Here is a 230,686-nt window from a genome sequence, read left to right on the forward strand (position 1 = left end):
GGCGTTGCTCGCAGCGCTTCCGCCTGCGGCACGCTGCGGGCTGCTGCGCGCACCCGCGAGCGTCCGCGAAGGGCTGCTTGCGCTATGCGGCACGCCTGACGGCGCGCAGCAGCCCCACGCGGACGTGGTGCCCACCCCGGAGCGCGTCGCTCACGCACTCCTTGCGGGCACGCTCGCGCTGCTCGCCGGGCGGCAGAACCTGGCGCGTGAATGGGCCGAATCTGCCCAAGTCACTGCACGGCAACCTGCCGCCACAGGTCGCCCGGCGACGACAATCCCGCCGGGCCTGCAAACCCTGCTGCGCCTGACAGCACCCGGCGCAGCCTCTGCTGATGAATACACTAACCAGTGCAACATGTTACTGGTACACCTATAATTTCCTTTAATCTTTAATCTTTAATCTTTAATCTTTAATCTTTAATCACTAATCTCTGATTTCTAGTCCCCAACCTCCAACCCCCCTGTACATCCCCACATATTCCCGCAATAGCCCATCCGATTGAAATTGCAAAAGCAACGGAGCTACCGGTAATCGGAGCATTGCCCGAACCGTGCATGGTTCCGTTGCTAATGGGTGAAGCCCTCAAGCCCTCAATTTTCCACTTTGCACTTAAATCAGCGTAACCCAATTCGTTTCAACCTTTGCATATCACCGCTCGAAAACAGCGGATAGGCGTGCCGTACATGTCAGACCAGATGGCATCGTCCGGCTCTACCACATTCAGCTTATCTTCAATGGTTAATCCGGTGACAGCCATGATTGTCTCCAGCAGATCAGGCCGCATCTCGGGTACATCGAAAGTAGCGATTAACTGTCCGTTTGGTTTCAGCACCCGAGCGAATTCACGAAACGCCCGCAGCATCGTGCCTGTATCCAGATGCTCCAGTACAGAGATACAGAACACCCGATCAAACTTACCCGACTCATACGGAAGCTGGGCCAGATTAGCCTTTGCGCGCTGCAATCGGACGAGAGTTGATTCCGGCAGATCATGGGCGGCCTGCTCGCCAAAATCAGAAACAATATCCAGTCTTATCGCCTCTTCAGACAAAATACGTTCATCCCAATCGCAGGCGTGAACCTCACGGCAGTGTTCGGCAAGCCAGAATTTGAACGGATGGGAGATGCCGCAGGCTGCATCAAGGACCACATCGTCGGGACGTGCAAACCGCCGGGCCCATTCATATTCGTAGGGACGGCTCCACCATGCCGGATGCAGGGGGAAGACCAATGTGTCCGTTTTAGGGTCACTTTGCCTAATGTATCTTGATTCCATGAATTCCGGTGCCTTGGGCGTATCCATCATCCCCGAATTCCCTCCTTTAATCCTGTCTCTGCCAAAAATGATTCCAACACCGTGCTCCACCGGCTCCGCCACCTGGCAAGATCATAGGACAGTGCAGTCTCGCGCGCATAGATTCCCAGTCGTTCTCGCTCGGCCCGATTCTGTACGAGACGAACCAGAGCAGCGGTTAGTTCCTGCTCGCCGGGAGGTACCAAAAGCCCGTTAAAACCATCCTGAATGAGATCATTCAATCCGCCAACATTGGAGGCAATTACCGGGAGTCCACAGCTCATCGCTTCCAGACAGGCATAGGAGGTACCCTCCGAGAATATTGTTGGAATTACGGCGATATCTGCCTGATGGTAGGCCTCCCGAATATCCCGGAAATCATACGTGCGCTGGTTAATTCGCTCCGCATGTGGATGAGTACGATGCCAATAACGAAAGGCTCTCCCGACCGTACTTCCTTCAACCAGTTCCCCGGCAAATTCAATCTCCAGATCCGGAAAAGCCCCCAGCAGCTTATCTGCTGCCAGCATCATTGGAATAATACCCCGTTCCATGCTGATTCGACGCGGATATATAATGCGAATTGGGCGGGGAGAGGTCAAGCGGACATCCATAGTTTTCTGTTCAACCTGTTCCTGAGTCAAACCATTAACCTGATATTCAGCATCTGCTTCTGCTAGAACATCTGTAGCCCAATCCGTTGCATTTCGGAGGTTACGAGCAACCCTATACGTTTCGCCATTTACCTCGGCTGTTTCCAGTTTTGATAATTCCAAATCGGGATCTACCGCTCCCTTCTCCTCTCGTTCTTGATCGTCTGTATCCCCACCTCCATCTCCGTTAGCCTTCGCACTGTACGCTCCATCACCACTTGGTCCAGCCTGGCTTTCCTCAGCTTTCATCCCTGATATAACTGCACCAACATTTTCTCCATGACTCGCCAGATCATTCTTCCATGCGACAAGCCATTCGTCTTCCTGTTTCTGCTCAAAGGTCCGTGTTGGCGGGGCTGGTGTGAAATAGGACGTATCCACTGCGTTGGGAATCAGGACAACCTGTCTTGGATCGGTATAGGTGCACGCAGCCCGGCAAAAGGTCTGAAAATGAGAATCCACGGATACAATGCGCACGAGTCCATCCAGAGCCAGTTGAATATGTTCCGCGACTTGTTGTTTGGTCTCCAGTGACAGTCCGGGACGATCCCAGTTAATGCCGTGACAGATGCCAAGACTGCCGGGTTTGTAGGTGATGGGTTGCCACAGACAGCTGGCATAGATCACTGGGCCGCGCGCTGCGGCTGCCATCCGGTCAAAGGCTTCCGGTACATTATCCATGTCATACGAATAACCAAATACGTCAATCTGCTCCGTCCGAGTCTGGAATGCTTCAAAATAGGACAGTTGATGAACTTCGGGAATATGCCCGAGTCCACGGATGACACTGCACAGTTCCAGAATATAGCGTTCCAGTCCACCACCAAATACACGACCGAATTCCCGGTTGTACCCGTCGGTGAAACTATGTGTCAGAATACTCACCACGCCCATCTCACGGTCCCTCCTTCCAGGGAATCAGCCGAGGTTCCGGATCGAGAATAGACTCGTAATGTGCAAGATTGCCCCACTCACCGCTGGGATCAATGCGCTTGTAACGCAAATATTTACGAACCCGGTCCTCCAGACTGCCTGCCCATCCGAGATGCTGAACCTTCAATTCCGTGCTGACCCCAGGCAATACCGTGCAGGACAAGGGAAGGCGGGGAACATGATGATTCTGTTGTGGATAGAAATAAGGATATCCAGGCATATATCGTACAAGTGAAGCGGTATGCCGTTTGTGCAGAGACCAGAGATCATCTTCCCGGTAGTGGGTCCGGCCACCCCACATGTCGTAGAAACGGAATGCAAACCAGTCCGCATACTCCTGATTAATCAGCGTGCGGATGGCTTTCTTGGCTTCTGAGCTGTACAGCTCATCCGCATCAACTGAGAGCAACCAGTCGGGACATGTTCCCGCAGCCGCTTGCCACAAAGTGTTGCGAAGACGCCATTCCTCAGCGAACAGCGGTTTCTCCAGTACTTCCAGACGGACCACCTTAGGGTAGGATTTACATATATCCGGTGTTCCGTCTGTGCTGGCATCGTCCACAATGACGATCTCATCCACGAACTCACTCAGATCATGCAATACTTCTTCCAGGTATCGGCCACGTTCATTGCGAACCTGGAGCATGGCGGTGAGCTTGTTACCTTTGCTTTTGCGAACCCGACGAATGGAGAAGGGTTCTTTGAATACACTCGTTTCCTCTTGTGATACAGCAGCATTCTGTTCTGCCTGACCTTGTGAATCATTCCAGTGATGCACTTGGCTTCGGATGTCCTGCGTTGGTTGTACATGATCCGGGGGATGATCTCCACTTTCCAATGCGTCTGTATGTGTTCGATCGACTATTTCGGTTGGCGTGTAAGTAGTTTCGGTTCGGATATTCCTGTGCACCATCGGTCCATTCAACTGTTGCCTGCGCTTCTTCGGGTCCAGCATCATGGCACCTCCCCAAGCAATTGCTGTACGGCATGATCCAACAGCTCCAGCTCGACAATCCGGGCCAGCGCATCTTCATCCTCCAGTGCTGTCTCAAGGAAATGTCGGACTGCCCCGTGTCGTTCCCCTCGCAGTGCCAGCGCACTGCCGGATAATTGCTGATAGTCCCGGCGACTGGCATCATCCTGAATATCGACTGCATGCACCAGCGCCAGTGCCTCTTCCACGCGTCCAGTCTCCTGGTAGATGCGGAATTTCCAATGTCTCGCGGTTTCTCCGCCAAGTTCGTCAAGGATACGCAGGGCATTTCCGTAATCATCGTTCATACGCAGTACTTCCGCTCGTACAAGTTGATCTTCTCCCGCCTCAAGCCAGCGACATAACTGTTCATAATGATGCCGTTCTTGTTCATCGGCTGCACTAATTCCATACACCCGCAGGGCGTCCTCCAACTGTCCGGCCCGGGCATGAATGGCAGACAGGAATCTATAGTGGGAGACTACACAGTCACCGCGACCATTCAATACCGCATGGGAGAATGCCTCTTGAAGTGAATTGATAGACCGCGGATCTTCAAGCAAGTACTCATAGGCTGCCAGCAAAAAGGATATCGTCTCATGTGCACCTGCTTTGGCTCGGAGCTGTCGGTAGAAGTCGGCACGTACACTGCATTGAAGCAGGGTGACGCTATCCGGAGTGCCTGACAGGATCTGCCGCAGCGCATGCAGGAAGAACAGTTCGTAGTCCCGGAGAGGGACTTCGAGATCATCTTTTTGCATCGTACCTGCAGGTGCAGGGTCTTCACCGCCCAGCCAGATGGCACGTACGCCTTGGAAAAGCAGCTTCATATAACGTGTTTCGGAGGATGTGCCGACCAGATCGGCGATGCCGACCAGTTTGGAAATACTGCTCTCCCATAGCGGAGATTCTGCTTCGTTTCCAGCAGGCTCAGGGAGCAGGGCAATACATAGCTCAGGCTCCAGCGAAGCCGTAGCTATTAGCCAGTAGGGATGGGCGACTACGGCTACGGTGCGAGGTTTCAGCAATAGCTGCTCGGCTTCAGGGAGGGAGATGACGGTAATGGCTGGAGGTACATCTTCTGTTTGCGTCAGGCTGCTGACGTAGTAGACCTCTCCCTCGATCGACAGCAGTGCAGCAATATCGGGATAGGGAAAGGATGACCAGCCCCCTTTGCGGGGGAAGAGAACATATCGGACCGGGGACTGTGTTGTACTGGCCTTATTCAGGCTGACTTCGGAGTCTTCACCTGGTAATGGCGCAGGTTTTTCCATGAATCGTTCACCTCACCTTGACTGTAATATGGCGCGTCATTCGTTCTGCATGTACTTCATGCTTTCACTTCATATGTAAAGCCCTCACGGTACTTCGCATGATATGCCTGAGACTAACATATGGGCATTCCGTCCCAAACATGAGTATCTTCCATGAATAGATGAAGTAGGCAAGCCATTATAGAGCTTCCCTAAGCTCCAATCCTCCATTTTGGCTTCATTCCACGTTCTCGATACTGAAAAAAAGATATTTGAATTCGCACTACAATAGGCTGATTTTTATCTTTTGTGTGACCAGGATCACTTTTTTTTGCTCTGGAGACGGAGATTGTGATAATTATCACATGTATAAAATAGGGAATCTGGCACAATACGTTCATCAACGTATTTGGCGGACAGACAGCGAAGGTGCAGCTTCAATGCCAGATACGCATACTGCGAAGTGAACAGAAAGAAGGGGTAACGGTATGGATCCGATTATGTTATCGCGTATCCAATATGCACTTACAACGATTTTCCATTTCTTTTTTGTCCCGCTATCCATCGGTCTTGTACTGTTGGTTGCAATCATGGAGACGTTGTACGTTGTTAAGGGTAAGGAAATCTACAAAACGATGGCGAAGTTCTGGGGCAAGCTGTTCCTGATTAACTTTGCCGTCGGGGTAGTCACAGGTATTTTGCAAGAGTTTCAGTTCGGTATGAACTGGTCCGAGTACTCCCGATTTGTCGGGGACGTGTTCGGTGCGCCACTGGCTATTGAAGCGCTACTGGCGTTTTTTATGGAGTCTACATTTATTGGTTTGTGGATATTTGGATGGGATCGTTTGTCCAAAAAAGTGCACCTGGCCTGCATCTGGCTGGTGTTTGTCGGCACATTCCTGTCCGCGCTGTGGATTCTGGCAGCCAATTCATTTATGCAGCATCCGGTCGGGTTTGAGATTAACAACGGCCGAGCCGAGATGAATGATTTCTTTGCACTCATCACGAATGGTCAGTTGCTCGTCGAGTTCCCACATACGATTTTTGGGGCATTGATGACAGGGGCCTTTGTTGTAACCGGGATCAGTGCCTACAAATTAATGAAGAAGCAGGATGTGGAGATCTTCCGCAAATCGTTTAATATCGCGATCATTATCGCGCTTGTTTCTTCATTTGGTGTAGCTTTCTCTGGACACTTCCAGGCTCAATATCTCGTGGAGACACAGCCGATGAAGATGGCAGCCAGTGAAGGCACATGGACAACGACAGAAGATCCGGCACCATGGACGGTGGTCGCTTTTATCGATCCGGATAAACAGGAGAGTACGGGTGAGATCAAAATCCCTGGATTGCTCAGTTACCTGTCCTACAGCAAGTTCTCCGGTAGTGTCAAAGGCATGAAGGAACTGAATGCTGAGTATCAGCAGACGTATGGACCGGGGGACTACATCCCGCCGGTACGGACAACGTTCTGGAGTTTCCGTATTATGATCGCAGCGGGTGGTTTGATGATTGTGCTGGCTCTGTACGGTACGTTTCTGGCTGTGCGCAAGAAGCTGGAGGTCGCTGGAAAGTGGTTTATGCGTCTGATGGTATTTGCCATCTCCCTGCCGTTTATCGCCAATACATCAGGTTGGATCATGACCGAGGTTGGAAGACAGCCATGGACGGTATTTGGTTATATGACCACCGAGGCCGGGGTCTCACCGAACGTATCCGCAGGAATGATCCTGTTCTCCACGATTGCGTTCACAGCCGCGTATACGGTTCTTGGTATCGTGATGGTATACCTGTTCGTACGTGAGATCAAGGCAGGACCATTTGCGGTCGATAAGCCAGAAGATCACGATGAATCGGCCGATCCGTTCGGCGTGGATGGAGGTTATTCCGTTGTCACTAAGTGAGTTGTGGTTTTTGCTGATTGCCGTATTGTTTGTTGGTTTCTTCTTTTTGGAAGGTTTTGATTTTGGTGTGGGGATGTCTACAGGCATTATTGCCAAAACGGATCGTGAACGCCGGACCCTGATCAACTCGATTGGTCCGTTCTGGGATGGTAACGAAGTATGGCTGATTACAGCAGGGGGCGCAATGTTTGCTGCCTTCCCGCACTGGTATGCCACGATGTTCAGTGGTTTCTACCTGCCGCTTGTGGTCGTGTTACTTGCCTTGATTGGTCGCGGGGTTGCCTTCGAATTCCGCAGTAAAATGAAACAGCAGCGCTGGCGCAAAACATGGGATATCATCATTGTGGTATCCAGCGCGCTCCTGCCTTTCCTGTTCGGCGTAGTCTTTGCCACGTTCATGAAGGGTCTGCCCATTGATGGGGAGATGCAGTTGCGTGCAGGATTCCTCGATATTGTTAATCCGTACACCGTGATTGGTGGCTTGAGCGTAACGCTGTTGTGTCTCGTTCATGGATTGCTGTTTGCATCACTACGAACAGTTGGTGATCTAAGAGAGCGTGCCTTGAAGACAGCGCAAAAATTGATGCTGCCGCTGGCTTCACTACTCGCTGTTTACGCGTTAATGACGTATTTCATGACGGATGTGTTCGCCGTACGGGGCTGGGCTCTTTGGATCATGGTTGTACTTGGCGCAGTCGCGCTTGCACTTGCGGCATACTTTGTTCGTCAGAAGCGTGAAGGCTGGGCTTTTGGTATGACTGGAGCAGTGATTGCAATTGCCTTTGCCTCGGTCTTTATTGGACTGTTCCCAAGAGTGATGGTGAGTTCCTTTGGAGCGGCATATGACCTGACTGTATACAACGCCGCATCCGGTGCGTATTCATTGAAAGTAATGACCATTGTAGCTTGCACATTGCTGCCGTTTGTTCTTGGCTATCAGATCTGGAGTTATTATATCTTCCGCAAACGTCTGAACGAGCAGCACCACCTGGAGTACTGATATGGGACGGGGGCTGCTGAAGCTGCCGGGCATCCGGCCAGTACTCGCGCTGGCATCAGCGCTGGTACTGTTACAGGCGATGACGATCATTATGCAAGCCAAATGGCTGGCACAGGCCATCACGGCATTGTTTGAAGGTTCATCCATAACGGAGCAGTACCCGGTACTGCTGTTGTTCCTGGCTGCTTTTGCCGCCCGCTACGCCCTATCCTTCTGGTTACAACTTGTGACTTCACGATATGCGGATAAGACAGGGACTGATCTGCGCAGACAGATGGTGGAGCAGTGGTTCAGACTTGGACCGCGTTATGCCAAGACGGAGGGCACAGGGCATCTGGTTACGCTGGCACGTGAGGGAACCGCTCAATACAAGACGTATCTCGAACTATTCATTCCTCGCATGCTGGGCATAGGATTCACACCCATCGTCATTTTGCTGTATGTGTTCAAGCTGGATATGATGTCCGGGGTTATTCTGATGCTGACACTACCAATCCTGATCGTGTTCATGATTCTGATTGGCCTCGCAGCCCAGCGGAAGATAGACGGACAATTCCGATCCTACAAAGCACTCGCTAACCATTTTGTTGATACCTTGCGTGGGCTGGAGACGCTAAAAACATTGGGACAGAGCAAAACACATGAAGGCTCCATTCGGCGGGTCAGTCAGCGGTATCGGAAGGCGACGATGTCCACCCTGCGTATGGCTTTCCTTTCTTCATTTGCACTCGATTTCTTCACCATGCTGTCCGTTGCTTCCGTGGCGGTTGGTCTGGGATTACGTCTGACGGAAGGGCATATGCTGCTTGGCCCTGCGTTGACGGTACTGATTCTGGCACCCGAATATTTCCTGCCTGTACGTATGCTCGGCGCTGATTATCATGCCACATTGGACGGTAAGGAAGCCGGAGCGGCCATTAATCAGGTGATTGAACGGGGGAAAGCTGCTGAACGGAAACAGAAAGAAGCTTATGCAAACGTTGTTGCGCACACGGACATGGCAGAGGATGGGACGGAATCTGCATCATCGTTATCTTCGGGTAAAAGGAAAGCAGGCATTTCGACCATACGTGTCGTGTTGAACGATAAAACGGCTGTGGGACATCTTGCTCCTGATCCTGTTTCTACTACTTCTGATCTTGGTTCTTCCTCAGTGTTCTCCTGGAATGAGAATAGCAGGTTGGCACTAACGGATGTACAGGTACGACACGATGATGAAGGTCCTTATTCGCTAAAGGATGTCACATTTCAGATCACAGGTCTTGGCAAAATCGGTGTTATCGGTGCCAGCGGAGCAGGCAAGTCCACGTTAATTGATGTATTGGCTGGATTTCAGCTACCTACTTCAGGCCAGGTATTAGCCAACGGGCAGCCGGTGACACCGGATATGCTTGAATCCTGGCGAAGACAGACAGCAACGATCCCGCAGCATCCATATATTTTTAGTGGAAGTTTAGCCGATAACGTTCGTTTCTACATGCCAGAGGCTTCGGATGCGGAGGTGGCCAAGGCCATTAGCGCAGCTGGATTAACCAAGCTGCTGTCCTCATTATCCGGTGGGCTACATGAGCTCATTGGGGCTGGTGGCAGACAGCTCAGTGGTGGGCAGGAGCAACGGGTGGCGCTGGCAAGAGCTTTGCTTAGTCAACGGAACATCCTGCTGCTTGATGAACCGACAGCTCATCTGGATGTGGAAACAGAGTATGAACTGAAACAGACGATGCTGCCGCTGTTTGAAGGCAAACTTGTATTTTTGGCTACCCATCGTCTGCACTGGATGCCACATATGGATCGGATTATTGTCATGGACGGTGGCACAGTGGCAGAGACGGGAACACATCAGGAATTGCTGGCAAGACAAGGTGTATATTATCAGATGATTCAGGCTCAGATGGAGGCGATATAAAATGAAGTCCGGATATGAACATATGGAGACCGTCCGTAACGGAAAAGAAAAAAATAGCTGGATCGCTCCGTATGTGGCACAGTACCGCTGGAGATTCATCGCAGTCATTGCGCTGGGTACATGCGCTGCCTTGTGTGCGGTACTGTTGCTGTTCACCTCCGGATTTCTGATCTCCAAGTCTGCGCTGCGTCCTGAAAATATTCTGATGGTGTATGTACCTATTGTTGGTGTACGTGCATTTGGGATATTCCGCGCTGTCTTTCGATATATCGAGCGATTGGCAGGACATGATGCCGTACTGCGTGTGTTGGCCGATCAACGGGTGAAGTTATATCGCATTCTGGAGCCACAGGCCCTGTTCCTGCGCTCTCGCATGCAGACCGGAGATGTACTCGGAGCACTCGCCGATGATGTGGAGCGGCTGCAGGATATCTATCTGCGTACAGTCTTCCCCGCCGTTACCGCACTTGTGATGTACGGTGGGGCTGTGATTGCTTTTGGCAGTGTTGATCTGGGATTTGCGGTGTGGATGGGTTTGTATATGTTATTTCTCGTTGCTGTGTTACCTGCGATCTCCCTGAAAGTGACGTGGAAATGGCGTGTACGGCTGAAAAAGGAAAACAGCAGGTTGTATACCCGTCTGACCGACGGTGTACTTGGACTGGGAGATTGGCTTGCAAGTGGACGAGCGGCCGAATTTGTTCAGCAGCAGGAAGAAGCGGAGGAACAGGTCGACGCAGTTCGTCGCAAGTTGCGGCGTTGGACACGCTGGCGTGATCTGATGGCCCAGTGCGTCATTGGCCTGCTGGTGGTATCGGTTACGTTATGGGCCGGAAACGCCGCTTCTGTCGGACAGTTGCCTGCCGTGATGATTGCTGCTTTTGTTTTGGTGTTATTCCCGCTCACGGAAACACTTCTGCCTGTAGGGGATGCGGTGGAGCATCTTCCACAGTATCGAGAATCACTGGATCGCTTGAAGCAGCTCGAAGGGAAAGGGTATCTTCCGGGGCAGAATGGAGCGAATGATGTTGATGGAACGGGCGACTCGGACAGACGAATTCGTCTTCGCATTCCACCCAAACTAAGAGCAGACATGGAGATTAATCGCGTAAGTTACCGTTATGCAGCGGATGATTCCTACGCCGTACATGATGTATCCCTTCATCTGCCACAAGGCAAACGATTAGCTATTCTTGGACGAAGCGGCGGCGGCAAATCGACATTGTTGAAGCTGATTCAGGGGGCATTATTTCCGTCTGCGGGGAAAGTTCTGATCAATAATATGCCTGTGCAGACCTTGGGTGAGAGTATCACTGATGTCATCGCGGTGCTGAATCAGAGCCCACACCTGTTCGACACCACAGTAGCGAATAATTTGCGGATTGGTCGTCCACATGCAACGGATGAGGAGATTCGTCAGGTGGCCGCCCAGGTAGGTTTATCCGGTCTGATCGAATCCTTGCCGCAGGGATTCGATACGCCGATGTTGGAGACAGGTCTGCGTTTCTCCGGCGGGGAAAGACAACGAATTGCTCTGGCCCGGGTACTGCTTCGGGAGACACCTGTTATTATATTGGATGAACCAACCGTGGGGCTTGATCCAGTGACGGAACGCGAGCTTATGCGGACCATTCTGGACAGCTTGCAAGGCAAAACGATGATCTGGGTTACCCATCACCTGATTGGTGCGGAACAGATGGACGAACTTATTTTTATGGAAAATGGACAGATTGCCATGCAGGGTTCTCACGAACAGTTGCTGGCTGGAGAAGAGCGATACCGCCGTCTCATCGAACTCGATCGACCCGGATGGTCTGACTTGCAGACAGTAGAGGGCAAGCTGCCTACTGCCGCTTCCAGATAGCAGGAACTTTCCCGGTATAACCATGATCTCAGAGTCGGGACTGTCCGTTCACTCAGCATCGCAAATGGGAGCGGATAGTGTGTCTCAGGTTTATTAAAACAAAATAACACAAACAAGGGATGTCCCCTGTCATATTCATGACTATGGGACATCCCCTTTTTGCTTCTTGGTAACGCTCAGATTTCCTGTGCCAGCAGCATGGCTGTGCCACAGGATTGACGCACAACCAGTTCCGGCTCTACTTTAATGCAACGATTATCCATTTGTTTGTTCATCAGATCGAACAGAATCATGGCAGCAAGGCGTCCAATTTTATCCGTATCCTGCTTGACGGTTGTTAGCGCTGGATCGGTATAACGGCAGGCTTCGATGTCGTCACAACCTGCCACAGCTATATCTTCTGGAATGCGTAACCCCACTTCCTTAAAGGCGCGAATAGCTCCAAAGGCAAGTAGATCTGTGGCTGCAAACACGGCACGTGGCAGAGTCTTGCAGGCAAGCATTTTCTTGGCCGCTTCGTATCCATCCGCTGCGGCATAATCTTTGCTGTATACAACCCACTCGGGCTTTTCATCAAGACTAAACTGATTTAGTGAACGTTTGAAGGCCATCTCTCTCTGTTGCATCACAAGAGAGGCGCGCTCCAGCCCGATAAAACCAACTTCTCGATAACCGTTCATATAAAATTGTTCTACAACTTTGGTTGAGATCTTATCGTTATCGGACATGATGTAACAGGAGCTTTGTCCTGTTAGCTCGATATCTATTCCGATACAAGGAATTGGGCTGGCATCCAGGTCAAATATACTGCTCTCGACTTCATCCCCCGCAATAATAATACAGCCATCCACTTGAAAATACTTGGATCTCGCCAAGTAGTCCTCACCCTGATCCAGAAACTTCTCATTTGAGAAGAAGAGTAGATCGTATCCAAGCAAGCCAATTTGTTTCTTAAACGCATTGATAACCTGTACGAAGAAAGGGTGGCTGAAATCCACGTTCAGCTTCCCTGCAAACACAACGCCAACGAGGCTGGATTTTTTGGTTGCCAGCGTTTTGGCTGAAGAAGATGGACGATAGCCTGTCTCTTCCATAATTTTAAGCACACGCTGGCGCGTTTCCTCGCTAATATCTGGATAGTTATTGATAATCTTGGACACCGTGGCTACAGACACGCCGGCTAAACTCGCTATCGTTTTGATATTCATAAACATCCCTCGGATTCCTAAACTAGTTTCGTAAACTGGGGCTGTATCGGTTTTTTTGCTTTCTTGCAAGTATTCTATGCTACAAAGACCGGAGAGTCAACAGAAGAAACGAGGGAATCACACTTGAAATAATATGCATCCATAGGTTTGAAGCGATCAAAGAGGTTTGTTGCGAAAATAAAGGCTAATTTTAGCTCATAATCTTAATTGTTTTACAGATTTTGAGTCCATTTAAAGGATTGCCGGGTTATCTGGAACTGTACATGAAATCATGTCATGTGCTGTTTTTCGTAACTTTCGTAACTGTCGTAAGGGTTACCTTGATTTCAACGTATACAGCAATAAATAAAGCTTTTATCAAGCGAATTGGAGCATAAAAATCAAAAAAACAAAATGACTATTTACAAAATAAAGATCTGAAGTCATAATAAGGGTGGAATTAACGAAACTGATTTCGTAGATTTAATTCAAAAATTTGGGGGACAACGAAAATGAAGAAAATGACTTTAGCCATTGTACTTGTAACCGCTTTATTATGTGTGCTCGCCGCTTGTAGTAGCAGCTCTTCAGAATCAGAAGGAACTCAGGCTACAGACGGCAGCAAAAAAGTTACCTTGAAGATCATTCACTGGCAGCAAGAGAATATTAACAACTACATCAAAGAGTTTAATACGAAATTTGAAGCGAAATATCCGGACGTAAAGGTGGAATATACTACGGTTCCGGCAGACGCGACTTACGATCAGTTGATGCAAACACGAATGAACGCCGGAAGTAATGGGGACGTAGATATCATTCCACTCAAATCAAGCTTTGTAGGCGCTCCGCAGGAATGGTCCAGTGGTGCTGCTGATCCGATGTGGAAGCAATGGATCGATGCCGGGTTAATCAGTGATCTGTCAGATCAATCTTTTATCAAAAACTACAATGAAGCGGATGTACAGAACGCAATGACGTATAACGATAAGGTGTACGGTGTAAACATGGGCAAGGTGGCATTCACAGGACTGTTCTACAATAAGGAACTCTTCGCAAAATATAATCTGGAGATCCCTACAACCTGGGATGAATTGCAACATGTTATCAAAGTGTTCAAAGACAATGGTGTCGAAGCGCTGGGTCTGGCGGGTAAAGATGTATGGCCAATAGGTCTTGCGGTGCAAGGGCTCCAGGCCTCTATTCATGAAGATCAGCTTGCTTATATCAAAGGTCTATGGACTGGTGAAACCAAGCTGACTGATCCGGTTCAACTTGAAGTCTTGCAGAAATCCCAGGATCTGATGAACAATGCAATGCCTGGTTTCATGGGTATTGACTACGGAACATTGCCCAGTTTGTTCGCTACAGGCAAGGTGGCTATGATTGCTGACGGCACTTGGGATGCAACAACAATTCAAACGGCCAACCCTGATCTGAAGTTTGGATATTTCCCAATTCCAGGTAGCAATGATGCAGCCAAGAACAAAAATCTGGCGGGTAAATACGATATGACCTGGATGGTGGTGGATAACTCACCGAACAAGGATTACGCAATGAAATGGCTTGATATGTTATCGGAGAAAGAGAACTACACGGAATTTGTGAATGCAGCAGGCTTCCTGCCCACACAGCCTGATGTGGAGATGACAAGTGAGTTTATCCAAGGCATTCAGCCTTACCTGGAGGGCTTTAAACTTTCTTGGGATCAGTTGTTCATTAATCGTCAGAATGTAGGACAGTACATTTCGGAGGCCAGCGTTCACGCAGAGATGCTCAAGCCAGCCGGACCGATTGCAACACCGGAAGAGCTTGCAGGTAAATCCCAAGCGGACTGGGATGCTGCTGCTCCAAAGTAGTTCATAATCATTCATATTCATGGCACAAGTTGGCCGTATGCGCCGGAATAGCGCTCGGGTCTGAGCCTTCAGGCCAGACAAGGCTGTTATTCCGGTTTTCTTATGTCTTAGTTTTACCCCATGAAAGGTGTGAGGACGATGTATCCGTTTGGGAAAGGTAAGGCAAGACTGATTCCTTATCTGTATTTAAGCATTCCGTTGTTACTTTATGTCGTGTTTGGCTTCGGTCCATCACTTGTAACGATACTGTTTTCGTTTACAGATGCTACTGGTGTTCGGGGCCAGGAATGGAGCTTTATCGGCTTTGAAAACTATAAAACATTTTTTGGTGCATCCAATGCTGGAGACCGAATGGATGCTATTGGGCGATCCTTATACTTTGCGTTTGCTGTTGTGATCATACAAAATGCAGTGGGTTTGTTTATAGCGATTTTGATCAATAAAAAGCTTAGAGGCGATAAATTATATCGCGCGGTATTCTTTTTGCCAGTGGTGCTGGGGGTTACTGTGTCTGGACTCATTTGGCAACTCGTTGCAAATCCGCTGGGCGGACCAGCCCAGTCCTTTCTGAATTTCTTTGGTACCAGTTCCAACTTTTTTGGCGATTATAATATCGCCTTTGAACTGATTATTTTTGTTCAAATCTGGATGTACATGGGTTACTCCATGACGATTTTTCTTGCAGGTCTGCAGTCCATTCCGAGCGATCTGTATGAGGCGGGTTACATGGATGGTGCTTCGGGATGGAAAGCATTTACAAACATTACATTCCCCATGATTGCTCCTGCATTCACGGTTAACATGCTCTTGTCTATCATAGGGGCATTGCAAACCTTTGATATTATCTATGTACTTACAGGCGGAAAGTTCAATACAACGACGCTTGCGTTTGATGTTTATGCTACAGCATTTGGCACAGGAACGGCTGATTACGGTTTGGCTTCTGCTGTCGCGATGATTCAGTTCCTCTTTGTATTTACCATATCGATGGTCGCTTTATTTTACCTTCGCAGAAGAGAGGTGGAAGCGTAATGAAACAGAGCCAAACGTCCAGAATGGTCAGCTACGTCATCGTTCTGCTCATGCTTGCGTTGTACGTTTTTCCTCTATTCTATCTGTTCAATGTATCCATGAAGACAAAGACAGAGTATCTGCTCAATCCTGTAGCTCTTACCGAAGGGATCCGGCTTGAGAACTTTTCCGAAGCATGGAACAAAGGGAACTTCTCTCAGTATATGTGGAACAGTGTGCTCTATACAGGGATGTCCACCCTGTTGACGTTGATTTTATCTATATTTGCTGCATTCCCGCTCGCACGCAGATATGTTAAATTCAGCACACTCATTTATATTTTCTTTCTGATTTCCATGTACCTTCCCAACCCGCTCATTCCGCAGTTTTCCCTGATCAATAATCTGGGTCTCTACAACACCCAAATCGGGTACATCTTATTGAAGACGACAGGTACGGGCATTGCCTTTCTCATGTTTGTGGGTTATATCAAATCAATATCGCGTGAACTGGATGAGGCGGCGGCCATGGACGGGTGTGGATATACACGTTATCTGTTCACTATCCTTGTTCCGTTAATGAAACCGATCCTGGCAACAGGTATTATTCTTACTGCGATTGGTGTATGGAACGATATTATCGGGCCGACCATTTATTTATCTGATCCGAATTATCAGCCGGTAACCAAAGGACTCTTTACATTTTATGGACAGTACATGAACAACTGGCCGCTGCTCGCCTGTGGCATTCTGATTGTTACCTTGCCACTGGTTGTCCTGTATGTTGCTTTGCAACGTTTCATTGTTGGAGGTGCTATGGCAGGGGCTGTTAAATCGTAAGTTAGAATCACTCAGCTTTCCAAAAAAACATCATAAGAAAGCCACCCTCAACGCAATGAAGGTGGCTTCTATTATTTTCAACGTTATTTTGGTTTTATAACTCCACTAACATCAGAATAATGGAGGATAGACACAGACATGTGCTGACTAGATACAGTACACCCACCACCTGATTTTGATTCAATCCTGCACGCAGCAGTCGATAATGGGCTTGACTCGCATCGGCCTGGTAGATCGCTTTACCTTGAATGAAACGTTTGATAACGACAAAGATGTTGTCGAAGATCGGTACACCCAGCGCCAGAATTGGAATGAAGATGGACAACATGGTTGCTTGTTTAAATGCACCGTCCAGAGCGATAACCGCCAGAATGAAGCCAAGGAACGTAGCGCCTGCATCACCCATGAACACTTTGGCAGGAGCTTTGTTGTACTTCAGATAACCAATCGTTACACCGACCAGAATGATCGACATGAGTGCGGAATCACTTTGACCTTTGGCAAGCGCCACGATGAACAGGGTAATTGCCGAGATGGCCGATAACCCGCCAGCCAGTCCGTCCATGCCGTCCGAGAAGTTGATGACTGTTGTCACCCCGAAGATCCACAGGATCGTGAGAATGAATTGCAGCCAGATTGGAAGCATGACATACTCCGCGTTGAAGGGATTCACAAATCCGGTGAACGCAATGCCAGAAGCAAATACGAGTACTGCCGCAGAGACCTGTACGAGCATTTTGGGCAGGGCAGGAAAATCTTTGCCTTTTGTTTTGTACCAGTCGTCGACGGTACCAATCGTTAGCAGAAGCATACCACCAGCGACCAGAGCCGCTGTTTCCCATGTGATTTCTTTCGTCAGAGCAATGTATGTCAGGAAAAATCCAGTAAATATCGCGTAACTCGCCGTGAGCGGGATAGGTTGCCTGTGTAGCTTACGCTCCACATCTTCCCGAGGCTTGTCCACAAAATCGAGCCGGTGAGCCAGTCGACCAAGCGGCGGAATAAGCAGAACCACGACAGCAAAAGACACTATAAAAGCCAGTATGTATACCATAAACTCGCTTGTTTCACTCCCATCTACCAATTTCCCCTTATTATACGAGTTAAACAGGAAATCTGTCGATGTCATTATTGTAACCAGACGTACGCAATAGTGAGCAGAAATCGGATTCTATTGCTTTTGAGGAAGATAGGAGCCGAAATAATGATTTACAGTTTCCGCATGATATCCATCATCACCTTGCCAGATTGCTGCAAAGATGAAATCACCGGAACCACCCTTGCCTTTTCTCGGTTTATCTCCAGGAACCAATATTCCGGCTGCCGCCCAGATTTCCAGCAGGGCATCCCGCTCCTGTTTGCTGGAAGGCAAGATATCTTTCCACTTTTTCTCCAGTGAACGTGCACTGTCCTTGGGGTCTTCCGTCTGAGCTGCTTCAAGCAGCTTTACAAGGATAGCTTGGTCTTCAGGGGTTACTTCATAGCTTGTATCGTTGTCCTTACGCAGTAATTCCAGATCCATCAGGCAATAGATAAGCCAACCGTGACGCACGCCGCCCCACTTGATCCGTTCAAAATTAAGGACGTTTAAGTCGACGTTGTAATATTCCTTGTCTGACTGCAAACGCAGGAAGTTACAATCCCCACAGGCACTGGTGTTAGGGTGAAGGGCAGGTCGTTCCGCATAGGTGTGTAAAGGCATGTGCGATGTTAAAGCCCAGCTGGATAATGCGCTGCGTAGATAGACTTTTTTGGTGGACAGACTATGTAGAAATGCCGAAATCACCCGTTCCTTAAACGAGTCATCCTGATGCATGTCGTACAGACGCTGGACAATCTCGTCATGCGTGATCGTGAGTGGATCGAACATAACGCCTTTGCTTTTGGCATATTCAAATTCATCTCCAGAGAAGGGTAGAGAGGTTGTTTTCCAGCCGCCACCTCCCCAGAATGTGCTCAGCAGTATCTTTACCGCTTTTTTGTCCATATAGTTAGCCTCCTTTATGGGAATTGCGATCATCATTTGTTTATCCCAGACCTGCTTACTTTAATGTCACGTATTCCTCGGTTGTATTCAGAATCATCTCGACGAGGCCTGGAAAACGTACGTTTAGTTCTTCCTTTCGTAGGGAGTAAAAGTGCTGTTTACCTTCAATGCGCGGCTGGATCACGCCAGCTTCACGTAAAATCTTGATGTGATGGGACAACGTGGATTTGGAAATATGGTCTACTTCGAAGGCGGAACAGTTTTTCTCGCCAGAGCTGGCCAGACAGTGTGCAATTTTCATGCGGATCGGATCACCCAATGCATTGCAGACCGTGGTCAGCTTCAATTCCGAAGCCATAGGTATCGTTGGAGTTCTCATATCTTGACGTTAGCATATTCGGCTTCCTCTTTCAATGTTTGAAAAAAATCGAACTGTCTCTTGCGGGCAGTATAGGAAGTGTGTTACATTTCTTTTCAGTTAGTTCGAAAATATTCGAACTGAAAGATTGGAAAACGGATTTTTATTCTAGGAGGAATATAAATGAGTGCTACAAATACCACTACACTGTTGAACAACTATTTCCGTTTATTTGATGCTTCACGTACAGATGAGCGCGCCATGGAGGATTTATTGTCCCTGTTTACACCGGACGCAGAGATTGTGCTTAACGGCACCAGCCGAACAGGATTCGACGGTTTTATGAAAGCTTTCTACGAGTACAATAAGGATGTAAAACATATGTGGGACGCGTGGGTGCAACAGCCCGACGGCAGCTACCAGACTAACTGGGCGGTATGCGGGCAAGCGGCGGACGGAACGGTATATGCCAAAGCAGGCATTGATATCGCGCGTGTAAATGAGGCAGGGCAGATTGTGTATCTGGAGAATGTACAGGCCGACCAGAATGCGTTCAGCAAGTATAATCAGTAACAGCGGAGTGTAAATATGAGAAATTGAAATGGTTAGAAACGAAGCTCCACAGTCTTTAAGCTGTGTGGCTTTTTTATGTATATTTAGCTAGTTTGAAAGGCGCTGAGGTGGGGGGATTCATTTATCGAATAGCGCAATTTCCTCAAGATAATTGGTACACAAAAACAGTCTGTGAAGATCTGATTTGTAAATGAAAAAGACCCTCCCGCATGTCCAAAACATGGCGGGAGGGTCCTCGTAAACGTGTATAAAACTAGTCGTTAGAGTCGAATGTTAATCTGAGCCGGATGTAGCTTAGGAGATGGTGATTTCCTTTGTATTAACGTTGTTTGGTCACTTTTAACGAACCAGACGCACGCTATTGGAAGGTATTTCGTGAATTCAAGATTCTAACGAAACACAGACACGTTAAAAGGCTACATGTTCAGATATTTTGCAGTTTTTTGCCCATGTAAGCCGATATAAGGTGGCTCAGGTTCGTTAGATTTTGAAAACATGCTAAAAGTTTCAAATAAGACGTCTACGATTCGTTAGCGTATTCCATGTTCAACGTTTTGAATCTCCGACGTGTAACATCCCACGCCTTCCCTACCCCTGCATCGTCTTATTCTGAAAAGCAGCGATATCCGCATACTCTTCTTCGAATTTGCGGGAGATGCGGATGAAGATGGGCAGCAACTCCCGATAAACACGGACACTGTCCGGGTCAGGCTGGTGCCGGTGTGTTGATCCGATCATGCCGGAGACGGCACTTAGGGAATCGATGCGGCCCAGAGCATACAAGCCCAGTACGGCTGCGCCGAGGCAGGAGCTTTCGATACTTTCGGGGATGATGACATCCTGATCGAAAATATCGGCCATCATCTGGCGCCACAACTCAGAGCGGGCGAAGCCGCCAGTTGCCTGAATTTTTTTTGGACGACCGATCTTTTCTTCAATCGCCAGCATGACCGTGTACAGGTTAAACAACACACCTTCGAGCGCAGCGCGAATCATATGTTCTTTCTTATGATGTAGCGTCAGGCCGAAGAACGAACCCCGTGCGTTCGGATTCCAGAGCGGAGCCCGCTCACCTGTCATGTACGGATGGAACAAGAGACCCTCCGAACCCGGAGGTACATTTTCTGCAACACGAGTGAGCACCTCATACGGATCGATACCAAGTCTTTTCGCAGTCTCCACCTCGGAAGCCGCAAACTCGTCCCGAATCCAACGGAAAATAACACCGCCGTTATTCACTGGTCCGCCAATGACCCAGGCATCCTCCGTGAGCGCATAACAGAAGAAACGTCCTTTTGGATCGGTCACCGGTTTATCTACGACTGTGCGAATCGCTCCACTGGTACCAATGGTCACGGCCACGACGCCCGGATCAATGGCGTTCACGCCCAGATTGGAGAGTACACCATCACTGGCCCCGATGACAAACGGTGTGGTGACCGCAATGCCCATCTCCTTGGCGTACTCCGGGTGCAATCCATGTTTCAGCACATGTGTGGTTGGGACCAATCGGGACAGGTGTTCCGGCGTAATGCCGGCCACATGCAGCGCTTCTGCATCCCAGTCGAGTTTCTCCAGATTCATGAGTCCGGTGGCGGAGGCCATCGAGTGGTCAATGACGTATTCAGAAAATAATTTATAGAAGACATATTCTTTCATGGATATGAATTTGTACGTCTGTCTGAACAGTTCCGGTTGATCCCGAGTGAGCCACATGATCTTGGTGAGTGGGGACATCGGATGAATGGGCGTACCTGTTCTCAGATAGATTTCGTGTCCATTCATCTCGGATTTGAGTGCTTCGGTCCACTCGGCACTGCGATTATCTGCCCATGTCATGGCTCGCATCAGCGGTTTGCCGTGTTGATCGACTGGCAGAATACTGTGCATGGCTGAACTGAAGGATACAAACAGGATGTCCTCTGGCTTCACTCCCGCTTTGGACGTGGCCTGTTTAACGGATTCGATGACTGCTTTGAAAATATCTTCCGCATCCTGCTCCGCAATCGCAGGTGTGGGGGTGTGCAGCGGATAATCGGCACTGCCTTGAGCCACAATGGTTCCGTTCTGTTCGAACAAGACGGCCTTGGTGGAGGTCGTGCCGATATCTACGCCGATCATATAGGGTGAAGAAGCCATTTTGTCATCCCTCTTTCTTAAATATATAAGTGAAAGAATGCTGTTACACGTTAACACTTCGGGTACAGAAAGCCTTCCGATCGCGTAAATGCGAAGTATATGCTTTCGAAGTAGCTTTCCTTCAGAAAGCTTTTAATTCCATTTCTTCAGGCCCTTTCTGTTCCCTTCGTGCACGTGACGCTATTCATCCAACTTATATGACATCTGTTATTTCATCTATAGTTAAGAATATCAGACTTGAGGGATGGATCAAAATGGAGCAGATTACGTCGATCCCGATTACATCATCCTTAATCCTTCACCGCTCCTGCGGCAATATCCGAAATAAACTGGCGGCTGATGAACAGGAACATAACGATGAGTGGAATGACGGCAAGCAACGTACCCGCGATAACCATGGCATAGTCTGTGTTATACAACCCGTTCAATTGAGACAACGCAATCTGCAACGTATATTTGCGTTCATCCGTCAGGACGATCAAAGGCCACAGATAATCATTCCATACCCCGATAAAAGTGAACGCGCCGAGGAAAGCAAAGGCAGGTCGCAGAATTGGCAGCGCTACGTTCCAATAGAGCCGGAAGAAATTACAGCCGTCGATGCGGCCTGCATCCAGCAGATCGTTTGGAATCGACTCTGTCGCATACTGGCGAATCCAGAAGATGCCGAAGGCGTTCACCATGCCGGGAATAATGAGAGCTTTGAAGGAACCGACCCAACCGAACGTTGCCATCAGTACGAAGGAAGGCACCAGCGACAGCTGGGAAGGTACCATCATGGTCGCGAGCAGCAGGATGAAGAGCCACTTTTTGCCGGGAAATTCAAACTTCGCAAACGCAAACCCCGCCAGTGAGTCAAAAAACAGTACAAGTATGGTCACGAGGCCCGACACAAACAACGTATTCAGAAAGGCGCCCCAGAAATCAATTTGCTGCAATACCCGCGTAATATTATTCCATAGCTCACCCCCGAACCAGAGCTGCGGTGGGAACTTGTAGATATCGGACGTTGTCCGGGTAGACATTACAATCAGCCAATAGAACGGGAACATGGATATGAGCATGCCCCCGATAAGACCGGTATACAACACCAGCGATTTGAGGTGTTTGGTCGCCATGAGCGCTCCCCCTTATCACATCAGGATGATTTGCCTTGAACAAGCTTCCAGTTCACAATCGAGAACAGGGCGATAATGAGGAACATGCCCCAACCAACGGCAGCGCCATAGCCGAAGTAATTGTTAATGAAGGATTCACGGTAGAGGTACAATACAATCGTCATGCCTGCTGCACCAGCGCCGCCATCATTACCTACCAATACTTGCGGCTCAGTGAACAGCTGCATACCGCCAATCGTTGATGTAATGACTGTAAACAGGATCACAGGACGCAGCATCGGAATTGTAATTCGGAAAAAGGACTGTATCGCTGATGCGCCGTCAATCTTGGCCGCTTCGTATAATGTCTGCGGAATACTTTGAAGTCCGGCCAGATAGATGACGGCGTTATATCCGGTCCAGCGCCAGACCACCATGGAGGAGATTGCGACTTTGATGCCCCATGGTGCATTAAGCCATTCCACAACAGGTAGCCCGACCGACTGCAACAGATAATTGAGAAAGCCATAATTGTTGGCAAATAAAGCACCGAAGATAATGGCTACCGCTACGATGGACGTGACGTTTGGCAGGAAATAACCGACCCGAAATAATGTACGGAACTTCACAAATGGTGCATGCAGCAGAAAGGCAATAATCAGCGCGAAGAAGAGCATCGGAATCGTCGAATAGATCCAGATCATGAACGTGTTGCCCACGGCTTGCCAGAACTCGGCATCGGTCAGCATGTATTTGAAGTTGTTGAACCCGTTGTACGTCATGACACCGATGCCATCCCATTTATGAAAAGCCAGATAGAGTGAGAATCCAATCGGGAACAGCCCAAATACCGCAAACAGAATATAAAACGGCGATATTGCAACATAAAGTGCACGATGCTCCCACATTCTCGCCCATAGTGACTTCTGCCGATCCAGATCAGGTCTTGCATTTCCGGGATCGGGAGTAAGACGAGGTTCAGTTACAGCCATATGAATTCCTCCTTTGCGGATAACGAAACCACACGTTCTTCAGGTTAACGCTGCAATTCCCGCTCGACGCGGTGTACCGTATCTGTCCAGACCTGCTGTGGATCGGCATTTTGCTTCGCCACATCATTCAGCCGTCGGGTGATAATGTTGTGTACGGATGGGTATCTTTCGCCAAAGAAAGCATCCGGCACCTCCTGTGCCGATTCGGCAAATACAGGCCCTGTCGCCTGTCCGCCGAAGAAAGGTTCTTTTTCTTTCATGGCAGGATCATCAAATACACCTGGTGCGGAAGGGAACAGGTTCAATGTCTGATATTGCTCCAGTTGATTTTCGGGACTTTGCAGCCAGCGAACCAGTTCAAAGGCTTCCTGAGGATGTTCACTCGACTTCAGGATGGACAGGAATGATCCCCCGTTGTTGCCATCCCCTCCCGGAGCCCGAGCTACCCGCCACTTCCCGGATGTATCCGGTGCAGCTTCCTGAAGCACTTGCTTCATCCAGACAGCACCCACGAACGAGGCGACTTCACCGTTATTCATCGCTGCGTTCCAGCCTGGAGTCCAGCCGTCTGCATTGGCAAGCAGTCCCTTCTCTTTGAAAGCTATGGATGTATCCCAGCTTGTTCGCACCAGAGCAGAATCCATGCCGATGAATGAACCATCTGGACGGAAATAACGTTCAGCGCCTTGTGACAACACTTGGTTGTAAACGCTTCCAATGTTATCGGTCAGAAATACCTTGCCTCCGAATTTTTCCTTGATCTTCTCTCCGGCAGCAGCATAAGCATCCCAGCTGTTAATCTGACGTGTAACGTCTTCAGGATCAGATGGTAATCCGGCTTCCTTGAACAGATCTTCTCGGTAAAAGAGAGCGGTTGGCCCCGTATCCATCGGGAACCCGATCATCTGTCCACTCGGCGTAACGCCTTGCTTCCATTTCCACGGCAGATACTGGCTTTCAATATCTCCTGCGCCAAGATCATACAGATTATAGAAACGGTCCTCACTGGGGAATAGCTCCATGATCCAGTCGTTCAATGCCACAATGTCTGGTTCACCTGAGCGTGCAGCGAGTGTTGTTTTGAGCTTTGCCTTGAAATCACCGCCGATTTTCTGAGCTGTCAGTTCAATGTTGGGGAACTTTTCCTTAGCCCTGGCAATCAACTTATCATCAATGGAACGGTTCCAGTACCATAATGTAAGCGTTACCTTTTTGTTGTTCGCTGAATCGTCCTGTCCGGGCCAGATGGAGCATCCGCTTATGAGCAGGACGCAGACCATCAGTATGGCTGTCCAGCATGTTCTTTTCCGGCGGATCATGTGCATTACCCCCTCATCGTTAAGTTCGAGGCATGAAGTGCTTTGGACTACAACATTAGTGTATGAGCAGTTTATAAACTCATACCCAATATTCCTGAAATGAAACACATATTTGTGTCCGTTGCGTAACATAAATTGGGTAGTTACTTTAAAAATAAAAGTTACTTGACACATTATAATTTTTATTCTAAACTAACTTACATAAAGTAACTAATGATGATGAGAATAATATAGATGCGTACTATATAACATCCAAGTGATCCAATTTCACGCTGGATGCGAATCAATCAACATACAAGTTGGCCTAAACAGGAGGAACGACAATGATCAATTCACATATTATTCAACTGCTTGCCCCTAAAATTCAGACTTTTCCGAGTGGAAAAGAGTTTATATACCTGGTGGGACCAATCAAGCTTCCGGTTAACCTCGATGGGGAGACCAAGACATTCCAGTGGTACAGCTGGATGAAATCGGACAAAGCGATGGAGAGCGGCGAGTTAATCGAATCCCTTGCTGAGGCTGAACTAGCAGAGCGTCAACAATCCAGTGTTCTGGTGTACGGTGACTTTGCTGAAGCACAAGAAGCGCTGATCCGGATGCATAGCATCTGTCATACAGGCGACATCTTTGGCAGCAAGCGTTGTGATTGTGGCTTCCAATTGGAGCAATCCATGAAAATGATCGCCGCTCACGGAGCGGGTGCACTGTTCTATCTTGCGAATCATGAAGGCCGTGGCATCGGTCTGTTCAGCAAAGCCATGGCGTACATTTTGCAAGAAGAAGGTCTGGACACGGTAGATGCGAACTTGCAGCTCGGATTCACGGACGATGCTCGTAATTATGACGATGCGATTGCTGTGCTGCGTGCACTTCGCTCCGCACCGGTTACATTGATCACGAACAATCCACGGAAGCTGGCTGCTTTGCAGGAAGCAGGATTGAATGTAGGCGGACGTGTCCCACTGTGGGGAGATCGCTCTGCATTCAACGAGAAATATCTGCAAACGAAAGTGAACCGTTCTGGTCACTTGGCGGAAAGTGATGGCTGGGCTGGGGCAGAGACGCTGCTTCCGCATGCGCAGGCTTAATCTTTATTCATTGAACATATACGATTAGCTGATTAGCCGTTGTTTTACTCTCCGCTATGGAGAAGTATACAGCGGCTTTTTTGCATGGATGACAGGGTAGCGATCAGGTTTCCCTGATTCATGGAATGGCTTGCCGTTCCGACAGTGCGGATTATACAATATAGTCATCTGATGAATGCGGGAGGAACCAAGGTGCCATTTGAGGGACAACGTATATTGCCGGCTGCGAAGAGCATGAAGCAGTTTGAAGCGATCATTGAAGGCCCTTATACCTATGGGGTGATGCTGGAAACGCATATTGCACAGCTTCAGAGTGTAATGGATGAGGCGCGGCGGTATGACAAAAAGATACTTTTGCATGCAGATCTGGTACAGGGATTAAAAAACGATGAGTACGCGGCAGAGTATCTGTGTCAGCACATTCGCCCGGCAGGACTGATTTCGACTAGGGCAAGTGTCATCCAAAAGGCGAAGCAGAAAGGCATCACAGCCATTCAGCGTGTGTTTCTGCTGGATACCCATGCACTGGAGAAAAGTTATCTGTTGCTGGCCAAAACCCAACCTGATTACATTGAAGTATTACCTGGCGTCATTCCGCATATTATTGCGGAAGTATCTGTGCGTACAGGGATACCCATTATTGCAGGGGGATTGATCCGCTCACCTGAAGAGGTTGAACTTGCGCTTGGCGTCGGGGCTACGGCAGTGACCACATCCAACGCAGAGCTGATCCGACATTTTGAGAAATCGCTTACAAATTAAAAATAACCCACAACAGGAGGTTGGCTGTATGGAAAAATATATATTGGCTCTGGATCAGGGAACGACAAGCTCCCGAGCTATTCTGTTTAACCGTGGCGGAGAGATTGTGCACATTGCACAGCAGGAATTCCCCCAGTATTTCCCCAAACCGGGCTGGGTAGAGCAGAATGCCAACGAAATCTGGAGTTCCATTCTTGCCGTGATGGCTTCATGTCTGGCAGAGAGCGGAATCAAACCTGTTCAGATTGCCGGAATTGGAATTACGAATCAACGTGAGACCGTTGTGGTATGGGACAAAGAAACAGGCAGACCCATCTATAATGCAGTGGTATGGCAATCCAGACAGACCGCAGATATCTGTGAAGAATTGAAGACGCAGGGTCTTGGGGACCTTTTCCGCCGTAAAACAGGATTACTGATCGATCCCTACTTCTCGGGAACAAAGGTGAAGTGGATTCTGGATCATGTCCCTGGTGCCCGGGAGCGGGCCGAGAAGGGTGAATTGCTCTTTGGCACGATTGATAGCTGGTTAATCTGGAAACTGAGCGGGGGTACACATGTCACGGATATATCCAATGCCTCACGTACCTTGATCTATAACATCTATGATCTGCAATGGGATGACGAATTGTTGGCTATCCTCGGCATTCCTAAGGCCATGCTGCCAGAGGTACGGGGTTCATCCGAGGTGTATGCACACACAACAGATTATCATTTCTTCGGTCATCGGATTCCAATCGCGGGAGCAGCAGGAGATCAACAGGCAGCGATGTTTGGTCAGGGCTGTTACACCAAGGGCAGTATGAAAAATACATATGGTACCGGTTGTTTCATGCTTATGAATACGGGAGAGAACCCGGTACAATCCAATCACGGACTGATTACGACGATTGCCTGGGGGATGAATGGCAAGGTTGAATATGCGCTCGAAGGCAGCATTTTTGTTGCAGGTTCAGCGGTTCAGTGGCTGCGTGACGGATTAAGAATGATTCGCTCTTCAAAAGACAGCGAGGATTACGCCTCACGTGTGCCTTCCACAGATGGCGTTTATATGGTACCTGCCTTTGTGGGACTGGGCAGTCCATATTGGGATAGTGAGGTTAAGGGTGCGGTGTTTGGCCTGACCCGAGGTACGACGAAGGAACACTTTATCCGTGCTACGCTTGAGGCGTTGGCGTATCAGACCAAAGATGTACTGGAGGCCATGGAATCCGACTCGGGTATTCCCGTGCATGCTCTGCGTGTGGATGGAGGAGCGGCGGCGAATGATTTTCTCATGCAGTTCCAGAGTGATATTCTGGGCATTCCTGTCGAACGCCCAACGGTGAATGAAACGACTGCATTGGGTGCGGCTTATCTGGCAGGATTGGCGGTTGGATATTGGACGAGTGCGGATGAATTGACGGATCATGAAAATACGGAGCGTGTCTTCCAGCCTGTTATGGCGGAGCAACAACGGACAGAACTGTATGCAGGCTGGAAACGTGCAGTGAACGCAGCAATGGCTTTTAAATAAAAGAAATGAAATGAATATTTCTTGGTGTGGGTATTTGTACTTTTTAACTAAACATATGTTATAAATGATATTTACTGGTGGAAAATGATGCATGATTTACAGGGTTATTCTTCCTGGAGAAGGCAAAATGTATACCCACTATAAGGAAAAAAACAAGGTTAGTGGATTCATTTGAAATTCCATCCTTTGGCAGAACAACTTTTTGAATTTTTTTTGAATAATGTGTCATTTCAGGACTTCACGCCGTCAAAAATCTGTGATAGGATAAAGGCACAAGTTAAAAAATGATGTCTGGAGATCGGGAGGGACCACGTGCCGCTCAGCAATTGCTGAGCGAATGACGTGGTCCTTTTTTTGTTTTTTTTACGGAAAAGTTGAGAAAATCAATAGGAGGTTCAAGAATGACAGAAACGTTCTCGTCAGCATACCGGACCGAATATTTGCAAAACATGGCGAATGTACATTTTGACGTATTAATTATTGGTGGTGGAATTACAGGCGCAGGGATTGCATTGGACGCAGCTTCCCGTGGATTGAAGACGGCGCTTGTAGAAATGCAGGATTTTGCAGCAGGTACATCCAGTCGTTCGACCAAGCTTGTCCATGGCGGATTACGATATTTGAAGCAATATGAAGTGAAGATGGTTGCTGAGGTAGGACGGGAGCGGGCTGTAGTTTATGAAAATGGGCCACATGTGACCACACCGGAACCGATGTTGTTACCGATCTATACGGCTGGCACGTTCGGCCGCTTCAGCACATCCATTGGACTGATGGTGTATGATCGGCTCGCCGGGGTGAAGCGCAGTGAACGGCGCCAAATGTTGAATGCTGGAGCGGTGTCAGACAGTGAACCTTTATTACGCAAACAGGGGTTGTTGGGTGGTGGACTCTATGTGGAGTACCGGACTGATGATGCCAGGCTCACCATAGAAGTGTTGAAAGAAGCTGTCAAACGTGGGGCACAGGCAGTGAACTACGTCAAGGCGAAAGATTTCCTGAAGGAGAATGGCAAGATTACAGGTATTGAAGCTAGGGATCAGATCGATGGGCAGATATATACGCTAAAAGCAAGCAAGGTGATCAACGCTTCCGGCCCCTGGGTGGATGGGCTGCGGGAATTGGATGGTTCGCGCAAGGGGAAAACGCTACAGATGACCAAAGGCATTCATTTGGTCTTTGATGGTGAACGATTCCCATTGAGGCAGGCTGTCTATTTTGATACACCAGATGGTCGAATGGTATTCGCTGTCCCACGTGATGGCAAAACCTATGTAGGAACAACCGACACTGTATATCAGGATGATCCTGCACACCCGCAAATTTCCGACTCAGATCGCGATTATGTGATCGATGCAGTCAACGGCATGTTTCCAGATGTACACATTGGTACCGAGGACGTGGAATCCGGATGGGCCGGTGTACGTCCACTCATTCATGAGGAAGGCAAGAATCCTTCCGAAATTTCACGTAAAGATGAAGTCTGGGTATCCGATTCCAATCTGATTACGATTGCCGGGGGCAAGTTAACCGGATACCGTAAAATGGCCGAGATGGTTGTTGATCTGGTCGCACGCCAGATGGAGCAGGAGAGTGGGCATTCCATAGGCCCTTGTGTAACGAAGAAGATGCCCATCTCCGGCGGTGACGTAGGGGGATCGGCTGGATTTGTATCGTATGCGGAGCGCAAGATCAAGGACGGTGTTGCCCTCGGGCTTGCCCGACCTGCTGCGGAGCGGCTGGTTCGCACGTATGGTTCCAATGTGGAGGCACTGTATGAGCGAATGCCCGATCCACGCACCAAGTCCGAGCTTCATGGCATGCCCCAGGAGCTATTGCTGATGCTGCTTTACGCGATTGATGAAGAGATGGCTGTAACCCCGTCTGACTTTTTGGTACGAAGAACAGGTGATTTATTCTTCCGTATTGATGAAGTTCGTCGCTATAAAACAGCGGTTATCTCGTATATGGCAGGTCGTTTGAACTGGTCTGAAGAGGAAGAGGTTAAACATACACAGGAACTGGATCAGCTGTTGCTGGAAGCATCCGGCAAAATCTGAGGCAGGATTTCAAGGTCAAGAGTCGAATGGAACATGTAAGCGTGTAACATAGAGAGGGGATTACATCCATGACATTACAGATCGGAATCATTGGAACAGGCTGGTTCAGTAAGGTACACGCGGATATTCTCGCACGGATGGAAGGTGTTCGTGTTGCGAGTGTCTGTGGAACATCGCTCGAAAAGGCAGAGGCCATGGCCTCCGTTTATGATGCAGTTGGTTACGGGGAACTTGAACATATGCTGGATGGTGAGAAGCTGGATGCGGTGTATATCTGTGTGCCTCCGATGTCTCACGGGTCGATTGAGTCCGAATTAATCCGCCGCGGTATTCCATTCCTGGTGGAGAAACCTTTGAGCACCGGAATGGATGTTCCGCGTCAGGTGTTGGATCAGGTGCAAAAGAGCGGATTGTTAACCTCTGTAGGATACCATTTCCGTTATCAGGAGGCCGCGCAGGTCCTGCAGCAATCGATGAAAGAACAGACGGTCGGCATGGCTCTTGGCCGCTGGATGGGCGGAATGCCAGGGGTCGCCTGGTGGCGGCGTCAGGACGGTTCAGGAGGACAATTCGTAGAGCAGACTACACATATTGTAGACTTGCTTCGGTATTGTGCAGGAGAAGTTACGGAGGTATATGCTGTAGCAGCTCAGCGAAGCATGCATGAGAAGCATGAGCATGTGACCGTAGCAGATGTGGCGAATGTGACGCTCAAGCTGGAAAGTGGAGCGATTGCCAGTATCGCCAATACATGTCTGTTGCCAGACGGAGAGGGCGGCGCAGGGCTCCAGTTCTACACGGATGCAGGCGTGTGGGATTGGACGCCAGAACGTTTGCTTCTGCCAAGTGCGGCAAAACATGCGATGGCAGGTCTGGAGATTCCGGCAGGACATAATCCATACGAGCGTGAGAATGAAGCGTTCATTCACGCCCTTCGTACGGGAGACCGTTCACGAATTCTGTCCGATTATGCGGATGCCTGCCTTACACAGGAGATTACAACGGCGGCCTTGGCATCGGCAGATTCCGGTCTGCCGGTACAGCTTCAGCCTTCAAAATATCTCTCTCATTAATAAAAGTTGAACGTAATATAAATACGCCTGAATCAGGGAATGATCCGCAGATCGGCCCGATTCAGGCGTATTTGTGTTGAGTAGAGATTATTGAACAGCAATTCAACTACTCGGATTTCTGCTGTTTCAACCAGTCGGATGACCAACTGTAGATCTGATCAATGACAGGTTCAATGGCTCTGCCTTTAGGTGTTAATTCATACTCTACACGGGGAGGTATCTCGGGAAACATGTGTCGGGTTACGATACCTTCTGTCTCCATTTCCTTCAAACGCTCCGATAAAAGTCGTCCACTGATCGCCATCTCTGCTTCAAGCTCCGTAAACCGTTTGGGTCCGGACAACAGTTGGTACATGATTAACAGTACCCACTTCTTTCCTATGATGTCTATGGCTTGAGTGATCATACAGGGACTTGGTGCTTTTACTTTTTTTAGCTTCAACGTGTTCACCTCGATTCATGATTATTTTCTTCGCAGGTTGTATATGAAAGGACATGGTTTCTGCCGTTTTAAGAATATAGGACATCCAAGTAAATGAGGGTTACTACAAAATATACTGTAACATACCTTTTGTATGTATTATACATCATACAGTGAAAAATTACTTGAAGAAATTATATTATTATTATATACTAACTTCACAAAAGTAAGTTGGTGATAAATAATACGTATAATATGAACGCGTACCATTCTGAAAATTAAACTCGGCTGAACGGTTGAAAACAGAGTGACCTTTGGGAACTTTTACATAGATTCTTTTTTACAATGGGCAGCAAAAATAATCATTACATAGTAGGAACATATAATTTGTTACAGGAGGATATACACATGAACAAGATTTTGGGTTACGTTTTTCTGGTTGTGTTAGCAGGTGTTTTCGTCATGACAGGGTTTAACAAGATTAGTGGGGCAGACATGATGATTCAGACATTCGAAAGTTTCTCTTATCCGACATGGACGATGTATTTGCTCGGGGCTGCGGAGTTGCTTAGTGCAGTAGGATTGCTGATTCCACGTACTCGCATCCTGGCTTCAGGCATACTGACATTCATTCTGATTGGGGCCGTGGGAAGTCATCTGATCTATGCACAATACGCTGCTGTTCCGTTCCCGGCTGTGTTGTTGGTAGCTAACATCATTGTTCTGGTGGTAGGCATGCGCAGATTGGAAGCGGAAGAAGAAGGCCAGATGGACGCGATTCAGGCGTAAGTTAAAGATAAGAGGGAACGTTATGGGGCTATTTACCGAGGAAAAGGTATTCCTGTCAAAAGGAATGTAAACGCGGATGCCTATGCAGAAGATGACCACTGCCAGTAAGCGGTGGTCATCTTTTTTTATGTAAGACTTCGCGTGGCACGTCTAACGATTCGCCGCGTATATTGTGTATCCGACTGCTGAGTCCAAGTGGCACAGACCTGCCGCACCCACTCTGGATTGGTCTTGCTGGCGTCGTTCAGCCAGTTACTTACCGAATCCTGTACATACTTATGGGCATCGGATTTCACCGCGTCAAGCAAGGGAAGGGCCATGGCCGGATTTTCTTTTAACTCCTGAATATGCTTGGTCCAGACGCCACGAGGTCTGATTGATTCTATGGCAAAGCGACGGATCAGTGGATCAGGGTCAACGCTCCATGGGATTAACTGCTGCAGGGCTAAGGATAATTCGGCAGAGATGGACTCCCGTACAGCCATCCAGGCGATTTCTCTTACACCAAAGTGATGATCTGCTCCAAAGGGCCGAATATGCTTCAACTTTTCAGTCAGGTTCAGACCAGAATTCAGCCCAATGATATAAGCCGCCCAGCAGCGAACACTGTCTGAACGATGCTCTGCAATGGAACGAAAGAGATCCGTTTGTTCATTCATGGTTAGACGATTCAACAGATCAAGCCATTGCATGGCTATGGCCGGGATGATTTTCATGATTCGCTGCTCATCCATCTGTGTTAACTGCTCTGTAATTGCTCTGGTTTCGGTATCCATTCCCCATTCATGGGTAACCTTCTGAAAAAGAGAAACATGATCTACAGCCAGCCATTCGGTCAGATTGACCGATTCGATATGTCCTGCTTGCAGCCAATTGCGGATATGCTCAGGGATTTCCGTTGCTCTACGGGCACCTTTGCGAAGAAAAACGTCTTCAGGGATAAATAGATCTGGCTTAGCATTCAACAGTATATTCCTCCTTAGCTGTATAGCATCATGAGTTATACAATACAACTTGCTGAAGAAAGGGGATGTAAGGCATCTTACAAGTGGGCAGTGATTTTCCGAAGGGTAGCGATTTCGTCACGATGAAGGGAGACTGATTTGAATCCGGTACGAATACGACCTGCTTTTGCCAAGTCTTGCATGACAATCGTAACCGATTCCCGTGTAGCCCCCGCCATCCAGGCAATCTCCTGATGGGTAAGTGCGAGTTGAATCTTGCAGAACTCATCTTCTTCGATCCATCCCATCTGTTCAGCCAGGCGGAAGAGATTATGTAGCACCTTTTCATGCAGGTTTCCTAGTGCGAGCGTCTGTGTCAACTCACTCATTTGCTTGATCCGCTCGCTTAGTACGTTCATCAGTCTCATCATAAATTGTGGATGTTCAATCAGAAACTGTTCAAAACGTTGTTTGTTCATCAGGCAAATATCACACTCCTCCATCGTTTCGATATAAACGGCGCGTGTTCCGAGTGAGATTCCGTTCATTTCTCCAAACACGTTACCTTCCGTCAACATATCGAGAGTGAACTGTTTGCCCTCCGGATTTAATGTATATAAACGAACCTTTCCCCGTTTTACAAAATAGAAACCTTCTGTAAACGTATCGGGTGTCTGGATCTGTCTGTTTTTGGGTATGGTCGTAATAGAAGTCATCCCATCCATTTCAATCAGGTCTGCCTTGGATAAGGAGGACATGAGGTCGAATTGTGATAAATACAGAATTTTATCCATAGAGCTCCTTTCCATTACAAGTTGAATAAAAAAAGAAGAACCCACGAAAAACAAAGGGTTCTCTTGCAGCGGGACTTCCTGATCGGAAGGTCTTCTGACTATAAATGATCGAATGCCATTTTGATTATAGTAACTTTTTTAATTGAGAGACGCGTCCTTGGCTGATGCCAAGCTTTTCCGCAATTTGCTGTTGAGCCAAACCGGGATTCTGTTCAACAATTTCTTTCATCTGTTGCAGCATGCGTGCCGTCTTTGGCCGCAGGTCCGGGTATTCTTGGTTGTCAGCTGTGGTCCCTTCTTCCCTAGCGGGAGATGAGACTGGGGCGGATTTGGAAGCAGGACGCTCCACGGGTGCAGGAGCCTGTTTGTTCTGAGGTACGAACCAGTCGGGAGAGTCATCCGGGTGTTTTAATTGAATTGCACAAGTCCGGCAGATGAATTGTTCTTTGAAATACATTTCCGTATCTACATCACCGCAAAAAATACATAATGTTGATTTGTACTTTCTTAAAATCAACTCTTTCCCTTCAATGAAAAACTCAAGCGGATCGCCGATATGGATTTCCATCGTATCCCGCATTTCTTTGGGAAGGACAATTCGTCCAAGACGGTCCAGAGATCTCTTCATTCCGGTTCTTTTCATCGCATCTCCCCCGCAATATTCACAATTAAAAACCTGTCCTTATTGTAAGGAAGAAAGGGCTTTAATACAACAATAATATTTCAAAAAAGTGGAATAATGCCATCTATTATGGAAAAATAAGTTTGGAAAGGACGGGTGCAACGGCTAAAGTGAACAATGCAGCGAGCACCATGGAGATGCTGGAGATGGTACCGGTCAGGGAACTCAGTTCAAATGCCTTGGATGTCCCTGTGCCATGGGCACCGGTTCCAAACAGTGTGCCTCGTGCAATCTCCCCATCGATGCGCAGCATTTTGACAATAGAAGGGCCCATAATCACTCCGAGCAGACCAGTCATAATAACAAAAACAGCTGTCACTGCGGGTATGCCACCGATGGTGGCGGATACGTTCATGGCAATTGGGGTGGTAATCGATCTTGGGATCAGACTATGAATGAGACCGGAATCCAGGCGCAACCATTTGGCGAGCAGGGCAGAAGAGAGTACGGCAACGACTGAACCGGTCATGACACTGAAGACAATCTCGGAAATATGTTTTTTGAGTACATGGAAAAAGGTATAGAGCGGAACGGCAAAAGCCACGGTGGCCGGTTGAAGAAGCAGACTCAGCCATTTGCCGCCACTGCTATACGTGGCATAATCCGTTCCGGTTGCAAGTAATATGCCAACGACAAGCAGTGGCGTAATGAGCAATGGAGACAGGTACACTTTCGGCAGATTACGATACATTCGTTTGGCGACCCCATAGATACCGACGGTTAACAGCAGGCAGAGAAATCCAATCATCCGGTGTGACGCTCCTTTCGTTTGGCAATTCGTGTAGCAACCAGGCCTGTGCAGGACATGACCAGGAATGTACTAAGCAGTACGATGAATAAAATCTGCAATCCGTCATGCTCCAGCATGGGCATATAGTTCATGATGCCAACGGCTGACGGGATAAAAAATAACAATAGTTCACCGAGCAGCCAGGCAGCTCCAACTTCAATCCAACGCAGCTTCACGACACGAGTCTGAAGCAGAATGAATAACACAACCATACCGAGTATTGAACCGGGTACAGGAAGATGGAGAGTACGGGCCAGCAGGTCCATAAGCAGTGAAAAAACCATTAAGAGCGCAACCTGTGCAATACCAAGGCCCCATTTTTTCACTTCAATCCCTCCTTATATAATCAACGTAATCGTTTAATTTTTTTTGAAAATGTTTCATTTGATATCACAAATTTTACATGGCATTCTTTCATGAGTAAAATGCATATTAAGAATGTTTACTATTCCATTTATCTATGAGAGGTGGGGATCAACCGATGGATATCCGCCATTTGCAATATTTTCTGGAAGTTGCCCGGCAGCAGAGCTTCACAAAAGCCGCCGAAGTCCTGTATATCACCCAGCCCACGATCAGCAAGACGGTCAAGAGTCTTGAAGAGGAATTGGGGATCACGCTACTGGATCGTTATGGCAAAAAGGTGGAACTAACCGATGCAGGTCATGTTTTTTTTCGGCAGGCACTGGAGATTGAAAAATCATTCCGCAGTCTGTCCTCCGAATTGGACGATCTGATGAACTTGAAAAAAGGCCATCTGCGGATCGGCTTGCCGCCAATGGTAGGATCAAGCTTTTTCCCCATGATCATTGGTGAATTTCACAAAGCCTACCCGCAGGTGACCATTCAGCTGTTTGAGGATGGCGCCAAAAAAGTGGAGGCCGATGTGATCAGCGGTGCACTGGATATTGGCGTTGCCGTACTGCCAACCGTGGATGAGCTGTTGGATCATTTTGTGTTTGTGAAAGAGAAGCTGAACCTGCTCGTACACCCTTCACATCCACTTGCGGAGAAAGAGTCGGTCGCGCTGCATGAACTGGAAAACGACGCCTTTGTGCTGTTCCGGGAGGATTTTGCATTGCATGACCGGATTATTGTGGCTTGCCAGCATGTGGGGTTCCAGCCCCGTGTGGTATATGAGAGCTCTCAGTGGGATCTGCTCAGCGCGATGGTTGCCGCCAATCTTGGTGTAGCTCTACTACCGGAAACGATCTGTCGTGAGGTGGACCATATGCGCGTACGCATTATACCCGTGATGGAACCGGTGATTCCATGGCAGCTCGGCATGATCTGGCGGAAGGATCGTTATCTGTCTTTTGCCACGAGAGAGTGGATTGGATTCACACAGTCGATGCTGGGTGAGTAAGGAAGCGATCGGAAGGTTATTCTGTCATTGAGTGCCCAGTGTAAATACTCTTTTGTTGACCCCGGATCGTTGTTACAATGGAAGCATAATCATGATGGAGGTGTACGAACATGAAACTGCGGGTATCCGCTGTACAATACCAATTGCACACAATCAGCTCGTTTGAGCAGTTCGCCGCTCAGGCTGAGCATTACATACGGACAGCGAGCGAATACGGAACCGAATTTGTGCTGTTCCCGGAATTTTTCACAACGCAGTTAATGTCCATTGGGGACAAACAAGGCAATGCACTGACGATTGAGGATCTGCCGAACTATACGGAACAATATGAACAACTGTTCACTTCACTCGCTGCCAAGTATGGCATGCACGTCATCGGGGGAACCCACGTCATTCGCCGTGAAGGGAAGCTGTATAATACAGCCCACATGTTCTACCCGGATGGTCGCATCGTGCGGCAGGACAAGATTCACATTACACCAACCGAAGTCCAGGAATGGAACATGGCTCCCGGAGAGGGACTTGAGGTGTTCGACACGGATAAAGGCCGCATTGCCATGCTGACCTGTTACGATATTGAATTCCCGGAAATTGTACGGATGGCCAAAGCCAAAGGCGCAGATGTGATTTTCTGTCCTTCCTGTACGGACGATCGTCACGGATTCTACCGTGTGCGTTATACGAGTCATGCCCGCGCGGTGGAGAATCAGGTGTATGTTGTGTTAACAGGAACAGTGGGTAACTTGCCAACCGTTGATTTCATGCGGGCCAACTACGGACAGGCTGCCATTATTACGCCGAATGATATTCCATTCCCGCCACGTGGCATTCTGGCCGAGGGTGAGATTAACAACGATATGATCGTGACCGCCGATCTGGATTTGGACTTGTTGTATGAGGTGCGCGAACGTGGATCGGTAACGACCTGGCGTGACCGCCGTACCGATCTGTATACCGATTGGGCGTAGGCAACTACGTTTAAAACCGAAGCAAAACAGAGTTTTGGAGTTCATTTGTCAGTGGAAAGGGGTGAACCGGCAACATGTATACGAAAGAAATGCTGATCACCGACCCGGAGCGGAATGGTAAAAGGGTAAAAGCAGTCGTTCGCAATTATATTGCAGCCGACTTTGAGGAACTCATTCGCATTCAGGCGGAGAGTTTCCCTCCTCCTTATCCGGAAGAGCTGCTCTGGAGTCACGAGCAGCTCACCAGTCATGTGCAGCATTACCCGGAGGGTGCCATCTGTATTGAAGTCGATGGAGAATTGGCTGGCTCAATGACCTCGCTACGGATGCAGTGGGACCCTGCACATCCAGCAAGTCATACCTGGGCCGAAGTAACGGATGACGGTTATATTCGTAACCATCAGCCGGATGGCAACACGCTGTATATTGTTGATCTCTGTGTTCGTCCGAAGTACCGCAAATGGGGACTGGCTCAGTTGATGATGCAGGCGATGTACCATCTTGTGATTGCACAGGGTATGGATCGGTTACTAGGCGCTGGTAGAATACCCGGTTATCATCTGGTTGCAGACCAACTGTCTGCGCAGGAATATCTGGATCAGGTAACAGCAGGAGAGAGGCGTGACCCGGTGATATCGTTCCTGCTTCGCTGTGGCCGCATGCCCGTTGGTGTGACCGCAGACTATCTGGACGATGAGGAATCCTGTAATTATGCTGCCCTGATGGAGTGGCTTAATCCGTTCAGATAAAGAAAACAAATGAAATACATCATTGATCGAGGAGGCATTAATCTATGGAATTCACGCGTATTACATCTATTAAAGATCCGTTGTTTGCCCAAATGCACAAGCTAATGCAGGAAATTTTCCCGCGGGAGGAAGTGCTGGACTTCCCCCTGTGGGAAGAACCGCTGGAAGATCCGGGTATTCGGGTGTTCGTGGCTGTACATGAAGGACAAGTCGTTGGCGCGACAGAGTACCGTTATTACGAGGACTGGAACGTAGCCATGACGGACTTTACGATTATTGGGCGCGAAGGACTGGGGATTGGTAGTTTCCTGGCGAATCACCGCAAGCGTGATCTGCAAAAGCTGGCTGCAGCAAACGGGAAAGAATTGTTCGGTATGTTTGCCGAAATCTATAACCCTTATCTGAGTCAAGATCACGAGTTTGGCGGCATCAAGCCGATGGACCCGTATGTGCGTCGCGAAGTATTGTCCCATTTGGGGTACCAGCGTCTGGACTTCCCATATGTTCATCCATCCTGGCAAGGGGATGGCGAAGCGGTTGGTGGATTGGACCTGTGCTTCATGCCAGGTGATGAGTCGCTTGGTGAACTGCCAGCAAGTCTGGTGGCTGATTTCCTGAATCGATATTATGCTGTACTTCCTAATAAACCACAAGAATGGCTTGCCATGGTAGAACAATTGACTGCTCGCAAGTCGGTTGCGCTACTGCCGTTGTAATCATATGAAAGACCCGAGCCTGGACTAACAGGGTTCGGGTCTTTTTTGTTTATTTTTCAGAATAAACAAGATAGTATTTCCTTTTTTTGGAATATGTTACCATAAATATGGAAGATATGTGTTTCTATTATTCACTTTTTATTAAGGAGGGGATTAGATGAGAAAAAGCAGAATCTTATTGATATGGATGCTCGCTTTATTTTTAACAGCCTGCAGTTCGAGTGACGATGCTTCACTACCAGATGTACAGGAGAGGGAACGTGAGGATGCCATAAATACCGAACAAATGCGGAAGGAAAATGAACTGCTGAAGGAGCAGGTACGTAACAACCAGAAGGGAAAAGGTGAAAAAGACGCAACAGAGCAAGAAGAAATAGAAAGTTTAAGAGAAACGCTGAACATAACGTTTAAACTGATGGCGGCGATGCAATCCAATAACTATACATATCTTGAATCGGTGTCTTCTCCGAACATAGAAATATCGCAGCAGAACAATATCATTATTTCGAAACTGGAACAGGGGGATTACGAAGTCCCTTTTCTGCAAAACGTTAGCCTGAATAATTTGGAGTACCGTGGATTTAATCCTCTGGATTCAGATCGTGTCATTTTACATATGGCTACAGTATGGTCTGATGGAAACGGTGCATTAGATTTCTATTTCATTCGTTCTGAGGAAGGCAACTGGCTCTTTGATGGTCTGCTTACGAATGGATAGGCCACTAGTCTGGTTCTGAAAATAAATAGCGACCGTTCTCTCTATGTTAAAGAGGAGGGTCGCCGCATGGATGAGTTCGAGTGAAAAGATTCAATTATTGTTTAGCCTTTCGGTCCGGTAACTGGCTTAAATAACTGTTGGACAAGTGTGCAAGATCCAATGCTCGATCATATTGATCCTTCGTTATAAACCGTGAAGAAGACAGCCCACTGTTATTGGGTGTGGCGATAGTTGGAGATTCCTCATCTCCCGAAATCTGAGGTGTCTCGTCTGACGGAACACCTGTCCGTTGTTGCCCAGCATCCTGTCTGCCTGCATCAGCTAGGGAATAATGCGTCCCGTCCCCGTATCCTTTTGCCGGAATGAAGAGAGAAGCATCGTTTAGCACCGACCCGGAAGGAAGGTAATAACGTTCGGGTAGGAGATTTCCCCCTTCACGAAGCAAATCCTGTCCGAAGTGTAATTGGTCCTTCAGTGATACTCCGGTGAGTCCCGCAATCGTTGGCAGAATGTCCACCTGGCCTCCGATCTGTTCCAGTTGTACACCCGGGGTAACGCCCGGAGCCGAGATCATGAGTGGGATATTAATCATATCTGCTGATGTGTATTCCCGGCCATACAACTCTTTCATAAGGACTTTGTCATCCCGATCCAGTGAGTAGATGGGAAGCCCCAGGTGATCCCCGTACAAGACGAACATGCTATTTTCCCATAATCCCCGTTCTTTCAATCCAGCAATCAACTGTCCAACTGCCTCATCCGCATAATGCTGTGATATCAGATAATCACCGGGCAACGTATCCTTGTAACGATCTGGCAGCGTCAGCTTTACCTTGTTTTTAGGCAAAGTGTACGGGTGGTGGGCTGACATGGAAATGATATGGGCATAGAAGGGATTGCCCGAAGACTGCATGGATTCCAGCTTATCCAGTGTCTTGGAATACAGTACTTCATCCGAGGCCGAAAAGGCGATAGAGTCCTGTGTGCCGAAATAATCAATATCATAATACTGGTCGAACCCTAGTGCCTTGTATAACTGATCCCGATTCCAGAAACGAACATCATTTGTATGGAATGTGGCTGTCTGATATCCGTTTGCTGACATCAACTTGGGTAGACTCGGCAGAGCTTTATCTGCATATACAGTTGTTGCTGCCCCGTTCGGTGGGGTGTAGAACGATGTGTTCACAACAAATTCTGCATCCGATGTATTTCCCTGTCCCACTTGCTGATAGAAGTTCGGAAAATACAGGCTCTTTCTAGCCAATTGATTCAGGTTGGGCGTGATCTCCTGTCCATCTACCTCTAATCCAATCAGAAAGTTCTGAAACGATTCCAACTGGAGCATAATCACATTGCGTCCGCTCGCGGCACCCTTCTCCAAAATTGCAGGAAGTTCGGTCGTTTGCTTCAGTTGGTCGATGTCAGTCTGATCAATCTGAGCAATGGGCACAGGTTTATCAGGTCGATCCAGGATGGTATACGCCTCGTAACCGAGGATGCCCATCTGTTCTGCTTGTGTAAGCTCACTCATGCTGGCCCGATTGGGATAGATGTTAAGCATGCATAGGATCATGGACAGTATCAGAATGACCGAAGCGACCCGTCTTCTGGCACGTCGTTCAAGTGGAATACGGTTTGGGCGTTCTGTACTCCCGAGCTTGATCCGACGACGAGTGAGTATCCCCCCAATGATCAAAACGTCTGCAAAAATAAACAAATAATAGGGATCAAGTAAAGAGAACATACTGCTCTTGACTGAGGTCACCTGATTCACCTGTGCCAGCGCATGATAGTTAACGATTACGCCATAGTATTTGTAGTACATGATGGCTGCAAAAAAAATCCCTGAAAGCAGCAGATCCACGGCAAGGTACATCCACATTCGTCGCTTGGCAGCAAACCACTCAATTAGACAGAAGCCGATCCAGATGAGCGGCAATTCGGTCAGCAGTGGTTTCCAGACAGGGATGTCATCGAAGATAACAATCCAGGCCAGTGAACTTTTGATCATCATGATAATGGTAAAGAATATAAAAGGTCCGCTTAGAAATCGGGTGAGTGAACTGCGTGACAAGGTACCGCCTTCCCTTCCGAAGTTTCATTTAACAAGTATTATCCTATCTCAGCATGGCTGTGTCAAAAATGAGAGCCTTCTATAATTGACGGCAAAAAACCTCTTCCATGCAGGAAGAGGTTTGAAAAAACATGGGCGCTACTGCGATAAAAGCCAGGCGTGACCCAATCCGTTATTCTATCGTGTACGTTGTGACGTAAGAAGGTCTGGGGAACATGGTGGGCTTCTGTGCAGTCAGCCCTTCGCTTGTACTGCGGTTTCGGTGAGCGTGACTATAGGCTTGGGATTCCTGCCAGCCTTTGAAATGTTCTTCGGATTGCCAGAGTGTAAGTACAACATACGTATCATCCTTGAGAGGGCGAAGCACACGAATACCGACAAAACCAGGCTCGTCTTCAACCTTACGGGCACGGTTCTTAAACCGTTCTTCGAAATCGTTACGACCATCCTCTGTGACAGGGATATTGTTCAGAACAGCGTAACCACCGCCAGTCCAGGAGCCTGCGGCATCAAAAGCTTCATATGCGGCTACTTTATCATCAGACTCGATATTCATCAGGCGTTCTGCGGATTCAATAGCCAGACGCACATGCTCTTCGCTTCGCAAAGTTAGATGCGGGTACGCAGCAAGTGCATCCGGAATCGGTGAAGGAACCAAATAGATATACATAGAAGCTGCCTCCTCATTAAGTACATTCTATTTCAAGATAGCATATGGGATTGTACGAGTCCAATCGGTTCACATGTATCGGACAGGTGGACTAATTCCGAGCTGAGTAGTATAGGTTTGCCGCAATAGAAGATAAACAATGAATGACAAACACTGCAGTAATAATGAAAAAGGAAAGTGATATCCCGTCTAGCATAACTACGAGGATCCAAGCCAGAGCAAGACTGATGGTTGTCGCATTCCAGGAGAAGGCCTTTGCTCTCGTGATACAATAGAGGTACCGCTCATCCAGTCCGTTGTGCTTTTTTGCAATCAACCTTGTGAAAAAAATAATGAGTATGGCAAATAACAAACCAGCTACAATTCCACCGATTCCGATCATCCGATTCAGTAATTCAGAACTCAATATTCTCATCTCCTTCAAAAATAAATAATTCCTCGATCTGACAGCCAAATAATTGGGCAAGCTTGTGAGCAAGCACAAGAGAAGGTTTGTACTTTCCGGATTCCAACGATATGATGGTCTGCCTGGAGACCTTAAGCCGTTGAGACAGTTCTTCCTGTGTGATGTGCATATGTATTCGTTTGTCTCTGATTAGATTTTGCAAGTATATCCTCCCATAAGTAAAGTTGGCTTTACGTAAAGTTAACTTTACTTATGCGATGATGTGATGTCAATCTCTCTTTATAATATTTTCCGCTTCTTCGAGGTGGTACTGTGTCCAAGAGCATATTTCATGATAAAGTATAATCACTACAAACAGAACGGGTGATCGTATGACAACAACAATTCGGATATCGGTTAGACCTTTGGTGGAGTATGTGTACCGCAGTGGTAGCATACGTCCAGGGTTCCGGACCAATGCCTCAATGCAAGAGGGGACTCGGATTCACCAGCGGGTACAGAAGGAGTACACCGAAGAGGATCTGAAAGAGATCGTACTCGAAGCTGAGATTCAACATGGGGATCTGACCTATGTGGTGGAAGGGCGATGTGATGGCCTGATCCGGTTGGAGGGTCAGTTGACAGTGGATGAGATCAAATCAACTGCGGGCAATCTGGATGATCTGGGAGAAGGTCTTCCCGTGCACTGGGCGCAGGCCATGATGTATGCCTACATGTACGCCGTTCAGCAGGATGAACCACGTATGCAAGTGCAGTTGACGTATGTGCATTCGGTTACCCATGAAGAAAGACGATTTCGCCGAATGGCAGAACGGCAGGAACTGGAGCAGTTTGCGGCAGAAGTGATTGCCGGTTATGCGCCTTATGCAGAGATGATCGCTGCGTATGAAGAAAAGCGAGATGTCAGTGTGAAAGAGCTGCCGTTTCCTTTTCGCAAATACCGGGAGGGGCAGCGGAAACTGGCAGGAGCCGTATACAAAACAATCCGCGAGGGTCAGGGATTGATGGCCAAAGCACCAACAGGCATAGGTAAAACGATGTCCGTACTGTTCCCCACGGTCAAAGCGATTGGCGAAGGCGAAGCGAGCCGATTGTTCTATCTGACTGCGAGGACGACGACACGGGTGGCGGCAGAAGAAGCTTTTGCCCGGATGCAATCGGAAGGATTGAAGATGCATGTGATCAGTCTGACCGCGAAGGACAAGATATGTTTTAAGGAAGAGGAAGCTTGTGATACGGGGCAGTGCGGCATGTGTGAAGGATATTATGACCGTATTAACGGGGCCGTGCTGGACATGCTGGAACATGAGACGTTAATGACACGTCCGGTCATCGAGCAGTATGCGCGCAAACATCGGGTGTGTCCGTTTGAGTTTTCATTGGATGCGGCGTATGCAGCTGATGCGGTGATCTGCGATTATAACTATATTTTCGATCCGCGTATTTCTCTGAAACGAATGTTGGAGGAGCAGAAACGCAAGACGGTGTTACTGGTGGACGAGGCTCATAATCTGGTCGATCGTGGCCGAATGATGTTTTCCGCTGAGCTGGAGAAGGCAGTATTTCTAGATGTGAAAAGAGAATTTCAGTCGCTGGACAGCAGTGTGCCTGCTGCCAAAGCCATTGTTGACTACACCGGGGCCATTGATAAGTATCTGATTACCCTTCGGAAAAACGGTGGAGAAGAAGGAAAGATCATCCAGCAGGAAGCACCGGAGGAACTGATTGAACGGCTGGAGCCTTTTGTCATGGTTGCGGAGCAATGTCTTGTTGAAGGTGGTTCGGGGAATGCCGAGACGGATCAGTTGCTGTTGGATGCCTACTTCACAGCACAGAATTTCCTGCGTATTGCCAAGCTGTATGATGAACGTTTTATTACGTATGCAGAGTGTGTTCGAAGTGAAGTGAGAGTGAAGTTATTTTGTCTCGACCCTTCGGTACTGCTTCGTCAGACGGCCAAAGGATTCCGCTCCCTCATTCATTTTTCGGCTACCTTGTCACCTCTTCGCTATTACCGGGATATGCTGGGTGCAGAGGAAGAGGATTATACATTGCAGATTCCCTCACCATTTCAGCGCGAACAATTGGATGTGAGACTTCTGCCCTTATCCGTGCGTTATAAGGATCGGGAGCAATCCCGGCGACCCATTGCGGAGATGCTGCAACAGCTGGTAAGTGAATGGCCGCGCAGCAATCTAATGGTGTTCTTCCCTTCCTATCCTTATATGCGCGAGATATATGAGACCTATGCACAGCTTCCAAGTGAAGCGGATACGGTCATACAAAAGCAAGGCATGAACGAACTGGAACGGGAGCAGTTTTTGGATGGATTTCAGCCGAATCCTGAACGAACATGCTTGGTTTTTGCCGTCATGGGTGGCGTATTCTCGGAGGGGGTCGATCTGCCGGGAGACCGTTTGAATGGCGTCGTTGTGGTAGGTGCGGGGTTGCCGCAGATTGGTCTGGAGAACAACGTATTACGTGATTACTATGATCGGACAGGACGCAACGGATTCAATTACGCCTATATTTTCCCGGGGATGAACAAGGTGCTGCAGGCGGGTGGACGGCTGATTCGGACGGAGGAAGACAGAGGTGTGCTGGTGCTGGTCGACGATCGTTTTATCCAGGAACCGTATCGTTCCCTGTTGCCCGAGGAGTGGCGGGACTATAAACGAATTTGATGAATGAACTACGGATGAAATGATCCATGTATATAAGTTGAACTAATCATTTACACGATTTTTCTCAAATTTCTTTCCTTTATATGATTGAAGGGTAGGGTGAAAGGGTTATAACTTGGTTAGCAACGAACGAACAACGGCAATTACCCTATCCGTTCCGCGGTCCGCTTCGAAAGCAATCAAGGAGGTCGGTTATAATGAAGAGAAATCATACCATGATGCAGTTTTTTGAATGGCACCTGGCTGCAGACGGAGATCATTGGAAGCGACTGGCTGAAATGGCCCCGGAACTGAAAGCCAAAGGCATTGACTCGGTATGGGTACCACCCGTAACCAAGGCAGTGTCAGCAGAAGATACAGGTTATGGTGTATATGATCTGTACGATCTGGGCGAATTTGATCAAAAGGGTACCGTACGGACCAAATATGGCACCAAGCAGGAACTGGTGGAGGCCATTGCTGAGTGTCAGAAGAACGGCATTGCCGTCTATGTGGATCTGGTTATGAATCACAAGGCCGGAGCAGATGAGACGGAAGTGTTCAAAGTGATTGAGGTTGATCCCAATGATCGAACGAAGGAAATTTCCGAGCCGTTCGAAATTGAAGGTTGGACCAAATTCACATTTCCGGGTCGCGGAGCTCAATACTCCTCCTTTAAGTGGAGCTCTGAACATTTCAACGGTACAGACTTTGACGCCAAGGGAGAACGAACCGGTGTATTCCGCATCGCAGGAGAGAATAAAAAATGGAATGAGAATGTCGATGATGAGTTTGGCAACTATGACTATCTGATGTTCGCCAATATAGATTATAACCACCCGGATGTTCGGTGCGAGATGATTGATTGGGGAAAATGGCTGATCGATACCCTCCAGTGTGGTGGGTTCCGGCTGGATGCGATTAAGCATATCAACCACGAATTCATCAAGGAGTTCGCAGCAGAGATGATCCGCAAACGCGGTCAGGATTTCTACATCGTAGGTGAGTTCTGGAATTCGAACCTGGATGCATGTCGTGAATTCCTTGATACGGTAGACTATCAGATCGACCTGTTTGACGTGTCTCTTCACTACAAGTTGCATGAGGCTTCGCTTGCAGGTAGAGACTTTGATCTCTCCAAAATTTTTGATGATACCTTGGTGCAGACACATCCTACCCATGCGGTAACTTTTGTAGATAACCATGACTCCCAACCTCATGAAGCGTTGGAATCATGGATTGGTGATTGGTTTAAGCCGAGCGCTTATGCGTTGACGTTATTACGTCGGGATGGTTATCCGGTTGTATTTTACGGGGATTATTATGGCATTGGTGGACCTGAACCTGTGGATGGCAAAAAAGAAATTCTGGACATTCTGCTGTCTGCCCGTTGCAACAAGGCGTATGGAGAGCAGGAAGATTACTTCGATCACGCCAATACGATTGGCTGGGTTCGTCGTGGCGTAGAGGAAATCGAAGGTTCCGGTTGTGCGGTGGTCATCTCCAACGGCGATGACGGCGAGAAGAGAATGTTCGTCGGAGAGCATCGAGCTGGTGAAGTCTGGGTGGATCTGACGAAGAGCTGTGAGGATCAGATTACCATTGAGAAAGACGGCTGGGCCACCTTCCATGTGTGCGGTGGGGGCGTGTCGGTATGGGCCCTTCCCGAACAGAATGAGGACTGCGCTGACGCTGAGTAATGGCATGTGCCAGGCAGGATAAGAAAAGGTACATCGATTGATATGAAAACAGTATATAGATTGATCGTTAAACCATCTGAACAGGAGAGCGAGTATACCTGTGTCCAGGTGGTTTTTTGCATTTTTCTAGGCACAACTAAAACTCCATCCTAACGAACCGAGGGCAACTTATTTGCACTGAATTAGCGTTATTGGAATTCTAACGAATCTCAGTAACCTTATTACTCTCAAAAACGATTGAATTAACGCTAATTGGAGCAATATCAGCAGATTAACGTATTTGAGATTCGTTAGAATACTGGTAACTCGGATTTCAGCCGAATAAGGCCTCTCAGATTCGTTAGCTTAACTGAGTTAAGGCTCGCCGCCATAGGCAAACGAATCACTGCTGCAAGTGAAAACATGAAATGAGAAAGGAATCAGCTTAGATTTAACAGCAGGATAAGGTTATTACTCTTCAAAATACTGATTCATCGTATCCCACATTTGATTGAACTCACTTCGTTCCATTGAAAATGCTCCAGGCTTCTCAGGTTTATGATGAGAAGTTGGCTCAAAGTTTAAGTATTCATGGTGTGTAGTACACTCATAGTTTTTGCTGTTAATGAGGAATTCAACTCTATCCTTAAAGGGTCTTTCCAGTAATTTAACCACCATGATGTCTCCACTACTGGTGCTTCTTGCAGGAGAATATATCAGAAAGTAACCTTGTTCAATTCGATATTCCATAGCAATGACCTCCATTAGAATATAGATCGAATACGATAATATCCGATGTCCTCTCTCCGTTTACCTACTTCAGTTCAAATGATTCCAACGTACCAACCATTCGCAGATCATGCTCGCGGTTGAACTGTTCCCGTTTGTCCGCATCCGCGTACTCATCATGATAATGCATCAGTACGGTTTTCTGTCTCACTTCCGCGGGTAACTGCTCCAGATCCTTCAATGAGGTATGGGATTTGATCACCACATCATGCATATGACATTCATGGAAAATCAGCTGCACATCAGCGGCAACTTGCTCCACCCGTTCCTGGTCGAGTGTACTGTCTGCACTGTAATAGAAGTAAGGCTTGGCGAGCAGCCCATTGCTGACCATACCGGGAACATGTTGGGTCCGAAACGTCTCAAACGTCACGCCGCCCAGTTCGAATGTGCCTCCATCTGGCAGAGGAACGACATCGTAGTAATCGCTCATGGTACGTTCACCATCCGTTGTGTAGCGCATGCCGGGGGATAGAATGTTCCAGAGCGGATCTACCAATTGTTCGTGGATGAACAGACGGGGTTTGCGGTCGCCTACGATCTGTGCGTAATAACCCAGCATCTGTACACCGTTAATATGATCCTCATGCAGGTGGGTAATGAACACGTTGTGGATATCGGTCATTGGAAAACCGTATTCCTTGAGTGCTTTGGCATTCGATTCCGGAAAATCAATGACCAGATGCGTGTCACCGAATTCAGCCAGCATACTATTGTGGTGCTGCTCCACGCTAAACATATCTCCTGTGCCCAGAAAAGTAACTTTCAATTCATTTCATCTCCTTGTGTGATCTTCAGATCAGCATCCTTGCGTTAAATCCAGTATACCTTGTTCCCGAATATATGCCTAAATCAACCTTTTTTGATAACGCTATCATTTTATATTGAACTTTGATGATAAACAGTGTAGCGTAAAGATGGGAAGTGAACCCATATGAACGTAAACTCACCTAAAGGGAGCGTGCGAGGCGAATGAAATCTTTTCTGGATGAACAATTTTTGCTGCACAATGAAACGGCGATCAAGTTATATGAGGATTATGCCAAAGACATGCCGATTATTGATTATCATTGCCACCTCAGTCCTCAGGAGATCTACGAGAACAAAACCTTTGGCAATCTTACAGAGGCTTGGTTATACGGTGATCACTATAAGTGGCGGCTCATGCGCGCAAACGGAATTGAAGAGCAATATGTGACCGGCGGCGAAGGAGTGACTGATTACGATCGTTTCCTGGCTTACGCCAAAACGGTCCCTATGATGATCGGTAATCCGCTGTATGCCTGGTCTCACTTGGAATTACAGCGATATTTCGGGGTCTACGAAGTATTGAATGAGACAAGCGCACCGGCCATCTGGGAAAAAGTAAATGCCAAACTGAACAGTGACGGATTCGGTGCACGTGATCTGATTACGAAATCCAATGTCACTGTTGTGTGCACAACCGATGACCCAACGGATTCTCTGGAGTATCATCTAAAGATTCAGGAAATCGAAGGCTTTGACACGGCGGTATTACCTTCTTTCCGCCCGGATAAAGGCTTGGAATTGAACCGGGATACCTTCGTGGAATGGGTGGGCAAGCTGTCGCAGGCATCTGGCACTGCCATTTCAGATTATGAATCCTTCCTTGCTGCGCTGGAGTCACGTGTGGAATTCTTCCATTCTGTCGGCGGCAGAGTCTCTGACCATGCACTCGATTATGTCCCTTACGGTGTAGCTACGCGAGAGGAAGCAGCTTCCATCTTTGCCAAGGCACTTGCGGGTCAGAAGGTAAGTCGTGAGGAAGAGGACAAGTACAAGACAGTGACGCTGACATTCCTTGGCAAACTGTATGCAGAGCGGGGCTGGGTGATGCAGTTCCACATTAATGCAGCCCGTAACAACAATACGCGGATGTTTGCCCAGCTTGGGCCAGATACCGGTTACGATGCCGTGAATGATACGCCGCTTTCCGCAGCGATGATTGGATTGCTCGACGCGTTGGAACAGCAGCAAGCACTGCCCAAAACGATTCTGTATTCTCTGAATCCAAGGGACAACGAAGTGCTCGCGGCGATCATCGGCAGCTTCCAGGGCGGGGGCATTCCGGGCAAAATCCAGCTTGGTGCAGCATGGTGGTTCAATGATACGAAGGATGGCATGATCGCTCAGATGAAGGCACTGGCGAATGTGGGTCTGCTCAGCCGTTTTGTTGGCATGCTGACCGATTCACGCAGCTTCCTGTCCTACACCCGGCATGAGTATTTCCGTCGTCTGGTCTGCAACCTTATCGGTGAATGGGCCGAACAAGGGGAGGCACCGCAGGATATGGAGCTGCTTGGTCAGATCGTACAGGGCATCGCCTACAACAATGCAAAAGAATATTTCCCGTTTGCTTCAGTTCCTAAAACAGTCTCTGCTTCACAGTCCTGATGATTAACAAGCGCATCTAATCATGCAAGTTATGCAATAAGAAGATTCTCTAGTTTCTACTTTTCAAACGTAATAAAAATGCTCCCATTTCTTACCCCGGGTCATCATCCACTGGAGTATAGAAGGGAGCTTCTTTTGTATGCTATATTCGAGCCATTACATCCATTGACCCTATCACTATTGGGTTTCCGATAATAATTGTGCATATAGAGCAGCAAGCTCCTGAGAAGGAGCAGCACCTATTTCCTGAATTAAATGTGCTGAATATTGTTCATAATGTTTGATCAGGGCTTCCTTGTTATTCTGCATGGAAAGTGCTCGGATGAGCAGGATCAGCGATTCTTCGTGCAATTCATTGCGATGCAGGAGTTTTTTGAGTAGGCGGATAGCATTACTGGTATCTTTGGCTTCCAGTAGGGCATTACACAACCGCTGGTTCAATGCGTTATACATAAGTGACAGTCGTTCAACCTCGCTTAAGGACCACGTGTATCCATACTCTCCAAATAAATCACCCACATACATTTGCTCAATCAATAGGGCTTGTTCCATGTCTGCTCCGGATTGAATGATGGATAGCCGCCTACATCCTTCTTCGAAGCTGATAAAATCCACCGTAATATCGGATAAATTCAGAGCGTAATAATTATTGTACGTATGAAGTACTTTTTTCAGTCCATACCCATTAAGCAACTTGCGTAGCTGATAAACTGTTGTGTTGAGGTAGACTTCGGCATTCTTCTGTGGCATGTTTCCGAAAATATCTTCAATGAGACGGGTACGGGATACAAGCCGTCCTTGCTGGACAAGCAGATATGCAAACAATTCAATACTTTTGCTGGATTTCCATTTGGTCTTGGTTCCGTGGTCGCTGTGAATCTCGATTCTGCCCAGAGCATTGAACTCTACCGCTTGCGCTTCAATCGTTGCCACGACTTCTTCCTCAGGTAACTTGCTGCGCGACTCTGCCAGCGCTCTGTGTACCGTTTGGAGGAGCCGATCCTGTTTCACTGGTTTCACCATATAATCAAAGGCAAAGACCTCGAATGCAGATAAGGCATATTCTACATGAGATGTTATAAATACAATCCGGGTCTGTTTTCCCTGCTTTCGCAGTCCTTCTGCGAATTCCAGTCCACTTTCCCGGGGCATGTTAATATCGACAAAAATTAGATCTACCTCGTGATCGTCAAGATATGATGATGCGGCCTTAGTATTCAGAAATGCACCCATGACCTCCACTTCCCCGATCTTTGCCAGCATCTTTTTCATAATCAGGTGCATGGCCTTCTCATCGTCTACCAGAATGACCTTCATGTATTGTCCCCCACCTGCACGGAGTATGGAAGAGGCCCGCTTGCAGTAGTCTCGGGTGGGAGGGGTATAGAGAAGTAGAAGGTGCTGCCTTGCGAAGGTCTGCTGTCAAACCAGATCTCGCCCCCATTCAGGCGTACGAACTCTCGGCAGAGATTCAAACCAAACCCGCTGCCTCGTTCTCCCGCTGTTCCCGTTGCCGATACCGGATACTCATCCTGAAGCAGGGAACGGGCCTGTTCATCCGTAATCCCTTCTCCCGTATCGCTGACGGATACCACAATGTGCTGATCCTTTCGTTCGGCGTTCAACGTGATCTGTCCTCCCGGATTACTGAATTTAATGCTGTTGGATAAAAGGTTTCGAAGAATCAGGTCAAGCATTTCTTTATCCGCATAGACGCACACTCCTGGTGAAATATTCGATACCATGTGAATCTGCTTATTCTCGCTGCGAACACGTAACAAGCGTATACTTGCCTCCACAGAATAGTGCAGATCCCGTTCTACCGGATGGAAGACCTGCCCTCCGCCTTGGCTGCGGAACCACTCGAGCAGTCCTTCTACCAGAGCAAACGTATTATGAATCTGGTGCTTCATTTCATGGATAATCTCTTCATGATCAGCATTGGATCCTTGTATTTCTTCCTCAAGCAAGTCCATCAGATTAACCAGTACGGCTACTGGATCACGTATATCGTGAGCCACGACATTGAACATTCGGTCTTTGAACGTGTTGAGCTCACTTAACTGTTGGGCGTTGTCGCGAAGTTTCTTCTCGGCCTGCACGGCTTCAGTCACATCATTAAGCAGTAGCATCTTGCCAATGGGTTTACCACTTTGATGCTGAACAAGAGAAAGATGAACGTTATAGGTTCTACTACTCGGGTCGTTGGAGAGTTGAATTTTACGGACATCGTTAAGCGGTTCCTGTTCAAGCAGCTTTGCTAGAAGCTGTGGGTATTGTACAAGTACCTGACTGGCATGTTGGCCCAAGCCTTTGGGATGAAGAGACTCAATGATACGCCGGGCAGAACGGTTGTAGCTGGTCAACACATGGTCCAGATCGAACACAATAACAGCATCCTGTATGGATTCGAATACCTTTTGGTATGCCAGCGGAGCCAGACGAAGTAGATTGAATTGGAAGACTCCCCATGTGTAGAAGATGCCCGATATAACAAATCCAAATGGAGAAAAATCAAGGGGTGAATGAAAGATATTACTTAGGTAAATTAGTGAGAAAATGAATGGTCCACAGGAGCCAATAATCATGAACACCACTTGTTTTTTCAAAGGGGGTGCGGCACGAAGCAACATCTGTATCAGGAAAAACACAGAAATAAAGAACAGTGCATAGGAAAAGACGACATGAACAGAAAATAAAGGTCCTCTCTCAAGAGACACGAGTGGAAATCCCCAGGATGTATCGATCGTCATGTTGGTATAGAAGAGATGATGCCACTCATTGGTATTATGTGTGATAAACGTAAAAACAGGCACAATCAGCAATAGAACCACATTGCGTGTCCGCACCCATGATTCACGGCCTGTATAATGCAGTACCATAAGGAAGTAGAACACCGGCCCAAGCAGAATTCCAACATACTCGATTCGAAGCCAGAATCGAATATGGTCCAGTTGCTGACTAATGATCTCGAAGCCATAGCCGAATGTATAAAAAGAACTGACAAGCATCCCCAGCCCGTAACTGACGGCAATGGGCGAGCTTCTTCTTTTATAGGAGAGGTAAGCAAGCATTAATGTGCAGCAGGTCGCAGCCATCAGCAATGCAGATAAGTACATATTAGGGTTCATGGATGGGCCGCCTCGATCTAAGATATATTCATGCAAGATATGCCTCCTATGTTATCAGAATCAGGATTAAAAACATACGTGTTTGAGAGCGGGTAATGACTTTTATTTTTGAAATCAAAAAGGAAGTCCCCATAGAAGGTTGAATCTGTTAAAAAAGCCCACCAAGCCTGGAAACAGGCTTGGAAGGCTTCAATTATTGCATCTTAATTATAGGGATTGTAGAAGTGCGGCAAATTCAGGATTGGTCTGTAGCACTCGCAAAATAATAGTCAATGCTTCTGCACGGGAAGCGGAGTTCGCAGGATGGAATTCTCCATTCCGATCTCCTTGAATAATCCCGGCTGCTGCCGCTTGCTGGAGTTGATCTTTATTCCAGATTTGCTCCAGATCGGAGAAAGCAGGTGCTTCTGCGGTGGGTACTTTGCTCAGATCCATAATGCGCGAGATGATGGCGATGATCTCAGCACGTTTAATCTCTTGATTCGGTCTGAATGTACCGTCCGGGTAACCGGATAACACACCCTTGCTTTGCAGAGAGCGAATGGAAGACTCTGCCCAGTGACCTGATACGTCGCTTATTGTATTGCCTTGGTTGCTCGACAGATCAAATACTTTGGCGATCAGGGTTGCGAACTCGGCACGGGTGATACTGGCGTTCGGGTGGAAGGAGCCGTCGGCATAACCTGTTACGACCCCTAGCTTCACGAAGTTATTTATTGTCGCATCTGCCCAGTGTGTGCTTGTATCGGTTAATTGAACTGACGCAAGATTGGACTGTGCTGCTTTAATCTTCTGGGTGAAGCTCGCCATGAAGGCATCCATATTGATAACCTGGTTGTTGAATGTAGGTCCAGATACTACATCTGTTCCGGGTGTTGGCTGAGGGCTCGGCTCAGATGGTGTCACGGGTGTTGGTACAGGCGTAGGAACTGGTGCAGGTGCTGCGGGTGAGCCTGATCCACCGCCACTTGAACCTCCTCCAGAGTTACCACCTGTGTTTCCTCCATTGTTCCCGTTGTTGATTGTGGTAATCACAACGGTTTTGGTTCCGAATACGCCTGATAGATCTGCGGCCTCGGCTTTAACCAGAACAGTTCCTGCTGAAGTTCCAGTTAGTTTTCCGTTTGCATCAATGGTCGCTTTGCCTGTTCCGTCCTGTACTGACCAGACTACAGAAGGATTCTTGGCATCGGCTGGAAGGACATTTGCCGTCAGGGAAATGGACTGACCTGTTTGCATAGAATCGCTCCCGCTGATGGTAATGGAATTCACGAGAACAGGAGTCGGCGTAATGGTGACTTGCACATTTTCGACAACGCCACTACCATCTGTAGCAGCCGCCTGAGCCAACACGGTTCCCGGGTTTCCGGCGGTAAGTACGCCTGTAGTCGGATCGATCGTGGCTGTTCCGGTTTGATCCGAGACAGACCAAGTCACGGCAGGATTGATCGCGTTAGAAGGTGAGATTGTAGCATTCAGAGCCAACGTCTCACCAGTGACTACAGAATAGACATCGTCCGGAGTGGTTATTTTCACATTGGTAACGATGGATAGTAAGTTATCATTAAGCAATTTTGAGCCAGAGTATACGCTGATCGGCTTTGTAATTGTTCCCGATTTGATTGGAAAGGTTACAAGTCCACCCTGTGTATAGTAGGAATATCCATTGGCTACGGTTTGGTCACCATATCCATTCAGACTATGAAATTCTAAATTTGGATCGTCTCCATGCAGGAAGACTTCAGTTCGGTTGTTAACAGGTTGCCCCTGCTCATCGTAAACAGCCAACGTATAATTTAGATAACCCGAATAAGAAGAAGGCTGGGATGCCGCAATTAACTGGACATGATGTGCGGCAGATGCTGGTTTATTACTTTGAATATTGAGAATATTAATTAGATTGCCAGATATATCAGGGATATTGTTATCTGGAACCCATGCTATTCCATCTGTTTCAGCGTATCCCCCGACGATCTTTTTATTAATATCCATGATAGCTTCTACACTGCTGTTAACTCCGATATCTGGAACCTGTACAACTTCTCCACTGGAATACCTGAAGAATACTTGAGTACCTTCGCTCGGTTTATCATTGGGATATTGTATTATAATGGAACTTTTGTTGGTTACACATCCGCTTAATAAAACTGCAAACAAAGCCAATAACATACCTGTTTTTCCTATTTTGAATCTGTTCATCTTCAATCTTCATCTCCTTAAATTCTGGTTACTACATTTTGAAATAAGTATATCTGGCTCCAATGACGGCAAAATGACAAAACCCATAATCAAGCGCGTGTATGCTCTTGATTATATATTGGTTATTTTTAGATGTTTGACATTCATTTCTTACGATAATATACTTAGTACACCTAATTAATTGTGCATCTATTTAATTGTACTGCTATTTAATAGATGTCCTATGATGTTGGATGTCTATGGAATGATAAAGAAAGAAGGAGGGACCCATTATGACTGGTATAGATCCGGTCGCTCAGAAGCTTTTGTACTCCATTATGCAGTTTAATAAAGGCAAATGGAGGCAACATAAACCTCATGGGCGCAATCACAATGAAATTATGGTGCTGGGTTGTTTACTCCACGGGATGCATCCGGGAGAACAATTGAACTGGCAGGACAATCCGCCTGATTTCAATGACACGATCGAATCCAATCATCCCGGGATGAAAGTCTCGGAAATCAGCGCATTGCTACGAGTGAAGTCACCGACCATTACACCCGTTATTCGTGGCCTTGAAGATGAGGGGCTGGTCAAACGGACGATGGACCCGGAGGATCGCCGTGCTGTCCGCATCACGATTACTGAAGCAGGTCGTGAAATTATTCGGGCTGCTCACCAAGAGCGCATGGAAATATTCAATAAGTTAGTTGAGCATTTGGGTGAGCAAGACAGTACTCAGCTGGCTGAGTTGTTGACAAAGGTATACACCTTTTTTGATACATTAACTTCCTTGCAAAAGGATGATTCGACAAGAGGAGATGATACGCCATGATGAAACTGTTTAGCATGCTGAAGCCATACCGAATTCCGATTATTTTCATTCTGGTGTTGGTACTGTTTCAGTCGCTTGCTGAATTGTACCTGCCTACGTTAATGGCAGATATTGTGAATGACGGCATCATTAAAGGGGATATCCCGTATATCTGGCAGATTGGTGGATGGATGTTGGTCATTGCGATTGGCGGAACAGCGTGTTCGGTGATTGCCAGTTATCTCTCATCTCGAACAGCGGGTGGATTTGCCAAACAACTGCGGAGCAGAGTATTTCGCCATGTGGAGAACTTCTCTCTCCAGGAGTTCGATAAGATGGGTACTGCTTCACTGATTACGCGTACGACGAATGACATCACTCAGGTACAGAATGTACTTACAATGATGCTGCGAATGATGATTATGGCTCCGCTCATGTGTATCGGGGGTATCTTCATGGCGGTATCTCAGGACGCCAAATTGTCTACGATTTTCCTGGTCGTGCTTCCGGTACTGGGTGGAGCTATTGCGCTGATTGGTGCCAAGGGTTTACCTTTGTTCAAAACCATTCAGAAAAAGCTGGACCGTCTCAACCTGGTGCTGCGTGAGCAGTTAACAGGGATTCGGGTTGTTCGTTCATTCAACCGTGGGGAGCATGAGAAAGTGCGCTTTAACGGGGCCAACACAGAACTGAGAGATTCATCGATCAAAGTTAATGTGCTCATGGCGACCATCATGCCTGTGATGATGCTGGTTATGAACTTTTCGATGATTGCCATCCTTTATTTTGGTGGAATGCGGATCGACAGCGGCAATATGAATATCGGTGCATTGATTGCCTTCATCCAATATGCAATGCAAATCATGTTCTCACTGATTATGGTTTCGATGATCTTTGTCATGATTCCAAGAGCTTCAGCATCGGCAGAACGGATCAACGAAGTGCTTGATATGCAGCCGGATCTTAGCAATCCCGAGCAACCTCGTGGTATGAAATCCATGCAGGGTATGATTGAGTTTGACAATGTAACTTTCCGTTATCCGGGTGCAGAGAATCCAGCTTTGTCCGATATCTCCTTCACAGCTCGCTCAGGTGAGACAACAGCCATCATTGGCGGTACGGGTTCTGGGAAATCGACATTGCTCAGTCTTATTCCACGATTCTATGATGTGACCGAGGGCAGTGTTCGGGTAAATGGTACGGATGTGCGTGAGCTTCGGCAGGAAGATTTACGTGCCAAAATTGGCTTTGTACCACAAAAAGCAGTTCTCTTCACGGGTACAATTATGGAGAATATTCGTCACGGGAAAGACGATGCCACAATGGATGAAATTGTGCATGCGGCCCGTACGGCTCAGGCGGAGAACTTCATTACCGAGATGAAAGAGGGATATGACAGCCTTATCGCACAAGGTGGTAACAACGTATCTGGTGGACAAAAGCAACGTCTGTCCATCGCTCGCGCACTTGTTCGCCGTCCGGAAGTTTATATCTTTGATGACAGTTTCTCTGCTCTTGATTTCAAAACGGATGCTAAACTTCGTGCTGCGCTGAAGTCCGAAACGACAGAAGCGGCTGTGCTAATTGTTGCGCAGCGCGTAAGTACAGTAATGGATGCCGATCGCATTTTGGTTATGGATGAGGGCCGAATTGTCGGTTCAGGAACACATAAAGAGCTGCTGGAGCACAATGAAGTGTATCGCGAGATTGTATCCTCCCAGCTGACAGAGGAGGAGATCGCATGAGTGAACGTACAGAACGCAAGTCGCCTCGTCCCCATGGTGGGCCGGGTCCAGGTCCCGGAATGGGCATGCGACCTCCCGCTGAGAAAGCAAAAGATTTCAAAGGCACACTGCGTCGCTTGATTCGTTATCTCCAGCCCCATAGTTCTCGTCTACTTGGTGTGCTGGTTGCAGCCATTTTGAGTACCGTATTCAGCATCATCAGTCCAAAAGTTATGGCAGAAGGAACGGATATACTCAGTAAAGGCGCCATTGCCATCCTCCAGGGTGTACAGGGAGCCGGGATTGATTTTCCTGCATTGATGAAAGTATTATACCTGCTGGGCGGACTCTATCTGTTCAGTGCTGCATTTATGTATGTTCAACAATACCTGATGGCCGGTGTGGCCCAACGTGTTGTGTATGACATGCGTGAGCAGATCAGTGCGAAGGTTGGACGTCTTCCTTTGAAATATTTTGACTCCCGCACAACTGGGGAGACACTTAGCCGTGCCACGAATGACGTGGACAATATCAGTAATACACTTCAGCAAAGTTTGGCACAGTTCATTACGTCCATCGTCACAATTGTCGGCGTAATTATCATGATGCTGACGATTAGTCCATGGATGACACTGATCACGATTTTGACGTTGCCACTCAGTGTGGTTGTTGTCATGCTGGTCGCTTCCCGTTCGCAAAAGCACTTTGCGGGTCAACAGAAATCCCTTGGGGAACTGAACGGTCATGTCGAAGAGATGTACACGGGACACAAGGTTGTCAAAGCATTTGGACGCGAAGAACAATCGGTACAGCAATTCGAGAAAGTCAATGAAGAACTGTATGAATCCGGTTGGAAAGCCCAGTTTATCTCCGGTATTATTATGCCGCTCATGAGTTTTGTCGGTAACCTGGGTTATGTACTGATCTGTGTGGTTGGTGGGATTTTCGTTACACGCGGATCGATCTCCATCGGGGATATTCTGGCCTTCACGCAGTACTCCCGTCAATTCACACAACCGATTAACCAGATTGCTAATATCTCCAATATCATTCAATCAACGATTGCTTCGGCAGAACGGGTATTTGAGCTGCTGGATGAAGAGGAAGAAGTTCCGGAGTCCAAACAACCCGTGCAACTACAGCAGCCTAAAGGTGCGGTTACATTCCAAGGTGTTAATTTTGGATATAAAGAAAATGAACTGCTCATTCATAACATGAATATTGATGTAAAACCGGGACAGACGGTAGCCATTGTTGGACCAACGGGAGCCGGTAAAACAACTCTGATCAACCTGTTAATGCGTTTCTACGAAATTCAGGATGGTCGGATTACGATTGACGGTGCCGACATTAAGGACATGGAGCGGGGCAAGCTGCGCAGTCTGTTCGGCATGGTGCTTCAGGATACCTGGTTGTTCAACGGAACGATTCGGGACAACATCGCCTATGGTCGAGAAGATTCTACGGAAGAGGATGTAATCAAGGCAGCCGTTGCGGCACATGCGGATCACTTTATCCGTACACTGCCTGATGGTTATGATACGGTGCTGAATGAAGAGGCGTCGAACATCTCTCAAGGGCAGAAACAGTTGCTGACCATCGCAAGAGCTATTCTGGCGAACCCGGCCATCCTCATTCTGGATGAAGCGACGAGTAGCGTGGATACACGGACTGAAGTATTTATCCAGAAAGCAATGAATGATCTGATGAAGGATCGCACAAGCTTTGTCATTGCACACCGTTTGTCTACCATTCGCGGCGCTGATCTGATCCTGGTTATGGATCATGGTAACGTGATTGAACAGGGCAATCATGATGAATTGATGGCGAGTCAAGGTTTCTACGCGGATCTGTACAATAGTCAGTTTGCGGAGCAGCAACCGCAGGCGATCTGATTACAGATGCAACTAACAAGAATAGCCGAGAGCATCCCTAGGGGTGCTCCCGGCTATTTGTCGTATATCCAGAGGGTTGACATTAGGATATGGATTGTTTTATTTATTGATCCTTAGACTCCTTCGCAGGTTCATCAGTGTCGTTGCTAGAGACAGACTTCACTTCTACCTTCACGTCGTCGCTGTTAGCTTCCTCCAGCGCAGACGGAGCCGGTTCACCCGGAATTAATTCGCGCTGCTCAATCATACCTTTCACAACCTCATAACAGTCATCCACATGTTTGTTACCAACATAGCGCATGGCTGTGAAGCTGAGTGCGGCAGCCAGTCCCTGTCCTGCAAATGGAACAAATTTGGCGACCGATTTGGTGGCTACGCGTACGCCGACTCTTTTCAGAACCTGTACCACCAATTCCTTGGTGATCATACGACCGATGACTTTGCTTCCGATGGACATGACGAATCCATAGATCATGGATTTGGTCTCGGGGTCCATGCCGTCCAGCTGTTTTTGTGATAATCCGAATTTATTGTTAATGGCAGGCAGCAACTGCATCAGCATCCCCACATCAGCCAGTACGTCTGTACCGGGCAGCGGAACGAGTGTTGTACCGGCGGAAGCGGTAGCTCTTTTGCGAACCATGGTACGGCATTCCTTGCGAACTTGCTCCAATTGTTCCAACGTTGCCGGAATCATAGGGAATCCCTCCATTCGTATATGGTATAGATATAACCGTTTTGACTCGATTTGAATGGGTTCTCACCAGCAAAATTTGCAGCCTTATGACATTAAGGTGCGGAGAAACCCTCATTCTCATGCATAAATCTGGTTAAAAAAGGAATTGGTTTATGGATAAACGGGCCATCTAGCTATTACGAATTGAATGAGGATTAGGATGCATACCTTATTGGGAAACATATTCGGAATCATGATGAGTGCTTAGCGAAGGGCTTGTTGTTTACGGCTTCAACCTTTGTGGGTAAAGGTTAACAAGCATTGGAATGGAGGAAGAGGGATGGAATTTAACAAAGCGTTGTTAATTCATCATCATCATTCGGGCAAGGCCAATCGTGAGAATACAGTGGGCCTTGTGGCTGGTGTGCTGGCTCCCGCTGTCCATGAACTTGTCATTGTGCGTACGGATGAAGCTGGTGAAGGAGAGAAGCTGTGTCGTGAGCGCGGGGAACAATTCGATGTGGTGTTTATCCTGGGTGGGGATGGCACGGTGCATGAATGCGTGAATGGACTGGCCGATCTGCAACATCCTCCGTTGATTGGTATATTGCCTGGAGGCACGTGTAATGACTTTGCGCGTTCGCTCGGGATTTCACCGGATGCAGAGACTGCGGCACAAGAAATGCTGGCAGGTCGGGTGGTATCCATTGATGTTGGACGGGCTAATGATCGGGTGTTCACGAACTTTTTTGGCATTGGCTTGATCAGTGATGCTTCGCAGAATATTAACGAGAATCTGAAAGGCGCGCTGGGTAAGCTTAGTTACTTCATCAGCACGTTACAGACAATTAGTCATACAGAGCCGTTTCGATACCAACTGGAGGCGGATGGGAAAGAGATGGAAGGCGAAGCTGTGATGATCTACGCAGCCAATGGCCGTTTTCTGGGAACGAATGCCCTGCCCTTTGCACCGGATGCGTTGCAGGATGGCGAACTGGACGTGCTCATTATTCATGAGACAGGCATTCCGCTGCTGCGAGAGATTCTGTCGCACAAGCCGGAGGGAGATTGGCAGCCTCAGAGTGAGAGCATTTCATACTTCAAGACATCTACGTTAAAAGTGAAGACAGATGCCCCAATGTCAGCCGACACGGATGGCGAATTGTATATGAAGACACCCGCCGAGCTGTCGGTGCTCACGGGTCATCTGAAGTTTCTAACCGGGGAGGGTTATTAAATCCCCCGGTTTTTTGGTTTGATTTTGGCTGAACGGAAACTTAATTATTACCTACCTGATCTATCATATGACGTTGCCTGAACTCATCCTCCAGCATGCTCATCTGAATGGCATCATGGTATTGATGATTGTAGAACAAGACATCCCGCTTCACACCCTCGCGCTGGAATCCGAGTTTCTCATACGTGCGAATGGCTCGCTCGTTGAAGGCGTACACCTCAAGCTCGATTCGATGCAGGTTACAGATGCCGAAGCCGTAGTCCAGCATAAGCAGTAATGCCTCGCTACCGTAGCCTTTTCCTTGATGCTCCACCCGATCGATGGCAACCCGGATGTGTGCACTGCGATTCTTGGCATGCATGTCCATCAGGACGACATCTCCGATGATCTGGTCATTTTCCTGTAAAGCAATAAGTAGCATGAGTCGGGTGTCATCTTGTGCAGCACTCTCAACATAACGTTCAACCTGAGCGCGTGTGAAACTATTCTGTGTTCCCGTCAGCCTGCGCATCTCGGCGTCAAACAGACCGGGGAAGTAAGCCTCCACATCTGTAATCTCGAAAGGACGCAGGTATATGCGCTTTGTTTCCAGCAGACGGGGGATGCGTGGGGAAGGATTTGAATGTGACATAAGTTGTTCCTCCTAAAATGTGATGGAATAAGGGGTCAACATTCCGGACATCATCTTGTGCTGCTCATAGACAAATGTATAGTAGGGTCTTTAGTTCCGCTTAACTGCTCCATCCAGAAATAGCGCCACAAGTTCCCGTGCAAGTTCCTCAATGCTGCCGCCATTCATGCTGCGCACATCTTCGCGGTTCGCGAGCATGAGCAGTGACGTAAATGCATGGGCAAGCAGCATGGGACTGGCAACACGCAAATAACCATTGTCCATCTCCTGCTTGAAGTGGGTCGCAAGCACTTCGAAGATCTGAACCTCAGCTTCTCGAATCTGGCTGAGTTGCTCCGTATTCAGATGTTTCTCGGCTTCTCGCATCATGCTCTCCGTCTCAATATGGGAGTGTTGCATCTTCGCTTGCGCAACCTTGATCAGCCGCTCTTGTAATGTGCCGGGTTCATCCAGGCGGAGCGAAGTCTGCTGCATGCTCATCATCATTATGCGGGTAATGGCAACGGTGAACAGATCGGCTTTGCTGGTGAAGTGATAATAGATTGATGCTTTGGTTACATTGCATAATGAAGCAATCTGTTGGAGAGAGACGGGTTCATACCCATATTCCATAAACAGACGTGAAGCTGTCATCAATATGTTGGTTTGGACAGATGCTTGATCGGCACCCGTTTTGGGTCTGCCCGGTGACCGGGGGATGTTTGTTTTTTTGCTCATAATCACTGACCTCTTTACGTATTTAATCGCTGGCTAAGCATGTTCACAAATTAGGCATTGCAAAATTAACCTTCCGGTATATATAATTAAATCAATTATACTATGACCCATGGTTCATTACTACACCATCACATAAATAGGGCTTCATAGAAACAGAATAGGGAGATGAAGAGACAATGCAAGAAGGTTCGGGTTATGGCCGCTGGGTTGCTGGCAAACGAAGCAAATGGATTACACTGTTGGTATGGATCATTATCGCCGTTGTGCTTGGCATGGTATGGCCTGCTGTTGGTGATCGTGAAACTAATAACGCGCAGGATCTAAGTGAGTCCAAACCATCGGTTCAGGCAGCTGCACTTGCCGAGAAGGAATTCCCTGGTGGTGAAGGACTGCCCGCGTTAATCGTATGGCGTCAAGCAGGCGGTCTGACAGATGAGCAGATTCAGAACATTCAGGCATTAACGGAGCGACTGGATCAAGATCCGGTAGAACAACAACAGTCCGTTGTGCCACTCTATCAATTGCCGCCACAGGCGTTGAAAGGCCAGCTTTCGGAAGACGGAAGCACCCTGGTTATGCCGCTTTTCTTCAATGAAGGTGCCGATGCAGAACAATTAGAGCAAGGCATTGAAGCACTTGAGCAAAAAACACAAGACATCTTCGGGGCAAACCCGTTCGATGTAGCTATAGATGATGCCAATACACTGATTGCTCGTGTAACAGGGCCAGTAGGGATATCCATTGATGCGAGCGGACTATTCTCTTCCGCCGATGTATCCTTGCTTATCGCTACGGTTGTACTGGTATTGGTGCTGCTGCTATTGATCTATCGTTCGCCAGTGCTAGCGATTATCCCAATTATTGCGGTTGGATTCGCGTATATGGTGACCAGTCCGATTCTCGGATTCATGGCGGATCAAGGCTGGATTACGGTGGACGCACAGTCAATCTCAATCATGACTGTATTGTTATTCGGAGCAGGAACGGATTACTGCCTGTTCATGATCTCCAGATACCGCCAAATTCTCTACCATGAGCCGGACAAAAAGAAAGCCATCTTCCAGGCCATTACGGGATCTTCCGGCGCCATTGCCATGAGTGGATTCACGGTCGTTGCAGCACTACTGGTGCTGTTGCTGGCTGAATATGGTGCGTATCATCGCTTTGCCGTACCGTTCAGTCTGTCCATCTTTATTATGTTTATTGCAAGTCTGACACTGGTTCCGGCGCTCTTGGCGATCTTCGGTCGGGGTTCATTCTACCCGTTCGTACCACGTACACATGAGATGGAAGTCGAACGTGCGAAGAAAAAAGGCAAACCGGCTCCTGCCCCGCGCAAAGTGAAGGAAAGCTGGATTGGCCGTGTTGTAGTAACGAAGCCATGGACCGTTCTTGCAATTACGTTGGTATTGCTGGGAGGACTGGCGGCATTCTCTACTCAGGTTAAATTCACGTATGATCTGTTGTCTTCCTTCCCGGAGGATGTACCTTCCCGCGAAGGTTTCACCGTCATCGGCGAACAATTCTCCCAAGGTGAGCTGGCTCCAGTGAAAGTGATCATTGATGCCGAAGGTAAAGAAACTGATCTGAAGCAGCGGCTAGAATCGCTGGATTACATTAGCAAAGTAGGCGATGCCCAACAGGGTGCCAAGAATGCTAACATTACGGCTTATGACGTGGAATTTAATCTGAATCCATATTCCATGGAGGCGATGCAGCATATTCCGGATCTGCGGGCTACTGCGGAACAGGCGCTTCAAGATGCTGGAGTAACCAATGTGGACAGTCAGGTCTGGATTGATGGTCAGACGGCTGAACAATATGATATTGAAATGGCAGGAGAACGGGATGCCAAGATCATTATTCCAGTGGTCATTGGCATGATTACATTGTTGCTGCTATTATACTTGCGTTCTGTTGTAGCTACAGCGTACCTGATTGCAACGGTTGTTCTCTCGTATTTCTCTGCACTGGGTCTGGGTTGGATCATCATTCACTATGGACTTGGAGCAGATGCAATTCAGGGAGCGATTCCGCTGTATTCCTTCGTATTCTTGGTGGCATTGGGTGAAGACTACAACATTTTCATGATCTCAAGCATCTGGCAAAAACGCAAAACGATGCCGCTTCGTCAAGCCATTAAGGAAGGCGTCGGTGAGACGAGCTCCGTTATTACCTCTGCGGGCCTGATTCTGGCAGGAACCTTTGCGGTACTTGCGACTCTGCCGATTCAAGTATTGGTGCAATTCGGAATTATAACGGCTGTTGGTGTGTTGTTGGATACATTCCTGGTACGTCCGTTCATGGTTCCGGCAATCACCACATTGCTGGGCAAATGGGCCTTCTGGCCAGGCAAGTATATTCCGATTGCTGAGAAGAATGAGAAGAAACAGAAACAGAAACAAAACCAGTCCATGTAATGCATGGATGGGGTGAGATGGACGGCGGGGCTTCAAGCCTGCTGTCCATTTCTTTTTGCACAACAATGGCACGGAATTGAGTTGGACGGGTCTGCTCCTGAGATGGAATGGTGGAACTGTAAAATATCCGCATGATGAGGCGTGATCCTTGTTTTCTTTGCATGGGGAAGGTTTACGTAGCCAAGGGTTATGGGACATAATAGAGAGAGCGTCGGCCTTGGGGCAGACGGATGATCAACATCAATGGGACAACCAGGGGAAGGATGAAAGCAAGCATGACGAACCAACTTAATGTGTATTTTAACCATGACGGCGGCGTGGATGACCTCGTATCGCTGTTCATGCTTCTGCAAATGGACAATGTACATGTAACCGGTGTATCGGTTATTCCGGCAGACGGATATCTGGAGCCAGCAACAGATGCCAGCCGTAAAATCATCGATCGTTTCGGTACATATTCCGTAGAGGTATCCAAATCCAACTCCAGAGGGAAAAATCCATTTCCTGCGGCGTGGAGACTGCATTCCTTCTATGTAGATGCACTTCCTGTACTGAACGAGTCCGGCAAAATGGAAGCACCACTTTCTGCAGTTCCTGCACACCAGCATCTAATCGAGAAAGTGCGCAATACCGAAGGTAAAACGTTGCTCCTGTTCACAGGCCCACTGACTGACCTTGCGCGTGCACTGGACGAAGCACCAGACATTGAAGAGAAAATCGACAAGCTGGTATGGATGGGTGGTACATTCGAGCGTGGTAACGTAGAAGAGCCTGAGCATGATGGCACAGCAGAGTGGAACGTATTCTGGGACCCGGAAGCGGCTTACCGTGTATGGCAGAGTGGTATCCAGATCGATCTGGTTGCACTGGAAAGCACGAACAAAGTACCTCTGACTCCAGCCGTTCGTAACCGCTGGGCAGCAGAGCGTCGCTTCGAAGGCGTTGATTTCCTGGGTAACTGTTACGCAGGTTGTCCGCCACTGGTGTACAGTGAGACAAATTCCACATACTATCTGTGGGATGTGCTGACAACGGCTTCCGTTGGACGCGAGGACATCGTGAAGAAAAAAACCGTAAACTGTATTGTTATCCCGGATGGTCCTAGCCAGGGCCGCACGGTGGAGCAAGCAGACGGACGTCCAGTACAACTGGTGTATGATACCGATCCGGAAGCGTTCTTTACGTACATGACGGATTTGGGTAAAAAAGCTGCTCCGCAGCGCTATTAATTCAGGCAGCCTCAGGGCGTGCCAACATTAAAGGTACAAAAATAAAGCCGCAGGCAGTGGTCAGGGTATGGGGTTGAACCCCATGATCCCTTCCCTGCCGTGCGGCTTTTTGTTTTGGGCTGATATCTAACAATCTAAGCTGCACGTTATATTTTAAATCGACTAATTAATCCGTTCAGCTCACTGGACAGTACCCGCAGAGATTCAGCGGATGCACTCATCTCATCCATGGATTGCAGTTGGCTTCCGGTAGCATGAGACACCTGTTGGATACTTGAAGAGGATTCGCGTGAGATATGTTCCATATCCTCCACGGAAGCGGACACTTCTTCTGCACTCGCAGACAGCTGCTCAGATGCTGCGGATACTTCGTGCAGACGTTCATTCATCGTCTCAATCCCGGTATGAATGGATGTGAATGAACGGCCTGCCTCCTGAACAACAGCGAGACCGGATTGGACTGCTGATGTGCTGGCAGACATATGCTCTGACAACAGGGCAGTCTGGCGTGTCATCTCGGCGATCAGTTCGGTGACATGCTGGGACGATTGCTCTGATTCCCCCGCAAGCTTGCGAACCTCTGAGGCAACCACCGCAAACCCGCTGCCATACTCTCCTGCCCGAGCCGCTTCAATACTTGCATTAAGTGCAAGCAGATTGGTCTGTGAAGCGATGCCTTTCATCAGGTGTGCCACCGACTCAATTTTACCTGAGTACTGCTCCAGCTGAGAGGTGGAGGCCACCATCTGCACATTTGCTTGATGAATTTTGTCCATGCTGTCCATCGCCGTGTTGATGTTGGCTTGACCTTGCACCGCGTTATTGGTCGTTTCCTGTGATACATCCGCGACCATAGAAGAAGAATTCGCAATGTGCTGCATGCTGCGCGTGATCTCTTCCATGGCTACCGTAACTTCGCCCGCACGAGCTACCTGTTCGGCAGCTCCACTGGCCGTATGATTCGTATGCTCGGCAATACGCTGACTGGCTTCTGCAGTCGCCTGTGAATGTTTCGATACACCTTCTGCAGCCTGTAGCAGAGAATCGGAGCTTTGACGGATGCCCGTCATGACATCACGGGTACCTGTAACCAGATGTTTGAACTCGGAAGCGAGCTGTCCCACCTCGTCCTTGCGACTAAGTTCAACGTTGACGGTCAGGTCGCCTTTTCCTACCTGGGTAATTAACTTCTTCAACTTCACCAATGGTCGGGTCAAGTAATGGGCGAATCCATACACCAACAAGACACTCAGCAGAACAATAGCCAAGGCTGTCCAGATCATGGTCATACGGTTGCGGGACATCAGTTCATAGACCGCAGTGGAGTCCAGATCTGCACCGACCAATCCGAGTACTTTCCCGTCATCTCCATGGATTGGCACATACGCAGTAATGGTAGCGCCATATTCATCCTGTGTGAGTTCACCCCGAGTAGGCTCATTCTGTTCAAAAGCTTGCAGCATTCCTTCATAATGGGTCTCTTCTGCGGAGCCGTAAGGGGAGAAGTCATCCTCTGCCACATCCGCAGCAGCCCCATCTACAACGTAGAAATATGTATTTGTTCCATTTTCTTCGCGTGTACCAAGGGTGTACAGATACTTGAGTCCATTGGCCTCGCGCAGCTGACTAAGCTGCTCACGCAATGTGCCGTAATACGCTGTCTCGTCCTGTCCGGTACTGAGTGGTGCATACAGAGAGGTGTCAATTAATGCAGCAGCCCGTTCAGCCACAGCCTGTGCCTGCATCCCCATGGATTGTTCGACCAGTTGAGCCGATGAACGGTACATGGTAATGCCAAGAACCGCACCCGCAGCCAGCATCAGACAGGAAAAAAATAAAAAGATCCTCATAAACAAACTGTTCATTGGTAAAAGTGTTCCCCCTTGATCTGTTGAATCAATCGTCTCTTTGTCTCTTTACTTGGTGCTTGTCGTTCTTGTTTGGTTCGTATGTATTGTATATCAAATATACAGTTTTCTACTTGAAATATCGGCATCTGTTCGATAAAGAATTAGCCCCCGAGTCAATTTGATCCGGGAGCTAGTTTCGTTTCAATCCTATATTGACCATGCCCATCATTGGGACACACCCGATTGTTACTACTTAGAGGGGCTTCACATGACTGAGTGATTACGTCATTACATCGTTCCGCCGCCCTGGCGAACAGAGGCAGGAATCTTTTCAGGTCCCTGATTAATATATTTATTGATAAAAGTACCTACCTTGGCATCGTCGAATTGGTCGAGTTTCATCGTTTTGGTCCATGCGGTCACCACGACTTCACTGCCTTCGGGAATATCCTTGTTTGGTACAGCCAGAATACCTGCTCCGGCTTCGCGGAATTTAGCGAGGTATTTCAGATGTTCCTTCAAATCCTCGCTTGCGTTCTCCCGATAATAGATGATGATATCCCCGTGCTCCAGATTGTGTACCAGGTAATTATAGCCGGGGAAGTCGGTGTAAAATCCAAACTTGATATCATGCGGATTATGCGGCCCCGATGTTGGAATTGTCATCTCATACTGAATGGGGTCCTCCGTATGGTCAGCCCCATAATATTTATCGTCAGTCACGTCGATTGTCGCGTTGGATTCCAGATCGGCTACATTATATGTTTTACCTGCTCCTTGCATGAAGAACAGGCCAAACGTAATAATCGACACAGCCATCATTACATGTGCAGCCAGCCGAAGGGATCGACTTTTTTTCTGGATGTCCGCCCGCTCTTTCTTTTTCATGTGGCCCAGGATTTTTCCCTGTGTGCGCGATGCCCAGATATAGGCGGCGATGGAGAACAGCAACACGATTACACCTACGAAGAGCCACAGGTAGGATGTACCTACCTCGTGCTCCATTTGCATATGATTCATATGAGTCATGTCCATAGAGAGTTCCTCTGCTTTCTTTATAAAATGAGTGACATAACACTACGTGATGTAGTGTTGATGGCAAAGATGAATCATCTTATTACGTAACGGGAGTTGCTGGATTAGTTTATTACGTAAATAAGAACACACCTCTAGCACTACACATTATAGTGTATGATACATGCACAGTGCAATGCTGCCTTGGGAAACTAAAAAAGGCGTCCCCCACGTGAGCAGGGAGCGCCTTATATAACTCTAAAGAGTCAGAGGAATCTATATCTATTGGAATAGAAGCGAAAGCGGTCGCCTTTATCTCCAGATTTTCACCTTTGTAAAAGTGAATTAAAAAAATCTGGAGATAACAGCGATCGGCAGGTTTCTGTCATCGAAATAACAAGTGTTTACAGACGGCCAAACGGCGAAAGCATCAGCCGGATCAGTCCAATAATAACCTCACCCAACAAACGATACAGAATAAAGAATACGACCACATTGGCGATGAGTACACTGTACATACTGTCGATGGCTGCTTTGGTACGATTCAATGGATATTGGAATAGCACCGAGTTTAGAGCGACAAATATGATGATATACGAGACCACAAGCAAGGCGATCGCGATGGAATACGAGATGATAATAAACAGATTCGCCAGAACAAGGGATACGACAGCAGGAACAAGCAATGTACCGAACTGGGCAACCAGTGTTTTGGGACGGAAGGTTATTTTCTCAATTTTCAGAATAGTGTACATCAGTGCAATTGAGGCTATCAGGATAATGACGGTGAACAATAGCGGCCGGATAAATCCACCAATGAACAAGCCATCCATGCCTATACGACTAAAGGTAATTAAGAAGTATGTAGAAGATAGGACTGCAATCAGCGCCATTGTTAGCCATCCGTTTAGTGAATGCTGGTCACCAACGGTTTTCATCGTCTGATAAGGACGGGCTAATACACTGAGGAAATAGGATAGGTACTGTTTGCTTACTTCTTTGGCTTGCTGAACTTTCTCATTCTGCACGATATTATTCCACTGATTGGAGCTGTTGTCTCCCGCAGAAGCATGGTCATTGGTACCTGTTGATTCTCTCGCCTGTTCCTTGTGGATGGAGACGGATGGTGTGTTGGATGGAACGGATGCCTGGGAAGAGGTAGCCTGCGTGCTGGACCAGCGAGTATATTCGGGTTCTGAAGCAGCAGCAGATTCCGGGTTCTTTACAAGTGAGGGTGAAGAGGTAGTTCGCGTTAGATTAGTTCCGCACCTCTCGCAAAACTGGGCATCTCCATTTTCATGATTACATACTGGACATTGCATGGGTTAAGCCTCCAATTTCTAGAAAATAAAAACATGTCAACATTGTGTCTCATTTTAACGGTTGTTGACGAAGTTTGTCTATGTTTCGCAGGAATTAATACCCTTATAGGGAAAGTTGAAACGAAGACTCGATTACTGTGTATTAAAACGAAGTTTAGAAGTAACAATAGTATAGGACTGACATGCAGGCATATTAATGTAAATTTACTGTGGTTTAAGACGAATTGTTTTTGGAGGTAAATGTCTTATCGTTCGCTTCTGTGTGTGATTTACATGTTAAGTATATCTTTTGGGTTGCTCATTTCAGAAGATTTATGTATAATCAATCGTGTTAACACGTCGAATGTACGGTAGTAAGAGATGTGGGTGAGTTCATGGAACTACTGGACAGCAATGAGAGTAAGAAGAAGATGTGCCAGTATTATAACGAAATCTCGAAGGAACTGTTCGGATTTGGCACCACTCTCCTGAGAGTGACCATTGACCAGAACATTGTGACCTTCTACGCGAAGCACCGACGTTCACCGCGCTCTGACGCCCTGGAAGGGGAGGCCCCCGGCTTAAAGCTGGAAGTGGACTTCCGCATGTCTGTCTTATATAAGAAGAAATTCCGGGAGAAGCTCGAGCAACACATGGGTTTGCCAATTGAAGCTATATTGCGGGATTATGATGCGTCCACTCAGTGGGCTATCACAAATGTGATTCTGGAACAGGCCTAAGGATGGATCGGAAGGATAGATTCTTGTTGATGCATATGGAGGTTATGACCCGGATTCATGACCAGGTTCCGTACAATTTCATATGATGGCGTTTGTCTTCGGATTGATTCTGAAGCAGAAACCGATGATGTACCGGCAGCGGGTGTCGCTTTCCTTTGTTTACGAAGAAAAGTGTTCTTGTTTATACAAGAATGCTTTTCTTTTTGTTTTTTCATACACATCACATATATCAGGGGGAATCAGGATCATGATGAAAAAGTGGATTAGCGGTTTGGCAGCAGTGGCAATGACATCAGTATTACTTGCAGGTTGTGGCAGCAGCACGGATGATGCAACAGGCGGATCAGGCAGTGGAGGAACCGCAGCGAACAAATTGGTTATCTCCACTTGGGGCTTCTCCGAAGATTTCTTTAATGAAGAAGTATTTGGTCCCTTTGAAAAAGAACATAATGTAGACATCGTGCTCGAAGTCGGCAATAACGCTGAACGTCTGAACAAAATCCGTCAGGGTACATCCAATGTCGATGTCATCTACCTGTCTGACTACTATGCACAACAAGGTATCGATGAAGGTCTGTTTGAGAAAATCGACCGTTCCAAAATTCCAAATGTAAATGACATTTATGATATTGCCAAAGCACCACTTGGTGAAGATTATGGCCCGGCCTACACGGTTGGACAGCTCGGTATCGCTTATAATCCGGATCTCGTATCCAAAGAAGTGACTTCATGGAGTGACCTGTGGGACCCGGCGTTCGAAGGTAACCTGACCATCCCGAATATTACGGCAACAGCAGGCCCAATGGTTGTGGATGCAGCTTCCCGTGTAGCCGGAAACGATACGTTTAATGAAGATGCGGCATTTGCTGAACTGAAAAAACTGAGCGGCAATGTGGTGAAATTCTACAGCCAAACTTCCGAGTTCGTGAACATGTTCTCCCAAGAAGAGATTGCGGGCGGACCGATCATGGAAATGTATTTCAAAGATCTGAAAGCAGCCGTGCCTAATGCAAAGTTTGTTACACCTAGCGAAGGTGCATATGCCGTGATGAACACAATCAATGTCGTGAAGGGCAGCAAAAACAAAGAACTCGCTGAAGAGTTCATCAACTGGCAGCTTAGCCAGGATGTACAAGCGAAATCTGCCAAAGCTAAAGTCGATTCCCCGGTTAACACAAAAGTTGAACTGACTGCTGAAGAAGCAGAAGGCGTAACATACGGCGCTGAAGTTGTTGAGAAGCTGAACAAGCTGGATATGGAATTTGTGAATCAACAGGTTAAAGGCTGGACAGATCGCTGGAACCGCGAGATTGCACAATAAAAACAAGTAACCGACTAAATAGTTATCTTTGATCTATATAGTTTAACTAAACTTTTTACACGAGAACGGAGAGGGCAGAAATAACGTGAAGAAGCGAAGCGTTCGCCTAAAAGCTTTCTGAAAGAAAGCTGCTTCGGAAGCATACGCTATCCCCGGATTTTCCCTTTGAAGAAGGGGATTCAAAAAAATCTGGGGATAACAGCGATCGGAAGGTTATTCTGTAATCGGAGTGGTAAGTGTAAATATTCTTTAGTTCAACTTATCATTTGCAGCAAGCAACCAATCACCATATAGGAGTTGAGAACGGATGAATGAATCGCGGAATCGCATCATTATGGATGTGGACACGGGGATTGACGATGCACTGGCAATTTTGCTGGCGGTCAAAAGCCGGAAGCTGGACATTCTCGGTATCACCACAGTCTGTGGGAACGTATCACTCCAGCAGGCAACAGAGAATACGTGCAAAATTCTTGAACTAGCGGGTGCACCTGAAATTCCGGTCATTGCCGGAGCAGCTGGACCGCTCACTCGCAAGTCGCATTATGAACACCGGGTACATGGACAGGACGGATTGGGCGGTGCGCTGCCTGATCCGGCGGTGTCCAAGCAAGCCGAGGAAGGTTTTGCGCCAGACTTTATCGTGGAGCAAGCCAAGTTGTATCCCGGCGAACTGACTCTGATCATGACCGCACCCTTAACTAACTTGGCACTCGCGCTGATGAAGTGTCCTGAATTGCCTTCTTTATTGAAGGAAGTCATCTTCATGGGTGGTGTGGTTCGCGGACATGGCAACATTACACCGACCGCCGAGTACAACACATACGCTGATCCAGAGGCGGCACGCATTGTACTGCACACAGGCATCGAGAAGCTTACCCAAGTCGGATTGGATGTAACGCGTCAAACATTGCTGAATGAAGCAACGATTGAGCGTCTCACAGATCCTGTAATTCGTGAATACGTCGCTCAGAGCACAGAGATTTATATCGACCGTTACGAACAAATGAACGGCGTCCGCGCTTGCGCTTTACATGATCCACTAGCCGTGGGCGTAGCCCTTGCCCCTGAACTGGTAGGACGCAAGTCATATTACGTCGATGTCGAAACCGCCAGCCGCTTGTGCGATGGCCAGATGGTATGCGACTTCCAAAACCGTTTGGGCGAGCAGCCCAACACCCTCGTCTGCGAAACCGTGGACGCAGAAGCGTTCCTTGAACTATTTGTCAACGCGTTAAACGCGTAGCTGCTCTGCCCCAATTAGATATTTATACGCTTGCGGAGAGTGCAGAACCGATCTGGAGAAGCGAAGCGTTCCCCTTTATCCCTCGATTTTCACCTATGAAAATCAATCAATAAATCGGGGGATAACAGGGATCGAAGGACGGTACTGCAATCGGAGTATTCAAGTATCAATCTCGAATTAAATTTACAAGTCAGGAGTATGGCGATGAAAAAATCAGTAATCTACTGGCTATTGCTGCCGGGATTCGTGTTTTTGGCGGCATTTATGATCATTCCGATTGTCCTGACGATCGGATCGACGTTTTTCCAAGAAAACTCCTTCACGTTTGAAGGATACATGCATTTTTTCAGAGACCCATACTTTTTGAAAATATTGCTTACGACGCTGCAAGTCAGCGTGGTCACCACCATTGTCTGTGTGGTGCTCGGATTCCCGACAGCTTATTATATTTCTCAGAAAGCGCCGCGCCGCAAAGGCATTTTGCTGGCACTGGCGATCTTCCCGCTGCTGACGAGCCCGGTGGTGCGCTCGTTTAGCTGGATGATCATTCTTGGACGAAAAGGGCTGATTAATAACACCCTTGTTGGTCTGGGTATCGTGGACAAGCCGCTGGATATTCTGTACACACCTGCAGCGATGATGATCGGTCTGACGCATCTGTTCCTGCCACTGATGATTATCTCCCTGGTGGGCGTGCTGGAGAACATTGACGGTGATTTGCTCAAAGCAGCGCAAAGTCTCGGCGCATCGCGCATTACGGCATTCCGCCGGGTTGTGTTCCCGCTGGCTGTGCCAGGACTTGTGATTGGAGCCGTGCTTGTCTTTGTCGGAAGCCTGACGGCGTATACCACGCCTGCCCTCCTTGGAGGCAAGCAGCGTGTAATTGCTACGTTCCTGTATCAGAACGCCATGACCCTCAACGACTGGTATCTGGCCTCGGTTGTTGCCGCGATTATGATTGTAATTACATTTGTCGTGGTCGGTGTCATGAACAAAATGGCCAAAACTTTAAATCCGAAGGGGTAGACATATGCGGGAGAAACATATCGGGCTGGGCCTGTTCAGTCTGCTGGTCTTTATCTTTCTGCTGGGCCCGCTTCTGATCATATCGGTCACTTCGTTTGAACCGGGAACGGTACTCAAATTTCCGCCGGAAGGGTTCTCCTTCCGCTGGTATGAGAATATTTTCAACACAGGCGGTTTCCTCCGCACATTCCAGACGTCCATCATCATTTCCCTGCTGGGGAACCTGTTGGCACTGGTGCTCGGAGTACCGGCTGCGTATGCACTCAGTCGTTACGATTTCAAAGGCAAGTCCGTGCTGAACGCACTGTTCCTGTCCCCGGTACTGATCCCGGGAATCGTGCTTGGTTTTACATTGATGAAATATCTGATCGTAATCTACCATCTGCCGATGTACCTTGGACTATTGATTGGTCATACGATTATCATGCTTCCATTCATTATTCGGGTTATCGCATCGAGTCTGTCGAGCTTTGACTTCGCCGTGGAAGAAGCTGCGCTGAGTCTTGGGGCGGGACGGGTAAGAACGTTCTTCACGATTGTACTTCCTAACATTCGCTCAGGCATTATCGCTGCGGTATTGATTGCCTTCCTGGAGTCGTTCAACAACGTGGATATCTCCGTGTTCATGACCGGACCAGGGGTAAGCACATTGCCGATTCAGATGCTGACGTATGTCGAGAATTACTTTGACCCAACGATTGCAGCGATTTCCGTGCTGTTAATGGTACTGACTGGACTCTTAATGTTCGTGATCGAACGGATCATGGGCGGATTTTCATACTTTACTAAACGTTAATTGGAGGCGCAGAACGCTATGGCATTGCTGACATTAGACCACGTATCCGTGGCATACGATAAGCAGACAATCCTGAAGGATTTTCAGTTGGAGCTGGAAAAAGGTAAACTGCTCTCCCTGCTCGGACCGAGCGGTTGCGGCAAAACAACTACGCTGCGCCTCATCGCCGGATTTCTGGAAGCATCACAGGGCAAGTTTATGTTCGGCGGCAAGGATTATACGAAGGTTCCGGCGAACAAGCGGAACTTCGGATTTGTATTTCAGAGTTATGCATTATTCCCACATCTGTCTGTCTATGACAACGTGGCCTTTGGCTTGCGGATGCGTAAAGTGAAAGACAAGGATATCTCTTCACGTGTAATGCGAATCCTGGAAGTTGTTAACCTGAACGGATTTGAGAAACGTTTTCCACAAGAACTGTCCGGTGGACAGCGTCAACGTGTGGCCATTGCTCGTGCCTTGGTCATTGAGCCTGACCTGCTCTTGTTCGACGAACCACTCAGTAACCTGGATGCTAACCTGCGTCTTAACATGCGGGTGGAGATTCGCCGGATTCAGCAGGAGCTGGGCATTACAACGTTGTATGTCTCTCATGACCAGGAAGAATGCTTCTCGATTTCGGATCAGGTCGCGATTATGAACAAAGGCGTGGTCGAGCAGCTCGACCGCCCGGAAACGATTTTTAAATATCCGGCAACGGAGTTTGTCGCACGATTTATCGGCTTCCATAATTTTATTGAATTCGCGGATCGCAGCGATGCAGGTGAATTCATCACATTACATGCGGGTGGACGCACATTTACAGCAACCGCGCATCCTGGAACAGCACGTCCCGGTGCACGTAAAGGTGCGATTCGCCCGGATGATCTAATCGTTAGTGGAGATACCTCTGCGGAAGTGGTGAATGCTTTGCCGGGGATTATCAAGGTCAGCACGTATCTGGGACGCAGTTATCAGTATGTGATTGAGACGGAACTGGGTGACTTTACAGCAAATCAGGAGATGGAAACACCGTACCTTAGTGGACAGCGTGTTAGCCTGATTTTCCCACAGGACAAGCTTGTACTGGTGGAGTAGCCGTGAAATGTAGGAATAGCTTGAAGAAATAAGAGCAGTAAAGAAGACATTTCATACGATGTTTCTGGACGAGGCAGTGGTACGCGATCAAGTGCAGTACATCAGATTAAAGTACAGGTTCATTGTCCAGTCCGGATCGCGGTGAAATGTTTGTGAAGAAGGAGATTATGCCCCATGCGTGCAGATCAACTAATTGTGAATGTACATGTGTATAACAGTTATTATAAACGGTTTGAGATGAATAACGTTGCTGTGTTGGACGGCAGATTCCTATATGTTGGACCCGGTGGAACGGAGATGTTTCAGGCAGACGAAGTCATTGATGCACGAGGAAGATACATGATTCCTGGCTTGATTGATATCCATCTGCATATCGAAAGTACGATGGTGACACCGGAAACCTTTTCTCATGGTCTGATTGGCTGCGGGGTAACGTCCATTGTCGCAGAACCGCATGAGATGGCAAATGTGTTCGGGCTGGAAGGTGTGCAGGAGATGATGGCTGTGAGTCGGGACACCACCGTGGATATGTTCTATGCGATCCCAAGTTCCGTTCCGGCAACCCCGATGGAGACAACAGGCGGTTCGATCGAGATTGAAGATATGGACGTGCTGCTCGCCACTGGCGAGATTATCTGTCTGGGCGAGATCATGAACTATGTCGATGTCATCCGTGATCCGGAGTGCAAGACCAACCAGATTTTACAGCATATCCGCAAAAACTATCCTGATCTGGTGATTGAAGGTCATACACCGAAACTGCTTGGACTCGATCTGCATCGACTGATCTACGCAGGTATTGATTCCGATCATACCCATCAGAGCATTGAGGGATTACAGGCGCGGATTGCAGCAGGCATGTTTATTGAAATCCAGGAGAAATCGATGACGCCTGAGGTCATGGAGTATCTGATTCAACATGATGTGGCACAGCATTTCTGCTTCGTAACGGATGATGTGATGCCGGATTCACTGGTGGAGCGTGGTCATCTGGATCATATCGTACGCAAGGCGATTCAGATGGGGATGCGTCCGGAAGATGCGATCTACGCAGCAACGTCTACCCCTGCTTCCCGTATGAAAATGACTGATCGTGGCAGTGTTGCCCCAGGCAAAGTGGCCGATTATGTTTTGTTATCCAACTTGGATGATCTCTCTATTGATCAGGTGTACAAAAACGGCCGCAAAGCTTATGACGATTACGAACCGTATAAGCAGGAACGGATTACCGGGCAGTTCCCACCTCACTTCTATAAGAGTGTACAGTTGGAGAAGCTGGGCGTAGCTGATTTTGCAATTCAGTTGTCAGATCCAAAAGTCAGTGGATCAGGTGTTGATCTCGCTGGTGAAGGTGAGTACCAATGCCGTGTCATGATGGTGAAGGATGGTTCTACTTTTGTGGAAGAACATATTGCACCGGTTCAGGCTTCGAATGGCGAATTGCGCTGGGAAGAAAGCGGATATGCACAGATTGCAACCTTTGAACGTTATGGTGTGAACGGCAATCACGCACATGGTCTGATCGGTGGAGACACCATCAAGCGTGGTGCTATTGCTACGACATATTCACACGATAATCACAACCTGCTGGTTGTGGGACGCAATCGTGAAGATATGATATTGGCAGCTAACACCGTAATTTCGAGCCAAGGCGGCTTCTGTGTGGTGGAAGACGGCAAGGTGTTGTCCCATCTGGAACTTCCCGTAGGCGGCATTTTGACGGAAGAACCACTGGCAGTGGTTTCCCATCAAGTGAAGGAGCTGAGGGCAGCCATGTTGTCTCTTGGGTATGTACATTACAACCCGATCATGTCGCTAAGTACTCACTCCCTTGCCGTAAGTCCCGCTTTGAAGATTACGGACCATGGCCTAATTGATGTGAATGCAGGTAAGGTTGTATCATTGATTGTATAAGTGGATAGAGACATCTGGTGGTCTTCTTCCGATAATTCATTAGATGATTCGTTGTTATATCGTTTGTTTGCTCCATAAGAAAAAGAAGCCCCAGTTCACTCAGGTGAGCCAGGGCTTCTTTTTCACGGATTCATATTCGTATTATCATGTTCTTGTAATTATATTAAATACGAACCCTGCTTATTTTAATTTCTCTGGATTCTTCACCTTAATGGAGACCACTTCTCCGCAGTCCAAACACACGGTATATACTCTTTCTGAACCCATCGACAATTTCTTATCCAATGGACGAAGATTGATGAAGTCGGATGCCTGTACGAAGGACGTGCCTCCACAATCGGTGCATTTCTCTATTGTAGTACTCATATGTTCATTCCACCTTTTCATGATTTTGGTTGTGATCTTTAATAAATTATATTCCAGTAACTGGGATGTGGCAATCATGGATTGTCCACGTTTACCAAATCCCTTTTGGACGAGGCATAGGATTACATATATAGTAATAAGAAGAGAATGTTTGAGACAGGAGCAGGAGGATCAGTTACAACTATGAATATAAAAAATGATGCCAAGACCATATTTTTCGACGTGGATGATACTTTATATGATCACTTACAGCCGCTTCGCGGGGCGTTGCAGGATGTTCTCGGCCTATCGGATGATTTTCCTTTTGCTGATGCCTATCACCGTTTTCGTTATTATAGTGACTGGCTGTCTGCACAAGAAGATCTGTCTGCTGTACCGGAGCCGGATGCGGTGGAGCGAATGCGCCGTCGGAGGTTTGAGTTGACGATGGAGGAGTTTGGACTCCCCCTACAATCTGGACAGGCTGAAGAACTGCAAGCTCAGTATCTGAGCAGACAGTTTGAGATTGTGCCTTTTGAAGGAGCATACGAGTTGATTAGAAGGCTTCAGGCAGAAGGCCATACCGTTGGTCTAATAACCAATGGAGAAGGAGAGCATCAGCGGCGCAAACTTGAAGCACTGGATGTGCTCAGTCTCGTGGACGAGCATCTGATCTTCATTTCCGGTACGACTGGTTATGCGAAGCCGGATCGCAGGTTGTTCGAATATGTGAGTAAGCAGTCCGGGACAGATGCCCGTTCCAGCTATTATATTGGAGACTCGTGGCGTAATGATGTGGTAGGTGCGGTCGATGCGGGGTGGACAATTATCTGGTTCAACCATCGGGAGGCGCTGCCGGAGTCCGATCATCAACCTCATTTTGTAGCATCAAGCTATGAAGAGATCAGTCGTATTCTGACTTTTGAATATGTCCGTGTTTAAGGAGATTTATGTTTTAAAGGAGCAGTCCTGTTACCGTTTTAGGTGCAGGTCTGCTTTTTGGTGTTAAAGAAGGACTTCATTTCTTACGTTATACCTTCTATAAAGGCATTAATAATGAGGTGTCTAACTCTTTGCTTTCAATTACAATGGCCATGAGTCCAGTTTCTGTTTTGGTTTCGTGCCATTCATGTGTATCCCACAGAACCGCTTCGCCACAATGAACTTTGATGTATTCATTTGCTTCGCCTCTAACCCAGCCTTCTCCATTAACGATCAAAAGGAGTTGCGGAACCACTGCTTGGTGATAACCGATTACTCCACCCTCAGGTAAGTGCATACATCCGATATGAGCTGTTTTGTCGGTCTGCGTAATACGTGACATGACGAAATTAGAATCGAATTTGGTAATCTTCTTCCCGGACTCTCGTTTAAATTGAAATATCCTCATGTTTACCTCCGCAATCGTGACTAAGTTAACTTCCTACAATAGCAACGTTCCTTATGATGGTATCATCCTACTCCAAAAAAATATGGAAACCCAATCAGATGAGTCTATCATAGCTCCAATCGTTGAGGAATAGTTTGTTTACACCTCTCATTTCGTTTAACGCCTGTGTCATCGTTTCTATGAAGCTGTACTTCATGGAATCTTCATTTATAAGACCGTGCAAAAGCCTTCCCAAACCGGATATGCAGTGTTATAATTAAAACAAGATTTAGATTAAGTCTAAATTAAAATGATGAATCAAAGCAACGCCCTTACAATCATTCAAATTCTATTTTTATATTCGAGAGGGGATAAATTCCATGAGCACAATCCAAACTAGAAACAACACTTTTGCTAACAATGCCACAGCACTTCAAGATGCCCTGAACCGTCAGATCGCAGGTTGGTCCATATTGTACACGAAACTGCATAACTTCCACTGGTATGTCCAAGGACCTCATTTCTTCACACTGCATGCCAAATTCGAAGAGTTGTACAACTTGGCTACGGCGAATATGGATGAAGTTGCAGAACGTTTGCTGGCTATTGGTGGACGTCCGGTGGCTACAATGGCTGAACAACTGCGTCTGTCTCCAATTGAAGAGGCACCAGGCCAGTTGTCTGCTGAGCGTATGGTAGAGGCAGTGGTTGCTGATCTGCGTACGATGGTGGAAGTGATTCATCAAGGTATCCACGAAGCGGGAGAAGCAGAAGATAACGCAACGGAAGATATGCTAATTGGATTCACCGCTGCGCTGGATAAAGAGGTCTGGATGTTAAACGCATTTCTGGGCAAATAAGCAAAGTCACCCTTCATCCTGACAACGATATGTAGAGTCCGTGAACAAAGTATCCGTTCGCTTACAAATCCGGTGCGCTTGCCGTATAATGATGGCATCCAAGATGTACAGAATGGTGGAATGAATGATGCGGTCAGGCCTGGAACAAATGCAGGAAGAAGCTGAACGGTTTATATATACATGTTATGAAGAGCTGGGCCATTCGCGTGAAGACGCGCAGGCCCGGCTTGCTGTCGTTATGGGTGAGATCGAAGTAACGGGTACATATGTGCATACCACAGAAGAGTTGGAGCAAGGTTGCAAAATGGCCTGGCGGAACAGCAACCGTTGCATCGGGCGGCTGTTCTGGGATAAACTGCGGATCGTGGATGCTCGTCATGCCGATACAGCAGGAGCGGCAGCGGAGGCTGTGTTGAACCACATTCATGTGGCATCCAACGGAGGCAAGGTCATTCCGATGATTACGATCCTTCCGCCGGATGGACCAAATGGAGCTCCGGTACGTCTCTGGAATCATCAGCTTATTCGATATGCAGGATATGAGACAGAGCAAGGCGTTATTGGAGATCCTGCTTCCGTGGAGCTGACCAAGGCGGCCATGTCCCTTGGCTGGCAGGGAGCAGGTGGCTCTTATGATGTGTTACCGCTCATAATTCAGGCACAAGGACAAGCGCCAGAGTGGTATGTTATACCCGAAGAAGAGATTGTGGAAGTTCTTATCGAACACCCGGAGCGTGAAGAGATTGCGGAGCTTGGCATGCGCTGGTACGGTGTGCCGATGATCGCTGATATGCGTCTGGAGATTGGTGGTATATCCTACCCGGCAGCGCCGTTTAATGGTTGGTATATGGGTACCGAGATCGGTGCCCGTAATCTGGCGGACACGTTCCGGTATAACAAGCTGCCTGCGGTGGCGGCAGCGTTTGGGTTGAATACGTCAAGTGAAACAACTTTGTGGAAGGACCGGGCGTTGGTGGAGTTGAATGTCGCTGTGCTGCATTCGTTCAAAAAAGCAGGTGTGAGCATTGTGGATCACCACACGGCGGCAGCGCAATTTGCTATGTTTGAACAGCGGGAAGAGAAGGCTGGACGTGAGCTGACCGGAGATTGGGTGTGGCTGATTCCGCCGGTATCTCCGGCGACAACGCATATTTTCCACAGCTCCTATCGCAATGAGATTGTGAAGCCGAACTTTTTCCATCAGGATCAGGCGTATACGCTGAAAGATGGCGTGGCATCTGCCGCAGAACTGCGAAGCAGTGAGCAGCAGAATGCACAGGTAGAGCATCTCCAGCCACAGGGCGGGGATGCATTGATGAAATGCCCGTTTGCACATTAAATTGTGCAGACGGGTTATTTTTTGTGATCTTTTTTTCAAAGGAAGAGCTTTAAAAATAGGAAAAAACGAAGAAGATTCTTTCTCTATATGGAAATATATAACATGCCTATAATGAGGTCATGGCTTCACATAAGGGAGGGAACAATCCATGGGTTACATTGGAACGTTGCGAGGAATGGTTGGTAATGCTCCTGTTATTTTGGTAAGACCGAGTATTTTGATCTTGAATAAGACGGGTGAGATTCTATTGGTTCGACATCTGGATGACACTTGGGGACTACCGGGTGGATTTATGGAGCTCGGCGAATCGGTGGAAGAGTCTGCAATACGAGAGGTCAGAGAAGAGATTGGGATAGAGATTAAGAAACTTCATCTGTATGGCGTCTTCTCAGGAAAAGAGTTATATACGAAATTAAGAAACGGGCATGAATACTACAATGTGGTCATTGGTTATGTTTGCACGGAGTATGAGGGAGAATTGAAGCCAGATGGGGTGGAAGTTCTTGAAGCAAAGTTTTACAAACCAACCGAATTACCTGACAGGACTGACCCTTATCTAAAAAGTAAAATCCAAGAAAATGCAGTGCACATCGCAACATTGTTAGGAAAATAATTATGCCAATGAAGGGGTGTCCTCCGTCATGTTCATGACTTGTGGGACATCTCCCTTTTGCATTTACAGTCGTCTTGTCCTGTACTGACTCCGCATCACAGCCTGAACTACAATGGCAGCAGCAATCAGCACCAGATTGAACACAAACACGGAGTAAAGCGATCCAACTTCCATAAGCAGTGCTGCAACCAGTGGGGATATAATGGAGCCGATCTCAGCCGCAGAGACAATTTTGCCTATGACGGAGCTTCGACTCTCATCGGGGATATGATCACCGATATGAGCAAAGAACGAATCCATGTAACATGCCCCGCCAACCCCTCCAATCAGCATACCAACGTAGACCCATAGATGGGAGGACGTGCTTAGAAATACAACAACTTCGATTCCAATCAGGAACATGCCGAGCATACATAGTAACAGACGATCGCCTAACCGGTCAGAGAGATAACCGACAAAGGGAGCAGCGGCAAGCGTAGAAATCCCGGATACGGTGAAGGCGAGACTGGTTGCAAAGGGGTCCCAATGCATGATGTGAGCTGCATACAGTGCAAAATAGGTGAGGAATACCGCATAGGCGCTCATCTCCAGAAAATGTACTGTACCGTAGCCGAGAAGCTGTTGACGCTGAGTGAGCTCTGTAGTTGGGCCAATCGATGTTGAGTCGGGATCTTGATTGGATTGGGAGATATCCGTACCTTGCGTATGCAGTGCATCAGAAGTTGTTGAAGGTAAAGGAGGTGCCGTCGTCTTCATCCCCATCGCAGCGACCACAGCCATCAGACAACATAATGTAACAAGCAAAAAAGGAACCGACAGGGGCCAGTGCAGCGCGAGCCAGCCACTGATGACCGGACCGAGCACCATACCGCCACCCTCACTACTGCTGATATACCCATTGTACAGTCCGCGGTTCTCCACATTGCCTCCATCTCCTATGATAGAACGCACGACCACGGTAAGCCCGGTGGAAGCGAGCCCTTGCAGCAGTCGGAGCAGGCCGAACAACACCGCAGCAGAAGACAGAGCGAAGCCACCCATGCAGACAGCGAGCAGTAACAGCATGAGGATGAGAGCACGTTTACCCCCGAGTTTCCTATAAATTGCCGCAGCAGGAATGCCACCAATCACTTTCCCCACATAAAAAAGAGCAAAAATAACCCCCATCATCCAGCCGGACAGGCCGAATTCCTCAATAAACAAAGGGAACAGAGGCAGGATCATGAATCCGCCCATCTGACTCAGGAAACAAATGGTCATCAGCAAGGGCAGGTTACGACGAATATCCAAGAGCCAAGACTCCTTTCACACATAAAATGGAATCCCAAACGTGCTTCACTTCCCAAAGGAATGCGTAGATATCGACATATACCCGTAATGTATGCAGGATTTATGAAAATAAGAAGAAATGACACGTGGTGTTTACATCAAAACCATTGCGGATATACCTGAATCATATATAATAGATGGGTTATCTATAAGGATGCTTGAACGAAAGTGTACAGAATGAAGAGGTACCTCAAGTATAAGGGGGCGATGTGAGGCATGTCAGAACAACAACCGATTATCCGCTTCGAAGCGGTGACTCAGCAATACGATCAGGATGAAGCCGTATTGAAGGCGGTCAGCTTTGAGATTGAGCGGGGTAAATTTTATACGCTTCTCGGGCCATCGGGCTGCGGGAAAACAACGATATTGCGGCTGATTGCCGGTTTTGCGGAGCCGACACAGGGCAGTATTTATTTTAACGGTGCGCTCATCAACCGAGTGCCTGCCCATCAGCGGCAGGTGAATACCGTATTTCAGGATTATGCGTTATTTCCACATTTGAATGTATTTGAGAACGTAGCCTTTGGTTTGCGGATCAAAAAGATGAAAACGGCTGAAATTCGCAGCAAAGTGTTGGAAGCCCTCAAGTTTGTCAATCTGTCCGGGTATGAAAACCGGGAAATTGGCGAAATGTCCGGCGGACAACGACAACGTGTTGCGATTGCACGTGCAATTGTGAACGAACCTGAAATTCTGCTACTGGACGAGCCGCTCTCGGCACTCGATCTGAAGCTACGGACTGAGATGCAGTACGAGCTGCGGGAGCTGCAACAGCGGTTGGGTATTACGTTTATCTTTGTTACGCATGATCAGGAAGAAGCCTTGGCGATGTCCGACGAGATTTTTGTCCTCAATGGTGGCGTGATTCAACAAAGTGGTACACCGAATGATATCTATGATGAGCCAATTAACCGCTTTGTAGCAGATTTTATCGGTGAATCGAACATTGTATCGGGCAAAATGAAGCAGGACTTTGTGGTGGAGTTTGCCGGCGCACAGCATGAGTGCGTCGATCAGGGTCTCCAGCGGGACGAGCCGGTAGAGATTGTCATTCGCCCAGAGGATCTGGAGATTACAACCGAAGACCAAGGTAAGCTCAAGGTTAACGTGGACTCCCAGTTATTCCGCGGGGTGCATTACGAGATATCCACGTACGATGATGCTGGCAATGAGTGGTTGGTTCATTCAACGAAGAAAGCCGTTGTTGGTGCGCGGATTGGACTCTATTTTGACCCAGAAGCTGTACACGTCATGCGCTTTAACGAGACCGAAGAAGAGTTCGACAAACGACTCGAAGCCTACCAAGAGGCCGCTCATGCAGACTAAGGCCAGCACACGCAATGCGTATCTGATTCCATATGTATTATGGATGGTGTTGTTTGTTGTGGCGCCGGTTCTGCTGGTCATCTATTATTCATTCTTCGATGTGGAGGGTAACTTCACGTTTGGCAACTACGCCCGGTTCTTTACACCGGTGTACTTGCAGATGACGCTCAGTTCGTTCTGGTATGCATTTCTGATTACGGCCTTCTCGTTGCTGATCTCCTACCCGACGGCGTATATGCTGACCCGGACGAAGCACAAGCAGCTGTGGTTGCTGCTGATCATTCTGCCAAGCTGGATCAATCTTTTGCTAAAAGCGTATGCCTTCATTGGCCTGTTCGGAACGTATGGTCTGACCAACTCCCTGCTTGAAGTCGTGGGTATTGGTACACAGCAGATTTTGTTCACCGACTTCAGTTTTATCTTTGTCTCGGTGTACATCTTCATTCCATTCATGATTCTGCCGATCTTCAATGCGCTGGAACAGATGAACCCATCGTTGATCTATGCGGCGCGTGATCTGGGGGCCTCATCGTGGCTAACATTCCGCCGGGTGATCTTTCCGCTGACGATTAGCGGTGTGAAATCAGGCTGTCAGGCTGTATTTATTCCTGCGCTGTCTCTGTTCATGATTACCCGCCTGATTGCGGGAAACCGTGTAATTACGCTGGGAACAGCGATTGAACAGCATTTTCTCGTCACCCAGGACTGGGGGATGGGTTCAACGATTGCCGTCTTTTTGATTATTGCGATGGCGATTATTATGTTCCTGACTGGATCAGGCAAGAAGGAGGTGCGTAATGGGAAGAAACGGAAAGCTGTCTAACGTCTATCTGGCCGTTGTATTCGCCATTCTGTACGCACCGATTGCGTATCTGATCTTCTATTCCTTCAACAGCGGCGGTCACATGCGCAGCTTCGAAGGATTCACACTTGAATGGTACAGAGAGGTGTTCGCCGATACACGGCTCCTCATCATTGTGCTGAATACATTTATCATTGCGCTCCTGTCATCAGCGATTTCAACGATCCTCGGTGTAGCAGGAGCACTGGCGATCTACCATGTGCGTCGCAAACGGACCAAGAACACGTTGCTGTCACTTAATAACGTGCTGATCGTTAGTCCGGATGTCATCATTGGTGCGTCATTCCTGATTTTGTTCACCATGATTGGTATCAAACTGGGCTTCACTTCGGTGCTGCTGTCTCATATTGCATTCAGTGTGCCCATTGTCGTGATCATGGTGCTACCAAAGCTGCAGGAGATGAGTCCAACACTGATGGATGCGGCACGCGATCTGGGCGCTGGTTCATGGCAGATTCTGACGCGTGTGGTGCTGCCATACGTGAAACCAGGTATTTTTGCCGGATTTTTCATGGCCTTGACGTACTCGCTCGATGATTTTGCAGTAACATTCTTTGTCACGGGTAATGGATACTCCACACTCTCGGTAGAGATATACTCCAGAGCAAGGCAGGGCGTTTCGTTATCTATCAATGCTTTGTCTACCCTGTTATTCCTGCTCACGGTGCTGCTGGTAGTCGGATATTACTTCATTAACCGCCGTGCAACACGGATACCTCCCGGAGGAAAGGGGCTGCGACCATGAAGCAACTGGTACGGACATTTGCGCTTGTTTTTGTGGCCGCGTTTGCCCTGATGATCCTGGCTTCGTATCTGAACAAGAGTCAGGGGTATTCTGGCGGCAACACACTGACTATCTATAACTGGGGCGATTATATCGACCCGGATCTGCTCAAGGAGTTTGAGGACGAGACAGGCATTAAGGTCATCTATCAGACGTTTGATTCCAATGAAGCCATGCTGACCAAAATTGAGCAGGGCGGAACCACGTTTGATGTGGCGATTCCTTCTGAATATGCGATTAGCAAAATGAAAGAAGAAGACCTGCTCGTTCCACTCGATCATAGCAAATTAACCCATCTGGATAACATTGATCCACGGTTCATGGACTTGTCCTTTGATGAAGGCAACAAGTATTCCATCCCGTATTTCTGGGGAACGGTGGGGGTTGTGTACAATCCTGAGCTGGTGGATGGATTAACGTTTGATAGCTGGAACGACCTGTGGGACCCGCGTCTGAAAAACCAAATCCTGCTCCTTGATGGCGCACGCGAAGTCATTGGGATGGGATTGAACAGTCTCGGATATTCCCTGAACGATACCAACGAAGACCATTTGCAAGAAGCGCTGAAGAAGCTGTCTACATTGACGCCAAACGTCAGAGCAATTGTCGGAGACGAGATCAAGATGTTGCTCGCGAATGAGGAAGCAGCCGTTGGGCTCGTATGGTCCGGGGATGCGTCCGAGATTATGGATGAGAACGACAAGCTGGATTATATGGTGCCGGAAGAAGGCTCGAACCTCTGGTTCGATAACATGGTTATTCCGAAGACGGCGAGTAATATTGAAGGGGCACATCAGTTTATCAACTTCATGCTGGACCCGGACCATGCGGCCCGGAATGCGGAGTATGTCGGGTATTCCACGCCAAACGCCGAGGCGCTTAAACTGCTGCCAGAGGACATCTCGGAGGATGAGCGCTTTTATCCAGACGAGGCACTGACAGGCAAGCTGGAGGTTTACGATAATCTGGGCAAAAAAATGCTCTCGCATTATAACGACCTGTTCCTGGAGTTTAAAATGCATAGCAAATAACCGCCAATAACGTGTGCACAGTTCGTTAGATTTGCAAAAAAAGACAAAAAGGGTTGCTGCTCGTCATTTCAATTGAATGACGAGCAGCAACCCTTTTTTATTACCTGCTTTGGAGCAATAGCGTAGGTTATGTTTTTTTCGTGCACACGTTAACGGAGGGGACAGAACAAACGAAGGAAGCAAAGCGTTCGCCTTTATCACCGGATTTCCCATTTCAGATGGGATTCAAAAAAATCCGGGGATAACAGCGATCCGAAGTTGTTCTGTCACCGCAGTGATCAAGTGGAAACGAATAAAGGGTTACATACGCTTTTTGCGACCCACCATGATCCACGCCCCACCCATAATCAGCACAATCGCTACAAAAGGCTGGATAAAGCTCAAGCTACTTAACATCGTGCCAATCGACATCACAGCGAAGAACAGCAACGATATCACCGTTAGAATGTTGATGGGGATCAGCAACCATTTGTTCCGACCACCGAACCAATACAATTCGAACAAACCAACAGCTACAGCCAGAATGAAGCCCGGCCACATCGTACCCCAGTTGTTAAACAGCATGGCGATCTGACAGACGATACCAACCGTGAGTAGCAACCCACCAGGAACCAGAAGTCCAACCCCTCTGCCAATCATGGAGAAGTAGAGCCAGTGGAAGAACAGTCCTAGTGGAATCACGAATAACGTGGGCCAGAAGGTCGCAAAGATCGTACCCGGACCGAGTGAACCTCCCTGGTTCAGAATCAGGTACACGCCCAGCAAAATGAGAACAGGCGCAAAGATCGTACGTTTAGCCATAATATCTCTCCTTCTCAATACAAAATCAATTTTCCGAACGGCTGTATGTAGAGCAATTACTTTCGTTATTCACAGCATACCATGAACTGGAAAAGTCTATCCTCCGTCTTTGGAGTTAAAGTTTACCTAGACCAAAGTCTAGGTAAGCATTTTGGGCAAATACCTCTCTGTAGATGAGTGTATAGTTGAACAGGCTAAAAACCCACTCTGTTGAGAGTGGGTTCTGTCATTCTTTTTATCAAAAATGAAGCTTATTATTTCATCACATCCGAATGTTTCTTGCCCCAGCTGTTCACGCCGTCATCCTCAATAATGGAGATGGCAGCGTCGGCGATGTCGGGGTTTGTCATCAGTTTCTCCTGAATACGGAACTTGATGTCATCTGCATCGGCGAGGCTGAGTCCTTTGGTCAGTTCAATCAGACCTTCCACATGATAATAACGGCCTTCCTGAATGATACGCATCATCTGAATATCGGCAACGTGTGTGTCTGCCAGAATGGTTTGGGACACTTTGTCCTCAATATCCTGCGGAGCCGCAACACCGATCAATCCGATCATATTATCGTAACCGACACGGAAGGCTACAGCGATCATCAAACATCCAATAATCGTGGTTACAATGCCATCAAGCAGTGCAAAATTGGTCAAGGCAATGACCACGACAGAGATCAATGCGAGCGTGGCACCCAGTACAGCGACAACATCCTCGTAGAATACGAGACGGGTTGGCGGCGCAGCACGGCCTACATTTTTGATCGCAGCAGGGACCAAGGCAAATCCGGCGGCTTTGGGTGCCCGTGCTTCTTTTAGGATTTCCTTCATCGCTTTGATCAGAATGGCTCCGTCAATGACAATGTTCAGAACAAGTACTCCGATATTAATCCAGAGACCGCCGGTATGACCAACAGGATGCTGCAACAGATGGATGCCTTCATGGATCGTTTCATACGCCATAATGGTAACAACAATCACGGCGATCATGCAGAAAATGTTAATGACCCGTCCGAATCCGGTCGGGAAGCGGCGTGTAGGTTTTTTCTCGGACAACACACTTCCGACAAAGACAAACCCTTGGTTAATGGCATCAGCGAGTGAATGCATCGCCGAAGCGAACATGGCACCACTGCCACTGAATAGGAAGGCTCCCCCTTTGCACACAGCAAGAACAGCATTACCAGCCATCGCTACGGCGGAGGATGTGTTTCCTTTTTTGACGAGAGACATAAAGCTCTCAGACTTCGGTTGTTCAGCCACTTCGTATGTTCCTCCCAGATCAATGTATTAGGTGTAGAAAAGGCAGTTTATCTATACAGCATGTGCATTTCCACTAAATGTTATTATAACCGCTTTGACATATCCCAGCATTATGCAAAAAAGGTCATATCATCATGCGCATTTCAGTACTCGATGGCCTCCAAGGCACGTAAATTCCGATTGGACTGTTCCAATAGTTCCGTAAACGTCCCAGCGACATAATATACAAAATCCGGATCATGTATGTACATAATAATCTGCCCGTACGTACCTTCTTCTGTCGGATCAAAGTCGAACATCAGATACAGTGATCCACCTCCGAGCATGCCAAACGTAACCCATTTTTTCTGAAAAAGGTAGGGTTTGATTCGGGGATCCAGTTCTCCGATCTCTTCTTCGGTAAAATAATCATCCATGCGGTTCTCCACCAGCGTGGATTGCTCCTTTTGAATCCTTTCCAGGGACAACAGATAAAATGGCTCAGTTTCCCGTCCGTCCTCAAGGCTTGGATACAAGACGTGAAAGCCATAACCGCTCCCATCTTTACGTTTATAAAACGCACGAAAATCAGCAGGCAAACGAATGCCATGTTCCCGCTCGAATGCGTCAAGCTGCTCATCCGTCACACCTTCAAACTGGCGATATGCCTCCAGAAGCTCCCGGTTTTCCTCATCTTGTACCTTCTCTTCTAGTAAAACATCAAGTTCATCCATCAATTCATATATACGCTGTTCTGGCATGCAATTCCCTCCCTATGAACTATTCAGATAATATGGTGACTGTTATACGAGCAAACTGTGCCTGATTTCACCTCATATTATAGTTATAATCCGAAAAAGCACACAAGAAACCGGAGTCCTTGCTTACATACTACAATGGTCTCATTATTTAAAGGCGGTTGTTGCATAATCAGCACACCCGGCTCCATCCCAATCAACATCTACAATCTTCATGAAAGTCGCTCCTAACAACAAATAAAGCGTGGTTTACAGGGGCAATCCCTGTAAACCACGCTTACTTATTTATCAACTATATAAATGAAACTAGCTTTTTACATGAAAACGTAGAGGACAGAAAAAACCTGAAGAAGCGAAGTGTTCGCCTAAAAGCTTTCTGCAAGAAAGCTACATCGGAAGCATACGCTTATCCCCAGATTTTCACCTTTATATAAAGTAAATAAAAAAATCTGGGGATAACAGCGATCGGAAGGTTGTTCTGTCATCGGAGTAGCGAGTGTTAATATTCTTATTTCATTTCACATCGTCCTCTTTAATCAAACTTCCAACAGGACAAGCTCAGGTTGCCATACTGATAGGCTTTGAACAGGAGCGATGCCCGCTTGTTCTGATCACCTGCGCCCATGGCGAGTAACAGCGGTACAAAATGCTCCGGGGTAGGCACGGCCGCTTGAGCTGAAGGTGCCAGTTTATCATAGGAGAAGAGAGACTCCGTATCCCAACTCACCAGCTTGTCATGCAGCCAGTTGTCGAACTCCGATGCCCACGGGTCAACGCCGTTACTTTCCCAGTTCAATCGACGCAGATTGTGGACGGTTCCGCCGCTGCCAATGACGAGAATGTCTTGCTCACGCAAGGAAGCGAGTGCCTGTCCGACCTGATATTGCTGCTCACCTGTCAGATAGCGATTCACAGACAGAGCAACCACGGGGATATCCGCATCCGGGTAGAGCAGGCGCAGAACGACCCATGCGCCATGATCCAGGCCACGGACGTCATCTGTCTGTACCGCAATCCCGGCTTCTGCAAATAAACGCTCCACCTCGGCTGTGGTCTCTGCCTGTCCTTGAGCCGGATACTTGATCTGATACAGCTCGGGCTGGAAACCGCCGAAATCATAAATGGTCTCATAGTTGGCTACCGAGGATACAAGCTGAGTTGTGGATTCCCAGTGAGCAGAGAACAACACGATTGCTTTGGGTTTTGGCAGTTCCCGTCCAAGTTTCTGCAAGAATTCGGTGTACGCATTCTCCTCCAGTGCCAGTGATGGGGCACCGTGAGCAACAAACAGGGATGGCATCATTTTGAATTCAGTCCTTTCGGGTCTTCGGTAGTCAGATTTGCATCCGTCCGAAGCCATTGTTGGAATTGTTGATATAGATCGGGGGTCACTTGATGCCCACCGTTGTAAGGTACATATGTGACGTGATTCGTATGTTGACGGAAGAAATTGGCGTTATCTTCGCCCAGTTGCAGCGGGAATAGATGATCCTGATCCCCATGTGAGATGAACACAGACAGCTCCGAATCGGGTTGCAGCTTGTACTCGTCTTTCACAAATTGCGGGATGTACCCACTCATCGCTACTATGCCTTTAATGGCCTCTCCCATGATCAGTGATAGGGTCATTGCCATAATGGCGCCCTGGCTGAATCCGGCGATGTAACGCCGCGTGGGATCAATCGCATATTGGGCAGACAGATCAACAATCAACTGTTGCAGTCCCTGCACGGAGGCATCATATAATTCACGGATGGGATTTCCAATGCTTTTGATCTGAAAATAAGCATAACCTCCACCCTGAACGATAGGTCCACGGATGGCAACAATAATAAAATCAGACTGAAGGGGCTCCATCAAACGAAGCATATCCTGTTCATCCGATCCCATGCCATGTAAGGCGAAAATCACAGGATAACGTTGATCTGGATTGTAATGAGACGGTAATCGGACTTCATGTATATAAGGAGAATTCATTGAAAACACCACCTGATGAGGAATGAGTTAATATATCGTTCTGACAATAAAGTTCACCAATATGAAATAATTATTCTTATTTATGAACAAAATTTATCATGGTTTCATTGTAGGGTCAATACTTTTTTTGTATGATGAATATATGTTGTTTATAAAAAAAAGTTAAAAACAGTTAATAGATAAGCCGCTGCGCATGGTTCATATTTTATTCCCAAGGACGTGATCAGGATGTTAAAAAGTATCGTGCCTATTTTGAGAATATTTGATGAAAATAAAGCTAGAGAGTTCTACCTTGAATATCTAGGGTTTCAATTGGATTGGGAACATCGCTTTGAACCGGATATGCCCTTATATATGCAGGTTTCGCTCGATTCCATCGTGATTCATTTATCCGAACATCATGGAGATTGTACACCTGGAGCTGCCTTGCGCGTGGAAACTGATAACTTGGATACATTCCATGGTGTACTTCGTCAGAAAGAGTACAAAAATGCGAGACCTGGTATAGAGGAGACCCCTTGGCAATCAAGAGAAATGACCGTGACAGATCCGTTTGGTAATCGGATTATATTTGTTGAGGCAAGCGCCGAATAGACAACCTGAAGTAGCTAAGCTTACGTCTGGTGTCTTATATAGATCAATAGAAGGGGAGGGACGCAATATGGATATTGGCTTGGCTATTCGTACGATCCGCAAACAGAAACAGATTACGATCATGCAGATGTGCGAGGGCACGGGGTTGTCCAAAGGTTTTATCAGCAACGTAGAAAATAACAAAACGTCACCTTCCATTGCTACGCTTGAAAGTATTGCGGATTATCTGGAAGTGCCACTTCCTTATTTGCTGCTGACACCAGAGCAACGGATGAACGTGGTACGCAAGAACGAGCGCAAAGAAACAACGGCCGGAAGCGGACAGATCAAAGTGCAGCAGCTTACAGCCAAAGGTGCGATGCGTATGTCCATTGTGGAGTTGCCGCCAGGTGCATCGACCGGGGTAAGCAAACATGCCGGGGAGGAAAGCCATCTGGTGTTGCAAGGCAAGATTCGTGCGGAGCAATGCGAAGATGTGGAAGTTCTTGAAGTGGGTGATTCGTTTACCTGGAATGCAATAGTGCCTCATGAAGTGACCAATATCGGTGAGGAGCCTGCGGTGGTACTCATTGCGGTGTCCAAAGAATTGGGTTTGGATCATTTATAGAATAAAAAAGGACGGCTCCCAAGTTATGAACATGCGAACCTGCATACATGTACAATGGGAAACGTCCTTTTATATTTCTAACGAACTGAAAAGATCAGAAGCATACTGTCTATTGTGGATTAGTCGTCCAGATGCCTGCTGCTTTGACAAAGACACGGTCGGACAGCTTGAGCGTTGCGAGTGCAAGTTCAGCTACATCTTCGGCTTGCATCATGCGATCTTCGTCGCCAATTTTCAGTCCGGCATTGGTCGCAAGCTCCGTATTAACGGTGCTTGGAGTCAGTGCGGTCACACGAATGTTGGACTTGCGCACTTCCTGCATCAGAGATTCGGTCATGCCGAGTAGCGCAAACTTGGATGCACAGTATGCCGAACCTGTAGCGAATCCGCGTTCACCTGCAGTGGAAGCAATATTGATAATGCTGCCGCTACTTTCCTTGATCATGCTTGGAAGGACAGCGCGTGTAACGTAATATGTACCCATAACGTTAACATGCAGAATGCGCTCCCACTCTTCGGGCTCCATCTCCATGAACGTCCCGAACTTTCCGATCCCCGCATTATTGATAAGAATATCCACCGCGCCGAGTTCCATCTCAATGGCTGCTACAGCGGCTTCCGCCTGTGTGCGATCCGAGATATCTGCCACAGCACTGGTTACTTTCACACCGTATTCTTGACTAAGAGACTGCTGCAGAGCCTGAAGATCGGAAGCGGTGCGAGCGATAAGGCCGAGGTGTACTCCTTCTTTGGCAAGTGCTTCAGCGATGGCACGACCGATGCCTTTACCGGCACCTGTAATGATAGCTGTTTTATTTTTAAGTTCCATGTGGATAATTCCTCCTTAGAATTGGACTGGCATTTGATTATACTATATTACCCACAGTTCGGAAATTTGCTTCATCACTATTTGGTAATCTCGATGCTGCCAGAGGAGGTACGGGCCTTGATCATTTCCCGGCTTACCATTGGCGATTCAGGTACATCGACACTTCCGGAAGTAGCCTTAGCGTCGTAGATTCCGTCAAAATCAGGTGCAGCTTGAATGAAAATGTCTCCTGATGTTCCAGACGCATTAATCGGGGCGGAATGGGACTGTTCAATATGAATGCTACCCGAAGTGAATTGAACATCAGCTGCGCCGTTTAATTCAGTAATCTCAATATCTCCTGATTTAATCCTACTGTTTACTTGACCGGCAATCTGATCTGCCGTGAAGCTTCCGGATGTCTGTTTCACGGTCATGTCTCCATCAATCATGGAAGCGTTAATGTCACCCGAAGTTAGAACCAATTCAATATTGGACGCCTTGATGTTTTCCAGACGTATGGAACCTGAGGTATTATTCAGCTCAAGCTGTTTGGCATTTAGACCTGTCAGATCCCAGTCACTTGAAGAGGAGTCCAGCTTAACCTCATTTAACTGGTGTCCTTCAGGCAAGGCAACGGTTATTGTGGAGTCTTGATCATTCCAGTACAAGGTGAAAAATTGCAATCGTTCACGTTCTGTCTGCGCCAGTTGGAATGTGTCGTTGGATAAGGTGGCCTGTTCGAAGCTTTTGACTACAGCAGGGTCCCATTTTCCATCCACTTCGATATAACCATTCGAATTCGGGCTTACAACAAATTCAATATCTGCACTGAAATTAGCATTCATGATAATGTTCTGCAATTCATCTGCTTTGAAATCCCATCGTTTGGAATAATGCTCCCGTTCATCCCCGAACTGAACGCCATAGATGGATGTCCCGAGTAAACCTATTCCGATACATATCACGGCGAGAGCAAGCCATTTTTTAGTGCTCATGCGGAAACATCTCCTTTCATCGTGTTTTTATTCCAACTAATATATTGAAGAGTAACGATTTTGAAGGTTCTAAAGACATACTTCGATGCGATGGCAAACAAAATGCCGACACCGAAAGCGCCAATCGCAACGAAAATCTCCGGTTTATCGAGTTGGCCCAGGAATACAAAGTCCACAACTGCTGCTACAGGAGCCACTACCAGCAAGGAAAGGCTGGCAATAACAAGCCATACCGACCACATCATGAGACCAAGAGGAATGCCAAGGATCAGATTCAGGAATAACAGGCCGATGGCTGTGAAAAATTTGCGAGTGGCTCTGGTGTTGTTTCTGGGTGACCGCATCTCGCGATACGTCGGTGCATAGAACGCATCTGAACCCGGCGTATGAATGTCATAACGATCACCGAGTGCTTCCTTGGCGATTTCTTCCGGCTGCCCGAGTTCCCGAGCGATCTCTTCTTCCAGCCTGCCTTCTCGTAGTCCAAGCTCGAAATGTTGATCATAGTCGGCGAGCAACTCAGCCCGTTCGAATGGGTCCATCGGCCGTAGATGAATTTCCATGGCTTTCATAAATTGTTGTCTATTCATTGGGGATTCCTTCCTCAATCAGATTTGCGACATTGCGCACAAATTCATTCCATTCTGTCGTCAGTGCCGTCATGTAGTCGCGACCTGTATCGGATAGTCGGTAATACTTGCGCGGCGGTCCTTCGCTTGATTCTTGCAGGTAGGTGGTGCAGTAACCGTCATTCACAAGCCGGCGCAGCAAGGGATACAGTGCACCTTCAGCAACTTCGATATGTTTGGAGACCGCCTGAGCCAGTTCGTAGCCATACCGATCCTGGCGGTTAATTAATACCAGGACGCACAGCTCTAATACTCCTTTTTTGAACTGGATGTTCACATTCACACAGGTTCCTCCTTCGTAGCTTCATTTATCGCTATTGTATATTGTTCAGTAGTGGTGAATTCATCATAGCATCCAGTACTGTTTAATGCAAGGTAGTGACTTTAAAATAGTTCCGTATCACGATTGATCGATAATAAGTTCGTTTAATACGGATGCTTTGCTGAAGCTACCTGTTTAGCTATAATTCAGCATACGCAAAAACCGGATCGGTTACTTCCGTCTGAAGGCGGATTCCGATCCGGTCTGTGAGATGAACTTTTGTTCCTTTAGGTTTACAGGTTAATCGCTAAATGTGGGTTATTCTTGTGCATCCAGAACTTTAAGGTCTTCCACAGCAGGGCCCTCAATGACATGGCCTGCATAATCGAAGCGGGAACCATGACATGGGCAATCCCACGAACGCTCGCCCTCGTTCCATTCGACTTCGCAACCCAGATGGGTGCAGGTGGTATCCACCAGAAACAGCTTGCCACTGGTGTCCTTGTAGGCGCCAGCCCGCTTACCATTATGACGAACGACGGCTCCTTCATCTTCACCAATATCGCTAACCTTTTTGTGAACAATACCTACTTTACCGGAGATTAATTCCTTGGCTACATTCACATTTTCCACAATAAAGTGCTTCATGCCCGGATCAGCTTTGAATCTTGCCGGATCGAATATAGCAGCATGAGGGTTGTCACGTCCAGTGATGCGATCCGCAAGAAGGTGTCCTGCCATTGTACCCGTCGTCATTCCCCATTTGGCAAATCCAGTCGCGACATAAACATTTTCATGTCTTCCGGTAATCGGTCCAATGTAAGGCACCTTGTCAATGGAGATCAGATCCTGGGCTGACCAGCGAAAAGGAATGTTGCGGATACCAAATGTCTCCGCTGCAAACTGCTCCAGGCGTTCATAATGACCGAAGGTGCAGATACCTTGTCCGGTTTTGTGATTTTCGCCGCCAAAGAGGATAAGTTCCTTACCGTCATGTAAGACGGTACGCAAGGAGCGGTACGGTGTATCGTCCGAGATGTACATGCCGCCCGCATAGGGTTTCTCCGGTTCGACTAATACAGCGTAGGATCGTTCGGCGTGTAATCGTGTGAAATAAAATCCGGGATCGTAGACGGGAAAATGAGAAGCTACGACGACATGTTCAGCCGTTACAGATGGTCCATCGCCGTAGGTTCGTACATGCAGTGAAGCGTCTTCTTCTACATCCGTAACTGTCGTATGCTCGTAGATCTGTACCCCTTGTTTCACAGCGGAATCGAGCAAGTAGTGCAGATAGGCCAACGGATCAAAGCGTGCCTGACCTAGCATGCGAATACCTGCCCTAGCGGGAACTGGAATAGGGAGTGGGTCTACCCACTCACCAGGGATATTGAGTTTGTTATAGGCGGTCAGCTCGATCTCCAGTTTTTTGATGTTTTCCTCCGATTGAATGTAGACGTAGGCATCTTCCTCTGCCCACTGGCAATCAATCTGTTTTTCCTTCACCAGATTGCGCATCCACTTCGCGGCATCGGCATTGCCTTCATAGTACATCCGAGCCTGTTCTTGTCCGAAGTGATGCATAATTTCATCAAATATGACGCCGTGTTGTACAGATACCTTAGCCGTGGTGTGACCGGTCGTGCCATCCAACACTTTTCCAGCCTCTAGTACGACCACACGCATACCCGTCTGCGCCAGCAAATAGGCTGTAGTAATGCCGGCAATACCGGCACCAATAATCGCTACATCAGCGGTGATATCTTCGGTCAGTTTCGGATAGGCATCGAATTGATGCGTAGCACGCCACAGCGATTCGGGGACCGGGGGCAGACCCGTCTTGGACTGCTGATTGTCGCTCATTTTTCTTCCTCCTCCTTATTTATCTCCATTCGGTTGATTCGCTTATCGTTCAGTGCACATCGTTGTACTCTTATCCATGATTGCCAGACTATGCCAGGAAAAAACGGTGCTGTTCAGATTTTGCAGAGGGGATGTTCACAATTTCCTGCGCAGAACCTCTGTTTTTTTTGCTAAACATGCTTTATGATAAGATTACCGAAATCGTTTTAGGTTTTAAAAATGAGATCAAGTTTTACACCTGTAAACGTTGATTATAAAAGGGTTAATCTATTCAAAAAAAGAAATATTTCATCAGAATTAACCCCCGATTTTTTGTTAGATATGTATTCGCTATCATTTTAATTAACTACCGATAACCAAAGGAGATTCCATATGACGACCAACCAAACGAAATATCCGTTTCAAGATACAGCACTAGAGTTAGACTTACGCGTGAAAGATCTTGTATCCCGCTTGACGGAAGATGAAAAAATTGAATCCATGCTGCAATATCAGCCAGCAGTAGACCGCCTGGGTGTGCCTGCATACAAACACGGTACAGAAGCGGCACACGGCCTAGCCTGGCTTGGAGAAGCGACATCCTTCCCACAACCGGTGGGGCTAGCGTGCACATGGGATGCGGATCTGATGAAGGAGATTGGCTCCGTTCTCGGAGACGAGGCACGTGTATTTTATAAACGCAATCCGGCAGTGAACGGTCTTACGCTGTGGGCACCTACAGTGGATATGGAACGTGACCCGCGCTGGGGACGGAATGAAGAGGCGTATGGTGAGGATCCGGAACTGACAGCCGAGCTGACAACAGCATTGGTCAAAGGAATTCAGGGCGACCATCCGAAGTATTACAAAGCAGTCGCTACCTTGAAGCATTTCCTTGCGAATAATAACGAAGTGGATCGTGGAAGCGGTTCGTCCAGCATTGATCCGCGCAACATGCGTGAATATTATCTTAAAGCGTTCGAGAAGCCATTTAAGGAAGGCGGCGCACAGTCCATGATGACTGCGTACAACTCCATTAATGGTACGCCAGCGTTGTTGCATCCATTTGTGAACGAGATTGTCAAAGGCGAATGGGGCATGGATGGTTTCGTTGTCAGTGATGCAGGCGACGTCATGGGCATCAAGAATGATCATAAATACTATGATTCCCACACACCAGGTACGGTAGAGTCTGTGAAGGCAGGAATTGATAGCATCACCGATGATGCTGATCTGTCCAAACAGGCACTGCGTGAAGGATTGGAACAAGGTACACTCACGATGGATGACATCGACAAGGCGTTGTTTAATACGTTCCGTGTGCGTTTCCGCCTGGGTGAGTTCGATCCGGAAGAAGGCAACCCGTACGCTGCTATTGGTGAAGAGTCCATGATGACGGAGAAAGCAAAAGAATTGTCCCTCAGAGCCGCGAGAGAACAAGTAGTATTGCTCAAAAACGACAAAGGCACGCTCCCACTGGACAAAACAAAAGCTGGTAAAGTGGCTGTGATTGGTCAATTGGGTGGAACGGTCTATCGTGACTGGTATGCAGGCACCATGCCGTATAACGTATCCCCGCTTGAGGCGATCCGTGGCAAAGTAGGCAGCGATAAAGTATCGTTCAAGGATGGAAATGATCGCATTACGTTAACTTCCGTAGCCAATGGGAAGAAGATTGGACTGGCAGATGGTGAGAAATCACCTGTTGTTGCTTCGGGAGAAGCGGAGACGTTTATGGTGTCCGACTGGGGCTTCGGAAGTTATACCTTGCAGGCCGAAAGCAACGGCAAATATCTGACCACAGATGAAGAGACCGTAACGGCTTCCGCAGATGAAGTGTACGGCTGGTTCGTGAAGGAAGTATTCCACCTGTTGCCACAACAGGACGGAAGTTTAGGTCTGACCACTTGGAATGGCAAAACGGTGACTGCACCTAATGGTGGAAACGATGCATTTGCGGTGTCCGAAGAACTGAAAACCTTCGGTGCCACAGAGACGTTCAAGCAGGATGTGGTTGTGAATGGACTGGAGGAAGCGGTAGCAGCTGCCAAGGTTGCGGAAACGGCGATTGTCTTTGTCGGTAATAATCCGCTTGTAAACGGGAAAGAAGAGATTGATCGTCCAAGTCTGGATCTGGCCGAATCCCAGCAACGTCTGGTTGAGGCGGTCTATGCCGCAAACCCGAACACGGTAGTCGTTATCGTGGGTAGTTATCCGTTCACATCGAATTGGGTTCAGGAGAACATCCCGGCAGTATTGTACACTTCACACGCAGGACAGGAACTGGGTAACGCAGTAGCTGACGTATTGTATGGCGATTATGCGCCGGCCGGCCGTCTGAACATGACATGGGTACAATCCGCAGATCAACTGACCGACATCAAGGATTACGATATCATTCAATCCGGTCGGACATATCAATATTTTGAAGGTAATGTATTGTATCCGTTTGGACATGGTCTGACGTATGCAACGTTTAAATACAGCAATTTGGAACTTAGCCCAGCTCAAGTGGGTACAGAGGGCAGCGTTACGGTAACTGTAGATGTAACCAATACCGGTTCAATTGCCAGTGACGAGGTTGTACAGTTGTACGTTCGTGCAGGCAAATCCCGGGTGAAACGTCCACTCAAAACGTTAAAAGGATTCCGTCGTCTTCATATTGAAGCGGGAGGTACAGCTAAAGTCAGCTTCACCTTGCCTGTTCAGGAACTGGCAATCTGGGATGTAACTCGTGATCGGTATGTCGTGGAAAGTGGAACTTACTCCATCATGGTTGCCAAGTCATCCTCTGATGTCCAGCTGGTTGCAGACCTGACGGTAGAAGGAGAGACGATCCCTGCCCGTAATCTGGGTGTGGCTACTCGTGCTGAGAATTATGATGTTTACCTGGGTGTTGATCTGGATGAGAGCAAAGAGGGCGGAAGTGCTGTCCGTGTAGTTGGAGAGCAAGGATGGATTGCTTTCAAGGATGCCGATCTGGGTAGTGGGGCAGCAGCAATTGAAGCGCGTGTCTCCGCAGAACAAGCAGGCGCTGTGTTGGAAGTTCGACTCGGCTCACCGGATGGTACACTCGCAGGACGTGTGGAACTGGTACAAGGTGAAGCCCAGCAGTGGTCTACCGTGAAGGCAGAACTCACAGGTGCATCAGGCGCGCAGGATGTATACATTGTGCTGTCGGCAGGTGTACGTATCAGTCACTTCGAGATTCGTTAAGTTGAATAGCTAATGAAAAAGCCTCCGAATGCATTCGGAGGCTTTTGTTGGTCTATACGCTGGTTGGATCAGGATGCTTCTTCCTGTCCAACTCTTTTATCCTGAGCGGTAACATTAGAATTATACAAAATGCTTTGCCATCTCACGTATTTTATTTTCCGTCAAACGTAATCATTTTTTGCACAAAGTGCTTCAATTGTTTGTTGGTTTCATTCAGCTGCTCAATTGTGCTCATGAAATTGTTTACGAGTTCAGCCTGCTCTTGGGAGCTTGCAGTGATCTCACCCAGTTCATTCTCCATGCCTTGAATGGATTGCCGAACGGATAGAAGAGAATCTTCAATACGTGCCGTGGCTTCCTTGGTATCCACAGACAGTTTGCGAATTTCTTTGGCAACAACGCCAAAACCTGCACCTGCTTCACCTACACGAGCCGCTTCAATGGCTGCATTCAAGCCGAGCAGATTGGTCTGTTCGGAGATTTCACGTATGAAACTGGCGACCTGAGTGACATTTCCTGATTTCTGTACGGCTTGTTTGGAGTTGTTCCGGATCTCTTCGGTGGTAGCACTGAGTTCCTCGGAGTGGGCAGCTACATGCTGTACACTGTCAATTAACTGGTTGGTCAGATTTTCGGTAACATCCATGAGTTGTTGCAGCTGGTCCTGGTCATCCATACTGTAGAGCAGATTAAACAGGGCGATGACTTCACCTTGTTCATTTTTAATGGGGATAAAAGCCACGTCAAAAGGAACCCCGAATAAATCTTTAGGGTAGTGATCGAATCGTTTGACTGTACCGCCGTTGAGATCAGCAAAATTTCGATTTCCATCCAATAGAGGATCGCCGGGTTGATAATTTAGTTGTTTTAACGATTCCCCTGCTGAGAAATATAGGAATTTCTCATGATCAATAACGGAGAGGGTTACATCCTGACGAATCGTATCTCGAAAGAAAGGCATACATGTAATCAATGCTTGAACAATATCCATATAAAAGATGATTCCTCCCTGGTTACCTTATGTAAACGGTTAAATTTTAAATGCTAACTTAATAACTACCTATATAATATATCGTCATGCAATAGAGAAGAAAATAGAGAGAATGGATAAATCCTATTTCTTAAAGCAGACCGCTATACGCCAAAAAGACACGAGTCCGCTGGGGACCCGTGCCTTGTTAGTTGGTGAGGGGAATAAAACCAATGTTTACAGCATACTGAGCTGCATTGTAACGATGGTTTGAGTGGCTATTGTTGCACTGACATCAATCAATCGTTGATTTCGACTGCCGCGGAAGGGCAGAGAGACATCACGCTCCGCTTCAACGTATCGACCGTCAATAATCACATCGCATAACCGGGCAAGCTCTGCTCTCGCAGGGTCGGTGATCAATTCTTCATATTCAAATCCCGTGTAGGCCCATACCGTCAGATCAGGACGTGCAGCGCGGAGCTGCTGGACCCAGGATGTACATTCTGCTGCCGAGAAAAAGGGATCACCACCACACAACGTAACGCCATCCAGCAACGGATGGGTCGTCACTTCATGCAGAATCTGCTTCTGCCGCTCCTCTGTAAAGGGCTCACCCGCTCGAAAGCTCCATGAATCCGGACTGAAGCAACCCGGACAGGCGTGACGACATCCGCTGATGAACAACACGGCACGCAGACCCGTCCCTTCATTCACCGATTCCGGAATGTAACCATATAGATTCACCGGTGTTTCACCCGATCCCGCACTTCGGCCTGCTTCGCAGCATTGAAGCGTACTTTGTAATCTCCGGTCAGATAGCCAGTTACGCGGCGTAACCGCTGGAAGTGTACATGGTTCTCGTGGGCTTCACAGCCTGGGCATACATCCCCAATGACGCCTTCATAACCACAAGCAGGGCAGCGATCAATCGGATGATTAATGGAGAAATAGCCGATATCCTGCCCCAGTGCATACTGCACAATTCGCAGGAAAGCTGTGGTGTTGGCCCGAACGTTTCCGTCAAGCTCCACATAGGAGATCGCACCCGCGTTACATAAAGTGTGGAATGGGGCCTCCAGTTCAATCTTCCGATAAGCTGGAAGAGTGTGGTATACCGGGATATGGAATGAGTTCGTATAATACTCACGATCATTAACCCCGGCAATGAGGCCGTATCGCTCTCTGTCGATCTTCGTGAATTTGCCGGACAACCCTTCAGCAGGTGTGGCAAACAGTGTGATATTCAAGTTATGCTGCTCGCTCATCCGATCACAGAACTCTCTCATGGTCCGAATAATGTTGAGCGCTTCGCGGTGTACATGAGGGTCCTGTCCATGATGGCGTCCATAGAGAGCTGTCATACATTCTGCCAGGCCAATAAAACCCAGGGATAACGTACCATGTTTGAGCAGATCCCCAACGGGTTCATTCGGAGCAAGTTGCTCCCCGCCTTCCCATACACCCTCCCGCATCATGAAATCTGACGCCTTAGCAGGTTGAACAGTCTGGATACGGTACCGATGCAACAGACCATGCGCAGCATTTTGCATCACGGATTCCAGTGCAGTGTAGAATCCCGCCCGATCAGCAACCGCTCTGTTGCCCTGGCAGATGCCAAACCGGATGCCGAGCTTCACGAGGTTAATGGTGTTGAAGGACAGGTTACCTTTACCACTTTGACGATTGCGACCAAACCGGTCAGCCAGTGTACGTGTGCGGCATCCCATAGTTGCGATGATCGTATCCGGATCTTCCGGACGATAGAAAGGCAGATTGAAAGAGGCATCCACATTGACAAAGTTAGGATACATCCGCCGGGATGAACAGGTGACTGCGAGCCGGAACAAATCATAGTTCGGCTCACCTTGAGCCTGATTGATCCCCTGTTTACATTGGAAAATATGTTGAGGGAACACGGGAGTCTCCCCGTTGCCCAGGCCACGAATGGTTGCTTCCAGCAATGAGCGTGATACCAACCGGCCTTCTGCTGACGTACATAATCCATAGTTCAGTGAAGTAAATGGAATCTGCCCACCTGCCCGGCTGCTCATCGTATTCAGGTTATGAATCAGTGATTCAGCAGCTTGTCCTGTCTCCAATTCAGTCTCTTCATAGGCGAAGGCATATGCCCGTGGACATTGATTCTTCGCTTCGATGCTATCCAGATGAACCTGTTCATCCCCGATCAGAACATTTTCACCAAAGAGCCGTTGTCCTTTGCGATAATGTTTGCGGAATGATCGTTGTACATAAGGGGCCAGATCCCAGTCAATCTTATTGGCCGATACACCGCCATATTGACTGTTCTGCTGGGATTGGAAGATGATCGCAACCAGGGCCATTGCAGACATGATCGTCTGAGGTGTGCGAACGGATCCGTTGCCTGTATTGAAACCTGAAGCAAGGAGACGGTCAAACGGGATAAAGATGCAGTTGGTCGTTCCAAGTGCATACTGATCCAGATCGTGTACATACAGATCTCCGTTCTCCACAGCTTGGGCAAGCTCTTCCGGCAACACATGACGCAGAGCATGCCACTTGGCGGTCTCCGAACCGAGCCTGCTCATCTTACCGCTGAAGGAGTCCCCGTTCAGATTTGCATTTTCCCTCAGCGTATCGGCGTCTTCTGCGCCAATAATTCGTCTTCCCAGGTCGGATAATGGATCGGATGCCGGTGGAGTGGCATACTCAAGCATGTTCATGTAAGGTTCCTCCTAAAATGATTTTGGTATCATTCAATTCACGTTAAATACTATATGTAGATTCGTATTATCCATTTATAAACTATATGTGGTTTTTTGGGTGTGATAATGATCACACAGCTTACAGAACAAAATGGACTTTCCTTTAATTGCTGCGGATAAAGGTTCCCAAAGTCTGAGTAGAAGCGTATAATTGCTAGTTGCCTGCAAGGATAATTATACGAAGTCGGACAAGATGGACTTTAATCAATCTGAAAAGGCGATTTGCAATACATTTTCCGTTTTTAAACAATCAGTTCAAGACCTGCTTTTGTCCGACAACGGGCTATCGGGAGGCAGAATGATTCTCTTTTACTTCTACGGTGTTAATCATATAAGTATAGATTGTGACAGCTATTCGGATTCTTGATGAACCCTTGTACGTGATTAAACATTCTGATATACAGATTAGAAAGTGCAGCTAAGACAAAAGGGGTGGATCATGGGGACGGCAGAAGGCATTACGAGAGGCTTCTATGAAGATATAAAGGAAGCTGCGGCCCATATCGTAGATGTATTAAGCGGTATATTGAAGGTCAATACCATCTTTGTTGCCACGAATGACGAGGTGACAAATTTCATTTTGGAAGCCTTTAATCGTACGGAAGAGCTAATTGTTAAAGGCAGTGCACTTCCATTTACGGATTCATATTGCAGCCTGGTCTTAAAAGACAACGGTAGCGTTCTTACGATCGAGGATACATGTGAACATCCGATGACACGATCCATGGGCGTTACGAGCGGACTAGGCAATCGCTTTTTCGTGGGCGTGCCTATTATGAGAAGATCGGGCGAAACATTTGGTACCATCTGTCTGATGGATGATCCTGGTTATATCATCAGCGAAACTGATATGAAGACACTGAAGGCGATGGCTGTATTCCTGGGTTATGTTGTTGATCTGGAAAGCACGTTGCATGTTCAGGAGCGGAAATTGAGTGATTCGGAACAAATGCAAGAGCAGCTCCAGGCAGAGAAAGAACGTGCCGAATCTGAGGCTATGACCAAAACACAGATGTTGAAGCTAATGAGTCACGAGATTCGCAATCCCTTGAACGGTATTTTGGGACTGACAGATCTGATGCGCACACCGGATATGCCTGAGGAGCAGTCCGAATATGTGAACATGATTGAGACAAGCGGAAATATTTTGCTTTCCTTGCTGAATAATATGATGAATTTCAACATTAATGAAGCAGGTAAAACGGTTATACATGATGATCCGTTTGATCTGGTAGGCACCATTGAGAATACCGTGTATCTCTATGCCGGGATTGCGACGGGCAAGAACATTGAGCTGGGATTAAATCTTGAACTGAATGTATCTCAAGTGTTTGTTGGTGATGAAGTCAAGATTGGACAGTTGCTTGCACACGTCATTCAGTATGCTCTCGATTCAACGCGTGAAGGTTCCGTTCTGATCACAGCAGTGGTGAACGGAGAAGAATTGGAGGAGACTGGTACACTTCAGCTCAAGGTGAAGTACACGGGTCAGATGTTATCGGACAAGAAGACACCAACCTTTAACAGCCAAGATGAAAATTTGAATATCCAAAAACTGATTGGAAGTAATCTGGGTTTAGCTGTAAGCCAGAATCTTGCCATTCTCATGCATGGCCGTATTCAGGTGAGTAGTGTGAAGGAAAATGAGACGGAATTCAACATCTCCCTTCCATTGCGCAGATACTGGGAGTTACCTCAACTCGCAAGTGTTCAGCAGCGGTTAAAAGGCAAAAAGGTGTTACTTGCCAAGGACCCTGACATTTTGCAAGGCGTCTCTTCCCTGATGCGTAGGTGGGAGATGGATGTACACATGACCTCGGGTGTGACATTAGCGCATGATTGGATCAAGGAAGGATTTATGCCTGATGTAGCCGTTGTGGATATGGGATTACTGGAAGGCGGCGCGGTCGATTTTGTACATGAACTGAAACAGCGACTGGAGAATCTGCCCGTCATTGTTCTTGTTCCTTATGGGATGCATATTGAATTGCATGAAGCAGAAGCCTTTGATGCTGTTCTGACCAAGCCGGTCAGACAGGCTGATCTGTTGAATGCATTGAGCATTACTTTGCCTTAAATCATGATCATAGATCTTTATTCGGCGCACCTTATAGGTGCGCTTTTTTTCATTTTCCATTTTCTGAGCCAAAGCCCTTTTATTCCGAGCTGGTTACGTTACAATAGAAAGTGAACTTCATCTTTATAACCAACAGAGGAGGATATGCAATCAATGGATTATCGCAGATTAGGTGGAAGCGGACTGAAAGTAAGCGAGATCAGCCTGGGAAGCTGGCTGACGTACGGAGGATATGTGGAACGTGAGAATGCGGTGAAATCAATTGAAACTGCATTTGATGAAGGCATTAACTTTTTTGATACTGCCAATGTATACGAACGGGGTGCAGCAGAAGAATTGCTGGGGCAGACGCTCAAAGCGTACTCCCGTGACTCTTATGTACTTGCAACCAAAGTATTTGGCAAAATTGGCGATGGTCCGAATGACCAGGGGTTGTCTCGCAAACATATCAAGGAGCAATGTGAAGCCAGCTTGAAGCGCCTGGGCGTTGAATATGTGGATATCTATTACTGCCATCGTTATCATACCGAAACACCAATTGAGGAAACACTCCGCGCGCTCGATGATCTGGTACGCCAAGGCAAAGTGTTATATGTAGGCGTCAGCCAGTGGACAGCGGCTCAGATGGAAGCTGCGTTGGGTACAGCAGATCGTCTGCTTCTGGATCGTATCGTGGTCAATCAGCCGGTGTACAACATGTTTGACCGTTATATCGAAAATGAAATTATCCCGCTCGGCGAGCGTAAAGGCATCGGACAAGTTGTATACTCCCCGCTTGCTCAAGGTCTATTGACCGGGAAATATACGTCCGTTTCCGATATCCCAGAGAATAGCCGTGCTGCCAAGTTAGGATGGGACGAAGGAAAGATCAATGCGGATCGTATCGGGAAAGTTCGTCAACTGATTGAAGTGGCGGACAAGCTGGATCTGAAGGTTGGCCAACTGGCCCTGGCCTGGATTCTGCGCCAAAACAATGTATCCAGTGCACTTGTAGGGGCGAGTCGTCCCGAGCAGGTAAAAGAGAACGCGGCTGCATCTGGCGTGAAGCTGGATGCTGCCATTGTGGAGGAGATTGAGAGCATCCTTGCTTGATCTCTTGTCAGTACACAAGCTGAGATGATATGTAATAATCCATAAAGCAAGGGATGTCCTGTGCGCCTGAATAGGCGGACGAGACATCCCTTTTTTGGAGAACGTTGAAAGGTTAGATCTTACTTTAAAGTGTAAGAGGTAAGGAGCGAAAAGTTAAGGCACACACACGGTTACGCCCTGTATTCTTGGCTTCATATAAAGCACGGTCGGCCTGTTCGAAGAAATCGTCATCGTCATGATCATCACAATCATCGGGATACACGGCTACACCAATGGAGATGGTTAGACGTGTCGTGTGTCCGTCGGGCAGAGCAAAATGGTATTTCTCTACAGCCTGTCGGATAGATTCGGCGGTAGCCACGGCCTGACGGTGCCCACAGTCGAGCAAGAGAATGGCGAATTCTTCCCCACCGTTTCGTGACACGATATCAGCAGAACGTGCATGCTCAACGAGCAGTTGTCCAAGTTGCTTCAGGACTGCATCGCCGGCGGAATGACCATAGGTGTCATTTACCTTTTTGAATCGGTCAATATCAATGGCAAGCAAGGAAAGCTTCTGTTGGTAATCCCTCGCACGCTGGAGTTCCAGTTGAAGTGATTTTTCGAACTGTCGTCGATTGCTCAGGTTGGTAAGATGATCGGTAGATGCTCTTTTTTCCAATAGAAATAACATTTCATTGGATTTATTAATGAATTCTGCGATGAAATAGATAAATAATCCACCGGCAAAGGAAATGGTCATTTGTAACGGATATATCTTCATTAATGAATTCATGCTGTCTGTATTCAACATAAGGATGATAAAGATTAATGTCATGCCAAGCAGATTCATTGTAATTATTTTGGTCAGTCTGGACCAGGGAGCATAGGCGAAGTATACACCGGACAGTCCGATCAGAGTCATCACAAATCCTGCATCTATGGCAGAGGATGATAAGCCGAACATCAGAATACGAAGGACCGAGATCATGAGTCCCGTAACGACCGAAGCCAATCCTCCCATATATACCGCTGCGGTAACGATGGCCAGATGCCGTAGATCTACAATCGTAGTCTCGTTCAGAGGGAAAGAATAGTTCATGAGTACTGTGCCATATATACCGAATAATAAGCCGCCGATCAACTGAACACGTAACGAGGGAAAAGGCAATCGGATACTATAGAACTTTGCGATGATCCCGGACACATACATAAACGTAATCATGACACAGATATTAATGAAAAAAGTGCTAAACAACCGACATTCCCCCTTTTTACGCACATCCCTATATTTTATCTGAAAATTGGTGCTGTAGCGAACCATATTATCCCAAATTTATGAGGGGATTGCTGGGAAAGATGTTTTATTTGCATATACAGGATGTTAGAGTGATATTGACTTCAATATACAATGAGATTTATACTTAATCTAAATCAAAATGTATTCCTTCTTTTTGGGAAGACCATCATAAGTAGAAGATCAGTGTCTGATTTTATATAAAACGGATCAATAATAAAGGAGAAATGGTTGTGAGAACTTTAAATCTGACGATACAACGGCAAGCGGTATATGATGTGGTGCGCCATTCAGAGGATCACCCGACAGCTGCTGATGTCATGAATCGACTCGTGGAACAAGGATATAATCTGGCCTATGGTACGGTGTATAATTCTCTTCGTTATCTGACGGACAAAGAATTGATACGGGAACTTAAACTCGGAGAGACAGCAAGCAGGTACGATGCCCGTATGGATGATCATCAGCACATTATGTGTGAAGTGTGCGGCAAAGTGGACGAGGTGATGACAGAGGTTCCTCCACAATGGATGAAACAGGTAGCTGAAGAAACCGGATATGCAATCGATCATGCTCATGTGGTCTTTGGAGGTGTCTGCGGGGAATGCAGAAACAAACGGATCAAGTAAAAATAAAACTGCCTGGCCGCCGTTTACCCCTAAGGGTTAAACCAGCCTTGTCCGATGCAGCACCGCTTGTGGACAATTGTCCTGTTACACGGCGTGTTATTCTGATCAGCCCGATGCCGGGGCAGGTTCATGAACTGGTAAAAGCCTTAACGGATAGCTGCTTTGATGTACTGGTTTTTCATCGCTGGGAACCGGATCTGCATGAGCGTCTTGTCTTTGATCTGTTGATCTATGACCTGTCTGTGGCCGGAACTATCGATGCATTTGCCGGCATTAGCAGCCGATTGAATCGTGAGGCTGAGCATACAACCCCTTGTCTGTATCTGGTTGGTGAGAAGATGATTGGTAGCGCGAGTGGACCGATGCTTCAAGAGGAATTGCTGGTTTGGCCTGCACGCCCGCAGGAAGCTCTATACCGGGTGCAGCGCATGATTGGCAACAGTCCTGCGTTGCCCAACCGTGGGTTTTTGCCTGAGGAAGGGCACCGTATCGGATTTAAAGATCTGTGGCTTGATCGTGAACGGATGAGTGTGCAGCGCGATAATAACCGAATTCATCTAACCAAGACCGAATATGATCTTTTACTCAAGCTGATTGATGCCAAAGGTGCAGTCATTTCCCGTGAGGAAATGCTCAGCGATATCTGGGAGACGGATTTTACGGGTGGAAGTAATGTGGTCGATGTTCATATCAAAAGCTTGCGCAAAAAATTGGGCGATAATGCGTCTTCGCCGCAATATATTGTAACAGTAAGAGGAGTGGGCTACCGCCTGGCGGATTAGTCCGCTTTTTTTTGCCCATATTTTATCTTTCACTTCATGCTTTTTCGGGTACTCCCTAATAGATAGGCAGATCAGATCATTCCCTTAAAAACATGTTCATAGTTCATTCATGAAGTGTTGAAGAACCTCATCTTAATCTCATGTGAACCTCATGCAAGAGTAGAGTGGGACATGTTAGAATCAATTTAACAGTTAGATCAAGTCTAAATGTATATTTAAACCGATGCCGAATATGATTTTAATAGTAGATATATAACAGCCGTGAGACCCATTAGAGGAGGACGATATGATGACAGAACGTATGACTACGAATCAGGGAGCACCTGTAGGTGATAACCAGAATTCTCGCACAGCAGGCAGAAGAGGGCCGACACTACTTGAAGACTACCATCTCATTGAGAAAATAGCCCACTTTGACCGTGAACGTATTCCCGAAAGAGTCGTACATGCGAGAGGAGCAGGTGCTCATGGCGTATTCACGCTAGAGCAAAGTATGAAGGCTTATACAACAGCGGACTTCCTGCAAAATCAGGGTACGGAGACGGATGTGCTGGTTCGTTTTTCAACCGTTATTCATGGTACGGGATCACCAGAGACTGCACGAGATCCACGTGGATTTTCCGTCAAATTCTACACACGGGAAGGCAACTATGATCTCGTCGGCAACCATCTGCCTGTGTTCTTCATTCGTGATGCGTTGAAGTTCCCCGACATGGTTCACTCCCTGAAGCCAGCTCCAGATACAAACATTCAGGAACCTGCTCGTTATTGGGACTTTATGACCCTCTCACCTGAATCAACACATATGATGACCTGGTTGTTCTCAGATCTGGGCACACCGGCAAGTTATCGGGAGATGGATGGTTTCGGCGTACATGCTTTCAAATGGATTAATGCACAGGGGCAGGTCCACTATGTAAAATATAAGTGGGAGTCTGCACAAGGGGTTCGCGGCTTTTCACGTCAGGAAGCTGCCGAGGTACAGGGGCAAGACTTTAATCATGCTACCCGGGATCTGCATGAACATATCAAGAACGGGCAATACCCGCAGTGGAAGCTTCAGGTACAGCTCCTGAAGCCTGAGCAAATGGATGATTTTTCTTTTGATCCACTCGACCCAACCAAAACTTGGCCTGAAGATATATTGCCATTCCATACGGTGGGCACCATGACCCTGAATCGGAATCCACAAAACTTCTTTGCTGAAGTGGAGCAGGCGGCCTTTTCTCCTAGTGCGCTTGTACCAGGAATTGAGCCTTCCGAAGACAAATTGCTGCAAGGACGTCTATTCTCCTATCCCGATACACAGCGTCACCGGCTTGGAACGAACTATTTACAAATTCCGGTGAATTGCCCGTACGCACCCGTTCGTAATCATCAGCGTGATGGACTCATGAATGTGAATCAGGACCCATCTCCGGTGAACTATGAACCCAACAGTTCAGGAAACAGCCCGCAAGAAGATCCGGCATACCGGGACAGTCAGGTTCCGTTGCAAGGGCATGTTACAAGAGAGAAAATCGAGAAGACGGATGATTACACGCAGGCAGGGGAGCTTTTCCGTTCATTTACTCCTGTAGAGCAGCAGCATTTGCTTGATAATCTGATCAATGACCTTAAGGGCGTATCTGTTGATATTCAAATGCGTGCTCTATGCCACTTCTTCCGGGCGGATGGGCAACTTGGCGGACGTTTGGCTCATGGACTCGGCGTGGATATTTCTGCACATATGCCGTCACAGGATGGAAAATAAAGCACATTTTGACCATGTTCTACAACATCATACGGACTAATATTCGTTGAAGACCGGGCAGAACCGCAAACGTGCGGAACTCCCGGTCTTTGGCCATTTTTACTGAAATGGAAAACAAATTTACAAATCATTTACATAAAATAGCTGACATAGAGGTTGACTTCTCATTTGATGGCACTACAATGGGTAGTGTGAGGGGTGTCAGAACATGAGAATACACAATTTCAAAGTGGGTGAGCGTGGGCTCAACCGATTTTTCGGTCCGCTGGAAGCCAAGATTATGGACATTTTATGGGCTCGTCCTGGCAGTAGCATCCGTGAAGTGCAGACTGCACTTGAACAAGACAAAGACGTCAATTTTAATACAGTCATGACCGTGATGAACCGGCTCGTAGACAAGGGACTTCTCGGAAAGTCACAAAAGGGCAGAACATCTTTGTACCAACCGGTACAGAGCAAGGAGGAGTTTATGAACGACCAATCCAAGGAACTGTCACATGAGTTGGTGGATGAATTCGGAGCTTTGGCATTGAATCATATGCTGGATGCGCTGGACGAAGCAGATGCGGGTCTGATTGAACGCTTGGAACAGAAGATCAAACAATGGAAAAAGGATAGCGATTAAGATGTGGAAGACCCGCTCGAAACTTTTGTTTACCGTCGGGTTTGGCATTCCGTTACTCGTGTTCATGCAGATGTTCATGTACGCGATGTACAAAATTTTTGGCTGGGATATCCCGTTTAATCTGCTCTGGCTCTGCAATCATTGGATGAGTCGCTTGGGCTGGTTATCCGTGGGACATTTCTTGCTGGCACTGGTCTTGCTGACATTTGCGGGAACAGGCTGGTTGCTTACGGTTCGCATGATGAAAACACGGGCAGCAATCCGCAAGCTCCGCTCTATGGAGATTCGGGCGCTATCCCGCGAACTGGAGTCCACATATCATGATCTGGGACAGCCAAGTTTCATTGTGGTGGACAAGCCTTCACCCGTGGCATTTACCATTGGTCTATGGAGACCCTATATTGTACTTTCCACTGGGCTGCTGGACATGCTTGATGCGGAAGAGGAGGTAGCGGTTGTCTATCATGAAGTACATCATCTGTGGCACCGTGATCCTCTGAAGACGACGTTGCTGTCGGTATTTGCAATCATGATGCCGTACATTCCCGTTTTGAAGCACACTTCAAAGCAATATCATATCGTTAGAGAAATTCTGGCAGACAATGAGGCCATTGAACGTACAGGCAATGTGGCAGGCATTGGCAGTGCTTTGCTCAAGCTGCTTCGTGCTTGTCCTGAACCTAGGGGGGCAAAGGAACTGATCGTTCAGTCCTCATTTGCGGATACGTCGGTGAATGTCCGCATTTCACGTCTGCTGGACCCCGAACAGGACGTGACGCTGAGATTGCCACGTTATGCTGTTTTGATGTCGGCTACTGTTTTTCTATTGCTGTCTATCTTGTTTGTTTGGTCCATCGGATAGATTAATTGGGCTAAAGTGAAGTCGAATATAATGAGAAAGGAAGATGAACATGAATAATAAAAGTGTAGAGATTGGATTACTTTTCTCCAGGATTATGATCGGTTTGATCTTTGTATTGCACGGCTGGAGTAAATTCGAAGGTGGAATCAGCGGTACAGTAGGTTTTTTCGAAAGTATTGGTATTCCCGGATTTCTTGCATCCGTTGTAGCCATCATCGAGTTGGTAGGTGGTGCGGCGATGATTCTGGGTCTGGGAACACGTGTGTTTGCTGCCCTGTTTGCCATCGTGATGGTTGGCGTTCTGTTTACAGCCAAAGTGGGTGAGCCGTTCCTGAGCGGTACCGAGTTAGATTACCTGCTGCTGGCGGGTTCCCTGACACTGCTCTTCACCGGAAGCCGTTTCCTGGCCGTGGATTATCTGTTCTCCAGACAAGGGAACGCTCGCCAGAATGTGAGTGCTTGAATTGACTAACGATTGCTAAAAAATAATGAAGTGCAGGATTAGTCCTGTGACGAGGTTCTTTATTGGCCAGGCCGGTTCGGGAATTGATTTGCGAACCGGGCTGATCGGTAGAGAGCTTTTTTCGTTTGGACGACATGCCTGAGTTTTGTTACAATGAGAATAAGTATGCTACTAAGAAAAAATAAGGAGGGTGCATCTTATGATTAACATCATTCCATCCGATTCCCGCTCCAGCTTCGATCGAGGTTGGCTTCGTGGCAGTCACAGCTTTTCCTTTGGAGAATACCAGGACCCGGAGAATACGGCGTTTGGACCCATGCGGGTAGCTAACGATGATGTGATTGCTCCTGGTCGCGGTTTTGGGGCTCACCCACATAGTGACATGGAGATTGTATCCATCGTACTGAACGGCAAGTTGCGACATGAAGATAACCTGGGGAATGTAGCCGTTACAGGCTTTGGTGGTATTCAGCGGATGTCAGCAGGCAGTGGCATGATTCATACCGAACATAATGCATCCGATACCGAAGAAGTACGTTTGCTTCAGCTCTGGTTCATGCCACAGACAAAAGGGTTGGAGCCCTCGTATGAGACCACATCATTTGATCCAGCGGCATTGGTAGGAGCACTGGTGCCGATTGTATCCCCAGTTGGGGGACCAAGAGTTGCGACCATTCATCAGGATATGACGATCTATCTTGGACGATTAGCCAAAGACAAAACGTTAACCTTTAATCAGGATTCGGGCCGCCGGATGTACATTTTCTCCATCGAAGGCAAGCTGGGGTTGGATGGAGAGTACCTGTTGAACGAAGGCGACACGGCTCGTGTGGAACAGCGGGATTCAATCGAACTGCAAGGAAACGAAGATACGTTCTATATGATTATTGATTTGCCGTAGATGGCTGATGAAATGAACTCCAAGATGAAGGAGGGTATACACGTATGGCGCAACAGGAATGGTTTATGGTTAAACATGCAGTGACCGGGCGAGGATTAGCTAATAGCAAAACAGATGCGCTGTCCTATCGGTTCCAACAGGAAGGTACAGGCTTCATATTTACCGTTACGGGTCTGGACGAGCAGATTGTGGAACAGATAATGGAGCTTAGACAAGAACTGAACGTATTTCGTTTCGTCCAACGTAAGGACCAGCCCCTTTTGAAACACTGGTACTACGTAGAAGGTGAGCGGGTTGTGTACGACAGGGAGAGTCACACGCTAAGCATCTATGCGAAGTCGGAGATTCGTTATGTGCCTGAAGATTATTTTGCGGATTAACTTATAAGTACCTATAGAACTTGGAACATCCCAGAGGTCTCTGTTAAATACAGAGGCCTTTTTGCTGTCTGAACTCAGAGAATTTAATCGTAATTTTGCAAAAAAGACCACATAATTCCCAGCTGTCTGGCACAAGCTACCTTGTATAAAAACAAGAACGGAGGGGCGGCATATGGCGGACAAAACATCTGGGAAACACAAGTCCCGACAACCGGGACGAGCTTCAGAAGAAAAAAAACATATTCCTTTAGGACTGCCGTCCCCGCCTTTTCTTCGGCAGCCGATTAGTGCAGTACATGAAATTCAGATTCAGGCGGTAAAGGAGATCTTCTCCGAATGCTCGGATGTGGTTTTTCGCAACGTCATGATTACGCCTGAAGTGAAAGGACTTCTCGTCTACATCGAAGGTATTGTTAATTCGGCTGATATCCAGGAACACATGCTGCGGCCGATTATTCAAGGGCTGGTGCAGCAGCGTACAGATGAACCTGATGTTCCACTGGATGATACAACCGTTGAGCTGACACAGGTGAAGCGAGTGGATACTTGGGCTGCTGCGACAGAAGGGGTGCTGGCATCCTCCGCACTTCTGGTGGTCGATGGAAGTAACAAAGCCTGGATGTTCAATGTCAAAGGTGGCGTCAGACGTGGTGTGGAGGAACCGCAGACGGAATCCGTGATTCGGGGACCGCGGGAGGGATTTACTGAAACGCTCCGTGTGAATACGGCCTTATTGCGATTCAAGCTGAAAACACCTGCTCTCAAGATGGTGAGTATGACTCTTGGAACAGACACCAAGACAGATATTGTGCTGACCTACTTGGAAGGTATTGCCGATCCAAAAACGATTCAAGATGTTAAGAAACGTCTGGAAAAAATAAAGATCGATGGCATTCTGGAGACGGGTTATATTGAGGAACTGATTGAAGACCACCCGTATTCTCCATTCCCACAGATGCACTATTCCGAGCGCCCGGATACAGTAGCAGGTAACTTGTTGGAAGGACGATTTTCCATTTTGGTAGACGGTACTCCCTTTGCGTTAATTGCGCCAGTCACGATGTGGCAGATGCTTCAGGCCAGTGAGGATTACTATGAACGATTCTTCATCAGTAATCTGTTGCGTTGGATACGGTTTCTGTTCGTAGCTATTGCACTTTTCCTTCCAGCGCTGTATATCGCCATTACCACATTTCATCAGGATATGTTACCTACGACACTGATACTCAGTATTGCCGGGGCTCGTGAAGCCATCCCTTTCCCGGCTTTGGTGGAAGCCCTCATCATGGAGCTATCGTTCGAAGCCCTCCGTGAAGCGGGGGTCAGGTTACCGAAAACAGTTGGTCAAGCAGTCAGTATTCTCGGTGCGCTCGTGATCGGGCAGGCCGCAGTTCAGGCGGGGATTGTGTCTGCACCGATGGTTATTATCGTATCCATGACAGGCATAGCTTCCTTTACGATACCGCGGTTTAACTTTGCGATTACCGTACGCCTATTGCGATTTCCGATCATGTTATTGGCGGGTATGCTTGGACTATATGGCATCGTCATCGGCTTGGTCCTGATCTCGGTGCATCTGACACAGATGACTTCGTTTGGTGTACCTTATCTGTCAGGTCTTAGCCCGTACAGTAAGACAGATACCAAGGATATTCTTATTCGTGTGCCATGGTGGAAAATGATCAATCGTCCTTCTACGGTTCAGGATAACCAGAAACGGATGAAAGACAAGATCAATGGTTCGCCTGAAGCTGAGGAAGGATGGTGAACCCATGTTTCTTATTCGTAAATTCCGCAATGTGTTGATGTTACTGCTATGTACCATTTTCATAGCAGGCTGTTGGGATCGTAAGGAAATTAATGATATTGCCTTTGTGATTGGTATAGCTGTTGATAAGGAGCAGGACAATTACAGATCCAGTCTCCAGATTGCTCTGCCTGGCCAATCCGGTTCTACCGGGAGTTCTGGAGGTGGCGGGGGGACAAGCGGGGATAAATCGTGGTTCATGTTGTCCAATACCGCGAAGACACTCAGAGGGACTACACTTGAAGGCCAAAAATCACTCTCACGAAAGATTTATTATGCACACCGCCGTACCATGCTTATTGGAGAGGATCTCGCCCGGGACGGCGTGGCTCCGATGCTTGATTTGTTTACGCGCTACCCGCTCAACCGATTCTCTGCATTACCAGTTGTGACGAAAGGCGCGGCATATAAAGTCATGGATACGGATGCCCCTATAGAGAAGTTCCCATCCGAGATGGTGCGCGAGTTGTGCTTCCTAAACATGCGGAATCCACGATCACTTAAAACATTTATTGATGCCATTCTTAGTGATGGTGTGGATCCATTCCTGCCGGTTGCTTCGAAAGTGAGCAATGTTCCAGAAGGTTGGAAGGACCCCAAATCAAACATTAAGTTGGATGGATTGGCCATTTTCAAAAAAGACAAGCTGGTTGGCATGATTGATAAGGCTCCAGCAGATGCATTGATTCTGGCTATGGGAGAGGCCAATGCGCCAGAAATTATGGTCAAAGCCCCTGGCGGAGAAGGAAATATATTCATCAAGCTGAACGAGAACAACGCCTCACTACATCCATATATCAAAGATGACAAGGTGGTCGTGAACATTGAGCTATATGCAAAGGGTGTTCTTGTAGATAACGAATCCAATTATGGTGATCGGCGTGAGAACGAGATTGTGAAGTTAAATGAAGCGATTCACGAGAAAATCAAATCGGACATCGACGAAGGTGTCCGTCTGGTGCAGGAGAAATACCACGCCGACATTCTTGGAGTTGGGCGGTCCATTCATCAACATTTGCCAGCGGAGTGGGACAAAATGAAGGATCGATGGAATGACATATATCCTGAAGTCAAGGTAACGGTTACCCCCCATGTCATTATCGAAAATGTAGGGGTGAGCAATAAACCTATCGGCGTAGTGGAGGAGGACATTGTGCATGATTAAGCCGCTGTTATATACCTACTTGGCCATGGCGATCGTGGTGATCATCATGGATTTCAGACATTTGAAACAAGCGGCTGTCATTAATCGATGGCTATCTTATGGCCTGATTTTATTGGGGACGGGCATTTGGTTCTATGTAACCCATCTGAGTAAAACCTTATATGTGTCGGTATGGATAAGCCACGTTATCCAGCGCTTACTGCCAATGCCATAAGCTATGGACAGCAAACGTTCGGTTTGCGAATTCGCGAGAGGGAAAGGAGGTAATTCATGAATCAGAGAGTGACACACCGTCAAATGATCCTGCTCGTACTGCTGCTCAGTATTTCAGGTACGTTAATTCAGCCACACGCGCAAGCTATCTACTATGCGGAACAACACGCTTATCTCTCGTACATACCTGTAGTCGTGGTGATGCTCGCATCCATGTGGATGTTAAGTCGGGTTCAGCGGAGATTTCCGGATCAGGATCTATTTCAAGCCCTTGCTGGGCGATTTCCCTTTTTGGGAAGGCTCGCAGGATTGATGTACATTCTATTTTTTTTCTTTGTGTTTGCGAGGGATATCCGGTTAACGGGTGATTATATCAGCATAACGTTGTTAGAGACCACACCGATCTCCATCATTGCGTTATCACTGATCGTTATGGGAGTTTTTATCGTCAGAGGTGGGCTCGGCTCCTTGATCGGTATGTCGGAGTTGTATGTGACATTGTTTCTCTTAAACTCCGTGATTGTGCCTTTCATGCTCATTCAACAGATCAATATGGATAACCTGATGCCGTATTTTCACGTTGATGTTGCGGGAGTGGGCAAGGGGAGTTGGTACATATTTTCGTTTTACGGAGAGATGATTGCATTGCCTTTTGTTATCAAGGGCAGTGATTTTCGATTTAAGTCGGTTGTGTCAGGCATTATATTGTCAGCCTTGTTGATGATGCTAATCCTTGTTGAGACCATTACCTCCATTGGAGTTCCTATCGCTTCAAGGTTAGTGTATCCCTCTTATGAACTGGCAAGACAATTGCAAATCAGTGACTTCTTGGATCGGTTTGACCTTGCGCTGGCAGCGGCAACCTTGCCTACCATGATCACGAAGATTGCATTTGACCTGTACTTTGTCTGCTGGGGATTGAAGCGAATGATTTCGAACGTATCGGGAAAGGTATTGACAGGCCCGATTGCACTCGTCGGATTTGTCTGTGCATTCTGGTTCTTCCGAAATGCCATTCAGCTCAATCGCTTCACTCGGGAATGGACATGGATCGCCATTGTTTTTGAAGTGTTGTTCCCTATTGTGCTGTTTCTTTTCCTTCGTCCTCGCAAAAAGGATAAAAAAGAATCTACCCAACAGAGATCGGGAGACCAGTCCAAGAAAGAGAAACATGAGCCGGAACAAAAATCGGCTGATTCGGAGAAGGATGGAGAGAAAAGGCGGAAAGATTCTCATGGCGGAGAACTCCAGCCTTCCTGATGCATTCCATCAAAAATCCTTATAGATGAACGGGCAAAAAGAGGGAAAGCACAGTTTCCCTTCGCAGAAGTACCCTGTATACTGTAGTCAGACTGATGAACATTCGGCTGAACTAACGGGGGGAACATGAATGGCTCAACATTTGGCAGGTGTGCGTGTAGCATTGACAGGACCACGAAAGTCGAAAGAAATGTCCGTACTGGTTGAAAAAATGGGTGGAATCCCGCTTGTGCGACCGGCACAGGGGACCGTATTCCTGGATGATCGGAGTATCAGGGATGGGCTGGTATCCTGGATCTCAGACCCGCCAGACTGGGCGGTATTAACTACGGGTATGGGATTGGATGCATTATTTGAAATGGCTGAGGATATGGAAGTGGCAGGCCAATTGTTGGATGTATTATCGGAATCCTCCATTGCGGCAAGGGGATACAAGACGGTGAATGCGCTCAAAAAGCGCAAGTTAACACCGCTGGTACGAGATGATGACGGTAGTACGGACGGGCTCATTCGAGAATTCACCCCACATGATCTCGCAGGGAAAAAAGTTATGTTGCAGCTTCATGGGGAGACAGCTCCCAAACTCGTTGCATGGTTGGAAGAACAAGGTGCAATCGTCAGACAAGTGCTTCCTTACCGCCATGTACCGCCAGAAGAGGCAGAACTGGAACAGTTATTGAATGAAATTCTAAATTTCGAAGTAGATGCTGTTGCGTTCACAAGTGGGCCGCAGGTCAGATTTCTGACGCAATATGCGGCCTCCCAGGACAAGCTTGAGCCGTTGCTTGCAGCCTTCAGACAAGGTGTAATTCCGGCGTCTGTAGGTAAAGTTACCGCAAACTCCATGCGTGAAGAAGGCATTGAGGCACTGGTCATTCCGGAGGAAGAGAAGATGGGAGCACTCATCGTTGAGCTTGGACGTTACTTTGCAGCAGGGCGTGCGGTCAAGATTAGAGATTAGTGGCCTGCTTTTAGATCAGTTCGACAAAAAGCTTTTGGCGTCGCTTCATGAATAAAAAGTGTGCATTAAGCTTAACCGCATCGCTATATGATGCGGTTTTGTTTAGATTATAGAATGTATACGTTACAACTAAAACACGAATGTACATCCTTGATAGTGCTTCGATCAGAAGTTTCTGTTATCTCGAAGAAAAGGTGAATATGACGATGACCATTGCAGATCGTAACGCCAGACCCCGACTGATCATTGCAGGCACCGGAAGTGGTGCAGGGAAAACGACAGTAACTTTGGGGCTAATGAGAGCACTAGCTCAGCGTGGCTTGAGTGTACAAGGGTTCAAATGCGGCCCGGACTATATTGATCCGACATACCATACCGCCGTCACGGGCAGACCGTCACGTAATCTGGATGCATGGATGACATCGCCTGAGTATGTGAGAGATACGTTCAGGAAGGCATCGGCGGGACACGATATTTCCATTATTGAGGGCGTTATGGGCCTCTACGATGGCAAAGATCCACTCAGCAATACAGGCTCAACTGCAGAGATTGCTCTGGTCACGCAAACCCCTGTGATCCTGGTCGTGGATGTACGCAGCATGGCTCGCAGTGCAGCTGCAATTGTACTAGGTTTTCAACAGTTGGAGCCTGAATTACATATTGCCGGAGTGATTGTCAACCGTTGTGGAAGTGCGGGTCATTATACCATAGTGAAAAAAGCCATTGAGCAGATGTGTGGCATTCCGGTGGTTGGTTGGCTGAAGTGGGACGAAGACATGTCTATCCCGGAGAGACATCTGGGACTGGTGCCTGCCATTGAGCGCGGCGAACTGGAACCATTATTCCAACGTGCTGCCGATGTGCTGATGGAAGGCACCAATCTGGATCTTCTGCTGGATCTGGCAGCAAGTGCCCAGCCGCTAAATGTAGAAGAAATGAGCCCTTCAACCACTGCCCACACGGATTCAGATCAGGCTGAATCAGGCTCAAATTACGATTCACATTCCGATTCAGTGACCAACGTTAATAATCGACATGTACCATATGTGGTACGGCCTGTTATTGCCGTTGCGCGCGATGCAGCATTTAATTTCTATTACCCCGATAATCTGGAATTGCTGGAAGCAGCCGGGGCCCGATTACAATACTTCAGTCCGCTCGCTGGTGAAGATATTCCAACGGATGTGGATGGCATCTATTTGGGTGGTGGATTTCCTGAGGAATTTGCAGCAGAGATTGCCCGTAACCAAGGGTTCTTGGAAGGACTTCGACAGGCAGCACAATCCAACATGCCTTTATTTGCCGAGTGTGGTGGTTACATGGTGCTTGGAGAAACGTTGACCGACCGCGAGGGTGCCACCTTCCACATGGCGGGGATTATCCCCGCACAGGTGCAGATGCAGAAGAAGCGGGCTGCGCTTGGATACCGTGAAGCCAGTAGCGTTCAGGATTCCTTTTTGCTGAAAAAGGGTGAAGTACTTCGGGGTCATGAATTTCATTATTCCACAATGACCTATCGTGATGAAGAAACGATCCCTTATGCGTATGAGACTAAGGGATTACGTGGCTTGAAGCAAGAGGGATATTCCGCAGGCAACATTGTGGCGGGGTATACGCACGTTCATCTGGGCTCTTATCCGGCAGCCGCTCGAAGATGGGTGGAGCACTGTCTAGCCTATCGGCAGGAGCGAGATATGTAGGGATAATAGCAGCTTTTTATAGCTCAAATAGATAGCTGAATTCAATAAGCAGAATGGCTCTAATCTTTCTTTTACCTAATGAGTCTTTGGTCGTGAAGTTGGCGATCCGATTCTGAATTAAAGGTTTTCAGATGAATATGTGGAATGAATAAAAGATAGAATCATTATGCGAGGGAGGGACATCATGATGAGAACCGTATGTGTAACGGGAGCTGCCCGGGGATTGGGATTGGCTTTGACGGCACAGATGCTGAAGAGAGGGTATCTTGTGTATGCGGCCGGTCTGGACGTGGAAGATTCCGAGGGAATTCGTAAGCTTGCAGAAGGATATCCTGACCATCTGCGCGCCATCGAACTGGATATCGCGGACGACCTGTCGGTAGCTCTGTTCACGGAGACATTGAAGCTGGATACGAATCATCTGGATATGCTGATCAATAATGCGGCTATACTAGGAAGTATTACGGATCATATCCGCGGGCCGTTGAATATGGCGGAGATGGCTGAAGTATTTAATGTGAACACCTTAGGTACACTGCGTGTGACTCATTCCCTGTTACCCCTCCTTCTTCAAGGACAGGTCAAGCTGATTGTTGATATCTCTTCCGAGGCTGGAAGTATAGAGCAATGCAGTCGGGATGGGTGGTATGCCTATTGTATGTCCAAAGCTGCTTTGAACATGCAGGCCCGTCTTGTGCACAATGGTCTGAAGAATGAAGGCGGTCAAGTGATGCTTGTGCATCCCGGTTGGGTACAAAGTTATATGAGGGGCGAATTGGATGTTGCTGCGGATCTCACGCCCGAGCAATCTGCACAGCATATCGCAGTACTTATCGACCGCCATGAACAGTTTAAAGGAGATCAGCCCGCATATGTGGACTACAAGGGAGAGAAGCTCCCCTGGTAGTTGATTGATACAGTGAGGTGAACAAGAAAGGAGATTGATGGAATGGATCATCGTAAAAAAGCATTACTACTTGGTGATTATACACATCCGGATTGGCACCCGCTTCAGGGGGTGGATGCGGAGATTAGCCGAATTTTCCATGATACTATGACTGTGCAGTGCAGTGAGAACCGGAATATGCTGCTGCAAGAAAATATAACCGGATTTGATGTATGTATCTCATACATGGACGATTGGAAGGGTAAAGTCTCTCCACAGCAGACAGCAGGTTTGTTGTCCTATGTAAGTAATGGAGGTGGACTGGTCATTATACATAACGGCATTTCGCTCCAAAATCGTTATGAGCTCAAACAGATGATCGGTGCCAAGTTCCTGCATCATCCGGCGTATGCACCGCTTGAATTCACTGTAACGGCGGAAAGCCATCCCGTGACGGAGGGCATTACGAATTTCACAATGGAAGAAGAGCCGTATCAGTTCGAGTTTGGTTCTTTTGCCGAAACGAAGATATTGCTGGAATATCAATCCGAAGATGGACCAAAGCCTGCGGTTTGGGCTCATCGATATGGTATTGGACGTATTGTTTATCTGATGCCAGGTCACCATGTACCGTCTTTTGCACACGAAACGTACCGCAAGTTACTTCTGCAAGCAGGCAAATGGGCTGCACGTTACGTCTGATCGAACTGACATTTTTGCATGCGGGGTGTAAGGGGTATAATATAGAGATCAACGAAGAGGAGGATGACAAAAATGAGCGATTTGTTCAAAAAGGCGATCTCGTTAGGGCTTGGTCTTACTGTCGTAAGCAAAGAAAAAATTGAGAAAACCGTGGATGATTTGGTCAAGCGCGGGGAACTTGCGCCCGGTGAATCCAAAGCCTTGGTTGAACGCCTGCTGGAACGGGGCGATGAAGAGCAAGGCCAGTTCAAGAGAATGATTCAAGAACAGGTCAAGCGTGTGCTTCAGGAAGCTGGTGTGGCATCCGAAAGTGATGTAACCAGTCTGGAACAGCGCGTTGCCGTTCTGGAGAAAAAACTTGCCGAACTGGGCCACTCACCACAGCTTCAACCTGATGAATCCCCAGCTCCACTTGAAGTTCCTCCTCCTCTCAAAGGAAACGAGATCGAGTAGATGGCAGTGCGAATCAAACATGTCGGCAGATACCGTGAAATTGCCATGGCGCTCGTGCGTCATGGCTTCGGTTATATGGTCGAGGAGCTGGGTTTGTTCCAGTTACTGGCTCTGCCCAGACGGTGGATGTCGCGTGAAGCACACACCACCAAAACGCTGAGTGAACGCATCAGGCTTGTGCTGCAGGAGCTGGGGCCAGCTTTCGTCAAGCTGGGGCAACTCGCAAGCACAAGGGCAGATCTGTTGCCTGAGTCTGTCATTCGTGAGTTGGTGAAGTTGCAGGATCAGGTCCCGCCGTTCTCGTCCGAGACGGCACGGGGTATTTTGGAACAGGAATTGGATACACCGCTGGAGGAGATCTTTTCCCGGTTCGAGGATACCCCTGTAGCTGCGGCCAGCATTGGACAGGTGCATCTGGGCAAACTTCAAAGCGGTGAATTGGTAGCCATCAAGATTCAGCGGCCGGGCATATCGCGTATTGTGCAGCGTGACCTGGATATCTTGCGTGAGCTGACAGCCATGGCCGAGAAGCGCTGGGACTGGGTGAAGCAATATCAGATTCCGCAAATGGTCGAAGAATATGCTCAGGCACTGATGGCCGAGCTGGATTATACGGTCGAAGGCCGCAATACGGAAAAGATTGCACAGCAATACCAACAGGACAACAAGGTGAAAATCCCGACAATTTACTGGGATCAGACTTCGTCCCGTGTGCTCACTATGGAGTATATCGAAGGTATCAAACTCAATGATCGTAAAGAACTGGTCAGACGCGGTCATGATCTGAATAACATTGCCGAGCGGCTGGTGGATTCATTATTAAATCAGATTTTTATTCAGGGATTCTTTCACGCTGACCCACATCCGGGCAATCTGATGGTATTAAAGGATGGACGTCTTGCCTTTATAGACTTCGGTATGGTGGGCAGTCTGAGTGATGAGATGAAACAGCAGCTCGCTTCGCTTATTATTGGGTTAATGCGCAAAGATACAGACAGTATGATCCGGGCGATTGAGAAGCTCGGCATGATGCCAGATGACATGGACCTGCGTGGTCTTCATGTGGATTTGGACAAGTTGCGTAGCAAATATTACGATATTCCCTTTTCCAAGATCAGTGTGGGTCAGGCGTTGAATGACTTGTTCGGCGTAGCTCAGAGGCACCGGGTTGTCATGCCTGCGGATATTCTGCTGCTCGGTAAATCGTTGCTTACGATGGAAGGTGTGATTGAACATCTCGATCCTTCATTGAGCATTGTAGATATGGCTGAACCCTTTGGGCGGAAGCTGATCAAGGAACGTTTCAGCGCCGGAAGAATCAAGAATCGGTTGTTCCGCAGTGCGGCTGATATGGCTGAGAGTGTCATCGGTTTGCCAGGGCAGTTAAGGCAATTATCATCCATTATTAGCAAAGGCAAGCTGAGGCTGGAGATCAGTGTCCCTGAACTGGATGCACTCATGCGCAGAATGGATCAGATCAGCAATCGGTTGTCCTTCAGTATTGTGTTACTTGCCTTTTGTATTATCATGGTGGGCCTGATTATCGGTTCGTCGATCAGTCATCAGTCCACGATGCTGTGGGATATTCCGGTCATTGAGATTGGTTTCCTGGTGGCGATTCTGATGGTGGCATTCCTGCTCTATTCGATATTCAAATCAGGAAGATTCTAGCATAAAAGCAAGACCCGCAAAAAGATCCTGGTAAAGGATCTTTGCGGGTCTTGCTTTATTTTTACCCGTTTATTGGAGAATGCCATATTCAGGACAGTATTTAACAATACGTGAGCGATGAAAGCTAATATAATTCCGGCTGAATCCATGCATGCTTCCAAAATGGGTACGGATTAGGCACCTCTCGTGGACTTATATCAATTTAAGAATCTTGCATTTATGAACGGCATAACTTCTGGAGCTGACCCTCAACTTTCGATAAACACGCCCCAGATGATATTCGACATTTCGAGTAGACATAAAAAGAGATTCCGCAATTTGTTTATTGGTTTCTCCTTTGGCCACCTGTTGTAGCAATTTAATTTCGAACTCGGTCAGCATAGTTTCAGGCGCGTTAAAGGAAGCTGTCGGAGTGAGAATCGATTTAAAGAAATCCAGAGAAAAGACAACCGCATCTTCCATGCACATGGAAATGCTTGTGAGCACCTGCTGTGCTGAAAAAGACTTGTCGATAAATCCGCGGATGCCTGCTTGGACGGACATTTGAAACAGCTGAATCATATCCTCTTGGGAATAGAAAAGCATGATTCTTGCATCAGGAATGATCTCCATCGTTTTAGTTGCCAGTTCAATCCCGTTGAGGTCCGGCATAGACAAGTCATACAGGTAAAGGTCTATTGCATTGGCCTGCTCTTTTATGAAGTCCAGCGTTTCAAGGGCTGAATGAAGTACGGTTACCTTCATATGGTTTTTTTCCAAAATGAGCTTCATTCCACAGGTGAATGCTTTATGATCGTCTACCAGAATTACGTTCAGCATGATATGCACCTCGTATGTATTATTTTCTTTTCGGACCGTAAAATAACCGTAAAAAGCAGGTTTGTGGAATCTTGGCGGTTATTGGGGATTGTCTTCGGACAAAACCCATTATTTCTATGATATATTAAAAATGTAATATATTTCAAGTAGAGGGGTGGTGAAGTATATGCGTAAAGTTCAAGTGGCTCCTTTGAAGAGTTATGGTGCTTTCCTAACAGTAACTCTCTCCAAGAAAAGTAAGCCGGGAGATGGAAAATTCGGTCGTGGAGTAAAACGTGGTTAATTTCAAAGGCATTATAAGTTCACCAGAGAGGGCCTTGCGGCTCTCTCTAGTCATTTCCATATACTACATATTACCTTGCAGAGAGGGGTTGCAGGCATGAAAATTGCCCGAAGCGAGGAAACTGCCACCACGTCATTAAGTGAGGAATGTATCGTGCTGGACATCAATAACGGTGAATATTTTGGGCTCGAGGGCGCGTTGATGGAGCTGTGGCTGGAACTGGAGACTGGAACAAGGGAGTTCAACCAAATTCTGAGTAAATGGAAAAGCGAATTTGATCAATCCGAAGCAGAATTAACCGTTATTTTGCAAAATGCAATTCAGGAACTCTCGGCTAAAAAACTGGTCAAGGTCGATGTCTCATGAGTAAGGCCATTCCTATCCATAACAAGGTGTATTTCACAACGGTTCATGCTTTTGTCCGCCTGTTACTACTGGAGACAGATTTTGTGGATGCTTATGAAAAAATTGCAATACATATGTACCCTCTTCATGTAAGCGCAGGCCGAAGGGAAGCGAATCGGATTGAGACGGACGAATTGTGCAGACTGGGGCAGATGATGTATGAAATGGATGAAAATGATCATCTCATCACCTCATGTGTATCCATAGCTATGACAGTTCAGGCCATTTTGTTCAGTGCTGGCTATGAAAGTGACTTGTTGATCGGTGTGAAAAAGATAGATGAAAAACTGTTCTCTCACGCATGGGTGCGTCTGGAAGACGGTCGGACCATTGACCCCAATCATAAAGGAAATGATTTGAAGGTATTGAAAATATATAATATGAGCGAATATGCCGAGAGGTGGGTGCTATCTCTGGGATGAAGATATGGATCGCTATGCAAGGCCAAAATCAAAGTATTTGGTTGGATTGGATGGATTCAATTAAAAGGTGGGCAAGGGTTACCGGTGTGAATGGTTATACGGAAGATACGTTCCATTTAGCAACGCTCTCCTACGGTTATGGAGCACAGGCTTCCAGTACTTCGGCGGATATCCGTCTTGATTTTCCCATCATTCTGGATGGCTGGGCCAGCGGCGAGCTGCAAGCCCATGCCGATGATTTCCCGTCCCTTTCATCTGATCAGCAGGAGCAGGCGTATCGTTTGCTGCAAGAGAAACCTGAATATCAACTATGCAAGTCCCAAGGGGAATTTACACTGGTGTACTGGGACCAGAAACGAAGCAGTTTAATTGTTGCTACGGATAGCTATGCAACCCGACCCGTTTATTACTGGATTAGCCCAAGAAATGAATGGTTTGTTGCCAATGATCTACGCGTGCTTTTGTTGCTTCAGGATATTCCTTTTGAGGTCGATGAAGACGTGTGCCGAATGTATCCGACTTCTGGCTTTGCTGTAGGGGAGAACGGACTGGAAGAGCGGACTTTTTTTAAAGGCATTCGCAAGCTTCCCACAGCCTCCATTGCTTGGTGGAACAATCACCAGGTGAAAGTTCAAAGCTACTGGGGAATGCGGGAACTGACAAGCAAGCCACAGCTCACGGAAGATGCTGTCCCCCAATTTCGTCAATTGCTGGAGCAGGTGACCCAGGAACGCTTTAATGGCAACAAACGAATGGTTGAATTGAGCGGAGGGCTCGACTCAGCCGCGGTTGTAGCTGCCGCCATTGCCAGCGGGAACCAAGAGCAGATTCTGGCTGTTAACATTTCTTTTGCGGAACCGGATATGATGCCAAGCCATGATAAGGATCTCGTCAAAAAAATGATGAGGGATCTGCGCATTCCCGGCTTGATCATTCATGCGGACGAAACGGCCAGAATACCCAATGCCGAAATTGGCAGGGACCCGCTATGGTTTGTGGATGGTCCAGACCCTCGAGCCAATTCGCTTGTGAATGAGACATTTACGGTGCTGGCTCGGCAATTTCGGACTGCTGCCGTTTTGACAGGTGAAGGCGGAGACTTTGTATATAGCGGCGAAGTTGCTGTCATTGATTCCTATTTCCGGCAAAAGCGTTATCGGGAAGGTATTCGTGAACTTCGGGAATGGGCTGGCAATCGAGTAGGACCTATGCTGAAAAAGGGATTTCAATATGGTTTGGCTCCATTCTTGCCTTATCTTGGTGAAAAATGGTACTACAAGCTGTTATGGTCGGATACAGAATATGACTTGCCCGAATTCTTTACCAATGAACATCTCCAGAGAGAACGGCAGATGAATGCGGAGGAGGTTCACCGATATCGCAAAAGCAGGCCGCTAAACTACTGGGGGAAGCGTTATCATTACGACTTTCTGTGGCCTCGTGCAAGATACATGGATGCTGTAGGTGTGACCTTGCCTGCGTATCATCCGTTTCTGGACAGGCGCATAATCGAGTTTTCGTTCTCGGTTCCGCCAGAGCAGCACTTTGATCTCCTCAAGGGTGAGCAAGAAAGCTATGCCGGTTCCAAGCTGTTGCTTCGAAAAGCATTCACAGATATCTTGCCTTCGTATGTCTATAACAGGTCTTCCAAAACAACCTATGCCCATATGGCCAGGAAAAGCTTTTTGAATGACCGCCAGCATATTTTGCAATTGTTCGCGAGCGGAAAGCGTGTGTGTGTTACGGAACTGGGGATTATTGACCAGAGATCGTGGTGGAAACATCTAGTCGCTATGGCGATCCGTTCGGAGGACCCGAATAATGATTTGGGTATGGGTTACCAATATATGCGCTCTGTTATCGACTTGGAGATCTGGCTGCAGGAGATGAGTCGTGGCAAAGAACATGTGCTCAACCGCTCCAGACCTTCTCCGGCAAGGATGCTCGGAGACATTGAGGAGGTCAATATGAATGAGAAGAAACGCTTGTATTTTCATGCCTGATTCAAGGACATTTCGATGATAAAGGTGCAGAAGAATGGAGAAACACATGTTTGATCATGAAGAACGGTGCAGCAGAGCACAACGAACACGGCAAACGACCCATTTGCTTGTGCGAATGTTATGGCAATCTGGTCCGGTGTTAACCTTGCTAATCATTTTGTTCATATTCATTGAGGGTGCTGTTCCAGCACTTCAGCTCTATGCCTCTAAACAAATCATCGATGGAATTGCGCCAAACGGATTAGGATCATACGCGGCACGGTGGTCTATTGTCTATGCTTGTAGCCTGGTCTTGCTTAGCATCGTGAACGCCGCACAAACCTGGCTTAAAATGCTGCTATCGGAGCGATCCGTCATTACCGTGAACAGTGTTTTGTTGGATGCCTTCGAACGTATTCCCGGCATGCGCTTTTTTGAAGAGGAGAAACACCGAAACCGGCTGGAAGCGCTGCGGGATCGCTCCAATTGGTTGCCTGCACAGCTCCTGAACTTCAGCGCAAGTATGTGCACGTCTGTGTTCTCAGCTATTGGTATTATTATGCTGATTGCCGTGCTCTCTCCGATGCTGTCCATCATTCTGGTGCTGTCAACCGCTCCTTTTGCGTTCATGCAGAACCGTTACAACGAGATGGAATGGCAATATGCCAAAGAATATGCAGTTATAAGAAGAAGATTGGATTATACTCGAAGCCTAGTGATTAGTCGACGTGCCGCCAAGGAAATTCGCCTGTTTGGTTTGGGCAGCCATTTCCATAACATCTATCAACACACGTTTGCTCTGCTGTATGAACAATTTCGAATGATCCAGGCCAAAAGCGCCAAAGGAACGGTTTTTACCGGTCTTTTTTCGGGTATGGTGGCAGGAGGAGCATACTTTTGGGTAGTAAGTCAATCTGGATCGGGCTCGATTTCGCTGGGGGATATTGCTCTGTATTTAGGGGCTGTGTTTCAATTGTCTGTTTCCTTAAGAGAGATTGCCAAGGAAGGGGCAGACACGATTGATATCTGGAGAATGGGAAATGATTTCGTCTTATTTATGAATGCAGAGGAAGATATCCAGAAGCCTTCACATCCCATTCCAGTGAATGCTGGCCCCCTATCTATAGAATTCAAGGGAGTAAGCTTCAAGTATCCTTACCAGGAACAGGAGAGTGCTGCTTCCGAGGAAGCAGCTGATGATTTCGACCTGGACCTGGACAGTGAGGAAATTGATGACGAAAACGAGGACGAAGTCCACGACTATGCTGAGGATGTTAATGAGAGTGAAGATAAACGTTCCCCCTTGGTTCTTGACCATATCAGTTTCAGCATATCGCCCGGGGAGCGCATCGCGATTGTTGGCGCCAATGGGTCGGGTAAAACGACACTTGTCAAGCTGTTGTGCCGCTTCTATGAGTTTTGCGAAGGCGAGATTAAAATCAACGGTGTGGATATTCGCTCGTTTGATGTCAGGGAGCTGAGAGAGCATATCTCGGTTGTTTTTCAGGAATTCGGAAAATACGAGTTATCCCTGCGCGAGAACATTATGATCGGCAGCCCGAACACACAACTGAGCGACAGGGAGATAAATCAGGCACTTCAAGATTCAAGGCTGGACCAGATCGTTTCGGCGCTGCCTCATGGAATCGAAACCCTCTTGGGCCCCGAATGGGGAGGTACTGATTTCTCAGGTGGACAATGGCAACGCGTGGCGTTAGCCAGAGCGATGGTTCGTCAAGCAGGTCTGGTCATTCTGGATGAACCGGCTGCGTCCCTTGACATTCGGGCTGAATATGAGATTTTCAATCAGTTTCAAAAAATGACAAAAGGTAAAACGGTGATCATGATTTCTCATCGGTTCAGCACGGTTAAACTAGCAGATCGAATACTTGTCCTGAAAAATGGTTGTATTGTGGAAGAAGGTAGCCATGAGGCCTTAATGTGCAAAAATGGGGAGTATGCCACCATGTTCCGTTTGCAGGGAAAATCTTTTCAAGGGGAGGAGCATATCCAGTGATAGCATTGCAACGAATCACAGCCAGGCGACGACATATGGCTTCCTCCGTTTTGTTTGGACTGTCCTTGTTATGGACATGCTCGCCAGTAAAAGTGTGTACCGTTTTTGCCATTAAAGTGCTTGAGGCATTGCTTGGTCCGCTGCTTGTGTGGCTGAGTGCCAAGATCATTGACAGATTGGCTGAGCAGCCGTTTGTTCTTGCATCATGGGATGCGCTGGCTTGGATGGTGCTGTTGTATATTGGGCTAACATTAGTTGTGGATGCCCTCCAACCCGTATCAGAGATGCACAAACGCCTGTTGACTGCAAAACTTCAAGCACATATTGATGAGTTGTTGATCAGCAAAGCAATGTCGATTCCGGATATTGCTCCTTTTGAAAAGGCAGGGTTCCATACAAAAACTCGGGTTATTCAATATAACGAATACTTCGTTACAATGTGGTTAACGATTATTTCTCAGACCATCGGAGGACTGGTCGTGATTGCAGCCGGGAGTATAATGATTGGAACGATCGCTCCCTGGGCCCCGATTGTCTTGCTGGCGTTGGTCGTTCCCAAGCTGTATTGGGAAGCGAAGCTCAACAACGCTACCTTTGAAGGACGCGAGGAGGTCCAGGAATTAAGGCGGCGTGCTGAGTATTACGCTGGTACGCCGCTCAGGCCTGAAACAGCCGGAGAGCTGAAGGTATTTGGTCTTGTTCCTTTTTTTAAGGAGAGATATCTGAACACATCACGAGAGCTTCTGCTTACACTTTCAGCCGACCAACGGAAACTGGCTCTCCATCAATTATTGTGGTCTGTGCTCCAGTCGCTGGCCGCCGGTCTCATCATTATATATCTAGTTGGACATGCGCTTTCCGGCCACTTCACAGCAGGGGACATCTTTTTATTTATTGGCGCCACTATTCAGTTGAATGAGGGAATGAATGAATTGTTTGCAGCTTTTGCGATTGGTCCTAGAGAAGCCAGACATCTGGAGAAGATTCGTTCCTTTCTCTATAGCGAGAATGAAATGGAGTCAGGCCCATGCCCTCCGGCGGTGTCTGTCAAAGAGGGCTTCCGGCTGGAAGGGGTCCGTTTCCGGTATGATGAAACCAAGGTTGTTCTGGATATCCCAGAGCTTATCATCCCTGCTGGAAAAGTGACCGTGTTGGTCGGTGAAAACGGGTCAGGTAAAAGCACGCTTGTCAAACTGCTCCTGCGCTTCTTTGATCCTAATGAAGGAGTGGTGTTTTACAACGGTATTCCGCTGTGCGAATATGATATCGCTGCCTATCGGACACAGGCTACGGCCGTATTCCAGGATTTTGTGCGCTATGAAATGAATCTTCGGGACAATATTGGACTAGGTAATCTTGCGGCTGTTAACGAGCAAAAGATAATCGAAAGAGCTGCCAAGCTGGGCGGAGTAGACGAATTTATCCACAAGCTGGGGCAAAAATATGATACACAGCTAGGCAGGCTATTCGGAGGCAGAAGCCTTTCAGGAGGAGAATGGCAGCGGATTGCATTATCCCGTGCTTTTATGAGAAAGGATATTGCCGGATTGCTGATCATGGACGAACCATCTTCTGCGCTTGATGTGTTCATGGAGGAAGACGTGTTCCAACGAATGCGGGATTTAATGAAGAACAAGACGGTGGTCATCGTCTCGCATCGGTTGAGCACTGCACGACACGCAGATTATGTAGTCTATATGGAACAGGGCAGAATCATGGAGACGGGAACTCATAATCAATTGCTGGTGAATGGGGCAGGGTATGCCGAACTGTACAATATGCAGGCTCAAAAATACAGATAAAGAGGTGAGATGAAATGAGCGTGATTGACAATTTGCGACCGTTTACGGTAAGAGATCTGGCGATGCTGGAGGAGTGGTTTAAGGATGCAGAGGTTCATCGGCGCTTGGAGGGAATGCTTCCTTTAGACGAGTGGCATCAGCACGTGGAGCAGCATCCTGGTTATGACGTGTGGGTAGCGTTCTCGGAGGGTAAAGCCGTAGGTGTAATTATGATTGAGCAGGAGGAGCAGAATACGGGAAGCATTGCCATCGTTGTCGATCCGTCGGTTCGAGGCAGGGGCTACGGCAGAGCAGTGGTTGAAAAAGCTATGCAGCTTCCCAAACTGGAAACGATCCATAAATGGTACGCCGGAATTGAAGCTGACAACGCTGCTTGTTTGAAGTGTTTTCAGTCTACTGGTTTTGTACTGGAGAACGAAGCTCCCGATGAAGACGGTTATTTTTCTTTATGGCATATCGCTAATATTAAAGTGTAGAGCGGAAACAAGGAGGGATGGCAATGAAAAGAACAATACAGCTGTTTGTGTTCATTCTGCTTGTCTCGTTTCTTCCTATATCTGAACTAAAAGCATCCGATCGGCAGGCCGATTACACCTTTCTCATCTATATGATTGGCTCAGATATGGAAAGTGATTTTCATATGGCAAGCGATGACTTGAAGGAAATGATGAGTGTAGGCTCTTCCAGCAATGTAAATGTTGTTGTTCAGACAGGAGGGGCTCGAAGCTGGGACCATTCGTCCATTGAGTCCGGTCTGAATCAACGATGGCGTGTTGAAAAGGGGAGGTTGGCCCTTCTGGATAACGCAGGCTCACAAAATATGGATACATCCAATTCCCTTACAGATTTCATTCGCTGGGGAACCCGTGAATATCCAGCTCGGAAGCATGTGCTTATGTTCTGGGGGCACGGTCTTGGACCGATCGATGGATACGGCGGCGACGAGCACTATGGAAATAAAAAAATGAGCTTGACCGAGCTTCAAAAAGGAATTGGACGCGCCTATAACGAAACGGGAATTAAATTTGAACTCATTGGCTTCGATAATTGCAAAATGGCAAGTGTGGAGGTGGCCTATGCACTTAGGAACTATGGGGAATATATGCTTGCCTCTGTCGATTACACGAATCAGAATGGGTGGGATTATACAAAAATGCTGAAGGCAGTTCAAGAAAAGCCCGGGATTTCCACCCTTGAGTTGGGCAGAACTATTGCTCAAGGATATCTGGAACAGTCGAAGGAAAACGGCGAAGAGGAGGACCTTCAGCAATCAATCATTCGACTGGATCGGATGGAAGAGGTTATGAGGGCAGTCGAGTCATTCAGCAAAAGATTGTTAGAGCCCCAAGCTATGACAAAGGGAATAAGTCATTTGAGAAAAGCCCGGGATCAAGCCGAGGATTATGCGGACGAAGCCGATTTGGTGGATCTTGCTGATTTGTTTACCTTGATCGGCAAAAGAATGAAAGCTGAGACCGAGGCGGACCGCGTCAAAAAAACAATTCAAAAAGCGGTTGTTTATAACATGAAGTCTCCTGAACACCCCAAGGGAGAAGGAATGAGCATTTATTTTCCGAGCAAGGATGTCTATCGCTTTACGGAAAAGGTCAATATGTACCGAAAACTGGAAGTCAGCTCGAGCTATAAGGCTTTTATTACTGAATACTCGACATTGTTGTCACGTCGGCCCCAAAATACTCCAAACAAAAAGTGAACGTTGTTATATGCAACTGAAGTTAAGGAAGCAACGAAGCATGAATGACGATGCCAGCAATGGAGCCTGTGTGAAACCACTATACATCAGCACATAATCAGCGATAAAGCGGGAGAGCTTCTTTATACCTTTCTTGTTGGCATGGTTGGTGACTCTTCCGTGTTACCAAACAAGCAAGGTTTTTTTGTTTATGGGATCTACAAGGGTGAATAACTAACATCCTCGCTGATATATCCTGCAATGGGAACTGCTTGGTATTATTTTGTTCAAAATAGAGTATTTTTGAGTAAATTAACAAAAAAATTAGAATTTAAGAGGTATGATATTATTTTTTCAGCTTAATAGTGTTAGTACATATTACATCCTATAGTTATAATAATAGGTCAGTACATTAACGGACCCAGTTTTTCTGAGAGGGGAAAACTATAGGTGTCATGCTCTGTTCATGACGCCCTGAAGGCAAGGAAAAGAAAACGGATTTGGACGGAAGCAAGCGAAACACATAGGAACGGATGGGGCATGTTCAGAAATAATGTTGGATAGCCTAACTCTCATGCTAAAAGATTCCGGATTCGCAATTTGAGGTACAGGCCAAGATCAAGCTTGGGAACAGTGAAGTACGCGGAATTGATTATACTGTAGAAAGGATATTATTTATCCACGATTAGATGAATTTTGCGAACAGCATTCTGCTATTTGTGCTGTCTGTTGTAATGGGTCAGTGATGAACCGTATCTTTACCCATCAGGTGATAAGACAAATTGAGTTGATACACGTAGGAGGAACGGCAAGAACATATGAATACTTTAAAACAACAATGGTTTGGCAACATTCGCGGAGACGTGCTGGCAGGCATTACGGTAGCGCTGGCGTTAATTCCGGAAGCCATTGCGTTCTCCATCATTGCGGGTGTCGATCCGATGGTCGGGTTGTACGCTTCGATTACGATTGCGATTGTGATCTCGATCGCTGGTGGAAGACCAGGCATGATCTCGGCGGCAACAGGTGCCATGGCGGTACTGATGGTTGGACTCGTCAAGGATTATGGCGTGGAATATCTTTTTGCAGCGACGATTTTGACGGGCATTATTCAGTTTCTGCTGGGCATATTTAAGGTTGGACGGTTTATTACGTTTGTGCCTCATTCGGTACTGACGGGATTTGTTAACGCGCTGGCTATACTCATCTTTATGGCGCAGTTAACCCACTTCACGGGAGCGAACTGGATTATGTATGCGATGGTGGCGGGCACGCTGGCGATCGTATATATTTTGCCACGGTTTTTCAAAGGCGTTCCAGCTCCACTGATTGCAATTATCGTGATGACGATTATTACCGTGGTGTTCCATCTGGACGTAAGAACGGTAGGTAATATGGGAAATATAACGAGCACTCTGCCGATGTTCCACTTGCCAAATATTTCGTGGACCTGGGACACGCTGATGATTCTGCTGCCTTATTCATTCACCATGGCACTGGTTGGTTTGCTGGAATCTCTGCTGACCGCAACTATCGTGGATGAGATGACTGAGACCAAGAGCAGCAAGAACCGTGAAGTACGTGGTCAGGGTATCGCGAATTTTGTGAACGGTTTGTTTGGCGGGATGGGCGGCTGTGCGATGATTGGGCAATCCGTCATTAATGTGAAATCTGGCGGACGTGGAAGATTATCTACGTTTACTGCGGGTGCGTTTCTCGCGATCCTGTTGCTGCTGTTTAGCGGTGTGGTGAAACAGGTACCGATGGGGGCGCTCGTCGGTGTAATGTTTATGGTGTGTATCGGGACATTCGACTGGAGTTCCATCAAAAATATAACTCGCGTGCCGCGCGCGGAAGCCTTTGTCATGATCGTAACGGTGGCGATTGTGGTCTATACCCACGATCTGTCGATCGGGGTTATGGTCGGCGTTGTGCTCAGTGTGCTGCATTTTGGCTGGAAACAGACCAAGATCCGCGTACAGGCGAGCCAAGAGCAAGGGCAGAAAGTATATCGGGTTCACGGACCATTCTTCTTTGGTTCTTCGTCCCGCTTTGTGGATGAGTTCGATGCAGAGGCCGATCCGAAGGAAATCACGATTGATTTCGGAGGGTCACATATCTGGGATAATACCGCGGTTGTGGCTATCGGCAAAGTGAAGTTCAAATACGCGAAGCTGGGCAAAACCGTGCACCTGCGCGGGTTAAACGAGGAAAGCTCTCGTATTCTTGAACGGAGTGGATTTGCGACAGCAGGCGGGCACGGTTCGTAACTTGGTTGGAACGAAGTAAACAACGAATAGATAACATAAAAAGATAATTTATAATCAGCGGCGCACCTTTTCCGGAAATCGGGGAGAGGGCATCGCTGTTTTTTATTAGAGCCTGAGGCATGCTAGGTCATATCCACAGATCAGCAACCTGAAGGCAGACTTAGAGTCTCTTACTACCCGACTTAAAGTCACTTGGTCGATACAAGTTACGCTGATCTTGGAATTTTGTGCTACAAGTTAGGGGGTAACGCTGTATCCCCTTTTGTTTTGCTTGACTAACGTGTAAACTACAGGGTATGGAGAAGAAGAGCAACGAGTGGATTGCTTTTTAAAAAATTCATTTCATAATCATGATTGATATAAGGAAAACTAGTCTTGATGGCAGATACTGATACTGAGTCATTATGAAATGGACTTATCTAAATGAATATACAGAGGTGTAACGATTGGCAAACTTTGAACAACTGGGCATTCGCCCGGAATGGTGCGAGATCCTGAAACATCAGGGCATCGCCGTGCCGACTCCGGTACAGGAGCGTTCGATTCCGGTACTGCTGGGTGGACGCGATATTATCGCCGAGGCACAGACAGGCACAGGGAAAACGCTGGCATTTTTGCTGCCGATTATTCAGAAAATTAACGTATCCGACCGTTCGCCACAAGCGCTGATTATTGCGCCTACGCGTGAGCTTGCGCTGCAAATTACGGAAGAAGCGAAGAAGCTTACTGCTAACGACGATAAACTGCACGTGCTTGCCGTATACGGCGGGCAGGATGTGGACAAGCAACTGCGTAAATTGCAGAACGGTACCCAGATCGTTATTGGTACACCTGGTCGTCTGCTGGATCACCTGCGCCGTGGCACGTTGAAGCTTGATAATGTGAAAAAACTGGTGCTGGATGAAGCCGACCAAATGTTGCACATGGGCTTCCTGGACGATGTGGAGACGATCCTTAGCGAGCTACCACATAAACGTCAGACAATGCTGTTCTCAGCAACGATGCCTAAGGGCATTCGCAACCTGGCGAAGACCTACATGAAAGATCCGGAAGATGTGAAGGTATCTTCTCAATCTGTTATTCCGATCAAACAGATTCGTCAGCAGGTACTGGAATGTACGGATCGCGGTAAGCTTGAAGCGCTTCGGGGCATGATTGATACGTATCGCCCATACTTGGCGATTATTTTCTGCCGGACCAAGCGTCGTGCATCCAAGCTGAACCAAGATCTGCGTGAAGCAGGTTATGCAAGTGATGAACTTCATGGAGACCTGTCCCAGTCCAAGCGTGAGAACGTAATGAAAGCGTTCCGTGATGCCAAACTGCAAGTGCTGGTTGCTACAGATGTAGCTGCACGTGGACTTGATGTTGAAGGCGTTACGCATGTATTTAACTACGATATGCCGCATGATGCGGAAAGTTATATTCACCGGATCGGTCGTACGGGCCGTGCAGGTGGTACAGGTCTTGCTGTAACGTTTGCAACAGAACATGACAGACCGGAACTTGCACGTATTGAACAAGGTATTGACCAGAAGTTGTCCCGTATCCAGTGGACAAGTGAAGGTCCAATTGCTTCAACTGGAGCAGCTAGACGTTCCATCAACAGTCAAGGGGATGACGAACGTTCAGGCGGACGCTCTTCCGGAACAGGAAGCGCACGTCGGGGTGCAGGCCGTAACGATCGCAGAGATGGCGGACGTGGAGGTCGTGGTTCCCGCGGAGGCGAAGGTGGACGCAGTGAAGGCGGACGCAGTGGTGGTCGTAGCGGTGGCCGTAGCAGCGACAGCAGTCGCGGAGCAGCAGGTCAAGGTGGACGCGGTGCGGGTCGCAGTGGCGACGAGCGTAGCGCAGGTCGTGGTTCCGCGCGCAGCAGCGACAGCAGTCTCAGTGCAGCGGGTCAAGGCGGCCGCGGTGCAGCTAGCAGCGGCTGGGCCGGCCGTAGTGCCGACAAGCGCACCTCCGGGCGCAGCAGCGAAGGCTCTCGCCGTCCGGAATCCGCAGGACGCGGACCGGCGAAGGGCGACCGTCGCGATTCTCGTCGCGGACGGTAAAGCCTTGGCGCAAGCGGCAATATAGCCGCAATTGCGCAGGAACCATGCCTTGCCACAGCGTTTGGCATGGCGCATATGAGAGGGTTCGGGTACAGATGTATCGAACCCTCAGATCAAGGGTCGCGGGCGGAACCACGTCGCGACCCTTTTTCAACAGGACAGATGATTCTTTCCGCTTATTCTTTTTGTCATCTGCGAGTGCCTGTTTGCGCGCCTGCTTGATCCATGGAAGATGCCATTTAGATATTCGCCATCTAGTTTTTCTTCCTGTCCATGTACTTCGCATAGTACTTGGCAGACTGCCATAAAATTCAAAACACCTCATCCTAGACCTAAGGATGGGGTGTTTTTGGATTAATTCTTATATCATTAGAATCATAACATTTGATACCTGTTGCCGATGTGCATGCAGGGGTAGTTGAAATTCCATTCGTCTATATACACGGAGTGAGTTTGCACTAAACTACGTTTTTCTTTCTCAATATATCATCCCTACAGCTGAACATCTGCGTATTGATCCCGATATTTCTCGTTATACACCCGACCTACCGACTCTGCCAATCCCCCTCGTGCCTTGCTCGGATAGCGTTCAATCGTGTGATAAAGTCTCATGAAGCGATCCTTGGGCATAAAGCGGGCGTAGCGGGTAATAAGACTAGGGAATAACTCAATATATTTGCTCTTGCGCACGGCAGCAGCAGCTACGGCTGTAAGAATCTGAATTCCATTGTGCAGCTGTAAAATGTTCACTTCATAGGTTGCGATATAACGAATCGCATCTTCACGAATCAAATCCGGCTTAAGCCGTGCAATCTCACCGATATATTCAGCGAGCAGCCGCTCGAAGCTGTGCAGCAGCAAGGGCTTGAGCTGCAAATCCATATCACTGCGCAGGACAAAGGATTGTAATAGCGCAACCTGTTGCAGTCGAATCCGGTCATTGTAGACGAGTGAGCCGATCTCGCGAAGCATCTCATAGGCCAGTGCTTCATCCTGCTTGCGGGCTTCAGCGACCAGGGCCCAGTTGCGGTTGATGCCCTGACGGATGAGTTCCTCGTCCTGTTGCAACGTGCGCTTCAACTCGCGCTGCTGCTCTACCTCGAACGAACGTTTCTGCATGAAGATCAGTAAGGCCAGAAGCAACAGGGAAACGCTGGCCGCTGCCATGGTCTGATCTATGGCCTCACCAAAATAGGTGGCCGCTGTTCCGAACAATAGGGTAATGAACAGGTCGCGTGCAATTCGACGTTTCACACGGGAAGTCGCTTTTGCCTGAACTGAAATCAGGGTACCCCGGCCACAGGCTGTGCACTCATCTTCCCACAGGCAGGTATACTGGCCACAACGTGTGCAGACTTGCAACTTTTCATAGGCATAGGTCGTTCGATGAAATGGTCTTATGGATACGACTAGTTTAGTACTCATGCTCAATCACGCTCACCATTCAGAATAGTGTAGAGGGTACGATCCGTGTCTTCGCGGGAGACCGGTTTCCGCCGATGAAGCTGGAGTGAAATTACCTTTATGATGACAAAAAGAAACAATATGGCGAGGCATCCGTATGTAACCATAATCCGTTCCCTTCTATGGCTTGGTGAACAAGCGCTGTTATATTGCAGTTTGCTGGCAATAACTATATCATATTTCCATAGTTGGTACTTTTGTGCCAGTTCAAGGCATGAAATCGTCGATTTTTGTCAGTCATTACAAAACTGTAACTCAAGATAGGGGTGCTTTTCAGAATTTATTAGTAGACTGTTAAGATTTCCTTAAGGCTTGACGCCTATAATAAACTATTCCCATTTTAATCTCAAACGTGAAGGAGTACACCCAATGCTGCGGACACGCAAAATACGCTGGCTTAGCGGAACGATGGTTCTGCTGGCAATTCTAACGCTACTGTTACCTCAAGCGTTGCTGCCACAAGCTGCAGCGGCTCAGGCACAGACGAGCGGAATCGATGCGGTACTTGTAGCCGATGTAAGTAACTCAATGAATACAAGTGACCGTGACAAGATCAGTAATGAAGCCATGAAAATGTTTATTGATATGTTACCCGTTCAAGGGGACAAGGTAGGGATTGTCGCTTATACCGATCAGGTGGAGCGGGAAAAGGCTATGCTTACGATTCAGTCCGATGCGGACAAGAGCAGCCTGAAGGATTTTATTGATCAGCTCGGGCGGGGGCCATACACCGATGTCTCAGTTGGTGTCGCCGAAGCCGTCAACATACTGAATCATGGTGCAGATCCGTCTCACTCGCCAATGATCGTGCTGCTTGCGGATGGCAACAATGACTTTAACAAAACCAAAGGCCGTACACAGGCACAATCCGACGCTGATCTGGCGAAATCCGTGAAGGAAGCACAGGATCAGGGTATCCCGGTGTATACGATTGGACTGAACGCGGATGGCAAGCTGAACAAGGATGCACTCGCAGACCTCGCGAAGCAGACCGGAGGCAAGTCATTCATTACCGATACGCCGGATGATCTGCCACAAATTCTGAGTGAGATCTTCGCTGACCATGCCAAACTCAATGTGGTGAAGCTGCCCTCTGTAACAGGAAACGGCAGTTATCAGGAAGTTACCGTGAACGTGCCAAATGACAGTGTGCTGGAAGCAAATATTTCGATCATGTCCTCGAAGCCGGTGGAAGTGCAATTGACAGACCCTTCCGGACAAGCCGTTGACCTGAACTCGGACGCAGCCAAGCTCTCAACGTCCAAGAGTTATTCACTCGTGAAGCTGTTGAAACCCCAAGAAGGAGACTGGAAACTTCGGGTAAAAGGGGCTCCGAAAGACAGCATCGATATCAACCTGTTGTTCAACTATGATCTTCAGCTCGTTGTGGACCCAATTAAGACCAAGTCCTATACCAAAGGGGACAAGGTTGATCTTGCTGCCAAACTGGAGAATGGCGGTCAGCCACTTCAGGATAATGATCTGTATGCAGATATGAAGGCCACGCTGGTTGTGAAAGATGTGGATACAGGCAAAAGTGAAGAACAACCCCTGGACAATACAGGTTCTGGTTTTGCCGGAACGTTTGAAGTACCGGACAATCATAACTATGAATTGGTCATCCGTGCGGAAGAAGACAGCTTCTACCGTGAAAGTGCGCCAATCACGATTAACGCAGGCGGAGCAACCGGAAGCGGTGCTCAACCGACCACGCCAGGCGGTGAACAAGACAAGCCGTTCCCTTGGTTACCTGTCATTCTCGGTGTTATAGCCCTGATAGTGGTCGGTGTTGGTGCCTGGTTCCTGATGGGCTGGCTGAAACGCAAAAACCGGGGCTTTGTCGGTCAGATGGTTGTGGAGATTCGTGATGAGAACACGGGCGACAAGTCATATCCACAATATAAAAAGCTGGTATCCTTCCGGGGCCGTTTCCATCTGCACCAGTTATTGCAGCTGGACCCTGAGCTGAAGGAAACCGAAAAATATGTATTTACGCCCAGCAATGGCGATCGAATTATAATTCGTAACACCGCAGGCGGTACGCTGGAGAAATCCGGTCGTGCAGTCGATGCAAGCTCAGGCGTTGAACTGAAGAACGGTGACCGACTGAGCATCCCGCTGCAACAGGCGGACAAGACCATTTTAATTGAGTATCTGGTGTGAAGGATTATTTGATTTAAATTGATTATTTGGTCTAAAAGGAATGCCAATAAAATTTGGGACCAACTGTTTACACGAGAACGCAGAGGACAGAAATAACGTGAAGAAGCGGAAGCGTTCGCCTAAAAGCTTTCTGAAAGAAAGCTACATCGGAAGCATACGCTATCCCCGGATTTTCACTTTGTAAAAGTGAATTGAAAAAATCTGGGGATAACAGCGATCGGAAGGTTATTCTGTCATCGGAGTGGCAAGTGTAATTAAGTTGTAGTTCCAACTTGGTTAATCAAAGGAGGACATGGAATGAAACCGATTGTTAGAGAACATATTCAGCAACTGGATGTATCACTTGGCGGAGGTATTGTCAGTGAGAAGATCAGAGTTGATACAATTGATAACCCCATTCTGATTATTGGTCTGGGGGGAACGGGAATTGACGCACTGTTGCGTCTCAAATATCAGATCAACCGTCGTTTCAAGCTGCCACAGGACCCGGTATCCAAGAAAAAAATGGACAAGCCGGACAATGTGGAGTTTCTGGCTTTTGAGACAAACGAACAGGATCGTGCCAAAAAGTATAAAGGAATCGGACTTGATCCGATCAATGAATTCGTATTGCTATCCAATGCCGAGATCGGCGGGCTTCTACAGAACCGCAGCGTGCTGGAACCGTATATTACGGACTGGCTGTCTCCCGAACTGAGCATCACGGACGGCATGAATGGCGCCGCAGGTGTGCGTCAGGCTGGACGTCTGCTCCTGTTCACCAAAATTAATCAGGTCGTGCAGGCCATCGACAAAAAGATCAAAACCTTATCCGTAGGCACCAACAAAAAACTGATGGTGTTTCTGCTGACAGGTCTGTCCGGCGGTACAGGCAGTGGCTGTTTCCTCGATATTTCGTATATCGTGCGCGGTATTATCGAACGGGATCATGGCTCTGCCGGGATTGACCGCGTCAATACGCTGGGCTATCTGTTCACGCCAGACGTGAACCTGTCCAACAAAAGCTTGAGCGAACACACGCGCGAATACATTCGCAAGAACGGATATGCTGCGCTCAAAGAGCTGGATTACTGGATGAACGTGGATAGCCGCGGCGAGCGGTTTACGCAGAAGTACGGCAATATTTTAACCGTCAACTCACCATTGCCGCCATTTAACCTGTGTCATCTGATCTCTGCGACGAATACCGAAGGCAAGTTGCTGGAGAACGCCTACGATTACTGCATGAACGTCACGGCCGAGAACATTACCAACTTCATGGCAAGTGAGGAGAAGCAGTCGGGTGAGGAGTTCGCGATCCATGACTATATCAGCAACATTCGAACCAACATCGCACAGATGAACAAGGTGTACCCGGCTAACTATGATTACAACATTATTGGTGCATCTTCGGCTGTACTACCAATTGAAGAAATGACCACCTATCTGGCGTATCGCATGTTCGACAAAATGAACACCATGTTCTCCAAAGCGCCAAACCAGGAGGATACCGAGAAGTTTGCCCGCAAGCTGGGCATTGATCTCGAAAGTGTGGTCAAGTCCTTTGAAGCCCGCGTGCCAGAGCCGCTACCTGGTTATCAGAACAGCGAGCGTTTATCCTATGGCAACGTGGTGAAATCCCAGGTTGTGAATATGGACACCGAACTGGAACAGAACTTCCTGGCGCGTGCCCGCGAGGAATATATCAAGGCGAAGAAACAGCTGCCGGGTGAGATTGCCGGTCAGTTCACCGAACAGATCCGGCGTATGTTTTTGCATCCCGAACAAGGTCCGTTCTATGTATCCCGTCTGATATATACGGAAAAAGGGTTCTGTGTACTGAAGATGATTCAGTCGTACATTGAAACCCTGCGTGAGAATGCCTTCCGCATTCCGCGTGATATTGAAGCAGCTCAGGAGCAGTCCGAAGAGAAGTTGGGCGATGCAAAGAGTGCTTTTGTCTCCAAAGAGAAGAAAAAGAATGCTTATATTGAAGCAAAAATTCATGAGTACTGGCTGCACGCCGACGTGGAACGTAACGATCAGATGATCGAGTTCTATGAAGATCTGTATGAGTTGCTGAACCAGGAAAACAGCCGCATTTATAACGTATTTACCGAAACGTTGAATGCCCTTAGCTCGATATTTGCCAAGAACGGTGACCTGCTGACACGCGGCGAAGAACAAGCCGATCACAAAGGCAACAAAACATATTACTGGAACGTTGTAAGTGTACCGGATATCGTCAGTGTGGTGGACGGGCTGTTGGATAAGCGTGATACAGATGATCTGATCCGCGACTTCTCCCGTGAATTGCTGGAAAACTCCAGCCAGTGGGTGAAAGAGAACGAGATTGATATCGTCAGTTCCATCTCCGACTTCCTGAGTGAGAAATTCGGTGATCTGATTACCCGTTCCATGGAAGATTTCCTGGTGATCAAATACGGTCAGGATGAGTCGGTTGAAAAATTCGTGGAACGTTTCATTGCTGGCAAGCTGGATGATGAGGCCGTTCCGGTGTTCAATCTGAGCAACAGTACAGGCAGTCTGCATTTCCCTTCATGGGGATTTGTATCCGTACCGGCACAGGCACCAGGCATTCTGAAAGGGATTCGTAATTATCAGAACAATGCGGTAGGCAAATCTCATTTTACCGTTAAGGAAAGTGAAGTGCGTAACCGGATCTTCTGGCTGAATACACGCAACGGGGTACCACTCTTTGTGTATACACCGCTCAAGGTATATGAGGAAAGTTATGAACGTACCATTTTGGACAAAGAAGGCATTGGTCGTCACTTGGTGCAAACGGAGAAAAACAACTGGACCTATCTGCCATCTCCGATTCCAGAGAAATCATGGGGAGATGTATACGAGAACGCCCGTGTGAAGCAATATAATGCTCGTGTGCGTAACGAGTTCGAGCAGGCGCTCGGATACAACATTGTGACAGCCAAATCCATTGATGAGAATACAAGCAACCGATATGCGATTGTGACAACAGAAGCATTTGACTTGTCCGCCAAACTGGCTGCCTACGACATGCGTCTGACGTCCACCACGCCGAACCTCGGCGAAGTGAAGCGGGCGGTGATTGAGTTGAAACGTCTGCAATCCGAAGGGTTGCCACGTGTAGGAGTTAAGGATATTTTCGGAAGTATTAATGAAGATATGGCCAAAGAAAACCTGGTACGCTCCCCGCAGCTGATCGCACGTGTACGTGAGGAACTGGCAAAGATGAATGCCATCTCGGCCAAAGTTGCGGAACTCGAAGGCATTCTTGCCCAGTACCAAGACGAAGAGCAGTGGTATGACCGCTTCATCGAAGCGTTATATACTGACACCATCGTCAAAAAAGGTGCGCTCTACGTCTATGACCGTGACCCGGAAGAAGACGCATGGGAGCCGTTCGCAAACCTGATGAAGAGCCGTAACTTTGCCGAGTATGAAGTGTTTGGCAACTTCCGCGGTCTGGCGGAGAAGGATCGTAGTACATTGCTGCGCAAAGCCTCCCGCCGCGATAACGATCTCACGGCTTCAGAGGATATCACCCCACTGCTGACAAAGCTGGATGATCTGGCTGCGCTGTTCATGGAATCACGTGATCGTCTGGAATATGAGCGGGTAGAACTGGCTAACGGAGAAGATATCTATCAGTTCTACAGAACGATGTCGTCCAAGCTGAACGACATTCGCAGAAGGCTGAAGTAAGATGGTGACCGGGATGGAGTTCAATTCGAACAATACCCTGAAGCGCGATCTGGAGAAGTATGCAGCACAGTATGCAATAGAGCAGGAGCGTCAAGGCAGCCTGGGGGATGGACGCAGCAGTATCCATTACCCGGCTTTGTTCCTTTTCGTGGGTGATCTGGTTGCACCTGCCGTGTCTGCTGTGCAGGAGATCAATCGGCTGAAATGGGATAACGGAGACGGTGTGGTCTACGTTCAGATTGGGACAGAAGATCAGGAAGCGGGTTCGGGTGAAACGAGGACTGGTGGCTCGTCCGATGACGGTCAGGTGACTCGTCACCGCTTGCCTCTGTTCGCTGGGCAGACGGAGCGACCGTCCAAAACACGGCGTAAGGATGTACATCGCAGTTTCCACGAATCGGATCAGGCGCTCTTTGATCTGAATCGTACGCTTCGTCGGGTCAGTAACCGGATTGCCGAATATGGACGGCTGTACTCGTCATTTGATCGGATTTACGTTACGGTGGTAACCAGGGCGGATGATCCGCTGAATGTATTGTTGCCAGAGCTCACCAAGCTGACGGAGATCATTTTGTCCCAAGCCTTCAAGTCGGTGCAAACGGATCTGCATGTATTGGTCAGCGAGATGGAACAAGTGGATTCCTTCGGGTATGCCAGCGCAGCAGGCCTTGCTTTTCTAAGGGAGCTGGATTATATGCAGTCGCTGGACTACACGTTCAGCGGTAATCTGCTGGTGACGGAGGATGGGATCTCCATTCCCGTTACACATCACGCGTCCCCGTTGTATGATCTTGTATATCTGTTGTCCGACAAAAATGAGCGTGGAACCGGCGTTCCCGGTGGCTGGATCGAAAATGCCGAGATCATCTGCCGGATCTGCCTGTTGAAGAACCGGAAGCAGGATGCAAATCACTCGGGTAGCGTTTCAAGCACGGGAGCGAACACATACAACAATACATCCTTCAAAAACAATATTCGCACCACCTCTGATCAGCATGGTTATGCAAGTGCGGGTTTTGCCGAGATCAGGCGGCCAAACAAGCCGATAGCACTGGCGGTGTTATATCACATGTATCGGTATCTGCTCGCACGCATGCGGCAGGAGCCGGATTGGAGCATCAAGGACAAGCTCGCTTTCTTCGGACTGGACGCGGCCTCGTTGGAACGTAAAGTTGAAGGCCTGCTGCCGAGTGAAGATCTGGTTAGTGGCATGAGTGGCATCATGACGCATAACGTCAGTTTCTCCGATCTGAAGCCACTCTCGCTTCGTGAAGCGGAGAGAGCGTTGTTCGGACAAGGCGCTGAAGCGTACTTCCGTGATAACGTCGTCCGTCTTGTTGAAGAGCGTGTGCGCGAGCGCAGTTCTACCGGCTCTCTGCGCCGTCAGGCCGAACAATCCCGCGCGGAGCATCCAGAGGTTGGTTACTTCCAGTGGGCAGCCTGGAGTGACGGTGAGCCTGGCAGTGTACGTGAAGCGCTGCTTGGACTGATTCGGGATAAATCGATGCAACTTGAATCGGCACGTGTCCTGCTGGAGCAACGTCAGCAAGAGCGAGTGGAAGATCAGTCGTTTAAACGAGCGTTGTTCCGTGATAAGCAGAATGTACGCAATCTGATTGACTGTATGCTGGAACGAGTGTATGTACCCAAGGTAGACTTGTTGCGACTGGAAAATGAATTACATCTGCTGCGCATCTACGATACGGAGATGGAAGAGCTTCACCAATTCAGTCGCCACGTCACAGCGGCACTTGAAGCGCTGGAACGCACATTGCGAGAGACAGCTGCCCAAAGTATCGCCGCTGCGGATGAATACATCGGTCAGAACGTGATGGAGTACTACGGCAAAGTGACGGAAGAGCTAATCATCGACCTGGAAGCCAAGCGCGGACGGGATGTATGGTTTGAGGATCGTTACATGGGAGACATGAACCAGCTTGCCACAGAAGGCGATGACCGTCTGCTCAAACGTCTGATGGAGGTATGTCACTCGTTGCTGCTTGCGGCCGAGCCGTTGCAATTGCCATTTGAAGAAGAGCTGTTGCAGCGCGCCAATGTAACAATTGCCTATGGAGACAAAGACGTATTGACCCGGGATGACCTATTCCGCAGGTTGTACCACACGTTGGAGGATCAGGCGGTTGTTCGGGTACGGGTATTCGATTATACGCAGGAACATCGGTATGAAGAGAAGTATTTCTTTGGTGACCATCATAGTGCTTTCATGGACTACGCGGCGCATGCCGAAGAGACGTCACGCATCTACAAGCTGGGTGTGGTGTACGAAGAACGCAGCAGTGGTGTGGAGAAGCTCAATCTGATGGGAGGTTTCCATCTGGAGGATCTCATGGTGTATCGGAACGGCAAGGTATATTATGACTCGTACACGGAGAATGGATATGAACTTCACCCCGCAGGTCTGGCGGAAAAGTTGTCACCCATCCGTTAAGATGTCTGGCTGTGTCATGACACCCTGCTATAATCTTGTATTAACTCAGCCTGCTTACGGCTGGTATGGAAAGGATGCATGTGGACATGCAGCGAAAAATCAATCTTCTCCTGGTCCTGTTCAGCCTGATTGGCGGGGCAGTGGGCTTTGCGGCAGGGGAAATCATGCTGCGTCAATGGCTTGGGGAAATGCCGCGTCTGTTGCTGATGGGCTTATACTTTGGCGTACTGGCGCTGAGTGTGGGGTTATTCTGTTTGATCGCAGAGATGATCTCACCCAAGCTGAATGGCGCATCATGGAAGCTTCGATATCTGGGACTGTCGTGGAAATTGCTTGTTCCGGCAACGCTGGCTCTGTTATTTGTTGTTGGACTCGCTCTGCAATTGTTGTATCAGATCAATCCGGGCGGTGTGAAGCAAGTGAAGGACATCGTACTGATGATCGACAACTCGGGCAGCATGAGCGAGACAGATCCGGATAACGGACGCTTTGAAGCAGCCAAGACACTGATCAGCCAAATGGAGAGTGACAAACAGGTAGCTGTCATTACGTTTGATGACCAGCCGCAGTTATTGCAACCGTTTATTGCGCTGGATAGTGAAGCGGCCAAGAATGAGGTTTATAGCAAAATCGATGGTATTGTCACAACTTCGGGCGGCACCAATTTTGATGCCGTGCTGCGGGAAGGCATGGAACAGATTCAGGGCAAACAGGACCCGAAACGTGGTACGGTCGTCATCTTGTTATCCGATGGCTTCAGTGAAGCGGATACGGCAGATATTTTGTCCCTATATACCAATGAACAGATTTCTATTAATACGGTGGGCCTAAGCCTGGTGGACCCATCGGGTACGGATCTGCTGCGTAATATTGCCCAGCAAACGGGTGGCATGTACTATGATGTACCGGATTCCGGTGGTCTGAATCTGGCATTCCAGCAGATCTACGATACGATCGATGAACGGACGCTGGTGACGGAGCGTACAGGTATGATGGAACATAGCGTTTATCTGGCGATTTTCCGTGTTGCAGCCGTTCTGCTGATTGGAGTGGCACTAGGTGTATCACTCGGACTCGTATTCGATAACCGTCACCTTGCGTTAAGCTTCGGTATTGGTGGTGCGGTGTCGGGTCTACTGGCAGGGCTTCTGCTGGAATGGGGACTCGACGGCTCGAACGTGGGTGATACATTTGTACGACTCGGTGCGATACTAATTTTGTCTGGCGTGTTGACCCTCTTCTCCTGGATTGTTCCGATTAAGGAGAACACGCCGCGGAAGAGCCGAGGTCGTCGTGAAGCTGGCGGCGGAACTTCTTCTGCCGAAGGGTTTGGTCAAAGACCAAGAGATACACGCAGCAAAGGATTCTAACGTCGGGAGGCCAATGGAATGCGGTTTACGGATGCAGACCCTTCGACACCCTTGATTCGAAAACTGACACTTGCGGTGGACGAAGGGCGTTGTACACTTCGCTGGCTCTGGCCGGAACGGGTAGAAGCTGTGTATGTGGAACGGCTGGAGCTGGATATGATGAGCGATGATCGTACCAGGGAAGAGCTTGCACAGGGCAAGCTGAAGCTGTACACAAGAGAGGAATATAAGGCGAGCAATGGTTACACGGATCGGATCACAGGTTTTGGTGCCATCAAGTACACGGTGTATGTGTGTCAGATGCAGGAAGACGGGCCTGTGCTGATCCGTCAACGAGATGAAGACAACATGGTGATTGCAAGCGCAGGGAAAGCGGATATTCGCTTTTCCATTCGCTACAAGAGCGGCTTTTTTCAGAAACGAAAAAGTGTATTGATCACCGTCACAGCGGAGGTGCCTGTTCCGAAGGAAGCCCTCTGTTATGTTCGCAAGCAGGGCGGGGTACCGCTGAATAAGGAAGATGGTACGGTGTATCCTTTTGTGAGTGATTTTGCTCCCGGAAGAAATGAGATGCCGCCCGTTGAAGTTGCCAAGGATGATTATGTGCGATTATTCTTCACGGACGGACCGAAATATGGAGCCGCCTATCGGCTTATATCAGACTAGATAGTTGGACTAGCGATTGGAATGTTACTCTGTCATCGTAGTGCAAGTGTAAATCACCTTAGTCTGACTGATCAGGGGAGGGGAGTGGCTATGAGCTTTTTTAGTCGGTTTTTGAAGAGACAACAGCCGGAGGAACGTCCGCTGTTTTATGATATTGTGTGCCCTTATTGTTTCAGTAAGTTTTCACCGGAAGAGGTAGTGTTCCGCGCCGCCCATCACCGCGATGATGATGAGGACTACGCACTCGGGGAAGATGCAAAGTTGAATCGGTATCGCGAAAGGTTCGGACTTGACACGGTATTTGATATGGAGGCCGTATTGGCTCCGCATGATGTACCGGAGGAACACCGTATTTATTCCGATAACATCGTGATGGGGCTGAACGATCGGTATGGTGTCGTTACACGCCGCCGGTTGTGTCCGCAATGTCATAACGAGCTACCTGTTACGGCAGGTAAAGCACCCAGCAATATCATTTCCATTATCGGTGCATCCCAGGTGGGGAAATCCGTCTACATGACTTCATTAATTCATACATTGCAGCATTATACGGCTGATCATTTTGACGCGGCTTGCATGCCATTGAATGCGGAGATCAGCCGCCGGTTCCGTGCGGATTATGAAGAACCGTTGTTTGAACGGGGCGATCTGCTGGATTCCACACAGAAGGAAAAGTTGCAGGAGCCGTTTATCTTCCAGTTTGTGTTCAAGGACGAAGATAAAGCACCGCTGACGCTGGTGTTTTTTGACGTCGCAGGTGAGGGTATGGTGGAGCAGGATTATCTCGGACTTCACGGGCAGCACATCAAGAACTCGGCAGGTATCCTGTTCATGGTGGACCCGCTTCAGATTCGTTCGATTCGGGACAAAATCCGCATTAACCTGGGCAACGAGCCGGGAGAGTGGACACCACGATACGATGAGCCACGCGACGTGGTGCTGACGATGTTTGGAGATTTTATCGCGTATCAGGACAAAGCCAAAACGAATATTCCCACAGCTGTTGTGCTCACCAAAAGCGACATGCTGCATTCCCTCAAGGATGAAGAGGGGGATTATATCAAATCCAACAGTAACGTCTTCCGCAACATGGTTCACCGCGATTGGTTCGACTTAACCGAGTTCGAGAATATCGATGGGGAGATCCGCCACTTTATCGAGAAGGTGGACCGCCCGTTCAAGGGCACGATGGATGTGTACTTCAAGGATACAGCCTATTTCGCAGTCTCTGCGCTGGGCAGCAATCCGGTGGATATGAAATTGCAGGGTGTGGTTAGTCCGATTCGCGTGGATGAACCCTTCTTATGGCTATTGTACAAGCTGAAGTACATTGAGGGGAGAGTGGGATGATGCGTTCTTCCGTAACCCCGCCCATTGAACAGCAGCTGTATACCCGAGAGCGGCGCGGGGTGTTTCGCACAACAGAGGGGTTTGATACGGTTGCGGCATCGCCGGGACTGGACCCTTCTTTTATCAAAAAAGTGCTTCACCCCTACTGTGTCTATGACGCTCCAGCGGAGCTAACAGGCCGTAGCGAGAAGGACGAGACGAAGTTTCCGGCTTCCATTCACCTGCTTCATCTGGAGAGTGGAGAGACGATTCTTGGCCAAAATGTGTACCAGTCTGCGGATTTCACCGGGCTGCGCAGTGCCTTTTTTGCACATAATTACGTCTTGTCTCCCGAACGCTCGGAAGAGCAGATGAAACAAGGCGGCTGGCTGGATGCCGTGTTTGCCACGTCCTATGACATCGAACAAGGTACAGTTCTGCCAGCACTTGCTGAATTGCCTATATCATCTAGGAGCGGACAGGGTGGGGCGACCGTTGCTGGCGTAGGATCACCAATCCAAGTGCTGAGCGCCTTGAAGATGAACGAAGTGCTGTTCAAGCGCCTGCTCTATGCGGTAATGCAGTCTGTAGCGACACGCAGAAAAGTATACATTGCGCTGGACCTTCCCGCAGAGGAAGTGACCGCAGGGGCCAAAGGATTGCTACGTTTGCTGTACACGGCTTTACCATACGCATTCCGTCGGCAACTGGGATTCATGACGTTTGCCAAGGAGCCACAGGCCAAGAAGGGCATTCACGTCCAGTTTGTAGAGCGGGGGACGTTACGTCCGAAAGACCGGAATACGGAGAAGGATTTCACCTTTGATCTGGTATCCGGCAGAGTGACACATGCGGATGCATCTGTGGCGAAGTTACCTTATGCGGAATTCGCCTGGGCTTTATTGCAGGAACCTGGTGCGGCGGATGCGTTCTATACATTTGCGGATGAGATGCTGTCCGGCATGGAGCCTGGTCGGGAACTTTCCATTGAAGCGTATGGCGAACTTGCGGTGTTCTATGGTCTTGAACAAGGCATGGAAGACCTGTATTTGGATAACAAAAGTCATGTCCTGAGTGGCTTGCTGACCTATTTGAAGCCGGATGGTGGATTACAGCAACGTTCCCGTCTGAACGAGCTGTTCCTGACCTTGCTCAGCAGGGAACTGGACAGCGTGAAGCGTGAGAACGTACCCGAAGAAGACGTCGCAGCTCGCATTGGAGAGTATTTCAGTGTTGCCGCGCCCGTGGTGCAATCCCGGATTGTGGACTATTTCATCTACGGTGTGAATAATGCTCGCGCCCAGAAGCGTATGCGTGCTGTGCAGGAATTGTATGCTGTGCTGGATCGGGATCCGCAGCTGAATCAAGCTTTCTTTGATAAAGTGCTGGCCAATGAATCGCTTACCAAGCTGTTGTTCGAGCCTTATCTGGACAATCAGCTGAAACGCACGGAATCGGCAGCGAACGTTGTTGAAGTGATCCGAAGATGGGTTACGTCCCATCCATCTGCGATCCACTACAGCTTCTTGCAGGAGCGGACAGCCAATGAGCTGCGTGAACGGTTATGTTCTGCGCCTAATCCGGTACAGTCTGCGAATGAAGCCCTCCAGCGTGTTAGTATACTGGATCGGGTATCCGCTGATGTCACTTATGATACAGGCATTACGGCACGAATTGGTCAATCGGAAGCTACAGCCCGCCCTAATCGCAAAGGGGGATCTCCGTCTGTCAGTCAAGATCCGACGTATCAGGAGGAGTTAACCCGCCTTGCAGACAAGCTTGCTTATGTCATTAACCTGTTTATGATTCAGGATCTGGATCTGGAACGGGTTAACCGTGAACAGCTGTTAAGCATTGATATTTTGCAGCATGGTAATGAGGTTCGGGATTGGGCGGCACGTCAAGGTTCTGATGTATCTGCTCGAACGAACATGATGCTGGCTGCGAGAGTGTGGCTTAGTGGCGAGGGGAATGAAGAAGAGGCATTGGAGGCACTTTCCCTGGCAGAACGCAATGAACTTCAACGCTGGACGCGTCGCTGGCTTGCCGGAGAGCTGCAGGCTCATCCGGGGATCGCAGCATATGAAGCTTTACCGATGGCTTTTTATCGGGGAGGAAGCGGCAGCAATCGGTTGGATTATCCCGGCCTGATTGAATTCATCCGCACCAATGCAAGTCGTGCTGAAGGACTGTATCCATTCTTCGAATGGTCAGGAGATCATCGGATGTTTGTCCGGGGTTCCAATGTGCATAAAGGATATGCGGATGCGATCATGGCGTATTTCAAAGCCCATGACCGTGAAGCTTTTAAGTCGAAGTCAGCTTTCAAACCGTATTACGTGAGAGCCAGCAAGACAATGAAGCCGGTCTATGACCGTGCGAAGACGGAATTGTCCTCTCCACTGGTGCGGATGCTAACGGGTAAAAGGAAAAATCTGTTCGGATTAATCCTCTTGATCCTGGTTCTTGGTATTGCGGGCGGTACATATGCATGGATGAAAGATTCTGTAGAGCCGCCAGCGGCATCCCCTCCATCTACCCAGGAGCCTGTCATACCGGCTGAACCTGAGGTGCAGCTCTCGGAGCAGATTGCTTATATGATTCCTGCGAGTGAACAGGAGGGTACGCAATCACCTGCTCAACTGGTGATCCGTTTCAGGAACGATACGGGAAGCACTGAGTTTGAACAAGGCAAACTTCAGTTGACGATGAAGGATGATAGTACTCAGGAGTTGGTTACTACAGGAAAGTGGGAGAGTTTTAATCGGAACGAGGAGCCAGATAACCAAGTTCCTTCCAATAGTAGTTCAGGAAGTACTTCCGAAGGGAGCAAGGATGGCTCATCAGCGGGAAACGCGGGGAACACAGAGCAGACGGAGGATGGCGATCAACAGGCCGATCCTTCAACATCAGGTGATTCCACTTCAGATCCTGCTACCGATACAACAACGGATACAGGGACGAATGGATCGTCTAATGCTGCGAGTGGAGACACGGATCAAGGTACGGATGCAGATCAAGTTACTGGTTCCACATCACCTGACACATCTGTATCCAATGAACAGGATGCGGATGCGAACAATCCTGCACAGATGTCTATTGGAGAGGTAGATCGTCTCTATCCGTATGGATTGCAGATCGATCTTCCGGCGAATATGGATGCCGAGAGCATTGTCAGTGTGAAGAGTACGCAGGGCAATATGACAGTGATCCAATTGATGCCGCAGCCTAATTAAGCTGTAAATCATATTATTTGAGCGTGTTGCATAGATTCATTAAGTGTCTTTTGATCCAATAAGGAAAAATGCTGGCTTCATACCTTATTAAACGAACGTATGTGAGATGACCTTGAACTTTAGATTTCAAGGTCATCTTTTTTTATTTGATATGGCGGATGAATATATTGAACTAACATTTACACAAAAACGGAGAGGGCAGAAATACCCTGAAGAAGTGAAACGTTCGCCTTTATCCCCGGATGTACCCACTAAAAAAGGATGAAAAAATCTGGGGATAACAGCGATCAGAAGGTTGTTCTGTCATCGGAGTGGCTAGTGTAACTATCCTTTAGTTCAATTTATACAGCCATTGCATGAAAAAAACTCACACATTCACAATTCAGACACAAAATTTGCGATTCAAGAGTTTAAAAGACAGTCAGAAGTGATAAAGTGCGCGGAATGAATGAGAAAAGATCTCATGTGTACTTGGGAAAAGAGCGGGATTTCTGCTAGAGAAAGACCAAATAAAGCACGAAAAGAGAAGAAAATTTGGTTTTTTATGTTGACAAATGATAATGATTATCAGTATCTTTAGTGTAGAAGATATTTGCGTCGGAAATACACAGAATTACAATTTCGTTTTTGTTGTCATAGCCGGATTACATAACCGGGATAAATGAGAGAGGGATGATCGCATGTTTCGTCTGGAGACGACCAAGCTGGATATCGCTTATGAGGAAAGACTAATTGTAGAGGATCTGAATATTCAGATTCCCCAAGGAAAAATTACAGCACTTGTTGGGGCCAATGGTTCAGGGAAGTCAACCATCCTGAAAACGATGGCACGTATTATGGCTCCAAAAGCAGGTAATGTATTGCTCGACGGGAAGTCCATCCATAAACAGTCCACGCGTGAAGTTGCCAAGCAACTTGCGATTTTGCCACAGAATCCAACAGCCCCTGAAGGTCTTACCGTTACTGAACTGGTATCGTATGGTCGCTTTCCTTATCAAAAAGGATTTGGCTCCATGCGTGCGGAAGACAAACGGATGATTGAATGGGCTATCGAAGTGACAGCCATGACTGAATTCCATGATCGTCCGATTGATCAACTGTCCGGTGGACAGCGTCAACGTGCCTGGATTGCCATGGCACTTGCACAAGAAACAGATATCCTTTTCCTGGACGAGCCGACTACGTTCCTGGATATGGCTCACCAGCTCGAAGTATTGCAATTACTGGAGCAACTGAATGCCACAGCCAACCGTACCATTGTTATGGTTGTGCATGACTTGAATCATGCTTCCCGCTACGCACATCACATGATTGGTATCAAAAAAGGTAAAGCCATTGCTCATGGTTCACCTGTGGAAGTCATGAACTCGGATGTGCTTCGTGAAGTATTCAACATTGAAGCAGATATTGTGATTGATCCGCGTTCCGGTGTACCGCTCTGCTTGCCTTACGCTCTTGCAGGCGAACGCCAGCAATCGAAGACGCCAGAGCAGATGGTCATGAACAGTGCGATGGTTCATGCTGGAGGACGGACAGAACCACGTGTTCAAGCGACAGGAAGTTAATAAATTGGGCCATATGTGGTCCTTACATTATAGAATGAAGCCGCTGTGCGCTATCGCAGGCGGCTCTTTTGCATTCATGGGGAATTTGCAACGCATGGGAGCAAAGGGAACGTATAGACCCGGGATTTGGTAATCGCATTGGATCAGGTCTATAATAATAGGACAGGCTGTGAGTTCATTGGTTATGCCAACGTGCTCGCAACAGCCCAAACCAACATATGTCATGGGAGGAATCAGTCATGTCCGTATATTCATATCAGGCGGTAACCACCGCGAACCAGGAAGTCTCACTGGATCTGTATCAAGGTAAGGTATTGGTCATTGCCAATACAGCCAGCAAGTGTGGGCTGACCCCGCAATACGGTGAATTGCAAAAGCTTTATGATCGTTATCGCGATCAAGGCTTGGTTGTACTGGGTTTCCCTTGTAACCAGTTTGGAGGGCAGGAGCCAGGTACAAGTGAGGAAGCGGAATCATTTTGCCAGATTAACTATGGTGTGAATTTCCCGGTGTTTGCCAAGGTAGATGTGAATGGTGAGGACACTCATCCCCTGTTCCAATACCTGAAGGAGCAACAACCTGGCGTAGGCGAAACAAGCGACATCCAATGGAACTTCACCAAGTTCCTTGTTAACCGTGAAGGTGAAGTGGTAGGTCGTGTTGAACCGAAAGAATCTCCGGAGACAATGATTGCAGATATCGAGAAATTGCTCGGTTAAACCATGAGCGTTTGAGAAGCCTGTTCTTGCATAAGCAAGATGGGCTTCTTTGGTTATTTTATATACGTGGCTTTATTCTCTTCACAGGTAGGCGTTGCTCCATAGAGACCTCTAACTTTATGCGCCGATACAGGGATTACGGAAGCCATTACATAGCATAAACCGACCCGAATCCGGGGACAATGAAATCAATACAATGAAGGGAAGAAAGGCTTAAATACAGGGAAATGACCTCCTTCGACAAACTTTTTTTGCACAACCTATTGCAATGTGAAAAAGATCACATTATAATGAGTGTATAAAGTGAAATAAATCACATACACAGTTTCGAATAAGAAGTGAAATATTTCACAACCACAATAACATTATATTCAAACTCATTTATATATTTCGAGGAGGAACTTTTAATGAAAATCGCAGTTATCGGATGTACACACGCAGGGACCGCAGCCATCGTAAATACCGCCAAATTGTACCCGGATGCTACCATCACCGTGTATGAGCGCAATGACAATATCTCCTTCCTATCTTGTGGCATTGCGCTCTACGTAGGTGGGGTTGTGAAAGACCCTGACGGTTTGTTCTATTCTTCGCCTAATCAACTGGCAGAGCTTGGTGTTGAGACCAAGATGCTTCACGAAGTTACAGCAGTCGATGCCAAGGGTCATACCCTTCAGGCTAAAAACCTGCAAACCGGGGAAGAATTTGAAGATACGTTTGACAAACTGATCGTGACAACCGGGTCATGGCCTGTCGTTCCAAAGCTTGAAGGCATCGAGATGGATAACATCTTACTTTGTAAAAACTACAATCATTCCAACACAATTATTGAAAAAGCCAAAGATGCCAAACGTGTTACTGTTGTAGGTGCAGGATATATCGGCGTAGAGCTGGTGGAAGCTTTCCAAATGAATGGCAAGGAAGTTACTCTAATTGACAGTGTGGACCGGATTTTGAACAAATACCTGGACCCTGAATTCACGGATGCGATCGAAGATACGTTGACTGGACGCGGCATCAAGCTGGCTCTTGGTCAAACAGTACAGAAGTTTACTGGAGAGAATGGCAAAGTGACCAAGGTGATTACGTCCAAAGGAGAGTTTGAAACCGATCTGGTTATTCTGTGTATTGGTTTCCGTCCAAATACAGAGCTGCTCAAAGGCCAAGTGGATATGCTGCCAAACGGCGCAATCATCGTGGATAAATATATGCAAACGAGTCAAAAAGACGTCTTCGCTGCGGGTGACAGCTGTGCTATTCATTACAACCCAACAGGCAAAGCATCTTACATTCCACTGGCAACCAACGCCGTGCGGATGGGTACACTCGTGGCCCGTAACCTGGTTCGTCCTACGACACCGTATATGGGTACACAAGGAACATCGGGTATCAAAATTTATGAGCAAAATATCGCGGGTACCGGGATGACGGAAACGTCTGCTGCTGATGAAGGTCTGATTGTTGAATCTGTCGTACTGGAAGACAGCTACCGTCCGGAGTTCATGCCAACGGCTGAGAAACTGTTGCTCAAAGTAGTATATGAGCAGGCTACTCGTCGGATCGTCGGAGCACAGGTGATGTCTCAGGTTGATCTGACCCAATCGATTAATACGATCTCGGTCTGCATCCAAAATAACATGACCGTAGATGAGCTGGCCTTCATCGACTTTTTCTTCCAGCCACATTACAACAAACCATGGAACTTCCTGAACACGGCGGGTCTGCAAGCACTGCCTCCAATAGAAGTAAAAGCACCAGCAATGGTGTAAGGAAGCAGAATAGATGGTTTAACAGCGATCTTGATAAACGCCATACAAAGATAAGTCATGCTTATCTGTAAATATAAGGTGTACAATAACTGCCAGGAATACGAAACAAGGCGGACGATTATAAGCAAAAAGAAGACTGGCGATTAAACGTCAGTCTTTTTTTGTGGTTTTTTAGCATCAAAAGGCCTTATATACTCTTGCTGACTTAACTATTCCAAGACACTCTTAAAGTATCTTTTTAAATTACATTGTGATAATTTGCACAAAGTTTCATGCAGTACCAAGATACAATTGAGATATGGCATTCAACGTATAACTTATGAATTTCAGATGGTTTTATCCAATGATGAACAATGAAGGAGAGGATGGATGATATGGCAGCAAAAACACCTCTTGAGGTTGCACAATATACGGCGCAAACAGGCATGAAGAAGGCTCAATATCCGGTGTCTTCTGTATTGGTGCTTAGTTTCATGGCAGGTGCATTTATCGCGCTGGGTTTTCTACTGGATATCCGGGTGATTGCTTCTGCGCCAGCTGAGTGGGGGAGTCTGGTCAATCTGATTGGAGCGGCAGTGTTCCCGGTTGGACTAATCATGGTGCTCATAGGTGGTGGCGAGCTGCTGACAGGTAACATGATGGCAGTTCCGCTTGCTACGATTGCAAGAAAATTATCCGTGGGTAGCATGTTGAAAAATCTAACCTTAGTGACGATTGGTAATTTTGTTGGAGCTTTGTTTGTCGCGTACGCGTTTGGACATGTGCTGGGCCTGACCGGAGAGGGTGTATATCTGGCGAAAGTGGTGGATATGGCTGGGCATAAGTTGCATGACGGCTTCCTGCAAGCTTTCATCTCTGGCATCGGCTGTAACTGGCTGGTGGCACTGGCCGTGTGGCTATCTTATGCATCCGATACGATGAGTGGCAAGGTACTGGGCATTTGGTTTCCAACGATGGCATTTGTGGCGATTGGATTCCAGCACGTTGTGGCCAATATGTTCCTCATCCCGGCGGCAATCTTTGAAGGGCATTATTCGTGGGGCCAATATGTGATGAATTTTATTCCGGTATGGCTCGGGAATCTGACTGGTGGTGCTCTGTTTGTAGCTGCAGCCTATTGGGTGGTGTACCTGCGCCAAGCTGAGCCGAAAGTGAAACCGGAGGCAGCAAGGTTGATCGAAGCTGTGGAGACGGAGGCTAGAGTGATGTTGAGCAAGCAGGCGTAGCGAGGTATATATATTCATGTAGAAGTGAAGACGATTCTGATCTTGCTCGGTTCATGGCGAATATGCTGTGATGGAGCAGGGCGGGATCGTTTTTTTTGTATGGGGTTTTTTGTTGGAGTTTAAACGCAAAATAAATTCGCCATGACAAGGTTCGGGGGAACGAAACCTGTTCATGGCGAATTTCGGGAGTGGTCCATGATATGGCATGAGGAGGAAGTGGGGAAACACTAGCCTAATGCCTTATTTTTAATTTACCCCTGATTTCTGAAGTTGAATCAAACTCAAAAACATTTTTTGAAAATAATTTAAAGCTGCTATAGCGGCAAATATGAAGCAAAAACATACTGTTCTCTTTACGCGATAACCTCGAAGAAGATATGATATAGGGATAGCTTTTGAAGAGGGGGAGCCTTACGATGATCGATCAGGAGAATGGTGTATTTGCGGCGGTGTGCCCGCTCGACTGTCCGGACACTTGTGGTCTGTTATTACATAAAGAGAACGGAAAAATTGTGAAGGTGGCAGGCAATCCGGATCATCCGATCACCAAGGGTGCCATTTGTAATAAAGTTAGAAATATGACTGAGCGGGTGTATCACCCCGAGCGTCTACAATATCCGATGAAACGTGTAGGAGCCAAAGGTGAAGGCAAGTTCGAACGAATCAGTTGGGATGAAGCGATTCGCGAGATTACGACCAAATTCACTGCATTGTCCGAAACCTACGGCCCGGAGAGCATCCTGCCCTACAGCTTTTACGGTAACATGGGCATTCTCGGCGTAGACGGTATGGATCGGCGTTTCTTCAATGCACTAGGTGCAAGTGTGCTGGAGCAGACGATCTGTAATGCCGCCGGAAATACGGGCTGGAAATATACGATGGGGGCCAACCGGGGAACGTTGCCGGAAGATACGGAACACGCGGATCTCATTCTGGTGTGGGGTGGCAATATCGTCAGTACAAATATGCACCAAGTCGTTTTGGCGGAGAAAGCCCGTAAGAAAGGCGCCAAGATCGTCGTAATCGACGTTCATCGCAATCGTACCGCACAGTGGGGCGACTGGTTTATTCCGCTGTATCCGGGCACGGACAGTGCACTGGCGCTAGGATTGATGCATGTGTTGTTCGAACGGGGACTAACGGATGAAGCGTTTATGCAAAAGTATACGGTGGGTCATGAGGCACTGCGTGATCATGTCCGCAGTTACACTCCTGAACGTGTTGCACGTATTACGGGCGTGCCGGAGGAAACCATTGTGGAGCTGGCCGAACTGTATGGCAACGCACAGGCAGCCCATATTCACATCGGCAACGGCCTTCAGCACCATGATAATGGGGGGATGAACGTGCGTAGCGTTGCATGTCTGCCTGCTATTACAGGGCAATGGCTGAAGCAAGGCGGCGGTGCCGTTCGCACCAACAGCTACGCGAGCACGAATAGCGACGCGCTCGAACGTCCGGAGCTGCGGCAGAATCCGGAGCCGCGAGTGGTGAACATGAACCGGATTGGGGAAGCGCTGCTGGAAGCGGAGCAGCCGATCCGGGCTATGATGGTTTACTGCAGCAATCCACTGGTGGTGGCACCGGATACCGAGCGGGTGGAGCGAGGTTTTGCACGGGAAGATCTGTTCACGGTTGTACACGATCTGTTCATAACGGATACCGCGAAATATGCAGATATTGTATTGCCAGCCACATCTTCATTTGAAGCGACGGACCTGTACACCTCTTATTGGCATCAGTACGTTCATCTGCAAGAGCCGGTGATTGCACCGATTGGGGAGAGCAAGAGTAATGTGGAACTGTTCTCACTGCTTGGGCAGGCTATGGGGTACGATCCTGCAATCTTCGGAGAAACACCGGAGCAGATGATTAAGGATGCACTCCAGGATACAGGCAATCCTTACATGAATGGAGTTACGTTAGAAGAACTGAAGGAACACCGATTCGTGAAGCTGGATATGACACCACATGCTGCATTTCTGGATCAGCTGCCTACGCCTTCAGGCAAAATCGAGTTGTATTCGGAGACGATGGAACAGCGAGGGCTTCCGCCGCTCCCTACCTATAGCGCTCTGATTGAAGGATATGATGGGGAGAATCCGGCTGGACCTGCCGATACTTATCCGCTGATGTTCCTATCGCCGCCGAACCATAATTTCCTGAACTCCACCTTTGGCAATTCAGCCAAACACCAGCGTTTGGAAAAGATGCCTCTTTTGCAAATGCACCCTGAGGACGCTAGCCGCAGAAACGTGGAGGATGGAGATGCAGTAGTCGTATGGAATGATCGTGGGCGTATCGAACTTACCGCCAAGGTGAGTGAAGCCATGCTGCCGGGAACCGTCATCAGCCAAGGTTTATGGTGGGATGGTGACGGCAAGAAGCAGCGAGCGAATTCACTGACGTCCAATCGCTTGTCGGACATGGGGAACGGGGCGACCTTTTTCTCGGCCACTGTTGAAGTGAAGCGTCAATGAGTGTGCTTGCAGCGTGATTTTTTTGAGGTAAGATGAACAAAGGCTAGAATTTGAGCAGGATTAAAGTGCAATAGATGTAACACTTCATAAAACCTTCGCTCTGGCTGGTTATGGTTATGCCGTCAGGGCAAAGGTCTATTTTGTATGGCTATTTGTTTGTGCAGAGGTACTAAGGAGAATGAATTAACGATGATGAGATGGCTGGATAACTATCCAAAAGAAGTGAGAATATTTTTATTAGCAAGTCTGGTTAACGCAACAGGCAGTGCACTGATGTGGCCGCTGACCACCATGTATGTGTTTGATGAGCTTGGACGGACGATGGCTAACGCGGGTTTTGTGATCCTGATTCAGTCCCTGGGTGGCATCTTCGGACAGTTGCTCGGAGGTTCGTTGTACCACAGAGTAGGCGTAAAGAAGCTGATTATTGGCTCACTGGCGCTTAATGCGTTTGGTTTGTTTGCGTTGCCCTGGATTAGTGCGTATTGGGTCGTATTTATATGTGCGATGGGCTGGATTGGTCTGTTTAGTTCATTGTCGCTGCCAGCGATTCAGGCCTTTATTGGCTTCCGATTTGCGGAGCGACGCGGTGAATTATTCAATGTTATCTATGTGGCGAACAATATCGGGGTAGCGATTGGTACGGCGCTCAGTGGTTTTCTGGCTGACTTTTCCTATCACCTCAGCTTTGTACTGAACGGAGTAACCTCAGCTGGGTTTGCGATTTTCTTCTGGTATTATCTGTCTCGGGTTGAACCGGATCAGGGGGAAGTACATCTGACGAAACGCAAAACCGTTCCCGATGGGCCGGGCGTCTGGGCATTGCTGGGTAATACCCGATTATATCTGTTTATGAGCTTGGGCGTGCTCTTCCTGTTATTCGGCAATTCCATCTGGAACACAGGTGTGTCCCCGTATATCATTTCTGAGGGTATGGAAAAAAGAATGTATGGTCTGCTCTGGACCCTGAACGGGGTGCTGATCTTTGTAGGCCAACCTTTCACCAGTTGGGTGAAACGGACCATGGCCCGTACCTCCACTGCGCAGATGACCGCGAGTGCGGTATTCTATGGCATGGCCTATATCGTCATGATTACCATGTACAGCTATCCGGGCATGGTGCTCGCAATGGTACTCGCCACGTTTGGAGAGATGCTGATCTCCCCTGCAACACCAGCATTTATCTCCGAGCATGCGGGCAGGGCAGCCCCTTTTTACATCGGGATATCGGGTGGAATTGGTGCTGTTGGACGGGTTATCGGACCCTACGCGATGGGGGTTATGTATGACAAACAGGGACTTATTCCTGTAGCGTGGCTGGCAACAGGCACAGCGGCGATTGCGGTACTTGGTTTTGTGCTGCATGCAGTGTTGAACCGTAATCGTGAAGTGAAGGAGTATGGGATGGACGCCTAATAGATATAATCGGGTTGGATAGGATGCGGAAGGAAGAACGCGTTGAAGTGGACGGTAAATCCACTGTAATCTGTCTGCTCATCCGTAAATTACAGTTGACAAAAAAATATATTTATGCTATAATTTACATATAAAAATATTCCGTATATAATAAGATTCTCCTGGCCAGGGGAATCTTATTTTTGTTTGTACGGGAGGAATAAGTATGAAGCAAAATGAATCCAGTATCACATCATTGATTTCGACTTTTGGCCGAGCCTATCACAGCCAACATGACAGACCCCTCATTTTTGACGATTTTATGGCGAGATTGCTGATCTCTCCTCAAGAGTTTTCAGATATCAGCAATAACATGGTTAGAGGCATTCATTTTTTCAACCCGGATATGGCTCACCAGCTCAAGGACGACCCGGAAAAGGTTCTAAAATGGATTACCCAGGTACAGTTATCTCCAATAACTCTGGCTCGGGCCGCTTACTGTGAGCATGTACTTTTGCATGAAGTTGCGTTGGGATTGAAGCAGGTAGTCATTCTTGGCGCCGGGATGGATACGTTTGCTTTGAGGCATCCGGAATTGGAGGACACGCTGGATATCATTGAAGTGGATTATCCGGCTACACAGCAATTCAAGAAGGAGCGGCTGAATCAGGCCGAGCTGACCATTCCCAACAATCTTCACTTTGTACCCATGGATTTTACTCGCGAGCTTTCGAATGACAGCTTGACTCTTGAAGGGTTGAAGAAACGGAAGACGTTGGCTAGCCTCTTGGGTGTTTCGTATTATTTGCCCAAAAATGATCTGTTTAACGTGATTCGTCATGTGTTTGCGAACCTGCCAATCGGAAGCTCTATAGTTCTGGATTATGCAGATGAGCACCTTTTTGAGGAAAAAGGGATGTTTAATCGGGTTGAAAATATGATTAAATTGGCTGCAATGGGTGGTGAGCCGATGCAATCCGGCTACGCATATGTGGAGATGGAGGCCTTGCTTGATGAAGCAGGGCTGCTTATTTATGAGCATCTGACTCCCGAGGCGATTCAGGAACAGTTTTTCCAGGATCGAATCGATCATCTAAGGGCATTTGAAACGATACATTTCATTCACGCAGTAAAAAAATAAACCGATCCGGGCATGTATGGTCACCTATATAGCCCGTATTTGCATAGCAGCGGCAAACACTTCACCCTGTGGCAGGGTGAAGGTTGTTTGGTTTGATCAAAGGACCAACACAAACCATGATTCTGTAGCCAATAACATCACACGTGATACAAATGTTCAGAAATCAGACTTGTTAGGGTGCGATTCCATGTCATTCAACGTCCTCCCCTCTATTTGTGCATAATGCCCATATAATAGAATGGAACTGGTTAAAGGCAGGAGGATGCATACGATGTACAAGGTTTTGTTGGTCGATGATGAATTTATGATTTCGGACGGGATCTCCAGTGTGGTGAACTGGTCCCGATTAGGAACAGAACTGATTGGTATTGCTCAAGATGGATTGGAAGCGCTTGCTTCAATCGAGCAGCAACGCCCGGATATCATCATCTCGGACATCCGCATGCCGGGAATGGATGGATTACAGCTGGTTGAAGCTGTGGCAGAGAAGTATCAGCATATCTCATTCATCATGCTCACGGGTTTTACGGAGTTTGAATATGCGAAGACCGCCATGCAGTATGGGGTGAAGCACTACTTGCTCAAGCCCTGCAGTGAAGAGCATCTTGTACAGGCTATTAGTGAATTGGTCAGTGAGAAGCGAGAGTTGACCGATCAGGAGCGTTTTGTGCAGTCGATCCAATATAATCTGGAGCGTGTACTGCCACATGCCAAGGAATATTTTCTGAAAGAATTGGTGACCAACAGAACCTATGGGGTCAAGGAATGGAAGTATTTCGAGGAATTATTCGATGTACAGTTTCAGGATCAACGTGTGCGGTTGCTGCTGGTAGAGATCGAGGGGGATCATGAGTATTTGCACTTGTTCGCGGTGAAGAACATTGCCGAGGATATTTTTCACAATCCCATCTTAAGTGCCACGGTTGGAAGGCATGTGCTACTAATTATGGAGGACAAGTTGTCTGAAACGCAGTTGTTCCATAATATCGATGAGATTCGCGCCACATTTACCCGATATTATCATGACGATCTCACGATTGCCCTGAGCGAGCCAGGAGATCTTTCGCAGGCACGCCATTTGTACATGCAGACGCTAGTTTATCTCAATTACCGCTTTTACCTCGGTGAGGGCAGTCTCATTATGGAGCGGGATATTTACTCTCCCGGAGAGCGCATTCTTCCTGAGTTCGAATACGATCCGGAGCGGATGGTTACTGCAATCAAGGCGGGACACTGGCAGGAAGTCGGATCAGAGCTGAACCGGATGTTTCAGATACTTGCCAGCTTGCGATACGATATATCCCAAACAAAGTCCTATCTTATTCAGATGTTTATGGAGATGATTCGACTCAGCGGCTCTGCCGAGATGAAAAGGTATATGGACCAGTTGCCAGGCATGATTGAATCCAGCACCCTGCATTCTTTTCAACAGTTTCTGTTTGCCGTTGCCAAGGAAATCACGCTGCGCCGCTACGAACAACATCGCTCGAGACAATCGCAGATGGTAGGTAGTGTGAAACAGCTGGTAGAGAAGCGCTACCAGGACGAGACATTGACACTCCAGTCCATCGCTGGGGAAATATACATGAATCCAGACTACATTGGCAAAATGTTCAAGAAAGAAACTGGTGAGAAATTTACGAACTATGTGTTAAGCTACCGCATTCGCAAAGCGTTGGAGCTTCTGGAGCAGGACGGGAACTGCACGGTATCCTCGCTTGCCGAGCAGACGGGGTTTGGTGCCAACTGGCCGTATTTCAGCAAAATGTTCAAGAAATATACGGGCTTCTCCCCTTCCGAGTATAAAAAAGTACCCTAGACAGCGCTGCTGTCGCTTCTACATAGCTTCCTTTATATCCGATCCACATCCGACTCACATCTGATTTATGATCAGGCCCTGTACGCCATTCAACGGCAGCAGGGTCTTTTTTTGTCGGACGGAACTCGGTTTTGAACATGCTTTTAACGGAAATGAGCATGGGAAGAAAAGGCGCTCGATTCTATCATTAGAAGTGTCATGTGAATGAATGAACATCGAGAGTGGAGGTTGAGTGGATGGAGCTGAATCGAAGCCGGGGGATTGAACCTGGGCGTTTGAAGCCAGCTGGCAAATGGAGTTCGGTGAAAAAGGAACTTGTCCGCAACAGATACGTTTATCTGATGCTCGTTCCTGTGGTAGCCTACTATCTGATTTTCAGCTATGGGCCAATGTACGGGCTACTGATGGCATTTCAGGAATCCTATAACCCGATCAAAGGAATCTTGGCAGGCGAATGGGTCGGATTTGACAACTTCACCATGTTTTTTGAAAGTTATTATTTCTGGCGACTGATTAAGAACACACTGATTTTGAGTTTTTACAGTATTGTGTTTGGTTTCCCGGCTCCGATTCTACTAGCACTGCTGCTGAATGAAGTCCGGAAGAAGTGGTTCAGAGGTGCAGTACAGACCATCAGTTATATGCCGCATTTTATTTCGGTTGTCGTCGTGGTTGGAATGTTGAAAACGTTCTCATCTCTGGACGGTGGGTTATTTAACGTCATTCGTGACTTTTTTGATCTGCAGCCGATTATGTTTTTGGCGGAAAAAGATATGTTCCGTCCGATGTACATCCTGTCCAACATATGGCAGGGCGCAGGCTGGGCCTCGATCATCTTTTTGGCAGCACTAAGTGGTATTGATCCTCAGTTGTATGAAGCTTCCAAAATTGACGGCGCAGGCCGCTGGAGACAGCTGTTACATATTACACTGCCGGGCATCATGCCCACAATTGTGATCATGTTAATTCTGCGTATGGGGGCGGTCATGAACGCGGATTTTCAGAAAATATTACTGATGCAAACGGCACCGACCTATGAGACATCGGATGTCATATCCACCTTTGTTTATCGTTCCGGTATTTTGGAGGGGAACTATACGTATTCAACCGCCATCGGACTATTTAACGGCGTCATTAATTTCGCGCTGCTAATTATCGCAAACGCGATCAGCAGAAAGCTTAACTCAACCAGTCTCTGGTAATCGGAAGGTGAAGCGATGAAACAGTCTATAGGGGAACGACTTTTTGATGTATTTAATACCCTGCTGCTCTTGGTGATCATGGTTTTATGCTTTTACCCGATGCTGTACGTGTTCAATTCTTCAATCAGCGACCCGGACCAGATGCTGCGTTCCCGTTCACTGATGCTCATTCCTGAAGGTTTCCAGCTGGGAGCGTACAAGTCGGTATTTCAGGATACTCGCATCTATACGGGATATATGAACACCTTGTTCTATGTTGTGGTGGGTACAGCCATCAATCTGCTCATGACTTCGCTGGCAGCGTATGGGTTATCACGCAGTGATCTGATGGGCAGAAAAACGTTGATGAAGTTGATTACGTTCACGATGTTTTTCGGCGGGGGCATGATCCCGACTTTTCTGCTGATTCAAAATCTCGGGATGGTGGATACCCGTTTTGCGCTTATTATTCCGGGTGCCATCAGCACATTTTATTTCCTCATTATGAAAACAAACTTTGAAGGCATTCCGATCAGTCTGATCGAATCGGCGAAGCTTGATGGCGCCAATGACTTTCTGATTTTGTTCCGAATCGTACTGCCTTTGTCAAAGCCAATCCTGGCGGTCATGATGCTGTATTATGCGGTTGACCATTGGAATGATTATGTCGGGCCAATGCTCTATCTACGCAGTCAGGAGTTATATCCGATTCAGATTATTATGCGTGATATTCTGATCAGCAGCAGTACGGAGGCCATGGGTGCTGGCGCCGATACCGGCTTTGCCATTGGGGAGAACATCAAATATGCGACCATTATTATCTCCACGCTGCCGATTATGCTGGTATATCCATTCATCCAACGTTATTTTGTTCAGGGCGCTCTAATCGGTGCTGTGAAACAATAAAAAATGTATCCTATGGAGGCGAATTACGTGAAAAAAAGAATGGGGTCCATCCTGTTGTCATCGCTACTTACCATGTCTTTACTGGCGGGCTGTACGGGGGATAATGAACCAGGTAACGCAGAGCCGGCAGAAGGAACAGAACCTGCGGTTCAGGCGTTGACGGAGATACCGTTACCGATTACAAGTGAGCCATTTACCATTGACTACTGGCGCGCCAATGACGCCAAACTGACAGCTTCCTTGAACAATTTTGGCGATATGGCCGCTTACAAGGAGAAGGAGAAGTTGACGGGTATCCAAGTGAAGTTCACACATCCTCCGCTTGGACAACAGCGTGACCAATTCAATCTGTTGATCTCCACAAAGGAGCTGCCGGACGTTATTTATTATAACTGGGCCGATGCGGTTGGCGGACCGGAAAAAGTGATCAAGGACGGCCGGATCATCCGATTAAATGAATTGATCGACAGTTATGCACCGAACTTGAAGCGGATCATTGAATCTGATCCGGATGTGAAGAAGCAGATTGCACTCGACGATGGAACGATCTATATGTTTCCGCTGCTGAAGCTGGATGCATTGAAACTGAATGCCACTTCCGGTTTGATTATGCGCCAGGATTGGCTCGATCAACTGAATCTCAAGGTACCTACCAACATTGATGAGTGGTATACGGTACTCAAGGCATTCAAGGAACAGGACCCCAACGGCAATGGCAAGCCAGATGAACTGCCATTCACCGGCAACTGGGGACCGGGCAACCTAACCAAGCTCCATGATTTTGCGGCGGCCTTTGGTGTCATTGGTGGCTTCCAGTTGAATGGAGACAAGGTGGAGTTCGGACCGATTCAGCCGGGTTACCGTGATTTTCTGGAGACCATGGCCAAGTGGTACAAGGAAGGGCTGATTGATCCCGAGATCATGACCAATGACGGCAAAGCGTTCGACTATAAAGTCACCAGCAATCTGGCAGGCGCATATCAGGGCGGTGTGTTCAGTGGTATGGGAAAATACTTCAATCTGATGAGAGATACCGATCCGAACTTTAACGTAACCGGTGTACCGTGGCCCGTATCTCCGGATGGCACTTCTTATGCTACCTTCAATCTGGAGAATAAGGTCCTAAGTTATGGTGAGGCTATTACGGCTTCTGCAGACGAAGATAAACTGAAATATATTGTGCAGTGGATGGACTACAACTATAGCGAAGAGGGTAGTGATCTGTTCAACTTTGGTATCGAAAATGACAGTTATGTTCGGGACGGAGAAGGTGTGAAATTCACAGATACCATCATTGATAATCCGAACGGTCTGACGTATGATCAGGCACTGGCATCCTATGCCTTATCCATTATGGACGGTCCAATCAATCAGGATAGCCGTTACCTGGATGCCTTATTATTTGACGATGGACAGCGTGCAGCGAATGCGGAATGGATGAAAGCAAGCTCGGCCTTAACACTTCCCCCAATTCGCTTGTCTACAGAAGAGGTAACCACTAGTACGTCCATCATGAGCCAGGTGAATACGTATTTAAATGAGACAATGACAGCCATCATTAGCGGACAGAAACCAATCACCGAATTTGACACGATGACCGAAACAATCAAGAGCATGGACATTGACCGGGCGATTGAGGTTCATCAGGCGGCCTATGACCGATATCAGTCCAAATAAACCGTGAGAAATCGAGCGCTAAAACTTTGGGAAAACCTTCCTGCATGTGATATACCTAGTAGTATCACGTGGTTCAAAGGAGCGCTTTGGTCTTGAAAGCCTACCGCAAACTCAGCATCAAAATGAAAATGTTTCTGATGATCATGGTCATGATGGCGTTTATCATCATCCTGGCGTTTGGTTCCTTGTATTATACGTACTCGGTGTATGACAAACAGCTGTTTGATAAGTCTTCCCGACTTCTGAACCTTTCTTCGTCTACAGTGGATGTTGAACTTCAGAAGTTGGAAGCGTTATCATTGAACATGATCTCCGATACGCAGATTCAAAGAGCCTTGAAGTCGTTGCTGGATGACGATAGCGCATATTCAAGCTTTATTGAACGAAAAAAGATCACGGATCGGCTATGGGAGCATATTAGTGGGGCTGCACGATATGTGCAGTCCGTCCATCTGATTGATTCCAGGGGAAGAGTCAATAAATATGGCGAGACACTAACCGTATCTCAGGAAAAATATGATCGGATGATTGCGGCTGCGGAGCAGGCCAATGGTGCAGTGCGCTGGTTATACCCGGATGACGATGACCCGATGCTGGTTATGGTGCGTCAAGTGCGTGCCTATGAACCGATGACCCTGGAACCGGTAGGTATACTGTTTCTGCATATTAATATCGAGCGACTCGTTGAGGAGTATGCGGGCATGGATAGCCGGGACAGTGATATTATTTTAAAGGCAGGCAGTGAGGTGGTCTATCCTTATCGTCAGCTTCCAGAAGCGGTGTCCGCGGGGCTCAATCCACTTCCAGGCAGTGGGGGATATGAGATCAAAAATCTGGATGGGAGGGAGATATTCCTTTCCCAGAAAAAATCCGCCTATACCGGCTGGGTTTATTATAATATGGCCTCTTATGATGAGATTTTTGAACGTATCATATGGTTGAAAAATAGTCTGATTGTCGTATATCTTATCGCCATTCTGGTTGTCCTCGCCCTTGGTATGGTGTTCGCACGCAGTCTGACAAGGCCGATCAGGCAGCTTATCAGTCAGATGAAGGAGGTTCAGTATGGGGATCTGGAGAATATGGATGCCAATCTGTCCATTCCAACACACCAGCACATGGATGAACTGGGGTTATTACAGCGTACGTATCGAATGATGATTACACATATTAATACATTGATCAAAGAAAATTATGCAAGTCAGCTGGTCATTAAAGAAACGGAGTTTAAGGCGCTTCAGGCGCAGATCAATCCACACTTCCTGTATAATGCGCTGGATTCAATCCATTGGCTTGCCAAAAAGAACAGGCAGGAGCAAATCTCCAGTATGGTGCTGTCACTCGGGTATTTGCTGCGTTCCTCCATCAGCTTCAAACAAAATATCATCACCCTTGCCGAAGAGCTGGAGATCGTCAGCCATTACATCACCATTCAGACCTACCGTTTCCGGTATCGGCTGGATTTCCGCTTGGATGTGCCTGCTCCTTATCTGGAATGTGCCATTCCCAAGTTAACCCTACAGCCATTACTGGAGAATGCCATTCAATACGGATTGGAACCACAGGTTGGATCATGTCTGATTCGAGTGTATGCCGAGATATCAGGTGGCAAGCTGGCCCTGATCGTGGAGGATCACGGTCCCGGCATGGAACCCGAATATGTGGAACAAGTGCTGCGCGGTGAAGTGAAAACCAGAGGAACAGGTATTGGTTTGCTGAATATCAGGGAGCGGGTACGTCTGGCTTTTGGCGAAGAATATGATGTTCTACTGGAGAGCAAGCCAGGGCTTGGAACGAGAGTAACGGTGCTGCTGCCACCCCCATCACCAGGTAAGGAGGATAGGCCGTGAGAAGATTATTGCGAACCATAGGCATGATCTGTCTTCTGCTGACTCTTCCTGGCTGCGTGAGCCAACTGGATCAAAGGCCAGGCATGATCGTTGACGAAGAGCCGATAACGTTGCGCATCGCTTGGTGGGGTGGGGAGTTTCGCAACAATGCAACGATCGCCGTTATCGATCTGTATGAGAAGTTGAACCCACATGTGAACATCGAATACGAATATAGCAGTTTCAACGAATACTGGAGAAAACTTGCCCCTCATGCGGCAGGCAATGCGTTGCCCGACATTATCCAGATGGACATCTCCTATTTGTCCCAGTACAGTTCGTTGCAACTGTTGGAGGATATGACGCCGTACATGCAGAGCGGGCTGATTGACACGACAGATATTGAGAAGGAACAGCTGGAGAGTGGAAGCCTGAATGGCAAAACCTATGGTCTCAGTTTGGGGGTTAACGCCATGCTTAGCATCTATGATCCGGAAGTGTTAAAGGCCAATGATATAGAATTGCCAACGGATACGTGGACATGGGCGGATTTTGACCGGATGGGCGAGCAATTGCTGGGGAAAGGCATCTATCTGGGAACCTATTTCACGCCGGAACAGTTTTTCGCGTATTACTTGAGACAGTATGGTTCTAAGCTATACGCCGAGGATGGCAGAAGGTTGGGTTATGAGGATGATGGGCTGTTTATTGAGTACTTTGGCAGGATGCAGCAGCTCGCAGAGAAGAAGCTTATTTTTGCACCGGATATCTGGACATCAGATATTGGCCAGCCTGATAACGACCCGTTTTATCTGGGAGAGGCTTTGTTTAGCTGGGGGTATTCCAACCAATTTATCAGCACCGCTCAGCGTTATGGCAAACCCTTAACCATCTCCCCAATGCCTGGGCCAAACAGCCAGGATGGATTGTTCTTGAAGCCAGGCATGTTTTTCTCCATGGCGGGTAATTCCAGACATAAGGAGGAGGCTGCCAAGTTTATCAGCTTTTTTGTGAATGATTTGGATGCCAATCTGCTGCTCAAAGGGGAGCGGGGGGTGCCTGTCTCGTCCAGTGTCAAAGAGCGGATGAAGCTGGTGGTAGAACCGGAGCTGGCGCAGGTGTTTGATTATATTGATTGGGTTGCCGAACACAGCAGCCAGATGGACCCGCCTGATCCTGTAGGTGCACCTGAGGTCACTGCGGTGCTGCGTGAGTTGTATGATCTGCTGTTGTTTGGCAAAATTACGCCTGAGCAGGCGGCGGTGGAATTTCGTGAGCGAGCGAATGCCATCTTGGATGGGAAGTTATAAGAATGGACTAGATCATATATGTATTTAATGGGCTTGGGGCTGTTGTCGTTCACAAGCTCAACCTTCATTCTACTCGGGTGAGGGTTTTTGTTATGGAATGGTGTATATTTCCTCTAGTATAATGAAAATGGGTAGTCGTCCTATCTGTAGATTAGATAGATTCTATCCATATATTAATGGATGAGGAGTGTCAGGACATGTCCATACATCAGATAGGTCACAAAGTGTCTTTTGCAGATATACAAACGAAGTTGCCTCAGGAAAGTTGGATGTACACTCAGAATGAAGCCCACAACGGTGAATTTGAAGCCGAGGAAGTATGGTTACATTCTGGTGATCTTCATATCAGCGAACTGTTGTTGGATGAAGGACCTTTTTTGATCTTGGTTGAAGGGAATCTGACAGTGGATCGTTATATTGGAAATACAAGTTCCGACGCGGCCAGTTCAAATCTGGTTGTACTTGGGAATCTCATAACGCCCTATATGATCGTGGGTGGGCAGGAAATATATATTACAGGTAATCTCTATGTGGAGGATATGTTCTGGGGGGATTATAACCATGGAGAATTGACAGTGAGAGGGAATGTAGAAGGTGGATTGCTGGTAAGTACCGAGCAATATACGATTCAGGTTCAAGGACAGCGTAATGTGAAGCGTCAGCTTGCAGAATGGGAGGATCTCGGACCATGGCGGGGCTCTGACATGTTGGCGTTATTGGTTCCTGAATGTGTGATTGATGAAGATACAGATCCGTTTCCTTGGCGAGAAGAAATGTTAAGGAGGCTGCAGCAAGGACAACCTGTAATCAACCGAAAGTACATTCATGCTGATGAATCAGAGCCAGATGTGCCGGATTGGTTCGAAGATCATCGGGTTACCGCTGAGAACATAGAGCGTCTTACTCATCCATCTTTGTTGCCTGTAAGAGAGGAGGATGAGCTACTGAACAGCTATGAATTTTGGTTGGACGAGCAATTTTGCCGAGTATCGGTCTATGGAGATGAGCATACGGAGGGGTATTTCCACAGTCTGTATTTTCAGGATGACCACAATTGTGCATTGTTGCTTAAGTTGGAGCCATCAGATCAAGGTTCCAACTCTCCTGATAAACATATCGTACAATCGGGTAAACCTGTCTGGATGATCTCAGGAGCATATCGTTATCTGCACAATGAGAATTCGGAATGGAACGTATTCTCGGAGAACTCACCTGCTGATATTCAACAGTTAAGCGAGCAAGGATGGAGCACCTTGTTGCAGTCTGTATCGAATTATCAATATGCCCGTTCCTTAATTTCGCACCAACTGATCCATGAGTTATTAGCACTGCCTGTTGTGGAGCCATATGACGATTATTATGATGATGATCGGCACGGACTGTGGATTGGAGAGTTATATTATGCATTTCGACAAGCAGGTCAGATGTCTAATGGTGTTCCCCGGCCAGCCATGCTTCGTATTGGAAGAGAGTATGTGGATGCTCAAGGGGAGACGCAGGTGGAGAAATACTATTATACCCTGCACCAACATGCGGACGGCTCGGAAAGTGTGTTGATTGAATACTCGGCTCAGACGGACGAGGATGAGGAAGAAGAACCGTTGTTGCTTGAACTTCATTATATAGGCGGCTCTCAATTACTACATGCCGTTCAATTGCTCGAACGTGGACGCCAAGTGCTCATTCAAGCAAATGAAGATCTACTGAATGGAGAGCCACCGTACGCTGCTGAATCATTTGCGAAGCGATTCTGGAAATCCAAAGGATATCTGAAATGAACAAAACAACCTTCACCTCGTTTGCAGAGGGAAGGTTGTTTTTATTTCGTATTTGTTTTTTTCGATGGTTGCTATATTAGGGCATGCTACTTAACCAAACTGGGCTTGATGCAGTCGGCTGTACGAGCCTTTACGCGCGAGCAGTTCTTCATGACTTCCTTGTTCGGCTACGCTACCGTTCTCCACCACTACGATGCGATCGGCGTGTCTGATGGTCGCCAATCGATGGGCAATCACCAATGTTGTACGTCCCTGAGCCAGCTCGGATAAGGCTAGTTGAATGGCAGCTTCCGTCTCGGTGTCGAGTGCGGAGGTGGCTTCATCCAGAATGAGGATAGGCGGGTTCTTCAGGATCATTCTGGCGATGGATAGACGTTGCTTCTGTCCGCCAGAGAGTTTCACGCCACGTTCACCGATCATGGTGTCCAGTCCATCTGGCTGGGATTGTACCAGTTCTTCCAGTTGGGCCCGGCGAATGGCTTGCCAGATTTCTTCATCGGAAGCATTTAGCTTGCCGTATGCAATATTTTCACGAATCGTTCCGTCAAACAGGAAAATATCCTGCTGCACAATCCCGATATGGGAGCGCAGTGATTCCAGGGTCATGTCCTTCACCGGAATGCCATCAATGGAGATATGTCCCGCATCCACATCGTAGAAACGTGGGATCAGACTACATAGCGTCGTTTTACCTCCGCCTGAAGGTCCAACCAAAGCAACCGTCTGGCCTGCCTGAATATTAAGGTTGACCTCAGACAGCGTGGGTTTATGTTCTCCATAAGAAAAGGTGACGTTATGGAAGGCAATATCGCCTTTCACATCCGAAATGGGTTTTGCCTGTGGTGTATCTTCTACATCCGGCACGGCCTCAAGCAGCTCCAGATAACGTCTGAAACCGGCGATGCCTTTGGGATACGTCTCAATGACGGAGTTAATCTTCTCGATCGGTCCGAGGAATACATTGGACAGCATTACAAACGCGATGAACTCCCCGTAAGTCATACTTCCTTGAATGACAAACCATGTTCCACATACCAGTACAAACAGGGATACAAATTTCATCAGAATGAAGCTAAGTGAAGAGTTCCAAGCCATAATGCGGTAGGTAATCAGTTTGGTGAGTCTGAAACGTTCGTTGTTCTCAACGAAACGGCCTACTTCATGCTTTTCATTGGCAAAAGCCTGTACCACACGAATGCCGCTCACATTGTTCTCTACCCGTGCATTATAATCGGCGATATCTGCAAACATGCGCTTGAACGCCTTGGACATTTTGCGACTGAAATACAGCGACAGGTAGATCATCAGCGGAACGATGATGAACGTCATCACAGCGAGCTGCCAGTTGATTCCCAGCATAATACCGAAAGCTCCGGCGAGTGTCATGAAGGCAATGAATAAGTCCTCGGGTCCGTGATGCGCGATCTCACCAATATCCATCAGATCGTTGGTCATGCGGGAGACCAGGTGCCCGGTCTTATTATTGTCGAAGAAGTGGAAAGACTGTTTCTGCACACGTGTGAACAGTTCTCTCCGCATATCGGATTCGATGTTAATACCGAGCTTGTGGCCCCAATAAGTGACTGCATAGTGGAAAAAGGAACTGAGCAGGTAGATGCCGAGCAATCCCACACATGCTGCTAAGATCATGGACCAATTGCCAGCCGGAAGCAGTTGATCGACTACCCGGTTAACGGCAAGTGGAAAGGCCAGCTCCAGCAGAGCGGCAGCGATGGCACAGGAGAAGTCTAATATAAAGAGCCTTTTGTAAGGACGATAATAAGACATGAAACGGCGAAGCATATGTAAGTCCTCCTCGATATGACACAAATGCCCGAGCAGGCTTATCAGCCTATCCGGACACCTGTATTCATGCTTATGTTATTTGCGATTTTGCTCGGCACGTTCTACGATCATATCGGCGAATTCTTCAGCCTGACCTTGAATCGCAATCGGGTCAAAGTACCAGTAACGGTCTTCCAGTAATTCGTACACCTGATTGTTTTTCACAGCGGGCAGGGATTGCCAGATGGAGTCGCCTTGGTAATTTTTATTGTTCTCTCCAACGGTTAAGAAGATATGATCCCCTGCATAATCACCAACAACTTCACGCGAGATCTCTTTCCATTGGGTATCACCCATCAGTTCTTTTTTGGTGATTTCGAGTGGGGCAAGTTGCAAAGCACTGTAGACCGCTTGTCCTCCTCGACCAAAATTGTCTCCATATCCATAATAACTCTTGTCGGATACTTCAAGGATGGAGAAGGTTTCCTCCGGTTTGATGACGGTTTTCACCTTAGCACGAGCGGCTTCAATCCGTTCATCGTACGTTTTCAGCCAGGCTTCGGCTGCTTCGGATTTGTTCATCAGCTCTCCGAATCCCCGAATTTCGTCATGTACATTGGTGAATGTACCATAAGGAATCACTACGGTAGGTGCGATCTTTTGATAACTCTCAATTTCGCTGGCCTGGTCGGAGTAGGTAATGATCAGATCCGGGTTCATGGCAATGACCTTCTCCATCGATACCGCTGCCCGATCACCGATACTTTCAATGCCCTCCACCTGATCTGCATAGAACGGGTTTTCCAAATAATATTGAACAGCACCAACAGGTTTCACACCCAGTGCAAGCAGATCACTTACGTACATATCCGTCACGATCCGTTTGGGTTCAGCCGGAATTTCAACATCCCCGCTTAATGACTTGTAGATTCGCGTAGCATTCGAATTGTCCGAACCGGACGATGTGTCTGTTTTCGTCTCGGAAGAGGCTGTTGTCGTTTCGCTTCCCGCTGCCGATGTCTGTTCGGTGGCAGTGGAGCCTGTTCCGCTGCTACAAGCAGCCAGAATCATAATGATGGCGAGCATAAGCAGCAAGCCGGAAGAGCGTTTTTTTGCAGCAAACATATCCTTGTTCCCCCTATATATAATCAATAATGATTATTATTCTCATTAATAACATAGAGGAAGATGTGAGTTTTGTACATGGACAACTATGATCACTATCGCATGGACAATTATGATGTCAGGTGATGCATGATATGCTGCAATTGCTCCATAACGGACAAGGGATCAAATCCGTAGAACATGTCGGCATCAATCTCGTATACACGTCCTTCACGAACGGCGGATAGGGTGCCCCAGGATTCCTGATTCAGCAAGTTATCCAACATTTCTCGTTCGGCAGGTTCCTCAGGAAAGGCGATAAACATGTGATCTGCAGCATACAAGTGAATCTCAGACAATGGAACATGAACGTATCCCGTAAGTAACTGCCCATCCTGCTCCATCCGTGAAGGTGGGGTGAAGCCCAGCGATTGATACAGTACATGAGAAGCTCTGCCCCAGCCATGACCATAGATATAAGCGCCGTCCTCTCCGATCATAAACATACAAACGGCGGACCCGCGTGTCCCTTCCATCCATTGATTCAACGTATGATTGGCTTCCTGCTCAAGTTGATGATAACGATCTAATAACATCTGTGCATTGGACTCAAGCCCGGTAATTCGTCCCAGATGAAGAAGCTGCTCCTGCCAATCGAGTTCCTCAAATGGCATCAGAATGGTCGGTGCAATCAGACGTAGTTCGTCAGAAGCGGGATGCGGTGCATACCCGACAATGACATCGGGCTGAGCGTGTGCAATCAGATCCAGATGATTAATAAGTACATGCTCAGAGTACTGTTTGAATGAGCTAGGTCCAAGCTCTTTCGGCTCCATCCATTCTGCCACGGCACCTAGATGAGGGATATGGCCGAGCGCAAGCAGGGATGCGGTGTAGTTGTAAGTAAGGCTTGCGATTTTTTTTGGTGTTTTTCGGTAAAGTGTTGGTGCACAACCTACCGTTTGTTTGAATTTGCGACTCAGATAGAAGGTGTCTCTGTAACCCGTCACCTGCGCGAGTTCCTGCATGGTGGGGTTCCCGAGCAGTAGATGTTCCTGAGCCATTCGGATCCTTAGCCGGGTAACGTACTCCATGAATGTAAGTCCGGTGTGCTTTTTGAATTCTCTTGAAAAATGCTCCGGGCTTACATTAACCTCCCTCGCTAATTGCTCCCGGGTAAGGGGATGGGCAACCCTCTCATGAATGTGTGCGATCACAAAGTCCAACCATGAATGATCTTCATGAGCTAGGCGCATAGCGTGATCACGTAATGTATCCAACAATTGATAGAACAACGCATGAGGTTTGAATGGGCCTGCCTCTGCGCTTCTGGAACAAGCCAGAATTAATTCAGATGCGATCTCGGCAATCGCACGATTTGTCATGGGCGTGGGAGATCCAAACGGCCAGAGGGGTTCAGCGTTATCGGCTAAAACAAAGTCAAAGATTATGGCAATGCCTTGAACTGGAGAGAGTGAACCGCGTTTGCTTTCATGATGAAGCCAGGTCCCCGCCTGACGCACAGCAGCCGAGCCGGTACTCACCGTTAATGGTCCATGTACACTAATCAGTCTTGCCTGTCCCGAGGTAATGACATAGAGAACGTGCTTGTTGCTCCATAGCTCATCTATATAAGAGAAGGATTCCCGATCGTGGAACCGAATCAGATGACACAGCCTAAACATTGCCGGAGGAATAGAGCGAGTTTCCTGCAAGGGCAAAGACTGGGGTGCGAGATGCTTATGGACATGTTGTTTCGAATTGCTCATAACATAACGGTCTCCTTATGTAAGGTTGGATTAACATTAATTAATATGATGTAAATAATCAATAGATCGTAAGCTCATAAGAGGTTGTATAATCGAACAGAACCAATAATTAATAAAGTAGATTATCAAGTTAAGATTAATGTTGAACCTGCATTGTTTCATCTCAGAGTAATAATGGCATAAAAGCATAGTGGGCGAGCCGGTGCTACTAGAATTCATTGGTGATTCAAGGAGGTTAGAGTACATGAATGCATTTAAAATAATCTTATCAGTCATTTATATTATTACATGTATAACTATTATTTGGTTTAGTAACATGGAATCACCAACTAAATATATCGTTTTAATTGTCCTATTAATTTTATATGTAACGATATCAAAGATATACGAAAATAAGAAGCGTAATAATTGATATCATTATCTCAAACGCTCCCCTAGCGGGGGACTTTTGTATGTTAGAAATAAATTGGTAACTGTTTATCCAACGTGAAGCCACAGATAATATCGGGTCAGATTCGTGTGCGTGTGAAAAAATGAAAAAAAAGAGGTTGAAATCGCTATCAACACCGACTATAATAAAAATGTCGAAACGTTTCAATCTGGCGTTTACTGCCAGTTTCATTGTGTTAGGCACAAACTGTTCAGGGGGCGTCAGATAGAAAGACGTGTCATGACCATCACGAATGGTATGGTTTGGAACGGGACGCATTCAACCGTGGTCCCATAAGGATGGGAACGAGGATTTTTTTTGAGAACACCTCGAAACGTTTCGATTGACATCCATCGCTATGATATGTACAAAGATAATAAACGATAATGAAGGATTTAGTGGTTGTTCTAACCATGTATCGTATAAAATGTAGATAACCTTAGAATTTGTCTTAGTTTAGAAGGAGCGAACGTGGAATGGCAACGATTAAGGATGTGGCAAAGCTGGCAGGTGTAGCACTCTCGACTGCTTCCTATGCGCTGAGCGGGGATAGCAAGGTTAGTGCGAAGACCAAGGCTAAAGTGCTTGAGGCAGCACGAGAACTGAATTACCGCAAGAACGGCTTTGCCATGGACCTGAAACGGAGCCGGACAAACACGATCGCTTTGATCCTGACCGATCTGTCGGGCCCGTATTACTCGGAGTTGATCCGTAGTGTACAGGATGTAGCCCTCGCGAACGGGTATGACCTGATTGCGTGCAGCTCCATGGGTGGACGGGACTCAACGGCAGTGCGATTTTTACGTGAAAAAAGAGTAGATGGAGCCATCATCCTGGCGCATAACATCCATGATGATATTCTGGTGGAATCTGCCGGTCATCGTTTTCCGATCATTGTGATGGATCGTCAGCTGTCGAGTGACCATTTGGTCAACGTGCTGGTGGATGGAGAGCAGGGCGGTTACCTTGCAACCCGCCACCTCATCCAGGCTGGACATCAGAAGATTGCTTATATCAGTGGCCCATCCAACTCGTATGACAACGCGCTCCGTTACCAAGGGTATCTGCGAGCGATGCGGGAAGCGGGACTTGAAGAAAAGTCCAAATGGCGTCTGAACGGTAACTTTGTGCGTGAGGGCGGATACAGTGCAACCAAGATGATGATCATGCAGGGCGAGCTTCCCTCAGCGGTATTTTACGGTAACGATGAGATGGCGATTGGTGGCCTGAAAGCATTGGAAGAGCGTGGTATATCGGTACCGAATGATATTTCCGTGATCGGTTTTGACGATATTCAATTGTCCGAATATGTGCATCCACCGCTGACAACGATACGCCAGCCGAAGCATGAAGCCGGGTCGCTCGCCGGACATCTGTTATTCCAGATGCTCAATGGCGAAGCGGTTGACCCTTCATATACGTTAACGATTAATATGATCGAGCGCAGCTCTGTACGTTCGGTTTAGACCGAGTCTGAACAACAAAGAACTGCCTGTATGCTGGAAGTAAAAGTTTAATGATGGGGTTATCGTCCGGACGGGCTGTAAAAAGCCGGTTTGAAGAGGCCCCTATTCTTTTTCAAATTTATCGAAACGTTTCGATTTTAACTAATTCAAGGAGTGAACCTTATGACAACGATGATTAATGAACCGATCCGCTTAAGTGCCGGGGAGTTATCCTTTACCTTTTTGAACAGTGGAGACCTGTACCAAGCTACATCCGGTACAACAATGTTGAACCAGTTGCTCAGCAACCAGATTGATGGATCTTTGAACAACCTGTACCTGCGTGTGCATGAGGGAGAGAAAATCAGCTCGTTCCCGTTGCTCGGTGTACGTTCGAACAGCAAGTTGATTACAAGCAAGGCACAATCCAGCAACCAGTTGATCTGGGAGGGTAAAGTCCAGCTGGAAGGTAATGAACAAGGCATTGGCTATCAGGTCGTATTTACGGCAACACCACAAGGTGTCTGGTTCTGGGATGTGAAGCTCACAGGACAACAACATAACGTAGACGTGGTGTACGGACAGGATGTAGGTCTTGCTGATCCAGGTGCGGTACGCAGCAATGAAGCTTATCTGTCACAATACATTGACCATACGGTTTTTGAAGATGAAGCGAAAGGTTATGTCGTTTGTTCCCGTCAAAACCAGCCTCAGGGCGGTGCATTTCCGTATATGCAGCAAGGTTCCCTGACGAAAGCAGTCGGTTATTCCACAGATGGATTCCAATTCTTCGGTCTGTCGTACAAGGAAACGAATCAACCAGAGAGCTTGAATCGCCCAACGCTGGCGAATGAGACGTATCAGTATGAATTTGCCTATACCGCTTTGCAATCGGAACTGCTGAATCTGAACGGAGAGGCTCAGGTGGTCTTCTACGGACTGGCGAAGCCTAATCATGCCGAAGGAATCTCTGCCCTGGAATTCGGAGATGAAGTTACAGCAGCTTGGAATGAAGTACAGGCTAAGACTATAGAAAACGGTGACACGTTGGAACAGGTGAAACTGTCCTCCTTCCTGGGTGAACCTCTGGTTACACTTGATCTGACACAAGATGAGATTCATGATCTGTTCCCTGATCGTCATCAGGAAGAGCGCAGTGGCGAGGAATTGTTATCCTTCTTCACAGGCAGCTATGAGCATATCGTTCTGAAAGCAAAAGAACTGCTTGTGGAGCGTCCACACGGTCATATTCTGATGAGTGGTGGCAACGTGCAACTTGGGGCACAGGTTATTACAACGACATCGTATATGTACGGTATTTTCAACTCACAACTCGTTATTGGGAACACCAATTTTAATAAAATGATCAGTAATGCCCGCAATGCCTTGAACGTGCCGAAGACGGCTGGACAACGCATCTATGTGGAAATGGACGGACAATATCGTCTGCTGACAATGCCATCCCTGTTCGAGATTGGCTTCAACTATGCACGCTGGATCTACAAAACCGAATCCGACACGATCATCGTGACCAATTACACAGGGGCTAATACGACGGAAGTAAGCATGAACGTACGCTCCACAAGTGGTACGGCATACCGTTACCTGGTAACGAACCAAATTACGATGAATGTCAATGAGTACGAGTATCCGCTGCATATGACGCAGGATGGCGATACTTTGATCTTCAAGGCTGATCCACAAGCGATTAGTGCAGGAACGTACCCAGATCTGCAATACCGCATGTCGGTGGACGGCGCAGCTGTGAATGTAGGGGACGAAACGTTGCTGGCAAGTGGTATCCGCAGTGGTTCTGCATCACTGGTTACGCTTAGTCTGGAAGCAAGTGCTGAATGGACGCTGAAGGTACAAGGGGTATTGGAAGGCCAAGCGGACAGCGGAGTGGTAGCAGGTTCAAGCCTGACGTTTGAAGAGGAAGTGCAGGCATACCGCGAGTTCTTCGCAGGTGTGATGAACGGGTTCCGTTTGTCCCGTGGAGAAGGTCAGCGTGCAGAGGATCTGTTCAAAGTAAATGCGCTGGCTTGGTGGTACACCCACAACATGCTGGTTCACTACTCTGTGCCTCACGGTTTGGAACAGTACGGCGGCGCGGCTTGGGGTACACGGGATGTGTGCCAAGGTCCGGTGGAGTACTTTATGGCAACGCAAAAATATGAGCAAGTTCGCGATATCATCAAAATGGTCTACACCCACCAATACGAAGATGATGGCAACTGGCCGCAATGGTTCATGTTTGATAAATACTTTGCGATTCAACAGGAAGAAAGTCATGGCGACATCATCGTATGGCCGCTGAAAGTGCTGGCGGATTACCTGACAGCGACTCGCGATTATGCGATTCTGGATGAGAAAGTACCTTATACCGTCAAGCATAGCTTCGGGTTCACGGAAGAGACGGCAACGGTACTGGATCACGCGAAAAAAGAGATCGAATATATCCGTTCGCACTTCCTGCATGATACGTTCCTGTCTTCCTACGGAGATGGCGACTGGGATGATACGCTCCAACCAGCCAATGCACAGCTGAAGCAATACATGGTGAGCAGTTGGACGGTGGCATTGACGTATCAGTCCGTGAATGTGCTCTCGCAAGCGCTGAAATTCAAGGATGCAGACTTTGCACAGGAGCTTGACGTGCTGGCTCAAGGCATTCGTGAGGACTTTAACCGTTACATGCTGGGCACAGACGTGATTCCAGGCTTTGTGTACATGGAAGAAGCCGACCAAGCGAAGCTGATGCTTCATCCAACGGACACAGAGACAGGCATTCAATATCGCTTGTTGCCAATGACGCGCAGCATGATCGGTGAATTGCTGAATGCAGAGCAAGCAGAATCGCATTACGCATTGATCCGTGAGCAGTTCCTGTGCCCGGATGGCGTGCGTCTGATGAATCGTCCGGCTCAATATGCTGGCGGAGTTAGCACACACTTCAAGCGTGCAGAGCAAGCATCCAACTTCGGGCGTGAGATTGGTTTGCAATATGTTCATGCTCATATCCGTTATGTGGAAGCGATGGCGAAGCTGGGTAAGACAGATCAGGTGTGGAATGGTCTCGCGATGATCAACCCGGTTGGTATCGGCGAGGTTGTACCTAACGCGGAGATTCGCCAAGCGAACTCATACTTCAGTAGTTCGGACGGTAAGTTTAATACGCGTTACGAGGCACAGGAGCATTTTGACCAGCTTCGTAAAGGGACTGTACAAGTGAAAGGCGGATGGAGAATCTACTCCAGCGGCCCTGGAATCTACATGAACCAGCTGATCTCCAACGCGCTTGGCATTCGTCAAGAGGGCGGCGATCTGGTCATTGACCCGGTATTGCCAGCTGAGCTGAACGGCATGCAATTCGAATTTGAGTATGCGGGTGAGCCGGTGACGTTTATCTATCACTTGAATGAAGGTGCTGTGAGCCGTGTAGCGGTGAACGGTAAGGACATTCGCACCGAGCGTACAGCGAACCGTTACCGTCAGGGCGGGGTCTGCATCTCGCTGGATGAGTTCAGACAGGCACGCAGTGCAACTGAGCGTACGATTGTTGATATTTATATGTAATTTCGTAGCATGATATACACCAAGGTCATCCTCCTTTATTCAAGGCGGGATGGCCTTTTTGGCATATGCTCATGGTTGCTCACCGCAGGGGAACAGCCAGCAACGTGTGCAGCAGCTCATTATGTCGCACATGTTTTGTGACGTAACCCTGTTGTTCCAGCCAGCGGCATAGCTCATCCAGCAGAGGGAAGTGACGCTCGCGCAAGGCACGCAGCTGTTCCTCGTGTCCTGTCGTTTCAGCCTGGCGAATATAGTTTTCACGATGAGTCGCATTAACAAACATTAGATCCGTTAGACCGATACGTCCGCGCGAGGTTAATACCCGCTGCATCTCCTGTAAGGCCAGTAGTTGCTGGTCTGGACTCAAATGATGGAAGGCGAAGCTGGATACGACAAAGTCGAAGGAATGATCGGTAAAAGGCAGCGCCAGAAAATTACCAAGTTTCACATGCATCTCGGGATATTTGGTGCGGCATCTGCGCAGCATCTCCCGGGATTGGTCGATTGCAGTCATGTCTGCGCCGTGTTGTAGCAGTTTCCCAGCCAAATTACCTGTGCCTGTACCAATATCGAGTCCTTTCTCACCAAGGGCGGGAGAGATCCAATGAGCTGTCTGTTCGAGCGCTTCGTCATAGTTGTAATACAGATAAAAGGAAGAATGTACCGTGTCATTGGAATCGTTCGGCGTGGAATGATCTGCATGATGGTGTGGATGTGATACTTCATTCTTATCGTTTGTGGGCGAGACGTTGTCCGAACGATGTCTGTCCACTGGGTTGGTTTGTCCTTTTCCAGTAGTGACTCTGCCTTCTGCCTGCACTCGCTGATCGTGGATGGCTGCCAGGGTATCATAATTCCACCGATCATGCCAGTTCTGCCGGGCTTCACGCAGACGCCGCGCACTGTCCGCGAGATCGTGCAGATGGCTGACATCCAGCGGTCCGTCCTGACGATTCAGGTCAATCATGCGCTGGGTTGTATCCATCATACGTTTGAGCTCAATCCACTGGGCATACATGACGGCCTGTTGCAGTTCCAGATATTCTTCCAGCCGCTGCTGGTTTCCTTGATCGATCTCTCCGAGCGCATGTGTAATATCCTGTAGCGACATGCCAATCTCACGCAGCGCAGCAATGGTCTGAAGCCGCCAGATATCATTCTCAGTGTATGTGCGATAACCGTTACTGGACTGTTTGGCAGGTAGAATTAATCCTTTTTCTTCATAAAAACGAATGGCTCTCGCCGATATACCAAGCCTGCTTGCTGCCTCTTTGATATTCATCATGCATCCCCTCCTTATCGAACCAGTATAAACTATGACGTTACGGCAAGGTTAAGTGTTTATTTCATTTTTTTGAATGGTAAAGATCGAATTTCGTTCATCATCGAGTGGAATTTTAGTCAAAGCTGAGGCTATGCTACAATATATAGAGCGAATATATGTAAACAGTGAAGTAAACGAATAACGTATTTCTAAGTTTCTCAAATTTCTTAACTTTCCCGACGTTGTAATGACAGCGTTGTCGACTATAGCACGAAAGGTTGAATCATTATGCTTACCAGCCATACATTTACGATTCGTCCATCCGAGATTAAAGATGCAGCCCAGCTAATGGAGTTGGATGCCCTGGTATGGGACAAATACACCTCTCCTGCACCGATGCATTGGCGTTCCAGACAGCACTATCTGCAGCATTGCCCGCCAGGCAGTCAATTGATTGCAGTGCAGGGAGAGCGGGTATGTGGTTATGTGGGCTTTCAGCCAGCCACAGGTATGCCGGTCAACCGTCATGTCTACGAGATTCATATTGCGGTTCATCCTCATGATCGACGTTGTGGCATTGCTACTGCTTTGATGGATGCCATCAAGCAGCATGCGGCCCAACAAGGAATTCGCAAGCTCAGGCTGCGCGTACTTTCCAGCAATCCGGGAGCCATCACGTTTTATACCCAGTGTGGATTTGTGACGGAAGGCAGGCTGGTGTCCGAGTTTTATATCGGAGACAAGTATGTGGACGATATTTTTATGGGTTATTTTATCCAGACCAAATAGAAACTAGCTGAGGAGGAGGAACAACGATGGACATGGGACTTCAAGGAAAAAAAGCACTGGTGCTGGCTTCCAGTCGCGGACTGGGCAAAGCGGTAGCCGCTCAATTGGCAGCAGAAGGTGCTGACGTCATGCTTGCCAGCCGGAGTGAAGAAAAGCTCGCAGCAGTGAAGCAGGAGCTTCTGGCGCTAGGTGGTGGGGGACGTGTGGAATATTGTGCAACCGATGTGACACGCAAGGAAGATATTGAGGCTCTGATTGGCAAGACAGCGGAGTTGTTCGGGCAGATTGATATTCTGGTGAACAATTCGGGAGGTCCGCCATCGGGTTCATTTGAGTCACTGACGGATGAAGATTGGGAACGGGCATTTGAATTAAATGTGCTCAGCTATGTAAGGCTGATTCGTGGTGCACTTCCTTATATGAAAGAACGCGGAGGACACATTGTCAATATCGCTTCAACTTCGGTGAAGCAGCCCATTCCGGGTCTGGTGTTGTCCAATACGTTCCGTACCGGCGTGTTTGGATTGGCGAAGACCTTGTCTCAAGAGCTGGCTCCATACGGAATTTTGATCAACACGGTAGCGCCGGGGCGTATTGCAACAGACCGCATTCGTGAGCTGGATGCAGCACGGGCAGAGCAGAACGGAATTAGTGAGGAAGAGGTATCTGACCAATTCCGTAAAGAGATTCCACTAGGACGTTACGGTCAACCGGAGGAGTTTGCCAAAGCGGTGGTCTTCCTGTTATCCGGGGCCAATACGTATATTACCGGAACCTCATTGATCGTGGATGGTGGCATGGTCCGAGCCCTATAAAAGTCATGAATACAATAAAATACCCTCTGTCACCACATTCCGTGGAGATAGAGGGTATTTATTGTATTCCGATATGTTGGGAGAGATCACTCCGATTCATTATGTAGGCGAATTAGCGCAAGAGTTCCCATTCATGCTGAAGCATGCCGTACACCGCATGGTTCACGTAACCTTTAGGCAGTTTCTCTGCCTGACGAATTACACCCTCGAGAACAAATCCAAGTCTTTCAGGGATAGCGCGACTCCGTTTGTTGTTTGTTGCCGAGCGAATCTCGACGCGATTCAGATCCAGGGTCACCAGAGCATAATCAACCAGAACGCGACAAGCGCTTGTCATCAAGCCCTGACCCTCAAAACCTTTGCCAAGCCAGTATCCGATGCTTACCGAGCGGTTGGTCCAGTTAATCTCGTGGAATCCAATCACGCCGGCTAGATCCCCTTTTGACCATACTCCGGCGGTGAATCCGCCATTTTCGGCACCTTGTTTTAACGCGTTGGTAATAAAGTTCGAGGTGTGTTCCACTTCTGTCACATGATCCACCCACGGCAACCAATGTCTCAGTTGATCCCGCGAACGATCCGTCAGTTCGAACAGCGGTTTGGTATGTTCCATGGCGAGTGGCCGGAGTTCGGTATATTCATCCAATGAATAGGTAAACATGAATGCAACCTTCTTTCTTTGTATAGTATGGGTTTATTTTGTAGTGGATTAACGGGAAGTCTTGGGTAACTTTTGCTCCAGTGCAAACAGGTCTTCTTCCATTGAGGCCATGCGTTGATTGACCGTTGTGCGTGCGTCACGGAGTGCCTGATTATATATGTAGGGAGCGAGCTGTGTCATGAACAGGTCGAGGACACCCCAAGCGGCCAGATCGCCAAGTTCTTCGCCACGTTCCTCTTCGAAATACGACTGAATGGTGCGAATGGCTTCATCCTGCTGTTCTTTGGTCAGTTTAAGCGAGTTCAATGGAATGGGAAACCCTCCCTTTAATTTGGTTTTACTATCATGCTACATGATTCGAGCGAACCCGTCAAAATGGTTTAGGGCCTATTTATGCACGGTTGATCCTGACTTTGGTGCCGTTCTTTATTGAACTCCTCCCCCGTTAAAGGTATATTTAAATGAAACGCGTACGAAACTTTCCAAGAAAATAGATTTTTTCAGGAAATGACTTCGTTATTAAGGAATTATAGCCGGAATTGCAGCAATTCCCGAAGGCTCCAATCCATTCATGAAAGGTTTGATACCTGTGGACAATCGTACAACCCCACCTAACTTTATCAAAAATATTATTACCGAAGATCTCCGGTCTGGGAAAGTCCAGGAAGTTATTACCCGTTTTCCTCCGGAACCGAACGGTTATCTGCATATCGGCCATGCCAAGGCGATCTGGATTAACTTTACGCTGGGCGGCGAATTTGGCGGTAAAACGAACCTGCGCTTTGATGACACGAATCCGGTCAAGGAAGATGTGGAGTACGTTCAATCGATTCAGGAAGACGTGAAATGGCTCGGATACGAGTGGAACGAGAAACGTTTTGCCTCGGATTATTTTGATGAGATGTACAACCGTGCTGTCTTGTTGATTAAAAAAGGTAAAGCCTACATCGACGACCAAAGCGCCGACGAAATCCGTGAAATGCGCGGAACGCTGACGGAGCCGGGTAAGAACAGCCCGTACCGTGATCGTTCGGTGGAAGAGAATCTCGACCTGTTCACACGTATGCGTGCAGGCGAATTCAAGAACGGAGAGAAAGTGCTGCGTGCCAAGATTGATATGTCTGCACCGAACATCAATCTGCGCGATCCGGTTATTTACCGGATTTCACATGCACACCATCATAACACGGGTGACAAATGGTGTATCTATCCAATGTACGCCTTTGCTCACCCGCTCGAAGATGCAATTGAAGGTGTGACGCACTCTCTCTGTTCCCTGGAGTTTGAGGATCAACGTCCATTCTACGATTGGGTTATTGCCGAGTGTGAGATGGAGAACAAACCGCATCAATATGAATTTGGTCGCCTGAATCTGTCCCAGATGGTAACAAGCAAGCGGAAGCTGAAACTGCTCGTGGATGAAGGACATGTGGATGGATGGGATGATCCACGTATGCCAACAATTTCGGGTCTGCGCCGCCGGGGTTATACACCGGAAGCTATTCGTGATTTTGTATATGAGACAGGCATTTCCAAAAACTATGGAGTTATCGACCTGCAAACGCTGGAGCATTTTGTCCGTGAAGACCTGAAACTGAAAGCTCCACGCACGATGGCTGTCCTGCACCCGCTCAAAGTGGTTATTACCAACTACCCTGAAGGGCAAGTGGAATGGCTTGAAGCAGAGAACAATGTGGAGAATCCAGAGATGGGTAATCGCCAAATTCCGTTCTCCCGTGAGATTTATATTGAACAAGACGATTTCATGGAAAATCCGCCGAACAAATATTTCCGTTTGTTCCCTGGCAACGAAGTTCGTCTGAAACATGCATACTTCATCAAATGTAACGATGTGATCAAAGATGCAGAAGGCAATGTGACTGAGATTCATTGTACCTATGATGTGGAGACAAAGAGCGGCAGTGGCTTCACTGGTCGTAAAGTCAAAGGAACAATCCACTGGGTAGAAGCGACTCAAGCGGTACCTGCTGAATTCCGTCTATATGAGCCGTTGATCCTGGATGAAGCACCGGAGGCAGAGGTGGAAGTGGCAGTAGCTGGGGCTGAAACTGAGGTTGTGGAAGAGCAACCGGAGAAAACGTTCCTGGATCAACTGAACCCGAACTCCCTTGAGATTGTTAACGGGTTTGTGGAGCAAGAGATGAAGGAAGCGAACGCTCAGGATAAATTCCAATTCTTCCGTCACGGTTACTTCAGTGTAGATCCGAAACATTCCGAGCCAGGACGTCCGGTATTTAACCGGGTCGTATCCCTGAAAAGCTCGTTCCAACTGCCGAAGGCGTAATGTGGTTGGATAAAATTTATGGCCTGTTCGTCAGAGTGCTGGTAAGCAGCCAAGTTATAAGTTAAAGGGAGGGCATCCTTCGTCCATGATTATGGCGAAGGATGCCCTTTGTTTTTCTGGATCTAGCCAGGTCCAGTTTTAGACGTAGTAATACAATTTTGCATGAACATGAACATGAACATGAACATGAACATGAACATGAACATGAACATGAACATGAACATGAACATGAACATGAACATGAACATGAGCTGAGGCCTTAGATGTGCGTATGAGGCAAAAATCTAACGAACCGAGGACACGCTATTCAAGTGTATTTCGGCATTCCAGCAACGTAACGAATCGTAGACACCTTATTTCCTCGCTTTGCCTGTCTTTTTGGGATTTTTAGTGTCTTTTATGCGAAATAAGGTGGCTGAGATTCCTTAGCTTTAACATATCGTGAAATTGATGCAAATAAGGCGTCTAAGGTTCGTTAGCATTAAAAGCAGTGCTGTGTTGAGAGAAGAGGGATTATAAATGAAAGTCAGGAGAGTTATGAGAACCGGAATAAAGTTCGGGATAAGTTATATTGCTGTTGTAAAGTTAGTTTGAGATACAGGGAGGACTGAATCAGAGTACAAACTAGGAACTACTAATGTATCTTGCCACTATTAAGTTGTAGTGGGTACAGTTCAGTCTGGAACTGTACAAGGTGAGGGGCATTAAGTCGAGAGCGCCCCTTTCTCTGTTCTTCTTTACTACTACTATCCGTAATCTTTTGTTTGAATGTTTGAACGTTAATTTACACAATAACGGAGAGGACAGAAGAAAGCTGGAGAAGCGGAGCGTTCGCCTTTATCCCTGGATTTTACCCTTTGAAAAGGGAATCAAAAAATCCAGGGATAACAGCGATCGAAAGATTCTTCTGTCATCGTAGTGCTTAAGTGGGAATCTTTCAATTCTTTCTAACAAAATATTATCTGTCCTCATCCATATTACCCATCTCAGTCAATACAACTGGCTGATAGCCGTTACGTCGATTCGATAACCACATGATGCCAAATCCAACAGCGCCAATGAGCGAGAAGAATACACCAATGCTATACATGATTTCCGCACCGAAACTCTGGAACAACCAGCCGCCGAACAGACCGGCAATCACGCCGGAGAGACCTCCCCAGGCCATCGTGTAGACCGCTTGACCGGAGGAACGGTAAGGTCTTGGAATAAATAGCATGGTCAGCTGCGTACCTACATAGAAGTACCCACCAAACGTAATGGAGTGCATCAACTGAATGAATACAATCTCCAGCGGGTTGTTAGCCAGTGCCATGAGCTGCCAGCGCAGTGCAAACAGCACACTGATCAGAATGAGAGATGCCAGGAGCATGCTCATTTTGCGTTTGAGCAAGCGGTCGAGAAGCAGGAATACGCCGACTTCGAGAATGGATGAGGTGAAGATGGCCCAGCCAACCATTTGTTTGTCGCCACCCATTTCTACAATATATAGTGACATAAAAGTACTGTTCATCGCATTAGGCACTGATACGAGTACACCCAGGCCGATAAATGCCATAAAATACGGATTGAACATGACTTTGCCAAACCGCCGAAAAGTAACCACGGGTGTATCCGAAGCGATTGGTTGTCTGGGTAGAAATACGGATAATACAAAGGCTGTGGCAATCATGCATGCAAATATAATGGATACACTGCCGATGCCAAAACGGTCAATGAGCGGTCCGGCAGCGACAGCAGTCAGCGCCCAACCGAGTGAACCCCAGAGCCGGAATGACCCAAATTTTTGGTTTGTACCATCGATATATCCAAGAATCAGGCTATTGGTTTGAGCAAATAATGGACTTTGAAAAAAATAAAAGAAAATCATGGCTACATAGATCCATGTATAAGTGGGCGCATAGAATACACCCTGGGCGAGCACAAATGTGCCTCCCATCATAATCATCAGAATGATGCGAATGTTGCGAGATTTATCGCTCCAGAAGCCCCAGAACGGGTTAGCAAACAAGGATACAAAGGGGCCAATCGCCATGAGACTGCCAATCTCCAGTTTGGTCATGCCAATCTCTTGCAGGTAAAGCTGCAAGAATCCGGCGAAGATCGAGATGGCTCCATATATGAAAAAGTTATATAGTTTCAGAGAAAACAATGAGGGATTGCCTCTTGAAGGTGCAGGTCTGTCCAATTAAGCCATTCCTTTCAAATGCATATTGTTCAATGTATCATTTGTTGAAAGGGGATTCAATGCATAGCGAACGTTTTGAAATTGATGCAGTCAAACACATATCGTGATCTGAAGGAGGATAACAACATGAACACGAGGGAATGGACAGGCATCATATTGGCAGGAGGTTTATCCAGCCGCATGGGGACCAACAAGGCCATGCTGGAACTAAACGGTTCCCTTGTACTGCAACATGTCACGAAGGCCATGAGATCCGCAGTATCCCGTATCATCGTGGCTGCCGGACCCAATGTGACAACCTACGGTGCAATGGGCTACGACTGCGTTCAGGATCACTATCCGGGGAAGGGGCCACTCGCCGGTCTTCACGCGGCGCTGGAAGCTTCCGATACAGAATGGAATCTGGTATGCGCCTGCGATATGCCGCTCCTGCAAACGTCTTTCTTTAATGGAATAAAAAAACTGGTCGAATCACATAACTCTTATGCTGCTATCGTTCCACGCGTGGATGGACATGTCCACCCTCTTGCAGGGGCTTATCACAAACGAGTGCTTCCTGATCTGGAGCAGCGTCTGAACCAGGATCATCTTCGAGTTATGCGATGGCTTGAAGAGATCGGTTGCCTCTATGTCGAAACGGAAGAGCTTAAGAGAGTGGGCGTTCATCAAGTAGCAATGCAAATGAGTAATATGAACACGCCGGAAGAGTACGAGCGTATCCGTAATCAAGATTCTGGACTCGATTCCGATCTGTAGGATACAGGTTCGCCTGATGCATCTGCATGATGATTGCGATATTGAAGCGGGCTTTGGCCTGTCCAACGTTTGAATTGTCTGCTGAAATGGGACAGATGGGTGTAACCGAGCTTCCACGCAATTTCCCCGAGTGACAGCTCTGGCTGTTCCATCAGCACTTTGGCCTCCTGCAACTTCAAGCTGGACAGGTAAGCCCTGGGCGATCGCCCGTACACCTTGCGAAAGACCTGTAGACCATATCCCGGGCTGATGCCAAACGAGGATATAATTTGCTCTACTTTGACCGTGGATACACTGCTTTCCTTGGTTCGAAGCTGGGCATGGAATGCCTGCTTGATTGCCTCCGCTATAGCTCCCGCATAATGCATGGCTGTTGGAGCTGGTGCATGTGAAGCAGCAACGGAAGTGGTGGCCTCCGGTTCATTGTCAGCGGCTTGGGACAACAGGGCGAACAGTTCAAACATGCGGGCCTGCATGATCATTTTGTCAGTGGACGTGTAGGCCTCAGATACGTTAATCATCCCCATCCAACTCTCCAGCACAACGCGCATCTTCCTATTATCAGTCGTACCTGCTGTGTAGATTCGGCTATGCTGTGACATCAGCTTCAGGGTGAAGACCGGATCATCCACATTAAAGTGAGCGCTAAAATAAGTCATGCCTTCCGTGGATACACATTGATTCGTATGTTTGAACCCGGGAGGAATGAGAAGAATGGAACCTTCCTCCACGGTATAGGTATAACCATGAATCACACTCTCCTGCGTACCTTCGATGATCAACATAATCTCAAAGCCTGGATGTGATTCCTCCGGCATCGCCCATCCATAGGGTACTTGTTGGCTGTGCGCACCATAGAATTTGATGTTACAGTCGATAATAGGTAGCCAGTGGGCCAGCGTATGGTGAGGCATTTCTCGGAGCTGTGATCGCATATCCATCATATTCACCTCGGAAAAGGGTAAAAACAACTTGCCTTATACAATCGGCACCCGTAGTATACTTCATTATAATCAGTTTAACGCAAGCATGGATAATCCATGGAACGCATCAGCGTTTGAAGTGGTTGCTGAACAACCCAAGTTCTTCAACCGATAATAATGTAAACGCTACCATTATGGATTGGAATATGTCAACTCTTGCACACGTCAAGATCATTATATTTTCCACCTAAAAAGGAGATTAAATCATGGAGAAATTATTATATGGCGTAGCTTACTATGATGAATATATGCCTTACGAAAGATTGGACAAGGACATTCAGATGATGAAGGATGCAGGGATCAACGTGGTCCGTATTGCAGAATCAACCTGGAGTACTCATGAACCACAGAATGGCGTATTTGACTTCTCTTCCGTAGACCGTGTGCTGGATGCCATGCATGAGGCGGGGATTCAGGTTATCGTAGGAACACCAACGTATGCTGTTCCAACGTGGATGGTCAAGGAACATCCGGACGTGCTGGCTACTACCTCACAGGGACCTGGCAAATATGGGGCAAGACAGATCATGGACATTACCCATCCAACCTATCTATTCTATGCCGAGCGGATCATCCGCAAGCTGATCTCTCGGGTAAGCACACATCCGGCGGTCATCGGTTATCAGACAGATAACGAGACGAAGCATTACAATACGGCAGGAGATAATGTACAACTGCAATTCGTCAAATATATGCGTAACAAGTTCAGCTCCCTGGATGAGCTTAACAAGGAATTTGGCCTCGACTACTGGAGTAATCGGATCAATAGCTGGGAAGACTTCCCGTCTGTGGTAGGAACGATCAACGGTAGTCTGGGAGCTGAATTTGCCAAGTTCCAGCGGCAGCTGGTAACCAACTTTTTGGCTTGGCAAGTGGGGATTGTGAATGAATACAAACAGGAAGGACAGTTTGTTACCCAGAACTTTGACTTTGATTGGCGTGGATATTCCTACGGCATTCAAGGGGATGTGGACCATTTTGCCGCATCGAAACCTTTTGACATCACCAGTGTGGACATCTACCATCCTTCCCAGGATGATCTGACCGGCATTGAGATTTCATTCGGCGGGGATGTGGCACGTTCCACCAAACAATCGAACTATCTGGTACTCGAGACCGAAGCACAGGCGTTCTGGCATTGGGTTCCCTATCCGGGACAGCTGCGTTTGCAGGCATTCAGTCATCTGGCATCAGGAGCAAACATGGTCGCTTACTGGCACTGGCATTCGTTACACAATTCGTTTGAGACGTACTGGAAAGGTTTGCTCAGTCATGACTTTGAACCGAATCCGGTATACAACGAAGCCAAGACCATTGGCAGGGATTTTGCCCGTCTCAGTCCAAAGCTCGTTAATCTGAAGAAAAAAAATCGGGTGGCGGTGCTGTTCAGCAATGAGGCCCTGACATCAATCAAGTGGTTTGGTTTTAATTTCACCAGTGACAAGAATTATAATGATGTGGTGCGCTGGATGTACGATGAATTATATAAAATGAACATTGGCTGTGACCTCATCGACCCATCGGTTGAGAGTTATGCGGAATATGACGTGCTCGTTGTACCTGCTCTGTATGCTGCTTCGGATGCATTGCTGGAAAAATTGAATCAATTCGTACAGGATGGCGGACATATCGTCTACTCGTTCAAAAGCGGATTTGCAAATGAGCATATCAAGGTACGCTCTACCCGCCAGCCCGGCCTGATCAGTGAGGCATGTGGGATCAGCTATAACCTTTTTGTAGAGCCAAAACATGTTTCGCTGCGCGATGATCCATTTGGAGTTGGTGAAGAACAGAACCAGATTCATACCTGGATGGAGCTGATTACACCAACAACGGCTGAAGTACTCGCTTGGTATGATCATCCGCATTGGGGTGAATATGCGGCAATTACCCAGAATGCCTATGGAAAAGGCAAAGCAACCTATGTCGGATGTTATACCAGTTCTGCGGTGATCCGTAAGGTGTTGGAACGTGTGATGAAGGAAGCTGGCGTATGGGGTACTGATCAAGAGCTGGCTTTTCCGATCATAGTGAAGACCGGTGTGAACGATCAGGGGAACATGATTCGCTACTATTTCAATTATGCAGATGAGGCAACATCCTTCGTGAATGCTTATGGAGAAGGGACTGAACTTCTGGCCGGAACCCTGATTGCTGCGGGAGAGAAGATCGAACTAGAACCATGGGGCGTACGGATTATCGAACAATAATAGGAAATAATAAATATAGGTATATAAGTTGAATTTAACATGTACACGTTAACGGAGAGGGCAGAAATAACCTGAGGAAGCGGAGCTAAAAGCTTTCTGAAAGAAAGCTGCATCGGAAGCATATACTTCGCCTTTATCACCGGATTTTCTCCTTAGAAAGGGAATCAAAAAAATCCGGTGATAACAGCGATCAGAAGGTTGTTCTGAACACGTAGTGATCTCGTGTAACCATTCATTTTATTGTATAACGTGGATATTTAACATTTCCAAACGAATATCAAGACCAAAGCGCCCTCGGCTTCCATGCTGGGGCGTTTGTCTATTTTAGCTCAGGAGTGGATGCGCTGTGTTTACCGAATGTTATCGGAAGCTGACAGATCCTTTCAAACGCAGCATTCGCAATAAATTGATCCTTACCATGACGCTGCTGGCTGTTCTGCCCGTCATTGTCATGACCGCAATGGCAGCCGAAAATACCCGCTCTTCCATGGAAGAGGAGATTATGGAGACCAACCGGGCGAACATGAACTGGGCCTCTATTTATCTGGGTGAACAGTTCGCCCGTATGAACAATATTATCTATTCCATTCAGATCAGTGACGAATTGCATCAGTATCTGGCGTTAAACCAGGAAGCGCCGACAGCCAGCCGATTTGACGAACAGAAGGCCATGTTCAATATGCTGAACAGTGTATACTATTCCGCTGGCAATTATGTATTTGGCGTTGAACTGTATCTGAAGGAACTGGACACCCTGTTCACCTTCAATTCCATGGATTCTCGCATCAAAGCGGTATCGGAAATACCGGAAGGATATCATGAGCTTTTTGCACAACATAAAGATTTTACGATTATCAATGATCCGGACGATCCGCAAAAGTTTCACATGACCCGCAGCATGAACCGCTTCGAGGATCAGGCACAGATCGGCGCCATCAGTCTGGAGGTCAAGTGGGCTGAGTTCAATCAGACCTTGGAGCTGCTGGATAGCAGGGGGGATTATGCAGTATACATCGCCGACAGTGTGGGCAGCCCGGTCTATCAGCCGAATCAAGACATCCAGCCGTCCGCTGAAGCATTGGAGAGATTGGCAGGTACCAAAGAAAGTTCCGGTTTCATTCGTACAGCCAAGGAATACGTATTCTATCATTCCATCGAACCGTCAGGACTGCGTGTGATCAAGATTGTACCTGCCCATGTGATTAACGAGAGTGCCTTGGAAACGATGAAATACGGACTGGTTGTAGGTGGCCTGGCAACCGTCATTTCTGTGGGAATAGCTGCGCTCGTGGCCTGGCGCACATCAAAGCCCATCGTCCGACTGGCCAATTCCATGAAGGGTATTCAATTGATTAAGGACAGAGAAGTGGTACGAAGCGGCCGGGTTGATGAGATTGGTCTGTTGGAGAAAAATCTGCATGGCATGTCAAGCCGTATCCGGGAACACATTCGCGACAACTACCTGATGAATCTGGAGAAACAGACGGCGGAGCTCAAAGCACTGCAATCCCAGATCCATCCGCATTTCCTGCAAAATACGTTGCAGATGATTGGCGGTATGGTCTATTCGCAAAAACCTGCTGACAGTTATAAGGTCATTCGAGCCTTGAGCGAGATGTTTCGTTATATTGTGCGAGCGCCGGATGGACTTGTCCCTTTACAGTCTGAACTCGATCAGTTGGAACATTATATGCTCATTCAGAAGCAGCGTTTTGGCGGCAAACTTGAATATACACTGGAGATTACCGGAGAACTTCGGGAATGTTATATTCCCAAGTTGTCTTTGCAACCCATTGTGGAGAATGCATTTTTGCATGGTCTGGAGAAGAAACCGGGTGAGTGGAAGCTGGGCATTGAAGTCGTCTGTGAACCTAAAGAGGTAACGATTCGAATTCGTGATAACGGTGTGGGTATGGATGCTGAGAAACTAACGGAGATGCAGTCCAGACTGGAGCGTCTGACCTGGCAGTCCGATCGGGTGTGGAGTTCTGGTACAAGTATTGGACTGGTCAATGCCGCCTCAAGAATCATAATGCATTTTGGACCTGAATACGGGATGAGTGTGGAAAGTGAATACGGACAGGGGACGAGTGTTACGGTACGAATCCCCTGCAATACGGGAGGCGAAGCCTTGTGAACAAGGAACTGTACAGAGTATTGCTGGTGGATGATGAACCGTGGAACCGGGATATTTTGCGCAACCTGGGGGATTGGAAGGAACTAGGGATGACCGTTGCTGGTGAGGCAGAGGATGGTGAGCAGGCCATACAACTGGTCAAGCAGCATCAGCCTCACATTATCATTACGGACATGCGTATGCCCGGTACAGACGGTGTGGAACTGCTACAGACGCTAAGCGGGCAATACCCACAGATCAAGGTGATCGTGGTGAGCGGGTATGATGATTTCAATTATGCCAAACACGCGATCCGTCATCGGGCTGCTGACTATCTGCTCAAACCGGTGAATCCGGATGAACTGAATGGTGTACTGGCCAAATGTGCCAAAGAATTGGAAAAGGTTGAATCTGCGCCGGAATCATGGGAAGCATATCCGCCTTCCTTTGCTGGTGATTTCTCTTTGTTTCAACAGCAGGCTCGCTTGCGGTTTAACGACCTGAACATTCAAAGTCTGCGAGAATGGTTCCAGCAACTGCAGCAGAAGCTGGAGCATAGCGAGATTAACAGACCCCGGCAGCTTGGACGAGTGGCCTATGAACTACAGGCTTTGCTGGATGAACTGTGTGTCTCCAATGGGTTGTACGAGGGGCGCGAAGCAACGGCTTTACCTCCTTCAACAGCGCTGGCTTCCATTGAATCCACGATCGCATGGATTTCGACTCCATACTACCAGGCTTTGGAGCAACTCATTGCGCAGCGTAAATTCAAGAATAAGCTGAACCTGAATGAGGTGAAGCAATACATGGAGCAGCACTGTATGGAGATGATTACCCTGGAGCAGCTCGCCCAGATCTTTTTTGTCAGCAAGGAATATCTCAGCAAGGTATTCAAGAAAGAGTATGAGGTGAATGTGACCGATTATGTCGTCCAGTTACGCATGACACGAGCGAAGGAATGGGTGATGGATGATCAGATCCCGTTCAAACATATTGCCGAGATGGCGGGTTATGAGGATGTGTCCTACTTCTATCGGGTATTCAAGAAACATTTCGGAGTTTCACCGGGGGAGATGCGGAAGGGACAGGCTCGTATATCAGGCAATTCAGGCAGTAGCACGGAATGAGCTGTTCGAGAAAGCATTTGCGGCAGGATTAAGGTTTAAAATAATCCAATACACAAGTCTAATTTTGTCCAATGAAGCGCTTTCATTTTCTGATATATAATGAGCCTATGAAAGACAAACCAGTCACACACCGGGAGGTCATAAGAGATGAAAGTATGGAAAAGCGTAGCAAGTGCGGTACTGGTCAGTGTTCTGCTCGCAGGTTGCGGTTCCAATGCAGGAACGGACAATGGGCAGGAAGAATCGGCATCAGGCAGCACGGTGTCCCTCAAAGTATTCGTTGCACAACCTCGGCTGAAAGAACACTACGATAAATATATAGAACAGTTCAAAGCCAAGGAAAAAGCAGAGAAAAACATTGAGGTGAACGTGCAACTGGAGATGCCGCCAGCAGACAATGCACCTCAGATTCTGAAGACACGTCTCGCCTCCAATGATGCACCGGATGTGTTCGCTCTGCATGCAGTTAATGAGATTCCACCATTCAGCAAAGCTGGTTATCTGGAAGACCTGTCGGGCCAACCTTTTGTCGATAAGCTGCTGGATTCGGTTAAACCTTCCATAACGGATGCGGAGGGCAAAATCGTAGCTGTTCCACTGGAAACAGTATCATGGGGCTATTTGTACAATAAAGATATTTTCAAAGAGCAAGGGCTGGAAGTGCCAACGACGTTAACGGAAATGAAAGCGGTCGTGGAGAAACTCAAGGCAGCCAACATTACACCGTTTGAACTGTCCTACAAAGAAGCTTGGATTCCGCAATTATTCCTGCCACTTACCGTGGGTGCATTAACTCAGTCTGAGCACAAAGACTTCGTGGAGAAGATGAATCAGGATCAGGGTTCCTTCTCCGATATGAAAGCATTGTTTGATATCTTCGATCTGGTCAATGCGAATGGTACAGATAAAGCGCTGGAAGTGGGCGGAGATGATGGTTCAGCAGCCTTCGCTTCAGGAAGCGCCGCGATGTGGATTCAGGGACCATGGTTTGCCGAAACCATTCTGAAGTCCAACCCGGACTTGAACTTTGGTGTAGCACCAATGCCGATCAATGACAATCCGGATGATACCAAAATCAATCTGAGCACCTCCACTTCGCTGGCAGTATCGTCATCTAGCAAAAACAAAGAAGTGGCACTCGATTTCGTGAACTACATTCTCGATGACAAGGATTCAAGTGCATTCTTCGAAGCGCTCAAATTTAATCCGATTGCCAAGATCCATGACTTCAAGAGCTTCCCGTGGGTAGACGATGCCCAGAAATATGTGAGTGAAGGTAAAGCTTATGAGGACCCATCCCTCCCTCAAGCGGTGAAAGACGAGTCAGGCAAAGCGTTACAAGGCTACTACTCTGGGCAATTAAATCAACAGCAGGTTATCGATGCGCTCGACAAGGCGTGGAAATCCTACAACAAAGTCAACAAGTAAGGAGTTGCGAGGAATGGAGTATCCGCTTGCTTTTGTTGGCAAATCTCTACGGTTTGAGAGCTTGTCAACAAATTAGCGGTACTTTGTTTCGTCGCAGTCTCCAAGCAGATGATACGGCAGGCAGAACGTTCTTCGTTCCCTCCTTTGCAATCATCCGCTTCGAGTGAAAAGGGGGAGAACCTATGGCTACGAATGTGTTCAAGAAGTATCTGTCACTGCTCGCGTTCACTGCGCCTGCCTTTGTCATCTATGCGATTTTCCTGCTGTATCCCACGTTTAGTGGCCTGTTCTATAGTCTGACGGATTGGAACGGACTCAATCGGGATTACAGCTTTATCGGTCTGGGCAACTTTGTGGAATTGTTCAAAGAAGATCCCGACTTTCTGAACTCCCTGTGGTTCACGATGAAATATGTAATATTTATGTTGATTCTGCAAAATGGAATTGCCTTGCTGCTCGCCGTGTTCATTGAGTCACGGACGCGCAGCAAAGGGCTTTTCCGGACGCTGTTCTTCATGCCTAACATGATCAGTACAATCATAAGTGCTTTCATGTGGACCTTCATCTTCTCTCAGGTGCTGCCACAGCTCGCAGAGAAACTGGCTTTTTCGTTCCTCGACCAGCAATGGTTGGGTGATCCGAAGTTTTCATTTTACTCCATTCTGATGGTATCGCTCTGGAATGGTGTAGGGTATATGATGATCATCTATCTGGCTGCTCTCCAGGGTGTGCCGAAAAGCCTCAAGGAAGCGGCTGTTATTGATGGGGCCAATGCATTCCAGGTACTTCGCAATGTGGTGTTGCCGATGATTACTCATGCCGTGACCATCTGTTTCTTCCTGACGCTGAACGGAGCCTTCAAGGTGTTCGAAGTGGTCTATGGACTGACGGGTGGTGGACCGGGCCGGGCCACACAGGTTATCACAATGAACATCTATGAAGAAGCGTTCTCCAACAACTTCAGGTACGGCTATGCGAGTGCCAAATCGGTTGTGCTGTTCATCATCGTACTCATCTTTACACTCATCCAGATCACCGTCATGAAGAAGAAAGAGGTGGAAGCATGAGGATGCAACGACTGAACAGTTATCTGATTCGCCTGCTGCTGATCTTGGGATCTCTCGTGGCCATGCTGCCGATCTACATGGCGGTGGTGAACTCTTTCAAAACACAAGGAGAGATGTTCCAGTCCTTTATTGCGCTGCCGACGACGCTGCACTGGGAGAACTATTCGGACGCATTTAACAAAATCAATCTGTTGGGCAGTTCGATGAACTCGGCGATTGTATCCTTTCTGGGGATTGGTGGTATCGTCTTCTGTGCCTCACTTGCGGGATACAAACTCTCACGTACCTCTGGCCGCTTGAGTAACCTGATCTTCTTCCTGTTTGTTGCATCCATGCTGGTGCCGTTCCACTCCATCATGATTCCGTTGACTCGGGTAGCCAAAGGCATGGGTGTACAGGGAAGCACGTACGGATTGGCCCTGATCTATATCGGGCTTGGTGTGAACATGGCGATCTTCCTCTATCACGGGTTTGTGAAGTCTATTCCGCGTGAATTGGAGGAATCGGCTCAGATTGACGGATGTAATGAGTTCCAGACTTTTTTCCAGATTATCTTTCCGCTCTTGCTTCCGATCACAGTCACCATCGCGATTCTGGACTTCCTGTGGATCTGGAATGACTTCTTGTTGCCACTGCTCATGTTGACTGATGTGAATCGTTATACGCTGATTCTGTCCACAAACATGTTGTTTGGTGAATATAACAAGGAATGGCCGTTGATTTTGTCCTCTCTGGTACTGACTGCGATTCCGGTTATTCTGATCTATGCTTTCTTCCAGAAGTTCATCATGGAGGGGATTGCGGAGGGTGCGGTCAAAGGGTAAGCGAATAGCAGAATGATACGATGGAATCCCGGAGCGCTACTGGTATCGACCCGCTTTTGGTATTCGATCAAACTTACAAAACTAACGCAAAAAGCCTTGATCTGAAGGACATTGTCCTTTTCGGTCAAGGCTTTTTTTGGTTGTGAAATCAGGAACCAGCATTTGAAATCATGAGCCAGAATCCATGAGCCTGTGTACAGCTTCTACGAGGCATTGTAGTCCACGCTCCATCTCATCAGGAGAAGCATAGGCGTAAGAGAGCCTGATATGACTCGCATCCAGCCGGTCATATAGGTAGCCCGGGTGGATAAGTACATTCTGTTCCAGACAGGTATGGAACAATTGGCGGATAGAGAGAGGGGATACAGTGAATTGCAGCCAGATATAAAAGCCGCCAGCAGGTATTTTCCACTTTGCTATGCCATGAAAGTGACGTTGCAACATATCCAGCATGAAGTCTCTGCGTCTGCGTAGCTCAGGGCGAAGGCACTCCATATGTTCTGCATGATGCCCTTCGGCGAACCACAGGGCAGCGGCTTCCTGCGCGAGTGAACTGGTACCGTAGTCGGTCTGCATCTTGATATCCGTGAGCCGGCGTATGACCGGCTCTGGCCCCACCAGCCATCCGAGGCGTAAGCCGGGACTGACTGCCTTCGACAAGGTGCCCATATGCAGCACCCGTCCTTCCTGGTCACGCGCCTTCAGCGATGACGGAGGAGGTGTATCCAGCCACAGATCACTGTAGGCGGCATCCTCGAGTATGGAGATGCCTAATGTTCGAGCGGTGGTCATGAGTTCTTCCCGGCGGTGATCACTCATCACAGAGCCCGTGGGATTGTGAAAGCTCGGTATCGTATAGAGAAGCGAGATATGGTCTTGATCTTTTACATGCTGCGAGGCATTCTCCAGGCGTGCAATGTGCAGTCCTTCATCGTCCATCGGGATTCCGCTCATTTTCAACCCTGCCGATTGAAAGGCGTGAATGGAATACAGGTACGATGGTTTTTCCAGCAGAACTGCTGATCCGCGAGGGAGCAGTCCGACCGATATCAAGTGCAGTGCCTGAAGAGAGCCGGAAACAATCAGTATGGAATCTGGAGAGGCCTGAATGCCAGTCGTCTGCAAATGGGCGGATAAAGCCTCACGAAGCTCCAGGCTTCCTTGAGATTCCAGGTAGTTGAGGGTACGAGAACGCTGGGACAGGGAGTACAGAATGTCGTTAAAAGCATCCTGAGGCATCAGTTCCGGGGCAAGCTCCCCTGTACCAAGACGTATGATGCCAGGCCGGAATTCAGCCTGGTTAATCTGCTGGATCTCGGGCATGTTGGGATAATACCAACCCTCCTCGATGGCTTCGTTCCAGTTGGGCATCGCTCCGTGAGCCATACCATGCCAACCGGAGCCGGTAATAAAAGTTCCTCCGCCATGTCTGCCTTTAATCAGACCAGCGGCGGTCAGGTTATCCAGGGCAGTGACCAATGTACTGCGGTTCACCCCCATGGACTCAGCCCATATTCGCTGTGAGGGGAGACGATATCCTGCTGACCATTCGCCCGTTGTGATCTTCTTGCGGATATAGGCTTCAATCTGGCGATATAAGGGCAAGTCGAGAGAAGGATTCGGCTTCCAACCCATGTTTAGTCGAGAATCAGAACGTTCCATGACAGGCAGGATCACCTCTGTTTGTCTTTTTAACCAACACTATAACATTTGGTTGGGTCTGATGCCATCCAAGTGGTTGGTTACGTCAGCCATTATCTGCCCTACGATGGAATACAGAGATAAGGGGGAAGAACGATGGAGGTTGTTATTCATGCAGTCATTCTGGCGTTTGGTTTGATCTTGCCACTGGGTGTGCAGAATGTGTTTATTTTTAATCAGGGCATGAGCCAGAGACGTTATATACATGCTATGCCTGCTGTAATAACGGCAGGTGTCAGTGATACGTTGTTGATCGGGGCAGCTGTTGGAGGGGTGTCGCTTATTTTGCTGCAATGGCCAGTGCTGGCGAATGTGTTGTATGCAGCAGGAAGTTTGTTTTTGCTGTATATGGCATGGAGTATCTGGAGGTCATCCGAATTAGTCGAAGGTTCACAGGCGGTAATGTCCGCGGGGCGTCAGATTGCGTTTGCCGCATCAGTATCTCTACTCAATCCCCATGCTCTGCTGGATACGGTTGCCGTGATTGGCACCAGTTCACTTCAGTATGAAGGCGTAGAGCGCATGTATTTTGCCCTGACAGCCGCGGTTGTATCTTGGATATGGTTCTTGGGACTTGCAGGCGCGGGCAGGGTGATTAGGAGAACGGATCGAACTGGACGCATCAGTCTGGTGTTTAATCGGTTGTCCGCTGTAGTCATGGTTGGGCTGGCGGTTATGATGCTGTGGAAGCTCATCTATTCATAGATGACCGTGATGTAGCGGGCCCATCTTGTTAAAATAAAAAAAACTCCCCGTGACGTTAATCGCACGGGGAGTTCAATGTAGATGCTGAATTTGGTGATCAGCATAGCCTGGTGATCTGGTTATTGAGATGAAACATGTAGAGCTCGATACCGCTTCGGTGTAGCGTCTTTTATATATGGTTAATCATTGGAGTGAAGGTCATCGTATCGAATTTATTCTGCCTTCAACAGCATGGATTCAATAAACACTTTCAAATCACGGCTTACAGTGTTCAACTGATCAATGACCTCGCTGAACTCGGTTACCATCACAGCCTGTTGGTTGCTAGACTGTGAGATCGATGTGATCTCCTGCTCCATCTGCTGAATGGAATGCTGAACATCTTTCAAGGAACGTTCGATATTCACCGTTGCTTCTTTGGTACCCGTAGAAAGTTTGCGCACTTCAGATGCAACGACGCTGAATCCGGCGCCTGCTTCGCCTGCTCGGGCTGCTTCGATAGCCGCGTTCAAGCCGAGTAGATTGGTCTGTTCTGAGATTTCACGGATGAATGCGGCGACTTTGTTAACCTCGCCTGAGTTCTGCACAGCCATGCGAGTATTATCCAAAATCTGTGTAGATGAGGCTGTCAATTGTTCGGATTGAGCGGCTACCGTCTGTACCATATCCGTCAATCTGCCGCTGATCCCGCCGATCAGTTCAGTGAAGTACTCCAGTTTCTCCTCATTCTGAAGAGAGAAACCAATAGCAAGTGTGCCTACGATATTTCCTTGCTCATCCCGAAGAGGGGTGGCCGCCGAGTTGATGGATGTGCCATAGAATTTTGCATCAATTCGGTTCGCTGAAGTCTCCCCATGTATAAGTGCACGGCGGAGTGTAGGGTCATCGAGGGAAACGGGGTCTCCAGCCTTGATGCCCAGATCGAGCTCGTTGCTGGGAACATAATACCAGAACTTCTCGGTATCCGTTACTGCAATCATGATATCGTGTTCCTTGAGCATAATTTTAAAATACGGACTCGCTGCAACGAGTGCTTCAACAATGTTCAATAAGGTTCAGCTCCTATAGTGTATGTGTGCATATCATCTAGATGTATTGTATATACATCGTCAGAATTATGGGAATCTTGAAGACCCAACAAGGGCAATAAGATATATTAATTAAATTTTTAACAAATGAAACAGGAGAATTGATTATTTTCAGAAATTTATGAAAACATGACAAAAAAGCAGGCGAGAACAATCAAGTTCTCGTCTGCTTTGTTATCCGCCAATCTGGGACATGCGGCGTACCGTCGGTGTATGAGATTGCATTTTTTGTTCCAAAGCCAGAGCCATCTCATGATTCTTCGGTTTCGTACCCAGCGCTTTGAGGAAGAGTGCCGCCATGGCATCCGGATCATCCACGAAGCGGCGAACATTATACTCATCCGACCAGTACAGGCAGGCTTTGATATGTCCGTCAGCGGTCAGCCGAAGTCGGTTGCAATTGTCACAGAAATGATCGCTCACGGGATGAATCAATCCGAATGTGCCTTCGGAGCCCACAATTTTCATATTGCGTGATGGGCCATTGCCCGCAGGGCCTGTTGTATTTTCTACCGTCCAGCCTGCTTCAGCACATACATCTGTCACAGCTTCCAGCGGCAAATAAGATTTGCGCCATGAATCCGAAGCATGTCCAATCGGCATATATTCAATAAAACGCACATGAAGAGGTTGATCCATCGTCATTGCAATAAAATCCTTGATCTCATCATCGTTGATACCCTTCATCAGCACAACATTTAGCTTGATCGGAGCAAGGCCAGCGGCTGTTGCAGCTTCAATGCCTTTCAGCACCTTGTTCACATCTCCGCCGCGGGTAATCATGGAGAAGCGATCGGCGCGCAGGGAATCCAGACTGATGTTAATCCGGTTCAATCCAGCGTCTTTCAATGCCTGAGCTTGCTTATCCAGTAGAAGAGCGTTGGTCGTCAGTGCAATATCGTCAATACCGTCAATCGCCGAGATCATGCCGACGAGCTTATGCAGATCCTTACGCACCAGCGGTTCGCCCCCGGTGAGCCGAACTTTACGCATGCCCATCGGAGCAAGCACCTTCAGCACCTGTGCGATCTCTTCGTAGCTCATAATCTCATCATGTGGAGCAAACTCCATGCCCTCTGCAGGCATGCAATACACACAGCGTAAATTACAGCGGTCCGTAACAGAAATACGGATGTAGTCATGTATCCGGCCAAATGAATCCTGAAGCAATTCCATGCAGACCACCCTTTCATCGGTTCAGATTGGAAATCTTCTATTATAAATGATACGACAATTTCAAAAGGAACAGTTGCATCAAATTTTAGCTATTTCTCCAATCCGCGTCAACGATGACGTCAGATGACAGCATTTTTGGCGGGGTGGTTCAGGTGGAATTGTCCCACGACTTGTTGCAGAAAGACCGTAATGGCTTCCACATTATGCGAAGAATGCTGAACCTGTAACATATCACGGATTAGCTCCATCATCTCGGCCTCCACTTCAGCGGAAGTAGCCCGATTCTGATGGCTGATTGCAGCGATATTTTCCATCAGCATGACCACTTGATCCACGACTTGTGTGCGCTCAGGTTCTTCAGCGGTAGCATTTTGCAGAAGTTGCGAAGCGGCCTGAACCAGTGTCGTTCCTTCAGCAAGTACCTGATCACCCTCTGTGATTAATTGGGATGCAGCTCCTGCTGCAGTTGAGATTCGGTCCAGAATCTGATGAATATTTTCAGTAGAAGAACGGGATAAATCAGCCAGCTTACGAATTTCCCCTGCCACAACCGAGAAGCCTTGACCATGTTCACCCACGCGTGCAGCTTCAATGGTAGCATTCAGAGCCAGCAGATTGGTCTGAACTGAAATTTCATCAATGACAGCCAGTGCGTGGTAAATCTCTTTCATCGTATCTATGAAGGACAGGATGGTACGATTAGTATCGGATACCGCTCCTGAGATTTGGGTCATTTTATCGCCGATTCGTTCCACTTCCTGCTGGGCCACGCCGATCTGTTCGGTTGCAGAGGTCTCCAGTTGTTGCAGCGTTATGCGCATGTGATCGGCAGCAATTCTGGCCTGGTCGAGATCTTCCAGTTGGGTGCGGATGGCCTGGATCATTGAACCAAGCTTTTGGTTCACTCGTTCAGTCGTGCCCTGGGTTGTCTCTGTTGAAGTTCGCATCTGATACTGGTTGTCCATAACGTCTACCGTGGCAAGTTGTACCTTCAGCATAATGCCTTCCAGAGAATCAATCATGTTGTTGATCCACTTCGCCAGTTCGCCTGATTCATCTTGGGCAAAAGCAGACGTGTCCAGGCGTTGGGTCAGATCACCTCTGCCTTCGGCGTTAATTCGAATAAATCGGCTGATGCGACGCAAGTCTTCATGAACTCGTCCATATTGGCTACGATGCAGCTGTAATGCAGTGAAGAATCCAAATAACACATTAAAAGCGGCCATTGCTGCCGTGCTCCAACCACTACCAGTGAAGGCATAGACAAGAGCTGCTCCTGCAATGCCTGACAAAAGCGTGAAGAGACTGTGCTGCTTGAACTGGCGCCAGCCGATGCTTCGTATCCGATACACTTCCTCCAGATCCCCTTCACACATCATGCCCCAGCGATCAGGACAGTGTGGCAGCTGGAAGGTGATGCCTTTGCCGATTACAGAAATATGGCGATAATCCGAGTAGCCGGGAAAAGCTACGAACAGATTGGAACCATTCTGAATGGTGTTTGCTACTCCGGGGTGTAGTTCTCCGGTCGACGGATCAGTGAACATGAGTTCCAGTTCGGTATGCTCCTTAACGGAAACGATACCCCATTCGGTGGTGACACCATCTTTGAGATTTTCCCCATGTGTAAAAGTACGATCCTCGAAGCGGCTTCTGGACAAGGCGGTGCCGGGTTGCAGATGTGGCCTTAATATCGACTCAGCCATAAAGAGGTAATTGTCACCGGAATCGGGATAGATATGACCTGATTCTCGTTGGATCAGGTCACCCAGTACATCCCCGGGTACACGGCTACATAATGAACCGACATAGCGACCTTCCTGCAGAATTGGTGAGATAAACAGCAAGGTGACATCATCGTGAAAAGCGGACGAGCGTGGACCAATATCCAGCGTCAGTGGATCAGAGTAAGGACCATACAAGCATTTTTTTTCATGTCGATCTGCTCTGGAGTACTTCAATCCTGGTCCTATCAAAGCTTCGTGATCCTCATAGATCTGTCCAATATGTTTCTTATATGTAGAGAATACCACCTGATTCTGTTCGTTCATCATGAATAGCTCCGTACTATCAACGGCTCGAATATAACTGGCTTGAAACCATGCATCTAGTTTGCTTCGTTGCTGTGAACCTTGTAATACATCCTGTAATTGGACCGACTGTATCTGTTGAAGCAAACGGTCCAGGTGATTCCACTGTTCATCTGCCCAGTCCATCATAATCTGCCGTCTCGTTTCGGCAATTCCCTCAAAAATCTGTTCCACATCTTCCTTCATATGTGCGTTCAACCGATACGATTGCCACAGCGGCAATCCTTTTCTCCATCCCAGCCAATCAAACATCATGACCACCCCGATTTCTGGATTTGAAAGCTTCGTTCTATTGATCTTTGGATAGACCTATATATGTGGTTTTCAAAGTGATATGTGACAAAGGAAGCCAGCCTGCGTGGTGATTGATCCGGAATAGTGATACCGCCTTCATCATTCAGGAGCCTTGACTCACGTGGAGGTGGGAGCCCTTGTACGTCTATTCAATCTTTATACAAGAAAATGGACAAGAATACGAGGGCATATGTCATATTTTCCGAATATTTATTCAATAAATACAAATGATCGTGCGTTTGTTGTTAAGTGAAATGTATGTTAGCTAAATACGAGGAAAACTCACATGGATATATCTGAGAATACATCTCATTTTACATTGTGTAACATGAACAGGCCCATACTCAAAACACACTGTATAATGTAATCCCCGCCCAAAGCGATATAGTATTATCTAACAAGCAAAACCTGTTACGTTCGTGTATATAAACCTCCCATTCAGCCTTGGTGTGCAATGAAAATAACTTCCACAAAGGAGAATGCCCATGTCCTCCGCACCCTCAGCTACAGTCCCCGAAGCCTTCCATATTGATGTAGATCATGTGTCCGTTGTCTTTGGCACAGGTACACAACAAGTCACTGCTTTGTCGGATGTTACATTCCAGATCCAGTCCAATGAGTTTGTCTCTCTGCTGGGCCCTTCGGGCTGTGGCAAGTCGACCTTGCTTCGGTTAGTGGGTGATCTGCTTCAGCCCACCTCAGGCACTGTTCGCATTGCAGGTCAGGAGCCTGAGCGGGCTCGACTACAGCGACAGTTCGGTATTGTCTTCCAGACACCTGCCTTGTTCGATTGGCGCACCATTCGTCACAATGTGGAATTGCCCTTGGAACTGCTGGGTACCCCACGGAAGGAGTGCCGCCGCATTAGCGGTGAACTGCTTGAAATGGTAGGACTAACCCGCTTCGCCGACCATTATCCATGGCAGCTCAGTGGAGGCATGCAGCAACGTGTGTCCATTGCCCGTGCCCTTGCGCTTGATCCGCCACTGCTGCTCATGGATGAACCCTTCTCGGCCCTGGACGAATTCACAAAAGAGAAACTTCAATTGGAGCTACTTGAGATCAAGCGCTCAACCGGCAAGACCTTCCTCTTTGTCACACACAGCATCCCCGAAGCCGTATTTCTGTCCGACCGGATTATCGTACTCTCGGCACATCCGGGGCAAGTACATTCCATTCATTCCGTCAATCTGCCTTCCGAACGTCATAGTGAACTGAGAGAAACGGAAGCTTTCTACCACATGATTACGACCATCCGCAACTGCTTCTACGAGGAGCGTGATGAATCTCATGTCTCTGCAGTTCTTTAGACCGGGATATCGATCCTGGGTCGTCATCTGGATTATGGCCATATTGGTGCTGTGGGAAGGAATCGCCTGGATACTCCAACTGTTCTTGTCACCCCAGCAGGCAGTGTCTCGCCTTCCATATCTGCACGATGTGCTTGCAGCGTTGTTTCGTTACTCGGGTACGCTCGCAGAGCAGGGGGCTGTCACGTTTGGCAATGCAGCCATTGGTTTTGCAGGGGGAACGTTGCTGGGTCTGGGTTTGGCGCTGCTCATGAGCGCGGCTGTCTGGCTGGAGCGCACGTTATCGCCATATGTAGTCTCCTCACAGATGGTTCCGGTTATTGGTCTCGCACCAATTGTGTACGGCATCATCCACAACGCGGAATGGGCGCGGATTGTTATGGCGGCGTACGTAACTTTCTTCCCGATCATCATCCATACGTTAAAAGGATTGAAAAGTGCAGCACCAGAGCACCTGGAACTGATGCGTTCCTGTGGAGCTTCACTAACTGCACGATATATCAAATGCCTGCTGCCCTCAGCACTGCCGGGACTATTTTCTGGTATGAAAATAGCTGCTCCGCTGGCGGTGACCTCCTCCATCGTTGTGGAATTGATGGGAGCTCCCGATGGACTCGGCGTCCTGATGGTCAGTTCGTTATATTACGGCCATGCCCAAGTTGGCATGTTCTGGGCCACCATCATGCTTAGCATTGGCATTGGCCTGATCTCGTATCTGGTCATTAGTTTGGCCGAACGTTGGCTGACCCCCTGGCAGCCTGAATTCAGGGCCAAAGGAGGCAATGCCACATGAGTGAAGGTAGAGTTATGCATCGGAAGCAGGACGAAGGTGTGGCAATTGCTGCGATCAATGGCGCGGCTGCACCACTCACTGGTTCACAGATGACATCTGCTCCCGGAACGGAAATTCATGCACATCCGGGACAAGCCGGAAAGGCCAGACTGTATACCAGCGTTCGTGGGCGCTCGATTGTACTGAACATGCTTCCTTGGGGTGCAGGGGTGATGTTTCTCGCTCTCTGGCAGCTCAGGATGTTTCATTGGATATTCTCGCTGGAAAGTTACCAACTGCCTGTTCCTTCCGCGATTGCGATATCCATTCAGGAAAATGCCAATATGCTCTTTCGTTACGCAATGTACAGCGGAACGGAAATGCTGGGGGGATTCCTGCTCGGTTCCCTGTTGGGCGCTCTGGCGGCAGCAGGTGCATCATTCTTTCCCACAAGTGGCAGGGCAGCGGTTACGGTTCTGTCGGCACTGAACGCTGTTCCGATCGTGGCTCTTGCCCCGATTATGAATAATTGGTTCGGTGACGGGATATGGTCCCGTATTGCTGTTGTCACGGTGATTACAATGGCCGCTATGGCCGTCAGTCTGTTCAAAGGGCTGACTTCCATTCAGCCGCAGTACAGTGATCTGCTGAGTGGCCTTGCCGCGAGCAGGATGCAGTTTTTTTGGAAACTGAGACTGCCTCATGCGCTGCCTTCCCTCTTCGCCGGTCTGAAGATCAACATGTCGACCAGTATTATCGGGGCCATTGTGGGTGAATTTTTCATCGCTTCCCAGGGGCTGGGGTACTTGCTCTCGGATCAGATTCGACTGGCAAACATGCCTTTGGCCTGGTCCTGCATTGTCATCGCCGCCGCGCTCGGCATTGTGTTGTATGAAGCGGTTGTCCTGGCAGAAAAGCGACTCATTCCGTGGAATCGTGCACGCACAGATCACTAACGTGCTACTCCATTTCTAGCTTCATTCCCTCTTCTTGGTACTGAAAACCAGACTTTTTGAACACGGACTGATGATTGAAAAATCGTATATAAACAGGGGGTTGTTCTGTACATGTACAAAACGTTGAAGCCGGGTTTGCTGGTATTGGTCCTGTTGGTTGTTACGATGCTGGGTGCATGTTCTACGAAGTCTGTGCCGGCGGCTGAGCCTGTTGCTGCGAGTTCAGGAGGGGCGGGAGAAGCAGATCAACCCTTAACCAAAGTGAAAATTCAACTGAAATGGGTGCCGCAGGCGCAGTTTGCCGGGATCTATGCAGCGAAGGAAAAAGGTTTTTTTGCAGATGAAGGCATTGATGCCGAGATTATTCCGGGTGGCCCGGATATCGTGATTGAGCAGCAGGTGGTCAATGGCGCGGCCGATGTGGGCATTACGGGTGTAGACAGTTTGCTGGTCAGTCGGGATAACGGTCTGCCGCTTGTCTCGCTTGCCCAGATCTCACAGAAGAGTAGTTATCGCTTGATCGCCAAGAAGTCGCTAGGTATTACCGATCCCGCTCAGATGAAAGGCAAGAAGGTTAGTACCTGGTTTGGCAGCCAGCAATTTCAGGTGCTCGCGTTCATGGAGAAGAACGGCCTGGATCCGAAGAAAGACATTGAACTGGTGAAGCAGGGGTTCACGATGGATCAGTTTTTCAATGACCAGGTAGATGTGGCGACAGCAACGATCTATAACGAGTACCACGTGGTGCTGGAAAGTGGAATGAAAGAATCGGATCTGGATGTGTTCAATATTGAAGATGCTGGTATTGGCATGCTGGAGGATACGCTGATTGCCAAGAAAGATTGGGTAGACAACAACCGTGAGCTTGCGGTCAAAGTGACCCGTGCCATTCTGAAAGGCTGGAATTACGCCATCGATAATCAGAATGAGACGGTGGATATCGTGATGAGTAATGTGACGGAGGGCAGCACCACTCGTGAACATCAGGTCACGATGCTTGAAGAGATTGCAAAGCTGATTCGGCCGGAAGGATTTACAGAGCAGCAAGTCGGCAGCTTTGTGGATGAGTCATTTACCCGAACTGCGGATATTGCACTGAATTATGGATTGATCAAAAAAGCCGCCAACCTGGATGAAGCGCTGGAGAAAAGCATCTATGAAGAAGCAGTGAAATAAGCGTGTGGAGGAGGATGACGAATGAGTTCTGTGGATCAGCAACCTCAGCCGCTTGGCGGTACGAAGGAAGAATGGCTGGAGAAGGATCGCAAATACGTATGGCATCACATCTCGCCTCATAACGATCATCCGATGATTGCGGTAAGTGGGGAGGGCAGTTGGATCACTGATCAGGATGGTACACGTTATCTGGATGCGATGTCTGGACTATGGTGTGTGAATGTGGGGCATGGCCGTGAGGAAATTGCAAGAAGTGCCTACGAACAGATGAAAGCACTCGCTTATGTACCGATGACGCAGAGTCACGAACCGGCGATTTTGCTGGCAGAGAAGCTGAATGACTGGTTGGAGGGGGAGTATCGAATCTTCTTCTCCAACTCGGGTTCAGATGCGAATGAGGTGGCTTTCAAAATAGCCCGTCAGTATCACCATCAGAATGGTGAGCCTACTCGGCACAAATTCATCTCCCGTCACCGTGCCTATCACGGTAACTCTATGGGGGCACTGGGCGCCACCGGGCAAGCCGCCCGCAAGATCAAATACGAGCCGCTCGGTGTAGGTTTCTCTCATGTTCCTCCACCCTATTGTTACCGCTGTCCGTTTGGACGAAACAAAGATGGATGTGGACTCGAATGTGCAACCATCTATGAAGAGGTGATTCGCTGGGAAGGTCCTGAGACGGTTGCCGCAGTGATTATGGAGCCGGTGATCACAGGGGGTGGCATGATTGTTCCTCCGCCGGATTATATGCGCACCGTGCAAGAGATCTGTCAGCGCTATGGCGTGCTGCTCATTGTCGATGAGGTCATCTGTGGTTTTGGCCGCTCGGGGCAGAAGTTTGGTCATCAGAACTATGGTGTACAGCCAGATATTGTGACGATGGCAAAAGGCATGACCAGTGCGTATTCACCGCTATCAGCAACGGCGGTGCGAGCCGATCTGTATGACACGTTCCGGGAACCCGGACCGGATGCGCATTTTCGTCATGTGAATACATTTGGTGGAAATCCGGTGTCCTGTCGGGTAGCGCTGGCGAATCTGGAAATCCTGGAACGAGAGAATCTGGTCAGCCGTGCGGAGGAACTGGGATACCTGCTTCGTGAGAAGCTTGAACCATTGCTGGAGTTGTCCGTGGTGGGGGACATCCGTTCATTCGGATTCGCCTGCGGGGTGGAGTTGATTGAAGCGGATGGTTCTCCTGCGGAAGCGGATAAAGTGATGAAGGTGCTCGCCAGTTGTAAGCGGGATGGTATTCTGATCGGCAAGAACGGAGATACCGTGCCAGGGTTTGCGAATATTTTGACGATCTCCCCGCCGTTTGTCACCACCGAGGAAGAACTGGACCTGATCGCAGGAAGTTTGCTCGCTGCGTTGCGAAGTCTGGATGCGAGTTAGTAACTGGATATGGATGAGAACGCACTGTACGACAAGTACGACAGAAGTGTTGGCAGCAAAATAAAGTGTTTCAACACATGACGTGATAACTATTCGCAAGGAGGTGAGGGACGATGCAGACCACAACAGGCAAAGTCATTAATCAGCTGCGGCTGAATGAGCGAATTGAGCAGTTGTCACGTATTGGCCGAATAGCGGACACGGGCGTCTGTCGACTTGCCCTGACCCCGGAAGATATGGACGGCATCATACAGGTTCGTCTGTGGATGGAAAAGGCCGGTCTGACGACGCGACTTGACCCCTTCGGCAATCTGATTGGTCGTCTGGAAGGTGCGGATCAGGCACTGCCGATTCTCATGATTGGTTCCCACATCGACTCTCAGCCGTATGGCGGTCGATATGATGGAGCGATTGGGGTGCTAGGCGCACTCGAAGCCGTGCAATGCCTGATCGAATATGGCATTCAGCCCCGCATGCCGATTGAGGTGATTGCCTTTTGCGATGAAGAGGGTTCCCGTTTTAACAAAGGCCTGTTCGGCTCACGTGGTATAACCGGTCGGTTGGAAGAAGGCGAACTGGAGCGGCAGGATAAAAACGGAGTGACCCGCCGGGAGGCGCTGGAAACCTTCGGCTGTTCTCCTTCGGATTTTGAAGAAGCGATCTATCCGCCAGGTTCCATAGGCAGTTATCTGGAGCTGCACATTGAGCAGGGACCGGTACTGGAAGCATTGAATGCTCCTGTGGGTCTGGTGACGGGCATCTCGGGCCCGCTGTGGCTTACGGTTACGATGAAAGGTATGGCGGGTCATGCCGGCTCCGTTCCAATGAGCATGCGACATGATGCTTTGGCAGGCAGCGCCAGAGTTATTTCCGCTTTTGACGATATGGTGAGAGAAGACCCGGAAGCTCCAACTGTAGGTACGGTAGGAAGTCTGAGGGTGTTTCCGGATTCGCGTAATATCATCCCGGAGGAAGTCAGCTTCACGGTGGATTTACGAGACATGGAGATGAAACGCAGGAACCGGCTGGAAGTCCGATTGATGAACATTTTGGATGACGTGAGTTCCCGATATGGTCTAACGTATTCGCTGACCGAGGATACGAACAGTGAGCCAAGGTATTGTGCAGAGTTAATCAAGTCAGTAATTCGTTCATCTGCGGAAGAGATCGGGATTACTTTACCAGAACTGATGAGTGGTCCGTTCCATGATGCGTTGGCCCTTTCGCGTGTGTGTGATTATGGCATGATTTTTGTCCGCAGCAAGGACGGCATCAGTCATCATCCCAGCGAATATTCCTCTCCGGAGGATATTGGACTTGGCACGGAAGTGCTGTATCGAACCATTCGAAGGATGTGCGGTGGAGTGAACCAACCAACCATTTTACCTGAGGAGGCGTTGTGACGATATGGGCAAAATCAGCATCGGATTAATCCAGGCTTCACATGAGATTGAAGGTTCGGCTCCCGTTGAGGTTCACAAAGAGGCTGCGGTTCATAAGCACATCACGCTGGTCCGTGAAGCTGCTGCAAGAGGGGCCAAGATCATCGGATTGCAGGAAGTATTTTATGGGCCGTACTTTTGTACAGAGCAAAATCCCAAATGGTATGCATCCGCTGAACCAGTGCCGGAAGGACCTACTACCAAGATTTTTCAGGAGCTGGCGAAGGAGCTTGCGGTGGTGATTATTTTGCCGGTGTACGAGGTGGAGGGCATTGCTTCGTATTACAATACGGCAGCCGTTATTGATGCAGATGGTACGTATCTGGGCAAATACCGCAAACATCATATCCCGCATGTGGAAGCAGGTGAGGGTACGAATGGGTTCTGGGAAAAGTATTATTTCAAACCAGGCAACCTCGGGTTTCCGGTATTTGATACGGCCTACGCCAGAGTGGGTGTGTACATTTGTTATGATCGTCATTTTCCGGAAGGGGCACGATTGCTCGGGCTGGCAGGGGCGGAGATTGTGTTCAATCCGTCCGCTACGGTTGCAGGTACATCGGAATATCTGTGGAAACTGGAACAACCCGCTCACGCAGTAGCTAACGGCTATTATGTGGCAGCCATCAACCGGGTCGGCGTGGAAGCGCCGTGGAACATGGGTGAATTTTATGGGCAGTCGTACTTGGTCGATCCACGAGGCAGAATGGTAGCGATCGGCAGTCGGGATCAGGATGAGGTCGTCATTGGCGAGATGGATACGGAGATGATTCGTGAGGTGCGTAATGTATGGCAGTTCTACCGCGATCGCAGGCCGGAAACGTACGAACATCTGGTTAGTCTGTAGGAAGCGGCAACACGTGATCGGTAAGTGATTCTGTCAGCGGGGTGGAACGTATAATGCACGCAAGTTTGTTCGAGTTTGAGATAGCGTAGATCATTCTCCAGGAGGTGCACGACATTGATGAACAGCTCAGGAACAACGTTATCCGATTATGGGTGGGAGAGTCGTTTTGCCGAGATGAAACCCGCCATGACAGGAAAAGAAGCGATGGAGGAATCGAACCGCTGTCTGTACTGTTACGATGCACCTTGTATCAAGGCCTGTCCAACCGACATTAATATCCCTTCTTTTATTAGCAAAATATCAACAGGGCACCTGAAAGGATCGGCCCGCACCATCATGGATGCGAATCCGGTGGGAGCCAGCTGCGCACGCGTGTGCCCCACAGAGGAACTGTGTGAAGGCGCGTGTGTGCTAAATGAATCGTCGAAGCCGATTCGCATTGGTGACTTGCAGCGTTACGCCACCGACTGGGCGCGGGCGAAGAATGAGCCGTTATTCCAGGCGGCACCTGCCAATGGGAGAACCGTCGCTGTTGTGGGAGCGGGGCCAGCGGGACTATCGGCGGCACGTGAACTGGGGCGCGCAGGGTGTGAGGTGACGATCTATGAAGCCAAACCCAAAGGCGGTGGGCTAAACACGTACGGCATCGTATCCTTCCGTCTGCCCGAATCGGTTGCGTTATGGGAAGTGGAGCAGGTGGAAGCGCTGGGTGTGCAGATCCGTTACGGGGTGCGCATTGGTGTAGATATTCCTGCTACGCAGTTGCTGGAGCAACATGAAGCGGTCATTCTGGCTTGCGGCATGGGATCGGTGCCCATGTTGGGCATTGAAGGAGAGACACTGGAAGGTGTCTATGATGCGATTGAACTGGTGGAGTCTACGAAGCAGGGTGTTCCGCCGGCACTGAATGGTCTGAAGGTCGCCGTGATTGGCGCGGGCAATACGGCGGTAGATGCAGCGACCTGTTCGGTGCGTCTGGGTGCCGAGCGGGTGCAGATGTTATATCGGCGCGGGGAAAGCCAGATGACGGCGTATGCGTTTGAATATACGTTTGCCAAGCAGGAGGGGGTGGAATTCCGCTGGTTTACGATGCCGCAGCGTATTATCGGAGACGAGAACGGTCGGGTTCAGGCTGTAGAATGTGTGAAAATGGAACTGATTACTCCGCCTGGAGGTGGGCGTGCATTGCCTGTGTCCGTGGAGGGATCGGAGTTCATGATTGAATGTGATACGGTCATTCGGGCGATTGGACAGCATCGTTTATTACCATTAATCGAAGCGTTTGGACTGCGTCACCACTGGGGCGTCGTCGAGATTGAGCCGCATACGTACCGTACCTCGCATCCTCAGATCTATGCGGCAGGAGATGTTATTTTTGGTCAGGGCCAGGGTGAGGCGATGGTTGTCTCGGCTGCACAGCAAGGTAAGTTGGCCGCCGCCGCAGTCATGAAGGCATTGCCCGGACAGGTGGAAGAGACGGCGTGAGTGGTGAGGAAGGAAAGGGAAGTAAAGAGCACGGAAAGTGTGCAATGAAAGGGTGCGAGGAAAGAGTACGGGTGGGAGGACGCCAGGGACGGCTAGAGAGATGAGGTGTAGATCTGAGCAAGAGGTCTGGTATGCATCGAACCCTCGCATCCTCGCATCCCTGACGCGCTAACGAACCCTGCACACCTTATAGTGGCAATTATGGAGGATTGAAAAATCTAACGAATCTCACACGTCTTATTTTGATAAAAAACCGTCGAAATAAAGCCGAAATAAGCTATTACAGCCCAATAAGCTTTCTACGATTCGTTAGATTTTGAAATTGCTGCATATGAGTCAAATAAGAGGTGTACGGTTCGTTAGATTACAGGTGCTATCCAGCAACACCGTTACTACGCAGAAGTCATGACTGCGACCAAATATCCAGTGCTAACGATATGAATTGAACTAAATTTTTACACGAAACGGAGAGGACAGCAGCAATCTGAAGAAGCGGAGTGTCCAGTGTAACTAATAAGTTCAAACAACACCAAGGAGGGATCGTTATGGCTGACTTATCCATTAATCTAGCAGGTATTCGATCACCCAATCCATTCTGGTTGGCTTCTGCACCACCGACCAATACGGGGTATCAGGTTCAGCGTGCGTTCGAAGCGGGCTGGGGCGGCGCGGTGTGGAAGACACTGGGTGAGCCGATTATCAATACATCCTCGCGTTTTGCGGCAGTTCATTTCGGTGGACAGCGGGTGGCGGGGTTTAACAATATTGAATTGATATCCGATCGTCCGCTGGAAGTGAATCTGAGGGAGATTGCCGAGACCAAGAAGCGCTTCCCGGATCGCGCGGTTGTCGCTTCACTGATGGTGGAACCTACGCGGGAGAAGTGGCATGAGATTGTGAAAAAGGTGGAAGCCGTCGGCGTCGACGGTCTGGAACTGAATTTTGGCTGCCCGCATGGCATGGCTGAACGTGGTATGGGAGCCGCCTCTGGTCAGCAACCTGACTTGGTCGAACTACAGACGATGTGGGTGAAGGAAGTGGCAACCACACCGGTGATTGTGAAGCTCACGCCGAATATCACGGATATTACGGCGACCGCCCGGGCAGCTGTACGAGGAGGCGCGGATGCGATCTCTCTGATCAATACCATTAACTCCCTGGCAGGTGTGGATCTGGATTCGTGGAATACCGTGCCGCATGTAGGGGGCAAAGGAGCACATGGCGGATACTGCGGCCCAGCGGTGAAGCCCATTGCACTGAACATGGTTGCCGAGTGCGCACGTAATCCGGAGGTGGGTGTGCCGATCTCGGGGATTGGTGGCATATCCGACTGGCGGGATACGGCAGAGTTTTTGCTCATGGGTGCTACAGGGGTCCAGGTATGTACCGCAGCGATGCATCATGGATTCCGCATTGTGGAGGACATGATTGATGGTTTGAACGATTATTTGGACGAAAAGGGTCTGAGCAGCGTAGCAGAACTGGTAGGTCAGACGGTTCCGCGTTACTCGGATTGGGGCAATCTCGATCTGAACTACAAAGTGGTCGCCCGCATCAATCGCGATATCTGCATCAATTGCAACAAATGCCATATTGCTTGTGAGGACACCTCGCATCAGTGTATTGATATGTTGACCGACCCGTCTGGCTCCTATCTGGAAGTGGTGGAAGAGGACTGTGTTGGCTGTAATCTGTGTTCGATCGTTTGCCCGGTGGATGGGGCGATTGAGATGGTGGAGCTTGTGCCTGAGCAGGAACCTGTAACCTGGAATGAACGTCAGTCTGCAATTGCCATGCTGCAATCGGTTAGAGATCAATCAACCAAGGAGGCGATATCATGAGTACCCGCAAATTGATTCGTAACGGTGTGTTGGTGACAGCGTCAGATACCTTTGAAGCAGATATTTTGATCGAAAAGGGTAAAATCACACAGATTGGCATCGGGCTTACCCCGGATGAACATATGGAAGTTGTGGACGCTTCAGGCTGTTATGTTATTCCTGGCGGTATCGACCCGCATACGCATCTGGATATGCCATTTGGTGGAACGGTAACGGCAGATGATTTTGCGACGGGAACAACAGCGGCAGCCTTTGGTGGTACAACAACGATCATTGATTTCTGCCTGACACAAAAAGGCCGTCCATTAATCGAATCCCTCCAGGAGTGGCATGCCAAAGCCGAGGGTAAAGCCGTCATCGACTATGGTTTCCATCTGATGATCGGGGAGATGAATGATCAGGTGTTGGAAGAGTTGCCGCAGATCATTGAAGAAGAGGGTGTGTCATCCTTTAAGGTGTTCATGGCGTATAAAAACCAGTTTCAGGCCGATGACGGGATTCTCTTCCAGACGTTGCAAAAGGCAAAAGAGTATGGCGCACTCGTCATGGTGCATGCCGAAAACGGAGATGTTATTGACCTGCTGGTTCGACAAGCGCTCGCCGAAGGGCGCACGGAGCCGATTCATCATGCGCTGACTCGTCCATCCATGCTGGAGGGAGAAGCGACAGGTCGGGCGGCACGGTTGGCTGCACTTGCGGATTCACAGTTGTATGTGGTGCATGTAACCTGTGCAGAAGCGGTGGAGCAGATTGCGCGCATGCGTGAAATGGGTTACCGAATCTGGGGGGAGACCTGTCCTCAGTATTTGACGTTGGATCAGTCGATCATGGATCAGCCGGACTTCGAGGGTGCAAAGTATGTCTGGTCCCCACCACTACGGGAAGCAGCGCATCAGGAAGTACTCTGGAACGCACTGAAAAGCGGTCAGTTGCAGACGATTGGCTCTGATCATTGCTCGTTTAATTTCAAAGGGCAGAAGGACCTGGGCAAGGATGATTTCAGCAAAATTCCGAACGGTGGGCCTGTCATCGAAGATCGCCTCAGTATTCTGTATTCGGAAGGTGTAGTGAAGGGGCGGATTACGCTCAATCAGTGGGTCGATCTATGTTCAACAAGAGCGAGCAAGTTGTTTGGATTATTTCCGCAGAAAGGGACTCTGGCTGTAGGGACAGATGCGGATATCGTTATTTTTGACCCCTCTGTAAACAGGGTGATCTCGGCAGATACGCATCATATGAATGTGGATTACAGTGCATTTGAAGGCATGCAGGTACAGGGTTGTCCGGTGACAGTGTTGTGCCGCGGGGAGTATGTCATTCGAGATCGGCAGTATGACGGAACAGCAGGGGCAGGACAATATGTGAAGCGCAACAAGTATGATTCAGGTGCACCCATACCGATGAAACAGCCTGTGACGGCAGTGAATGGAGGGAGAAGCTGATGTCGGATCATGATGTGTTTGAGGCCGAGAGGGTCGCCATAGAGCGAATGGTTGCACAGGGTTATCGGATCTATGCGGTACGGGAACATCTGGAGGGTGCTCACGTCATATGGGAGCACCCGGATCTTCCCGAAGAGAAACAAGAGCAATACGTGGGCACGGCGTCTGGACGGAAGTGGTTCAGTCACATCCTGATTCGCCAGCTTCAGGAGCAGCGGGGAGCTTAGACGATGCTGGAGTTCCTCATGCGATTGGCCCATGAACGTACTCATAGGCGTAGATGGCAAGTTCGATCGCGACCCTTTTCTCGGGGAGGATGTAGTCTTCTCCCAAAAGTGCTTCGATTTTGTCCAAACGGTGATACAGCGTCTGTCTGACGATATATAGAGCGGTGGCCGTCTCTTGCTTAGAGCAGCACAGGATCAAATATTGTTTGAGTGTGCGCAGCAACTGACCTCCTTTCTCTACATCGTAACGGATGAGCGGCCCCAGATATTCTTCAATGAAATCATCCAGACTGCCGCTTTGCTTCATACTGGCGATGATGCGGTAACAATGAAGATTACTGTAAAAGGGCTGTTGCATCACACCGATGTCCTTTTGAATTCGCAGTGTCTCCTTTGCGGATTCCAGACTATCTTTGAGACGGGAGAGGTCTGTGCAGTTATGACCGATACCGATCAAGCCTGAGAAGAGATAGTGGGTCTGTTCCTGCTCGTGCTGCTGCAGCTGTTCGATGCAGCGCCAGAGACTGCTTTTGCGCTGAGATCCAGGTAGTGGGTCGAGAATGATAAGAATGATCTGGTGATTCAGAACGGTGCTGTAGAGTGTGAAATTCTCCCGAGCGAACACGGAACGGGCAACGATGTTGCGTTGGATCAATAATTTCTGAAGTTTGAGGCTGTCTGTATATGAGGGGTTGCTGTCAAATAAGATAATCGTGGCTTTGCTCGTTGCGAGAAGGGGATTAACGGTGGATACATATTCATGGATTTCCTTCGTGGAGTGATGTCCGTTAAGCCAGTCAATGACCCACATATCTTCTTTGTAGCGGCGTTTCTCTTCCATGTATTTGGTTCGCATCCAGTCCTGGGCAATCGCGGCCGCGCACCGTTCCAGTGCCTGAATGACGAATTCATCCGATGGTTTGATCGGTATGCTTGAATCTTGATCCGTCGGCTTTTGATACATCAGCACAAGGTCGGCAAAGGTGTAGTCTAACGCCTGAACAGGCATGCTGAGTGCATGCAATGTGTTATCTGACAGCCGCATTATATTCGGAATAACTTCTCCCGCCAAATGTTCCCGCTGCAAAAACCAATCCTGCCGACGAGTCTCCAGCTGCTCTGGAGAGCGATAGGGAACGGCACTTGCTTCCCCTTCAAGTGGATATAATGCCACGGCACATCCGGTTGTTCGTGACAATAATCGAAGAAGAGGTTGTACGCCATCTCCATTCAGAAGAAGTTGGTTAAAGGAGGTGGTGAGACTATCGAGTTCCGCAATCATCCGCTGATGACTACGAATCAAGGTGAAATGCAGGTCTTGCGTAATATCAATATAACGGACTTGTTCGTGGAACCAGATCAGCGGGAAATCCGCGGCGACTGCAATTTCTTTCATCGCACCGAGTTGCGATTTGGTGTGATCCCCCAGCTCCATGCAGAGTCCGGCAGCCCCACGTGCAATTAACTGACGCAGAAAAGACAGACCATGCTGCTCACCTTCCTGCCAGCCAATGCCTGTCGTCAGCACCAATTCCCCGCCATTGAGCAAGTCCCCTACCTCAGGAACCTCCATGATATGAACCCAGCGAACATACCGCTCCAGCGCACGATCACTGGCCAAGATTTCTGCCTTACGAAACACGGGTCGTTTTAACATGTCTCTGACTTGAATATGAAGCGTTGTCTCCCCCACACAACCACCGTCCTTCCCCAATAACATGTGATCTATCTGGAGTCTGGAATCCGTCAACTTGCATAATTAATCCATATTATAATTCCATTTACAGCCGGTGGGCTAAAATCTCACGTTCATTTGTTTTAAATGACAAATAGGTCTCTTCTTTTTGTGATTTTGATTAAAAAGATGTGTTTCTATGTCAGTCTATGTGACGGATTCTCTACTCCAATGAGAGCGAGGCATATGCTCCTGAAGTAGTCGATATCTCGTTTGAATTTACATAAAAAAGCCCCTTAGCATTACATCGGAATTCAATCATTCCAATATGTGCTAAGGGG

Annotated in this window: 187 protein-coding genes; 122 read left to right on the forward strand and 65 right to left on the reverse strand. The window is 48.0% G+C overall.

What is annotated here, in order from left to right; genetic code table 11:
* Positions 1–376, forward strand: a 376-nt coding sequence (locus IFU39_RS32675; RefSeq protein ID WP_206759580.1) for a hypothetical protein, incomplete at its 5' end; no start/stop codon positions are given.
* A gap of 259 nt (positions 377–635) precedes the next feature.
* On the opposite strand, the gene IFU39_RS21660 is transcribed toward IFU39_RS32675, so the two are convergent.
* The 4 genes from IFU39_RS21660 to IFU39_RS21675 are packed head-to-tail and all read right to left on the reverse strand — an operon-like array spanning position 636 to position 5,128.
* Positions 636–1,307, reverse strand: coding sequence for a class I SAM-dependent methyltransferase (locus tag IFU39_RS21660; RefSeq protein ID WP_091012623.1), 672 nt, complete (start codon positions 1,305–1,307; stop codon positions 636–638).
* The gene (locus IFU39_RS33030) at positions 1,304–2,842 is read right to left on the reverse strand and encodes a glycosyltransferase family 4 protein (RefSeq protein WP_244661070.1); all 1,539 of its coding nucleotides are present in this window, start codon (positions 2,840–2,842) and stop codon (positions 1,304–1,306) included. The genes IFU39_RS21660 and IFU39_RS33030 overlap by 4 nt, the downstream gene beginning before the upstream one ends.
* Position 2,843: 1 nt before the next feature.
* A complete protein-coding gene (locus IFU39_RS21670; protein ID WP_091012624.1) occupies positions 2,844–3,836 on the reverse strand; it encodes a glycosyltransferase in 993 nt (330 codons plus the stop codon).
* The gene (locus IFU39_RS21675; protein WP_091012626.1) at positions 3,836–5,128 is read right to left on the reverse strand and encodes a tetratricopeptide repeat protein; all 1,293 of its coding nucleotides are present in this window, start codon (positions 5,126–5,128) and stop codon (positions 3,836–3,838) included. The genes IFU39_RS21670 and IFU39_RS21675 overlap by 1 nt, the downstream gene beginning before the upstream one ends.
* A 467-nt stretch (positions 5,129–5,595) precedes the next feature.
* Here IFU39_RS21675 and IFU39_RS21680 point away from each other — a divergent pair, with 467 nt between their 5' ends.
* The 4 genes from IFU39_RS21680 to cydC are packed head-to-tail and all read left to right on the forward strand — an operon-like array spanning position 5,596 to position 11,781.
* Positions 5,596–7,011: a cytochrome ubiquinol oxidase subunit I gene (locus IFU39_RS21680; protein ID WP_091012627.1), complete on the forward strand. Its 1,416-nt coding sequence runs from the start codon at positions 5,596–5,598 to the stop codon at positions 7,009–7,011.
* Positions 6,956–8,011, forward strand: coding sequence for a cytochrome d ubiquinol oxidase subunit II (cydB, locus tag IFU39_RS21685; protein WP_223199802.1), 1,056 nt, complete (start codon positions 6,956–6,958; stop codon positions 8,009–8,011). Before IFU39_RS21680 ends, cydB begins: the two co-directional genes overlap by 56 nt.
* Before the next feature lies 1 nt (position 8,012).
* On the forward strand, positions 8,013–9,917 hold the full coding sequence (cydD, locus tag IFU39_RS21690; protein WP_105600298.1) for a thiol reductant ABC exporter subunit CydD: 1,905 nt from the start codon (positions 8,013–8,015) through the stop codon (positions 9,915–9,917).
* Between the two features lies 1 nt (position 9,918).
* A complete protein-coding gene (cydC, locus tag IFU39_RS21695) occupies positions 9,919–11,781 on the forward strand; it encodes a thiol reductant ABC exporter subunit CydC (protein ID WP_105600296.1) in 1,863 nt (620 codons plus the stop codon).
* 176 nt (positions 11,782–11,957) lie between these two features.
* Here cydC and IFU39_RS21700 read toward each other — a convergent pair whose 3' ends face one another.
* Entirely contained in the window at positions 11,958–12,989 is a 1,032-nt protein-coding gene (locus tag IFU39_RS21700) for a LacI family DNA-binding transcriptional regulator (protein ID WP_105600660.1), read from the reverse strand.
* Positions 12,990–13,480: 491 nt separating this feature from the next.
* On the opposite strand from IFU39_RS21700, the gene IFU39_RS21705 reads away from it, so the two are divergent.
* The 3 genes from IFU39_RS21705 to IFU39_RS21715 all read left to right on the forward strand — a co-directional run bounded on the left by IFU39_RS21705 (position 13,481) and on the right by IFU39_RS21715 (position 16,674).
* Entirely contained in the window at positions 13,481–14,824 is a 1,344-nt protein-coding gene (locus IFU39_RS21705; RefSeq protein WP_105600295.1) for an ABC transporter substrate-binding protein, read from the forward strand.
* A gap of 138 nt (positions 14,825–14,962) precedes the next feature.
* Positions 14,963–15,856 (forward strand): carbohydrate ABC transporter permease, encoded by an 894-nt coding sequence (locus IFU39_RS21710; RefSeq protein ID WP_076320327.1) that lies wholly within the window; start codon positions 14,963–14,965, stop codon positions 15,854–15,856.
* A complete protein-coding gene (locus IFU39_RS21715; RefSeq protein ID WP_105600293.1) occupies positions 15,856–16,674 on the forward strand; it encodes a carbohydrate ABC transporter permease in 819 nt (272 codons plus the stop codon). Before IFU39_RS21710 ends, IFU39_RS21715 begins: the two co-directional genes overlap by 1 nt.
* A 94-nt stretch (positions 16,675–16,768) precedes the next feature.
* On the opposite strand, the gene IFU39_RS21720 is transcribed toward IFU39_RS21715, so the two are convergent.
* The 3 genes from IFU39_RS21720 to IFU39_RS21730 form a co-directional block, all read right to left on the reverse strand.
* Positions 16,769–17,728: an MraY family glycosyltransferase gene (locus IFU39_RS21720; protein ID WP_036613004.1), complete on the reverse strand. Its 960-nt coding sequence runs from the start codon at positions 17,726–17,728 to the stop codon at positions 16,769–16,771.
* A 117-nt stretch (positions 17,729–17,845) separates the two neighbouring features.
* Entirely contained in the window at positions 17,846–18,661 is an 816-nt protein-coding gene (locus IFU39_RS21725) for a hypothetical protein (RefSeq protein WP_192134817.1), read from the reverse strand.
* A 55-nt stretch (positions 18,662–18,716) separates the two neighbouring features.
* Positions 18,717–19,040 carry an ArsR/SmtB family transcription factor gene (locus IFU39_RS21730; protein ID WP_244661071.1) on the reverse strand — a complete coding sequence of 108 codons (324 nt, stop codon included), beginning with the start codon at positions 19,038–19,040 and terminating at the stop codon, positions 18,717–18,719.
* A gap of 162 nt (positions 19,041–19,202) precedes the next feature.
* Here IFU39_RS21730 and IFU39_RS21735 point away from each other — a divergent pair, with 162 nt between their 5' ends.
* Entirely contained in the window at positions 19,203–19,592 is a 390-nt protein-coding gene (locus tag IFU39_RS21735) for a nuclear transport factor 2 family protein (protein ID WP_192134819.1), read from the forward strand.
* Positions 19,593–20,180: 588 nt separating this feature from the next.
* Here IFU39_RS21735 and gntK read toward each other — a convergent pair.
* The 4 genes from gntK to IFU39_RS21755 form a co-directional block, all read right to left on the reverse strand.
* The gene (gene gntK / locus IFU39_RS21740) at positions 20,181–21,731 is read right to left on the reverse strand and encodes a gluconokinase (protein ID WP_091012646.1); all 1,551 of its coding nucleotides are present in this window, start codon (positions 21,729–21,731) and stop codon (positions 20,181–20,183) included.
* Positions 21,732–22,021: 290 nt separating this feature from the next.
* Positions 22,022–22,849 carry a carbohydrate ABC transporter permease gene (locus IFU39_RS21745; protein ID WP_036612996.1) on the reverse strand — a complete coding sequence of 276 codons (828 nt, stop codon included), beginning with the start codon at positions 22,847–22,849 and terminating at the stop codon, positions 22,022–22,024.
* Positions 22,850–22,869: 20 nt separating this feature from the next.
* A complete protein-coding gene (locus tag IFU39_RS21750) occupies positions 22,870–23,736 on the reverse strand; it encodes a carbohydrate ABC transporter permease (protein ID WP_091013252.1) in 867 nt (288 codons plus the stop codon).
* A 128-nt stretch (positions 23,737–23,864) separates the two neighbouring features.
* Entirely contained in the window at positions 23,865–25,139 is a 1,275-nt protein-coding gene (locus IFU39_RS21755; RefSeq protein WP_192134821.1) for an ABC transporter substrate-binding protein, read from the reverse strand.
* Positions 25,140–25,462: 323 nt separating this feature from the next.
* On the opposite strand from IFU39_RS21755, the gene IFU39_RS21760 reads away from it, so the two are divergent.
* The 5 genes from IFU39_RS21760 (at position 25,463) to IFU39_RS21780 (ending at position 31,641) form a co-directional block, all read left to right on the forward strand.
* Positions 25,463–26,230 carry a GTP cyclohydrolase II gene (locus IFU39_RS21760; RefSeq protein ID WP_047840826.1) on the forward strand — a complete coding sequence of 256 codons (768 nt, stop codon included), beginning with the start codon at positions 25,463–25,465 and terminating at the stop codon, positions 26,228–26,230.
* A 192-nt stretch (positions 26,231–26,422) separates the two neighbouring features.
* Entirely contained in the window at positions 26,423–26,992 is a 570-nt protein-coding gene (locus IFU39_RS21765; protein ID WP_091013254.1) for a glycerol-3-phosphate responsive antiterminator, read from the forward strand.
* Between the two features lie 28 nt (positions 26,993–27,020).
* Complete coding sequence (glpK, locus tag IFU39_RS21770; RefSeq protein ID WP_192134823.1) at positions 27,021–28,508, forward strand: glycerol kinase GlpK; 1,488 nt, start codon at positions 27,021–27,023, stop codon at positions 28,506–28,508.
* 401 nt (positions 28,509–28,909) lie between these two features.
* Positions 28,910–30,568: a glycerol-3-phosphate dehydrogenase/oxidase gene (locus tag IFU39_RS21775; RefSeq protein WP_274599291.1), complete on the forward strand. Its 1,659-nt coding sequence runs from the start codon at positions 28,910–28,912 to the stop codon at positions 30,566–30,568.
* A 68-nt stretch (positions 30,569–30,636) separates the two neighbouring features.
* Positions 30,637–31,641: a Gfo/Idh/MocA family protein gene (locus IFU39_RS21780; protein WP_149846857.1), complete on the forward strand. Its 1,005-nt coding sequence runs from the start codon at positions 30,637–30,639 to the stop codon at positions 31,639–31,641.
* A gap of 106 nt (positions 31,642–31,747) precedes the next feature.
* On the opposite strand, the gene IFU39_RS21785 is transcribed toward IFU39_RS21780, so the two are convergent.
* Positions 31,748–32,047 carry a winged helix-turn-helix transcriptional regulator gene (locus IFU39_RS21785; RefSeq protein WP_026081419.1) on the reverse strand — a complete coding sequence of 100 codons (300 nt, stop codon included), beginning with the start codon at positions 32,045–32,047 and terminating at the stop codon, positions 31,748–31,750.
* Positions 32,048–32,470: 423 nt separating this feature from the next.
* Here IFU39_RS21785 and IFU39_RS21790 point away from each other — a divergent pair, with 423 nt between their 5' ends.
* Positions 32,471–32,851, forward strand: coding sequence for a DoxX family protein (locus IFU39_RS21790; protein WP_051447288.1), 381 nt, complete (start codon positions 32,471–32,473; stop codon positions 32,849–32,851).
* A gap of 125 nt (positions 32,852–32,976) precedes the next feature.
* On the opposite strand, the gene IFU39_RS21795 is transcribed toward IFU39_RS21790, so the two are convergent.
* From IFU39_RS21795 to IFU39_RS21815, 5 genes are all read right to left on the reverse strand, one after another.
* Positions 32,977–33,816, reverse strand: a complete 840-nt coding sequence (locus tag IFU39_RS21795) for a DNA alkylation repair protein (protein WP_091012655.1) — start codon at positions 33,814–33,816, stop codon at positions 32,977–32,979.
* Positions 33,817–33,893: 77 nt separating this feature from the next.
* Positions 33,894–34,589 (reverse strand): Crp/Fnr family transcriptional regulator, encoded by a 696-nt coding sequence (locus IFU39_RS21800; RefSeq protein WP_192134825.1) that lies wholly within the window; start codon positions 34,587–34,589, stop codon positions 33,894–33,896.
* 124 nt (positions 34,590–34,713) lie between these two features.
* Complete coding sequence (locus IFU39_RS21805; RefSeq protein ID WP_047840820.1) at positions 34,714–35,232, reverse strand: AbrB/MazE/SpoVT family DNA-binding domain-containing protein; 519 nt, start codon at positions 35,230–35,232, stop codon at positions 34,714–34,716.
* A gap of 106 nt (positions 35,233–35,338) precedes the next feature.
* Entirely contained in the window at positions 35,339–36,019 is a 681-nt protein-coding gene (locus IFU39_RS21810; RefSeq protein ID WP_047840819.1) for an LrgB family protein, read from the reverse strand.
* Positions 36,016–36,387, reverse strand: coding sequence for a CidA/LrgA family protein (locus IFU39_RS21815; RefSeq protein WP_017691758.1), 372 nt, complete (start codon positions 36,385–36,387; stop codon positions 36,016–36,018). The genes IFU39_RS21810 and IFU39_RS21815 overlap by 4 nt, the downstream gene beginning before the upstream one ends.
* 155 nt (positions 36,388–36,542) lie before the next feature.
* Between IFU39_RS21815 and cidR the strand changes: the two genes are divergently transcribed.
* From cidR to IFU39_RS21840, 5 genes are all read left to right on the forward strand, one after another.
* Entirely contained in the window at positions 36,543–37,427 is an 885-nt protein-coding gene (cidR, locus tag IFU39_RS21820) for a cidABC operon transcriptional activator CidR (RefSeq protein WP_192134827.1), read from the forward strand.
* A 110-nt stretch (positions 37,428–37,537) separates the two neighbouring features.
* Entirely contained in the window at positions 37,538–38,395 is an 858-nt protein-coding gene (locus IFU39_RS21825) for a carbon-nitrogen hydrolase family protein (protein ID WP_192134829.1), read from the forward strand.
* A 74-nt stretch (positions 38,396–38,469) separates the two neighbouring features.
* Positions 38,470–39,144 (forward strand): GNAT family N-acetyltransferase, encoded by a 675-nt coding sequence (locus IFU39_RS21830; RefSeq protein ID WP_091012660.1) that lies wholly within the window; start codon positions 38,470–38,472, stop codon positions 39,142–39,144.
* Between the two features lie 44 nt (positions 39,145–39,188).
* Positions 39,189–39,860, forward strand: coding sequence for a hypothetical protein (locus tag IFU39_RS21835; protein ID WP_047840815.1), 672 nt, complete (start codon positions 39,189–39,191; stop codon positions 39,858–39,860).
* A gap of 157 nt (positions 39,861–40,017) precedes the next feature.
* Positions 40,018–40,578 carry a hypothetical protein gene (locus IFU39_RS21840; RefSeq protein WP_192134831.1) on the forward strand — a complete coding sequence of 187 codons (561 nt, stop codon included), beginning with the start codon at positions 40,018–40,020 and terminating at the stop codon, positions 40,576–40,578.
* Positions 40,579–40,672: 94 nt separating this feature from the next.
* On the opposite strand, the gene IFU39_RS21845 is transcribed toward IFU39_RS21840, so the two are convergent.
* From IFU39_RS21845 to IFU39_RS21860, 4 genes are all read right to left on the reverse strand, one after another.
* Positions 40,673–42,655: an LTA synthase family protein gene (locus IFU39_RS21845; protein WP_244661072.1), complete on the reverse strand. Its 1,983-nt coding sequence runs from the start codon at positions 42,653–42,655 to the stop codon at positions 40,673–40,675.
* 172 nt (positions 42,656–42,827) lie between these two features.
* The gene (locus IFU39_RS33280) at positions 42,828–43,325 is read right to left on the reverse strand and encodes an antibiotic biosynthesis monooxygenase family protein (RefSeq protein ID WP_036612926.1); all 498 of its coding nucleotides are present in this window, start codon (positions 43,323–43,325) and stop codon (positions 42,828–42,830) included.
* 91 nt (positions 43,326–43,416) lie between these two features.
* Positions 43,417–43,731, reverse strand: a complete 315-nt coding sequence (locus IFU39_RS21855) for a hypothetical protein (RefSeq protein ID WP_051449528.1) — start codon at positions 43,729–43,731, stop codon at positions 43,417–43,419.
* On the reverse strand, positions 43,721–43,933 hold the full coding sequence (locus IFU39_RS21860) for a helix-turn-helix transcriptional regulator (RefSeq protein WP_036612923.1): 213 nt from the start codon (positions 43,931–43,933) through the stop codon (positions 43,721–43,723). The genes IFU39_RS21855 and IFU39_RS21860 overlap by 11 nt, the downstream gene beginning before the upstream one ends.
* A gap of 169 nt (positions 43,934–44,102) precedes the next feature.
* On the opposite strand from IFU39_RS21860, the gene IFU39_RS21865 reads away from it, so the two are divergent.
* Both IFU39_RS21865 and IFU39_RS21870 read left to right on the forward strand, forming a co-directional pair.
* Positions 44,103–46,415, forward strand: coding sequence for an ATP-dependent DNA helicase (locus IFU39_RS21865; protein ID WP_192134833.1), 2,313 nt, complete (start codon positions 44,103–44,105; stop codon positions 46,413–46,415).
* A gap of 197 nt (positions 46,416–46,612) precedes the next feature.
* Positions 46,613–48,094 carry an alpha-amylase gene (locus IFU39_RS21870; protein WP_192134835.1) on the forward strand — a complete coding sequence of 494 codons (1,482 nt, stop codon included), beginning with the start codon at positions 46,613–46,615 and terminating at the stop codon, positions 48,092–48,094.
* Between the two features lie 450 nt (positions 48,095–48,544).
* Here the strand turns inward: IFU39_RS21870 and IFU39_RS21875 are convergent, their stop codons facing one another.
* Positions 48,545–48,823 carry a hypothetical protein gene (locus IFU39_RS21875; RefSeq protein WP_091012669.1) on the reverse strand — a complete coding sequence of 93 codons (279 nt, stop codon included), beginning with the start codon at positions 48,821–48,823 and terminating at the stop codon, positions 48,545–48,547.
* 64 nt (positions 48,824–48,887) lie between these two features.
* Entirely contained in the window at positions 48,888–49,631 is a 744-nt protein-coding gene (locus IFU39_RS21880) for an MBL fold metallo-hydrolase (RefSeq protein ID WP_192134837.1), read from the reverse strand.
* Between the two features lie 203 nt (positions 49,632–49,834).
* On the opposite strand from IFU39_RS21880, the gene uxaC reads away from it, so the two are divergent.
* Positions 49,835–51,277, forward strand: coding sequence for a glucuronate isomerase (gene uxaC / locus IFU39_RS21885; RefSeq protein ID WP_091012673.1), 1,443 nt, complete (start codon positions 49,835–49,837; stop codon positions 51,275–51,277).
* Between the two features lie 177 nt (positions 51,278–51,454).
* On the opposite strand, the gene IFU39_RS21890 is transcribed toward uxaC, so the two are convergent.
* From IFU39_RS21890 to IFU39_RS21900, 3 genes are all read right to left on the reverse strand, one after another.
* On the reverse strand, positions 51,455–52,594 hold the full coding sequence (locus tag IFU39_RS21890; protein WP_192134839.1) for a response regulator: 1,140 nt from the start codon (positions 52,592–52,594) through the stop codon (positions 51,455–51,457).
* Positions 52,591–54,444, reverse strand: a complete 1,854-nt coding sequence (locus IFU39_RS21895; RefSeq protein WP_192134841.1) for a sensor histidine kinase — start codon at positions 54,442–54,444, stop codon at positions 52,591–52,593. The genes IFU39_RS21890 and IFU39_RS21895 overlap by 4 nt, the downstream gene beginning before the upstream one ends.
* A 171-nt stretch (positions 54,445–54,615) precedes the next feature.
* A complete protein-coding gene (locus IFU39_RS21900; RefSeq protein WP_105600260.1) occupies positions 54,616–56,607 on the reverse strand; it encodes an S-layer homology domain-containing protein in 1,992 nt (663 codons plus the stop codon).
* A 272-nt stretch (positions 56,608–56,879) separates the two neighbouring features.
* On the opposite strand from IFU39_RS21900, the gene IFU39_RS21905 reads away from it, so the two are divergent.
* From IFU39_RS21905 to IFU39_RS21915, 3 genes are read left to right on the forward strand one after another with little or no spacing between them, the layout of a single operon-like run.
* The gene (locus tag IFU39_RS21905) at positions 56,880–57,422 is read left to right on the forward strand and encodes a MarR family winged helix-turn-helix transcriptional regulator (protein ID WP_074092645.1); all 543 of its coding nucleotides are present in this window, start codon (positions 56,880–56,882) and stop codon (positions 57,420–57,422) included.
* Complete coding sequence (locus tag IFU39_RS21910; RefSeq protein ID WP_192134843.1) at positions 57,419–59,146, forward strand: ABC transporter ATP-binding protein; 1,728 nt, start codon at positions 57,419–57,421, stop codon at positions 59,144–59,146. The genes IFU39_RS21905 and IFU39_RS21910 overlap by 4 nt, the downstream gene beginning before the upstream one ends.
* Positions 59,143–61,020 (forward strand): ABC transporter ATP-binding protein, encoded by a 1,878-nt coding sequence (locus tag IFU39_RS21915; protein ID WP_091012677.1) that lies wholly within the window; start codon positions 59,143–59,145, stop codon positions 61,018–61,020. The genes IFU39_RS21910 and IFU39_RS21915 overlap by 4 nt, the downstream gene beginning before the upstream one ends.
* Positions 61,021–61,123: 103 nt before the next feature.
* On the opposite strand, the gene IFU39_RS21920 is transcribed toward IFU39_RS21915, so the two are convergent.
* Positions 61,124–61,717: a hypothetical protein gene (locus IFU39_RS21920; RefSeq protein ID WP_192134845.1), complete on the reverse strand. Its 594-nt coding sequence runs from the start codon at positions 61,715–61,717 to the stop codon at positions 61,124–61,126.
* Positions 61,718–62,036: 319 nt separating this feature from the next.
* Here IFU39_RS21920 and IFU39_RS21925 point away from each other — a divergent pair, with 319 nt between their 5' ends.
* Positions 62,037–62,933, forward strand: a complete 897-nt coding sequence (locus IFU39_RS21925) for a diacylglycerol/lipid kinase family protein (RefSeq protein WP_091012681.1) — start codon at positions 62,037–62,039, stop codon at positions 62,931–62,933.
* Between the two features lie 40 nt (positions 62,934–62,973).
* On the opposite strand, the gene IFU39_RS21930 is transcribed toward IFU39_RS21925, so the two are convergent.
* Both IFU39_RS21930 and IFU39_RS21935 read right to left on the reverse strand, forming a co-directional pair.
* Entirely contained in the window at positions 62,974–63,564 is a 591-nt protein-coding gene (locus IFU39_RS21930) for a GNAT family N-acetyltransferase (RefSeq protein WP_192134847.1), read from the reverse strand.
* Positions 63,565–63,654: 90 nt separating this feature from the next.
* Positions 63,655–64,281, reverse strand: coding sequence for a TetR/AcrR family transcriptional regulator (locus tag IFU39_RS21935; RefSeq protein WP_192134850.1), 627 nt, complete (start codon positions 64,279–64,281; stop codon positions 63,655–63,657).
* A gap of 176 nt (positions 64,282–64,457) precedes the next feature.
* On the opposite strand from IFU39_RS21935, the gene IFU39_RS21940 reads away from it, so the two are divergent.
* Together IFU39_RS21940 and IFU39_RS21945 are read left to right on the forward strand one after the other, a co-directional pair.
* On the forward strand, positions 64,458–66,701 hold the full coding sequence (locus tag IFU39_RS21940; RefSeq protein ID WP_192134852.1) for an MMPL family transporter: 2,244 nt from the start codon (positions 64,458–64,460) through the stop codon (positions 66,699–66,701).
* A gap of 275 nt (positions 66,702–66,976) precedes the next feature.
* Complete coding sequence (locus IFU39_RS21945; RefSeq protein ID WP_017691781.1) at positions 66,977–67,930, forward strand: nucleoside hydrolase; 954 nt, start codon at positions 66,977–66,979, stop codon at positions 67,928–67,930.
* A gap of 146 nt (positions 67,931–68,076) precedes the next feature.
* Here IFU39_RS21945 and IFU39_RS21950 read toward each other — a convergent pair whose 3' ends face one another.
* From IFU39_RS21950 to IFU39_RS21960, 3 genes are all read right to left on the reverse strand, one after another.
* Complete coding sequence (locus IFU39_RS21950; RefSeq protein ID WP_149846842.1) at positions 68,077–69,795, reverse strand: methyl-accepting chemotaxis protein; 1,719 nt, start codon at positions 69,793–69,795, stop codon at positions 68,077–68,079.
* A 273-nt stretch (positions 69,796–70,068) separates the two neighbouring features.
* Entirely contained in the window at positions 70,069–70,800 is a 732-nt protein-coding gene (locus IFU39_RS21955) for a DUF3105 domain-containing protein (protein ID WP_188310507.1), read from the reverse strand.
* Between the two features lie 398 nt (positions 70,801–71,198).
* Complete coding sequence (locus IFU39_RS21960) at positions 71,199–72,116, reverse strand: zinc ribbon domain-containing protein (protein ID WP_149846840.1); 918 nt, start codon at positions 72,114–72,116, stop codon at positions 71,199–71,201.
* Between the two features lie 374 nt (positions 72,117–72,490).
* On the opposite strand from IFU39_RS21960, the gene IFU39_RS21965 reads away from it, so the two are divergent.
* The 7 genes from IFU39_RS21965 (at position 72,491) to IFU39_RS21995 (ending at position 80,215) form a co-directional block, all read left to right on the forward strand.
* Entirely contained in the window at positions 72,491–72,835 is a 345-nt protein-coding gene (locus IFU39_RS21965) for a Na-translocating system protein MpsC family protein (RefSeq protein ID WP_017691786.1), read from the forward strand.
* A 250-nt stretch (positions 72,836–73,085) separates the two neighbouring features.
* Positions 73,086–74,156 carry an ABC transporter substrate-binding protein gene (locus IFU39_RS21970; RefSeq protein WP_036613093.1) on the forward strand — a complete coding sequence of 357 codons (1,071 nt, stop codon included), beginning with the start codon at positions 73,086–73,088 and terminating at the stop codon, positions 74,154–74,156.
* A gap of 307 nt (positions 74,157–74,463) precedes the next feature.
* Positions 74,464–75,402 carry a nucleoside hydrolase gene (locus IFU39_RS21975; RefSeq protein ID WP_192134854.1) on the forward strand — a complete coding sequence of 313 codons (939 nt, stop codon included), beginning with the start codon at positions 74,464–74,466 and terminating at the stop codon, positions 75,400–75,402.
* Positions 75,403–75,606: 204 nt separating this feature from the next.
* Positions 75,607–76,428, forward strand: coding sequence for an ABC transporter permease (locus IFU39_RS21980; protein WP_036612869.1), 822 nt, complete (start codon positions 75,607–75,609; stop codon positions 76,426–76,428).
* Positions 76,429–76,432: 4 nt separating this feature from the next.
* The gene (locus IFU39_RS21985) at positions 76,433–77,224 is read left to right on the forward strand and encodes an ABC transporter permease (RefSeq protein ID WP_017691790.1); all 792 of its coding nucleotides are present in this window, start codon (positions 76,433–76,435) and stop codon (positions 77,222–77,224) included.
* Between the two features lie 18 nt (positions 77,225–77,242).
* Positions 77,243–78,301: an ABC transporter ATP-binding protein gene (locus IFU39_RS21990; RefSeq protein ID WP_192134855.1), complete on the forward strand. Its 1,059-nt coding sequence runs from the start codon at positions 77,243–77,245 to the stop codon at positions 78,299–78,301.
* A gap of 174 nt (positions 78,302–78,475) precedes the next feature.
* A complete protein-coding gene (locus IFU39_RS21995) occupies positions 78,476–80,215 on the forward strand; it encodes an adenine deaminase (protein ID WP_192134856.1) in 1,740 nt (579 codons plus the stop codon).
* A gap of 180 nt (positions 80,216–80,395) precedes the next feature.
* On the opposite strand, the gene IFU39_RS22000 is transcribed toward IFU39_RS21995, so the two are convergent.
* Positions 80,396–80,581: a hypothetical protein gene (locus IFU39_RS22000; protein WP_149846837.1), complete on the reverse strand. Its 186-nt coding sequence runs from the start codon at positions 80,579–80,581 to the stop codon at positions 80,396–80,398.
* A 183-nt stretch (positions 80,582–80,764) separates the two neighbouring features.
* Here IFU39_RS22000 and IFU39_RS22005 point away from each other — a divergent pair, with 183 nt between their 5' ends.
* Positions 80,765–81,502 carry an HAD family hydrolase gene (locus tag IFU39_RS22005; RefSeq protein WP_192134857.1) on the forward strand — a complete coding sequence of 246 codons (738 nt, stop codon included), beginning with the start codon at positions 80,765–80,767 and terminating at the stop codon, positions 81,500–81,502.
* Between the two features lie 97 nt (positions 81,503–81,599).
* Here IFU39_RS22005 and IFU39_RS22010 read toward each other — a convergent pair whose 3' ends face one another.
* Positions 81,600–81,950 carry a cupin gene (locus IFU39_RS22010; RefSeq protein WP_192134858.1) on the reverse strand — a complete coding sequence of 117 codons (351 nt, stop codon included), beginning with the start codon at positions 81,948–81,950 and terminating at the stop codon, positions 81,600–81,602.
* A gap of 359 nt (positions 81,951–82,309) precedes the next feature.
* Here IFU39_RS22010 and IFU39_RS22015 point away from each other — a divergent pair, with 359 nt between their 5' ends.
* The 3 genes from IFU39_RS22015 to IFU39_RS22025 all read left to right on the forward strand — a co-directional run bounded on the left by IFU39_RS22015 (position 82,310) and on the right by IFU39_RS22025 (position 84,741).
* Complete coding sequence (locus IFU39_RS22015) at positions 82,310–82,789, forward strand: Dps family protein (protein WP_192134859.1); 480 nt, start codon at positions 82,310–82,312, stop codon at positions 82,787–82,789.
* A 127-nt stretch (positions 82,790–82,916) separates the two neighbouring features.
* On the forward strand, positions 82,917–84,128 hold the full coding sequence (locus IFU39_RS22020; protein WP_192135124.1) for a nitric oxide synthase oxygenase: 1,212 nt from the start codon (positions 82,917–82,919) through the stop codon (positions 84,126–84,128).
* Between the two features lie 148 nt (positions 84,129–84,276).
* Positions 84,277–84,741, forward strand: a complete 465-nt coding sequence (locus tag IFU39_RS22025; RefSeq protein ID WP_192134860.1) for an NUDIX hydrolase — start codon at positions 84,277–84,279, stop codon at positions 84,739–84,741.
* Positions 84,742–84,804: 63 nt separating this feature from the next.
* Here IFU39_RS22025 and IFU39_RS22030 read toward each other — a convergent pair whose 3' ends face one another.
* Entirely contained in the window at positions 84,805–86,031 is a 1,227-nt protein-coding gene (locus tag IFU39_RS22030; RefSeq protein ID WP_192134862.1) for an MFS transporter, read from the reverse strand.
* 255 nt (positions 86,032–86,286) lie between these two features.
* Here IFU39_RS22030 and IFU39_RS22035 point away from each other — a divergent pair, with 255 nt between their 5' ends.
* Genes IFU39_RS22035 through IFU39_RS22050 form a run of 4 tightly spaced genes read left to right on the forward strand, consistent with a single transcriptional unit; the run spans position 86,287 to position 90,073 of the window.
* The gene (locus IFU39_RS22035; protein WP_036612848.1) at positions 86,287–87,396 is read left to right on the forward strand and encodes an ABC transporter ATP-binding protein; all 1,110 of its coding nucleotides are present in this window, start codon (positions 86,287–86,289) and stop codon (positions 87,394–87,396) included.
* The gene (locus tag IFU39_RS22040) at positions 87,386–88,219 is read left to right on the forward strand and encodes an ABC transporter permease (protein ID WP_091012714.1); all 834 of its coding nucleotides are present in this window, start codon (positions 87,386–87,388) and stop codon (positions 88,217–88,219) included. The genes IFU39_RS22035 and IFU39_RS22040 overlap by 11 nt, the downstream gene beginning before the upstream one ends.
* Positions 88,194–89,003, forward strand: coding sequence for an ABC transporter permease (locus IFU39_RS22045; RefSeq protein WP_062836831.1), 810 nt, complete (start codon positions 88,194–88,196; stop codon positions 89,001–89,003). Before IFU39_RS22040 ends, IFU39_RS22045 begins: the two co-directional genes overlap by 26 nt.
* Positions 89,000–90,073 carry an ABC transporter substrate-binding protein gene (locus tag IFU39_RS22050; protein WP_105600247.1) on the forward strand — a complete coding sequence of 358 codons (1,074 nt, stop codon included), beginning with the start codon at positions 89,000–89,002 and terminating at the stop codon, positions 90,071–90,073. Before IFU39_RS22045 ends, IFU39_RS22050 begins: the two co-directional genes overlap by 4 nt.
* Positions 90,074–90,373: 300 nt before the next feature.
* Here IFU39_RS22050 and IFU39_RS22055 read toward each other — a convergent pair whose 3' ends face one another.
* The 5 genes from IFU39_RS22055 to IFU39_RS22075 all read right to left on the reverse strand — a co-directional run bounded on the left by IFU39_RS22055 (position 90,374) and on the right by IFU39_RS22075 (position 94,844).
* Positions 90,374–90,874: a hypothetical protein gene (locus IFU39_RS22055; protein WP_149846833.1), complete on the reverse strand. Its 501-nt coding sequence runs from the start codon at positions 90,872–90,874 to the stop codon at positions 90,374–90,376.
* Between the two features lie 254 nt (positions 90,875–91,128).
* Positions 91,129–92,130, reverse strand: coding sequence for a cation diffusion facilitator family transporter (locus IFU39_RS22060; RefSeq protein WP_192134864.1), 1,002 nt, complete (start codon positions 92,128–92,130; stop codon positions 91,129–91,131).
* Positions 92,131–92,273: 143 nt separating this feature from the next.
* Entirely contained in the window at positions 92,274–92,870 is a 597-nt protein-coding gene (locus tag IFU39_RS22065) for an SMI1/KNR4 family protein (protein WP_192134866.1), read from the reverse strand.
* A 529-nt stretch (positions 92,871–93,399) separates the two neighbouring features.
* The gene (locus IFU39_RS22070) at positions 93,400–94,170 is read right to left on the reverse strand and encodes a DODA-type extradiol aromatic ring-opening family dioxygenase (RefSeq protein ID WP_192134868.1); all 771 of its coding nucleotides are present in this window, start codon (positions 94,168–94,170) and stop codon (positions 93,400–93,402) included.
* Positions 94,167–94,844 (reverse strand): alpha/beta hydrolase, encoded by a 678-nt coding sequence (locus IFU39_RS22075; RefSeq protein WP_192134870.1) that lies wholly within the window; start codon positions 94,842–94,844, stop codon positions 94,167–94,169. The genes IFU39_RS22070 and IFU39_RS22075 overlap by 4 nt, the downstream gene beginning before the upstream one ends.
* A gap of 228 nt (positions 94,845–95,072) precedes the next feature.
* Here IFU39_RS22075 and IFU39_RS22080 point away from each other — a divergent pair, with 228 nt between their 5' ends.
* Together IFU39_RS22080 and IFU39_RS22085 are read left to right on the forward strand one after the other, a co-directional pair.
* Positions 95,073–95,438 carry a glyoxalase superfamily protein gene (locus IFU39_RS22080; protein WP_192134872.1) on the forward strand — a complete coding sequence of 122 codons (366 nt, stop codon included), beginning with the start codon at positions 95,073–95,075 and terminating at the stop codon, positions 95,436–95,438.
* Positions 95,439–95,505: 67 nt separating this feature from the next.
* Entirely contained in the window at positions 95,506–96,045 is a 540-nt protein-coding gene (locus IFU39_RS22085; protein ID WP_017691808.1) for a helix-turn-helix domain-containing protein, read from the forward strand.
* Between the two features lie 109 nt (positions 96,046–96,154).
* Here IFU39_RS22085 and IFU39_RS22090 read toward each other — a convergent pair whose 3' ends face one another.
* From IFU39_RS22090 to IFU39_RS22110, 5 genes are all read right to left on the reverse strand, one after another.
* A complete protein-coding gene (locus tag IFU39_RS22090) occupies positions 96,155–96,874 on the reverse strand; it encodes a 3-ketoacyl-ACP reductase (protein ID WP_017691809.1) in 720 nt (239 codons plus the stop codon).
* A 77-nt stretch (positions 96,875–96,951) separates the two neighbouring features.
* The gene (locus IFU39_RS22095) at positions 96,952–97,851 is read right to left on the reverse strand and encodes a DUF4097 family beta strand repeat-containing protein (protein WP_192134874.1); all 900 of its coding nucleotides are present in this window, start codon (positions 97,849–97,851) and stop codon (positions 96,952–96,954) included.
* A complete protein-coding gene (locus tag IFU39_RS22100; protein ID WP_192134875.1) occupies positions 97,848–98,441 on the reverse strand; it encodes an HAAS signaling domain-containing protein in 594 nt (197 codons plus the stop codon). Before IFU39_RS22100 ends, IFU39_RS22095 begins: the two co-directional genes overlap by 4 nt.
* Complete coding sequence (locus IFU39_RS22105; RefSeq protein WP_036667851.1) at positions 98,434–98,763, reverse strand: PadR family transcriptional regulator; 330 nt, start codon at positions 98,761–98,763, stop codon at positions 98,434–98,436. The genes IFU39_RS22100 and IFU39_RS22105 overlap by 8 nt, the downstream gene beginning before the upstream one ends.
* Positions 98,764–99,060: 297 nt before the next feature.
* Complete coding sequence (locus tag IFU39_RS22110) at positions 99,061–100,605, reverse strand: FAD-dependent oxidoreductase (RefSeq protein ID WP_192134876.1); 1,545 nt, start codon at positions 100,603–100,605, stop codon at positions 99,061–99,063.
* Positions 100,606–100,977: 372 nt separating this feature from the next.
* Here IFU39_RS22110 and IFU39_RS22115 point away from each other — a divergent pair, with 372 nt between their 5' ends.
* Complete coding sequence (locus IFU39_RS22115) at positions 100,978–103,800, forward strand: glycoside hydrolase family 3 C-terminal domain-containing protein (RefSeq protein WP_192134877.1); 2,823 nt, start codon at positions 100,978–100,980, stop codon at positions 103,798–103,800.
* Between the two features lie 151 nt (positions 103,801–103,951).
* On the opposite strand, the gene IFU39_RS22120 is transcribed toward IFU39_RS22115, so the two are convergent.
* The 3 genes from IFU39_RS22120 to IFU39_RS22130 all read right to left on the reverse strand — a co-directional run bounded on the left by IFU39_RS22120 (position 103,952) and on the right by IFU39_RS22130 (position 107,475).
* Positions 103,952–104,791 (reverse strand): methyl-accepting chemotaxis protein, encoded by an 840-nt coding sequence (locus IFU39_RS22120; protein WP_091012735.1) that lies wholly within the window; start codon positions 104,789–104,791, stop codon positions 103,952–103,954.
* Positions 104,792–105,007: 216 nt separating this feature from the next.
* Complete coding sequence (gene nrdG, locus IFU39_RS22125; RefSeq protein ID WP_192134878.1) at positions 105,008–105,517, reverse strand: anaerobic ribonucleoside-triphosphate reductase activating protein; 510 nt, start codon at positions 105,515–105,517, stop codon at positions 105,008–105,010.
* Complete coding sequence (locus tag IFU39_RS22130; RefSeq protein ID WP_192134879.1) at positions 105,514–107,475, reverse strand: anaerobic ribonucleoside triphosphate reductase; 1,962 nt, start codon at positions 107,473–107,475, stop codon at positions 105,514–105,516. Before IFU39_RS22130 ends, nrdG begins: the two co-directional genes overlap by 4 nt.
* Positions 107,476–107,956: 481 nt before the next feature.
* Between IFU39_RS22130 and IFU39_RS22135 the strand changes: the two genes are divergently transcribed.
* Together IFU39_RS22135 and IFU39_RS22140 are read left to right on the forward strand one after the other, a co-directional pair.
* Positions 107,957–109,594 carry a hybrid sensor histidine kinase/response regulator gene (locus IFU39_RS22135; protein WP_192134880.1) on the forward strand — a complete coding sequence of 546 codons (1,638 nt, stop codon included), beginning with the start codon at positions 107,957–107,959 and terminating at the stop codon, positions 109,592–109,594.
* 153 nt (positions 109,595–109,747) lie between these two features.
* Positions 109,748–110,686, forward strand: coding sequence for an aldo/keto reductase family protein (locus IFU39_RS22140; RefSeq protein ID WP_192134881.1), 939 nt, complete (start codon positions 109,748–109,750; stop codon positions 110,684–110,686).
* Positions 110,687–110,810: 124 nt separating this feature from the next.
* Here the strand turns inward: IFU39_RS22140 and IFU39_RS22145 are convergent, their stop codons facing one another.
* Positions 110,811–111,923 carry a GGDEF domain-containing protein gene (locus IFU39_RS22145; RefSeq protein ID WP_091012743.1) on the reverse strand — a complete coding sequence of 371 codons (1,113 nt, stop codon included), beginning with the start codon at positions 111,921–111,923 and terminating at the stop codon, positions 110,811–110,813.
* A 272-nt stretch (positions 111,924–112,195) separates the two neighbouring features.
* Here IFU39_RS22145 and IFU39_RS22150 point away from each other — a divergent pair, with 272 nt between their 5' ends.
* The 18 genes from IFU39_RS22150 (at position 112,196) to IFU39_RS22235 (ending at position 129,175) form a co-directional block, all read left to right on the forward strand.
* Positions 112,196–112,591 (forward strand): Fur family transcriptional regulator, encoded by a 396-nt coding sequence (locus IFU39_RS22150; protein ID WP_036612807.1) that lies wholly within the window; start codon positions 112,196–112,198, stop codon positions 112,589–112,591.
* The gene (locus IFU39_RS22155) at positions 112,567–113,373 is read left to right on the forward strand and encodes a winged helix-turn-helix transcriptional regulator (RefSeq protein WP_091012746.1); all 807 of its coding nucleotides are present in this window, start codon (positions 112,567–112,569) and stop codon (positions 113,371–113,373) included. The genes IFU39_RS22150 and IFU39_RS22155 overlap by 25 nt, the downstream gene beginning before the upstream one ends.
* A gap of 289 nt (positions 113,374–113,662) precedes the next feature.
* Positions 113,663–115,126 (forward strand): catalase, encoded by a 1,464-nt coding sequence (locus IFU39_RS22160; RefSeq protein WP_091012748.1) that lies wholly within the window; start codon positions 113,663–113,665, stop codon positions 115,124–115,126.
* Positions 115,127–115,334: 208 nt separating this feature from the next.
* Positions 115,335–115,751, forward strand: coding sequence for a BlaI/MecI/CopY family transcriptional regulator (locus IFU39_RS22165; RefSeq protein WP_017691824.1), 417 nt, complete (start codon positions 115,335–115,337; stop codon positions 115,749–115,751).
* Position 115,752: 1 nt separating this feature from the next.
* Positions 115,753–116,613 carry a M56 family metallopeptidase gene (locus IFU39_RS22170; RefSeq protein ID WP_192134883.1) on the forward strand — a complete coding sequence of 287 codons (861 nt, stop codon included), beginning with the start codon at positions 115,753–115,755 and terminating at the stop codon, positions 116,611–116,613.
* 49 nt (positions 116,614–116,662) lie between these two features.
* A complete protein-coding gene (locus tag IFU39_RS22175; protein WP_076209884.1) occupies positions 116,663–117,076 on the forward strand; it encodes a DoxX family protein in 414 nt (137 codons plus the stop codon).
* Between the two features lie 199 nt (positions 117,077–117,275).
* Positions 117,276–117,977 (forward strand): pirin family protein, encoded by a 702-nt coding sequence (locus IFU39_RS22180; RefSeq protein WP_091012752.1) that lies wholly within the window; start codon positions 117,276–117,278, stop codon positions 117,975–117,977.
* 44 nt (positions 117,978–118,021) lie between these two features.
* Positions 118,022–118,357, forward strand: coding sequence for a hypothetical protein (locus IFU39_RS22185; protein WP_091012754.1), 336 nt, complete (start codon positions 118,022–118,024; stop codon positions 118,355–118,357).
* Between the two features lie 172 nt (positions 118,358–118,529).
* Entirely contained in the window at positions 118,530–120,125 is a 1,596-nt protein-coding gene (locus IFU39_RS22190) for a spore germination protein (protein WP_091012755.1), read from the forward strand.
* A 4-nt stretch (positions 120,126–120,129) separates the two neighbouring features.
* Positions 120,130–121,329 (forward strand): Ger(x)C family spore germination protein, encoded by a 1,200-nt coding sequence (locus IFU39_RS22195; RefSeq protein WP_179198397.1) that lies wholly within the window; start codon positions 120,130–120,132, stop codon positions 121,327–121,329.
* On the forward strand, positions 121,322–121,543 hold the full coding sequence (locus IFU39_RS22200; RefSeq protein WP_091012758.1) for a hypothetical protein: 222 nt from the start codon (positions 121,322–121,324) through the stop codon (positions 121,541–121,543). Before IFU39_RS22195 ends, IFU39_RS22200 begins: the two co-directional genes overlap by 8 nt.
* Positions 121,544–121,599: 56 nt before the next feature.
* Positions 121,600–122,802, forward strand: coding sequence for a GerAB/ArcD/ProY family transporter (locus tag IFU39_RS22205; protein ID WP_105600229.1), 1,203 nt, complete (start codon positions 121,600–121,602; stop codon positions 122,800–122,802).
* A 130-nt stretch (positions 122,803–122,932) separates the two neighbouring features.
* A complete protein-coding gene (locus IFU39_RS22210; protein WP_091012762.1) occupies positions 122,933–123,763 on the forward strand; it encodes a uroporphyrinogen-III synthase in 831 nt (276 codons plus the stop codon).
* Positions 123,764–123,963: 200 nt separating this feature from the next.
* The gene (locus IFU39_RS22215; RefSeq protein ID WP_192134885.1) at positions 123,964–125,463 is read left to right on the forward strand and encodes a cobyrinate a,c-diamide synthase; all 1,500 of its coding nucleotides are present in this window, start codon (positions 123,964–123,966) and stop codon (positions 125,461–125,463) included.
* A 184-nt stretch (positions 125,464–125,647) separates the two neighbouring features.
* Positions 125,648–126,370, forward strand: coding sequence for an SDR family oxidoreductase (locus IFU39_RS22220; protein WP_223199797.1), 723 nt, complete (start codon positions 125,648–125,650; stop codon positions 126,368–126,370).
* A 42-nt stretch (positions 126,371–126,412) separates the two neighbouring features.
* On the forward strand, positions 126,413–127,051 hold the full coding sequence (locus IFU39_RS22225) for a ThuA domain-containing protein (RefSeq protein WP_192134887.1): 639 nt from the start codon (positions 126,413–126,415) through the stop codon (positions 127,049–127,051).
* A 72-nt stretch (positions 127,052–127,123) separates the two neighbouring features.
* Entirely contained in the window at positions 127,124–127,504 is a 381-nt protein-coding gene (locus tag IFU39_RS22230) for a phasin family protein (RefSeq protein WP_091012767.1), read from the forward strand.
* Complete coding sequence (locus tag IFU39_RS22235) at positions 127,505–129,175, forward strand: ABC1 kinase family protein (protein ID WP_192134889.1); 1,671 nt, start codon at positions 127,505–127,507, stop codon at positions 129,173–129,175.
* Between the two features lie 192 nt (positions 129,176–129,367).
* On the opposite strand, the gene IFU39_RS22240 is transcribed toward IFU39_RS22235, so the two are convergent.
* Positions 129,368–129,994 (reverse strand): response regulator transcription factor, encoded by a 627-nt coding sequence (locus IFU39_RS22240; RefSeq protein ID WP_192134891.1) that lies wholly within the window; start codon positions 129,992–129,994, stop codon positions 129,368–129,370.
* Positions 129,995–130,160: 166 nt separating this feature from the next.
* On the opposite strand from IFU39_RS22240, the gene lrcA reads away from it, so the two are divergent.
* From lrcA to IFU39_RS22285, 10 genes are all read left to right on the forward strand, one after another.
* On the forward strand, positions 130,161–130,277 hold the full coding sequence (lrcA, locus tag IFU39_RS33605) for a lasso peptide lariocidin (protein ID WP_422641473.1): 117 nt from the start codon (positions 130,161–130,163) through the stop codon (positions 130,275–130,277).
* A gap of 96 nt (positions 130,278–130,373) precedes the next feature.
* Complete coding sequence (locus tag IFU39_RS22245) at positions 130,374–130,643, forward strand: PqqD family peptide modification chaperone (RefSeq protein WP_105600223.1); 270 nt, start codon at positions 130,374–130,376, stop codon at positions 130,641–130,643.
* Entirely contained in the window at positions 130,640–131,104 is a 465-nt protein-coding gene (locus tag IFU39_RS22250; protein ID WP_091012794.1) for a lasso peptide biosynthesis B2 protein, read from the forward strand. The genes IFU39_RS22245 and IFU39_RS22250 overlap by 4 nt, the downstream gene beginning before the upstream one ends.
* Complete coding sequence (locus IFU39_RS22255) at positions 131,101–133,107, forward strand: asparagine synthase-related protein (protein WP_091012796.1); 2,007 nt, start codon at positions 131,101–131,103, stop codon at positions 133,105–133,107. The genes IFU39_RS22250 and IFU39_RS22255 overlap by 4 nt, the downstream gene beginning before the upstream one ends.
* A gap of 34 nt (positions 133,108–133,141) precedes the next feature.
* Positions 133,142–135,103: an ABC transporter ATP-binding protein gene (locus IFU39_RS22260; protein ID WP_244661073.1), complete on the forward strand. Its 1,962-nt coding sequence runs from the start codon at positions 133,142–133,144 to the stop codon at positions 135,101–135,103.
* Positions 135,100–136,905, forward strand: a complete 1,806-nt coding sequence (locus IFU39_RS22265) for an ABC transporter ATP-binding protein (RefSeq protein WP_223199795.1) — start codon at positions 135,100–135,102, stop codon at positions 136,903–136,905. The genes IFU39_RS22260 and IFU39_RS22265 overlap by 4 nt, the downstream gene beginning before the upstream one ends.
* Before the next feature lie 14 nt (positions 136,906–136,919).
* On the forward strand, positions 136,920–137,381 hold the full coding sequence (locus IFU39_RS22270; RefSeq protein ID WP_091012799.1) for a GNAT family N-acetyltransferase: 462 nt from the start codon (positions 136,920–136,922) through the stop codon (positions 137,379–137,381).
* A gap of 23 nt (positions 137,382–137,404) precedes the next feature.
* Positions 137,405–138,619 carry a clostripain-related cysteine peptidase gene (locus IFU39_RS22275; protein WP_091012801.1) on the forward strand — a complete coding sequence of 405 codons (1,215 nt, stop codon included), beginning with the start codon at positions 137,405–137,407 and terminating at the stop codon, positions 138,617–138,619.
* Between the two features lie 797 nt (positions 138,620–139,416).
* The gene (locus IFU39_RS22280) at positions 139,417–140,868 is read left to right on the forward strand and encodes a SulP family inorganic anion transporter (protein WP_192134893.1); all 1,452 of its coding nucleotides are present in this window, start codon (positions 139,417–139,419) and stop codon (positions 140,866–140,868) included.
* Positions 140,869–141,314: 446 nt separating this feature from the next.
* Complete coding sequence (locus IFU39_RS22285) at positions 141,315–142,922, forward strand: DEAD/DEAH box helicase (RefSeq protein WP_192134896.1); 1,608 nt, start codon at positions 141,315–141,317, stop codon at positions 142,920–142,922.
* Positions 142,923–143,414: 492 nt separating this feature from the next.
* Here IFU39_RS22285 and IFU39_RS22290 read toward each other — a convergent pair whose 3' ends face one another.
* The gene (locus tag IFU39_RS22290; protein WP_105600217.1) at positions 143,415–144,347 is read right to left on the reverse strand and encodes a hypothetical protein; all 933 of its coding nucleotides are present in this window, start codon (positions 144,345–144,347) and stop codon (positions 143,415–143,417) included.
* Between the two features lie 408 nt (positions 144,348–144,755).
* On the opposite strand from IFU39_RS22290, the gene IFU39_RS22295 reads away from it, so the two are divergent.
* The 21 genes from IFU39_RS22295 (at position 144,756) to IFU39_RS22395 (ending at position 180,081) form a co-directional block, all read left to right on the forward strand.
* Positions 144,756–146,549, forward strand: coding sequence for a vWA domain-containing protein (locus IFU39_RS22295; protein ID WP_192134898.1), 1,794 nt, complete (start codon positions 144,756–144,758; stop codon positions 146,547–146,549).
* A 297-nt stretch (positions 146,550–146,846) separates the two neighbouring features.
* A complete protein-coding gene (locus IFU39_RS22300) occupies positions 146,847–150,236 on the forward strand; it encodes a tubulin-like doman-containing protein (RefSeq protein WP_105600214.1) in 3,390 nt (1,129 codons plus the stop codon).
* Position 150,237: 1 nt separating this feature from the next.
* Positions 150,238–152,685, forward strand: a complete 2,448-nt coding sequence (locus IFU39_RS22305) for a transcription initiation factor TFIID (RefSeq protein ID WP_244661074.1) — start codon at positions 150,238–150,240, stop codon at positions 152,683–152,685.
* 86 nt (positions 152,686–152,771) lie between these two features.
* Entirely contained in the window at positions 152,772–154,055 is a 1,284-nt protein-coding gene (locus tag IFU39_RS22310) for a vWA domain-containing protein (RefSeq protein WP_192134900.1), read from the forward strand.
* A gap of 18 nt (positions 154,056–154,073) precedes the next feature.
* A complete protein-coding gene (locus tag IFU39_RS22315) occupies positions 154,074–154,721 on the forward strand; it encodes a beta-mannanase (protein WP_091012814.1) in 648 nt (215 codons plus the stop codon).
* 90 nt (positions 154,722–154,811) lie between these two features.
* Positions 154,812–156,071 carry a TRAFAC clade GTPase domain-containing protein gene (locus tag IFU39_RS22320; RefSeq protein WP_192134902.1) on the forward strand — a complete coding sequence of 420 codons (1,260 nt, stop codon included), beginning with the start codon at positions 154,812–154,814 and terminating at the stop codon, positions 156,069–156,071.
* Entirely contained in the window at positions 156,068–159,286 is a 3,219-nt protein-coding gene (locus IFU39_RS22325; protein ID WP_192134904.1) for a GAP1-N2 domain-containing protein, read from the forward strand. Before IFU39_RS22320 ends, IFU39_RS22325 begins: the two co-directional genes overlap by 4 nt.
* Before the next feature lie 680 nt (positions 159,287–159,966).
* Positions 159,967–160,851, forward strand: a complete 885-nt coding sequence (locus tag IFU39_RS22330) for an ABC transporter ATP-binding protein (RefSeq protein WP_091012819.1) — start codon at positions 159,967–159,969, stop codon at positions 160,849–160,851.
* A 239-nt stretch (positions 160,852–161,090) separates the two neighbouring features.
* On the forward strand, positions 161,091–161,570 hold the full coding sequence (locus IFU39_RS22335) for a glutathione peroxidase (RefSeq protein WP_047840764.1): 480 nt from the start codon (positions 161,091–161,093) through the stop codon (positions 161,568–161,570).
* 407 nt (positions 161,571–161,977) lie between these two features.
* The gene (locus IFU39_RS22340; protein ID WP_091012820.1) at positions 161,978–163,339 is read left to right on the forward strand and encodes an FAD-dependent oxidoreductase; all 1,362 of its coding nucleotides are present in this window, start codon (positions 161,978–161,980) and stop codon (positions 163,337–163,339) included.
* 374 nt (positions 163,340–163,713) lie between these two features.
* Positions 163,714–164,565, forward strand: a complete 852-nt coding sequence (locus tag IFU39_RS22345) for a formate/nitrite transporter family protein (protein WP_091012821.1) — start codon at positions 163,714–163,716, stop codon at positions 164,563–164,565.
* A gap of 416 nt (positions 164,566–164,981) precedes the next feature.
* Complete coding sequence (locus IFU39_RS22350; protein ID WP_091012823.1) at positions 164,982–167,045, forward strand: molybdopterin-containing oxidoreductase family protein; 2,064 nt, start codon at positions 164,982–164,984, stop codon at positions 167,043–167,045.
* A gap of 192 nt (positions 167,046–167,237) precedes the next feature.
* On the forward strand, positions 167,238–168,461 hold the full coding sequence (locus tag IFU39_RS22355; protein WP_091013265.1) for an MFS transporter: 1,224 nt from the start codon (positions 167,238–167,240) through the stop codon (positions 168,459–168,461).
* Positions 168,462–168,666: 205 nt separating this feature from the next.
* Positions 168,667–169,581 (forward strand): class I SAM-dependent methyltransferase, encoded by a 915-nt coding sequence (locus tag IFU39_RS22360; RefSeq protein WP_091012826.1) that lies wholly within the window; start codon positions 168,667–168,669, stop codon positions 169,579–169,581.
* A gap of 271 nt (positions 169,582–169,852) precedes the next feature.
* Positions 169,853–171,400 (forward strand): response regulator, encoded by a 1,548-nt coding sequence (locus IFU39_RS22365; RefSeq protein ID WP_192134906.1) that lies wholly within the window; start codon positions 169,853–169,855, stop codon positions 171,398–171,400.
* A gap of 341 nt (positions 171,401–171,741) precedes the next feature.
* Positions 171,742–172,602, forward strand: a complete 861-nt coding sequence (locus IFU39_RS22370; RefSeq protein WP_235193717.1) for an ABC transporter permease — start codon at positions 171,742–171,744, stop codon at positions 172,600–172,602.
* Between the two features lie 15 nt (positions 172,603–172,617).
* Positions 172,618–173,487 (forward strand): carbohydrate ABC transporter permease, encoded by an 870-nt coding sequence (locus IFU39_RS22375; RefSeq protein WP_192134907.1) that lies wholly within the window; start codon positions 172,618–172,620, stop codon positions 173,485–173,487.
* 27 nt (positions 173,488–173,514) lie between these two features.
* Positions 173,515–175,164 (forward strand): extracellular solute-binding protein, encoded by a 1,650-nt coding sequence (locus tag IFU39_RS22380; protein ID WP_192134908.1) that lies wholly within the window; start codon positions 173,515–173,517, stop codon positions 175,162–175,164.
* Positions 175,165–175,256: 92 nt separating this feature from the next.
* Positions 175,257–177,014, forward strand: a complete 1,758-nt coding sequence (locus tag IFU39_RS22385) for a sensor histidine kinase (RefSeq protein WP_192134909.1) — start codon at positions 175,257–175,259, stop codon at positions 177,012–177,014.
* Positions 177,011–178,303 carry an ABC transporter substrate-binding protein gene (locus IFU39_RS22390; protein ID WP_192134910.1) on the forward strand — a complete coding sequence of 431 codons (1,293 nt, stop codon included), beginning with the start codon at positions 177,011–177,013 and terminating at the stop codon, positions 178,301–178,303. Before IFU39_RS22385 ends, IFU39_RS22390 begins: the two co-directional genes overlap by 4 nt.
* 197 nt (positions 178,304–178,500) lie before the next feature.
* Positions 178,501–180,081: a hypothetical protein gene (locus IFU39_RS22395; protein ID WP_192134911.1), complete on the forward strand. Its 1,581-nt coding sequence runs from the start codon at positions 178,501–178,503 to the stop codon at positions 180,079–180,081.
* Between the two features lie 90 nt (positions 180,082–180,171).
* Here the strand turns inward: IFU39_RS22395 and IFU39_RS22400 are convergent, their stop codons facing one another.
* The 3 genes from IFU39_RS22400 to IFU39_RS22410 all read right to left on the reverse strand — a co-directional run bounded on the left by IFU39_RS22400 (position 180,172) and on the right by IFU39_RS22410 (position 184,739).
* Positions 180,172–181,884 carry an ABC transporter ATP-binding protein gene (locus IFU39_RS22400; RefSeq protein ID WP_192134913.1) on the reverse strand — a complete coding sequence of 571 codons (1,713 nt, stop codon included), beginning with the start codon at positions 181,882–181,884 and terminating at the stop codon, positions 180,172–180,174.
* Between the two features lie 78 nt (positions 181,885–181,962).
* Complete coding sequence (locus tag IFU39_RS22405) at positions 181,963–182,991, reverse strand: ABC transporter substrate-binding protein (protein ID WP_091012840.1); 1,029 nt, start codon at positions 182,989–182,991, stop codon at positions 181,963–181,965.
* A gap of 110 nt (positions 182,992–183,101) precedes the next feature.
* The gene (locus IFU39_RS22410) at positions 183,102–184,739 is read right to left on the reverse strand and encodes an ABC transporter substrate-binding protein (RefSeq protein ID WP_192134915.1); all 1,638 of its coding nucleotides are present in this window, start codon (positions 184,737–184,739) and stop codon (positions 183,102–183,104) included.
* A 906-nt stretch (positions 184,740–185,645) separates the two neighbouring features.
* Here IFU39_RS22410 and IFU39_RS22415 point away from each other — a divergent pair.
* Both IFU39_RS22415 and IFU39_RS22420 read left to right on the forward strand, forming a co-directional pair.
* Positions 185,646–186,635: a LacI family DNA-binding transcriptional regulator gene (locus IFU39_RS22415; protein ID WP_091012843.1), complete on the forward strand. Its 990-nt coding sequence runs from the start codon at positions 185,646–185,648 to the stop codon at positions 186,633–186,635.
* Between the two features lie 162 nt (positions 186,636–186,797).
* On the forward strand, positions 186,798–190,190 hold the full coding sequence (locus tag IFU39_RS22420) for a GH36-type glycosyl hydrolase domain-containing protein (protein WP_192134917.1): 3,393 nt from the start codon (positions 186,798–186,800) through the stop codon (positions 190,188–190,190).
* Between the two features lie 79 nt (positions 190,191–190,269).
* Here the strand turns inward: IFU39_RS22420 and IFU39_RS22425 are convergent, their stop codons facing one another.
* Positions 190,270–191,472, reverse strand: coding sequence for a methyltransferase domain-containing protein (locus tag IFU39_RS22425; protein WP_206759582.1), 1,203 nt, complete (start codon positions 191,470–191,472; stop codon positions 190,270–190,272).
* A gap of 270 nt (positions 191,473–191,742) precedes the next feature.
* Here IFU39_RS22425 and IFU39_RS22430 point away from each other — a divergent pair, with 270 nt between their 5' ends.
* Positions 191,743–192,243, forward strand: a complete 501-nt coding sequence (locus tag IFU39_RS22430) for a GNAT family N-acetyltransferase (protein WP_192134921.1) — start codon at positions 191,743–191,745, stop codon at positions 192,241–192,243.
* Positions 192,244–192,269: 26 nt separating this feature from the next.
* Entirely contained in the window at positions 192,270–193,058 is a 789-nt protein-coding gene (locus tag IFU39_RS22435) for an SDR family oxidoreductase (protein WP_091012847.1), read from the forward strand.
* 112 nt (positions 193,059–193,170) lie between these two features.
* Here the strand turns inward: IFU39_RS22435 and IFU39_RS22440 are convergent, their stop codons facing one another.
* On the reverse strand, positions 193,171–193,719 hold the full coding sequence (locus IFU39_RS22440) for a GNAT family N-acetyltransferase (protein WP_036612698.1): 549 nt from the start codon (positions 193,717–193,719) through the stop codon (positions 193,171–193,173).
* Between the two features lie 48 nt (positions 193,720–193,767).
* Positions 193,768–194,025 carry a DUF2164 domain-containing protein gene (locus IFU39_RS22445; protein WP_091012850.1) on the reverse strand — a complete coding sequence of 86 codons (258 nt, stop codon included), beginning with the start codon at positions 194,023–194,025 and terminating at the stop codon, positions 193,768–193,770.
* 265 nt (positions 194,026–194,290) lie between these two features.
* Here IFU39_RS22445 and IFU39_RS22450 point away from each other — a divergent pair, with 265 nt between their 5' ends.
* Positions 194,291–196,024, forward strand: a complete 1,734-nt coding sequence (locus IFU39_RS22450; protein WP_192134923.1) for a glutamine--tRNA ligase/YqeY domain fusion protein — start codon at positions 194,291–194,293, stop codon at positions 196,022–196,024.
* A 958-nt stretch (positions 196,025–196,982) separates the two neighbouring features.
* On the opposite strand, the gene IFU39_RS22455 is transcribed toward IFU39_RS22450, so the two are convergent.
* The gene (locus IFU39_RS22455) at positions 196,983–198,176 is read right to left on the reverse strand and encodes an MFS transporter (RefSeq protein ID WP_091012853.1); all 1,194 of its coding nucleotides are present in this window, start codon (positions 198,174–198,176) and stop codon (positions 196,983–196,985) included.
* A gap of 162 nt (positions 198,177–198,338) precedes the next feature.
* Between IFU39_RS22455 and mobA the strand changes: the two genes are divergently transcribed.
* Entirely contained in the window at positions 198,339–198,968 is a 630-nt protein-coding gene (mobA, locus tag IFU39_RS22460) for a molybdenum cofactor guanylyltransferase (protein WP_192134925.1), read from the forward strand.
* On the opposite strand, the gene IFU39_RS22465 is transcribed toward mobA, so the two are convergent.
* A complete protein-coding gene (locus IFU39_RS22465) occupies positions 198,938–199,909 on the reverse strand; it encodes an AraC family transcriptional regulator (protein ID WP_192134927.1) in 972 nt (323 codons plus the stop codon). The two genes, mobA and IFU39_RS22465, sit on opposite strands and share 31 nt — an antisense overlap.
* Before the next feature lie 248 nt (positions 199,910–200,157).
* Here IFU39_RS22465 and IFU39_RS22470 point away from each other — a divergent pair, with 248 nt between their 5' ends.
* From IFU39_RS22470 to IFU39_RS22495, 6 genes are all read left to right on the forward strand, one after another.
* Positions 200,158–202,161: a beta-galactosidase gene (locus IFU39_RS22470; protein WP_192134929.1), complete on the forward strand. Its 2,004-nt coding sequence runs from the start codon at positions 200,158–200,160 to the stop codon at positions 202,159–202,161.
* Positions 202,162–202,507: 346 nt separating this feature from the next.
* On the forward strand, positions 202,508–204,298 hold the full coding sequence (locus IFU39_RS22475) for a histidine kinase (RefSeq protein ID WP_192134931.1): 1,791 nt from the start codon (positions 202,508–202,510) through the stop codon (positions 204,296–204,298).
* Positions 204,295–205,404 (forward strand): response regulator, encoded by a 1,110-nt coding sequence (locus tag IFU39_RS22480; protein ID WP_223199793.1) that lies wholly within the window; start codon positions 204,295–204,297, stop codon positions 205,402–205,404. The genes IFU39_RS22475 and IFU39_RS22480 overlap by 4 nt, the downstream gene beginning before the upstream one ends.
* A 147-nt stretch (positions 205,405–205,551) precedes the next feature.
* Positions 205,552–206,832, forward strand: a complete 1,281-nt coding sequence (locus IFU39_RS22485; RefSeq protein WP_105600177.1) for an ABC transporter substrate-binding protein — start codon at positions 205,552–205,554, stop codon at positions 206,830–206,832.
* Positions 206,833–207,014: 182 nt separating this feature from the next.
* The gene (locus tag IFU39_RS22490) at positions 207,015–207,899 is read left to right on the forward strand and encodes a carbohydrate ABC transporter permease (protein ID WP_091012865.1); all 885 of its coding nucleotides are present in this window, start codon (positions 207,015–207,017) and stop codon (positions 207,897–207,899) included.
* Positions 207,896–208,723, forward strand: coding sequence for a carbohydrate ABC transporter permease (locus IFU39_RS22495; RefSeq protein WP_062836914.1), 828 nt, complete (start codon positions 207,896–207,898; stop codon positions 208,721–208,723). The genes IFU39_RS22490 and IFU39_RS22495 overlap by 4 nt, the downstream gene beginning before the upstream one ends.
* Positions 208,724–208,891: 168 nt before the next feature.
* Here IFU39_RS22495 and IFU39_RS22500 read toward each other — a convergent pair whose 3' ends face one another.
* On the reverse strand, positions 208,892–210,385 hold the full coding sequence (locus IFU39_RS22500; protein WP_192134934.1) for an aminotransferase-like domain-containing protein: 1,494 nt from the start codon (positions 210,383–210,385) through the stop codon (positions 208,892–208,894).
* Between the two features lie 135 nt (positions 210,386–210,520).
* Between IFU39_RS22500 and IFU39_RS22505 the strand changes: the two genes are divergently transcribed.
* Entirely contained in the window at positions 210,521–211,129 is a 609-nt protein-coding gene (locus tag IFU39_RS22505; protein WP_192134936.1) for a LysE/ArgO family amino acid transporter, read from the forward strand.
* 212 nt (positions 211,130–211,341) lie between these two features.
* Here IFU39_RS22505 and IFU39_RS33285 read toward each other — a convergent pair whose 3' ends face one another.
* From IFU39_RS33285 to IFU39_RS22520, 3 genes are all read right to left on the reverse strand, one after another.
* Positions 211,342–212,178 carry a methyl-accepting chemotaxis protein gene (locus IFU39_RS33285; RefSeq protein WP_192134938.1) on the reverse strand — a complete coding sequence of 279 codons (837 nt, stop codon included), beginning with the start codon at positions 212,176–212,178 and terminating at the stop codon, positions 211,342–211,344.
* A gap of 213 nt (positions 212,179–212,391) precedes the next feature.
* Positions 212,392–213,393, reverse strand: coding sequence for a GTP 3',8-cyclase MoaA (gene moaA / locus IFU39_RS22515; protein ID WP_192134940.1), 1,002 nt, complete (start codon positions 213,391–213,393; stop codon positions 212,392–212,394).
* Between the two features lie 119 nt (positions 213,394–213,512).
* Positions 213,513–215,735 (reverse strand): methyl-accepting chemotaxis protein, encoded by a 2,223-nt coding sequence (locus IFU39_RS22520; protein WP_192135128.1) that lies wholly within the window; start codon positions 215,733–215,735, stop codon positions 213,513–213,515.
* 527 nt (positions 215,736–216,262) lie between these two features.
* Between IFU39_RS22520 and IFU39_RS22525 the strand changes: the two genes are divergently transcribed.
* The 11 genes from IFU39_RS22525 to IFU39_RS22575 all read left to right on the forward strand — a co-directional run bounded on the left by IFU39_RS22525 (position 216,263) and on the right by IFU39_RS22575 (position 228,670).
* Positions 216,263–217,087, forward strand: coding sequence for an ABC transporter ATP-binding protein (locus IFU39_RS22525; RefSeq protein WP_192134942.1), 825 nt, complete (start codon positions 216,263–216,265; stop codon positions 217,085–217,087).
* Entirely contained in the window at positions 217,068–217,880 is an 813-nt protein-coding gene (locus IFU39_RS22530) for an ABC transporter permease (protein ID WP_192134944.1), read from the forward strand. Before IFU39_RS22525 ends, IFU39_RS22530 begins: the two co-directional genes overlap by 20 nt.
* Entirely contained in the window at positions 217,877–218,815 is a 939-nt protein-coding gene (locus tag IFU39_RS22535) for an ABC transporter permease (RefSeq protein ID WP_244661076.1), read from the forward strand. The genes IFU39_RS22530 and IFU39_RS22535 overlap by 4 nt, the downstream gene beginning before the upstream one ends.
* A gap of 111 nt (positions 218,816–218,926) precedes the next feature.
* The gene (locus tag IFU39_RS22540; protein WP_192134946.1) at positions 218,927–219,991 is read left to right on the forward strand and encodes an ABC transporter substrate-binding protein; all 1,065 of its coding nucleotides are present in this window, start codon (positions 218,927–218,929) and stop codon (positions 219,989–219,991) included.
* A 21-nt stretch (positions 219,992–220,012) separates the two neighbouring features.
* A complete protein-coding gene (locus IFU39_RS22545; protein ID WP_192134947.1) occupies positions 220,013–221,386 on the forward strand; it encodes an aspartate aminotransferase family protein in 1,374 nt (457 codons plus the stop codon).
* Between the two features lie 113 nt (positions 221,387–221,499).
* The gene (locus tag IFU39_RS22550; RefSeq protein WP_192134948.1) at positions 221,500–222,789 is read left to right on the forward strand and encodes a M20 family metallo-hydrolase; all 1,290 of its coding nucleotides are present in this window, start codon (positions 221,500–221,502) and stop codon (positions 222,787–222,789) included.
* A gap of 4 nt (positions 222,790–222,793) precedes the next feature.
* Positions 222,794–223,675, forward strand: coding sequence for a nitrilase-related carbon-nitrogen hydrolase (locus IFU39_RS22555; protein WP_192134949.1), 882 nt, complete (start codon positions 222,794–222,796; stop codon positions 223,673–223,675).
* Between the two features lie 117 nt (positions 223,676–223,792).
* Positions 223,793–225,160, forward strand: coding sequence for an NAD(P)-dependent oxidoreductase (locus IFU39_RS22560; protein WP_192135130.1), 1,368 nt, complete (start codon positions 223,793–223,795; stop codon positions 225,158–225,160).
* Positions 225,161–225,705: 545 nt separating this feature from the next.
* The gene (preA, locus tag IFU39_RS22565) at positions 225,706–227,001 is read left to right on the forward strand and encodes an NAD-dependent dihydropyrimidine dehydrogenase subunit PreA (RefSeq protein WP_192134950.1); all 1,296 of its coding nucleotides are present in this window, start codon (positions 225,706–225,708) and stop codon (positions 226,999–227,001) included.
* Entirely contained in the window at positions 226,998–228,443 is a 1,446-nt protein-coding gene (hydA, locus tag IFU39_RS22570) for a dihydropyrimidinase (RefSeq protein ID WP_192134951.1), read from the forward strand. Before preA ends, hydA begins: the two co-directional genes overlap by 4 nt.
* Positions 228,443–228,670, forward strand: a complete 228-nt coding sequence (locus IFU39_RS22575; protein ID WP_192134952.1) for a hypothetical protein — start codon at positions 228,443–228,445, stop codon at positions 228,668–228,670. The genes hydA and IFU39_RS22575 overlap by 1 nt, the downstream gene beginning before the upstream one ends.
* 16 nt (positions 228,671–228,686) lie before the next feature.
* Here IFU39_RS22575 and IFU39_RS22580 read toward each other — a convergent pair whose 3' ends face one another.
* Positions 228,687–230,390: a PucR family transcriptional regulator gene (locus IFU39_RS22580; protein ID WP_192134954.1), complete on the reverse strand. Its 1,704-nt coding sequence runs from the start codon at positions 230,388–230,390 to the stop codon at positions 228,687–228,689.
* Positions 230,391–230,686: the final 296 nt, after the last annotated feature.

It is taken from the genome of Paenibacillus sp. CFBP 13594 (assembly GCF_014842675.1).
GTDB lineage: Bacteria > Bacillota > Bacilli > Paenibacillales > Paenibacillaceae > Paenibacillus > Paenibacillus amylolyticus_B.

Coding starts and splice junctions, on each gene's coding strand:
- IFU39_RS21660 (WP_091012623.1), bottom strand. CDS start 1,307: ATGATGGATACGCCCAAGGCACCGGAATTCATGGAATCAAGATACATT.
- IFU39_RS33030 (WP_244661070.1), bottom strand. CDS start 2,842: ATGGGCGTGGTGAGTATTCTGACACATAGTTTCACCGACGGGTACAAC.
- IFU39_RS21670 (WP_091012624.1), bottom strand. CDS start 3,836: ATGCTGGACCCGAAGAAGCGCAGGCAACAGTTGAATGGACCGATGGTG.
- IFU39_RS21675 (WP_091012626.1), bottom strand. CDS start 5,128: ATGGAAAAACCTGCGCCATTACCAGGTGAAGACTCCGAAGTCAGCCTG.
- IFU39_RS21680 (WP_091012627.1), top strand. CDS start 5,596: ATGGATCCGATTATGTTATCGCGTATCCAATATGCACTTACAACGATT.
- cydB (WP_223199802.1), top strand. CDS start 6,956: ATGAATCGGCCGATCCGTTCGGCGTGGATGGAGGTTATTCCGTTGTCA.
- cydD (WP_105600298.1), top strand. CDS start 8,013: ATGGGACGGGGGCTGCTGAAGCTGCCGGGCATCCGGCCAGTACTCGCG.
- cydC (WP_105600296.1), top strand. CDS start 9,919: ATGAAGTCCGGATATGAACATATGGAGACCGTCCGTAACGGAAAAGAA.
- IFU39_RS21700 (WP_105600660.1), bottom strand. CDS start 12,989: ATGAATATCAAAACGATAGCGAGTTTAGCCGGCGTGTCTGTAGCCACG.
- IFU39_RS21705 (WP_105600295.1), top strand. CDS start 13,481: ATGAAGAAAATGACTTTAGCCATTGTACTTGTAACCGCTTTATTATGT.
- IFU39_RS21710 (WP_076320327.1), top strand. CDS start 14,963: ATGTATCCGTTTGGGAAAGGTAAGGCAAGACTGATTCCTTATCTGTAT.
- IFU39_RS21715 (WP_105600293.1), top strand. CDS start 15,856: ATGAAACAGAGCCAAACGTCCAGAATGGTCAGCTACGTCATCGTTCTG.
- IFU39_RS21720 (WP_036613004.1), bottom strand. CDS start 17,728: ATGGTATACATACTGGCTTTTATAGTGTCTTTTGCTGTCGTGGTTCTG.
- IFU39_RS21725 (WP_192134817.1), bottom strand. CDS start 18,661: ATGGACAAAAAAGCGGTAAAGATACTGCTGAGCACATTCTGGGGAGGT.
- IFU39_RS21730 (WP_244661071.1), bottom strand. CDS start 19,040: ATGAGAACTCCAACGATACCTATGGCTTCGGAATTGAAGCTGACCACG.
- IFU39_RS21735 (WP_192134819.1), top strand. CDS start 19,203: ATGAGTGCTACAAATACCACTACACTGTTGAACAACTATTTCCGTTTA.
- gntK (WP_091012646.1), bottom strand. CDS start 21,731: ATGGCTTCTTCACCCTATATGATCGGCGTAGATATCGGCACGACCTCC.
- IFU39_RS21745 (WP_036612996.1), bottom strand. CDS start 22,849: ATGGCGACCAAACACCTCAAATCGCTGGTGTTGTATACCGGTCTTATC.
- IFU39_RS21750 (WP_091013252.1), bottom strand. CDS start 23,736: ATGTGGGAGCATCGTGCACTTTATGTTGCAATATCGCCGTTTTATATT.
- IFU39_RS21755 (WP_192134821.1), bottom strand. CDS start 25,139: ATGATCCGCCGGAAAAGAACATGCTGGACAGCCATACTGATGGTCTGC.
- IFU39_RS21760 (WP_047840826.1), top strand. CDS start 25,463: ATGATCAATTCACATATTATTCAACTGCTTGCCCCTAAAATTCAGACT.
- glpK (WP_192134823.1), top strand. CDS start 27,021: ATGGAAAAATATATATTGGCTCTGGATCAGGGAACGACAAGCTCCCGA.
- IFU39_RS21775 (WP_274599291.1), top strand. CDS start 28,910: ATGACAGAAACGTTCTCGTCAGCATACCGGACCGAATATTTGCAAAAC.
- IFU39_RS21780 (WP_149846857.1), top strand. CDS start 30,637: ATGACATTACAGATCGGAATCATTGGAACAGGCTGGTTCAGTAAGGTA.
- IFU39_RS21785 (WP_026081419.1), bottom strand. CDS start 32,047: ATGATCACTCAAGCCATAGACATCATAGGAAAGAAGTGGGTACTGTTA.
- IFU39_RS21790 (WP_051447288.1), top strand. CDS start 32,471: ATGAACAAGATTTTGGGTTACGTTTTTCTGGTTGTGTTAGCAGGTGTT.
- IFU39_RS21800 (WP_192134825.1), bottom strand. CDS start 34,589: ATGGATAAAATTCTGTATTTATCACAATTCGACCTCATGTCCTCCTTA.
- IFU39_RS21805 (WP_047840820.1), bottom strand. CDS start 35,232: ATGAAAAGAACCGGAATGAAGAGATCTCTGGACCGTCTTGGACGAATT.
- IFU39_RS21810 (WP_047840819.1), bottom strand. CDS start 36,019: ATGATTGGATTTCTCTGCCTGCTGTTAACCGTCGGTATCTATGGGGTC.
- cidR (WP_192134827.1), top strand. CDS start 36,543: ATGGATATCCGCCATTTGCAATATTTTCTGGAAGTTGCCCGGCAGCAG.
- IFU39_RS21825 (WP_192134829.1), top strand. CDS start 37,538: ATGAAACTGCGGGTATCCGCTGTACAATACCAATTGCACACAATCAGC.
- IFU39_RS21830 (WP_091012660.1), top strand. CDS start 38,470: ATGTATACGAAAGAAATGCTGATCACCGACCCGGAGCGGAATGGTAAA.
- IFU39_RS21835 (WP_047840815.1), top strand. CDS start 39,189: ATGGAATTCACGCGTATTACATCTATTAAAGATCCGTTGTTTGCCCAA.
- IFU39_RS21840 (WP_192134831.1), top strand. CDS start 40,018: ATGAGAAAAAGCAGAATCTTATTGATATGGATGCTCGCTTTATTTTTA.
- IFU39_RS33280 (WP_036612926.1), bottom strand. CDS start 43,325: ATGTATATCTATTTGGTTCCTTCACCGATTCCGGATGCACTTGCTGCG.
- IFU39_RS21865 (WP_192134833.1), top strand. CDS start 44,103: ATGACAACAACAATTCGGATATCGGTTAGACCTTTGGTGGAGTATGTG.
- IFU39_RS21870 (WP_192134835.1), top strand. CDS start 46,613: ATGAAGAGAAATCATACCATGATGCAGTTTTTTGAATGGCACCTGGCT.
- IFU39_RS21875 (WP_091012669.1), bottom strand. CDS start 48,823: ATGGAATATCGAATTGAACAAGGTTACTTTCTGATATATTCTCCTGCA.
- uxaC (WP_091012673.1), top strand. CDS start 49,835: ATGAAATCTTTTCTGGATGAACAATTTTTGCTGCACAATGAAACGGCG.
- IFU39_RS21890 (WP_192134839.1), bottom strand. CDS start 52,594: ATGAAGGTCATTCTGGTAGACGATGAGAAGGCCATGCACCTGATTATG.
- IFU39_RS21900 (WP_105600260.1), bottom strand. CDS start 56,607: ATGAACAGATTCAAAATAGGAAAAACAGGTATGTTATTGGCTTTGTTT.
- IFU39_RS21905 (WP_074092645.1), top strand. CDS start 56,880: ATGACTGGTATAGATCCGGTCGCTCAGAAGCTTTTGTACTCCATTATG.
- IFU39_RS21910 (WP_192134843.1), top strand. CDS start 57,419: ATGATGAAACTGTTTAGCATGCTGAAGCCATACCGAATTCCGATTATT.
- IFU39_RS21915 (WP_091012677.1), top strand. CDS start 59,143: ATGAGTGAACGTACAGAACGCAAGTCGCCTCGTCCCCATGGTGGGCCG.
- IFU39_RS21920 (WP_192134845.1), bottom strand. CDS start 61,717: ATGATTCCGGCAACGTTGGAACAATTGGAGCAAGTTCGCAAGGAATGC.
- IFU39_RS21925 (WP_091012681.1), top strand. CDS start 62,037: ATGGAATTTAACAAAGCGTTGTTAATTCATCATCATCATTCGGGCAAG.
- IFU39_RS21930 (WP_192134847.1), bottom strand. CDS start 63,564: ATGTCACATTCAAATCCTTCCCCACGCATCCCCCGTCTGCTGGAAACA.
- IFU39_RS21935 (WP_192134850.1), bottom strand. CDS start 64,281: ATGAGCAAAAAAACAAACATCCCCCGGTCACCGGGCAGACCCAAAACG.
- IFU39_RS21940 (WP_192134852.1), top strand. CDS start 64,458: ATGCAAGAAGGTTCGGGTTATGGCCGCTGGGTTGCTGGCAAACGAAGC.
- IFU39_RS21945 (WP_017691781.1), top strand. CDS start 66,977: ATGACGAACCAACTTAATGTGTATTTTAACCATGACGGCGGCGTGGAT.
- IFU39_RS21950 (WP_149846842.1), bottom strand. CDS start 69,795: ATGAACAGTTTGTTTATGAGGATCTTTTTATTTTTTTCCTGTCTGATG.
- IFU39_RS21955 (WP_188310507.1), bottom strand. CDS start 70,800: ATGAATCATATGCAAATGGAGCACGAGGTAGGTACATCCTACCTGTGG.
- IFU39_RS21960 (WP_149846840.1), bottom strand. CDS start 72,116: ATGCAATGTCCAGTATGTAATCATGAAAATGGAGATGCCCAGTTTTGC.
- IFU39_RS21965 (WP_017691786.1), top strand. CDS start 72,491: ATGGAACTACTGGACAGCAATGAGAGTAAGAAGAAGATGTGCCAGTAT.
- IFU39_RS21970 (WP_036613093.1), top strand. CDS start 73,086: ATGAAAAAGTGGATTAGCGGTTTGGCAGCAGTGGCAATGACATCAGTA.
- IFU39_RS21975 (WP_192134854.1), top strand. CDS start 74,464: ATGAATGAATCGCGGAATCGCATCATTATGGATGTGGACACGGGGATT.
- IFU39_RS21980 (WP_036612869.1), top strand. CDS start 75,607: ATGAAAAAATCAGTAATCTACTGGCTATTGCTGCCGGGATTCGTGTTT.
- IFU39_RS21985 (WP_017691790.1), top strand. CDS start 76,433: ATGCGGGAGAAACATATCGGGCTGGGCCTGTTCAGTCTGCTGGTCTTT.
- IFU39_RS21990 (WP_192134855.1), top strand. CDS start 77,243: ATGGCATTGCTGACATTAGACCACGTATCCGTGGCATACGATAAGCAG.
- IFU39_RS21995 (WP_192134856.1), top strand. CDS start 78,476: ATGCGTGCAGATCAACTAATTGTGAATGTACATGTGTATAACAGTTAT.
- IFU39_RS22000 (WP_149846837.1), bottom strand. CDS start 80,581: ATGAGTACTACAATAGAGAAATGCACCGATTGTGGAGGCACGTCCTTC.
- IFU39_RS22005 (WP_192134857.1), top strand. CDS start 80,765: ATGAATATAAAAAATGATGCCAAGACCATATTTTTCGACGTGGATGAT.
- IFU39_RS22010 (WP_192134858.1), bottom strand. CDS start 81,950: ATGAGGATATTTCAATTTAAACGAGAGTCCGGGAAGAAGATTACCAAA.
- IFU39_RS22015 (WP_192134859.1), top strand. CDS start 82,310: ATGAGCACAATCCAAACTAGAAACAACACTTTTGCTAACAATGCCACA.
- IFU39_RS22020 (WP_192135124.1), top strand. CDS start 82,917: ATGCGGTCAGGCCTGGAACAAATGCAGGAAGAAGCTGAACGGTTTATA.
- IFU39_RS22025 (WP_192134860.1), top strand. CDS start 84,277: ATGGGTTACATTGGAACGTTGCGAGGAATGGTTGGTAATGCTCCTGTT.
- IFU39_RS22035 (WP_036612848.1), top strand. CDS start 86,287: ATGTCAGAACAACAACCGATTATCCGCTTCGAAGCGGTGACTCAGCAA.
- IFU39_RS22040 (WP_091012714.1), top strand. CDS start 87,386: ATGCAGACTAAGGCCAGCACACGCAATGCGTATCTGATTCCATATGTA.
- IFU39_RS22045 (WP_062836831.1), top strand. CDS start 88,194: ATGGGAAGAAACGGAAAGCTGTCTAACGTCTATCTGGCCGTTGTATTC.
- IFU39_RS22050 (WP_105600247.1), top strand. CDS start 89,000: ATGAAGCAACTGGTACGGACATTTGCGCTTGTTTTTGTGGCCGCGTTT.
- IFU39_RS22055 (WP_149846833.1), bottom strand. CDS start 90,874: ATGGCTAAACGTACGATCTTTGCGCCTGTTCTCATTTTGCTGGGCGTG.
- IFU39_RS22065 (WP_192134866.1), bottom strand. CDS start 92,870: ATGCCAGAACAGCGTATATATGAATTGATGGATGAACTTGATGTTTTA.
- IFU39_RS22070 (WP_192134868.1), bottom strand. CDS start 94,170: ATGATGCCATCCCTGTTTGTTGCTCACGGTGCCCCATCACTGGCACTG.
- IFU39_RS22075 (WP_192134870.1), bottom strand. CDS start 94,844: ATGAATTCTCCTTATATACATGAAGTCCGATTACCGTCTCATTACAAT.
- IFU39_RS22080 (WP_192134872.1), top strand. CDS start 95,073: ATGTTAAAAAGTATCGTGCCTATTTTGAGAATATTTGATGAAAATAAA.
- IFU39_RS22085 (WP_017691808.1), top strand. CDS start 95,506: ATGGATATTGGCTTGGCTATTCGTACGATCCGCAAACAGAAACAGATT.
- IFU39_RS22090 (WP_017691809.1), bottom strand. CDS start 96,874: ATGGAACTTAAAAATAAAACAGCTATCATTACAGGTGCCGGTAAAGGC.
- IFU39_RS22095 (WP_192134874.1), bottom strand. CDS start 97,851: ATGAGCACTAAAAAATGGCTTGCTCTCGCCGTGATATGTATCGGAATA.
- IFU39_RS22100 (WP_192134875.1), bottom strand. CDS start 98,441: ATGAATAGACAACAATTTATGAAAGCCATGGAAATTCATCTACGGCCG.
- IFU39_RS22110 (WP_192134876.1), bottom strand. CDS start 100,605: ATGAGCGACAATCAGCAGTCCAAGACGGGTCTGCCCCCGGTCCCCGAA.
- IFU39_RS22115 (WP_192134877.1), top strand. CDS start 100,978: ATGACGACCAACCAAACGAAATATCCGTTTCAAGATACAGCACTAGAG.
- IFU39_RS22120 (WP_091012735.1), bottom strand. CDS start 104,791: ATGGATATTGTTCAAGCATTGATTACATGTATGCCTTTCTTTCGAGAT.
- IFU39_RS22130 (WP_192134879.1), bottom strand. CDS start 107,475: ATGAACATGCTTGAGTATGCCACTCCACCGGCATCCGATCCATTATCC.
- IFU39_RS22135 (WP_192134880.1), top strand. CDS start 107,957: ATGGGGACGGCAGAAGGCATTACGAGAGGCTTCTATGAAGATATAAAG.
- IFU39_RS22140 (WP_192134881.1), top strand. CDS start 109,748: ATGGATTATCGCAGATTAGGTGGAAGCGGACTGAAAGTAAGCGAGATC.
- IFU39_RS22155 (WP_091012746.1), top strand. CDS start 112,567: ATGCAGAAACAAACGGATCAAGTAAAAATAAAACTGCCTGGCCGCCGT.
- IFU39_RS22160 (WP_091012748.1), top strand. CDS start 113,663: ATGACAGAACGTATGACTACGAATCAGGGAGCACCTGTAGGTGATAAC.
- IFU39_RS22165 (WP_017691824.1), top strand. CDS start 115,335: ATGAGAATACACAATTTCAAAGTGGGTGAGCGTGGGCTCAACCGATTT.
- IFU39_RS22170 (WP_192134883.1), top strand. CDS start 115,753: ATGTGGAAGACCCGCTCGAAACTTTTGTTTACCGTCGGGTTTGGCATT.
- IFU39_RS22175 (WP_076209884.1), top strand. CDS start 116,663: ATGAATAATAAAAGTGTAGAGATTGGATTACTTTTCTCCAGGATTATG.
- IFU39_RS22180 (WP_091012752.1), top strand. CDS start 117,276: ATGATTAACATCATTCCATCCGATTCCCGCTCCAGCTTCGATCGAGGT.
- IFU39_RS22185 (WP_091012754.1), top strand. CDS start 118,022: ATGGCGCAACAGGAATGGTTTATGGTTAAACATGCAGTGACCGGGCGA.
- IFU39_RS22190 (WP_091012755.1), top strand. CDS start 118,530: ATGGCGGACAAAACATCTGGGAAACACAAGTCCCGACAACCGGGACGA.
- IFU39_RS22195 (WP_179198397.1), top strand. CDS start 120,130: ATGTTTCTTATTCGTAAATTCCGCAATGTGTTGATGTTACTGCTATGT.
- IFU39_RS22200 (WP_091012758.1), top strand. CDS start 121,322: ATGATTAAGCCGCTGTTATATACCTACTTGGCCATGGCGATCGTGGTG.
- IFU39_RS22205 (WP_105600229.1), top strand. CDS start 121,600: ATGAATCAGAGAGTGACACACCGTCAAATGATCCTGCTCGTACTGCTG.
- IFU39_RS22210 (WP_091012762.1), top strand. CDS start 122,933: ATGGCTCAACATTTGGCAGGTGTGCGTGTAGCATTGACAGGACCACGA.
- IFU39_RS22215 (WP_192134885.1), top strand. CDS start 123,964: ATGACGATGACCATTGCAGATCGTAACGCCAGACCCCGACTGATCATT.
- IFU39_RS22220 (WP_223199797.1), top strand. CDS start 125,648: ATGATGAGAACCGTATGTGTAACGGGAGCTGCCCGGGGATTGGGATTG.
- IFU39_RS22225 (WP_192134887.1), top strand. CDS start 126,413: ATGGATCATCGTAAAAAAGCATTACTACTTGGTGATTATACACATCCG.
- IFU39_RS22230 (WP_091012767.1), top strand. CDS start 127,124: ATGAGCGATTTGTTCAAAAAGGCGATCTCGTTAGGGCTTGGTCTTACT.
- IFU39_RS22235 (WP_192134889.1), top strand. CDS start 127,505: ATGGCAGTGCGAATCAAACATGTCGGCAGATACCGTGAAATTGCCATG.
- IFU39_RS22240 (WP_192134891.1), bottom strand. CDS start 129,994: ATGCTGAACGTAATTCTGGTAGACGATCATAAAGCATTCACCTGTGGA.
- lrcA (WP_422641473.1), top strand. CDS start 130,161: ATGCGTAAAGTTCAAGTGGCTCCTTTGAAGAGTTATGGTGCTTTCCTA.
- IFU39_RS22245 (WP_105600223.1), top strand. CDS start 130,374: ATGAAAATTGCCCGAAGCGAGGAAACTGCCACCACGTCATTAAGTGAG.
- IFU39_RS22250 (WP_091012794.1), top strand. CDS start 130,640: ATGAGTAAGGCCATTCCTATCCATAACAAGGTGTATTTCACAACGGTT.
- IFU39_RS22255 (WP_091012796.1), top strand. CDS start 131,101: ATGAAGATATGGATCGCTATGCAAGGCCAAAATCAAAGTATTTGGTTG.
- IFU39_RS22260 (WP_244661073.1), top strand. CDS start 133,142: ATGGAGAAACACATGTTTGATCATGAAGAACGGTGCAGCAGAGCACAA.
- IFU39_RS22270 (WP_091012799.1), top strand. CDS start 136,920: ATGAGCGTGATTGACAATTTGCGACCGTTTACGGTAAGAGATCTGGCG.
- IFU39_RS22275 (WP_091012801.1), top strand. CDS start 137,405: ATGAAAAGAACAATACAGCTGTTTGTGTTCATTCTGCTTGTCTCGTTT.
- IFU39_RS22280 (WP_192134893.1), top strand. CDS start 139,417: ATGAATACTTTAAAACAACAATGGTTTGGCAACATTCGCGGAGACGTG.
- IFU39_RS22290 (WP_105600217.1), bottom strand. CDS start 144,347: ATGAGTACTAAACTAGTCGTATCCATAAGACCATTTCATCGAACGACC.
- IFU39_RS22295 (WP_192134898.1), top strand. CDS start 144,756: ATGCTGCGGACACGCAAAATACGCTGGCTTAGCGGAACGATGGTTCTG.
- IFU39_RS22300 (WP_105600214.1), top strand. CDS start 146,847: ATGAAACCGATTGTTAGAGAACATATTCAGCAACTGGATGTATCACTT.
- IFU39_RS22305 (WP_244661074.1), top strand. CDS start 150,238: ATGGTGACCGGGATGGAGTTCAATTCGAACAATACCCTGAAGCGCGAT.
- IFU39_RS22310 (WP_192134900.1), top strand. CDS start 152,772: ATGCAGCGAAAAATCAATCTTCTCCTGGTCCTGTTCAGCCTGATTGGC.
- IFU39_RS22315 (WP_091012814.1), top strand. CDS start 154,074: ATGCGGTTTACGGATGCAGACCCTTCGACACCCTTGATTCGAAAACTG.
- IFU39_RS22320 (WP_192134902.1), top strand. CDS start 154,812: ATGAGCTTTTTTAGTCGGTTTTTGAAGAGACAACAGCCGGAGGAACGT.
- IFU39_RS22325 (WP_192134904.1), top strand. CDS start 156,068: ATGATGCGTTCTTCCGTAACCCCGCCCATTGAACAGCAGCTGTATACC.
- IFU39_RS22330 (WP_091012819.1), top strand. CDS start 159,967: ATGTTTCGTCTGGAGACGACCAAGCTGGATATCGCTTATGAGGAAAGA.
- IFU39_RS22335 (WP_047840764.1), top strand. CDS start 161,091: ATGTCCGTATATTCATATCAGGCGGTAACCACCGCGAACCAGGAAGTC.
- IFU39_RS22340 (WP_091012820.1), top strand. CDS start 161,978: ATGAAAATCGCAGTTATCGGATGTACACACGCAGGGACCGCAGCCATC.
- IFU39_RS22345 (WP_091012821.1), top strand. CDS start 163,714: ATGGCAGCAAAAACACCTCTTGAGGTTGCACAATATACGGCGCAAACA.
- IFU39_RS22350 (WP_091012823.1), top strand. CDS start 164,982: ATGATCGATCAGGAGAATGGTGTATTTGCGGCGGTGTGCCCGCTCGAC.
- IFU39_RS22355 (WP_091013265.1), top strand. CDS start 167,238: ATGAGATGGCTGGATAACTATCCAAAAGAAGTGAGAATATTTTTATTA.
- IFU39_RS22360 (WP_091012826.1), top strand. CDS start 168,667: ATGAAGCAAAATGAATCCAGTATCACATCATTGATTTCGACTTTTGGC.
- IFU39_RS22365 (WP_192134906.1), top strand. CDS start 169,853: ATGTACAAGGTTTTGTTGGTCGATGATGAATTTATGATTTCGGACGGG.
- IFU39_RS22370 (WP_235193717.1), top strand. CDS start 171,742: ATGCTCGTTCCTGTGGTAGCCTACTATCTGATTTTCAGCTATGGGCCA.
- IFU39_RS22375 (WP_192134907.1), top strand. CDS start 172,618: ATGAAACAGTCTATAGGGGAACGACTTTTTGATGTATTTAATACCCTG.
- IFU39_RS22395 (WP_192134911.1), top strand. CDS start 178,501: ATGTCCATACATCAGATAGGTCACAAAGTGTCTTTTGCAGATATACAA.
- IFU39_RS22400 (WP_192134913.1), bottom strand. CDS start 181,884: ATGCTTCGCCGTTTCATGTCTTATTATCGTCCTTACAAAAGGCTCTTT.
- IFU39_RS22405 (WP_091012840.1), bottom strand. CDS start 182,991: ATGTTTGCTGCAAAAAAACGCTCTTCCGGCTTGCTGCTTATGCTCGCC.
- IFU39_RS22410 (WP_192134915.1), bottom strand. CDS start 184,739: ATGAGCAATTCGAAACAACATGTCCATAAGCATCTCGCACCCCAGTCT.
- IFU39_RS22415 (WP_091012843.1), top strand. CDS start 185,646: ATGGCAACGATTAAGGATGTGGCAAAGCTGGCAGGTGTAGCACTCTCG.
- IFU39_RS22420 (WP_192134917.1), top strand. CDS start 186,798: ATGACAACGATGATTAATGAACCGATCCGCTTAAGTGCCGGGGAGTTA.
- IFU39_RS22425 (WP_206759582.1), bottom strand. CDS start 191,472: ATGAATATCAAAGAGGCAGCAAGCAGGCTTGGTATATCGGCGAGAGCC.
- IFU39_RS22430 (WP_192134921.1), top strand. CDS start 191,743: ATGCTTACCAGCCATACATTTACGATTCGTCCATCCGAGATTAAAGAT.
- IFU39_RS22435 (WP_091012847.1), top strand. CDS start 192,270: ATGGACATGGGACTTCAAGGAAAAAAAGCACTGGTGCTGGCTTCCAGT.
- IFU39_RS22440 (WP_036612698.1), bottom strand. CDS start 193,719: ATGTTTACCTATTCATTGGATGAATATACCGAACTCCGGCCACTCGCC.
- IFU39_RS22450 (WP_192134923.1), top strand. CDS start 194,291: ATGAAAGGTTTGATACCTGTGGACAATCGTACAACCCCACCTAACTTT.
- mobA (WP_192134925.1), top strand. CDS start 198,339: ATGAACACGAGGGAATGGACAGGCATCATATTGGCAGGAGGTTTATCC.
- IFU39_RS22465 (WP_192134927.1), bottom strand. CDS start 199,909: ATGGATATGCGATCACAGCTCCGAGAAATGCCTCACCATACGCTGGCC.
- IFU39_RS22470 (WP_192134929.1), top strand. CDS start 200,158: ATGGAGAAATTATTATATGGCGTAGCTTACTATGATGAATATATGCCT.
- IFU39_RS22485 (WP_105600177.1), top strand. CDS start 205,552: ATGAAAGTATGGAAAAGCGTAGCAAGTGCGGTACTGGTCAGTGTTCTG.
- IFU39_RS22490 (WP_091012865.1), top strand. CDS start 207,015: ATGGCTACGAATGTGTTCAAGAAGTATCTGTCACTGCTCGCGTTCACT.
- IFU39_RS22495 (WP_062836914.1), top strand. CDS start 207,896: ATGAGGATGCAACGACTGAACAGTTATCTGATTCGCCTGCTGCTGATC.
- IFU39_RS22500 (WP_192134934.1), bottom strand. CDS start 210,385: ATGGAACGTTCTGATTCTCGACTAAACATGGGTTGGAAGCCGAATCCT.
- IFU39_RS22505 (WP_192134936.1), top strand. CDS start 210,521: ATGGAGGTTGTTATTCATGCAGTCATTCTGGCGTTTGGTTTGATCTTG.
- moaA (WP_192134940.1), bottom strand. CDS start 213,393: ATGGAATTGCTTCAGGATTCATTTGGCCGGATACATGACTACATCCGT.
- IFU39_RS22520 (WP_192135128.1), bottom strand. CDS start 215,735: ATGTTTGATTGGCTGGGATGGAGAAAAGGATTGCCGCTGTGGCAATCG.
- IFU39_RS22525 (WP_192134942.1), top strand. CDS start 216,263: ATGTCCTCCGCACCCTCAGCTACAGTCCCCGAAGCCTTCCATATTGAT.
- IFU39_RS22530 (WP_192134944.1), top strand. CDS start 217,068: ATGTCTCTGCAGTTCTTTAGACCGGGATATCGATCCTGGGTCGTCATC.
- IFU39_RS22535 (WP_244661076.1), top strand. CDS start 217,877: ATGAGTGAAGGTAGAGTTATGCATCGGAAGCAGGACGAAGGTGTGGCA.
- IFU39_RS22540 (WP_192134946.1), top strand. CDS start 218,927: ATGTACAAAACGTTGAAGCCGGGTTTGCTGGTATTGGTCCTGTTGGTT.
- IFU39_RS22545 (WP_192134947.1), top strand. CDS start 220,013: ATGAGTTCTGTGGATCAGCAACCTCAGCCGCTTGGCGGTACGAAGGAA.
- IFU39_RS22550 (WP_192134948.1), top strand. CDS start 221,500: ATGCAGACCACAACAGGCAAAGTCATTAATCAGCTGCGGCTGAATGAG.
- IFU39_RS22555 (WP_192134949.1), top strand. CDS start 222,794: ATGGGCAAAATCAGCATCGGATTAATCCAGGCTTCACATGAGATTGAA.
- IFU39_RS22560 (WP_192135130.1), top strand. CDS start 223,793: ATGAACAGCTCAGGAACAACGTTATCCGATTATGGGTGGGAGAGTCGT.
- preA (WP_192134950.1), top strand. CDS start 225,706: ATGGCTGACTTATCCATTAATCTAGCAGGTATTCGATCACCCAATCCA.
- hydA (WP_192134951.1), top strand. CDS start 226,998: ATGAGTACCCGCAAATTGATTCGTAACGGTGTGTTGGTGACAGCGTCA.
- IFU39_RS22575 (WP_192134952.1), top strand. CDS start 228,443: ATGTCGGATCATGATGTGTTTGAGGCCGAGAGGGTCGCCATAGAGCGA.
- IFU39_RS22580 (WP_192134954.1), bottom strand. CDS start 230,390: ATGTTATTGGGGAAGGACGGTGGTTGTGTGGGGGAGACAACGCTTCAT.